The 230,686-nt window shown below is 40.5% G+C and carries 218 protein-coding genes, 11 tRNA genes and 3 pseudogenes (1 of these 232 cut by a window edge); 80 read left to right on the plus strand and 152 right to left on the minus strand.

Annotation, left to right across the window (positions count from 1 at the left end):
- Nucleotides 1-295: 295 nt before the first annotated feature.
- Genes B9T30_RS05930 through B9T30_RS05940 form a run of 3 tightly spaced genes read right to left on the minus strand, consistent with a single transcriptional unit; the run spans nucleotide 296 to nucleotide 3,138 of the window.
- Nucleotides 296-1,369 (minus strand): DUF6670 family protein, encoded by a 1,074-nt coding sequence (locus B9T30_RS05930; RefSeq protein WP_086184197.1) that lies wholly within the window; start codon nucleotides 1,367-1,369, stop codon nucleotides 296-298.
- A gap of 39 nt (nucleotides 1,370-1,408) precedes the next feature.
- On the minus strand, nucleotides 1,409-2,236 hold the full coding sequence (gene pssA, locus B9T30_RS05935; protein WP_086184198.1) for a CDP-diacylglycerol--serine O-phosphatidyltransferase: 828 nt from the start codon (nucleotides 2,234-2,236) through the stop codon (nucleotides 1,409-1,411).
- 44 nt (nucleotides 2,237-2,280) lie between these two features.
- On the minus strand, nucleotides 2,281-3,138 hold the full coding sequence (locus B9T30_RS05940; protein WP_086164596.1) for a 23S rRNA (adenine(2030)-N(6))-methyltransferase RlmJ: 858 nt from the start codon (nucleotides 3,136-3,138) through the stop codon (nucleotides 2,281-2,283).
- 116 nt (nucleotides 3,139-3,254) lie between these two features.
- On the opposite strand from B9T30_RS05940, the gene B9T30_RS05945 reads away from it, so the two are divergent.
- Both B9T30_RS05945 and B9T30_RS05950 read left to right on the plus strand, forming a co-directional pair.
- On the plus strand, nucleotides 3,255-3,857 hold the full coding sequence (locus tag B9T30_RS05945; RefSeq protein ID WP_086184199.1) for a 2OG-Fe(II) oxygenase: 603 nt from the start codon (nucleotides 3,255-3,257) through the stop codon (nucleotides 3,855-3,857).
- A 94-nt stretch (nucleotides 3,858-3,951) separates the two neighbouring features.
- Nucleotides 3,952-4,479, plus strand: coding sequence for a hypothetical protein (locus B9T30_RS05950; protein ID WP_086184200.1), 528 nt, complete (start codon nucleotides 3,952-3,954; stop codon nucleotides 4,477-4,479).
- A gap of 123 nt (nucleotides 4,480-4,602) precedes the next feature.
- Here B9T30_RS05950 and B9T30_RS05955 read toward each other — a convergent pair whose 3' ends face one another.
- The 5 genes from B9T30_RS05955 to B9T30_RS05975 form a co-directional block, all read right to left on the minus strand.
- Nucleotides 4,603-4,860 carry a DUF2789 family protein gene (locus B9T30_RS05955; protein WP_086164599.1) on the minus strand — a complete coding sequence of 86 codons (258 nt, stop codon included), beginning with the start codon at nucleotides 4,858-4,860 and terminating at the stop codon, nucleotides 4,603-4,605.
- A 105-nt stretch (nucleotides 4,861-4,965) separates the two neighbouring features.
- Nucleotides 4,966-5,226 (minus strand): DUF2789 family protein, encoded by a 261-nt coding sequence (locus B9T30_RS05960; RefSeq protein ID WP_086164600.1) that lies wholly within the window; start codon nucleotides 5,224-5,226, stop codon nucleotides 4,966-4,968.
- A gap of 212 nt (nucleotides 5,227-5,438) precedes the next feature.
- On the minus strand, nucleotides 5,439-6,425 hold the full coding sequence (locus tag B9T30_RS05965; RefSeq protein WP_086184201.1) for a malate dehydrogenase: 987 nt from the start codon (nucleotides 6,423-6,425) through the stop codon (nucleotides 5,439-5,441).
- 170 nt (nucleotides 6,426-6,595) lie between these two features.
- Nucleotides 6,596-7,252 (minus strand): ribonuclease I, encoded by a 657-nt coding sequence (locus B9T30_RS05970; RefSeq protein WP_086184202.1) that lies wholly within the window; start codon nucleotides 7,250-7,252, stop codon nucleotides 6,596-6,598.
- A gap of 34 nt (nucleotides 7,253-7,286) precedes the next feature.
- A complete protein-coding gene (locus B9T30_RS05975; protein ID WP_086184203.1) occupies nucleotides 7,287-9,260 on the minus strand; it encodes a lytic transglycosylase domain-containing protein in 1,974 nt (657 codons plus the stop codon).
- A 363-nt stretch (nucleotides 9,261-9,623) separates the two neighbouring features.
- On the opposite strand from B9T30_RS05975, the gene miaB reads away from it, so the two are divergent.
- The 4 genes from miaB to B9T30_RS05995 all read left to right on the plus strand — a co-directional run bounded on the left by miaB (nucleotide 9,624) and on the right by B9T30_RS05995 (nucleotide 13,457).
- Nucleotides 9,624-11,078 carry a tRNA (N6-isopentenyl adenosine(37)-C2)-methylthiotransferase MiaB gene (gene miaB, locus B9T30_RS05980; protein WP_086184204.1) on the plus strand — a complete coding sequence of 485 codons (1,455 nt, stop codon included), beginning with the start codon at nucleotides 9,624-9,626 and terminating at the stop codon, nucleotides 11,076-11,078.
- A 38-nt stretch (nucleotides 11,079-11,116) separates the two neighbouring features.
- Nucleotides 11,117-12,190 (plus strand): PhoH family protein, encoded by a 1,074-nt coding sequence (locus B9T30_RS05985; protein WP_086184205.1) that lies wholly within the window; start codon nucleotides 11,117-11,119, stop codon nucleotides 12,188-12,190.
- A 30-nt stretch (nucleotides 12,191-12,220) separates the two neighbouring features.
- Nucleotides 12,221-12,703 (plus strand): rRNA maturation RNase YbeY, encoded by a 483-nt coding sequence (gene ybeY, locus B9T30_RS05990; protein WP_086184395.1) that lies wholly within the window; start codon nucleotides 12,221-12,223, stop codon nucleotides 12,701-12,703.
- A 349-nt stretch (nucleotides 12,704-13,052) separates the two neighbouring features.
- Nucleotides 13,053-13,457, plus strand: coding sequence for a hypothetical protein (locus B9T30_RS05995; protein WP_086184206.1), 405 nt, complete (start codon nucleotides 13,053-13,055; stop codon nucleotides 13,455-13,457).
- 17 nt (nucleotides 13,458-13,474) lie between these two features.
- Here the strand turns inward: B9T30_RS05995 and B9T30_RS06000 are convergent, their stop codons facing one another.
- A complete protein-coding gene (locus tag B9T30_RS06000) occupies nucleotides 13,475-14,353 on the minus strand; it encodes an energy transducer TonB (protein ID WP_086184207.1) in 879 nt (292 codons plus the stop codon).
- 239 nt (nucleotides 14,354-14,592) lie between these two features.
- Between B9T30_RS06000 and B9T30_RS06005 the strand changes: the two genes are divergently transcribed.
- The 3 genes from B9T30_RS06005 (at nucleotide 14,593) to B9T30_RS06015 (ending at nucleotide 16,819) form a co-directional block, all read left to right on the plus strand.
- Nucleotides 14,593-15,273: a hypothetical protein gene (locus tag B9T30_RS06005; RefSeq protein WP_086184208.1), complete on the plus strand. Its 681-nt coding sequence runs from the start codon at nucleotides 14,593-14,595 to the stop codon at nucleotides 15,271-15,273.
- A 166-nt stretch (nucleotides 15,274-15,439) separates the two neighbouring features.
- Nucleotides 15,440-16,153, plus strand: a complete 714-nt coding sequence (locus B9T30_RS06010) for a DUF3108 domain-containing protein (RefSeq protein WP_086184209.1) — start codon at nucleotides 15,440-15,442, stop codon at nucleotides 16,151-16,153.
- 90 nt (nucleotides 16,154-16,243) lie between these two features.
- On the plus strand, nucleotides 16,244-16,819 hold the full coding sequence (locus B9T30_RS06015; RefSeq protein WP_004650431.1) for a xanthine phosphoribosyltransferase: 576 nt from the start codon (nucleotides 16,244-16,246) through the stop codon (nucleotides 16,817-16,819).
- Between the two features lie 132 nt (nucleotides 16,820-16,951).
- On the opposite strand, the gene B9T30_RS06020 is transcribed toward B9T30_RS06015, so the two are convergent.
- Nucleotides 16,952-17,272: a hypothetical protein gene (locus B9T30_RS06020; protein WP_143223195.1), complete on the minus strand. Its 321-nt coding sequence runs from the start codon at nucleotides 17,270-17,272 to the stop codon at nucleotides 16,952-16,954.
- 64 nt (nucleotides 17,273-17,336) lie between these two features.
- On the opposite strand from B9T30_RS06020, the gene B9T30_RS16475 reads away from it, so the two are divergent.
- Both B9T30_RS16475 and B9T30_RS06025 read left to right on the plus strand, forming a co-directional pair.
- Complete coding sequence (locus B9T30_RS16475; RefSeq protein WP_171264127.1) at nucleotides 17,337-17,507, plus strand: hypothetical protein; 171 nt, start codon at nucleotides 17,337-17,339, stop codon at nucleotides 17,505-17,507.
- A gap of 825 nt (nucleotides 17,508-18,332) precedes the next feature.
- Nucleotides 18,333-18,692, plus strand: coding sequence for a hypothetical protein (locus B9T30_RS06025; RefSeq protein WP_086164609.1), 360 nt, complete (start codon nucleotides 18,333-18,335; stop codon nucleotides 18,690-18,692).
- Between the two features lie 123 nt (nucleotides 18,693-18,815).
- Here the strand turns inward: B9T30_RS06025 and wrbA are convergent, their stop codons facing one another.
- Nucleotides 18,816-19,427 (minus strand): NAD(P)H:quinone oxidoreductase, encoded by a 612-nt coding sequence (wrbA, locus tag B9T30_RS06030; RefSeq protein ID WP_171264128.1) that lies wholly within the window; start codon nucleotides 19,425-19,427, stop codon nucleotides 18,816-18,818.
- A gap of 113 nt (nucleotides 19,428-19,540) precedes the next feature.
- On the opposite strand from wrbA, the gene B9T30_RS06035 reads away from it, so the two are divergent.
- Nucleotides 19,541-20,788 carry a YihY family inner membrane protein gene (locus B9T30_RS06035; protein WP_086184212.1) on the plus strand — a complete coding sequence of 416 codons (1,248 nt, stop codon included), beginning with the start codon at nucleotides 19,541-19,543 and terminating at the stop codon, nucleotides 20,786-20,788.
- Between the two features lie 92 nt (nucleotides 20,789-20,880).
- Here the strand turns inward: B9T30_RS06035 and yddG are convergent, their stop codons facing one another.
- Nucleotides 20,881-21,774 (minus strand): aromatic amino acid DMT transporter YddG, encoded by an 894-nt coding sequence (yddG, locus tag B9T30_RS06040; protein WP_086184213.1) that lies wholly within the window; start codon nucleotides 21,772-21,774, stop codon nucleotides 20,881-20,883.
- Nucleotides 21,767-22,687 carry a DMT family transporter gene (locus B9T30_RS06045; RefSeq protein WP_086184214.1) on the minus strand — a complete coding sequence of 307 codons (921 nt, stop codon included), beginning with the start codon at nucleotides 22,685-22,687 and terminating at the stop codon, nucleotides 21,767-21,769. Before B9T30_RS06045 ends, yddG begins: the two co-directional genes overlap by 8 nt.
- Nucleotides 22,688-22,793: 106 nt before the next feature.
- Between B9T30_RS06045 and B9T30_RS06050 the strand changes: the two genes are divergently transcribed.
- Together B9T30_RS06050 and B9T30_RS06055 are read left to right on the plus strand one after the other, a co-directional pair.
- A complete protein-coding gene (locus B9T30_RS06050) occupies nucleotides 22,794-23,588 on the plus strand; it encodes a helix-turn-helix domain-containing protein (protein ID WP_413772558.1) in 795 nt (264 codons plus the stop codon).
- A gap of 44 nt (nucleotides 23,589-23,632) precedes the next feature.
- On the plus strand, nucleotides 23,633-24,781 hold the full coding sequence (locus tag B9T30_RS06055) for a DUF389 domain-containing protein (RefSeq protein ID WP_086184216.1): 1,149 nt from the start codon (nucleotides 23,633-23,635) through the stop codon (nucleotides 24,779-24,781).
- A 108-nt stretch (nucleotides 24,782-24,889) separates the two neighbouring features.
- Here B9T30_RS06055 and B9T30_RS06060 read toward each other — a convergent pair whose 3' ends face one another.
- The 6 genes from B9T30_RS06060 to B9T30_RS06085 all read right to left on the minus strand — a co-directional run bounded on the left by B9T30_RS06060 (nucleotide 24,890) and on the right by B9T30_RS06085 (nucleotide 26,982).
- Nucleotides 24,890-25,528 carry a fumarylacetoacetate hydrolase family protein gene (locus B9T30_RS06060; protein ID WP_086184217.1) on the minus strand — a complete coding sequence of 213 codons (639 nt, stop codon included), beginning with the start codon at nucleotides 25,526-25,528 and terminating at the stop codon, nucleotides 24,890-24,892.
- Between the two features lie 40 nt (nucleotides 25,529-25,568).
- Complete coding sequence (locus tag B9T30_RS06065; RefSeq protein ID WP_086184218.1) at nucleotides 25,569-26,066, minus strand: YcxB family protein; 498 nt, start codon at nucleotides 26,064-26,066, stop codon at nucleotides 25,569-25,571.
- A gap of 255 nt (nucleotides 26,067-26,321) precedes the next feature.
- Nucleotides 26,322-26,398 (minus strand) — tRNA-Arg (locus B9T30_RS06070).
- 275 nt (nucleotides 26,399-26,673) lie between these two features.
- A tRNA-Arg gene (locus B9T30_RS06075) sits at nucleotides 26,674-26,750 on the minus strand.
- A gap of 48 nt (nucleotides 26,751-26,798) precedes the next feature.
- Nucleotides 26,799-26,875 (minus strand) — tRNA-Arg (locus B9T30_RS06080).
- A gap of 15 nt (nucleotides 26,876-26,890) precedes the next feature.
- Nucleotides 26,891-26,982, minus strand: a tRNA-Ser gene (locus tag B9T30_RS06085).
- Between the two features lie 264 nt (nucleotides 26,983-27,246).
- Between B9T30_RS06085 and rnr the strand changes: the two genes are divergently transcribed.
- The 5 genes from rnr (at nucleotide 27,247) to B9T30_RS06110 (ending at nucleotide 33,169) form a co-directional block, all read left to right on the plus strand.
- The gene (gene rnr, locus B9T30_RS06090) at nucleotides 27,247-29,685 is read left to right on the plus strand and encodes a ribonuclease R (RefSeq protein WP_205666509.1); all 2,439 of its coding nucleotides are present in this window, start codon (nucleotides 27,247-27,249) and stop codon (nucleotides 29,683-29,685) included.
- 73 nt (nucleotides 29,686-29,758) lie between these two features.
- Nucleotides 29,759-30,346, plus strand: a complete 588-nt coding sequence (locus B9T30_RS16325; RefSeq protein WP_143223196.1) for a hypothetical protein — start codon at nucleotides 29,759-29,761, stop codon at nucleotides 30,344-30,346.
- 63 nt (nucleotides 30,347-30,409) lie between these two features.
- Entirely contained in the window at nucleotides 30,410-32,467 is a 2,058-nt protein-coding gene (locus B9T30_RS06100; protein ID WP_171264129.1) for a M3 family metallopeptidase, read from the plus strand.
- Between the two features lie 41 nt (nucleotides 32,468-32,508).
- Nucleotides 32,509-32,721, plus strand: a complete 213-nt coding sequence (locus B9T30_RS06105) for a YheV family putative zinc ribbon protein (RefSeq protein WP_171259197.1) — start codon at nucleotides 32,509-32,511, stop codon at nucleotides 32,719-32,721.
- Between the two features lie 10 nt (nucleotides 32,722-32,731).
- Nucleotides 32,732-33,169: a hypothetical protein gene (locus B9T30_RS06110; RefSeq protein WP_086184222.1), complete on the plus strand. Its 438-nt coding sequence runs from the start codon at nucleotides 32,732-32,734 to the stop codon at nucleotides 33,167-33,169.
- A 394-nt stretch (nucleotides 33,170-33,563) separates the two neighbouring features.
- Here B9T30_RS06110 and B9T30_RS06115 read toward each other — a convergent pair whose 3' ends face one another.
- From B9T30_RS06115 to B9T30_RS06140, 5 genes are all read right to left on the minus strand, one after another.
- Complete coding sequence (locus B9T30_RS06115; protein ID WP_086184223.1) at nucleotides 33,564-35,855, minus strand: TRAP transporter large permease subunit; 2,292 nt, start codon at nucleotides 35,853-35,855, stop codon at nucleotides 33,564-33,566.
- Between the two features lie 171 nt (nucleotides 35,856-36,026).
- The gene (gene rrtA / locus B9T30_RS06120) at nucleotides 36,027-36,608 is read right to left on the minus strand and encodes a rhombosortase (RefSeq protein ID WP_086184224.1); all 582 of its coding nucleotides are present in this window, start codon (nucleotides 36,606-36,608) and stop codon (nucleotides 36,027-36,029) included.
- A gap of 93 nt (nucleotides 36,609-36,701) precedes the next feature.
- Nucleotides 36,702-37,748 carry a hypothetical protein gene (locus B9T30_RS06125; RefSeq protein WP_086184225.1) on the minus strand — a complete coding sequence of 349 codons (1,047 nt, stop codon included), beginning with the start codon at nucleotides 37,746-37,748 and terminating at the stop codon, nucleotides 36,702-36,704.
- 517 nt (nucleotides 37,749-38,265) lie between these two features.
- The gene (locus B9T30_RS06135; RefSeq protein WP_086184227.1) at nucleotides 38,266-38,652 is read right to left on the minus strand and encodes a hypothetical protein; all 387 of its coding nucleotides are present in this window, start codon (nucleotides 38,650-38,652) and stop codon (nucleotides 38,266-38,268) included.
- A complete protein-coding gene (locus B9T30_RS06140; protein ID WP_086184228.1) occupies nucleotides 38,645-38,902 on the minus strand; it encodes a succinate dehydrogenase assembly factor 2 in 258 nt (85 codons plus the stop codon). The genes B9T30_RS06135 and B9T30_RS06140 overlap by 8 nt, the downstream gene beginning before the upstream one ends.
- A 187-nt stretch (nucleotides 38,903-39,089) precedes the next feature.
- Between B9T30_RS06140 and B9T30_RS06145 the strand changes: the two genes are divergently transcribed.
- Nucleotides 39,090-40,262: an acyl-CoA dehydrogenase family protein gene (locus B9T30_RS06145; protein WP_086184229.1), complete on the plus strand. Its 1,173-nt coding sequence runs from the start codon at nucleotides 39,090-39,092 to the stop codon at nucleotides 40,260-40,262.
- A 66-nt stretch (nucleotides 40,263-40,328) separates the two neighbouring features.
- On the opposite strand, the gene B9T30_RS06150 is transcribed toward B9T30_RS06145, so the two are convergent.
- The 31 genes and pseudogenes from B9T30_RS06150 to B9T30_RS06300 all read right to left on the minus strand — a co-directional run bounded on the left by B9T30_RS06150 (nucleotide 40,329) and on the right by B9T30_RS06300 (nucleotide 57,517).
- On the minus strand, nucleotides 40,329-41,117 hold the full coding sequence (locus tag B9T30_RS06150) for an alpha/beta fold hydrolase (protein ID WP_086184230.1): 789 nt from the start codon (nucleotides 41,115-41,117) through the stop codon (nucleotides 40,329-40,331).
- Nucleotides 41,118-41,288: 171 nt separating this feature from the next.
- Entirely contained in the window at nucleotides 41,289-42,779 is a 1,491-nt protein-coding gene (locus B9T30_RS06155) for a flavin-containing monooxygenase (RefSeq protein WP_086184231.1), read from the minus strand.
- A gap of 195 nt (nucleotides 42,780-42,974) precedes the next feature.
- On the minus strand, nucleotides 42,975-43,340 hold the full coding sequence (gene rplQ / locus B9T30_RS06160) for a 50S ribosomal protein L17 (RefSeq protein ID WP_004650463.1): 366 nt from the start codon (nucleotides 43,338-43,340) through the stop codon (nucleotides 42,975-42,977).
- An 18-nt stretch (nucleotides 43,341-43,358) separates the two neighbouring features.
- Complete coding sequence (locus B9T30_RS06165) at nucleotides 43,359-44,366, minus strand: DNA-directed RNA polymerase subunit alpha (RefSeq protein ID WP_004650465.1); 1,008 nt, start codon at nucleotides 44,364-44,366, stop codon at nucleotides 43,359-43,361.
- A gap of 17 nt (nucleotides 44,367-44,383) precedes the next feature.
- A complete protein-coding gene (rpsD, locus tag B9T30_RS06170; RefSeq protein ID WP_086184232.1) occupies nucleotides 44,384-45,007 on the minus strand; it encodes a 30S ribosomal protein S4 in 624 nt (207 codons plus the stop codon).
- A 12-nt stretch (nucleotides 45,008-45,019) separates the two neighbouring features.
- A complete protein-coding gene (gene rpsK, locus B9T30_RS06175) occupies nucleotides 45,020-45,406 on the minus strand; it encodes a 30S ribosomal protein S11 (RefSeq protein ID WP_004281491.1) in 387 nt (128 codons plus the stop codon).
- Nucleotides 45,407-45,425: 19 nt separating this feature from the next.
- Complete coding sequence (gene rpsM / locus B9T30_RS06180) at nucleotides 45,426-45,782, minus strand: 30S ribosomal protein S13 (RefSeq protein WP_004650467.1); 357 nt, start codon at nucleotides 45,780-45,782, stop codon at nucleotides 45,426-45,428.
- Nucleotides 45,783-45,888: 106 nt separating this feature from the next.
- Entirely contained in the window at nucleotides 45,889-46,005 is a 117-nt protein-coding gene (gene rpmJ / locus B9T30_RS06185; protein ID WP_000867907.1) for a 50S ribosomal protein L36, read from the minus strand.
- Nucleotides 46,006-46,024: 19 nt separating this feature from the next.
- Entirely contained in the window at nucleotides 46,025-47,344 is a 1,320-nt protein-coding gene (gene secY / locus B9T30_RS06190; protein WP_171264134.1) for a preprotein translocase subunit SecY, read from the minus strand.
- Nucleotides 47,345-47,389: 45 nt separating this feature from the next.
- Entirely contained in the window at nucleotides 47,390-47,830 is a 441-nt protein-coding gene (gene rplO, locus B9T30_RS06195; RefSeq protein ID WP_004650469.1) for a 50S ribosomal protein L15, read from the minus strand.
- Between the two features lie 3 nt (nucleotides 47,831-47,833).
- Complete coding sequence (rpmD, locus tag B9T30_RS06200) at nucleotides 47,834-48,010, minus strand: 50S ribosomal protein L30 (protein ID WP_034682838.1); 177 nt, start codon at nucleotides 48,008-48,010, stop codon at nucleotides 47,834-47,836.
- A gap of 6 nt (nucleotides 48,011-48,016) precedes the next feature.
- Nucleotides 48,017-48,514 (minus strand): 30S ribosomal protein S5, encoded by a 498-nt coding sequence (gene rpsE / locus B9T30_RS06205; RefSeq protein ID WP_086164633.1) that lies wholly within the window; start codon nucleotides 48,512-48,514, stop codon nucleotides 48,017-48,019.
- 2 nt (nucleotides 48,515-48,516) lie between these two features.
- Nucleotides 48,517-48,867, minus strand: coding sequence for a 50S ribosomal protein L18 (gene rplR, locus B9T30_RS06210; RefSeq protein WP_086184234.1), 351 nt, complete (start codon nucleotides 48,865-48,867; stop codon nucleotides 48,517-48,519).
- A gap of 14 nt (nucleotides 48,868-48,881) precedes the next feature.
- Nucleotides 48,882-49,415 carry a 50S ribosomal protein L6 gene (rplF, locus tag B9T30_RS06215; protein WP_004650474.1) on the minus strand — a complete coding sequence of 178 codons (534 nt, stop codon included), beginning with the start codon at nucleotides 49,413-49,415 and terminating at the stop codon, nucleotides 48,882-48,884.
- Between the two features lie 13 nt (nucleotides 49,416-49,428).
- Entirely contained in the window at nucleotides 49,429-49,824 is a 396-nt protein-coding gene (gene rpsH / locus B9T30_RS06220; protein WP_004650475.1) for a 30S ribosomal protein S8, read from the minus strand.
- Between the two features lie 13 nt (nucleotides 49,825-49,837).
- Entirely contained in the window at nucleotides 49,838-50,143 is a 306-nt protein-coding gene (gene rpsN, locus B9T30_RS06225; RefSeq protein ID WP_086164635.1) for a 30S ribosomal protein S14, read from the minus strand.
- Nucleotides 50,144-50,152: 9 nt separating this feature from the next.
- Nucleotides 50,153-50,689 (minus strand): 50S ribosomal protein L5, encoded by a 537-nt coding sequence (gene rplE / locus B9T30_RS06230; RefSeq protein WP_004650477.1) that lies wholly within the window; start codon nucleotides 50,687-50,689, stop codon nucleotides 50,153-50,155.
- A gap of 16 nt (nucleotides 50,690-50,705) precedes the next feature.
- Nucleotides 50,706-51,023 carry a 50S ribosomal protein L24 gene (gene rplX, locus B9T30_RS06235; RefSeq protein WP_004650478.1) on the minus strand — a complete coding sequence of 106 codons (318 nt, stop codon included), beginning with the start codon at nucleotides 51,021-51,023 and terminating at the stop codon, nucleotides 50,706-50,708.
- Between the two features lie 9 nt (nucleotides 51,024-51,032).
- Nucleotides 51,033-51,401 carry a 50S ribosomal protein L14 gene (gene rplN / locus B9T30_RS06240; RefSeq protein ID WP_004650480.1) on the minus strand — a complete coding sequence of 123 codons (369 nt, stop codon included), beginning with the start codon at nucleotides 51,399-51,401 and terminating at the stop codon, nucleotides 51,033-51,035.
- A gap of 92 nt (nucleotides 51,402-51,493) precedes the next feature.
- A complete protein-coding gene (gene rpsQ, locus B9T30_RS06245) occupies nucleotides 51,494-51,751 on the minus strand; it encodes a 30S ribosomal protein S17 (protein ID WP_004650481.1) in 258 nt (85 codons plus the stop codon).
- Complete coding sequence (gene rpmC / locus B9T30_RS06250; protein ID WP_004650482.1) at nucleotides 51,748-51,945, minus strand: 50S ribosomal protein L29; 198 nt, start codon at nucleotides 51,943-51,945, stop codon at nucleotides 51,748-51,750. The genes rpsQ and rpmC overlap by 4 nt, the downstream gene beginning before the upstream one ends.
- On the minus strand, nucleotides 51,945-52,358 hold the full coding sequence (gene rplP / locus B9T30_RS06255) for a 50S ribosomal protein L16 (RefSeq protein ID WP_004650483.1): 414 nt from the start codon (nucleotides 52,356-52,358) through the stop codon (nucleotides 51,945-51,947). The genes rpmC and rplP overlap by 1 nt, the downstream gene beginning before the upstream one ends.
- Nucleotides 52,298-53,114: pseudogene (rpsC, locus tag B9T30_RS06260) on the minus strand (30S ribosomal protein S3). The gene rplP and the pseudogene rpsC overlap by 61 nt, the downstream one beginning before the upstream one ends.
- A gap of 1 nt (nucleotide 53,115) precedes the next feature.
- Nucleotides 53,116-53,445 carry a 50S ribosomal protein L22 gene (gene rplV / locus B9T30_RS06265; RefSeq protein ID WP_004650485.1) on the minus strand — a complete coding sequence of 110 codons (330 nt, stop codon included), beginning with the start codon at nucleotides 53,443-53,445 and terminating at the stop codon, nucleotides 53,116-53,118.
- A 9-nt stretch (nucleotides 53,446-53,454) separates the two neighbouring features.
- Nucleotides 53,455-53,730: a 30S ribosomal protein S19 gene (gene rpsS / locus B9T30_RS06270; protein ID WP_004281508.1), complete on the minus strand. Its 276-nt coding sequence runs from the start codon at nucleotides 53,728-53,730 to the stop codon at nucleotides 53,455-53,457.
- Nucleotides 53,731-53,743: 13 nt separating this feature from the next.
- The gene (rplB, locus tag B9T30_RS06275) at nucleotides 53,744-54,568 is read right to left on the minus strand and encodes a 50S ribosomal protein L2 (protein WP_086184235.1); all 825 of its coding nucleotides are present in this window, start codon (nucleotides 54,566-54,568) and stop codon (nucleotides 53,744-53,746) included.
- Between the two features lie 11 nt (nucleotides 54,569-54,579).
- Nucleotides 54,580-54,900, minus strand: a complete 321-nt coding sequence (gene rplW, locus B9T30_RS06280; protein ID WP_004650487.1) for a 50S ribosomal protein L23 — start codon at nucleotides 54,898-54,900, stop codon at nucleotides 54,580-54,582.
- Nucleotides 54,897-55,499 (minus strand): 50S ribosomal protein L4, encoded by a 603-nt coding sequence (rplD, locus tag B9T30_RS06285; protein WP_086164637.1) that lies wholly within the window; start codon nucleotides 55,497-55,499, stop codon nucleotides 54,897-54,899. Before rplD ends, rplW begins: the two co-directional genes overlap by 4 nt.
- An 11-nt stretch (nucleotides 55,500-55,510) precedes the next feature.
- Nucleotides 55,511-56,149, minus strand: coding sequence for a 50S ribosomal protein L3 (rplC, locus tag B9T30_RS06290; protein WP_086184236.1), 639 nt, complete (start codon nucleotides 56,147-56,149; stop codon nucleotides 55,511-55,513).
- Nucleotides 56,150-56,209: 60 nt separating this feature from the next.
- A complete protein-coding gene (gene rpsJ / locus B9T30_RS06295; RefSeq protein WP_000070912.1) occupies nucleotides 56,210-56,521 on the minus strand; it encodes a 30S ribosomal protein S10 in 312 nt (103 codons plus the stop codon).
- Nucleotides 56,522-56,779: 258 nt separating this feature from the next.
- Nucleotides 56,780-57,517 carry a type 1 glutamine amidotransferase gene (locus tag B9T30_RS06300; RefSeq protein WP_086184237.1) on the minus strand — a complete coding sequence of 246 codons (738 nt, stop codon included), beginning with the start codon at nucleotides 57,515-57,517 and terminating at the stop codon, nucleotides 56,780-56,782.
- Nucleotides 57,518-57,675: 158 nt separating this feature from the next.
- Here B9T30_RS06300 and B9T30_RS06305 point away from each other — a divergent pair, with 158 nt between their 5' ends.
- From B9T30_RS06305 to B9T30_RS06335, 7 genes are all read left to right on the plus strand, one after another.
- Nucleotides 57,676-58,878 (plus strand): PLP-dependent transferase, encoded by a 1,203-nt coding sequence (locus B9T30_RS06305; protein WP_086184238.1) that lies wholly within the window; start codon nucleotides 57,676-57,678, stop codon nucleotides 58,876-58,878.
- 35 nt (nucleotides 58,879-58,913) lie between these two features.
- Nucleotides 58,914-60,497: a helicase HerA-like domain-containing protein gene (locus tag B9T30_RS06310; protein ID WP_086184239.1), complete on the plus strand. Its 1,584-nt coding sequence runs from the start codon at nucleotides 58,914-58,916 to the stop codon at nucleotides 60,495-60,497.
- Nucleotides 60,498-60,648: 151 nt separating this feature from the next.
- Nucleotides 60,649-61,857 carry an NO-inducible flavohemoprotein gene (gene hmpA, locus B9T30_RS06315; protein WP_086184240.1) on the plus strand — a complete coding sequence of 403 codons (1,209 nt, stop codon included), beginning with the start codon at nucleotides 60,649-60,651 and terminating at the stop codon, nucleotides 61,855-61,857.
- A gap of 87 nt (nucleotides 61,858-61,944) precedes the next feature.
- A complete protein-coding gene (locus B9T30_RS06320; protein ID WP_086184241.1) occupies nucleotides 61,945-62,388 on the plus strand; it encodes an RrF2 family transcriptional regulator in 444 nt (147 codons plus the stop codon).
- A 100-nt stretch (nucleotides 62,389-62,488) separates the two neighbouring features.
- The gene (gene yihA, locus B9T30_RS06325; protein ID WP_086184242.1) at nucleotides 62,489-63,373 is read left to right on the plus strand and encodes a ribosome biogenesis GTP-binding protein YihA/YsxC; all 885 of its coding nucleotides are present in this window, start codon (nucleotides 62,489-62,491) and stop codon (nucleotides 63,371-63,373) included.
- A gap of 146 nt (nucleotides 63,374-63,519) precedes the next feature.
- Nucleotides 63,520-64,464: a metal-dependent hydrolase gene (locus B9T30_RS06330; protein WP_086184243.1), complete on the plus strand. Its 945-nt coding sequence runs from the start codon at nucleotides 63,520-63,522 to the stop codon at nucleotides 64,462-64,464.
- Between the two features lie 92 nt (nucleotides 64,465-64,556).
- Entirely contained in the window at nucleotides 64,557-64,976 is a 420-nt protein-coding gene (locus tag B9T30_RS06335; RefSeq protein WP_086184244.1) for a VOC family protein, read from the plus strand.
- Here B9T30_RS06335 and B9T30_RS06340 read toward each other — a convergent pair.
- Both B9T30_RS06340 and B9T30_RS06345 read right to left on the minus strand, forming a co-directional pair.
- Complete coding sequence (locus B9T30_RS06340) at nucleotides 64,973-66,211, minus strand: dicarboxylate/amino acid:cation symporter (protein ID WP_086184245.1); 1,239 nt, start codon at nucleotides 66,209-66,211, stop codon at nucleotides 64,973-64,975. The genes B9T30_RS06335 and B9T30_RS06340 overlap by 4 nt on opposite strands.
- Before the next feature lie 736 nt (nucleotides 66,212-66,947).
- Entirely contained in the window at nucleotides 66,948-67,820 is an 873-nt protein-coding gene (locus B9T30_RS06345; RefSeq protein WP_086184246.1) for an acyl-CoA thioesterase, read from the minus strand.
- Nucleotides 67,821-68,112: 292 nt separating this feature from the next.
- On the opposite strand from B9T30_RS06345, the gene plsB reads away from it, so the two are divergent.
- Nucleotides 68,113-70,689 (plus strand): glycerol-3-phosphate 1-O-acyltransferase PlsB, encoded by a 2,577-nt coding sequence (plsB, locus tag B9T30_RS06350; protein ID WP_086184247.1) that lies wholly within the window; start codon nucleotides 68,113-68,115, stop codon nucleotides 70,687-70,689.
- Between the two features lie 71 nt (nucleotides 70,690-70,760).
- Here plsB and B9T30_RS06355 read toward each other — a convergent pair whose 3' ends face one another.
- Nucleotides 70,761-71,567: a sugar nucleotide-binding protein gene (locus tag B9T30_RS06355; protein WP_086184248.1), complete on the minus strand. Its 807-nt coding sequence runs from the start codon at nucleotides 71,565-71,567 to the stop codon at nucleotides 70,761-70,763.
- A gap of 34 nt (nucleotides 71,568-71,601) precedes the next feature.
- Here B9T30_RS06355 and recG point away from each other — a divergent pair, with 34 nt between their 5' ends.
- Genes recG through B9T30_RS06370 form a run of 3 tightly spaced genes read left to right on the plus strand, consistent with a single transcriptional unit; the run spans nucleotide 71,602 to nucleotide 74,729 of the window.
- The gene (gene recG, locus B9T30_RS06360; protein ID WP_086184249.1) at nucleotides 71,602-73,647 is read left to right on the plus strand and encodes an ATP-dependent DNA helicase RecG; all 2,046 of its coding nucleotides are present in this window, start codon (nucleotides 71,602-71,604) and stop codon (nucleotides 73,645-73,647) included.
- Between the two features lie 18 nt (nucleotides 73,648-73,665).
- Nucleotides 73,666-74,052 carry a hypothetical protein gene (locus B9T30_RS06365; RefSeq protein WP_086184250.1) on the plus strand — a complete coding sequence of 129 codons (387 nt, stop codon included), beginning with the start codon at nucleotides 73,666-73,668 and terminating at the stop codon, nucleotides 74,050-74,052.
- Nucleotides 74,053-74,096: 44 nt separating this feature from the next.
- Nucleotides 74,097-74,729 carry a ComF family protein gene (locus B9T30_RS06370; protein WP_086184251.1) on the plus strand — a complete coding sequence of 211 codons (633 nt, stop codon included), beginning with the start codon at nucleotides 74,097-74,099 and terminating at the stop codon, nucleotides 74,727-74,729.
- Between the two features lie 43 nt (nucleotides 74,730-74,772).
- On the opposite strand, the gene B9T30_RS06375 is transcribed toward B9T30_RS06370, so the two are convergent.
- Both B9T30_RS06375 and B9T30_RS06380 read right to left on the minus strand, forming a co-directional pair.
- On the minus strand, nucleotides 74,773-75,174 hold the full coding sequence (locus tag B9T30_RS06375) for an NUDIX hydrolase (RefSeq protein WP_086184252.1): 402 nt from the start codon (nucleotides 75,172-75,174) through the stop codon (nucleotides 74,773-74,775).
- Nucleotides 75,175-75,176: 2 nt separating this feature from the next.
- Nucleotides 75,177-75,770, minus strand: coding sequence for a TIGR00730 family Rossman fold protein (locus B9T30_RS06380; RefSeq protein ID WP_086164916.1), 594 nt, complete (start codon nucleotides 75,768-75,770; stop codon nucleotides 75,177-75,179).
- Between the two features lie 152 nt (nucleotides 75,771-75,922).
- Here B9T30_RS06380 and B9T30_RS06385 point away from each other — a divergent pair, with 152 nt between their 5' ends.
- On the plus strand, nucleotides 75,923-76,936 hold the full coding sequence (locus B9T30_RS06385; RefSeq protein WP_086184253.1) for a CorA family divalent cation transporter: 1,014 nt from the start codon (nucleotides 75,923-75,925) through the stop codon (nucleotides 76,934-76,936).
- 108 nt (nucleotides 76,937-77,044) lie between these two features.
- Here the strand turns inward: B9T30_RS06385 and B9T30_RS06390 are convergent, their stop codons facing one another.
- From B9T30_RS06390 to dxs, 8 genes and pseudogenes are all read right to left on the minus strand, one after another.
- Nucleotides 77,045-77,335, minus strand: coding sequence for a lipid asymmetry maintenance protein MlaB (locus B9T30_RS06390; protein WP_086184254.1), 291 nt, complete (start codon nucleotides 77,333-77,335; stop codon nucleotides 77,045-77,047).
- Between the two features lie 15 nt (nucleotides 77,336-77,350).
- The gene (locus B9T30_RS06395) at nucleotides 77,351-77,983 is read right to left on the minus strand and encodes a phospholipid-binding protein MlaC (RefSeq protein ID WP_086184255.1); all 633 of its coding nucleotides are present in this window, start codon (nucleotides 77,981-77,983) and stop codon (nucleotides 77,351-77,353) included.
- A gap of 18 nt (nucleotides 77,984-78,001) precedes the next feature.
- Entirely contained in the window at nucleotides 78,002-78,670 is a 669-nt protein-coding gene (locus tag B9T30_RS06400) for an outer membrane lipid asymmetry maintenance protein MlaD (RefSeq protein ID WP_086184256.1), read from the minus strand.
- Complete coding sequence (gene mlaE, locus B9T30_RS06405; RefSeq protein ID WP_004650515.1) at nucleotides 78,670-79,449, minus strand: lipid asymmetry maintenance ABC transporter permease subunit MlaE; 780 nt, start codon at nucleotides 79,447-79,449, stop codon at nucleotides 78,670-78,672. Before mlaE ends, B9T30_RS06400 begins: the two co-directional genes overlap by 1 nt.
- Nucleotides 79,446-80,264, minus strand: a complete 819-nt coding sequence (locus B9T30_RS06410) for an ABC transporter ATP-binding protein (RefSeq protein ID WP_086184257.1) — start codon at nucleotides 80,262-80,264, stop codon at nucleotides 79,446-79,448. The genes mlaE and B9T30_RS06410 overlap by 4 nt, the downstream gene beginning before the upstream one ends.
- Before the next feature lie 405 nt (nucleotides 80,265-80,669).
- A pseudogene (locus B9T30_RS06415) lies at nucleotides 80,670-82,633 on the minus strand (DEAD/DEAH box helicase).
- A 543-nt stretch (nucleotides 82,634-83,176) separates the two neighbouring features.
- Nucleotides 83,177-84,007 carry an inositol monophosphatase family protein gene (locus tag B9T30_RS06420; RefSeq protein WP_004650520.1) on the minus strand — a complete coding sequence of 277 codons (831 nt, stop codon included), beginning with the start codon at nucleotides 84,005-84,007 and terminating at the stop codon, nucleotides 83,177-83,179.
- A gap of 111 nt (nucleotides 84,008-84,118) precedes the next feature.
- Complete coding sequence (dxs, locus tag B9T30_RS06425) at nucleotides 84,119-86,029, minus strand: 1-deoxy-D-xylulose-5-phosphate synthase (protein ID WP_086184258.1); 1,911 nt, start codon at nucleotides 86,027-86,029, stop codon at nucleotides 84,119-84,121.
- A 308-nt stretch (nucleotides 86,030-86,337) separates the two neighbouring features.
- Here dxs and ribA point away from each other — a divergent pair, with 308 nt between their 5' ends.
- The 4 genes from ribA to aroE all read left to right on the plus strand — a co-directional run bounded on the left by ribA (nucleotide 86,338) and on the right by aroE (nucleotide 89,735).
- On the plus strand, nucleotides 86,338-86,940 hold the full coding sequence (gene ribA, locus B9T30_RS06430) for a GTP cyclohydrolase II (RefSeq protein ID WP_086184259.1): 603 nt from the start codon (nucleotides 86,338-86,340) through the stop codon (nucleotides 86,938-86,940).
- A gap of 416 nt (nucleotides 86,941-87,356) precedes the next feature.
- A complete protein-coding gene (gene hemF, locus B9T30_RS06435; protein ID WP_086184260.1) occupies nucleotides 87,357-88,295 on the plus strand; it encodes an oxygen-dependent coproporphyrinogen oxidase in 939 nt (312 codons plus the stop codon).
- 297 nt (nucleotides 88,296-88,592) lie between these two features.
- Nucleotides 88,593-88,799: a hypothetical protein gene (locus tag B9T30_RS06440; protein WP_086184261.1), complete on the plus strand. Its 207-nt coding sequence runs from the start codon at nucleotides 88,593-88,595 to the stop codon at nucleotides 88,797-88,799.
- A 147-nt stretch (nucleotides 88,800-88,946) separates the two neighbouring features.
- Nucleotides 88,947-89,735 carry a shikimate dehydrogenase gene (gene aroE / locus B9T30_RS06445; RefSeq protein ID WP_086184262.1) on the plus strand — a complete coding sequence of 263 codons (789 nt, stop codon included), beginning with the start codon at nucleotides 88,947-88,949 and terminating at the stop codon, nucleotides 89,733-89,735.
- A gap of 56 nt (nucleotides 89,736-89,791) precedes the next feature.
- Here aroE and B9T30_RS06450 read toward each other — a convergent pair whose 3' ends face one another.
- On the minus strand, nucleotides 89,792-92,215 hold the full coding sequence (locus B9T30_RS06450; RefSeq protein ID WP_086184263.1) for a hypothetical protein: 2,424 nt from the start codon (nucleotides 92,213-92,215) through the stop codon (nucleotides 89,792-89,794).
- Between the two features lie 241 nt (nucleotides 92,216-92,456).
- Between B9T30_RS06450 and B9T30_RS06455 the strand changes: the two genes are divergently transcribed.
- On the plus strand, nucleotides 92,457-94,280 hold the full coding sequence (locus tag B9T30_RS06455) for an acyl-CoA dehydrogenase C-terminal domain-containing protein (protein ID WP_086184264.1): 1,824 nt from the start codon (nucleotides 92,457-92,459) through the stop codon (nucleotides 94,278-94,280).
- Between the two features lie 46 nt (nucleotides 94,281-94,326).
- Here B9T30_RS06455 and B9T30_RS06460 read toward each other — a convergent pair whose 3' ends face one another.
- A complete protein-coding gene (locus tag B9T30_RS06460) occupies nucleotides 94,327-95,262 on the minus strand; it encodes an acyltransferase family protein (protein ID WP_086184265.1) in 936 nt (311 codons plus the stop codon).
- Nucleotides 95,263-95,300: 38 nt separating this feature from the next.
- Complete coding sequence (hemW, locus tag B9T30_RS06465) at nucleotides 95,301-96,455, minus strand: radical SAM family heme chaperone HemW (RefSeq protein WP_086184266.1); 1,155 nt, start codon at nucleotides 96,453-96,455, stop codon at nucleotides 95,301-95,303.
- 124 nt (nucleotides 96,456-96,579) lie between these two features.
- On the opposite strand from hemW, the gene B9T30_RS06470 reads away from it, so the two are divergent.
- From B9T30_RS06470 to B9T30_RS06485, 4 genes are all read left to right on the plus strand, one after another.
- Complete coding sequence (locus B9T30_RS06470) at nucleotides 96,580-97,041, plus strand: DMT family transporter (protein ID WP_086184267.1); 462 nt, start codon at nucleotides 96,580-96,582, stop codon at nucleotides 97,039-97,041.
- Nucleotides 97,042-97,435: 394 nt separating this feature from the next.
- Nucleotides 97,436-98,740 (plus strand): MATE family efflux transporter, encoded by a 1,305-nt coding sequence (locus tag B9T30_RS06475; protein ID WP_167356317.1) that lies wholly within the window; start codon nucleotides 97,436-97,438, stop codon nucleotides 98,738-98,740.
- A 462-nt stretch (nucleotides 98,741-99,202) separates the two neighbouring features.
- The gene (locus B9T30_RS06480; protein ID WP_086184269.1) at nucleotides 99,203-100,501 is read left to right on the plus strand and encodes an ABC1 kinase family protein; all 1,299 of its coding nucleotides are present in this window, start codon (nucleotides 99,203-99,205) and stop codon (nucleotides 100,499-100,501) included.
- Nucleotides 100,502-100,620: 119 nt separating this feature from the next.
- Nucleotides 100,621-100,875 (plus strand): type B 50S ribosomal protein L31, encoded by a 255-nt coding sequence (locus B9T30_RS06485; RefSeq protein ID WP_086184270.1) that lies wholly within the window; start codon nucleotides 100,621-100,623, stop codon nucleotides 100,873-100,875.
- 132 nt (nucleotides 100,876-101,007) lie between these two features.
- On the opposite strand, the gene crcB is transcribed toward B9T30_RS06485, so the two are convergent.
- Nucleotides 101,008-101,388 (minus strand): fluoride efflux transporter CrcB, encoded by a 381-nt coding sequence (crcB, locus tag B9T30_RS06490; protein WP_086184271.1) that lies wholly within the window; start codon nucleotides 101,386-101,388, stop codon nucleotides 101,008-101,010.
- 161 nt (nucleotides 101,389-101,549) lie between these two features.
- Between crcB and B9T30_RS06495 the strand changes: the two genes are divergently transcribed.
- On the plus strand, nucleotides 101,550-101,882 hold the full coding sequence (locus B9T30_RS06495) for a HopJ type III effector protein (protein WP_086184396.1): 333 nt from the start codon (nucleotides 101,550-101,552) through the stop codon (nucleotides 101,880-101,882).
- A gap of 420 nt (nucleotides 101,883-102,302) precedes the next feature.
- Here B9T30_RS06495 and B9T30_RS06505 read toward each other — a convergent pair whose 3' ends face one another.
- A complete protein-coding gene (locus tag B9T30_RS06505; protein ID WP_086184273.1) occupies nucleotides 102,303-102,866 on the minus strand; it encodes a hypothetical protein in 564 nt (187 codons plus the stop codon).
- A 175-nt stretch (nucleotides 102,867-103,041) separates the two neighbouring features.
- Between B9T30_RS06505 and B9T30_RS06510 the strand changes: the two genes are divergently transcribed.
- On the plus strand, nucleotides 103,042-103,671 hold the full coding sequence (locus B9T30_RS06510; RefSeq protein WP_086184274.1) for a class I SAM-dependent methyltransferase: 630 nt from the start codon (nucleotides 103,042-103,044) through the stop codon (nucleotides 103,669-103,671).
- A gap of 167 nt (nucleotides 103,672-103,838) precedes the next feature.
- Here the strand turns inward: B9T30_RS06510 and B9T30_RS16650 are convergent.
- A pseudogene (locus B9T30_RS16650) lies at nucleotides 103,839-104,096 on the minus strand (hypothetical protein); the annotation flags it as partial.
- A gap of 18 nt (nucleotides 104,097-104,114) precedes the next feature.
- Nucleotides 104,115-104,582, minus strand: coding sequence for a Holliday junction resolvase-like protein (locus B9T30_RS06520; protein ID WP_086184275.1), 468 nt, complete (start codon nucleotides 104,580-104,582; stop codon nucleotides 104,115-104,117).
- 119 nt (nucleotides 104,583-104,701) lie between these two features.
- On the opposite strand from B9T30_RS06520, the gene B9T30_RS06525 reads away from it, so the two are divergent.
- The 5 genes from B9T30_RS06525 (at nucleotide 104,702) to B9T30_RS06545 (ending at nucleotide 110,381) form a co-directional block, all read left to right on the plus strand.
- On the plus strand, nucleotides 104,702-105,346 hold the full coding sequence (locus B9T30_RS06525; protein WP_086164678.1) for a ParA family protein: 645 nt from the start codon (nucleotides 104,702-104,704) through the stop codon (nucleotides 105,344-105,346).
- Between the two features lie 140 nt (nucleotides 105,347-105,486).
- Nucleotides 105,487-106,617 (plus strand): AI-2E family transporter, encoded by a 1,131-nt coding sequence (locus B9T30_RS06530; protein WP_167356316.1) that lies wholly within the window; start codon nucleotides 105,487-105,489, stop codon nucleotides 106,615-106,617.
- A gap of 122 nt (nucleotides 106,618-106,739) precedes the next feature.
- A complete protein-coding gene (gene sodC, locus B9T30_RS06535) occupies nucleotides 106,740-107,291 on the plus strand; it encodes a superoxide dismutase family protein (RefSeq protein ID WP_086184277.1) in 552 nt (183 codons plus the stop codon).
- A 521-nt stretch (nucleotides 107,292-107,812) separates the two neighbouring features.
- A complete protein-coding gene (gene yccS / locus B9T30_RS06540) occupies nucleotides 107,813-109,963 on the plus strand; it encodes a YccS family putative transporter (RefSeq protein WP_086184278.1) in 2,151 nt (716 codons plus the stop codon).
- Nucleotides 109,964-110,084: 121 nt separating this feature from the next.
- On the plus strand, nucleotides 110,085-110,381 hold the full coding sequence (locus B9T30_RS06545; protein ID WP_086164919.1) for a DUF3817 domain-containing protein: 297 nt from the start codon (nucleotides 110,085-110,087) through the stop codon (nucleotides 110,379-110,381).
- Nucleotides 110,382-110,456: 75 nt separating this feature from the next.
- Here the strand turns inward: B9T30_RS06545 and B9T30_RS06550 are convergent, their stop codons facing one another.
- The 4 genes from B9T30_RS06550 to B9T30_RS06565 all read right to left on the minus strand — a co-directional run bounded on the left by B9T30_RS06550 (nucleotide 110,457) and on the right by B9T30_RS06565 (nucleotide 114,942).
- A complete protein-coding gene (locus B9T30_RS06550) occupies nucleotides 110,457-111,686 on the minus strand; it encodes an MFS transporter (protein WP_086184279.1) in 1,230 nt (409 codons plus the stop codon).
- A 429-nt stretch (nucleotides 111,687-112,115) separates the two neighbouring features.
- Nucleotides 112,116-112,964 carry a hypothetical protein gene (locus tag B9T30_RS06555; RefSeq protein WP_086184280.1) on the minus strand — a complete coding sequence of 283 codons (849 nt, stop codon included), beginning with the start codon at nucleotides 112,962-112,964 and terminating at the stop codon, nucleotides 112,116-112,118.
- 94 nt (nucleotides 112,965-113,058) lie between these two features.
- Nucleotides 113,059-113,436 carry a hypothetical protein gene (locus B9T30_RS06560; RefSeq protein ID WP_086184397.1) on the minus strand — a complete coding sequence of 126 codons (378 nt, stop codon included), beginning with the start codon at nucleotides 113,434-113,436 and terminating at the stop codon, nucleotides 113,059-113,061.
- Between the two features lie 96 nt (nucleotides 113,437-113,532).
- On the minus strand, nucleotides 113,533-114,942 hold the full coding sequence (locus B9T30_RS06565; RefSeq protein WP_086184281.1) for an FAD-binding oxidoreductase: 1,410 nt from the start codon (nucleotides 114,940-114,942) through the stop codon (nucleotides 113,533-113,535).
- Nucleotides 114,943-115,296: 354 nt separating this feature from the next.
- Between B9T30_RS06565 and serA the strand changes: the two genes are divergently transcribed.
- Both serA and B9T30_RS06575 read left to right on the plus strand, forming a co-directional pair.
- The gene (gene serA, locus B9T30_RS06570) at nucleotides 115,297-116,529 is read left to right on the plus strand and encodes a phosphoglycerate dehydrogenase (RefSeq protein WP_086164685.1); all 1,233 of its coding nucleotides are present in this window, start codon (nucleotides 115,297-115,299) and stop codon (nucleotides 116,527-116,529) included.
- Between the two features lie 252 nt (nucleotides 116,530-116,781).
- Nucleotides 116,782-117,672 (plus strand): EamA family transporter, encoded by an 891-nt coding sequence (locus B9T30_RS06575; RefSeq protein WP_086184282.1) that lies wholly within the window; start codon nucleotides 116,782-116,784, stop codon nucleotides 117,670-117,672.
- Between the two features lie 31 nt (nucleotides 117,673-117,703).
- Here the strand turns inward: B9T30_RS06575 and B9T30_RS06580 are convergent, their stop codons facing one another.
- Entirely contained in the window at nucleotides 117,704-119,374 is a 1,671-nt protein-coding gene (locus B9T30_RS06580; protein ID WP_227518945.1) for an FAM171 family protein, read from the minus strand.
- A 314-nt stretch (nucleotides 119,375-119,688) separates the two neighbouring features.
- Here B9T30_RS06580 and B9T30_RS06585 point away from each other — a divergent pair, with 314 nt between their 5' ends.
- Entirely contained in the window at nucleotides 119,689-120,576 is an 888-nt protein-coding gene (locus B9T30_RS06585; protein ID WP_086184284.1) for an EamA family transporter, read from the plus strand.
- 116 nt (nucleotides 120,577-120,692) lie between these two features.
- Here B9T30_RS06585 and B9T30_RS06590 read toward each other — a convergent pair whose 3' ends face one another.
- Nucleotides 120,693-121,463 carry a sulfite exporter TauE/SafE family protein gene (locus B9T30_RS06590; RefSeq protein WP_086184285.1) on the minus strand — a complete coding sequence of 257 codons (771 nt, stop codon included), beginning with the start codon at nucleotides 121,461-121,463 and terminating at the stop codon, nucleotides 120,693-120,695.
- Nucleotides 121,464-121,502: 39 nt separating this feature from the next.
- Nucleotides 121,503-122,408 (minus strand): tRNA pseudouridine(55) synthase TruB, encoded by a 906-nt coding sequence (gene truB, locus B9T30_RS06595; protein WP_086184286.1) that lies wholly within the window; start codon nucleotides 122,406-122,408, stop codon nucleotides 121,503-121,505.
- 148 nt (nucleotides 122,409-122,556) lie between these two features.
- Between truB and B9T30_RS06600 the strand changes: the two genes are divergently transcribed.
- The 3 genes from B9T30_RS06600 to B9T30_RS06610 all read left to right on the plus strand — a co-directional run bounded on the left by B9T30_RS06600 (nucleotide 122,557) and on the right by B9T30_RS06610 (nucleotide 125,899).
- Complete coding sequence (locus B9T30_RS06600; protein ID WP_086184287.1) at nucleotides 122,557-123,585, plus strand: lipase secretion chaperone; 1,029 nt, start codon at nucleotides 122,557-122,559, stop codon at nucleotides 123,583-123,585.
- 176 nt (nucleotides 123,586-123,761) lie between these two features.
- Nucleotides 123,762-124,748: an esterase/lipase family protein gene (locus tag B9T30_RS06605; protein ID WP_086184288.1), complete on the plus strand. Its 987-nt coding sequence runs from the start codon at nucleotides 123,762-123,764 to the stop codon at nucleotides 124,746-124,748.
- Between the two features lie 179 nt (nucleotides 124,749-124,927).
- On the plus strand, nucleotides 124,928-125,899 hold the full coding sequence (locus B9T30_RS06610) for an esterase/lipase family protein (RefSeq protein ID WP_086184289.1): 972 nt from the start codon (nucleotides 124,928-124,930) through the stop codon (nucleotides 125,897-125,899).
- A gap of 70 nt (nucleotides 125,900-125,969) precedes the next feature.
- Here B9T30_RS06610 and rplS read toward each other — a convergent pair whose 3' ends face one another.
- The 12 genes from rplS to ispH form a co-directional block, all read right to left on the minus strand.
- The gene (rplS, locus tag B9T30_RS06615) at nucleotides 125,970-126,344 is read right to left on the minus strand and encodes a 50S ribosomal protein L19 (RefSeq protein ID WP_086184290.1); all 375 of its coding nucleotides are present in this window, start codon (nucleotides 126,342-126,344) and stop codon (nucleotides 125,970-125,972) included.
- A 144-nt stretch (nucleotides 126,345-126,488) separates the two neighbouring features.
- Nucleotides 126,489-127,229: a tRNA (guanosine(37)-N1)-methyltransferase TrmD gene (gene trmD / locus B9T30_RS06620; protein WP_086184291.1), complete on the minus strand. Its 741-nt coding sequence runs from the start codon at nucleotides 127,227-127,229 to the stop codon at nucleotides 126,489-126,491.
- Nucleotides 127,230-127,271: 42 nt separating this feature from the next.
- Nucleotides 127,272-127,820 (minus strand): ribosome maturation factor RimM, encoded by a 549-nt coding sequence (gene rimM, locus B9T30_RS06625; protein WP_086184292.1) that lies wholly within the window; start codon nucleotides 127,818-127,820, stop codon nucleotides 127,272-127,274.
- Nucleotides 127,821-127,846: 26 nt separating this feature from the next.
- Nucleotides 127,847-128,104, minus strand: a complete 258-nt coding sequence (gene rpsP / locus B9T30_RS06630; protein ID WP_004650567.1) for a 30S ribosomal protein S16 — start codon at nucleotides 128,102-128,104, stop codon at nucleotides 127,847-127,849.
- Between the two features lie 145 nt (nucleotides 128,105-128,249).
- A complete protein-coding gene (locus B9T30_RS06635) occupies nucleotides 128,250-128,699 on the minus strand; it encodes a type IV pilin protein (protein ID WP_086184293.1) in 450 nt (149 codons plus the stop codon).
- A 1-nt stretch (nucleotide 128,700) separates the two neighbouring features.
- The gene (locus B9T30_RS06640; RefSeq protein ID WP_086184294.1) at nucleotides 128,701-129,264 is read right to left on the minus strand and encodes a type IV pilin protein; all 564 of its coding nucleotides are present in this window, start codon (nucleotides 129,262-129,264) and stop codon (nucleotides 128,701-128,703) included.
- The gene (locus B9T30_RS06645) at nucleotides 129,252-133,088 is read right to left on the minus strand and encodes a PilC/PilY family type IV pilus protein (RefSeq protein WP_086184295.1); all 3,837 of its coding nucleotides are present in this window, start codon (nucleotides 133,086-133,088) and stop codon (nucleotides 129,252-129,254) included. The genes B9T30_RS06640 and B9T30_RS06645 overlap by 13 nt, the downstream gene beginning before the upstream one ends.
- Nucleotides 133,089-133,105: 17 nt before the next feature.
- Nucleotides 133,106-133,927, minus strand: coding sequence for a hypothetical protein (locus B9T30_RS06650; RefSeq protein WP_086184296.1), 822 nt, complete (start codon nucleotides 133,925-133,927; stop codon nucleotides 133,106-133,108).
- A complete protein-coding gene (locus tag B9T30_RS06655) occupies nucleotides 133,924-134,916 on the minus strand; it encodes a PilW family protein (protein ID WP_086184297.1) in 993 nt (330 codons plus the stop codon). The genes B9T30_RS06650 and B9T30_RS06655 overlap by 4 nt, the downstream gene beginning before the upstream one ends.
- A 2-nt stretch (nucleotides 134,917-134,918) precedes the next feature.
- The gene (gene pilV, locus B9T30_RS06660) at nucleotides 134,919-135,461 is read right to left on the minus strand and encodes a type IV pilus modification protein PilV (RefSeq protein ID WP_086184298.1); all 543 of its coding nucleotides are present in this window, start codon (nucleotides 135,459-135,461) and stop codon (nucleotides 134,919-134,921) included.
- Nucleotides 135,461-135,991: a GspH/FimT family pseudopilin gene (locus B9T30_RS06665; RefSeq protein WP_086184299.1), complete on the minus strand. Its 531-nt coding sequence runs from the start codon at nucleotides 135,989-135,991 to the stop codon at nucleotides 135,461-135,463. Before B9T30_RS06665 ends, pilV begins: the two co-directional genes overlap by 1 nt.
- Before the next feature lie 160 nt (nucleotides 135,992-136,151).
- Nucleotides 136,152-137,102, minus strand: coding sequence for a 4-hydroxy-3-methylbut-2-enyl diphosphate reductase (gene ispH / locus B9T30_RS06670; protein ID WP_086184300.1), 951 nt, complete (start codon nucleotides 137,100-137,102; stop codon nucleotides 136,152-136,154).
- A 134-nt stretch (nucleotides 137,103-137,236) separates the two neighbouring features.
- Between ispH and gmk the strand changes: the two genes are divergently transcribed.
- The 6 genes from gmk to bfr all read left to right on the plus strand — a co-directional run bounded on the left by gmk (nucleotide 137,237) and on the right by bfr (nucleotide 142,407).
- The gene (gmk, locus tag B9T30_RS06675; protein WP_086164704.1) at nucleotides 137,237-137,860 is read left to right on the plus strand and encodes a guanylate kinase; all 624 of its coding nucleotides are present in this window, start codon (nucleotides 137,237-137,239) and stop codon (nucleotides 137,858-137,860) included.
- Nucleotides 137,861-137,936: 76 nt separating this feature from the next.
- Complete coding sequence (gene rpoZ, locus B9T30_RS06680; RefSeq protein WP_004650579.1) at nucleotides 137,937-138,218, plus strand: DNA-directed RNA polymerase subunit omega; 282 nt, start codon at nucleotides 137,937-137,939, stop codon at nucleotides 138,216-138,218.
- Between the two features lie 221 nt (nucleotides 138,219-138,439).
- Nucleotides 138,440-140,545 carry a RelA/SpoT family protein gene (locus B9T30_RS06685; RefSeq protein WP_086164705.1) on the plus strand — a complete coding sequence of 702 codons (2,106 nt, stop codon included), beginning with the start codon at nucleotides 138,440-138,442 and terminating at the stop codon, nucleotides 140,543-140,545.
- Between the two features lie 67 nt (nucleotides 140,546-140,612).
- The gene (locus B9T30_RS06690; RefSeq protein ID WP_004650581.1) at nucleotides 140,613-140,996 is read left to right on the plus strand and encodes a RidA family protein; all 384 of its coding nucleotides are present in this window, start codon (nucleotides 140,613-140,615) and stop codon (nucleotides 140,994-140,996) included.
- 511 nt (nucleotides 140,997-141,507) lie between these two features.
- Nucleotides 141,508-141,702 (plus strand): bacterioferritin-associated ferredoxin, encoded by a 195-nt coding sequence (locus B9T30_RS06695; RefSeq protein WP_004650582.1) that lies wholly within the window; start codon nucleotides 141,508-141,510, stop codon nucleotides 141,700-141,702.
- Nucleotides 141,703-141,942: 240 nt separating this feature from the next.
- Nucleotides 141,943-142,407, plus strand: coding sequence for a heteropolymeric bacterioferritin subunit Bfr (gene bfr, locus B9T30_RS06700; RefSeq protein ID WP_086184301.1), 465 nt, complete (start codon nucleotides 141,943-141,945; stop codon nucleotides 142,405-142,407).
- A 342-nt stretch (nucleotides 142,408-142,749) separates the two neighbouring features.
- Here bfr and B9T30_RS06705 read toward each other — a convergent pair whose 3' ends face one another.
- The 20 genes from B9T30_RS06705 to B9T30_RS06805 form a co-directional block, all read right to left on the minus strand.
- Nucleotides 142,750-144,387 carry an O-antigen ligase family protein gene (locus tag B9T30_RS06705; protein WP_086184302.1) on the minus strand — a complete coding sequence of 546 codons (1,638 nt, stop codon included), beginning with the start codon at nucleotides 144,385-144,387 and terminating at the stop codon, nucleotides 142,750-142,752.
- Nucleotides 144,388-144,475: 88 nt separating this feature from the next.
- On the minus strand, nucleotides 144,476-145,207 hold the full coding sequence (tfpZ, locus tag B9T30_RS06710) for a TfpX/TfpZ family type IV pilin accessory protein (RefSeq protein WP_086184303.1): 732 nt from the start codon (nucleotides 145,205-145,207) through the stop codon (nucleotides 144,476-144,478).
- A 58-nt stretch (nucleotides 145,208-145,265) separates the two neighbouring features.
- Nucleotides 145,266-145,604 carry a hypothetical protein gene (locus B9T30_RS06715; RefSeq protein ID WP_086184304.1) on the minus strand — a complete coding sequence of 113 codons (339 nt, stop codon included), beginning with the start codon at nucleotides 145,602-145,604 and terminating at the stop codon, nucleotides 145,266-145,268.
- Nucleotides 145,605-145,638: 34 nt separating this feature from the next.
- Nucleotides 145,639-146,148 carry a pilin gene (locus B9T30_RS06720; RefSeq protein ID WP_086184398.1) on the minus strand — a complete coding sequence of 170 codons (510 nt, stop codon included), beginning with the start codon at nucleotides 146,146-146,148 and terminating at the stop codon, nucleotides 145,639-145,641.
- A gap of 164 nt (nucleotides 146,149-146,312) precedes the next feature.
- Nucleotides 146,313-147,686: a sulfatase-like hydrolase/transferase gene (locus B9T30_RS06725; protein WP_227518947.1), complete on the minus strand. Its 1,374-nt coding sequence runs from the start codon at nucleotides 147,684-147,686 to the stop codon at nucleotides 146,313-146,315.
- Between the two features lie 151 nt (nucleotides 147,687-147,837).
- Nucleotides 147,838-148,383 (minus strand): pilin, encoded by a 546-nt coding sequence (locus B9T30_RS06730; RefSeq protein ID WP_086184306.1) that lies wholly within the window; start codon nucleotides 148,381-148,383, stop codon nucleotides 147,838-147,840.
- A gap of 205 nt (nucleotides 148,384-148,588) precedes the next feature.
- Nucleotides 148,589-149,149, minus strand: a complete 561-nt coding sequence (locus B9T30_RS06735) for a TPM domain-containing protein (RefSeq protein WP_086184307.1) — start codon at nucleotides 149,147-149,149, stop codon at nucleotides 148,589-148,591.
- Entirely contained in the window at nucleotides 149,143-150,216 is a 1,074-nt protein-coding gene (locus B9T30_RS06740) for a TPM domain-containing protein (protein WP_413772556.1), read from the minus strand. The genes B9T30_RS06735 and B9T30_RS06740 overlap by 7 nt, the downstream gene beginning before the upstream one ends.
- A gap of 28 nt (nucleotides 150,217-150,244) precedes the next feature.
- Nucleotides 150,245-150,835: a LemA family protein gene (locus tag B9T30_RS06745; protein WP_086184308.1), complete on the minus strand. Its 591-nt coding sequence runs from the start codon at nucleotides 150,833-150,835 to the stop codon at nucleotides 150,245-150,247.
- A 144-nt stretch (nucleotides 150,836-150,979) separates the two neighbouring features.
- Entirely contained in the window at nucleotides 150,980-151,864 is an 885-nt protein-coding gene (locus B9T30_RS06750; protein WP_086184309.1) for a metal-dependent hydrolase, read from the minus strand.
- Between the two features lie 415 nt (nucleotides 151,865-152,279).
- A complete protein-coding gene (locus B9T30_RS06755; RefSeq protein ID WP_086184310.1) occupies nucleotides 152,280-153,701 on the minus strand; it encodes an FAD-dependent oxidoreductase in 1,422 nt (473 codons plus the stop codon).
- 73 nt (nucleotides 153,702-153,774) lie between these two features.
- A complete protein-coding gene (gene gltB, locus B9T30_RS06760) occupies nucleotides 153,775-158,250 on the minus strand; it encodes a glutamate synthase large subunit (protein WP_086184311.1) in 4,476 nt (1,491 codons plus the stop codon).
- Between the two features lie 455 nt (nucleotides 158,251-158,705).
- Complete coding sequence (locus B9T30_RS06770) at nucleotides 158,706-159,551, minus strand: hypothetical protein (protein ID WP_086184313.1); 846 nt, start codon at nucleotides 159,549-159,551, stop codon at nucleotides 158,706-158,708.
- A 3-nt stretch (nucleotides 159,552-159,554) separates the two neighbouring features.
- Entirely contained in the window at nucleotides 159,555-160,640 is a 1,086-nt protein-coding gene (gene aroB / locus B9T30_RS06775; protein ID WP_086184314.1) for a 3-dehydroquinate synthase, read from the minus strand.
- A gap of 17 nt (nucleotides 160,641-160,657) precedes the next feature.
- On the minus strand, nucleotides 160,658-161,206 hold the full coding sequence (gene aroK / locus B9T30_RS06780) for a shikimate kinase AroK (protein ID WP_074944980.1): 549 nt from the start codon (nucleotides 161,204-161,206) through the stop codon (nucleotides 160,658-160,660).
- Between the two features lie 36 nt (nucleotides 161,207-161,242).
- Nucleotides 161,243-163,360: a type IV pilus secretin PilQ family protein gene (gene pilQ / locus B9T30_RS06785; protein ID WP_171264137.1), complete on the minus strand. Its 2,118-nt coding sequence runs from the start codon at nucleotides 163,358-163,360 to the stop codon at nucleotides 161,243-161,245.
- Between the two features lie 61 nt (nucleotides 163,361-163,421).
- Entirely contained in the window at nucleotides 163,422-163,949 is a 528-nt protein-coding gene (locus tag B9T30_RS06790; protein ID WP_086184316.1) for a pilus assembly protein PilP, read from the minus strand.
- Nucleotides 163,949-164,704, minus strand: coding sequence for a type 4a pilus biogenesis protein PilO (locus tag B9T30_RS06795; protein ID WP_086184317.1), 756 nt, complete (start codon nucleotides 164,702-164,704; stop codon nucleotides 163,949-163,951). Before B9T30_RS06795 ends, B9T30_RS06790 begins: the two co-directional genes overlap by 1 nt.
- The gene (locus B9T30_RS06800; protein ID WP_086184318.1) at nucleotides 164,701-165,345 is read right to left on the minus strand and encodes a PilN domain-containing protein; all 645 of its coding nucleotides are present in this window, start codon (nucleotides 165,343-165,345) and stop codon (nucleotides 164,701-164,703) included. Before B9T30_RS06800 ends, B9T30_RS06795 begins: the two co-directional genes overlap by 4 nt.
- Nucleotides 165,345-166,406, minus strand: coding sequence for a pilus assembly protein PilM (locus B9T30_RS06805; RefSeq protein WP_004650603.1), 1,062 nt, complete (start codon nucleotides 166,404-166,406; stop codon nucleotides 165,345-165,347). Before B9T30_RS06805 ends, B9T30_RS06800 begins: the two co-directional genes overlap by 1 nt.
- 165 nt (nucleotides 166,407-166,571) lie before the next feature.
- Between B9T30_RS06805 and ponA the strand changes: the two genes are divergently transcribed.
- Nucleotides 166,572-169,103, plus strand: coding sequence for a penicillin-binding protein PBP1a (gene ponA / locus B9T30_RS06810; RefSeq protein ID WP_086184319.1), 2,532 nt, complete (start codon nucleotides 166,572-166,574; stop codon nucleotides 169,101-169,103).
- A gap of 404 nt (nucleotides 169,104-169,507) precedes the next feature.
- Here the strand turns inward: ponA and B9T30_RS06815 are convergent, their stop codons facing one another.
- From B9T30_RS06815 to B9T30_RS06855, 9 genes are all read right to left on the minus strand, one after another.
- Nucleotides 169,508-170,311, minus strand: a complete 804-nt coding sequence (locus tag B9T30_RS06815; RefSeq protein ID WP_086184320.1) for a putative RNA methyltransferase — start codon at nucleotides 170,309-170,311, stop codon at nucleotides 169,508-169,510.
- Between the two features lie 84 nt (nucleotides 170,312-170,395).
- The gene (gene mraY, locus B9T30_RS06820; protein WP_086184321.1) at nucleotides 170,396-171,514 is read right to left on the minus strand and encodes a phospho-N-acetylmuramoyl-pentapeptide-transferase; all 1,119 of its coding nucleotides are present in this window, start codon (nucleotides 171,512-171,514) and stop codon (nucleotides 170,396-170,398) included.
- On the minus strand, nucleotides 171,514-172,920 hold the full coding sequence (locus B9T30_RS06825) for a UDP-N-acetylmuramoyl-tripeptide--D-alanyl-D-alanine ligase (protein ID WP_086184322.1): 1,407 nt from the start codon (nucleotides 172,918-172,920) through the stop codon (nucleotides 171,514-171,516). The genes mraY and B9T30_RS06825 overlap by 1 nt, the downstream gene beginning before the upstream one ends.
- A gap of 8 nt (nucleotides 172,921-172,928) precedes the next feature.
- A complete protein-coding gene (locus B9T30_RS06830; protein WP_086184323.1) occupies nucleotides 172,929-174,425 on the minus strand; it encodes a UDP-N-acetylmuramoyl-L-alanyl-D-glutamate--2,6-diaminopimelate ligase in 1,497 nt (498 codons plus the stop codon).
- 10 nt (nucleotides 174,426-174,435) lie between these two features.
- On the minus strand, nucleotides 174,436-176,259 hold the full coding sequence (gene ftsI / locus B9T30_RS06835; RefSeq protein ID WP_086184324.1) for a penicillin-binding protein PBP3: 1,824 nt from the start codon (nucleotides 176,257-176,259) through the stop codon (nucleotides 174,436-174,438).
- A gap of 13 nt (nucleotides 176,260-176,272) precedes the next feature.
- Nucleotides 176,273-176,563, minus strand: a complete 291-nt coding sequence (ftsL, locus tag B9T30_RS06840) for a cell division protein FtsL (protein WP_407079022.1) — start codon at nucleotides 176,561-176,563, stop codon at nucleotides 176,273-176,275.
- A 41-nt stretch (nucleotides 176,564-176,604) separates the two neighbouring features.
- Entirely contained in the window at nucleotides 176,605-177,528 is a 924-nt protein-coding gene (rsmH, locus tag B9T30_RS06845; protein ID WP_086184325.1) for a 16S rRNA (cytosine(1402)-N(4))-methyltransferase RsmH, read from the minus strand.
- 180 nt (nucleotides 177,529-177,708) lie between these two features.
- On the minus strand, nucleotides 177,709-178,728 hold the full coding sequence (locus B9T30_RS06850; protein ID WP_086184326.1) for a sulfate ABC transporter substrate-binding protein: 1,020 nt from the start codon (nucleotides 178,726-178,728) through the stop codon (nucleotides 177,709-177,711).
- A 245-nt stretch (nucleotides 178,729-178,973) separates the two neighbouring features.
- Entirely contained in the window at nucleotides 178,974-179,975 is a 1,002-nt protein-coding gene (locus B9T30_RS06855) for a sulfate ABC transporter substrate-binding protein (protein ID WP_086184327.1), read from the minus strand.
- Between the two features lie 370 nt (nucleotides 179,976-180,345).
- Here B9T30_RS06855 and B9T30_RS06860 point away from each other — a divergent pair, with 370 nt between their 5' ends.
- The 5 genes from B9T30_RS06860 (at nucleotide 180,346) to B9T30_RS06880 (ending at nucleotide 183,316) form a co-directional block, all read left to right on the plus strand.
- Entirely contained in the window at nucleotides 180,346-180,642 is a 297-nt protein-coding gene (locus tag B9T30_RS06860; RefSeq protein WP_086184328.1) for a hypothetical protein, read from the plus strand.
- Between the two features lie 129 nt (nucleotides 180,643-180,771).
- On the plus strand, nucleotides 180,772-182,280 hold the full coding sequence (gene gltX, locus B9T30_RS06865; RefSeq protein ID WP_086184329.1) for a glutamate--tRNA ligase: 1,509 nt from the start codon (nucleotides 180,772-180,774) through the stop codon (nucleotides 182,278-182,280).
- 58 nt (nucleotides 182,281-182,338) lie between these two features.
- A tRNA-Ala gene (locus B9T30_RS06870) sits at nucleotides 182,339-182,414 on the plus strand.
- A gap of 31 nt (nucleotides 182,415-182,445) precedes the next feature.
- A tRNA-Glu gene (locus B9T30_RS06875) sits at nucleotides 182,446-182,521 on the plus strand.
- Between the two features lie 453 nt (nucleotides 182,522-182,974).
- A complete protein-coding gene (locus B9T30_RS06880) occupies nucleotides 182,975-183,316 on the plus strand; it encodes a hypothetical protein (RefSeq protein WP_086184330.1) in 342 nt (113 codons plus the stop codon).
- Between the two features lie 31 nt (nucleotides 183,317-183,347).
- On the opposite strand, the gene B9T30_RS06885 is transcribed toward B9T30_RS06880, so the two are convergent.
- Nucleotides 183,348-184,313 carry a cation diffusion facilitator family transporter gene (locus B9T30_RS06885; RefSeq protein WP_086184331.1) on the minus strand — a complete coding sequence of 322 codons (966 nt, stop codon included), beginning with the start codon at nucleotides 184,311-184,313 and terminating at the stop codon, nucleotides 183,348-183,350.
- 172 nt (nucleotides 184,314-184,485) lie between these two features.
- On the opposite strand from B9T30_RS06885, the gene B9T30_RS06890 reads away from it, so the two are divergent.
- Nucleotides 184,486-185,286 carry a DUF4198 domain-containing protein gene (locus B9T30_RS06890; RefSeq protein ID WP_086184332.1) on the plus strand — a complete coding sequence of 267 codons (801 nt, stop codon included), beginning with the start codon at nucleotides 184,486-184,488 and terminating at the stop codon, nucleotides 185,284-185,286.
- A 77-nt stretch (nucleotides 185,287-185,363) separates the two neighbouring features.
- Here the strand turns inward: B9T30_RS06890 and ettA are convergent, their stop codons facing one another.
- Nucleotides 185,364-187,025: an energy-dependent translational throttle protein EttA gene (ettA, locus tag B9T30_RS06895; RefSeq protein ID WP_086184333.1), complete on the minus strand. Its 1,662-nt coding sequence runs from the start codon at nucleotides 187,023-187,025 to the stop codon at nucleotides 185,364-185,366.
- A 310-nt stretch (nucleotides 187,026-187,335) separates the two neighbouring features.
- Here ettA and B9T30_RS06900 point away from each other — a divergent pair, with 310 nt between their 5' ends.
- From B9T30_RS06900 to B9T30_RS06910, 3 genes are all read left to right on the plus strand, one after another.
- The gene (locus tag B9T30_RS06900; RefSeq protein WP_086184334.1) at nucleotides 187,336-188,613 is read left to right on the plus strand and encodes an O-acetylhomoserine aminocarboxypropyltransferase/cysteine synthase family protein; all 1,278 of its coding nucleotides are present in this window, start codon (nucleotides 187,336-187,338) and stop codon (nucleotides 188,611-188,613) included.
- A gap of 329 nt (nucleotides 188,614-188,942) precedes the next feature.
- Complete coding sequence (locus tag B9T30_RS06905) at nucleotides 188,943-189,830, plus strand: SDR family NAD(P)-dependent oxidoreductase (RefSeq protein WP_086184335.1); 888 nt, start codon at nucleotides 188,943-188,945, stop codon at nucleotides 189,828-189,830.
- Nucleotides 189,831-189,909: 79 nt separating this feature from the next.
- Nucleotides 189,910-190,224 (plus strand): hypothetical protein, encoded by a 315-nt coding sequence (locus tag B9T30_RS06910; RefSeq protein ID WP_086184336.1) that lies wholly within the window; start codon nucleotides 189,910-189,912, stop codon nucleotides 190,222-190,224.
- 42 nt (nucleotides 190,225-190,266) lie between these two features.
- Here the strand turns inward: B9T30_RS06910 and B9T30_RS06915 are convergent, their stop codons facing one another.
- Nucleotides 190,267-192,630 (minus strand): Tex family protein, encoded by a 2,364-nt coding sequence (locus B9T30_RS06915; protein WP_086184337.1) that lies wholly within the window; start codon nucleotides 192,628-192,630, stop codon nucleotides 190,267-190,269.
- A gap of 336 nt (nucleotides 192,631-192,966) precedes the next feature.
- On the opposite strand from B9T30_RS06915, the gene ompR reads away from it, so the two are divergent.
- The 3 genes from ompR (at nucleotide 192,967) to B9T30_RS06930 (ending at nucleotide 197,145) form a co-directional block, all read left to right on the plus strand.
- Nucleotides 192,967-193,731: a two-component system response regulator OmpR gene (gene ompR / locus B9T30_RS06920; RefSeq protein WP_004650626.1), complete on the plus strand. Its 765-nt coding sequence runs from the start codon at nucleotides 192,967-192,969 to the stop codon at nucleotides 193,729-193,731.
- A gap of 231 nt (nucleotides 193,732-193,962) precedes the next feature.
- Entirely contained in the window at nucleotides 193,963-195,423 is a 1,461-nt protein-coding gene (locus B9T30_RS06925) for an ATP-binding protein (protein ID WP_086184338.1), read from the plus strand.
- Nucleotides 195,424-195,627: 204 nt separating this feature from the next.
- Nucleotides 195,628-197,145 (plus strand): acetyl-CoA hydrolase/transferase family protein, encoded by a 1,518-nt coding sequence (locus B9T30_RS06930; protein WP_086184339.1) that lies wholly within the window; start codon nucleotides 195,628-195,630, stop codon nucleotides 197,143-197,145.
- A 148-nt stretch (nucleotides 197,146-197,293) separates the two neighbouring features.
- Here B9T30_RS06930 and B9T30_RS06935 read toward each other — a convergent pair whose 3' ends face one another.
- A complete protein-coding gene (locus B9T30_RS06935) occupies nucleotides 197,294-198,043 on the minus strand; it encodes a hypothetical protein (protein ID WP_086184340.1) in 750 nt (249 codons plus the stop codon).
- A gap of 180 nt (nucleotides 198,044-198,223) precedes the next feature.
- Here B9T30_RS06935 and B9T30_RS06940 point away from each other — a divergent pair, with 180 nt between their 5' ends.
- Entirely contained in the window at nucleotides 198,224-198,925 is a 702-nt protein-coding gene (locus tag B9T30_RS06940) for a DsbA family protein (RefSeq protein WP_086184341.1), read from the plus strand.
- 84 nt (nucleotides 198,926-199,009) lie between these two features.
- Here the strand turns inward: B9T30_RS06940 and B9T30_RS06945 are convergent, their stop codons facing one another.
- Nucleotides 199,010-199,210, minus strand: coding sequence for a dodecin family protein (locus B9T30_RS06945; RefSeq protein ID WP_086164744.1), 201 nt, complete (start codon nucleotides 199,208-199,210; stop codon nucleotides 199,010-199,012).
- 240 nt (nucleotides 199,211-199,450) lie between these two features.
- Between B9T30_RS06945 and B9T30_RS06950 the strand changes: the two genes are divergently transcribed.
- The 5 genes from B9T30_RS06950 to B9T30_RS06970 all read left to right on the plus strand — a co-directional run bounded on the left by B9T30_RS06950 (nucleotide 199,451) and on the right by B9T30_RS06970 (nucleotide 203,288).
- A complete protein-coding gene (locus tag B9T30_RS06950) occupies nucleotides 199,451-199,666 on the plus strand; it encodes a hypothetical protein (protein WP_086184342.1) in 216 nt (71 codons plus the stop codon).
- 226 nt (nucleotides 199,667-199,892) lie between these two features.
- On the plus strand, nucleotides 199,893-200,078 hold the full coding sequence (locus B9T30_RS06955) for a hypothetical protein (RefSeq protein ID WP_086184343.1): 186 nt from the start codon (nucleotides 199,893-199,895) through the stop codon (nucleotides 200,076-200,078).
- A gap of 330 nt (nucleotides 200,079-200,408) precedes the next feature.
- Nucleotides 200,409-200,588, plus strand: a complete 180-nt coding sequence (locus tag B9T30_RS06960) for a hypothetical protein (protein WP_086164747.1) — start codon at nucleotides 200,409-200,411, stop codon at nucleotides 200,586-200,588.
- A 10-nt stretch (nucleotides 200,589-200,598) separates the two neighbouring features.
- A complete protein-coding gene (locus B9T30_RS06965) occupies nucleotides 200,599-202,080 on the plus strand; it encodes a hypothetical protein (protein WP_086184344.1) in 1,482 nt (493 codons plus the stop codon).
- An 83-nt stretch (nucleotides 202,081-202,163) separates the two neighbouring features.
- A complete protein-coding gene (locus B9T30_RS06970; RefSeq protein ID WP_413772557.1) occupies nucleotides 202,164-203,288 on the plus strand; it encodes a hypothetical protein in 1,125 nt (374 codons plus the stop codon).
- 79 nt (nucleotides 203,289-203,367) lie between these two features.
- Here B9T30_RS06970 and htpG read toward each other — a convergent pair whose 3' ends face one another.
- From htpG to B9T30_RS07000, 6 genes are all read right to left on the minus strand, one after another.
- Nucleotides 203,368-205,287 carry a molecular chaperone HtpG gene (htpG, locus tag B9T30_RS06975; protein WP_086184345.1) on the minus strand — a complete coding sequence of 640 codons (1,920 nt, stop codon included), beginning with the start codon at nucleotides 205,285-205,287 and terminating at the stop codon, nucleotides 203,368-203,370.
- Between the two features lie 92 nt (nucleotides 205,288-205,379).
- Nucleotides 205,380-205,724, minus strand: a complete 345-nt coding sequence (locus B9T30_RS06980) for a lysozyme inhibitor LprI family protein (protein ID WP_086184346.1) — start codon at nucleotides 205,722-205,724, stop codon at nucleotides 205,380-205,382.
- 169 nt (nucleotides 205,725-205,893) lie between these two features.
- Nucleotides 205,894-206,553, minus strand: coding sequence for an OmpW/AlkL family protein (locus B9T30_RS06985; RefSeq protein WP_086184347.1), 660 nt, complete (start codon nucleotides 206,551-206,553; stop codon nucleotides 205,894-205,896).
- A gap of 308 nt (nucleotides 206,554-206,861) precedes the next feature.
- On the minus strand, nucleotides 206,862-208,235 hold the full coding sequence (locus B9T30_RS06990; RefSeq protein WP_086184401.1) for a Na+/H+ antiporter family protein: 1,374 nt from the start codon (nucleotides 208,233-208,235) through the stop codon (nucleotides 206,862-206,864).
- Nucleotides 208,236-208,346: 111 nt separating this feature from the next.
- The gene (locus B9T30_RS06995; RefSeq protein WP_086184348.1) at nucleotides 208,347-209,225 is read right to left on the minus strand and encodes an alpha/beta fold hydrolase; all 879 of its coding nucleotides are present in this window, start codon (nucleotides 209,223-209,225) and stop codon (nucleotides 208,347-208,349) included.
- A gap of 309 nt (nucleotides 209,226-209,534) precedes the next feature.
- A complete protein-coding gene (locus B9T30_RS07000; RefSeq protein ID WP_086164754.1) occupies nucleotides 209,535-209,894 on the minus strand; it encodes a DNA transfer protein p32 in 360 nt (119 codons plus the stop codon).
- A gap of 259 nt (nucleotides 209,895-210,153) precedes the next feature.
- Here B9T30_RS07000 and B9T30_RS07005 point away from each other — a divergent pair, with 259 nt between their 5' ends.
- Nucleotides 210,154-211,020: an alpha/beta hydrolase gene (locus B9T30_RS07005; RefSeq protein ID WP_086184349.1), complete on the plus strand. Its 867-nt coding sequence runs from the start codon at nucleotides 210,154-210,156 to the stop codon at nucleotides 211,018-211,020.
- 165 nt (nucleotides 211,021-211,185) lie between these two features.
- On the opposite strand, the gene rpoC is transcribed toward B9T30_RS07005, so the two are convergent.
- From rpoC to gspD, 18 genes are all read right to left on the minus strand, one after another.
- Entirely contained in the window at nucleotides 211,186-215,376 is a 4,191-nt protein-coding gene (gene rpoC, locus B9T30_RS07010; RefSeq protein WP_086164756.1) for a DNA-directed RNA polymerase subunit beta', read from the minus strand.
- A gap of 143 nt (nucleotides 215,377-215,519) precedes the next feature.
- Entirely contained in the window at nucleotides 215,520-219,608 is a 4,089-nt protein-coding gene (gene rpoB / locus B9T30_RS07015; RefSeq protein ID WP_086184350.1) for a DNA-directed RNA polymerase subunit beta, read from the minus strand.
- A 305-nt stretch (nucleotides 219,609-219,913) separates the two neighbouring features.
- Entirely contained in the window at nucleotides 219,914-220,279 is a 366-nt protein-coding gene (rplL, locus tag B9T30_RS07020) for a 50S ribosomal protein L7/L12 (RefSeq protein ID WP_086184351.1), read from the minus strand.
- Nucleotides 220,280-220,321: 42 nt separating this feature from the next.
- Nucleotides 220,322-220,837 carry a 50S ribosomal protein L10 gene (rplJ, locus tag B9T30_RS07025; protein ID WP_086184352.1) on the minus strand — a complete coding sequence of 172 codons (516 nt, stop codon included), beginning with the start codon at nucleotides 220,835-220,837 and terminating at the stop codon, nucleotides 220,322-220,324.
- A gap of 326 nt (nucleotides 220,838-221,163) precedes the next feature.
- Entirely contained in the window at nucleotides 221,164-221,859 is a 696-nt protein-coding gene (gene rplA, locus B9T30_RS07030) for a 50S ribosomal protein L1 (RefSeq protein ID WP_086184353.1), read from the minus strand.
- A gap of 3 nt (nucleotides 221,860-221,862) precedes the next feature.
- A complete protein-coding gene (rplK, locus tag B9T30_RS07035) occupies nucleotides 221,863-222,291 on the minus strand; it encodes a 50S ribosomal protein L11 (protein ID WP_086184354.1) in 429 nt (142 codons plus the stop codon).
- A 117-nt stretch (nucleotides 222,292-222,408) separates the two neighbouring features.
- Nucleotides 222,409-222,942: a transcription termination/antitermination protein NusG gene (gene nusG / locus B9T30_RS07040; RefSeq protein WP_004650657.1), complete on the minus strand. Its 534-nt coding sequence runs from the start codon at nucleotides 222,940-222,942 to the stop codon at nucleotides 222,409-222,411.
- Between the two features lie 7 nt (nucleotides 222,943-222,949).
- Nucleotides 222,950-223,390, minus strand: coding sequence for a preprotein translocase subunit SecE (gene secE / locus B9T30_RS07045; protein ID WP_086164762.1), 441 nt, complete (start codon nucleotides 223,388-223,390; stop codon nucleotides 222,950-222,952).
- Nucleotides 223,391-223,464: 74 nt separating this feature from the next.
- Nucleotides 223,465-223,540 (minus strand) — tRNA-Trp (locus B9T30_RS07050).
- 53 nt (nucleotides 223,541-223,593) lie between these two features.
- Nucleotides 223,594-224,784 (minus strand): elongation factor Tu, encoded by a 1,191-nt coding sequence (tuf, locus tag B9T30_RS07055; protein ID WP_086164763.1) that lies wholly within the window; start codon nucleotides 224,782-224,784, stop codon nucleotides 223,594-223,596.
- A 147-nt stretch (nucleotides 224,785-224,931) separates the two neighbouring features.
- Nucleotides 224,932-225,006 (minus strand) — tRNA-Thr (locus B9T30_RS07060).
- A 15-nt stretch (nucleotides 225,007-225,021) separates the two neighbouring features.
- Nucleotides 225,022-225,097: transfer RNA gene (locus B9T30_RS07065), tRNA-Gly, on the minus strand.
- Nucleotides 225,098-225,134: 37 nt separating this feature from the next.
- Nucleotides 225,135-225,218: transfer RNA gene (locus tag B9T30_RS07070), tRNA-Tyr, on the minus strand.
- A gap of 54 nt (nucleotides 225,219-225,272) precedes the next feature.
- A tRNA-Thr gene (locus tag B9T30_RS07075) sits at nucleotides 225,273-225,348 on the minus strand.
- 98 nt (nucleotides 225,349-225,446) lie between these two features.
- A complete protein-coding gene (gene trpE / locus B9T30_RS07080; protein WP_086184355.1) occupies nucleotides 225,447-226,940 on the minus strand; it encodes an anthranilate synthase component I in 1,494 nt (497 codons plus the stop codon).
- 114 nt (nucleotides 226,941-227,054) lie between these two features.
- Nucleotides 227,055-227,726 carry a phosphoglycolate phosphatase gene (locus B9T30_RS07085; protein ID WP_086184356.1) on the minus strand — a complete coding sequence of 224 codons (672 nt, stop codon included), beginning with the start codon at nucleotides 227,724-227,726 and terminating at the stop codon, nucleotides 227,055-227,057.
- A gap of 89 nt (nucleotides 227,727-227,815) precedes the next feature.
- Complete coding sequence (locus B9T30_RS07090; RefSeq protein WP_086184357.1) at nucleotides 227,816-228,547, minus strand: FHA domain-containing protein; 732 nt, start codon at nucleotides 228,545-228,547, stop codon at nucleotides 227,816-227,818.
- Between the two features lie 65 nt (nucleotides 228,548-228,612).
- Nucleotides 228,613-230,686 carry the 3' portion of a type II secretion system secretin GspD gene (gspD, locus tag B9T30_RS07095; protein ID WP_086184358.1) on the minus strand. The gene runs 197 nt beyond the window's last position, so the window shows 2,074 of its 2,271 coding nt (coding positions 198-2,271); the start codon falls outside the window, past its right edge — the gene reads right to left on this strand; its stop codon occupies nucleotides 228,613-228,615.

A 230,686-nucleotide genomic window follows, 5' to 3' on the forward strand; every position in this document is an offset into this window, starting at 1 on the left:
TTAATGATCTTCTTGCTGATTCGTCATCAACAAGCTAGGTCGGCTATACTACTCTCTTTCCAGAGAAAGTCAACAGGTTTTGTTAAATTCTTTTCCGACAAACCCAAGTTTAAATCTAATCTTAAAATCTCATTCGAAATCTTAACAATCCAACCAACTCATTGATTTACCAGAGGTTTTATTTAACATCACCGCCGATGGATACGCATTATAGGGGAAAAAAATTCTCATGCAACCCCTTTCTTTAACTTTCTTTATCGGATGAGTGTTTATCACTCAAAATTAGTCTTTTTTCTTATTTTTTGCATGCAAAAGGTACAGAATTGGCAAATTCATCACGCATTTTTTCTTGTTTATTTTTTTCTTGCCATGTTAATGAGCGACAATCGATATATTCACAGTAGCCACTTTCGCCAATTTCTTCATGATGATTCATTTTAAGCTGATATTTAAAGCTCCCAACATAACCAGCAGCTAAACCAAATTTAAAATCTCCACGACTTTGCGCTTGCACAGAAATACATGTGCCATCTTTACCCTCATAACCCCATTCAAATTCACGGGGCAGATACATAATTTGTCCATTCGGCGTTTTCACCTTTGGATAAACACGATGTACTTTAAAGCGCACATTTTCATCAAACATTTGCGCAATGCCGGTCTTGCCATCGCGTAAATACAAACGAGACTGCAAAATACCGTTAAAAGAATCTCGAACTTGCGCCAATAGCAACTGGCGATTATTTTTCAGATTAATCACTTGATAGGTAAAAAACGCCAAAGGCAAATATGAAAAGTTAATTGAGCGTGCATATTCAAAACAACCCATTTGCCGAATTGCCATTTTTTGTTCTTTATAAATAATCTCGCCTTCACATTGACACAATAAAGACCAATGATCCGCCAGCCCCATACGTAACTTGGTAAAATAAGAAATAATATTGCTGGTGGTAATGGATAAATCAAAACTCAACTCTTTATCTTTGCGCTGAATACGAAAATGAGGAAAATTCCCTGAAATCATTTCCCGATCTGCAAATTGAAAGTATTCTTTTTTAAAATGACATTCTTGTTTAATTGAATAAGAGTTCAATTGCCCAACCATATGCGGGCTGACACTGGCAATAATGGTCGCGGTATCTAAAGCAGTGGAGTGAATCGCACTTTCATTGCGAAGCATTGGAGCATTGGGCTGACCAATAATGCTTAGAAAATTTAAATAATGTAAGGGTGCGGGAAGGTTCGGAATAATCAAGCCTTGATGAATGGTTTTATACCGACCTTTTTGCGCATGGTAAGCCAACTGCGCCTGAAATGGAGCTTGATTGAGTTGTTTAGACTGATCCAATAAATCGTGAAACAACTGCATATCATGCTCCTTTTTATTTTCAGTATCGCTATCTCATTTTTATGTTGTGGTATTTTTTCTGGCCATAAATGTGGTCACAAAGCCAGACAGTGCGTAGATAATAGAAATCACTAAAATACCTACAGGAATATTATAAGTCATTGCAGCAAAGATAAATACCGCAATAGGTAACACCGCAAAAGGCACACGTTTACGATCAAATGTTTTAAATGAATAATATTTAATATTGGAAATCATTAACAAACCAACGGCAACAATCAGTACTGCATTGGTAATTTGTACACTGAGTTCACGTAAATCAAAAATATCTGGGAAGTCGCGCCCCACCCAAACCATGGTAATCATTAAAATGGCAGCCAACGGACTGGCAACGCCAATAAAGTAGCGTTTATCGACCACGCCTATTTGCACATTAAAACGCGCTAAACGAAATGCAGCACAAGCGGTATACACAAAACAACAGGCCAAACCAATACGACCTAAATCATGCAAACTCCAGCTATACATTAAAATAGCAGGTGCCACACCAAAAGCCAGTAAGTCAGACAACGAGTCATATTGTTCGCCAAAAGCACTTTGTGCACCAATTGCACGAGCCACACGACCATCCAAACCGTCGAGTAATGCGGCAAGAAAGATGGCATAAATGGCATGGGTAAAATCACCATTCATACTCGCGATAATGGAGTAAAAGCCCGACAGCAACGCTGCCGTGGTAATGAGATTCGGCCACAGATAGATTCCACGACGTTTCACCTTTTGTCCCTCTTGGGTATGCTCTTCTTCTTCCACTTCAAAAGTGATGCCATCAAATGCATGTTCATCGCGGGCAGAAGATTCACTTTCAGGTTTATTTATACTTGTCATTCTTATCGATCCTAACTGTAACCTATCTCTCTTAAACGTCTATCTTATTCGCCAACCAACCAACGCACAGCAGCATGTCCGCCATTTTCACTCATGCGTAAATGCGGGAATAACCACTGCAATGCTTCATCAGCATCTTGTGAGAATTTCCAAGGTGGATTAATCACCAGTAAAGCACAACCGTTTAAACCGACTGGCGTATCATCTGGCCATACACAAATTTCACACACCAATTGACGACGAATACCTGTTTTCATCATTTTCTTTTCAAAACGATCAATCATGGCGCGATCTTTAATTGGATACCATACAGCAAAAACACCTGTCGGCCATTTTTTGTGTGCAGTCGTCAACAATTCGACCAATTGCGGAAAATCTTTACGTTCTAATTCGTAAGGTGGATCAATCATGACTAAACCGCGTTTTTCTTTTGGCGGAATAACCCCTAACAAGCCTTCATATGCATCACGTTCATGCAAGCCTGCACGGCGGTCACGAATATTGAAATATAATTCTTGAAAAACTTCTTTTTGCATTTCAAAAATAGTGGCTTGATCAATATCACGCATGCCTTCTAGCGCAAACCATGGTGAACCAGGATAAGCCCCCTTACCTGAACCAGCACGCATATCTTCAACAATTTTAAGATATTGCTTAACGGCTTCAGGTGCATTACGGGTAATTGAATCATCCAGCTTTACTAAGCGATGAATACCCGTTAAAAACTCACCTGATTTTTGTGCTGCAGAGGTCGATAAATCATATTTACCCGCACCACCATGCGTATCGATATAGCGATAAGGTTTATCTTTGGCATTTAAACGTGTTAAAAGTTGCAGTAATAACACATGCTTCATGACATCGGCAAAGTTGCCTGCATGGAAATGGTGACGGTAATTCATGTTTCTTTAATTCCTATAATCAACAGACATTTTAGCATGAAAAAATGTTTCGTTCCGCAGGATATCTTGCTCTAGAATACGCCAGCCTTTTCTATATCATTTTTGAGTATATGTGTATGGATGCAATTCAACTCCCAAAGTCTTGGAATGTTGATCAAATTATTGGAGATTTAGATCAACATGGTTTTACCGTCATTGACAATGCTTACCCTTTAAACTATGTACATGCTTTAGTTAAAGAATGCACAGCGAACCTCAAGCTTTTCCGTGATGCCGCGATTCAAAGTGGGGTGGTCAGTCAAATTCGTAGTGACCATATTCTCTGGATTAACGATGAATTAAAAATAGCACAACAACATATCGAAACCCTGACAGCGCTCTCTCAAGATTTAAATCGAAATTTTTATTTGGGTATAAAAGAAGTCGAAGCACATTTTGCCTGCTATAACGCAGGAGAATATTATGCTTTGCACCGTGACAACCCACAAAAGAAAAATGATCGAGTCATTTCTACGGTTTATTATTTGCATGAAGATTGGCAAGAGGACTGGGGTGGCGAGTTACATCTACAAGATAAAAATGAGCAATGGCATATCATTCAACCTAAACCAAACCGTATTGCGCTGTTTCAAAGTGATTTATTACATGAAGTGATTCAAGCCAAACATCAACGTTTATCCATTACCGCTTGGTTACGTAGCGGTCAAAACTTATTCTAAGTATTGATCATAAGCAAAACAGGATGCGAGATTTGCCTTTAAATTCGTGCGATTGCCCCGATATACTGAGCATTCATCAAAGAGGTATAGGCTAATGTTTGAAAATACAAAACAAGTTATCGAGCGTATCGGTGAGACAGACCAATTGTATTTGGAAAACAATACACCTGCCCTCGCTTTAGAACGTGCAGATTTACGCTTACAACTGGTGATTTTTAGTAATTTGCGTCAAGAACAGATTCATTTTTTGCAAGAAGCCGTGGTGCTGCTAGAACAAGCACGGATTGAACATGAAGAAATGCCGATGTCTTTGTATTTAAATCTGTCCTTGCATCTCGCAAAAGCCTATATGTTGTATTTCGAAATTACCAAGGAACAGCATTTCGCTTTAATTACCCAGCAAATTTTAAAACCGCTGAGCCAACATGAGCATAGTGATATTTACTTTTTCCTTGCCTATGCATCGATTTCTAGAAATGAAACTGCACTGACACGTCACTGGCTCGGTAAATACCGTCAAACAGCTGAGTTTGATTTAGAGTTACTACAGAAGCATCCTTCGTTTAAAGTCCTACACGAAGAATTTTGGTTTACGAAACTGATTCAAAGTAAATTGCATTAAGCTTAAAAATTAAAAAACTCCTGAAATCAGGAGCTTTTTTATGTCTTTTTTTAATATCACGAACGCTTACAAAACACTTATACAGCCAGACACAAGCAAAATAGGTTTTACATTTATAGTGGTCTAGACCACCTGTAATTTATAGGCATCCAAGTGTAATTGCTGATTTAATTCATCAATCCACATCGCCCAGTCATCATCTTGCACCAAATGACTAATCAAAAAATCTCGCTGAGATTTATTCCAAAAAGAGGCATCGTGTAAATTTTGATGTGCGGGTAATTGATGGGTGCGCACATATAATTCAATCGCTGCTGGGCTATTCGCCAACCCCAATTGTGAAAACAATAATGCTAAGGATGGTGTATTTTGATTGAGCATCTCGCCCTCCTTATCAACTAATCTGTCATTTATTATTCAATTAACTTATAAGATATTGATAAAAAAACCTAGTCATAAAACTAGGTTTGTTGTTTCAATTTGTATTCACAGCTCGCATGACCCTAAAAGCTGATTTTCGACATGTAATTGCTCATTTAAAATATCAACCACCATTGCCCAATCATCATCTTTTTTCCAATGACTGATAATAAAATCATGCTGTGACGGTGTCCAAAATGGAGCTTTATGCAGCGGTATATCCATGGTCAATTGATGTGTTTCGATAAACCGATCGATGGCTTCTGCACTCGCGTCGAGTCCCAATTGTTCAAAAAAAAGTTCTAATGTCGGCTGCTGATCAAACATAGGGTTCTCCTCAAATCTTGCTTACTTTCTTCTAAGTTAGACCGAAGCCTCTGCAAGTTCAGTTGTCACTACATCACAGCATGTTATTTTTTGTTCAACACAAGGTGACAATTTATCTCTATTGACAACTATGCATATTTTTAAAGCATAAAAAAGCACCCCTAAGTGGAGTGCTTTTTCTCTAATTCAAAATCAGCTTAAGCTGAAATCAATTAGTTAAACAAATGAGCAATCGCAGCACGTTCGCCTTCTAACTCTTCAAGCGTTACGTCCATACGTTCACGGCTGAAAGCATCAATTTCTAAGCCTTCAACACGCGTGTATTGACCATTTTCACAAGTCACTGGAACACCGTACATAACGCCTTCTGGAATACCATAAGAACCGTCAGAAGGAATACCCATTGTTACCCATTCGCCATTTGTGCCAAGAGCCCAATCGCGCATATGGTCGATTGCAGCATTCGCAGCAGAAGCAGCAGATGAAAGACCACGTGCTTCAATGATTGCAGCGCCACGCTTACCAACGGTAGGAAGGAATACGTTTGCATTCCATTCTTGGTCGTTGATCATGTCTTTAACGCTTTCACCGTTGATTGTTGCAAAACGGTAGTCAGCATACATCGTTGGAGAATGGTTACCCCAAACAGTAAGATTTTTGATGTCTTTAACTGCTTTACCCGTTTTAGCCGCAACTTGGCTAAGCGCACGGTTATGGTCAAGACGAAGCATAGCAGTGAATTGACCTGGGTTTAAATCAGGAGCAGATTTCATAGCAATATAAGCATTCGTGTTCGCAGGGTTACCTACAACAAGAACTTTAACGTCACGGCTTGCGTGGTCGTTAATTGATTTACCTTGAACAGTAAAGATTTTAGCATTTTCTTGTAAAAGCTCAGCACGTTCCATACCAGGACCACGTGGACGAGAACCTACAAGTAAGCAGTAGTCAGCATCTTTGAATGCAACATCTGGATTATCAGTACCGATCATACCTTCTAAAAGAGGGAATGCGCAGTCTTCAAGTTCCATCATTACGCCTTTAAGCGCAGCTTGAGGTTTCTCAAAAGGAACTTCGAGCAATTGCAAAATAACTGGTTGATCTTTACCTAACATTTCGCCGCTTGCGATACGGAATAATAGGCTGTAACCAATTTGACCTGCAGCGCCAGTAACGGCAACACGAACTGCTTGCTTCATCTAATTATCTCCAATAGAGGATATTCAATGCGATTAAATAGTTAGTCCATTTAATCTAATCATCATAAACGCGAAAGATTGTACTCCAATCTTTTGGCAGTTGCATGTAAAAGAGAATGGATTTCAACAAAAGTATAATGGGAAATATGAATAAAATTGCAAAAAAACGCTTAGTAAGAACCTTTTATTATGAATGACACAGGACAATTCGTTTCAACTGTCGCTGGACATTGTTTGTACTGACCATTATTTTTGTAGCACAGTTTCACCTCGGTCAAAATAGGCGTTCCATGTGAAACTGAACAATTAAATTTAATCGCATTGACTGGCAAAGTCGGATTCAAACGTAAAAACCGTAAGCGAAGATTCGCTATATGCATAGGACGTGTTTCAGGGCTGGTCAATTCAGCAGGGACTTTGAGCCGTTCAGCATAATTAATTATGGTACGAAAATATTGACTGGCATTCATCGGGATACAACCGCCAATCGCAGACCAAAGCTGAACTCGTGCATTTTCATCGGGCATGACACGTGCCACAACTTTCGCTTGCAATGGTGATAAAGCCGCAGAAGATGCCGTTTTGCATTCTGACTCTGATGTTTCAGGGAATAAACCCGCAATATTCAGAGAATAACCTTCTAAACATTTTCGTTTTTTTGACTTTTGAGTATCCAATAGACACACAGCAGGTGTCATTTGTACCAGCATCACATAGCCCTGCACCGGCGCTGCAAAAACATGAGATGTAAACATACCCAACCCGACACTGCTCGATATCAACAGTGCGAACCGGGTTAAAACTGCTGTGTACTCAAAAAATATCATTAACAAGTCAGACCCATCAACAAAATTAAAATGATTAAGGATTATTCTTTAATGGAATAATATTCATACGTTTTTCAATGGATTGTGCACCTTGTCCAAGCAACACCCCATAATGCGTTGCGTTGGTCATCACATGTTTTACATAATCGCGAGTTTCAATGAGTGGAATCGTTTCAGTGTATTGATCTGCTGCAATAGGTTGTACATCGGGTTGCCAACGACGTGCTCGGTTTGGCCCTGCGTTATAACCAGCAGTGGCTAAAACAGGACTATTACTGAGCTGGCTCTGAATCATAGACAAATAAAAGGTGCCATAGCGAATATTGGTGTTCATATCGGTTAATGCCGCAGGGTTATAAGTTTCACCCATCTGGCGCGCCACGAGTTTTGCGGTATCTGGCATAATTTGCATGAGACCGCCCGCTCCAACATGTGAGCGCGCATTTGAAACAAAACGACTTTCTTGACGCATCAAGCCATACGCCCATGCAGGATCGATACCTGCATTACGACTGTGGCTAACCACATAACTTTGGTGCGGCATGGCATAGCGATAAGCATAATTATGTTTATTTTCAGTACGGTCTGCCGCATATATCGCACGGTCATACCAACCCATATCTGTGGCACGTTTCGCTGCCGCAAGCAGCAAGCCATCATCATGTTTTAAATATGCCTGACGGACTGCCCAATTCCATTCACGATTAATATAATTGTCAGGTGCATTGACACGGCGTAAAGCAAAAGCACGGCTGAAATGAATATCTTGGTTTAAGCGCTGTATATCACTGTTTGACGGTTGCACATTATTTGGAATGTTATTGTAACTTTGCCCCAAGTGATCTTTGGCCAATAAATTATGATAATCATCACCATGTGCCAATCTTTTAAAGATTTCTTGTGCAGTGCGTTTAGAACTGGCATCTCCGCGCTGTTCAGAAGCACGTGCTAACCAATATTGCCAACGGTCTTCTTGTTTTTGCGACACACTCATGGCATCAATGGCACGAATTAAACTTTCCCAACTGCTGAAACGAATGGCTTGACGGGCGTAAATTTCGGCTTCTTCGACACTAAATGGTAATCCATAACTGGCATCTAAATAATCCAACACTTCACGATTGAAATTATTTTTCATCACCGTGGTGCCGCCAATATATCCGACAACACGATATAAGGCTTTTTGCACTTGCACAGGTGTTCCTTGTGCCGCGCGTTGTACAGATGATATTGCCGAATTTAAATCACTGTCGGCTAAACGTCCCAGCGCAAAGACTAAATAGGCATGATCAGTAGCGGATGCTTTGGGTGCAGACCATAAATAATTTAACGGGTTGGCTTGAATTTGATTAAGTTGAGATAACGATAAGCTCATCCCCAAGGTTTGTGCAGTCGCCAAAGCCTGACCCGACTGCCCTGCTCGAAGCTGCCCCCATAAGCGCTGTTGACGGTCTTGCTCTGTCATTAAAGGACTAGAGAGCATCATGCGCCCCAAACCCATACAAGGTTCAGGTTGTGAATTGGTGTTTAGCCAAACATCCTTATATTCAGCAAAAACCAGAGAATCACCCAACTTTGCGCGTACCTGAGCCACAGCACAGCTTTCTGCTTGATCCGCATTGGTTACATACTGCAAAACAGGTTGTGCTGTTGCGAAATCGGCTTGTTTGACTTTTTCTTCAACGTAATCCGCTGCTAATTTTTCAGCCATGGCGGATTGCGGATAGCGCTGGGCAAAATTAACAATATTGCTCGCGGGTTGGATCGCTAAATTCGCATTCAGTGACCAATACTCAGGATAATAACCCAAAACATCATTTTGCATAGACGTTTGGAATTGTTGCAGCAATCCGATATTTCCAGTGTTAGCTGCTTGTAAAGCATCATTAAATTGCTCATCTGCTGCATGCGTCACCGACACATATCCTGCTGATGCCAAACCTAAAGCAAGCACTTTATAATATTTTTTATTGATTAACTGATTGAACATATGCTTGCCTTCCGTCATTTAGTGTTGCCTTGATCGCACCTAATCATTTTTAAATAGTGTAATTACTATTAAACTACGCTACTGTTCTGTTGTGTAACCTTATGATTAGACAATATTAATTTTCCAGCATTTTTACCTCATAAATCAATCTTCTGGTCTGCTTATTTATGACTATAAGTTTATCTTCAATTCCTGCTAAAATGTGCGCCTTTCTTCTATTCAAATCGTAATTTTTAATCATTCTGGCTGGCCCCCTTTTTCCAAATTCATTTTCAAGCATACGTTGAAATAGCGCGGAAAAGGCAGCTCACTAGAGCCCTTTGCCTCAAGGTAATGGGTATATTTAATTGCGATTTCTTCGATTTATTTTTAGGAGCCTACATGACGGTTCAAACCTTCATTCCCAATAGTGCCCAAGCTGCTTCAGAAAACACTGTTACCCAGCCACAGCACACCCCAGCCGACGGATCAGTGAAAAAACTGTATATCGAAACGCAAGGGTGTCAGATGAATGAGTATGACAGTCACCGTATGGCAGACCTTCTCGGCGACTCGCACGGTTATGTGCTGACCAAAGATCCGAAAGAAGCCGATATTCTGCTCATGAATACCTGTTCAATTCGTGAAAAAGCCCAAGAAAAAGTGTTCTCTGAACTGGGTCGCTGGCGCAAACTGAAAGAAAAGAATCCTGATTTGGTGATTGGCGTCGGTGGTTGTGTAGCCTCGCAAGAAGGTGACAACATTCAGAAACGTGCACCTTATGTCGATATGGTTTTTGGCCCACAAACCTTACACCGTTTGCCACAAATGCTCGATCAGCATTCTGAACAGATTGAAAAACCAAAGAAAGATAAAATTAAGTTGGTGGATATTTCTTTTCCTGACATCGAAAAATTCGACTTTTTACCTGAACCACGGGTTGAAGGTTACAAGGCCTTTGTTTCGATTATGGAAGGCTGTTCAAAATACTGTTCTTTCTGCGTAGTTCCCTATACTCGCGGTGAAGAAGTTTCCCGTCCACTAGATGACGTACTGGCTGAAATTGCTGGTTTGGCTGAAAAAGGCGTGCGTGAAATTTCGCTTTTAGGTCAAAACGTGAATGGTTATCGCGGTGAAACCTTCGAAGGTAACATTTGTACCTTTGCAGATTTACTGCGTTTAGTGGCTGAAATTCCGGGCATTGGTCGTTTGCGCTATACCACGTCACATCCACTTGAATTTAACGATGATTTAATTGAATGCTACCGTGACCTTCCACAAATGGTTTCACATCTGCATTTGCCCGTACAAAGTGGCTCCAATGATGTTCTGCAAGCCATGAAGCGCAACCATACCATTGATGTTTACATCGATAAAATTGCGAAACTACGCCAAGTGCGTCCAGATATGCATTTATCGAGTGACTTCATTATTGGCTTCCCGGGTGAAACCGATGCACACTTTGAAGAAACCTATCAATTCATTCAAGATTTAGATTTCGACCATTCTTATAGTTTTATCTATTCCAAACGTCCGGGTACACCCGCTTCTGAATTACCAGATAGTACGCCTGAAGATGTGAAAAAAGAACGTCTTGGCAAAGTTCAAAAATGGATTAAACGTTCGAGTATTGATAAAACAGATGCCATGCTGGGCACGATTCAACGCGTCTTGATTGAAAATGTCTCGGATAAAGATCCAAACCTGTTGGTGGGTACTGCCGATAACACACGTTATGTCAGCTTTATTGGTGATGCAGCATGGGTTGGTCGCTTTGCAGAAATCGAAATTACCGAAATTAAAACTTTGAATTTTGTTTACGGTGAGCTATTGAATCTTGAGCCTGACGTGGCGTAATGTAAGCAGATAGATTTAACTTCCCAAAAGGATATCTCTTGACTGCAGCGATTCGACGTACAGTGGCTTTTCCGGGTATTTCAGTAGATCGTTTAAAAAGCATGCTTGGTGCTTATAACGGTCATCTGAAACAAATCGAACAACGTTTAGATGTAAAAATTTCTCACCGTGGTGATAGTTTTTTTATCGATGGTGATATTGATACGGTTGAGAGAGCTGAGGTTTTATTGCAGCGCTTACATGAAGAAGCCGAAATCTCTCAACAAATCAGTGCCGACACACTACATTTGATGATTCAAGGCAGTCAGACCGATCGTGAGTTACAAATCGATCCTGATCAAGAACATACGGGCCTAGACGAGGTTTGGTTACAAACGCGTAAAGGTCGAATTAACCCACGTGGTGCAAACCAAAAGCGTTATGTACAACGTATTTTGCAAAGTGATATTTCTTTTGGTATAGGTCCGGCAGGCACAGGTAAAACCTACCTTGCCGTTGCCGCTGCTGTCGATATGCTGGAACGCAATGAAATCCAGCGTATTCTACTGGTTCGTCCCGCCGTTGAAGCCGGTGAAAAACTTGGTTTTTTACCGGGCGATTTAAGCCAGAAAATTGATCCCTATTTGCGTCCACTTTACGATGCTTTATATGAAATGCTGGGTTTTGAAAAAGTCGCTAAACTGATTGAACGTCAAGTGATTGAAGTCGCACCGCTGGCTTATATGCGTGGTCGTACCCTCAATCATGCTTTCGTGATTTTAGATGAAGCGCAAAACACCACACCTGAACAGATGAAAATGTTTTTGACCCGTTTAGGTTTTGGTTCACGTGCCGTGATTACGGGTGATATTACTCAAGTCGATTTACCACGTGGTCAACAGTCGGGGCTATCTCATGCCCTGCGTGTCATCGAAAACGTGAAAGAAATTCATATTACTCGTTTCCATTCTCGTGACGTGGTACGTCATCAGCTGGTACAAAAAATTGTCGAAGCCTATGAAGGATGGGACAGTGAACAACACCGTCTAAGTGCAGAAGCGCGTGCAGAACGCAAAGCCCTTCAAGAAGCGCTGATTGCTGAAAATAATGCTGCTGCCGATGCTCAAGACTGACTCAAATATTCAATGAATTAAGGATTCATGTTGAAACTTAGCCTCTCTTTACAGCAAAATTTTCAAGCGCCTGAATTGGTGCTGAAACGTGCTTACCTCAAAAAGGTGGTAGAAACCTCGTTACGTCACATTGCAACACAAAGTAACTGCGAAATTGGTATTGCCTGTGTCGACAATGCTGAAAGCCAGCAACTGAATTTGGAATATCGTGGTAAAGACAAACCGACCAATGTATTGTCCTTTCCAAGCGACCTTCCCGATGAAATGGCGGCAATTTTAGATTCATTCCCAATTGGCGATTTGGTGATTTGTATTCCTGTGGTTTTACAAGAAGCGCTAGATCAGCAAAAAACACCGATTGAGCATTTCACCCATATGTTGGTTCATGGCACATTACATTTAATGGGTTATGACCATGAAACCTCTGAGGCAGATGCCGAGGAAATGGAAGCTTTAGAAATTGAAATTCTAAAAAAACTCGGTTTTGATAACCCTTATACCGAGCAAGACTAGAATCTGACAATTTAAAAGCGAGCGTAATGCTCGCTTTTTTATACTCCATATTGGGGCTTCACCTCACCCTAACCCTCTCCTTAAAGGAGAGGGAACTTTCAATCTTAATTTAACATCGGTAGTCCCTCCTCCTTGTGGGAGGAGGTTAGGTGGAGGGTAAATCTAATAAAATTTTTATCATTCTCATCCAAATTTTTTCTAAAAGCATAAAAAACTCTCTTTTTATTCATACCTTTTAAACCAGATTCACTATTCTTTGCTTGAAAAGAAACATTACTTCTCTTATAAAAGATCAATCCAAGAAAATAAAAATACCTTTAAAGACCAATCAAAATATAAGGGCACATTCATGAAAAAAATGCTGACTGCACTCTTCTGCATTTCTTCTTTAGCTTTCAGTTCACAGCTCTACGCCAATAACGAAACGGTTTGTACCGAAGCAAAATTTCAAACGACAGATAGCGCGTGGGCAGGACATTATTATTTACAAGGTGTGATGGAGGTCGGTTCTGAACTTTTACTTGAACCCAATGGCAAATTTAAATGGTATCTTGCAGTCGGTGCATTAGATCAATATGCTGAAGGAACATGGTGGAAAAATGGCAATTGTATTGGTTTAAAAGCAGCATCCAAATATGCCAAAAAATTAGAAATATTCCCAACCCGTTTAGAAATTCATGACAAAAATTTAGCCGTAACTTGGCTTGGCGGACAGCAAGATGGTGTTTATCGCCTTGCTGAATCATTGCCATGAATCCATTTAAATTCGGCTTATTTCACTTCAAATTCAGCTTCGGCTGGATCAAAGCGCCAAGTTCGCACTATACGTAGCTCTGAAATTTCTTTCATACCTTGATCAAAAGCACCAAAAGGTGCGGCTTTACGCACTGAAGCTTTGGCTGCCTCATCAAGCAAACCATGTCCTGAACTATCAATTAAACGAATGGCACGAATTCCGCCGCTCTTATTTAGAATAACCATTAAACGCACTTCCCCTGCCAATTGTTGCGCCTTGGCCGCATCGGGATAATAACGGTTGCCGTAAAATTCAACTTTTTGGCGAAATTTTTCTAAATAAGCCGCTGAAATATCTTGTTTTGCCTGAATCCCATCGACCGTTTTAATCTTTTGCTGACGACTAAAGTTTTGCTGTCGTTGTAAATATTGTGCTTCTAAACTTGCCACCATCGCTGCTTTGGCTTGAAACTGACTATTCAGCTCTTGCATCGCTTTTTTACGTTGATTTTGTTCTGCTTCCTTTTTCCAACTTAAGGTGGTCATTAAAACTTTTTCATCAAAGCTTAATTCACGCTTTTGTTGTATTTTCTCTAAACTTTCTTGCTGTTGCTCACCAGCACTTTGCTCAAGCATGGGTGCTGGCATATCGCTCGACATTCGGTGTGCTTCACGAAATGTGCCTGAACCCTGCTGATCGGCCTGAGCCAAAAAATCAGCATTTTCAACTTTGTCCTTCGTGGGACGCAAAGTCACCGCAATCTCTTTTACTGCGGCATCACTTTCTTGCGGCATTGCAAATTGCAAAGTTAAAATAATTAAATGCAGAACGGCAGCTAAAATCACTGCGCCGCTAAAAATAGGATCTTTCCACCACGCATACATTAAAGGTGTAAAACTGATTTTCTTAAGCATCACATTAAACCGACAAAATGTCTGGTTCCCCAAACTGTATAAAAACAGCATAAAATAAATACAGCTTCCACTTTTGAATAAAAAACGAGAATTCAATCAATAAGCGAACTGCATAGAATTAAAATCATGAAAATGGTGCAATTAATTTTGCTAAACTGCAAGATGGAATACTTGTATTTTTAATACTTTCGACAAAACCTATCGAAGTCCAAAAAGATTCACTTGCTAGGATGCTTTATATGCAAACGCTAATATCCAATATCTCTAAACGTATACGTCAAGTGTACCAAAAAGCAGAGGGATTTATTGAAGATGAGCGTGATTTCCCATTATCCCAAGTTTTTCTCAATGCCACTTTTCAGCGTTTTGTCACCGACAATGTCTCTATGCTCAAAGATCTGCATGCAGACTTACATGATGACTGGTTGCGTTTATATGCAACACTCGATGTCAAAGGTTTATACATTACGCTTTCTGTCGATTTAAAACTAATTCAAATGGAAATGAATAAAGATATCCAGCTGATTGTTTTTGAACAAATCGGTGATACGACCGTTATTGAAGCGAAATTTAAAAATATAGTGCAAAAAATTGCGGTCAACTTTGCTTTATTTTTCTACCAAAAAGTCCTAAATAAAGATCCTTTAGGTATGATTCTTGAAAAGTTAAAAGTCATTAAAGTTAAAGATGATTTACTGCATTTGGACTTAAATCGCTGGTTAGGCAAAAACCGTTCAATTATCGACACCTTAGCCAAAGTTCATGTCAACCATGCCGTATTACGCGAAGCTGAATTGGTGATCATTGGCAATGTCAATCTGACTGCTTTATTTAGAAAAATGTCGGAAGAACCAGTAGACAACTGGAGCGTAGAAGATGATCTAGCGGATACAAAAGCCAGTTCAATTAAGCAAAAATAAACTGAACTGTTTTCAAAATTGGAATCTGTATTTTTATCCCCATAAAAAACTACATAAAAATACAGATTGGACAAAATTTCGAATTTTATCTTCATAATCAAAGTGCATAATAGAAACCAAGCAAGAAATTTGCACTTTATTCAAACTTCATAGGAAGACTGTACTTATGGCTCACAATGTATTGAAAACAATTGCGATGACCTCTGGTGTAACCGCTACACTGTTGTTTGCTGGTTTCTCAAACCAAGCATTTGCCATAAGTCCATTCCAAGCAAGTTATCAATTTAGCTATAACGGCAAAAATATGGGCTCGGCAACACGTAATTTAAGCAAGTCGGGCAATAACTGGACTTATGTTTTTACGGCAAAAGCGGGTGCTATCGCATCTGCCACGGAAACCAGTCGTTTTAGCTTCAATGGCAACCAGATTGTTTCAGATAGCTTTAGTCGCAGCAGTAAAATTTTAGTGCATAACAACACCATGAGCATAAAATTCAACCCAAGCACTAAAACTATTTCCACCAAGAAAGATGATAAAGCACGTTCTTTTGCATGGAAAGCAGGTGTTCTGGATGAACTAAACGCAGAATTACAACTGCGTGAAGACTTAAAAGCCTCCGGTTTAAAATCGAGTTATGCCATAGCAGATGCGAAAGAAGTTGAAGCACGTAAATTTGTCAAACAAGGTTCAGAGAAAGTAAAAACCTCTTATGGAACTTTCGATACCATTAAAGTCATCATGAAACATGATAAGCCAAACCGCGATACCATTTTTTGGTTAGCACCTAAACTTGATTATGTACCAGTGAAAGTTTCTCACCAAGATGGCAAAACATCGTACGGTTTGCTGCTAACTGGGTATAAAGGCTCCACGAATTAATCGATTTGATCAATTTTGCTTGCATTTTTTCAGCGCCTTTTTAAAATACGCCTTTGCTTGAAAAAGCATCCGCCCTTAGAGGACTCTCCTGTGCACGCACTAGAACAGAAAATCTTAAATGAAGGTATCGTTCTATCTGATCAAGTTCTGAAAGTTGATGCTTTCTTGAATCATCAAATTGACCCTGTATTGATGCAGCAAATTGGTAAAGAATTTGCTGCTCGCTTTAAAGATGCAGGCATCACCAAGATTATTACCATTGAAGCTTCAGGTATTGCTCCTGCAGTAATGGCAGGTTTAGAACTAGGCGTGCCTGTCATTTTCGCGCGTAAATATCAATCTTTAACCCTAAAAGATGACTTATATCGCTCTAAAGTATTCTCTTTCACCAAACAAACTGAAAGCACCATTGCGATTTCCAACAAGCATATTAACGCGAGTGATAAAGCATTGGTGATTGATGATTTCTTGGCAAATGGTCAAGCTGCTTTAGGTTTAATTGACCTGATTCACCAAGCCAATGCAGAAGTTATTGGTGTCGGTATTGTGATTGAAAAATCTTTCCAAACAGGTCGTGATCTACTTATTGAGAAAGGCTACCGAGTTGAGTCTTTGGCTCGTGTTAAATCTTTAAGTAACGGTACAGTTGAATTTGTTCGTGACTGAGTTTCGGTCTGAATTTTAAAAGAGCGCTTAGGCGCTCTTTTTTTATTTTGGAGAAACCGGACATTTTTATTTGGGGCTTATAAACTAGATTCGTATAACGACCATTGTGTTAAATGGGATGGAAATTTAAACTTACCATTCACCACGCTTACATAACTTATAAGTTCGTTCGGCAAATGTCTTAATTTGAACCTTTATACCTTCTTGTAGTTCTGGAATATGTCCATAATATTGTCTAGTGTATGCCTCATCTATTAAATTTAATCTACGAGATAATTCTCTACCCTTAAATTGTTTTTTAATAGCATTTCTATATTCCATCTGATCCATACCACTTTGACGTACTGTCATAACTTCTCTAGCAATTTCATAGAAATCCTCACAATCATCTATTTTTTCAGCAAATACTTGTGTTGACGAAAGTAAAATTAGCAATAAAAATATTTTTTTCATTATTAAGCTTTTCCCCGATTTATAAAATATGAATCTTTGATTCTCTATAAGCTTGCTAAGTCTCATGTCTCACCCAATATATTATGACTCTATTACAAATGAAGCACGTCTCTTAGAACAATTAGCTGTTACTAGTAAAGAATCTATATCTGCTCTTCAAAATATATATCCAGAAATAGAAGAGCCTCTTATGGTGACCCGTTTTTCTTCAGAAATAATGGAATATAAAGTTTGATTAATTAAAACTGCAAGTAGTAGTTTAATTTCATGTGCAACTAGAACTAGATTTTTACAGGATAGCTATGATTTTTCTATAGAACATAATCCTACGTATAGTACTGACAAAGAAGCCTTTGATCATATTCCTAATATAGTTGAAGTAAAGAGTGGGTATTTCAAACATTCAATTAGAGCGTGCTGTAATAAAATAATTCATGCAACTTCTTATGATTTAGAGGCTGAACTAGATTCCTACGATACAGAGTATTGGACAGGTTCGTGTATTCTAAGTGGAAAATATAACAATAAAGACTGGTCTATTAAATTGAATGCTATTTCTTTGAGTGTAGCTCTAAGGAATTATATTTCGATTATAAAATACTTATAGTCCAATCATTAATTACATTTTTCTAAAATCAACACAATAAATCCTGTACAAAATTTAATAAAATTATCATATAAAATCAGTATGATAACGCATTTTAAAAATACCAAACCCCACCCGATTGGGCTTTTTTACATAAAACATAGCGTTCTACAGTTATTGATCAAAGTTTCACAATTTTATTAGAAGAAATTATCAAGCATATCCATGCGTTTACGCTTAATGTAAAAAATAAAGCATAAATATCTTTTCTCTCTATTCCTCCACCCTGTATAAGCTTGTCTATTTACAACTCAGATCAACTTCGATGCTGTGATTCAGCTAGAATTAACAGGATATGAAATATTCCAGCATGCCTGATAATATACATGCTGTTATGCTTGGTTGTAACGATTGATTATCTGTGTGGCGTATTTTAAACACGCCCTCACAAGATCAAGAACAGATAAATAGTTGATGGAAAAATCTATGCTATGTCCTAAATGCGGCTCTGCTGAAGTTGAAAAACGAGACCACGAACAAAAGTTAAGAACCATTAGTGGCATTCTAATGACTTCTGCTGGTGCGACAGCAGGAACGGTTGGTGGTGCGGCAACGGGCGCATCAACTGGAGCGGCCATCGGAGCTGTCGCGGGTCCATTGGGTGTGATTTTTGGTGGAACGGTTGGGACTTTTGTTGGCGCAATTGCAGTCGGTATTACTGGTGGTGTTTTAGGTAATATCTTTGGCAAAAAAGCGGGTGTTATTATCGATAAAAATGTGTTCTTAGATTACAAATGTTTAAAATGCAATCATCGCTTTAAAGAAAAAGTTTAAACCGTCATGGTTTAGCTTGATCTTCAAGAGTCCAAAGCAATTCATTTTTCAATGTGCCTTGGACTTTTTGAGACCGTTCAAAAAATTATAAATTTTACAAAGTTGGCTGATTAAACTCACTTTCTACACGATCAATGATGCACTTAGCTGTAACTTCTGCACCACATTCCCCAAACACTTCCCCTGTTCGACACAGAGGATTTTTTCATCTGGACTTAAACCTAAATCATGACGTGGCCCACTGACATGACTTGCGCCATATGGCGTACCACCCGATTTGGTATTGGATAAAGCAGGATTGGCATTTGGTAAGCCCATAATCATCATGCCATGATGAAACAACGGCGGCAGCATGGTCAGCAAGGTACTTTCCTGTCCACCATGCATAGAACCTGATGAGGTAAAAACACAAGCCGGTTTATGATGCAATGCACCGTTTAACCAAAGACTGGTGGTCTGATCCCAAAAGTACTTCATTTCACTGGCCATATTGCCAAAACGCGTCGGTGAACCCAAAGCCAAGCCTGAACACAGTGCTAAGTCATCTAAAGTACAATAAATATCGCCATCCGCAGGAATGCTTGCTTCTGCCTGTTGCACAACAGTTGATAAATTGGGCACCGTCCGAATTTTTACCGCCATACCTGTCGCTTCAATACCATTGGCAATTAAATGCGCCATATCTTTAGTTGAACCATATTTGCTGTAATATAAAACAAGGATGTAAGGCTGCATAATTTTTATAAACGAAGCTGAAAAAGAAAACTATACGGTATTTTTCCCATTTTTTGGTTAAGCTTAGTCATGAAAATTCATAAAGATGATTAAAAAATTGAGACTTTATATTTATGTTAGAAAAGTATTTAAAAAAACTCCACTTTTATGACAAGACATGGTTTCAGTTTGTTTTATTTGTCATACGCCGTTTTGAAGCAGATCGTTGCCGTGAACAAGCAGGATCTTTAACCTACACCACCCTCTTTGCTGTTGTGCCCATGCTGACGGTTTTTTTGGTCATCATTTCTTCGATTAAAGCGCTGGAGCCAGCCAGACAACAATTACAACAACTAATTTATAGCAATTTTCTACCTAAAACCACCATTGCCTTTGACAAGGCTTTTAATGCCTTTACCGATAAATCTAGCAACTTGACGGTCATTGGTATTTTATTTCTGTTTATCACCACGGTCATGATGCTGACCAATATCGAAACGGTCTTTAATCGTATTTGGCGTGTTCGAGAAACGCGTGGTGGCATTATTGGCTTTATGCGTTATTGGACCATTATTTCACTTGGCCCCATTTTACTCGGCAGCGCATTTGTAATTTCATCTGCTGTGGCATCACTCAATGTACTGAGCAATAATTTTGCTGGTTATGAGGTCGATGGTGCATTGATCTTTTGGTGTATTTCCTTCGCACTGACCATACTGGGTTTTTTTATTTTAAATTGGACTATTCCAAATCGTAGCGTTCCGATTAAAGCTGCATTCATTGCCGGTACTTTTAGTGCGGTGGTATTTGAATTATTAAAGCATTTATTTGGCTTTATTATGTCCAATTTCACCAGTTATGAAATTATTTATGGTGCTTTTGCCGCAGTGCCTATTTTCTTGTTATGGATTTTTTTGTCATGGAATATCGTGTTATTGGGCGTTGAAATTAGTTACGCGCTAACTGCTTTTCATTCGGATAAAGAACAAAAACGCCATCCAGTCATTATGCTCTTGGACTTGCTAGAACTGTTTTATAAAAAGCAACACGTTGGCGAAAGTGTGTCCGATGAAGAAGCACTGGACGTCTTAGGACGTGGAGAAATTGGACGCTGGCCTTCTTATGTCTTAATGCTAGAACAACAAAATTTGGTCAGACGTACCGACAATAATGAATTTGTTTTAGTGCGTAATTTAACCCAAGTCGATTTCTGGCATTTCTATACGCAGTTACCTTATCCACTGCCACGACGTCAAGATGTAGGTAATATCCACCCTGACGATGAGTGGATGCAAAAACTGGGACCTGCTCTCATTGAAGCCGATGATTACCTTTCTGCAAAATTGGCGATTCCCCTGTCTAAAATTTTGGAAGAAAAATAAAGTAGGCTCTTGTCATTGATTAATTAAACAGAAATACCTCATGTCAATCAGAATGACTATTTCTCTCACCTTTTTCACAGGGCAAAAGATCGTTATTCTGATGGCGTTTCTGAGGTACTTTTCCAACAAATGATTGCACCCAAAGTCACCAAAAGCGTTCCGATCCAAAAACTCATTTGTGGTCGTGCATCCAAAATCAGCATCGACATCAAAGAAGATAAAATTGGAATAAAGTAAGTCGCAAGAATAAGCAGTTTGATATTGCCAAACTGTAAACTTTGATTCCAATTACTATAAGCAATTCCCACCAAACCACCAGTAACGGCAATGACTAACCACATCTTAAATTGAGGAACAATAAAAGGCTCATTCAGCACAAAATGAATTCCCCACAAAGCCAGCGCAGTCACCATGAAAAATAGCGGGACGGCATTTTGCCCTTGGGCATATTTTTTAGTCAATACGCTATAACAGGGCCACAGCAATGCACCTAAAAATGCAAAAAAATAGGCAATTGGATTCTGCTGTAAAATATGCATCATTTGAGATAAATTTAAAATCTCTGGATTGACCACCAACAATAAACCTAAAACAGAAAGAATAAATCCCCAAATGACCGCGCCATGATAATGCAGCTGCTTTGCCAGTATTGAAAATACAATGGTTAATGGAGGCCACAAATAATTAATCATAGCAATAATAAGCACTTGATCGTGATTGTGTGACAAGGCAATCGAAAGCAAAAATAAAATTTCATAACTGACAAATAAAGCACCACAGCCCCAGACATAAGCTTTAGACATCTGTTGAAAACGAGGTAGTCCATTGAGTACTAAAATACACAGCGCACTAAAACTATAAATCAGCGCAATAGCCGAAATAGGCGTTAAAGATTCGCTAATCAGTTTGACCACAGCAACCAAGCTTGCCCAAATTAAAATAGAGGACAAACCGATTAATGTGGCTGAATTGCTAGACTTAAACATAGTGTAATTTTCTTTTAATCCAATCCTGCATACTCACCACCAATACTCCGACCATCACCAATATTGTCCCGAAAATAAAATTGGGCTCAATGCTTTCATTTAACAATAAAACCCCAAAAAGCAGACCAAAAATGGGCGTCAAAAAAGAAAAGACTCCTAAATGGCTGGCTAAGTAGTTACGTAACAACCAAAACCACAACATTAAACTCATAAAGGACATGATCAGGGTATGAAAAACCAAACTACCAATTGCAATATAAGTCCAATGAATTTCCGCTTGCCCCAATATAAAAGCCGCAGGAAATAAAAATACAAAACCACCCAGTAATTGGTAAAACAAGGTTTGGGTGGGATGGGCTTCATTTAATTTGCTTAGACGTAATGAAATTGTCGTTAATGCCCACATGATACCCGCCAACAATGCCAACAAATCCCCCAATAGGACTTGACTAAACCCTTGCTCAAGCAAATTTTCTCGGCCAATAAATGTCGTCACAATTCCCATAAAAGCAATCAAAATCCCAGACCATTGAACCTTAGATAAACGCTCAGATGGCAATTTCCAATGCAAACCTAAAGCCACAAAAATAGGGGCTGTATAAAGTAAAACCACGGTATGTGAAGCCGAAGTTAACGTCAGGGCTTGTGCAACCAATAAAAACTCAGCAGAAAATAAAAAAGCCAACCAAATCCCCGGCCATAAATACGCTTTCGAATAAAGATGAGAGCCTTGTTGCAATTGAATCAGTGGAAAAACCAGCAAAGCAGAAAGCCCCGAACGAATGGCAATTTGCATGATAGGGGAAATATCAGCCGCAGCAATTTTGAGTACCACTTGCTGTAGCCCCCAAACAATACACAATACAATCATTAAACCAGATGCACGTGCATCGAGTCTTTTCCTCTCGCCCACAATACTGACTCATTTTAAAAGATCAGCACACTATAGACCTGTCATATTTTAAATATATAATTCAAAGTAGACAAAAGATCTTCTTATTCAGGCATTCGAATTCATGATGAAAAAAAGACGCCCAAATGAACAGTCCTTAGAAAAACTCATCACCAATAATCAAATTTCTGCCCCGTTATGGATTCAGTTTCGCCATGCACCAGCACAATCTATTTATCCTGCACATGGACACGCTTGGGGCGAGTTTATCTATGCCTTTCATGGGGTAATGGAAATTAATATTGATCAAATTGATTATATTCCCCCTCCGCCTTATGGCATCTGGTTACCGCCACATTTAGAACATAGTGGTTTAAATCGCACCGCAGTTTCACACGGCACACTCTACATTCATGAAAACCTATGTACAAAAATGCCGAAACAAGCAGGAATCTTACTGACCTCACCTTTAGTCTCGGCGCTATTACAACATCTTAAGCAACATCCACAAGATAAAGATGATCCTGAACATTTACGTCTATTACATGTTTTACTGGATCAGTTGCATCATGCCACCCTAGTGGGAAGCTATTTACCCCATTCCGACCACCCTGTTTTAAAACAAATTCTTGATTATTTACATCAACATCCGTCGGATAACAGCACCTTAGAACAACTTGCCCAAGACGTGAATATGACGGAACGAACTTTGGCACGTTACAGTCAAAAAGAATTGGGAATATCTTTAAATGAATGGCGACAACGCTTAAAAGTCACCAAAGCGATGTCGATGTTAGATCAGGGAAAAACTGTAGAAAGTATTGCTTTAGATTTAGGTTATGCCAATGCCTCAGCCTTTATTAATATGTTTAAGCGTTGGATGCAATGTACGCCCGATCAATTTCGGAAACTGTATAAGTAAAATTTGCTATCATGTATATACAGATTCATTTTATTGAGAAAATGATGAAAAAAAAAGAACAAGATCTTCCCACCATTATTATTGATGAGCATAACCCTGATCAAAATAAATATGAGCTGTTAAAAGAAAAACTGAGATATAAACAGGCTTTACGCGAAAATTCAAAAAAAATTGACCATAAACAAGTGCGCTTAAATATTCAAGCGGATGCACTTCCGAGTAAAACATTTTTTATTATGAATGCCTTAGCAGCAATTATTGCTGGATATGGTCTATTGGCCGATTCCACGGCTGTGGTTATCGGTGCAATGCTTGTTGCCATGATGTTAGGGCCTATTTCAGGAATCGCCTTGGCTTTTATTGATGCGCGCTGGATTTTATTACGAACCGCATTAAGTACCCTATCTTTAGGGGTCATGATGATTTATAGCATTGGGATCATCATGGGGTTGATTCATTTTGATCTTCCCATTACCCATGAAATTCTCGCACGCACGAAACCGACGACCATTGACCTCATGATTGCATTGGCGGGTGGTGCAGCGGGTGCTTTTGCGGCTGTTTCACCGCGCTTATCTGTTGCAGTGGTGGGTGTTGCAGTGGCAACAGCATTAGTCCCACCTTTAGTTGCGAGTGGTATTTTATTGGCACATGGTCAACTGCAAAACTCAGCCAATGCTTTTTTACTGGCCTTTACCAATATGATTGCGATTCAAGTGAGTTCATCTTTAGTTTTATGGATTACAGGTTTTAGACGTGGTTCAGATGAAGAAGTCAACAGTATTTGGGGGTTCATTAAACGAAATAGTATTAGTTTGATTATCCTGATGATTCTGGCCATTTATTTGACCTTCAACCTCATTCAATCGATCCATAAACAACTCTATGAGACTCAAATCAAGCAACAAATTAGTCAAAGTTTAAATGTAAATAACAATGTGATTGATATTGTTCAATTTGATCCGCGTGAAAATTTTACTGTCGTTCGTGCCAGTATTCGGGGTGATCTGCCTCCAACTTACGCTGAAATTGAAAAAATAAATACTCAACTTGCAGCAGATCGAAATGGTCATCCCTCTTATTTACAAATTCGATTTATTCCTATACAAATTATACAATCACGCGCACTACATAGCGTTCATCTCAATGATCAAGAAGCACAAGAACTCGCCATTGGTACAGGAAATAAATAAAAAAGAATGCTTGCTTGACCCTACTTAGTACTTAAAATCTAGATAAAAAATAGGCCCAATTCTACAATCGAGCCTATTTTTCATTTTTTGTTCGATTTAATTTAAAAACTATTTTACAAACGTTTTCCAAACAAAATCTTGGGTTTGTCCTTGTAAAGTCATACTCAACTGATCACCCGATTTCAATGCAGCCACACCTGCCGGTGTCCCTGTCATCACCACATCACCTGGCTCTAGGGTAAAGACCCGACTAATATCAGCAAGCAAAGTGGCGATATCAAAAATCAGCAATGCCGTATCGCCTATCTGACGCAGCTCATCATTGACATGCAAAGTATAATGTACATTCTTCCAGTCTTTAACTTCAGTAACATCCACCCAATCCGCCAATACACAGGAACCATCAAAAGCTTTGGCACGTTCCCAAGGCTGACCTTTCTTTTTCAAGTCATCTTGTAAATCACGTAAAGTTAAGTCCAACCCCAAAGTAACCGCACCCACCGCTGCTAAAGCTTTGGCTGGATCCGTTTCTGCCGTTAAGGTTTTATCAATCCGTAACGTCAATTCACACTCATGATGGCAATTGCCCCATGCAGGATTCCAACTAATCCCTTTCTCTAAACTTAATAGGCTACTCGGTGGCTTCATAAACAGCACTGGATAATCAGGAATAGCATTGCCTAGTTCTTCGGCATGGTCTGCATAGCTACGACCGACACAGACAATTTTAGATGGACGTGTACTCATAAGCTTCCCTTTTTATTTATCTATGACATTGTTTTAAACTTTACTTTTTAAAGGTATTTTCAAATACGCTCTGATCCGCAGACTGCTCAAAAGCACGCTTAGGCACAATCACCACCGTACGATTTTTCAGTTCAATCATATAGGTCAACTTGCCTATGGCAAAGTTTTGCACTTCATTGTAGTTGAAAACCTGCTTGCGGCCATTGGCATAAATTTCCGCATGATCCTGAAATAATTCGATGCCCTGTTCACTTTTACCAAACTGATATTTCACAAATTGACGTTTAAACATCATGGGTAAAAACCAGTAACGCATCACCAGTTGCATCACCAGAAAGAAGATCCCAAGCGCAACATAGTAACGTCCAACCCCAGTAAAACCGAGCATAAAGCCCCAAACAATGACCCCAATACTTACCAATGGGGTAATAAAACGTGTAATTTGCTTTTTACCAAAGGTGGCAAGGGCAAAACCATCTTGTGATTCTTCTAGGTTTAAAAAATAACGTACCGATACAGCAGGCTGGGTTTCAGACATAATTCATCATCAAATTGTTACAACAATTGCGCTAGATATTACACCAGATTTGTCACTTTCTTCATACTGGATGCAAAGTTTTCAAGGCAGCGTTGTAGACACACTTTGGAATGAATCATCAGATATTGGAGAACATAGCGAGATGATGATTCTAATTAAAAAGCATAACTCTTGAGATAGCTTAAATTGAATCTTGAGCCATAGAGCAGACACAAAAAAACCGCAACATGTGCGGTTTTTTAGTCTTGATCAAGTTGGTGCGCTCAGAGAGATTCGAACTCCCGACCCCTTAGTTCGTAGCCAAGTGCTCTATCCAGCTGAGCTATGAGCGCGACGTCTTGATGTGCTGCATTATACGCATTTTCATTGATCTGTTAAGTGCTTTTTAACAAATAGCGAACCAAGTGAACAGTTATTGGGCGAAATTCAATTTTTTCAGCTATTTTTTAAACAAAAACCTTATTCAGTATTTGTTAAACCCAACATCCGCTGATTAATGTCAGCTACTCAGTTTAAACTTTGTAGAAAGAAGTACTAAATTTCAGATACAAAAAAACCGCAACAGGTGCGGTTTCTTCCAATTTTACATCTCTCGATGTGTTCAAGTTGGTGCGCTCAGAGAGATTCGAACTCCCGACCCCTTAGTTCGTAGCCAAGTGCTCTATCCAGCTGAGCTATGAGCGCGTACTTGAGTTGCTTTTCAGCATTCGTTACATTTACGTTTAACTTGATTGGTGCGCTCAGAGAGATTCGAACTCCCGACCCCTTAGTTCGTAGCCAAGTGCTCTATCCAGCTGAGCTATGAGCGCATTTCAAGTTATTCGTGGCGGTGAGGGAGGGATTCGAACCCTCGGTGGGCTTTAAGACCCACGCTCCCTTAGCAGGGGAGTACCTTCAGCCACTCGGCCACCTCACCGTAACGAGCCGCCATAATACAAACTAAACTCTACTTCTTCAAGTCACATTTCAAAAAATTCTTGTTTTTTTAATCAATCATCTATTTTTTGAACAATTTAGCCCTTTTTACTGCCCTTTTACCCAGTTTTTTAGCTGTGGTACGTGTGAAATATTTAGTATCACGGTAAAATCTGACCTAAAAACACAATATTGCAATCATTTACGTGCAGTATCACGCGGCATGACTTATGCTAATCCTATCTTCTGACATGAAGCCAAAGACATTATGAAAAATTGGGTCGATCCTGAAGCTAAAGCTGAAGCTGAGCGTTATGACAATCCTATTCCAAGCCGTATTCTAATTTCAGAAACGATTGAAAAATTACAAGCACCACAGTCTCATTCAGATTTGGTGGAACACTTCAATATTGCAGACGAACGAAGCATCGAAGCACTCAGTCACCGTTTAAGTGCAATGGTACGCGATGGTCAGTTGATGAAAGATGGATTTAAATTCCAACTTGCAACCAATCAACCGACGCATGAAGGCACGGTCTATATCAACTCAAAAGGTTTAGGCTCAGTCAACATTGCCGATCATGATGATATTGTATTGCCTGAACGTGAACTGCGTTTGGTCTTTAATGGTGACCGCGTAAAAGTGCGTCAAACCTCTGTGGACCGCAAAGGTAAACCTTGGGGGTTTATTACTGAAGTCGTACAACATCGTGTCAAACAGATTATTGGTAAAGTCGCTGTATACGATGGCGAATACTTTATTCAGCCTGCAAATCCAAATGCTCACCAACCCATTACCTTAGAAAAAGAACTGATTGAACATGCTCAGGTTAAAGTCGGTGATTCTGTTCGAGTCGCGATTGATGACTACCCAACGCGTGAAGAATTGCCGACAGGGCATATCGTGCAATCTATGGCAGACAAAGCTGACACTGAAATTATTATTCCGCAAACCATTTTAGAATTTGGTTTGCCATATGAATTTCCAGAAGAAGTTATTCGTGATGCAGAACAGTTTAAAGAACCCAATGCGCAAGACCGTGAAGGTCGCATCGATTTACGTGATTTAGCACTGGTCACCATTGATGGTGAAGATGCACGTGACTTTGACGACGCTGTTTATGCAGAAAAACGTCCAGGCGGTGGTTATCGTGTCGTGGTTGCTATTGCTGACGTGAGTCATTATGTGCGTCCTGACAAACCGCTTGATAATGAAGCAAGAGAACGTGGAACCTCGGTCTATTTCCCACACTTTGTTTTACCCATGTTGCCTGAAGCGCTGTCTAACGGATTATGTTCACTCAATCCGCATGTCGATCGCCTCTGTATGGTGTGTGATCTAAATTTATCTCGTGCAGGTAAAGTGACTGGATTTAAATTCTATCCTTCTGTCATGCATTCCAAAGCACGTTTAACTTATACGCAAGTTGCACAATATTTTGATGGTGACAGTGCCGCGATTCCTGAAGATCGTGATGTGCGTAAATCCATTAATACCTTGTTCCAGCTTTATCAAGTGCTCAAAGGTTTACGTGCGCAGCGTCATGCGATGGAATTTGAAACTGTCGAAACCTATATGACCTTTGATGAGCTTGGCGGCATTAAAGAAATTTTGCCACGTTCACGCAATGAAGCGCATAAGCTGATTGAAGAATGTATGTTGTTGGCCAATGTTGCAGCAGCAGAATATGCCTTAGAAAATGACATTCCAATGTTATATCGTGTGCATGAGCCACCTGAATTTTCACGTATTCAAAAAGTTCGTGAGTATGTGAAGTTACTGGGTCTGCCCTTCCCTGAACAACCAACACAAAAAGATTATCAAGCTGTCATTGAAGCGACCAAAGAGCGAATTGATGCGCCAAGTATTCATGCCGTATTATTACGTTCGATGATGCAAGCCTACTACGGCGCAAACAACGCTGGGCATTTTGGTTTGGCCTATGATGCTTATACCCACTTCACTTCACCAATTCGTCGTTACCCAGACTTGTTATTGCACCGTGCCATCAAAGCGCATTTAAAACAAAAGCCATCTCCACTGTCAGGAGCTGCTTTAGATGATGCTGGCGAGCATTTCTCGCAGACTGAACGTCGTGCCGATGAAGCTTCTCGCTCTGTAACAACATGGTTAAAATGTCACTATATGCAGCAGCATTTAGGTGAAGAGTTCATTGGTATCATTAGTGCCGTGGCTGAATTTGGTTTGTTCGTGACACTTAAAGACCTCTATGTCGATGGCATGATTCACGTCAGCCAATTAGGCGATGACTTCTTTGTTTATGATCAAGCCAGTCAAAGCCTCGTTGGGCGTGGCCGTGGTCAAAGCTTTAGTTTAGGCGATGAAGTCAAAATTAAAGTCGCAGCAGTCAACCTCGATGATCGTAAAATTGACTTTGAATTGTTGCAACAAATGACCCATGCCGGTCGTGCGATTCGCAGCCGTGCTCCTCGTGTTGCGGCAAAACCAGCACGTGAATCTAAAGAAGAAGTTTTTACTCCACGTGCTAAAGCCGTAGTGAGTGAAGATGGCGAACAGCCGATTCGTAAGAAAAAGCCAAAAACTAAATCAGCATCTGTTGCGAAAAAGTCAGATAAAAAGCCTTCGGCAAAATCTGATGTAAAAGCCAAAGATAAGGACAAAGTGAAGAAAAAATCCAAGCCAAAAAAGAAAAAATCCAATGCTAAAATAAAGCAGGATTAATTCTGAAATAAAAAAGAGAGCTTCGGCTCTCTTTTATTTTATAATCGATAAAATCTAAAAAATATAATAATGTATGCCAACGATTCAAATCACGAAATATCACTATCATAATTATCTAATACTGATCATGCTTATTTTAATGATAAGTGGAACGACTACTCTATTATTCAGTAATTTTTCGCCAACGAAAATCATCGAAATTTGTACCTTATCAATCTCAGTATTACTTTATATAGTCATATTGGTCTATTTCATCTATTTAAATAAAAAACAACAATGGTTTATTCCGCATCATTGGAAAAATTTCCGTAAAAGACCAAAACTCTACTGCTTACTGATTCTTCCAGCAAATTTTATCCTTATCTTTTGGCTGAATCTTTCTCGCATTATCCCGATGACCTATACCGCCATGTTCGGTGAAAATCAGATCGTCGTTCAGCAGGCTCAAGTGACAAAAAGTTCTTTTAAAGGTGATACCCGTTATTTTTTCCGGACATCATATAGATACTTACCCATTTTCAACATCGACCAAAAAGAAGTTCAACAATATCAAAATCAGCAGATCATGTTACATCTCACAGTTATACAAAGCTCAATGGGGACGATTGTTAAATCAATCGATCATGTTCAATTAAACTCAAAAACCACAAACAAAACATAATAAATCCGAATCTTAACTTGATTTCCCTGCTCACAAGCCCTACATCTACTACTAAGTTTATCAATGAAATGGCGTATAGAAATGACTTTAGAAAAGGCGACTTTGCCGGTTCCACAATTTGATCAAATTCAACTTGCCGATTTAAAACAACAGATTGAACAAGCCATTCAGCAAGGACAAAACTTTTTAACAGATTTGACCAAAGTCCCTGAAAGCACTCAAGCACAACTTGTAGTACTCAAACAAGTGGATACGCTCGAAAATAATATGAGTGAAGCTTGGGGGGTACTTTCACACCTCAATGCAGTGATGAATAATGCTGAAACCCGCGAACTCTATCAATCACTGTTACCCAGTCTAAGCGAATACTATACAACGCTTGGTCAACACACGGCGTTGTATCAAAGCTACCAACAGGTGCATGATGCTGCACTGTTTAATAGCCTGCCTGCTGCACAGCAAAGTGCAATTAAATTGGCACTCCGTGATTTCAAACTGTCAGGGGTTGCTTTAGAGGGTGAAGCGAAAAAACGTTTTGCAGAAATTTCTGCACGTTTGTCACAGCTTTCTTCTGACTTTTCCAACCATGTACTTGATGCCACGCAAGCCTACTTCAAACCGCTGAATGAAGAACAACTCAAAGGTTTGCCACCAAGCAGCATCGACCTACTTAAACAATATGGTCAGCAACGTGAACTTGAACAAGCCATAGCCACTTTAGACATTCCCTCTTATCTTGCCATTATGACCTATGCAGCTGACCGTGCCTTGCGTGAAGAACTGTATAAAGCCTACACCACACGTGCATCAGATCAATCTGAACAGACTGAATTTGACAACACCGAAATCATGGAAGAAATCCTAAGCCTACGTCAGGAAATGGCACAGCTACTCGGTTTCAACAATTATGCCGAGCTATCACTGACCAGCAAAATGGCACCCGATGTCGCAACCGTCGAGCAATTTTTAGTTGAACTCGCAGAACATGCCCGTGCGCCTGCGGAAAGAGAAATTGCTGAACTTAAAGCCATTGCACAACAAGATGCGATTCTGGATTTACAACCGTGGGATACAGGTTATTATTCCGAAAAGCTTAAGGTTCAACAATTTAATTTATCCCAAGAATCATTAAAACCCTACTTCCCTGCACCAAAAATTCTGCAAGGTTTATTCAGTATTGTAAATCGTTTATACGGGATCACTATCGTGCAGCGTGAAGCCCCAGTTTGGCATCCCGATACAGATTACTTTGAACTAGAAGATCAAGGCACGGTGGTCGGTGGTTTTTATTTTGACCTGTATGCACGTAGTGGCAAACGTGGTGGCGCATGGATGAGTGGCTTCCGTTCACGTATGCAAACTGAACATGGCATACAAAAACCCATTTGCTATATGGTCTGCAACTTTACGCCTGCTGTAGGTGATCAACCTGCACTGCTCACTCACGATGAAGTAAACACCTTATTCCATGAATTTGGTCATGGCTTGCATCATATGTTGACCGAAGTAGATCACATTGCGGTGGCGGGTACTCACGGTGTCGACTGGGATGCCGTGGAGCTACCAAGTCAATTTATGGAATTTTGGACATGGGATCATGAAAGTCTAGATTTACTTAGTGAACATATCGAAACCAAACAACACTTACCGCAAACTTTACTGAAAGCTTTGCTAGATGCACGTTTCTTCCAATCCGGTATGCAAACACTCCGTCAAATTGAATTTGCCTTATTTGATTTATCTATTCACAAGCACAATCCAGCTTTAAATGCCGCACAAGTCCAAGCCATATTAGATGATATTCGTCAAAAATATGCCGTTGCACCTACAGCAAGCTATAACCGTTTTCAGCATAGTTTTAGCCATATTTTTGCCGGTGGTTATGCCGCAGGTTATTACTCGTATAAATGGGCGGAGGTTTTAGCCAGTGATGCCTTTGATCGTTTTGAAAAAGAAGGCATTTTTAATACACAGACTGGAAAAGAGTTCCGTCAATTTATTCTAGCAGTTGGCGGAAAAGATACAGCACTTGATGCGTTTATCAATTTCCGTGGACGTGAGCCAAAAATAGATGCTTTATTACGCCATCAAGGTTGGACGAATGCCTCTAAAAACACTTAAACTAAGCGCCTTAAATTGATCAAAAGGTAAGTCAGATGACTATTAAACGTCGTTTCATCGCAGGTGCTAAATGTCCCAAATGTGAAGCGTTAGATCGAATAGTCATGCTTAGCTCTGGTGACGATGAATGGATTGAATGTATCGAGTGTGATTATAGTGAAAATCGACCTACCCATGTCGATGAACCACAAATGCCAGAAGTTGCAGATGAAATCGGTGTCATTCAATTCAAACCTCGTCAACCAAAATCATAAAGGTTCATAAATGGCGTTAGATCAAAGAAATAGCCCAACACTTTTATTGGGCATTATTGGGGGCTTAGTTGCAATCATTGTGCTTTTTCTGGCCTATCAATGGTTTTTTTCAACCTCGAACGAAGCAATTCCTGAACATGAGGCAATCAGCTTACAAACACCAGCAAAACCAGCTGCTTCTGCTGAAGTAAAACCGACTGAAGCAGAGCCCGTAATCGATGAAAAAACCATTCAATTGGTCGATGAAAAAATTCTAAAAGCACCTGTTCCAGAAAATGAATCCTTGCTCAAAGAAGAAGTGGCTAAACTTGACGATATTCAAACTCAATTGAATGATCAAGAAGTCATGCTAAAAACACAACATACCGATGCTGATGACTTAATTACACTCAAAGAAGAACAAATTAAATTACTTGAAGCTCAGCTGAAAAAATCAAATTCAAATTGAAGCATGGCTTGATCTTTTCTCCCCCCAGATTGATCAGCTGATCTAGATATACCGATCAGCTGATGTATGAATGAAGCATCAAAAATAGCATAGGACTTTGTTAACATCATAATATGTATGCTGTAATAAAGTTGATCCTTATGCATGTGTTTATAAACTTGCACCCGCAAAATAAATTAGCCTTACAAATTCTATAACCCTTCTTTTTTCTAATATTTAAGCTGTATGTTCTGAGCACAATATTCAATCACGACCATTTGATCGGATTTAGATGCTTTCTCATCGCCACTATGCGGTGGTGTCTTTTATTAATACAAGAATATTGAGTATAGCTATTCATACGCCATGAAATCAAAAAAGCACCCGAAGGTGCTTTTTCTTTTACTGTTAAAATTTAGTGATACCAGCCAAATAATTTAAAAATGTAAGGAACATAAGCAATAATCAACATTGCAGGGAACATTACAATTACTGGCAAAATCCAACGTTCAAAACGGTAGAAGAATGGCTGATCTCTCACCTCAGCATCTGCTTCGGCTACTTCTGCATCACCAACAGACTGTCTTGCCAAGAGATGATTCAGTGCAACTGGTGGCGTTACATAGCCCAACTCGAAACCAATTAAAGTAATCATCCAAAAATGTATAGGATCAATGCCATATTGGTAGGCTACAGGTGCGACAGTTGCCGAAATTAAAATTACGGCACCAAATGGATCCATAATCATGCCGACAAAAATCATCAAGGCAACAATGAGTGTAATCACGATAAAGATACTGCTAATGTCCGTTGGGAAGAACTCCATAATTTCAATGCGTTCAAGGAAGCCCCCCACACTCACAGACAATGCCATTAAAATGATTAATGCACCAATATGCCCGACTGTTTCACTGGTCGAGATATGCAAGGCTTTAAAGAAACCGACTTGACGTGGCTCATCCTGATCAGGTGTGGATGGCTTAGTGATTACGGACTCTTTAACCATGACAGATGTTGTGGTCATGGTTGGCGCTGCATCCATTGCAGATACTGCTGTCATTGCTGATGCTTGAGAGTATGCATACTGCTGCTCCACGGGTGTATTGTTCAGCGTTTCATCCCAATGTCCAACTGGAGCAATCGGCGCAGGCTCATGACGTAATTTATCAAATAACACCATAACCAACAAAATCACGGGCATCATCACCGGTGCAGTAAACTCATTCATATCTGTTGAAAGTAAATATTTATAAAACAACCAGATCAGTATAAAAATACTGATATAAGGCAAAACCGGTAAAATTGCTCGTAATGATTTCGGTGCAGCAAATGCAGGTGATGCAATTCTGAATTTTTGCTCAGCAAAGTACAAAGAAATAATCAAAAATAACGTCGATGTCAATAAGAATACATAGACGCCATAATGATAGAGTACATCGGTTGTAACCTCTTTATTTAATGAAGCAACCACTACAATTAATAAACATGGACGTAATACGACCCCCATTGAACCCGACATTGCTGTTGCTGCCAAGGCAAACTGACGACGCCCCCCGGCATTCCAAACTTCCTTATAAATAATTGCACCTGCTGCAATTACGAAAATACCTGATGCACCGGTATAAGCTGTCGGTAAAGCCGCAGCAATCAAAATCAACCACGTTAATGTTTCAGGTGCAAGATTCCACGGACGCAAAATATTCAAAAATAAATCGACAATTCGTGTTTGCTTAAGCAACATACCTGCCCAGACAAACAAGGCCAAATTTAGAAAAATACTAGAAAATTCAACCAACTGCCCCAAGTAAATCCCTTGCCCCATTGGATAGTCCATGAAGAAAGTAAATGCAATACCAGTAATGATGGCCATATAGGCATACAACGGAATACTTAGGAAAGCCAAACCAACACTGCCTCCTTCATCACTAGAAGGTCTTGGTGGTTTAATCAGTTGAAATAAACTAATACAGGTCAAAACAGTAAACAGAACAATCCACATCCAATAAATAGCATGCATTTCTCCTGTAACAGGTACACCTGAATCTTTGATCGAATTATATTGACTCCAACTTGATGCCATCAAGAAACCATTGGCAACAAACATAGCTATTGAATAAACACGAAAATCAATACGGGTTGCTGGACTGCGTAAACCAATATGGTGGGTTTTTAGCGTTGCACTGATTGCAGCAAAGACCACCATCAAGACCAATAAAATTGCCCGATTTTCACTTCCGAATTTAAAAATACCAAAGAATGAGGTTTCAATCGTGCGATACATTCTCAGACTTGGGTGAGCCTGCATATGCTTAATGGCTTTATCATAAAATAGATACTTTTCTTCACACTGCTGCTGTGCTGCCAACACGGAAGCACGAACATCTGCAGCCGATGTAGTACCAAAAATATCGGCAAACTCATCATTGGCATTGGCTTTCATTTGCTGTTGTACTTGCGCATCTATATTTGGATTGCGGTCACAATCTGGCGCTGTTGGTTCTGCTCGTAGAAATGAATATTGCATACTGGTTGCTGGGTCGCCATATAAACGCTCCCCCATACGTAACAACTGGCCATGAATCATCTCACCCGTACCAATAATCAACGTCAGCAGCAATAAAGCCAGAATAACAAAGGTTGAGATCCACTCAACCCAGATATAACGTAATAGACCCAATCCGGATCTATTGTTTTCATCATTTTGCATGTGTATTCCTATTTTTTATTTTGGTCATCACAATTGGTTCAGCAATGCCAATGTCCTTTTTGAATAGAAAATATCCTTTCTCTACCCAATCTATTTATTGTTGTGTATAAATCTGCATCAATTTGGTCGGAATAAAAATGACAATATACATTTTCTTTTATGTTTTAAATGTCAATCTGTTTGCCATCTATAAAAATAACACCATAAAATATAAACGATTGCGATCATTACTCCCCAAATAACACCCAGTAAATGTGCTTCAACCAATACGGGACTGCCTATCAGTTCCGCTGTCCCAACACTGCCAATGGTATTTTCCCAAATCAATTTAGCCAAAATAAGAAACCAGACCAATACCGCGAAATTACGTTCTTTCTTATCGAATAAATGCACACTTGCAACTGCGACATATGCACCGTGCAAAACCCCAGATAAACCTGCATAAGCCTCAATATCGGGGAAAACATAATAAAAACTAAGACTAATCAAAAGGGGCAGCAACAAAAGTAAAACTACAAAATGCCACACTTTCACCCGTGGAAAAATAAAGGGCAAACAGGCAAAAGCCAGCATGTTCAACAAATAATGAACCCATCCGACATGAACCCAATGTGCTGTCCATAAACGCCAAAACTGTTGCAGCAAGTCTGCTTTCCAGTAAATAAATGCATCTGAAAAAACTTGAAGGCATGCCGAAAATGACACCGCAATTGCAATAAAAACAATTTTTCGCATCAGAAATGGGTCTTTCATTGGCATACCCCTTACTTAAAACGCTTCTATCCGAAATTTAAACGATTCATTCTAGTCCCTTAAAACCCTATTTTTATTGAATCAAACTTAGGATTAAGCACCTTCCTTTTCGCTAAATAATTCATCTAATTCTGCGGTATTGTCTTTCTCATCCCAGAAACGTTGCATACCATCATCACCAGTACGAATGCCCGTATGTTCTGTCCAATAACGGTCAGAAATAGCCTGTACCATATTCTTCGCCATGCTATCTACGAGTTTAAATTGTGGATTGACTGGTTTTTCTTCTGAACGCGAAGCAGCAAAGCTTTTTAGTGCATCACGAATTTTGGCATCATCACCACTGGCTTGAGCAGCCACGGCATATAAAGCATGCGATAAACGCACCCCTTTTTGCTCGCCCAGTTGAACCGACTCTTTTAAGGTCTGGTAAGGATCCGGTTTACCATCACCAGCACCTGGCAGCAAAGTCCAAATCACCGCACGCGTAGCATTGGGTGCACCCCAGAATTTTGCATTGTCTAAGCAGGTCATACCACGTTCAACCACTGCTGCAATATCTTTGGGAACATTCACTGCACCACCTGAATTAATATCATTGGTCATGGCTTGTAAACCACTAATCATCCCCATTAAGTAAACGGTTTGATCTAAATCACTTTTCATTTTTGGGCATTCCTCACCCAGTTTTTTGTTATATTTCGCTTCCCAATGATTTTCAAACAGTTGATAACCTGCATATTGACGTTGTGCAGCAATCGCCGCCCATCGTTTTTGTTCTATACGGGCATCTTGTGCTTCTGATACTTGACCTGCTTTAGAGGCACGTAAATAGCGCAGTTCTGATTCAAGCGCCTGATTTTCTGCACAAATTCCAGATGAAGCATATAAAAGTACCGCAACACGTGTTGGGTCTGCGCCCATATCTTTGGTTGCCATAATGGCTGGGGTTAAAGCATTGCCTGAATTACACGCCATATCGGCATCATCCATGGCTAAAATAGGCGGTACAATATGCTTTTCACTAAAGCCAAGTGCGACATTCGCCCCTGTTTTAACCACTTGAGAACAACCTGATAATAAAGAACTTGCAACTGTAATAATTGCCATACCTTGGCATATTTTTTGGACTTTCGACATTTTCCTGTCCTCTATAATTGTGTTTATGTCCATATAACTAAACATATCAGATGCGAAATCTGAATAAAAGAGCATTTACTCTAATTTAATCTGATACTTTGCCATGAAATGAAGTACAAAAAATTGACTATATTCAATGAAATTAAAAAATTTAGGCAAAAAAAAGTAGCATTGCGACGGTTCGGCACATGCTACTTATCAAGGGGTAAAAGCCTATTGGCTTTCATGTTTTATCAACTGATCCTTCAGCACTGTTCCGAGTCGTCCAATAACAATTGCCAAAACAATTGCGATCACCAGAAACATCCAAGTTGGAATCACCATGATGATTTCCTCATTTGCTGTTGGTCTATTTAATGTACAGTTAGCGTCAGAAATTAAGGGAAGAAATTGTCTAACAATTGAAATAATGGCTATTTTTATATCAAAGCTGTCTTACATAGCTGGTGATTTAATACGTATATATCTGATTATTAATATTTTAATGTATTTTTATAGAGGTGGAATTGTCTAACAATTAAATCAATTTCGCCAATTTTTTTAAGGCTTTCCACTGTTGTCGCGGCAGTTGATCTATCCAAATCAGTAATGGTTTTTCGCGGAAATGCTGAAAATAAACCACAATATACAACTGATGATCAATCATATGACTCACTGAAACGCGTTTAACCTGCTTAGACTGAGTACTTGAAAGTGACCATTCTCGTGCAGCTAAATGCTCAAAATAAATCGGTTGTGGCACTTTTAAAGCATAGGCATATGCAATGACTGCCAATAAAATGCAAAGTACCCATAACCATAACGACAAGAGTTGCTGTAAAAGTACAATTAAAAGGGTAAAAATAATCAGCTGAAATACAAAGGCTAAGCGGCTGCGTCTCAGCTGAAAAGACCGATTAGCCATGCACGTAATGTTTCAATTTCACAATCAGTGCTTTCATTTCAGGGCGTGGCGGTTCCGAAACTTCCATAAACCAATCGAGTAAATCAGGATCTTCTTGTGCAACCAGTTCAGCAAAAGTTTCTTTTTCTGCTGTATCTGCCTGCAAATAATATTGTTTTACATATGGGTCAAAATAAACATCAATTTCTTTTAAACCACGACGAGCACGATAAATAACTTTGCGCTCTTCCAAGCTCATTTCTTCACTCATAATTTCCCCCAATGGTGTGCAAATTTTTGCTAGTTTACCCTATCATTAGCTCATGTTTCGAACCATTTACTGCAATTGACCAAATTCATCATCTTATCCAAATATTTGAGCATTCGTCACATTGCCACCTCAGCCGCTATCTTCTACTTTCTATAGAACAATAACCTCGTAGATGGATACAATAAAAATGCAGTCAGGTGCGATTCGACCAATAGCCAATATGTTGCCACGTCATTTATTCACAGCAGAACATGAAGCATTCCGTGAAAGCGTGCGCAAATTTTATGCAAAAGAAGTAGTTCCAAACACTGAAAAATATGAACAACAACAACATGTTGATCGTGACTTATGGAATAAAGCCGGTGCCATGGGATTACTCTGTGCAACGATGCCTGAAACCTATGGTGGATCAGGCGTTGACCGACTTTACAGCATGATTTTGATTGAAGAACAAGCTTATGCGATGGATTCATCCACTGGTTTTTCCTTACATTCAGACATTGTCGCCAACTATTTAAATAACTTTGGCAATGAAGCACAAAAAAACTATTGGCTACCAAAAATGGCAAGTGGTGAAACTGTAACAGCGATTGCCATGACCGAGCCAGGTACAGGTTCAGACTTACAAGCGGTTCGAACCACGGCTGTGTTAGAAGGTGATGACTATGTCATTAATGGCTCTAAAATTTTCATTACCAATGGCTATTTATGCGATATGGTCATTGTGGTGTGTAAAACGGGCAGTAGTGACAAAGGTTCAGCCAATTTATCGCTGCTTATTGTTGAAGCAGATCGAGTAGGTTTTAGCAAAGGAAAACCCCTCAATAAAATTGGCATGAAAGGACAAGATACCTGTGAATTGTTCTTTGACAATGTCCGTGTACCGAAAGAAAATTTACTCGGGATGGAAGGCATGGGCTTTATGATGCTGATGAAAGAATTGGCATGGGAACGCATGTTGGTTGCCATCATCTGTCAAGCAGGCGCTGAAGCTGCTTTCGCTCATACGGTGCAATATACCAAGGAGCGTAAAGCTTTTGGCAAACCCATTAGCGCTTTTCAAAATACCCGTTTTAAATTGGCTGAATTACGCACAGAAATTGATTTTAGCCGTGCCTATTTAGATCGCTGTATGGAATTACAGTTAGAAGATAAACTTGGCATTGATGCTGCCGCTGCTGCGAAATATAAAATTTCTGAGATGTTCTCTAAAGTGGTCGATGAGTGCCTGCAATTACATGGCGGCTATGGCTATATGATGGAATATCCAATTGCCCGTGCTTATATTGATAACCGTGCAAATCGTATCTATGCAGGAACCAATGAAATTATGAAAGAACTGATTTCTCGCACTCTCTAAAATGACTCAGTAGATCCTAAAATGGGATCATTGTCCCATTTTTATTTTTTTGTTGTATTTCATTTTTTATTCTATATTTTTTAAAAACTTTTCAATACTGGCTAAAACTTCACTTGGTTTTTGCTGATGTGGAAAATGACCACAGTCTTCAATCATACAAAGTTCATTTATACCCTGAGTTAATTCGACAAACCGTTTTGGCTGAGCAATACTTGCATATTCATCTAATTCCCCATGTATTGCTAAAAGTGGGCATTGCACCTTACTTAAAAAATAATCTAAGTTCCATGTTACAAATTGAGGTGACAACCATGTTTCAGTCCAAGCATCTAGCACCCATTGCGTTTTATCTGCATGGTATTTAGCCAAGCGATTAAATAATTTTTCATCATTAAAAGAAATTTTAGCTTTCTGTATACCCTCTAAAGTAATCTTCTCAACCACCGATTGTGCAGATTCAGTAATAACCGCTTTGCAATGTTCTGGATATAAAGCAGCACAAATTGTTGCCATTCCCCCGCCAACACTATGCCCCATCACCACAAAATCATTGAGTGCTAAATGACTTAATATCTGAGGAAGTATCTTTTTCCCTTCTTCGGTGACGAAATCAAGCTCAAGTGGTTTTAATTGAATTGAAGATTGACCAAAGCCTAAACGATCATAAGCAATCACATCACGGCCAGTTCGCAAAGCCAACTTTTCTGGAAAATCTCTCCATAAGGCAACACAGCCTAAAGACTCGTGAAATAGAATAATGGGGGATTTCTGACAAGCATCTATACGGTCAAATTTCCATTGTTTAATAAATATTTGACCTTGTTCAAGCTCTAAATATTGTTCTTTAATTTCCATACCATTGAATACTATTGTTCATAAACTATACTTTATTTTTACCATATTAAAATGAGGCCTAAAGCATTTTATTTTGACCTTATCATCCACTTTTCAAAAATTTTATATTATTTAAATGCAGAAGCTAAAAACAAAAAAAAGAGCCGCAGCCCTTTTTAGAATAAATAATTTTTACGATACTAATTTCGGTTTATGCGAATCTTGTCGTGTACGTTTCTCAAATTTAAGCACACCATCATCAAACCTCGCATTTTTTAAAACTTTACGATCGGCTAGATAATTATTGGTTACATTCCACGGTGCATGCTTACCTTGTTTTGGCATGACATCCACTGCGCGTGCAATATACCCCGAAGACAAACTCCCCATCACGGTATCTTCCATCAATTCAGTTTGATCACCTTGAGCAATGACTTCATCATAGCCATTTTTATCCATATAATTGATCATACGACAAATATATTCAGCAGCGATATCCACTTTCAGCGTCCAAGAGGCATTAATATAACCAATAATCATCGCCATATTCGGTACATCACTTACCATAATTCCTTGATATAACATATGCTTAGATGTATTCATCGGTTTACCATCAATCGTCGCTTTAATCCCTCCTAGAATTTGAATCTCTAAACCTGTCGCAGAGACAATAATGTCTGCATCCAGATGTTGACCAGATTTCAACTGAATACCCTTTTCAGTAAACTGCTCAATTTGATCTGTTTCAATACTGGCTTTACCTGAGCGTAAAATTTTAAATAAATCACCATCTGGCACCACACAAAGGCGTTGATCCCATGGATTATATGCAGGAGTAAAGTGTTTCATATCGACTTTACCCTTCAGTTGCATTTCAATCGATTTCAGCAGCAATTTACGTAATAACTTAGGTTGTTTCTGTGCAAGTGCATAAATGCCACGTTGCATACCAATATTACGAGCGCGAGTGAGTTTATAAGCGAGATCTTCGGGCAATACTTTGCGCATCTTGTCATAAATAAAATCAATAGATGGCACTGAAGCAATATAGGTCGGTGAACGTTGCAGCATAGTGACATGTTCTGCACCGCCCTTCGCCAAAGCTGGAACCAAAGTAATCGCAGTTGCGCCACTACCAATAATCACCACTTTTTTACCTGCATACTCTAAATGATCAGGCCAAAATTGCGGATGAATCAATTGCCCTTTAAATGTTTGTTGATTTGGAAAATTCGGTTGAAAACCCTGATCATAGTTATAATATCCAGTACAACCTAGAACAAAATTTGCAATCCAAGTGTGTTTTTTCTGATTCGAATCTTCAATTTCAACACGCCATTTTTTTTGCGTTGAATCATAATTTGCCGCCAGTACACGATGTTGAAAATGGATTTTCTCTTTTAGTTTATATTCATCCAATACTTCTGAAAGATAGCATTTAATTGAAGCCCCATCGGCAAGAACATTGGCTTTTTGCCAAGGTTTAAAATTAAAGCCAAAAGTTGACATATCAGAATCAGAACGAATACCTGGATATTTAAAGAAATCCCAAGTCCCACCAAAACTTTCACGACGTTCGATAATATCAAATTGACGTTGTGGGCAATGCTTCGAAAGATGTACAGCCAGCCCAATACCTGAAATACCTGCGCCGACAATCAAAATATCAATATGCTTTTCCATGTTGTTTTTATAGCCTGATTTAAACTTTATTTTATTAAACCACAAATCTGACAATACTCAATGTCAAGTTTAAACAATTCGGACAAAAAACATATCACTTCAGGACAAAATGATAAATTGTCGAACAAGCAGACATAAAAAAAGACCAGTGAAACACTGGTCTTTTTTCGAACAACTGAAGTTCTTCTGGCGAAATTATTTAACTTCGCGATCTACTAGCTCAACGTAAGCCATCGGCGCAGCATCACCTGCACGGAAGCCCGCTTTAAGAACACGTAGATAACCGCCATTACGTTCTTTGTAACGAGGGCCAAGAACGGTAAATAATTTACCAACAGTTACTGCTGAACGAGTACGAGCAAACGCTAAACGACGGTTTGCAACAGTATCGTTTTTAGCTAAAGTGATTAAAGGCTCAGCTACACGACGTAACTCTTTCGCTTTAGGCACAGTTGTTTTAATCAACTCGTGCTCAAACAAAGAGTTAGCCATGTTTTGGAACATCGCTTTACGATGACTGCTTGTACGGCCTAATTTCACACCACTATTACGATGACGCATGGTGATAGTCCTACTTAATTAACGGCTACGATAGGCAAAACGATCGTCCATACGTAAACTAGCTGGTGGCCAGTTTTCTAAACGCATGCCGAGTTGTAAGCCTTTTGAAGCCAGAACATCTTTGATTTCAGTTAACGATTTCTTACCTAAGTTAGGAGTTTTTAACAACTCAACTTCAGTACGTTGAACCAAGTCACCGATGTAGTAAATATTTTCTGCTTTCAAACAGTTAGCAGAACGAACAGTAAGCTCTAGATCATCTACTGGACGAAGCAAGATTGGATCCACTTCTTCGCGAGGTTCTTGAGCAACAGGAGCTTGATCTTTCTGAAGATCAACAAAAATTGCAATTTGTTGTTGCAAGATTGTTGCCGCTTTGCGGATTGCTTCTTCTGGATCAACTGTACCGTTGGTTTCAAGATCAATGATCAATTTATCAAGGTCAGTACGTTGTTCAACACGCGCATTTTCAACGGTGTAAGAAACACGTTTGATCGGGCTATAAGAAGCATCTAACTGTAAACGACCCACTGGGCGAGTTTCGCCTTCTGGGAAACGTGAGTCAGAAGTCTCATAACCACGGCCTTGAGAAACTTTCAGGCGCATTTTTAATGAGCCTGAAGCACTTAAAGTGCCAATCAAATGCTCAGGGTTTACCACTTCAACATTATGAGGTAAACGAAGATCAGCAGCAGTTACATCGCCAGGACCTTGTTTTTCTAATGTTAAATATGCTTCGTTTTGATCGAACAGCTTAATCGACAATCCTTTTAGGTTCAGCAAGAGCTCGACGATGTCCTGCTGCAAGCCTTCTAAGGTACTGTACTCATGCTCGACCCCTTCAATTTCAACTTCAACCACAGCAGCGCCAGGTAAAGAAGAAAGAAGGATACGACGTAAAGCATTACCCAGAGTATGACCAAAGCCACGCTCTAATGGTTCTAGAATCACTTTTGCCGAGGTCCCGCTAGCCGCTTCGACCTTAATCGCTTGCGGAGTTAGAAACTCATTTGCAGTACGCGTCATTATTGCTACCTCAAGGATTATTTAGAATACAATTCTACAATCAAGCTTTCGTTGATTTCAGCAGGTAAATCAGAACGATCCGGTGCAGCTTTAAACGTACCTTCCAATTTAGAATGGTCAATTTCCATCCAAGAAGGGATGCCACGTTGAGCAGCCAATTCAATTGCGCCTTTAATACGTAATTGTTGTTTAGCACCTTCGTGAACTGCGATTACATCACCCGCTTTAACTTGGATAGACGCGATGTTAACACGACGACCATTCAAAGTAATGCTGCGGTGAGATACAAGCTGACGAGCTTCTGCACGTGTAGAACCAAAACCCATGCGATAAACTACGTTATCAAGACGGCTTTCAAGCAATTTCAACAAGTTTTCACCTGTTGCGCCTTTAACACGAGCAGCTTCTTTATAGTAATTACTAAATTGACGTTCTAACACACCGTACATACGACGTACTTTTTGTTTTTCACGTAATTGTAGTGAGTACTCAGATTGTTTTGCACGGCTCTGACCATGTTGGCCAGGAGCTTTAGCATGTTTTTTAGTCTTAACGTCAAACGGTTTAACGCCTGATTTAAGTTGCAGGTCTGTCCCTTCGCGGCGAGAGAGTTTGCATTTTGGACCAATATAACGAGCCATGAATGTTTCTCCTTAGACGCGACGTTTTTTAGGTGGACGGCAACCGTTGTGCGGGATTGGCGTCACATCGGTAATGCTGTTAATTTTATAACCCACTGCACCTAAAGCACGAACCGCAGATTCACGACCAGGACCAGGACCTTTTACAAGGACGTCCAAGTTTTTCAAACCGTAGTCTAAAGCAGCTTTACCAGCAACTTCAGCAGCTACTTGAGCAGCAAACGGAGTTGATTTACGTGATCCACGGAAGCCTTGTCCACCAGAGGTAGCCCAAGCCAGTGCATTACCTTGACGATCGGTAATAGTCACAATGGTGTTATTAAAAGAAGCGTGAATGTGTGCAACACCTTCAGAGACGGTACGGGTGACCTTCTTGCGTGCGCGAGTATCTTTAGCCATCTTTTAGCTTCCAGAAATCTTATTTCTTAATAGGTTTGCGCGGACCTTTACGGGTACGTGCGTTAGTTTTGGTGCGTTGTCCACGGACAGGCAAGCTGCGACGATGACGAAGACCACGATAGCAGCCTAAATCCATTAAACGTTTAATGTTCATGGAAATTTCGCGACGTAAATCACCTTCGGTCGGAACCTTAGTAATTTCTGCACGAATCGCATCAAGTTGAGCATCATCCAATTCACGGATCTTAGTAGTCGTAGCGATACCAACAGCAGCTAAGATGTTCTTAGCAGTATGGCGACCGATACCAAAGATATACGTGAGGGAGATAACAGCATGCTTGTTATCCGGAATGTTTACACCGGCAATACGAGCCATTCACTTTCTCCAAAAAGGCAGTAGAGATAATCAACCGCCCGACAAAAACCTTGAGGGGCGGATATTAACCCAATTCACCTACTGAAATCAACAGGTCTTGATTAGATTAACCTTGACGCTGCTTATGACGAGGTTCAGCGCTACAAATCACGCGGATAACCCCATTACGACGGATAACTTTACAGCTACCACAAATTTTTTTTACAGAAGCTTGTACTTTCATGATGAAACCTCAAGTGCGCTTATCCCTTAGGATGAGCAGTCGTTTTTCTCATTAACGTTTGATTATCATACTGGTGCGAGGTGAGATGTGCTTGAAGCTGAGCCATAAAGTCCATCACGACCACCACAACGATGAGCAAAGAGGTACCACCCAAAGAGAATGGAATACCAAATGAGCTCTGTAATACCATCGGCATTAAACAAATCACTGTGATATAAATCGCGCCAATAAAGGTCAAACGATTGAGAATATGATCTAAGTAACGAGCAGTTTGCTCACCTGGACGAATACCAGGCACATAAGCTCCGCTGCGTTTCAAGTTCTCTGAAACTTCTTTCGGGCTAAACACTAGCGCCGTATAGAAGTAACAGAAAAAGATAATTAACGCACCAAAGAGCACCAAATACAACGGCTGTCCAGGCGACAATACGAGTGCCAAATCTTGTAGGCTACGTTTGATAATATTTGCACTAGGATCAGCACTACCCACCCATTGCCCTAAGCTCGCAGGGAACAAAAGCAATGAACTTGCAAAAATTGCTGGGATAACACCTGCCATATTAATTTTTAATGGCAAATGTGTCTGCTGTGCAGTAAATACACGACGACCTTGTTGTTTTTGAGCGTAATTGACTGGTATACGACGTTGTGCTTTTTCAATAAACACAATAGCTGCTAAAACACCGATAGACAACAGACCAAAAACAACCAAGCCAATCAGGCTTGTTTGACCATTATCTACTGATGAGAAAGATTGCATAATTAAATTTGGCAATCCTGCAACAATACCTGCAAAGATGATCATGGATATACCATTCCCTACTCCGCGTTCAGTAATTTGCTCACCTAACCACATTAAGAACATTGTACCTGCAACCAGCGAAGTCACAGCAGGGATATAAAAAGCCAAACCTTCTGTCAAGGTAATACCCTGACTAATAAGCCCAGCACACATCCCTACAGACTGCACAAGCGCAAGAAACAGTGTTCCCTGTCGCGTATATTGATTAATCTTACGCTTACCTTGTTCGCCTTCTTTTTTTAAAGCTTCCAGCGAAGGAACAACCGTAGACATTAACTGCACAATAATTGAGGCAGAAATGTATGGCATGATCCCTAAAGCAAGAATTGACATCCGCTCTAATGCACCACCTGAAAACATGTTAAACAAACCAAGGATCGTACCTTGGTTTGCATTAAAAAGATTTTCAAGTGCAGCACTATTAATGCCTGGTACTGGAATATGTGCTCCTAGTCGAAAGACCATCAATGCACCGACAAGAAACATCATTCGGCGAATAATTTCACGATATTTCACATGAAACGGTTGACCTTTCATCATGTTCACATGACCTGAAGAACTAGGAGACATAGACACTAGCGATTACTCCTCGACTTTGCCGCCAGCAGCTTCAACAGCAGCTTTAGCGCCTTTAGTCAATGCAACACCTTGAATAGTGAATGCACGAGTAATATCACCAGAAAGTACGATACGAGCACGAGTCATATCTCTACGTACAACATTCGCTGCTTTTAAAGTTTCAAGTGAAATAATATCACCTTCAACTTTAGCAAGCTCAGATAAACGTACTTCAGCAGTTTTTAAAGCGAGTTGGCTAGTAAAACCGAATTTAGGCAAACGACGATATAACGCAGTTTGACCACCTTCAAATCCTGGACGTGTACCACCGCTCTTACGTGAATTCTGACCTTTGACACCACGGCCACCGGTCTTACCAACGCCAGAACCGATACCACGGCCTAGACGAAGGTTGTCACGCTTAGCACCTTCTGCAGGTGCAATAGTATTTAAACGCAGAGTCATGGCTTATTCCTCTACACTAACCATATAGTAGACTTGGTTGATCATGCCGCGGTTAGAAGGCGTATCTTGCACTTCTACAGTATGACCAATACGACGCAGACCTAAACCTTGAAGGCTAAGCTTGTGATTTTTCAAGCGATGCGATGAAGATTTAGTCTGGGTAACTTTAATCGTTTTCATGATTGATTACCCTTGAATTTGTTCAACAGTAAGACCACGTTTCGCAGCGACTTTCTCAGGAGAAGTCATATCACGCAAACCTTTGAAAGTTGCGTTAACTACGTTAGCAGCATTTGTAGAACCATAGCATTTTGTCAATACGTTATGTACGCCAACAGCTTCTAGAACTGCACGCATAGCACCACCAGCAATTACACCAGTACCTTCAGAAGCAGGTTGCATGTAAACGCGGCTTGCACCGTGACGAGCATTAATAGGATGTTGTACAGTACCGTTAACAAGATCAACAGTAATCATGTTGCGACGTGCAGCTTCAAGTGCTTTAGAAATAGCAGCTGGAACTTCACGTGCTTTACCACGACCAAAACCTACGCGACCATTACCATCACCCACAACAGTTAATGCTGTGAAAGAGAAGATACGACCACCCTTAACAACTTTGGCTACACGATCAACGGCAACCAGCTTTTCAACAAGACCTTCGTTTTGTTCAACTTTAGCCATGATTAGAACTCCAAGCCGTTTTCACGAGCAGCATCAGCCAAGGCTTTGATACGACCATGATATTTAAAACCAGAACGGTCAAATGCAACTTTTGATACACCAGCTGCTTTAGCACGTTCTGCGATTAAAGCACCTACTTTTTGAGCTGCTTCAACGTTACCAGTTGTGCCAGCACGTAAAGTAGCATCTAAAGTTGAAGCTTGCGCTAAAACTTTGCCACCATCTGCTGAAATAACTTGCGCATAGATGTGACGCGGAGTGCGGTTTACACACAAGCGAGTCGCACCCAATGCACGAATGTGCAAGCGTGTGCTTTTCGCACGACGCAAACGGGATTGTTTCTTTTCGTTCATAAGAACCTCGCGCCTTATTTCTTCTTAGCTTCTTTACGAAGAACAACTTCATCCGAATAACGAACACCTTTACCTTTATAAGGTTCAGGTTCACGATATGAACGGATATCTGCAGCTACTTGACCCAACATATGTTTGCTTGCTGATTTCAAAATGATTTCAGTAGCAGTTGGAGTTTCAGCAGTTACACCTTCAGGAAGTTTATAATCGATAGGGTGTGAATAACCAAGGTTAAGGTGAACAACATCACCTTTAACCGCAGCTTTATAACCAACACCGATTAATTGTAACTTACGTTCGAAGCCTTCACTAACACCCTTTACAAGGTTGTTAAGAACAGCGCGAGCAGTACCAGCTTGCATCCAAGCGTCTTTCGACTCTTTAACTGGAGCAACTTGAAGATTACCTTCTTCCTGTTTAAGCTCGACCAGCGCATGCAGGTTGAAAGACAAAGTACCTTTTGTGCCTTTCACTTCGACCTGCCGGCCGTTCTGAGTAACTGTCACACCGTTAGGTACAGTTACTGGGGCTTTAGCCACACGAGACATGAGGAATCACCTATTAAGAAACAAAAGCAATAACTTCACCACCGATGCCCGCAGCACGTGCAGCGCGATCAGTCATGATGCCTTTGCTTGTAGAAACAATTGCAATACCTAAACCTTGCTTAACGCTAGGAAGTGCATCTTTACCGCGATACTGACGTAGACCTGGACGGCTTACGCGTTTCACAGTTTCGATAACTGGTTTGCCTTCAAAATATTTCAACGTAATAGTTAAAGTTGGTTTGCCTTCAGCATCTGCAACTTCTACGTTTGAAATGTAACCTTCAGATTGAAGAACGTTAGCAATAGCAACCTTCAACTTAGAGTTAGGCATAGAAACAGTTTGTTTCTTTGCCATTTGTGCGTTACGAACACGGGTTAACATGTCGGCAACGGTATCTTGCATACTCATTTATAGTCGCTCCTTACCAGCTTGCCTTAACAACGCCCGGTACATCACCTTGCATTACTGTTTCACGTAATTTGTTACGGCTTAAGCCAAACTTACGGAAGTAACCATGAGGACGACCAGTTAAACCGCAACGGTTACGAAGACGTACTGGAGACGCATTACGTGGTAATGCTTGAAATTTCATCATCGCTTCGAAACGTTCTTCTTCGCTTGCATTTACATTTGCAATGATTGCTTTTAATTCAGCACGCTTTGCAGCAAATTTAGCAACAGTAGCTTCGCGTTTCAATTCGCGATTAATCATACCTTTCTTAGCCATATCGACCTCTTATTTGAACGGGAAGCCGAATGCACGCATAAGCGCACGGCCTTCGTCATCGGTGCGAGCAGTCGTAGTAACGGTAATATCCATACCACGAATACGATCAATCTTATCGAAATCGATTTCAGGGAACATGATTTGTTCCTTGAGACCCATCGAATAGTTACCACGACCATCAAATGATTTCGCAGAAAAACCGCGGAAGTCACGAATACGAGGGATCGCAATAGAGATCAAACGGTCTAAGAATTCGTACATACGTTCGCCGCGTAAAGTAACTTTACAACCAATTGGCCAACCATCACGGATTTTAAAACCCGCGATTGATTTACGTGCTAATGTAAGAACGGGTTTTTGACCAGCAATCGCTTGCATGTCTGATAATGCACCGTCTAACAATTTCTTGTCAGCTGAAGCTGCACCAACACCCATATTAATGGTGATTTTAGTAATGCGAGGAATTTCCATCACATTCTTAACGCCCAATTGTTCTAATAATTGAGCTTTAAGTTCTTCGTTGTAACGTGTTTTAAGTCTGGCCATGGCCTATATCAACCTATTACTTCGCTACCGCCACTGATTCACCAGTTGATTTGAATACGCGAGTTTTCACGCCTTCAGTCACTTGGTAACCAACACGGTCAGCCTTTTGGGTTGTAGCATTAAAAATTGCCACGTTTGAGATATGAAGCGTAGCTTCTTGAGTTACGATGCTGCCTTCAGCGCCAGTAGCTCGGTTCGGCTTTTGATGCTTCTTCACCAAGTTAAGGCCTTCAACCTTAACGCGGTCATTTGAAACAGACAAAACAGTTCCCTGTTTGCCTTTTTCTTTACCTGCGATCACAATAATTTGATCGCCTTTTTTAATCTTAGCCATGAGTGCCTCTTATAGAACTTCAGGAGCCAATGAAATGATTTTCATGAACTGTTCAGTACGAAGTTCACGAGTCACTGGTCCGAAAATACGAGTTGCAATCGGCGCTTTGTTGTTGTTCAAAATTACAGCAGCATTGTCATCAAAACGAATGATAGAACCATCCGGACGACGCACACCAAATTTTGTACGTACAACTACAGCATTCATCACGTCGCCTTTTTTAACACGGCCACGAGGAATAGCTTCTTTTACAGTAACTTTAATAATGTCGCCAACAGAAGCATAACGACGGTGTGAACCACCTAGTACTTTAATACATTGTACACGGCGAGCACCACTGTTGTCTGCTACGTCGAGCATACTTTCGGTTTGAATCATTGCCCTACTCCAAAACCGAGCATCACCGGTCACAATTTCGAAAGGCTCAAAGAGTACTCGAAATTAACCGATGATGCAACAAGAACGTCTAATTACTCAGCAGCAGCTTCAATAACTTCCACTAAAGCCCAAGCTTTAGTTTTAGAAATTGGGCGGCTTTCTTTAATGGTCACTACGTCGCCAGTTTTAGCAACATTGTTCTCATCATGAGCGTGTAATTTAGTTGAACGGCGGATTGATTTGCCATACAACGGGTGTTGAACTCGGCGTTCAATAAGCACAACAATAGACTTGTCCATTTTGTCGCTTACGACTTTGCCGGTTAACGTGCGAACTGTTTGTTCACTCATTGTCCGTTCCCCTGTTTTTCGGTAAGGAGTGTCTTAATACGAGCAATAGTCTTACGAGTAAGCGCAACTTCATGCGATTTACCCAACTGACCAGTTGCTTTAGCCATACGAAGACGGAATTGGTTAAGCTGTTGCTCATCAAGCAAAGCTGTCAACTCTTCTACCGATTTTTCACGTAGATCTTTAGTTTTCATTACATTACCGTCCGAGTCACGATAGTGGTTTTAAACGGAAGCTTCGCAGCAGCAAGCGTAAATGCTTCACGCGCTAATTCTTCGCTTACACCATCCATTTCGTACAAGATCTTACCTGGTTTGATTTGACAAACCCAGTATTCCACAGAACCTTTACCTTTACCCATACGAACTTCTAATGGTTTTTCAGTAATTGGTTTGTCTGGGAAAACACGGATAAAGATCTTACCACCACGTTTTACACGACGGCTAATTGTACGACGCGCAGCTTCAATTTGACGAGCAGTCATTTGACCACGCTCGATAGATTTAAGTGCAATAGTACCAAAAGATACAGTGCTACCGCGATGCGCTAGACCAGTGTTACGGCCTTTCTGCACTTTACGGAATTTAGTACGTTTAGGTTGCAACATGGATTATTCTCCTTTTTCAGCAGAACGATCATTGCGACGACCACGACGCTCTTGACCTTCACCACGACCGCGACCACGTTTAGCTGGACGTTCTTCAGCAGGAGCAGGGTTCATGACTTGTTTCATGCCACCTAAGATCTCGCCACGGAAAACCCAAACTTTAACGCCAATCGTACCGTAAGTCGTTTCAGCACGCATAGTAGAGTAGTCGATATCTGCACGAAGTGTATGCAAAGGTACACGACCTTCACGATACCACTCAGTACGAGCAATCTCTGCACCACCAAGACGACCAGAAACTTCAACTTTGATACCTTTAGCACCAGCACGCATCGAGTTCTGTACCGCACGCTTCATAGCACGACGGAACATTACACGTTTCTCTAATTGAGAAGCGATAGCTTCAGCAACTAGACGAGCGTCTAAATCTGGGCGATCGATTTCGTTGATACTTACTTGCGCAGGAACACCCATAATAGATGTTAATTCGCGTTGTAATTTCTCAATGTCTTCGCCTTTTTTACCGATAACGATACCTGGACGAGCAGTGCTAATAGTAATTTTAGCAGCGCCTGTAGGACGTTCGATAAGAATTTTGCTGATCATCGCATTTTTAAGTTTTTTAGTTAAAAACTCACGAACTTGAAGATCTTTAAGCAAATATTCAGCGTATTGTTTCGGACTCGCATACCAGTTAGCGTTATGACGTTTCACAACACCTAGGCGGATACCGATTGGATGAACCTTCTGACCCATATCAAACCCCTACCTTAACGGTGATGTGACAAGTACGCTTAGTAATACGATCTGCACGGCCTTTAGCACGTGGCATAATACGTTTAAGGCTAGTGCCTTCATCAACGTAAATCGTAGAAACTTTAAGGTCGTCTACATCTAAACTGTTATTATGTTCAGCGTTTGCAATTGCAGATTCCAAAGCTTTTTTCACTAACACAGCAGCTTTTTTGTTGCTGAAGGTTAAAATGTTCAAAGCGTGGGCAATAGATTTGCCACGAATCAGGTCTGCAACCAAACGAGCTTTTTGTGCCGAGATAGCGGCACCGCGTAATTTAGCAGTAACTTCCATCATAGCACCTTAACGTTTAGATTTCTTGTCAACACCGTGACCACGATAGGTACGAGTTGGCGCGAATTCACCGAGTTTATGACCAACCATATGCTCTGATACAATTACCGGAACATGGTTACGACCATTATGAACAGAAATTGTTAAACCAACAAAATCTGGGAGAATCATCGAACGACGCGACCAAGTTTTGATCGGCTTACGGTTATTAGCCGCGATAGCCGCTTCAACCTTAGCGAACAAGTGCGCATCGACGAATGGACCTTTTTTCAGAGAACGAGGCATTAGTCAGATTCCTTTACTTGACGCGACGGTCGCGAATAATCATCTTAGTCGTACGCTTATTGGTACGTGTTTTGTACCCTTTAGCTTTTTGACCCCATGGGCTTACAGGTTGAATACCCTTATTACGCCCTTCACCACCACCATGTGGGTGATCTACTGGGTTCATCGCCATACCACGAACGGTAGGACGAATACCACGCCAGCGCGAAGCACCAGCTTTACCCAATGAACGAAGGTTGCTTTCTGCGTTAGATACTTCACCCAACACAGCACGGCATTCAACATGAATTTTACGCATCTCGCCTGAACGTAGACGAACGATAGCGTAAGAGCCATCACGACCCAACAACTGAACAGAAGTACCAGCTGAACGAGCTAATTGCGCGCCTTTACCGATTTTAAGTTCAAGGTTGTGTAATGTAGAACCGATTGGCATGTTACGAAGTGGTAAGCAGTTACCTGGACGAATTGGAGCATCGTTACCAGATTGTACTTTATCACCAGCACGTAAGCCCTTAGGAGCAATAATATAGCGACGTTCACCATCAGCATACAAAACTAAAGCAATGTGTGCAGTACGGTTAGGATCATATTCAATACGCTCTACAGTAGCTGGAATGCTATCTTTATTACGTTTGAAGTCAACAAGACGGTAGTTTTGTTTATGACCACCACCAACGTGACGAGTTGTAATGTGACCGTTATTATTACGACCACCAGTACGTTTTTTAGCTTCAACCAACGGTGAGTACGGTGCGCCTTTATGAAGATGGTCGTGAACGACTTTCTCTACAAAGCGACGTCCTGGAGACGTTGGCTTACATTTTTGAATAGGCATAAATTTCGTCCTTATTCCGCTGCGCTTTCAGCGGTATCGCCCAAGTCAGCCATTTCAACATCTTGGCCAGCTTTCAGGGTGACGTATGCTTTTTTAACATCAGAACGACGTCCTAATGTTTTACCAAAGCGTTTAGTCTTACCTTTAGTGATAGTCGTGTTAACTTTAACAACTTCCACACCAAAGAGTTGTTCAACTGCTTTTTTGATTTCAAGCTTGTTTGCACCAAGTGCAACTTTAAAAACTTGAACACCAGCAGCCTCACCTAAAGCTTGAGCTTTTTCTGAGAATACAGGTCCTTGTAGGACTTGATAGATACGTTCGTTGTTCATCCGAGTTCTACCTCAATTTTCTTAGCAGCAGCTACAGACATAACAACTTTGTCGAACGCAATCAAGCTAACAGGATCAATTGCAGCAGCATCAACCACATCTACATGCGGAAGGTTACGTGCAGCAAGATATAGATTTTCATCTACAGAATCCGTAACGATTAATGCACGAACTGCATTTAAGTCGTTAAGTTTAGCAAGCAATTCTTTAGTTTTAGGAGCAGCAACTGCAAACTCTTCAACCAATATTAGGCGATCTTGACGAACAAGTTCAGCTAAGATGCATTGCATAGCACCGCGGTACATTTTACGGTTAACTTTTTGAGACCAATCTTGTGGACGAGCAGCAAAAGTCTTACCACCACCAACCCAGATTGGGCTACGAATAGAACCAGCACGCGCACGGCCAGTACCTTTTTGACGGAAAGGTTTTTTACCACCGCCAGATACGTCGCCACGTGATTTTTGAGCTTTAGAACCTTGACGACCACCAGCTAAATAAGCTGTAACAACTTGGTGTACAAGAGCTTCATTAAACTCACGTCCGAAAGCAACTTCAGACAATTCAACAGCAGAGCCGGAAACAGTATTTAAATTCACAATATTTCCCCTCAGGCCTTGATCGTAGGACGAACGATAACGTCGCCGCCAGTAGCACCAGGAATCGCACCTTTAACGACAAGAACTGAACGTTCAAAATCGATAGATACAACTTCAAGACCTTGTACTGTTACGCGTTCATCACCTAAGTGACCAGCCATTTTCTTGCCTTTGAACACGCGTCCAGGAGTCTGGTTTTGACCAGTAGAACCTAAAGAACGGTGAGAAAGTGAGTTACCGTGTGTAGCATCTTGGGTACGGAAGTTCCAACGCTTAACACCACCTTGGAAACCTTTACCTTTAGACTGACCAGTTACGTCAACTACTTGACCAACTGCAAACAAGTCCACACCAACAATACCACCAACTTCACGACCTTCAAGATCAGCTTCTGTAACGCGGAATTCTTTAACCAAACGACCAGCAGCAACACCCGCTTTAGCGAAGTGACCTTTCTGAGCGTTAGTCACACGAGATTCGCGACGTTCACCAGTAGTGATTTGAATTGCTTGATAACCATCAGTTTCAAGCGTTTTGATTTGAGTGATGCGGTTAGGATCAACCTCAATCACCGTAACAGGTACAGAAACACCAGCATCTGTAAAGATACGTGTCATACCGCACTTGCGACCGACTAAACCAATAGTCATGTGCATAAACCTCTAAAAAAGCGGCTTAATTAACCTAAAATGTCAATTAACCCGAAAGCCTTAACCCAATGCGATCTGAACATCAACACCAGCTGCAAGATCTAATTTCATCAATGCATCAACAGTTTTGTCTGTTGGTTGAACGATATCGATCAAACGCTTGTAAGTGCGGATTTCATACTGATCACGCGCGTCTTTATTAACGTGCGGAGAAGTTAGAACGTTAAAACGTTCGATGCGTGTAGGCATCGGAATTGGACCACAAACTTGTGCGCCAGTACGTTTTGCTGTTTCTACGATCTCTTGAGCAGATTGATCAATCAGACGATGATCAAAAGACTTCAAACGGATACGGATTCTCTGGTTAGACATACCAGTAAACTCCAAGCCAAATATATAAAGAATCACCTCTGACGCATCTCACCTAGTGGTAAGTGTCAAAGGCAGTGAAAATCACTAAGGTCATGATCGATGCCACGACTGTCACGATATTAACTACTTTATTCGTAGTTAACCCCTTTTATTAAAGGGTCGCCCATTATAGCGATTGTTTAACGCTTAAGCAAATCTCTTTTCAACTTTATCCTATCTTTTTCAAATCACAAATTTGCAACATTGTTTAAAAATAGATCAGCATGCCGTTTTTTGCAAAACGTACTCTATTGCTTGGTTTAATATTTGATTTCCATCAATAAAATTATTTTTTGATGTCTTTTTGAGTTGTTGTTGCGTTTGTACATGCTGACCAGAAAAGTGATCTAACTCCTCCTCATTTTCTAAAAACAAGTTTAATGTCTCTGGCGTAATTTCAGGGTGAAACTGAAAACCCAAGACATTTTTACCAATTTGGTACATTTGGTTTCGACACACATCATTTTCCGCCAAATGAATCGCACCTTTTGGAATTTCAAAAGTTTCACTATGCCATTGCATTACATTAAATTCTGCTGGCAATTCAAAACATTCCGCAGGCACATAATTTACTTTACGCACCCCCGTCCAGCCCAATTCCTGTTTTTCGCTTCGACTCACAGCAGCACCTAGGGCGTTGGCGATCAACTGCCCGCCTAAACATAAACCTATCGCGGGTTTCCCCATAGACAAGTATCGTCGTAACCAGCGTTTTTCTATTTTTAACCAAGGGAAATTGACTTCATCATTTACACTCATTTCCCCTCCCATAATGATGAGTAAATCAACATCTTCTACCTGAGGTAAGGCTTCTATTTCCAAGGAACGATCGACAGGTAACGCAAAAAATTCCGTTGCACTAATTTTAGCATGGTGCTGTTTTAAAAATTGATGACAACTACCGAACCCTTCACCAGCAATATGCTGAAAATAATGTACTTTCAAATGCGACTTCATCCGCCCAAACCTATTGTTGTTGCTCTAATAGAGGTTTAGCAAAAATGAAGCCAACTTTTAAAAATGTAGCCCTTTTTATACATTGGGGCATTTATATAGCCTAATGGGTCTGTTTCTCTTAAGCTAAAGCTCATTTTGATACGACTTAGAGCAGAACTTTGAAAAATAATCCACAAACCGCATTGATTCATGCACCACGACAAGCCCCTCAATACATTTCGACCATCCAACCTCCCCTGTTTCGTGCATCGACCATTATTTTTCCAAACACAGATGCACTGTTTAATCGCCACTGGAGTGATGCTTATGACTATAGTTATGGTACGCATGGCACACCCACAACCTTTACCTTAGGCGACAACATCGCGCAGATTGAAGGTGGAAATTTTTGTTTACTGGCACCCAGCGGTTTGTCTGCCATCAACCTCGTGAATGCCTGCTTTTTAGCACAGGGAGATGAGGTCTGGGTTGCAGATAACATCTATGGTCCAAATATGGAACATTTGCGCAATCTAGAAACACGTTATGGCATCCACGTGAAAATTTACAATCCGATAGACGTTGATAGTTTCCAACCCTCAGCGCAAGCCAAATTGATTTGGTTAGAGGCAGCAGGTTCAGTGACTTTAGAATTCCCAGACTTGGTCGCTTTGGTCAACAAAGCCAAACAAGCCAATGTTTTGACTGCGCTAGATAATACTTGGGGCGCGGGTCTTGCCTTTAATGCCTTTGATTTTGGTGATGAACATTTAAGTGTCGATATTACTGTCCATGCGCTGACCAAATACCCTAGCGGTGGTGGTGATATTTTAATGGGTTCCGTGGTGACACGTGATCAAAAGCTGCATCACCAACTATTCCGTATGCATGCTATTCAAGGCATTGCCATTTCAGGGGATGATGCTGCACAAGTTCAGCGCAGCTTAGCGTCTATGCGACTTCGTTATGAACATCAATCACAAAGCACTTTAAAACTCCTTGATTGGCTAAAACAACAACACGAATTTGCACAAGTCCTGCATCCTGCCGATGTATCTTCTGCTGGACATCGCTACTGGAAGGAGGTGTGTCAAGAGGGACATAGCGCAGGTTTGGTCAGCGTGATTTTTAAAGCTGAATATGATTTAACTGCCATGCGAAAATTTTGTGACAGCTTGAATCTCTTTAAACTCGGTTTTAGTTGGGGTGGCCCTGTTAGTTTAGTCATGCTGTACAACTTAAAAGAGATGCGAGAACTGCAACATACACATTTACAACAAGGATTATTGGTTCGTTTTTGTATAGGGCTAGAACATCCTGAAGATTTAATTCAAGATATAGAAAATGCGCTAAAACAACTGAATACGCAACAACTCGAATAACCTAAACACAAGAAAATAAAATAGGAATAAACCGTATGGGCACAGCAATCGTTATTGCAAAAAAAACCTCAGACACAGAACAAGAGATTGTTTTACATTCACAGTTTGCCAACCGTCACGGTTTAATCGCTGGAGCAACAGGCACGGGTAAAACAGTCACGCTCAAAGTCCTTGCAGAAAATTTTTCCCGAATGGGTGTACCCATATTTTTAGCCGATGCCAAAGGTGATGTGTCTAGCCTTGCTCAGGCGGGAGCAAGTAGCCCTAAATTTGATGCACGTCTGAAAGTTTTAAATATTGATACGATTCCTTTTGCCGCTTCACCTGTCGTGTTTTGGGATTTATTTGCCGAACAAGGTCATCCGATTCGCACCACGGTTTCGGAAATTGGCCCACTCTTATTAGCACGTATGCTCAATCTGAATGACACGCAAGAGGGTGTACTTTCCGCAGTGTTTCGTATTGCCGATGATCAAGGCTTATTGCTGATTGATTTTAAGGATTTAAAATCAATCATTAGCTATGTTTCCGAACATGCAACCGAGTTTCAAGCTGAATATGGCAATCTCTCTCCTGCCAGTCTGGGTGCCATACAACGTAATTTATTGGCGCTTGCAGACCAAGGCGGTGATCAATTTTTTGGTGAACCCAGTTTAAATATTTTAGATTTCATTCAAACTGATAGCCAAGGCCGTGGTTATATCAATGTATTAGCCGCAGATAAGCTCATGAACACGCCCAAATTGTATGCCACATTCCTACTTTGGATGCTTTCAGAATTATTTGAACAGTTACCCGAAGTCGGTGATTTGGACAAACCCAAATTGGTGTTCTTTTTCGATGAAGCCCATTTATTGTTCGATAATGCCAGCACCGCGCTGCAAGAAAAAATTGAACAAGTGGTGCGCCTGATTCGCTCTAAAGGGGTCGGGATTTACTTCGTGACGCAAAATCCGCTCGACTTACCTGAAAGCGTTTTAGGGCAACTCGGCAACCGTATTCAACATGCCTTACGTGCATTTACCCCCAAAGATCAAAAAGCTGTCAAAACTGCCGCAGATACCTTTCGATCCAATCCTGAATTTAAAGTCGATCAGGCCATTACAGAACTGGGGGTTGGCGAGGCTTTAATTAGTTGCTTGGATGAACAAGGGATTCCACAAGTTGTCGAGCGTGGCTGGGTGATGCCGCCCTATTCATCATTTACCCCAATTAGTCTAGATGAACGTCAGCTCCTCATGAAGCAAAGCATTGTTGCAGGCATTTATGAGCAACAGGTCGACCGTGAAAGTGCTTTTGAGATGTTGCAACAGAAAATCACACAACGTCAACAACAGGCGATTGCAGAAGAAACAGCAAAACAACAAGCCAAAGAACAAGAAGCTATAACTAAGCAGCAAGCCAAAGAACAAGAGGCTTTTGCAAAACAGCAAACTCGGGAGCAGGAGCGCATTGCACGTGAGCAAGAAAAAGAAACTGATCGTGCATCAAAACAACGTGAAAAACTCACCCAAGACATTGTCGGCACCTTTGCAAAAAGTGCTGCACGCAGCTTAGGTGGCAGTACAGGACAAAAAATTGTCCGCGGTCTACTCGGCTCTCTTTTTGGCAGAAAATAGCGATCATTTCCCCTATCAAGATTTTTAAAATTATGGGATATTTAGATATTCCATAATTTTTTTATGGTTTTTTAAAAAGATGTATTTACAAGACACTTTATAAGATGTATTTTAAATACATCTTATAAATAACAGCCATGAGAGATCTGCCATGACTCCGCAGCAAATTGACCTTGTAAAAGCAACTGTTCCTGTACTTCGTGAAAACGGTGTAGCTCTAACTGGTTATTTTTATAACCGTATGTTGGGCAATAATCCTGAGCTCAAAGAAACCTTTAATATGGGGCATCAACGCAGTGGCGCACAAGCACAAGCCTTGGCAGGTGCAGTTTTGGCGTATGCTGAAAACATTGAAGACCCTTCAGTCCTTTTACCTGTGGTTGAATTGATTGCTCATAAGCACGTGAGTCTGAATATTCAATCCCCAGACTATAATATTGTCGGTGAAAATTTATTACATTCGATTAGTGAAGTACTCAGCATTCCAATGGAAGATCCATTAATTGGTGCTTGGGCGGCTGCTTATGGTCAATTGGCGGATCTTTTCATTAGCACTGAAAAAGCGATTTATGAACAACATCAACAAACCAAAGGCAGCTGGTTAGGCTGGCGCAATTTTAAAATTGCCAAAAAAGTGGTGGAAAGTGACGAAATTACCTCGTTCTACCTCGCACCTGTAGATGGTGGCGAATTACCAAAATATGAAGCAGGACAATACATCTCGGTTCGTGTCTTTGTTGAGGAACTCGGTCTAAAGCAACCACGCCAATACACTTTATCAACCAGTCCACAAGCAGACTATTTACGTATTTCAGTAAAACGTGAAGATGAAAAAGGTGATTTAGCAAGCGGTTGGGTTTCAAATACGCTACATGGCTTGGCTGAAGGTTCAGAAATTGAAGTCTCTGCACCAACAGGTAACTTCTATCTCATCGACCCAACGAAACGCAATATCTTTATCAGTGGTGGTGTTGGCTTAACTCCAATGATTGCTATGCTAAATCAATTGGTCACTTTGGATATGCCACAACCTGTGAGTTTTATCCACGCCTGTCGTAGCAGCCACGTGCATGCCATGAAAAAACATATCCATGAGTTACAAGCAAAATATCCTCGCCTAAGCACATTTACTGCGTATGAATCACCCCATCAAGCCGATGTCTTAGGTGAAGACTATGATGTTGCTGGACGTTTGGACTTAGCGACAATGGATGCGGCTTTACTTCCTGTAAAGGCAGATTACTACTTGTGTGGTCCAATGCCATTTATGGCAGAGCAACAAAAAGCTTTGGTCGCTCGCGGTATTCCTGCTGAAAACATTCACAGTGAAGCGTTTGGCACAGGTGGTGTTCATCACTAATCCGCTCCGCTAACATTAAATAAAGAGAGGGTTAGTCTTGTTATGCTAGACTAACCCTGATTTTTTGCCTTAAACACCCGTATTATCATGCAGCTAAATAAATTTACTGATTATGCTCTGCGTATTTTAATGTATATCTCACAACCCCAAGACGCCCCTTATACCATTGCAGAAATTGCGCGGGATTTACGCGTCTCGCAAAATCATTTGGTTAAAATTGTCCATTTCATGGGAAAACAAGATTGGATCATCACCACACGTGGTAAAGGTGGCGGTATTCGTTTAAATACAGAAACTTTAAATTTAAATTTGGGATACATTGTTCGGATCTTACAAGGCAATAACCAGATTGTAGAATGCAATACTCCGCCTTGCGTACTCCGTCATAACTGTGGCCTTAAAGGTATTTTAGATCAAGCACTTGAACAGTTTTATCAATCTTTGGATCAATACCGTTTAGTCGATGTTCTTGATCAAAGTAACGCCAGCAAAGTTGCAACTTCATCGCCTATTTCACTGATTAATCTTTAAATCGCCACGCAAAGTTTTCCGCTTTCAAAATGCAAAGGTCGCTTGCCTAGACGACTTCCTTTATAATGCTTCTTTGTAGATCATTTATTGAAGTTGAGTTATGCACCACAGCAGAGGAAAATCCAAAAACAGTAAAATTTCGGCTGCGCCTAAGCAAAAGATTAGCTATGAGAAAAAAGTTGATCCAGCCATTACTGAGTACTCTGTTCGCTCGCTGAACTGGTTACACAAAGCCGAATTTTTAATGAGTGCGCCTAAGCTCAACCTTTGCGTAGAAGATGCTGGCTATGAAATTGCCTTTGCAGGTCGCTCCAATGCAGGTAAATCTAGTGCAATTAATGCATTAACCAACCAAAAGCAATTGGCGCGGGCATCGAAAAGGCCAGGTCGTACCCAAATGATTAACTTCTTTAGTTTGGGGAATCCAGATCAACGCTTGGTCGATTTACCCGGCTATGGTTATGCAGCCGTACCCGAAGCGATGAAACTGGTTTGGCAAAAAGAACTGGAAAATTATTTAATTCATCGCCAAAGCCTACAAGGTTTGGTGTTGTTAATGGATATTCGTCATCCATTACAACACTTTGACGTCATGATGCTGGAATGGGCATATTCACGTAAATTATTTGTGCATGTGTTATTAACCAAGTCAGACAAATTAAACCGTGGCCCTGCATCAAAAGTACTGCAAGAAGTACAACAACAATTGAAAAAAATGAAGCTTCAGTTCTCCATTCAATTGTTCTCATCAATGAATAAACAAGGCTTAGAAGAACTTGCCAGTGTGATGGGCGGTCGTCTGAACTTTACCCTCGAACAAGCCAGCGCATTTGATTTAGACAGTATTCCTGATGCATCAGCAGATGAAATTGAGTTTGTTGAAGGTGATGAGGAACTGTTTGATGAAAATGAATTTGAAGATGCTACATTTGAAAATAAAAGTAGCGACCATAGCTCAGCAGATCTCCCTAAAAACGGGCAATAATCTAGATCAGTCAAATTGTCTGACCAAATTCATCATCTATTGATATCGGAATGTCCTCTATTGCTAACCACAATTGAGGGCATTTTTTTATACTGATTCTAAGCAATGTGAATACACTCACAGTGAAAAAACAATAGGACAGGATGATGAAGCTTTTATCTTTGCTCAAGAAGTCTAAAATTGGATCTTCAATTCAATACCAAATTAAACCGCGAAAAGTCAAATTTGAATGGCAAGAAACACCCGTCGACTGGATTCCCAACCATCCTTTTACCAGTTACTTCATCAACGAAATTAATATGATTTTACCTGCGGGTGAATTTTGGTTTTGTCGCCTTTATAACAAAGTCCTCGCGCAAATTAGCGATGAAAAACTCAAAGAAGATGTCAAAGCTTTTATTCGCCAAGAAGCCATGCATGCTCAGGCTCATGCTTCAGCCAACAAAGAATATCTGACTGTGCGTAACATTGATGTACAACGTAATCTTAAGATTATGGATTTTCTCTTTGGTCAATTGTTGGCAGACCAACCTTTGGGTTTAAAAGTCCCTAAAGTGCTAGAACATCAATGGGATTTATTTCGTCTCGGGATTATTGCCACAGTTGAACATATGACCTGCGTGCTTGGAAAATATGTTTTATATAACCAACATTGGGAACAACTGGGCGCTGATCCTGCCATGTTAGACCTGGTTAAATGGCATGGTGCTGAAGAAATTGAACACCGTACCGTGGCATTTGATTTGTACCGTCATCTGGGTGGTGGTTATATTGCACGCTACTATTTAAGTGTGGTGGTGATTGTTGGCGTACTGGGTTTATGGGTGGACGGCGCAGCGCATATTATGAAGCAAGATGAACGCTTTAAATCAATTCGTCCCAGCGTGTTTAAACCGTGGATTTGGCGTGAATGGTATGCTATTTCACAAAAAGATAACCGTATTATGCCGAATCCATTTTGGTTGGTTTCACAACAATTGGGTTATTTAATGCCGTGGTATGATCCAGTGCATGAAGCCAAAACCGAAGATGCCATTGCCTATTTAGACCACTCCCCTGCGGCAAAACGCGCAGCACTCAAAGTCGCTTAAGGCAGTCACACAAATACCAAACAGTAGGGCTTTATGCCCTACTTTTATTTGCACTACAATACATCCAGATCAAAAAAAGATCAGGATAAAAGATGAAACCCTACATTTCTGTCATCACGCTTGCCGTTAATGACTTAGAGCAGTCACTGAAGTTTTATTGTGAAGGTTTAGGTCTACATAGCGAAGGTATTCTGGGTCAAGAATATGAATATGGTGCGGTTGCTTTTATTGAACTCCAGTCGGATGTAAAACTCGCTTTATGGTCCCAGCAAAGTATTCAACATGATACGGGTCTGGCAATTTGTGCAATGTGTCCAACCCAAATGACCCTTGGACATAACGTCTTTAGTCCACTAGAGGTCGATCAAGTCATGGCACAAGCAGCACGTGCAGGCGCACAAATTATCAAACCTGCACAAGCCACATTTTACGGTGGCTATGCCGGTTATTTTCAAGACCCCAATGGACATTTATGGGAAGTGGTATGGAATCCGTGTTGGGAAAATGATTAAGTGGTAATTTCATCATCGCGGGTATGACGATCCACCACCACACTAATCATCATATCGCCCTGCACATTGACCACTGTACGCACCGTATCCAGCAAACGATCTATCGGCAATAAAATGGCAATCGCTTCGGCAGGCAAACCCACCGATTGCAACACCATAATCATGGTCACCATACCTGCACTAGGAATACCCGGTGCACCAAGTGATGCAATCATTGCGGTTAAACAAACAATCAGCTGCTGCCCGATGCTTAAATCCAACCCCATCAGATTGGCAATAAATAAAGCCGCAGCAGCTTCATACAGTGCTGTACCATCCATATTCAATTGTGTACCCAATGGGATAACAAAACCGGCTGTTGCAGGACGTACACCTAAATTTTCTTGCGCACATTTCATCGAAAGTGGCATGGTGGCGGAACTTGAACTGGTGGCAAAAGCGGTAATCAGTGCCGTACGCGCCCCTTTAAAAAAGGTCAACGGATTCATCTTGCCGAAAATCCACAATAATAGCGGTAAAACCACAACCCCATGAAAAATAGTGGTTCCCGTCACCACAGCAGCGAACTCAACCAAACGGTTCAGCACCGAAATATCTTCCGTAGCAATCAATTTTGCCAGTAAAGCAAAAATACCAATCGGAGCCAGTCGCATCACCCAAATAATCATGAACATCATCATGTCAAAGAACTGTTGGCTCAGTTGCCGTACTGTTTTAAAACGCTCACCGCCATGTACCAAAGCCACACCAAAGAACAACGCAAACACCACCACAGCAAGAACATTGCCTTCAGAAAATGCTTTAAAGGGATTAATTAAAGTGTTTTGAATAAAATTAGTCAAAAATGAGGTGGGGGTTAACGTATCGGGTGTTTGATGCTGATTCATGGCATCCTGAAACATCGCAATGTCGACACCCTTCCCAACATCAAACAAATGTGCACAACCAATGCCGAGTATCAAAGCCAAAGTCGTGGTCGTGACACAGCAGGCCAAGGTGATTTTCCAAACCTTACCCAATTGCCCACCCGATTGTAAATTGGATACACCGACTACAATTGAACTAAAAATAAGAGGCACTAAAAGCATCTTCAATAAGCCAATAAAAATACTACTGGCAATCCCCAAGCCATACAAACTGGCATCAAAAAATGGCGTATTCGGATAAAAATTGAGAAGAAAGCCAAAAGCTACGCCCAGAATCGCAGCAATTAAAATTTGTGTGTTTAAGCCCATTTCTGCATGCTTTTATTGTTCAGTCTTGTAGGCACTATGCCATGCCCTATTTTTAGAATCGAGGAATTTTTTGTCACAAGTTCAGCATAAATATGCCAAAGCATGATTCACCCTTTATCTGAATCAACAACGGCTTAATAAAGATATGGCATAAAATATGCTTTTGAATGACTACCGATCCACCCATAATTAAAAGAGCAAAACTATGAAAAAAATAATCCTCATCACCGTACTGCTTTTAAGCATTGGGCAAACCTTTGCTCATTCAGGTCATGGCTGCCATAAAGATGTCTCCGAAGACATCCCTCGCTGCTACTAATACCCCATCATCAAAAACTGGGCTATATGCCCTAATGCCAGTCAGTTAAGGAGTTTTACAATTAACTCCTTAACTTTTTAGTTATTCACGACGGAGTCTTATCTCTTTAAATCAAATCCTTGGAGCTCGTTTGTTCCTTGCGAAACAATGTTTCTCATTAGCCAAAATGAGAAGCAGCGCTTCGTAAGAAAAACATTTTTCATCCGCAAAACTCGTCGAATACCTGTTATTGATCAATTAATCGCAGAAACTTTACTTTTTTAATCTTGCGGTGTATACACCTCATGCCTCGAACAGTTGCGGATGACGTTTCCGCGTATCAAATAACATCATGAATTTAAAATAAAAAAACCAGTCAATTTCTTAACTGACTGGGATTAGCTATATGCCCAGTTTTTTTAAGTCAAACATGACACTTTATTGGGTTTCAATTTCACGAATACGAATTAAACCTTCTTGTGTGGTACTACACACCAGCTCACCATTTTGCCACATACGACCGAAGTTTAAACCACGCGAACTTGCACTCACGGTTGCATCCATGTCGTACAGCATCCATTCATCCACACGGAATGGTTTATGGAAATACATGGCATGATCGATACTGGCACATTGCAAACTAGGCGATAAATAACTTAAACCATGCGGACGAAGTGCCGTGGTCATTAAAGTAAAGTCTGAATAGAATGCGGCAATGGCTTGATGTAAAGAAATCTCATCCATCTCTGCCGCGATTTTATCGTGCGTACGTAAATAGTGCGCATAAGAAGGCGCTTCAGGCTGCGGTTGAAATGGATTGCTTGGATCAATTGGACGGATATCAATATGACGATCGCGCATAAAACTGGCACGGACGTTTTCGGGGACAAATTCGACCAGCAATTTTTTTAATTCAGCTTCAGACTTCAATGTTTCAACGGCTGGATATTCAGGTTCAGCAATCTGATAATTTAAACCCTCTTCTGGATGCGCAAAAGAAATCATCGCGGTAAAAATCGTTCGACCATGTTGAATGGCTCTGACTTGACGACTGACAAAGCTCTTGCCATCACGTAAACGATCAACTTGATACAAAATAGGGGCATTGACATCACCGCCATACAAAAAATAAGCATGCAATGAATGTGCAGGACGATCTGTGGTATACGATGCTGCGCGTAATGCCTGTCCTAATACTTGCCCACCGAAAACACGCTTTCCAACCAAGTTTCGACTTATTCCTCGGTAGATATTTTCTTCAATTTTTTCAAGGCTCAATAATTCAACCAATTCTTGGGTTAACGCGTTCATAAGCGACCTTTTTGATGTGGAATATCGGAGATGGAGGCGGAAAATTTAAATCAATTAAATAGACTATTTTATCTATTTTGCCACAAATTCAGACTAAATCCCTAGCGTTAGTCTGACTAGTCTGTCACATTATTTTCGGATTATAGTGGCTAAAAATACGATTTTTAACGATAAAATTTTACAATCAATATGCATTTTGTCAGAAAATGACATACAGTTTTAAATTACAATAATGCAAAACCATCCCCCCCTCAGAAAATCTGGGGTTGCGGTCATTTAAGTAGGAGTGTGTATGTCCAAGAGTGGCTTTGGTCAAATGTATCGTCAGTTTTCCAGTAAACTGCTTGACCTTGTGGTAACTCCACATGTTCTTGGTGAGGTTCCTACTGAACCGACAGCTACAGACGTAAATACAATCACAGACCAACCTATTCAACAAAAAATAGTCTGTTATGTTTTACAAAATTACTCGCGCAGCAATGCCTTGATCGTGGATGGTGAAACACGTCGTCTCAAACTATCACCCGCGTTAAATCCATTGGTCATTGGTGATCATAAAGAAAAAGCATCGGTATTATTTTTACAACATCACGATGAAAATAATTTACTCAATCCGCCACCCCATGCTTTTCCACCGCGCTTATTACGTCTGATCGATGTTTTAGAACAACATCCTGAAATTGATATTGAACTGATTCCTGTTACTGTGCTTTGGGGACGTTCGCCCGATAAAGAAGATTCTTGGTTCAAACTGCTGTTTACCGATACTTGGGCAACACCAGGTACAGTCAAACAATTGGTCAATATTGGCCTGCATGGTCGTCAGTCCTATTTAGAATTCCATAAAGGACAATCTTTACGTGCACTGGTCAATTTTGCCAAAAAGACCCATCCAAACTTGTCTCCTGCGACCTATATTCTAAATACCCTGAATAATTATTTAGATGGTCAACGTGAAGTTGTGCTTGGCCCTGACCTATCAGACCGTCGTAATGTGGTGCATTCACTGATTAAATCTCACGATGTACAAGATGCTATTCGTCGTGAAAGTATTCGCAGTAAAGTCAGCATGATTGAAGCTGAACGTCGTGCCATTGGTTATTTGAACGAAATTGTTTCTGACTATTCACATTCAGCGGTTCGCTTTGCCGATATGGCACTTACGCGTTTATGGACTCAGCTTTATGATGGTGTGGAAGTTCACAACTTCAGTACAGTACGTGAACTGGCGAAAGACTACCAAATTATCTACACTCCATGTCACCGTAGCCACATCGACTATTTATTACTGTCTTATGTGATTTACAAACGTGGCATGATGGTGCCGTATATTGCTGCGGGCGATAATCTCAATATGCCGTTCGTGGGGCAATTACTGCGTGGTGGTGGTGCATTCTTTATCCGCCGTACCTTCCGTGGTAATGGCTTGTACACTACGGTATTTAAAGAATACCTGTACAGTATTTTGTCACGCAATACGCCATTGGAATACTTCATTGAAGGTGGTCGTTCACGGACGGGGCGCTTACTCCCCGCAAAAACGGGCATGTTGGCCATGACCGTGCATAGTCATTTACGTGGTCGAGCGAAACCCATTGTGTTCTTACCGACCTACATTGGTTATGAACGTTTGATGGAAGGTTCAACTTATGTGGGCGAAATGCAAGGCAAGCCGAAAGAGTCTGAATCGATTGTCGGTATTTTAAAAAGCTTACGTAAAATCGAACGTATTTTCGGTAAAGTGCATGTCAACTTTGGTGAACCTGTGTTTTTAGATGATTTACTTAAAAAACATGGTGCCGATCAAATCAAAATTGAAAAGAATGACGAACCTATTCCGCAGCAAGTATCGGATGCCGTGAATGGTTCAGCGCATGCCATCTTAGAAAATATCAATCGTGCTGTGGTGATCAATCCTGTATCCCTATTGTCATTAATCTTATTGGCTACCCCAAAACATACCTTAGATGAAGAAATTTGCATTAAACAGCTTGATGCCTATCGTAATTTAGTCACTGCTTTACCTTACGATGCTCGCGCACAAGTGACACCGCTTTCGGGCAAAGAAATTATTGCCTACGGTTTAAAACTTAAACTGATTAAACGCGTTAAGCATGTATTGGGCGATATTATTGCGATTGAAGACAATCAAGCCGTTTTGCTGACTTACTTCCGCAATAACATTTTACATGCCTTTGTCTTACCCTCTTTAATTGCGGCTTTGGTTAAACATAACGGTTCCATCCGCCGTGGTGATTTAATCAGTGTGATTCGTACACTTTACCCATTCTTAAAAGCTGAATTGTTCTTAAAATGGCAAGATGATGAACTCAAAGATCAAATTTGCGCTTATGTCGATGCATTAATTAACGCGAAACTCATCGCGGCCGATGCTGAAGATCATCTGATTTCCCCTGCTCCCAATTCAGAAGATCACAACCAATTGGTGGTGCTTGCTGCACCTGTGATGCAAAGTCTTGAGCGTTATTACATGACGTTGGCTTTAATTACCCAACGCGGTTCAGGCAATATTTCGATTCGTCAGGTAGAAGAACTCAGTCATTTGGTCGGTCAACGTCTATCTGTGCTTTATGAGTTCAACTCACCTGAATTCTTTGATAAAGCCTTATTCCAAAGCTTTATGAAAGTCTTGACGCAACAAGGTTACATTCGCAACAACGAAGACAATGCCATTGTGTTTGATGAAAACTTCCAGAATGTTGCCCAGTATGCCAATCTGGTTTTAGATGATGTCACGCTACAAATGTTGCAACACATCACCACTTTTAGTGATGATGAACTCAAAGAAGCTTTGGATGCTGTTGCCGCACAACAAGCAAAACGTCGTTTAAAGCGTAAAAAGAAATAAGCGCCTTAAACCCCTTCTCCCTCTGGGAGAAGACCCCCTAACCCCTCCTTTAAAAAAGGAGGAGGATTTACTTATAACGTTCCTAACATCTCTAAATAATCCTCAAAACAATCCTTATGCTGCAACTGAAAACCCATTTCAGCCATTCGCGTAGCATAAATTCTTTTTCCAGAATATTCATTACTCTGCAAAACCAACTCAGGCACATTCAATTGTCGTTGGAACCATTGAATCGTTTCATGCAAAAGACTGGGCTGATTATTGCTGACAATATACGATTTTTCAGCATGTTCCACGTGAAGCAAATATGCCAAGAAACTTGCCAGATCATCAATATGAATTCGATTTGACCAGTGACGGTTCGGGTAAGTTTTAGTTTTTTCAGCCAGCTTCAGCATTCGAGCCACCGATGTGCCATAAATTCCGGTCGGACGAATGATGATACTTGCAGATGGATAAGCCTGCTGCCAAAGTTGCTCCATCTTTAACAAGAGTCGTCCCTGTTCATCATTGGGCTTCATTTCTGACTTATCATCTATGCGTTCACCATGATTTTCACCATAGACTCGCGTGGACGACACAACCACGACTTTTTTCACAGGATGTTGTTTTAAAGCCTTGCTGATGGATTGTACCGAATCGACATACACCCGTTGATAAGCCTCGGGCGTACTTTCATTTGGACTCAGCAACACATAGACCCAATCAATCGGTGAAATCTGATCTAAATTAAGCTGATGCACATCCTGAATCAAATGAGTTGCGTATCCATCCATTTTAGGACTTTGACTGATTGTGGTAATTTGGTGCCCTTGCTCAAATAGTTGTTTAGCAACACGCCAAGATGTTTTACCATAACCGATAAATAAAATATGCATAAGCACCTGATTACATAACCTAAGTTGAGGGGAAATGGCTGCCGTCCATCAATTACAAGGGGTAGGAACTGCCTCTGCTGCTTTACTGGAAAAACTAAATATTTTCACCACAGATGATTTACTGTTTCATCTGCCACGTGATTATGAAGATCGTAGCACGATCATCGCCATGAACCAATTGATCGTGGGGCGCAGTTATTTGCTTGAAGGTCTGGTCAAAGGTGTCGATTTTCCACCCGGTAAACGCAAGTCTATGGCGGTGTTATTACAAGATGATTTTGGCAAAGTCACTTTGCGTTTTTATCATGTGTATAAAGCCCTGACGGATCGTGCCAAAATTGGCAATCATCTGCGCATATTTGGTGAAGTACGTGTCGGTGCACGCGGTTTAGAACTTTATCATCCAGAAATACAACTGATTACTGAACATACTCCTCTGCCTAAAACAGAACTCACCGCCATTTATCCTGCGACAGAAGGTTTAACACAGCCCAAGCTACGTGAATATGTCAAGCAAGCACTTCAACAGCACAGCGATGACCTCCCTGAACTGTTACCAGCGAAATTCACCAATGGTTATGCGCTCAAGCAGGCACTCGAATATATTCATGAACCGCCAACCAATGCCAACATGTTGCAATTGGCACAAGGCTCACACCCTGCTCAACAACGCTTAATTTTTGAAGAATTGGTTGCCCATCAACTGAGCCTGCTTTCACGTCGGGCTTATATTCAGCAAATTGCAGCACCGTCTTTTTCAGTCAGTCAAAACTTTACCAAGCAACTGTTGGCAGGCTTACCGTTTAGCATGACCGCTGCACAAAAACGGGTATCCAAAGAAATTGCACAAGACCTAAAACAAAACAAACCGATGCTGCGTCTGGTTCAAGGTGATGTCGGTGCAGGAAAAACACTGGTGGCGGGTATTGCAGCGTGTCATGCTTTAGAAGAAGGTTGGCAAGTGGCACTCATGGCACCGACGGAAATTTTAGCGGAACAACATTACTTAAATTTTAAAAAATGGTTTGAACCGCTGGGTTTAACCGTGTCATGGCTTTCAGGAAAACAAAAAGGCAAAGCGCGTGCAGCAGCCGAGCAAAGCATTAAAGATGGCTCAGCGCATTTAGTCATCGGCACACATGCCTTATTTCAAGACAATGTTGCCTTTGCCAAACTCGGTTTAGTGATTATTGATGAACAGCATCGCTTTGGGGTCGATCAGCGTCTAGCACTACGCAAAAAGGGTGCGCAGAATATGACCCCACATCAACTGGTGATGACTGCCACCCCTATCCCCCGTACCTTGGCGATGTCAGCGTATGGTGATTTAGATACTTCTGTGATTGACGAATTACCCCCGGGACGAACCCCGATCCAAACCGTGACCATTCCGTTGGATCGGCGTGAAGAAGTTTTAAATCGTATCGCCAGTAACTGTGCGGAAGGCAAACAAGCCTATTGGGTCTGTACCTTGGTGGAACAATCCGAAACTTTAGATGCACAAGCTGCTGAAGCCACTTTTGCTGAAATTAAAGACCGTTTTCCTCATCTGAACACAGGCTTAGTACATGGCAAAATGAAAGCCGATGAAAAGCAATTGGTGATGCAACAATTTAAAGACAATCAATTGCAGTTACTGATTGCCACCACCGTCATTGAAGTGGGCGTAGATGTACCGAATGCATCGATCATGGTGATTGAAAATGCAGAACGCCTTGGGCTTTCTCAGCTCCATCAGCTGCGTGGCCGTGTTGGACGAGGTGCCACCGCCAGTTTTTGCGCCCTGCTCTACAAACATCCTTTATCGCAAAATGGACAAGAACGCCTCCGCATTATGCGCGAAACCAATGATGGTTTTATCATTGCAGAAAAAGACTTGGAAATTCGTGGACCGGGTGAATTACTCGGCACCAAACAAACGGGGGATATGGGTTTTCGGGTGGCGAAATTAGAACGCGATGATCATTTACTCAATCAAGCGCATTATGTGGCGCAGCAAATTTTAAAAGATTATCCTGAAAATGCGCAGGCTTTGTTAAAACGCTGGCTACCTGAAGCACCACGCTATGCCTATGTCTAGAAGAACAGGACAGTTAAAATGACTCAAAATATACCTGTTCCATATGATTCAGAATTTCAATCTCCAATTCCAAGCATTTGGCGGGACTGCATTATTCAAATTGTTGAGGCTTTTAAAGATAAGGATTTTGGCCGTTTAAACACGCTTCCATCTGTTCAATGTATTGATTTAGCATATGCTTCAGAGATTGCAGAAAATATTGATGCTTATGGCGCTCATCTCATAAGCTTAGCTGAAGAATCATGGCATACATCCGTATGCATATATATGGAAAATGAATCTTGGAAGGCAATTATCGATTTATTTACCGTTGAAGAAGGCAGAAGTGATTTAATCATTGATCTTTTTATCTTCAAGAAAGAAAATCAATTTATATTCCAAATTAATAATATTTATGTCCCATAATCAATTGATGATCAATAAATTAAAAATATAATCTTGAGAATAAGATGCTTCAATTCATTAACCCATTACTTCACAAAGCTCTACAAAGCATCTCCCCTTGTCAACTCTGCAATGCTGAGCAACAACAGATCCACTCTGTCTGTGCAGATTGCTGGCAACAATTACCGTGGTTGAAAAGTACGGTGCAACGACAAGAAATGGATATTCAAAGTGCTTGTCATTATGACTATCCGATTGATCGTATTATTCAAAAATTTAAATACGAACAACAGCTGCATTTTCAGCAGCTACTGGCGGGCGCATTCATGCAACTTCGGCTACCCAAAGTTCAAGCCATTGTGCCGATGCCCATTTCCAATCAACGTCTAGCAGAGCGTGGTTATAATCAATCCTTGGTGCTTGGCAAGATTTTAGCCAAGCAATTAGACCTGCCGATTTGGCAACCCATCACGCGCTTACAACAACATTCACAAAAAGGCTTAACTCGCCTAGAACGCATTGAAAATATTCAGCAGCAATTCCAAATCAATACAACGTCTAAATTGCGTTATCGCCGTGTGCTTATTTTGGATGATGTGGTGACAACAGGAAGTTCAATCTTTGCGTTAAAACAAAAACTTGAGCAATTGGGCTGTCAGAAAGTCTATGCGGCATGTATCGCGAGTGCAGCGATTTAAGCCATCGCTGCACCATTTTTCTCACGCAGTGTAATAGCTTAAATCAAGCTTCTGCCTTTAAATAGTTTTTTACCCATGGCATCACAATTTCTGTGGTTAAGGGCGCAAGTAAGGTACTTTGATCATCCAAATCCACCCATTTCATCTCGGCAATTTCGGCATCAATTTGGGGTGCATGATCCAATGTCACGACATAAACATAACTGACCAATTGATGATCGGGTTCATTTGCCGTTGCCGTTTCATAACGCCCAACAAATTGTTCAATCTGTGCCTGACAACCAATTTCTTCCTGAATTTCACGCAGCATGGTGTGTTCGGGTGGCTCATTCGATTCTAACTTACCACCAACTTGCATAAAACACGTCGTATTATGCTTGCGCACCACCAAAAGCTGCTGTTGAGCATTTAAAATAATCGCTGCTGCAACGGTAATCACTTTCATGTTTATTTCACCAAATCCTGCTGATCGACCATACCCCATTTCGGTTGCGGCGCTTGAAAAGCATCAAATTGTTGCAAAATTTGTTCAATCGAATCTGAGGCAATAATGCTTTCAGAAAAGCGAGCATGGGTAAAACCTTTGACTGTGGTCAACTGAATGAATTTCAATAAATCATCATAAAAACCTGCCACATTTAAAAATGCACACGGCTTTAAATGAATCCCCAGTTGCGCCCAAGTCCATTGCTCAAAAATTTCTTCCAAAGTACCTGCACCACCGGGCAAGGCAATAAATGCATCCGATAATTCCGACATCTTGGTTTTACGTTCATGCATATTTTTTACCACATGTAATTCCGTTAAATGTGGATGTGCAAGTTCACGGTCAACCAAGGCATTCGGAATAACACCAATCACTTTTCCGCCTGCCTGCAAAGCACTATCCGCAACAACCCCCATCAAACCTGAACGACCACCGCCATACACCAGTGTTTTGCCTTGCTCAGCAATGGTTTGACCCATTTTTTGTGCGGTGTCTAGAAAAATGGAATCCGTCCCGATAGCTGAACCACAAAAAATTGCGATAGAATTCGTCATTTTTTCACCCTGTTTTGAAAATGTCATACTATTAAAGTAAATTTTAAGGAGATTTTTTCATAAAAAAGCAATTCGAGCAGTGTTTTTATTCAATTCCTTGTCTAAAATACACCCATTGATTCAACCAGACTGCGCAGGGGAGCAAAGACAGCATGCTTGAAGCCTTTTACGCCACAGAGCGCGGTAGTTTGGAAGATGCCACTATTAATGGGGGCTTTGATCTTCATCCAGATTTAGTGTGGATTGACTTAATTGCACCCTCACAAGAAGAACAACAATGGGTCCTTGACGCTTATGAGCAAAACCTACCCACACTAAAATCCTTAGAAGACATCTCTTCATCGGCACGATTCTACCGTGATGATGATGGTATTTTACATATCAGCACCTATTTTTTAACGAAAAATAAAAACTTTCAAGTGGATGGTGAACCAGATGACAATTCCAGTATTTTAGCCACAGTACAAACCGTTGCTTTCATTCTGCATAAACAACACTTATTTACCTTACGTGGTGAAAAACTGGTCGCCTTTCGTGCCTTTCGCGCACGTGCACGCCGTAATGACTATGAAATTGACTATAAAGATCCCACGTGGGTATTACTCGGCTTACTTGAAGCCAAACTCGATGAACTTGCGGATATCTTGGAAGATATTCACAAAGACCTAGAAAAATACTCTACAGAAGTGCTCAACAATCGTCATCGCGAACAAATACTTGATTTAGATGACATGATTACTCGCCTAGCACAACTCGAAGATATGCTGGGAAAAGCACAATTGTGTTTAATCGATTTACGCCGAGTTTTAACCTTTCTCTCGCGTCCACGCGCTTTAGGCAGTCATATTTACGATGCCGATATTCGAGAACTCAGTGAAGATGTTCGCTCACTGGTTGAACATGATGCATTCTTATTCCAAAAGGTTCGATTCTTACTCGACACCACCTCTGGATTCATTAACACCGAACAGAATGATACGATTCGTCGCTTCTCCATCTTGCCCAGTATGCTCGCGCCACCCATGCTGGTTGCCAGTATCTATGGTATGAATACAGATGTACTACCTTTTGCTCGAGGGACAACCAGTTTTGTCATGGTGGGTATTATTCTGCTAGCCTTCTTCATTGGCCCACTGATTTATTTCCGCTGGAAAAAATGGATTTGAGCCAGTTTTAAAAACACGACTTTTAAAGCGAAACACAAAAAACATTCAAATTTTGAATATGTTGTCTGGCAATAAAAAAGCACCTTACGGTGCTTTTTTATGTCGTGTTCAAGCAATTAACTGCAAGTCATTTTGCAAATGACAGGCCTGAATAATTTTCATCATTCTTTCAGGAACAGCCTTAAACTGTATGCCTTGGGCTTGAGGCGTTTGACGCAACCAACGCACCAATACTGCTAAAGCCAGCGTACTGCCCTGCTCTAACCGTGCCAAGTTCACCACCAACGGAAACTGATTCTGCGCTTGAATCAATTTCAAACCCTGTTGGTAATAGCTTTCAGCATTTGCATAATCTATTTTTCCAGAAACATGTAATTCCTGATGAATGATTTCAATCACCGAACACGTACTCCATTATTTTTTATTAACAGTAACTTCTGCATCTGGTTCAAAGTTGGCAATCGCTTTATCCAAACTCCCCCCATTACGTTTTACTGTTGCCGCAAACTGATTACGGAACTGTAAACCTAAATCAATGCCTGAGACATTGATATTGCGGATTTTCCATTGGCTGCCTTTATCGACCAATTGGAACGATACAGGAATTTTTTCGCCTTTATTATTAAAGTCTAGTGTCACTACAGGATTTTTACTGTCCGTAGCTTTATATGGACGAATGTTATAGGTTTGATTCGAGAACTTCGCAAATGCAGTACCATAGTTTTCAATTAAAGTTTCGCGAAAGTTACGTTCAAATTGCGCACGTTGCGCTGCGGTACTGTATTGATTGGTTGCATATGTCCCCATCACAATACGAGTAAATGCCTGTGAATCAATATATGGGTCAAGATTTTGACGTACGATTGCTTTCACAGCGGCTGGATTATTTTGTAATTTCGCATTATCAGCTTTTAAACGAGCAATCAAACCGTCAGCAACTTTTTTAACAAAAACTGGGGGTGCTTCCGCGGGTACTGCAAATGCAGTACTTGCAATCATTGTAGACAAAATACTCGCTGTAAGCGTTTGTTTCATTAAAGTATTCACTAAAACCTTCTCTCCAAATTATTCAACGAATGATGCTTCTGCACCTGTTGATTCACCCGATGTCTTTTCATCTGGCGCTTTTTCTGATGACTTACCAGCACCACCAGTAATAAACTTACTAATCAAATCTTCAAGATCCATCGTACCTTGTGTATTGGCAATACGCTCACCACGTTTGACGTAGTTCAAACCACCACCCGGCACAACTTTCAAATATTTTTCGCCCAATAAACCATTGGTTGCAACCATAATATAAGCATCTTCATCAATACTGGTGATGGAGTGCATGTTATCGGTGAGTTGTTTTTCCATTTCTTTTTGTTGTGCAGGCGTCGCTTCTGTATATTCAGCACTATAGCGCAGCTCTTCTAGCGCATTTGCCGTCACTGTTTTCAGTTGCTCTTTATTAAATGAAGTTAATTTACCATCTAAATCAAAATACACTGTCGCTAAACGTGATACAGGATCGAGGGTAATATCAGTCACACGACCAATACTGACACCACTCATAGTCACTTTAGCTCGTGGTTTTAAACCATTCACATTGTCAAATTGCGCAGTCATCTCATAGGCATCACGTAAATTGGTGCCCGATAATCCGCTCACTCTCATCGCTAAGAAAAATAATGCCACACCAAAGATAATGACAAAAATACCGACGGTCAGCTCACTTGTACGTGATTTCATTAAACCCCTCCAAACATGACCGCAGTCAACACAAAATCAGAACCTAAAACACACAATGAGGAATACACTACTGTTCGCGTAGTTGATGTTGCAATCCCTTCAGAAGTCGGCACACAGGCATAACCCTGATACACCGCAATCCAAGTACAAAGTAATGCAAAAACTAGACTTTTAATAATGGTGCCGTTGAAAATATCTTTATAGAATTGCACGCTATTTTGCATCCCACTCCAGAAAGAACCTTCATCCACCCCTAAAAAATCGACCCCCACCATTTTACCGCCCATGATGCCAATGGCACCAAAAATGATCGATAACATCGGCAGACTCACAATACCTGCCCATAAACGCGGTGAAACAATCCGTTTCAGTGGATCAACACCTATCATTTCCATACTCGACAGCTGTTCGGTGGCTTTCATTAAACCAATTTCAGCAGTCAAAGCTGAACCGGCACGCCCTGCAAATAACAAAGCCGCGACCACAGGTGCAAGTTCACGTAATAAAGTCAGTGAGACCATCGTCCCTAGCATGGATTCAGAACCAATATTGACCAAAATAGAATAGCCTTGCAGGCCAAGCACCAAGCCAATAAATAAACCAGAAACCGCAATGATCAATAAAGACATGACCCCAATACGGTGCATTTGGTAAATAAACAGTTTGACCCCGAGCCAGGTCGGCATGGAAAATAGGATTTGCAGCAACATCACCGTTGCTACACCGATGCCACGTACACTTTCAATGACGCGTCTACCTAATGAGGCAATAGCATTCATGAACGCACCTCATCACTTAAATAAGCCTTATGACTAAACTGATAATCGACAGGACCTTCGGCAGCACCAGTTAGGAACTGACGGACAAATGCCGATTCATGCTGTTTTAATTCAGCGGGCGTCCCCTCACCTTGAATAACACCTTCAGCAATAATATAAATATAATCGGCAATCGATAAGGTTTCACCCACATCATGCGAGACAATAATCGTGGTTAAATCCAGTGCTTCACGCAAGGTCCGAATTAAACGCGTCAGTACCCCTTTCACAATTGGATCTTGTCCAGCAAAGGGTTCATCATACATAATCAGTTCTGGATCAAGCGCAATTGCACGAGCCAACGCAACACGACGGTTCATCCCTCCAGATAGTTCTGCAGGCATAAACCTTTCAGTACCGCGTAAGCCAACCGCTTCCAGTTTAAGTGCCACCAGTTCTGCAATGAGATGTTCAGGGAGTTGCGTATGCGCACGTAACGGAAAAGCCACGTTTTCATAGACGCTCATATCGGTAAACAGAGCACCACTTTGAAACAGCATCCCCATACGTGCACGCGCCGCAAATAATTCCTGACGCGACATATGTGCAATATTTTTGCCATCTAACAAAATTTCACCATGCTCTGGTGTCAATTGACCACCAATCAAACGCAGCAATGTTGTTTTGCCCGTCCCTGAAGGTCCCATAATCGCTGTAATCTGACCACGCCGAATCTTTAAACTGACATGATCGAAAATGACACGTCTCCCTCGTTTAAAGCTCAAATCATTGACTTCAATCCAAGATTGAGCTTGTTGAGGTATTTGATTATTCATAGCTGAGGGGTTTCCTACATTTTTTCAGCATGCATACTATATAAGGATTCAAGTTCAAAATGTTGTATTTGATCAAAACGCAATAAATTTAGCGTAATTTTCTAATTAATTTAATTGTAGTTCGATTATGAATAAAAAATAGGTATAAAAATAGAACAGTGCGTTACAGAAAAGAATTATAGATATAGTACACAATATTGCATAGCAATAAGAACAAACCAATATAAGGCATAATCACCTCTTGATTGAAATTCCAAATATAATGAGCAGATTTATTGTTCATATTTAACGAATTTAAAACAAAACATGATTGAGTATACAATTTTATTAAATAAGAACAAAGATTAATCTCATAAAAAAACCGGTGTTTCCACCGGTTTTTTCTATCTAAATCGAACGACTAAATTAGTCGTTAAATTTACGACGTGGACGATCTTCACCGCCAAAAGCTGGACGCTCACCACGTGGTTTGTCATCAAAGCTACGACGTGGACGATCTTCGCCACCAAAAGTACGCTTAGGACGATCATCACTGAAGCTACGTTGTGGACGATCACCGAAACCGCCTTCACGACGTGGCGCTGGACGATCACCAAAATCACGACGTGGAGCTGGACGATCACCACTTGGTTTATAGTCTACACGGTTGCCACGGTTATCATCCGCAGAACGTGGTTTATCACCAAAGCTACGTTGTGGACGATCACCGAAACCACCTTCACGACGTGGCGCTGGACGATCACCGAAATCACGTTTAGGACGGTCATCAAACGAACGTTGTGGACGATCACCGAAGCCACCTTCACGACGTGGCGCTGGACGATCACCAAAATCACGTTTAGGACGGTCATCAAACGAACGTTGTGGACGATCACCGAAACCGCCTTCACGACGTGGCGCTGGACGATCACCGAAATCACGCTTAGGACGATCATCACCGCCAGCATAAGCTGGACGCTCACCACGAGGCTTGTCATCATAGCTACGACGTGGACGATCATCACCACCAGCATAAGCTGGACGATCACCACGAGGTTTATCATCATAGCTACGACGTGCGCCACCGCCATCACGACCGCCGCCAAAACCGCCACGACCGCCATCACGACCGCCGCNCCAAAACCGCCACGACCGCCATCACGACCACGACCACGACCACCGCCATCACGACCGCCGCCATCACGACTACCGCGTGCAGGAGGTGGAGATGGCTCAAGACCTTCAATTTCAGATACGCTTAAACGTGCATCTAGGAAGTCTTCAAGCGCGCGAATTTTGCCGCGTTCACGGTAAGTTGCAAGTGTAATTGCATTACCTGTACGACCAGCACGACCTGTACGACCAATACGGTGTACATAGTCTTCGTTCTTCATTGGAAGACCGAAGTTAATTACGTGTGAAATTGTCGGTACGTCAAGACCACGAGCAGCAACGTCAGTTGCAACTAAAATCTTAGCGCGACCTTCACGGATGCTACGTAAACGACGGTTACGAACAGTTTGTGGCATAGCACCGTGAAGCGCTACAACTGATAGACCTGCTTCAGCAAGTTCTTCAGCCAACATATCTGTATCTTCTTGAGTACTTGCAAACACAACAGCTTGATCTACAGACTCATCAGACAACCAATGTGTAAGTAATTTTTTCTTGTGTTCGAAGCCATCAGTCCAATGCAATGTTTGTGTGATGTCTGTATTGGTAGAGTGACCAGTTTCGATTGCAATACGCATCGGATCATTCATCATACGTTCAGCAAGCGTGATAATACGCGGTGCAAACGTTGCAGAGAACATCAATGTTTGTTTACGATTTGCCGCTAAATCACCAATTGCTTCTAAGTCTTCAGAAAAACCTAGATCAAGCATACGGTCAGCTTCATCGACAATTAATGCATCAACGTTATCAAGTTTAATTTGACGACGGTTAACAAGATCAAGTAAACGACCTGGAGTCGCAACGACAACTTGTGCACCTTTTAACTGTTGGATTTGTTTACCAAAAGGCATACCACCCATAATCGCAGCAACACGCACACCTTTCATATGACGTACCAATGCAATTGCATCTTGACATACTTGTTGTGCAAGTTCGCGAGTTGGTGAAATCACCAAAATATTCGGTTGTGTAATCGCTTTCATGCGATCTTTAAATGGCACTAGCGTATCTTGATTCGCTAAACCGTTTAAAGTAGGTAATAAGAATGCAGCAGTTTTACCAGAACCTGTTTGGCTTGATACAAGAAGGTCTTTACCTTCGAGTGCAGCTGGAATCGCTTGTTCTTGTACAGGAGTTGGTGTAGTAAAGCCTAAACCTTCGATCGCTAGTGTTAAAGACTCATCGAGGGAAAAATCAGCAAAAGTTTTGCTCATAGAGAGTGTTCACCCTAAAGTGGGTGCTCCATTTAATAAATTACAATATGGACATCGGCAAAAAGCGGCACAGCAAATAGAGCTGAAAAATAAGGATTCAGCAGCGATCCGAATAACGACGATGTGGATATAACGCACGTATATGATTACGGCCGCAAACCTGAAGGAATCGCTTAAGCGATTGGGGCGCGAAGGATATGTCCTCTCTATGGACAGCACGCGCATACAATGATTAGAAGATAATGTTCAGGTAAAGAACGGAAATTTAAGTGCGTGACGGCATGATAACAGAATCATTTTAAAAAGTAATCATTTTTTTCGATTAAATTATGAATATGTACTGTTTTTTTCAGTAACAGTCTATTTTACAACTTGTTTTTTGTTTAATTTTTAAACAAATATTTTATATAAATAGCTGATCAGTGAATCCAGTGGCTAAGTAGACCCTTAAAACAATCTGTTCAAAGCCCATAAACTTTTGCCTAAAATATAAAAAGCCCTCACATGGAGAGCTTTTGACTATATCACTGATTCAAATCAATGTTACTTTGCTGCGTCACCCCAAGCTGGAACAACAGCTTGCATTAAAGGTTTGAGCATTTTCATAGAGCAAGCAATCACTTGACCATTTTCCATAGAGTCAGAACCACCACGGGCATCGACTACAGTACCACCCGCTTCTTTGACGATTAACTCGCCCGCAGCGATATCCCAAGGTTTCAAACCAAGTTCGAAGTAACCATCAAGACGACCCGCAGCAACATAAGCCAAGTCTAATGCAGCAGAACCTGAACGACGGAATTGTGCACCCGCTTCAGTCACATTTAATAATGAATCAAAATGGTTTTTCGCATAAGAAACCACTTCACCATTACGTTTATTACGGTAAGCATGACCTACAGCCAAGAACGTATTGTCCAAGCTATCTTTCACATTTACACGAATACGACGTTGATTCATCATGGCACCGCGACCACGACTTGCAGAGAAAAGCTCATCTTTCACAGGGTCATAAATAACGCCGTGCTGAGTGATGCCTTTATGCTTAACGGCAATGGAAATACAGAAATGTGGGAAACCGTGAATAAAGTTTAAAGTGCCATCAAGAGGATCAATCACCCAACACCAATCAGCGTCGTGACCTTTACCTTCTTGTAGACCAAACTCTTCACCAAGGAAGCTGTGGTTTTTATAACTTTTACGTAGCGTGTCGATCGCCAATTGTTCTAAATAACGGTCTACGCGCGTTACTGGGCCATCAATCCCTTTTTCTTCGACTTGTAGATCGAGTTTATGACGATTTTGATGCGCTTTTAAAAGCTCTTGACCAACTAATTGAGCCGCACGCGCAGCCATAACCACCATAGGTTCCATTGAACACCCACTACAAATTGAAGATACTGATAAAGAATAATGCATAAAAGCCCGCACATTTTAGCAAATATGCAGGCTTTTAGGGGAAAAATGTTTCTAAAATTTAATAAATCAGGATGAAACGGTTTGCATCAGTTTCAGCCACACCAATTCAATCGATTTTTCAATGCCTTTGCTATCGAGTCCTGCTTGTTGCAACATTTGTGCATGTGAAGCTTGATGCATAAAAGTATCAGGCAAACCTAAATTTAAACTCGGTTTTACAATTTGTGCTTGAACCAAGTATTCATTGACTGCACTGCCCGCACCCGCCATAACAGCATGCTCTTCAACCGTCACAAATAAATTGGTGCTTGGTGCAAGTGCTGCGATCATCTGTTCATCAAGTGGTTTAACAAAGCGCATATTCACGACCCGTACCCCGACATCATGGGTTTGTGCCAACGCTTGTGCTGCTTCTATTGCAATCGTTACACGACTGCCAAAAGCCAGAATACTGATTTGTTCATCATATTGCTCATTAAAGCTGGCCACAATTTCTGCTTTACCAATCTCTAAAACGCTTAATTGTTGTTGAATTTCCACCCCGACACCATTGCCACGCGGATAACGTACAGCAGCAGGGCCTGAATATAAGTAAGCCGTATGCAACATTTGACGACATTCATTTTCGTCTTTCGGCGCCATGATCACCATATTGGGTACAGTACGCATGAAAGCATAATCATAAGCTCCTGCATGCGTTGGACCGTCTTCACCCACCAAACCAGCGCGATCGATCGCAAAAGTTACATCTAAATTCTGTAAAGCAACATCATGAACCAGCTGATCATAACCCCGTTGTAAAAAGGTCGAATAAATCGCAACCACTGGTTTCAACCCTTCACAGGCCATCCCTGCCGCCAAAGTTACTGCATGTTGTTCCGCAATCGCGACATCAAAGAAACGTGCTGGAAATTGTTTGGCAAACTGCACCATACCTGAACCTTCACACATGGCTGGGGTAATCGCAAGTAAACGGTCATCTTGCGCAGCTTCATCACATAGCCATTGCCCAAAGACATCCGAATATTTCGGTGCGCTATTTGCTGAAGATACTGCGCTTACTTTACTAATGGCATGATATTTAATTTGATCGGATTCAGCAGGAATAAAGCCTTTACCCTTTTTGGTATAGACATGAATTAAGCGTGGTCCTTGACGTTTTTTCAATGCATTAAAGACTTGAACCAACTGATTCACATCATGACCATCGAAAGGCCCAAAGTAGTCAAAACCAATGGCTTTAAATAGGTTATCTGCCGCATCTGTGGCTGAACTGTGTAAGCGTGAATTATAATTCCACTCTGGATGAGGTTCTAGATAAGCTTCGCCTGTTTCTGAAATATTGACCGATTGACCACTTTCCCAAATCGCAGCGAGGTGTTTAGCAAAGCCACCCGTGCTACATGAAATGGACATATCATTGTCATTCAGCACGACCATCAAGTCAGCATTATGCGCTACGGCGTCATTCATGGCTTCAAAAGCCATTCCAGCCGTCATAGCACCATCGCCAATAATGGCAACCACTTCACATGGATTTTTTTGGTAACGACGTGCCAGTGCCATGCCTAAACCCGCAGAAATGGCAGTTGAAGAATGTCCAACGCCAAAGGTATCAAATACCGATTCTTCACGTGTAGGAAATGCAGCCAAACCATCTTTCGTACGAATGGTGGTGAGTTGTTCACGACGACCCGTTAACGCTTTATGCGGATAAGCTTGATGTCCCACATCCCAAATTAAACGGTCATGCGGGGTATTAAAACAATAATGTAAAGCAACCGTCAGTTCGATCACCCCAAGGTTGGCACCAAAATGGCCTCCACTTTGTCCTGCTGCATACAAAATGTATTGACGTAACTCATCTGCCACTTGTTCTAATTGGCTACGCTCGAGCAAACGTAATTGTTGTGGGTGATCAATCGCATCCAGCAACGGTGTTATAGGGCGGTGAGTCGGTATTTCTGTATACAACATAAATGGCAAAGCCTTCTAAAGCCTGGCAAATCCTAAGCTAGGTAAATGGGTTACTCGATCATATTGTCGAATTGTATCACCTTTAAATCAGCCACATTTCTAGCGATGCAGTTTTGAGGAGTTCTCTCAACTGGGTGTTTACTCATAAAACCAGATTATCCTGAATAATCTTACTATTTATCAACCATTATCGTTCGCTTTATACAAAAAAGAAAATCTTATGCATAATTTCAACATAGCAATTCTACCAATGTCCAAGCATTACGCTATACTTTAATCAATTAATAATCTATCTGACGGGTTAAGCAGTGCCTATAGAATTTGTTGCAACTTCAAGATTACCAACCGCTTTTGGTGAATTTAAAATCACTGTATTTCAAGATCCAGAAACTGGTGAAGAGCATGTAGCACTTTCTAAAGGCCTCGACACGGCACCTACGGCTCCAGTATTGGTTCGCATTCACTCTGAATGTTTAACTGGTGATGCCTTTGCCTCACTCAAATGTGATTGTGGGCCTCAGTTACAAGCCACACAAAAATTAATCAATGAAGTGGGTCAAGGCGTGATTTTATACTTGCGCCAAGAAGGGCGTGGTATTGGGCTAACCAATAAAATTCGCGCTTATGCTTTGCAAGATCAAGGTCATGATACGGTTGATGCCAACTTAATGTTGAATTTACCCGCGGATGCTCGACGTTACGACATGTGTAATATCATGCTGGAACATTTGAAAATTAAACAAGTCAAATTAATCACCAATAATCCTACAAAAATTAAAGCCTTAAAAGAACTTGGTATTGATGTGGTCGATCGTGTTCCCCTCACCGTCGGTTTGAATCCATTTAATGCTGACTATTTAAAAACCAAACATGAACGTATGTCACACATGTATGATAAAGATGACTTCTAATTCATTTTAAAAAATATTATAAATCATTAGGGTCTGTTGACATTTCACAGATGCTTGCGACAGAGGACATTTTTTAGATGCTACAAGGCATGTTTTACGAAATTTAGTCATTCTAAATGATGAGCAGTGACTAAAGCTGCGCAAGATAACGCAGTAGCGGAAAAAATGTCCCTGTCCCATAGGGTTATTACTAAAACTTCCCCAAACTTCGTTATGAAACTTGACAAGGGGATCACCATTGTCTGCATTTCATGCCTTGCTTGAGTTGTTTTAGTGAATAACGCAATGCATGGCTGAAATGTCCACAGACCCTAGATTTAGGGATTTTTTACAAGATGTTAAAAAATCCCTTACTTTTTTTATGACTTTATGCTTTGATGTATTCAGTCCTTAAAATCATGCTATAGAGGTCATCTATGCAGAACCCAACGTCAGCTGATATTCAACGCGTTCGCGAATTTCTCCTCGATTTACAAGCCCGTATTTGTGCAGGTCTAGAACAACGAGAATTACAGAGTGGTGGCACTGCTCAATTTGAAATTGATGATTGGGAACGTCCAGAAGGTGGTGGCGGTCGTTCACGTGTTTTACAAAATGGCACGGTGATTGAAAAAGGTGGCGTGATGTTTTCACACATCAATATTTCAAAACTTCCAGCTTCTGCAACTGAGCGTCATCCACAAATTGCTGGAGCAAAAGCACAAGCTTTAGGGGTTTCTTTAGTCATTCACCCCAAGAATCCAAATGTTCCGACCTCACATGCCAATGTGCGTTTATTTGTCGCAGAGCCTGAAGGGCAAGATCCAATTTGGTGGTTTGGTGGTGGTTTTGACCTCACTCCATTTTATCCAGATGATGCAGATATAGTGGCTTGGCATCAAAAAGCCCATGACCTGTGTGCCCCTTTTGGTGACAGCGTCTATGCCGAACATAAAAAATGGTGTGATGACTACTTCTATTTAAAACATCGTGATGAACAACGCGGTGTCGGTGGATTATTCTTTGATGATTTAAATCAATGGGATTTTGAAACCTGCTTTCAATATATTCAAGCCGTGGGGAATGGTTACTTAGACGCGATTTTGCCGATTTTCCAACGTCATCAAAATCAACCTTATAGCCAAGCACAACGTGAGTTTCAACTCTACCGTCGTGGTCGTTATGTGGAATATAATTTGGTTTATGACCGTGGGACTTTGTTTGGTTTACAAACAGGCGGGCGGATTGAGTCAATTTTGGTCAGTATGCCACCGCTTGCCGCTTGGTCATATCGTCCAGAATGGGATGAGGATTCAACTGAAAAACGCTTAACCGATTACTATTTAAAACCACATGATTGGTTAACTGAACTGTAATCGTTGAACATTTAAAAAAATTAATCTCCTTTCCCATATTCGAGAAAGGAGGTTTTTTAACTTTAATCAGGCTCTGAGTTAATCTTGATTAAAGCATAAAACTGTTTGAATTAAAGTCATTCGCCTATAAATATAGCGGACTATTCCATCAATAATAATGTTGCCGACATATTTCCTTACAGCACGAGATGCAATGGCATTTCTAAAATCGTTTAGACTGGGTCATTCAATTTAAGCACTTTACGCCTATTTTAAAGCCAGCATAAATGACAACAAACCATGCTTAAGGAGAAAAAAATGTTCAACAAAACACTCAATCGCAAAGTATTTTTATTTTGGTCAATTTTCATCATGATCCTTTGCTCCATAAGCATTACCTTCTCATCAGACAATACCTTTTCCGATAGCTTATCGATTAGCTTTAGCGTACTTGCTGGTTTTGGCTTATTTTTTACTGCGGCAATGTTACTTGAAGAAGTGGTGCACGACATCTGTAATCCTTAGCTTTAACTTTAATCGCTTGCGTTTTGCTACACATTATTGAAGTGTATTTTTCCAATTCCTAATTATTTTATTTTCTCTCCTTCTGACTTTAGCCTTGTTTAAAAATCACGTATATTGAATGCCATTTCCGCACATGGATCTTGTGAAATGAGCAAACAATTCGCGGTGATTGGTCACCCTATCGAACAATCGCGCTCACCAGAACTTCATCATGCTTTTGCACAAAAAACAGGTATTGACCTCCATTACAGCAAACGTCTTGCTCCACTGGATGGTTTTGAAGCCAACATTAAAGCGTTTTTTGCCCAAGGTGGCAGCGGCATGAATGTCACTGTGCCTTTTAAAGAGCAAGCATTTGCGCAATGCCATGTTCTGACTGAACGTGCCAAAATTGCCAAAGCCGTGAATACGCTGTGGATGCAAGATGGAAAACTACATGGTGACAATACCGATGGTCAGGGGCTAGTCGATGCCATTCAAGCTTTAAATTGGAATTTAGACAATACCGCTATTTTAATCATTGGTGCAGGTGGCGCAACGCGTGGCGTGGTCTACCCGCTGGTGCAAGCGGGTGTGAAAAAAATTGTCATTGCCAACCGTACCTTAGCCCGTGCAGAACAATTGGTCGCAGATTTAAAAGATGCTGTTCCGCAAGCCACCCTTGCTGCCGTTTCATTAGAGCATTTAAGCGGTGAATTTGATCTGGTGATTAATGCGACCTCAGCAAGCTTAAGTGGCGATGCTTTAGTCTTACCTGAAACATTGCAGTTTAAACATGCTTATGAAATGGCCTATGGCAAACCCTCTAGCTTTTTAGATCAAGCCAAAGCGCGTGGTATTCCCACATCTGAAGGGTATGGCATGTTGGTGGGTCAAGCGATTGAATCTTTTTCCATCTGGAATGGAATAAAACCAGCACTGAAAGATTTTCTTTAAGCCGATCTCTAACATATATCCAAAAAAAGAACCTCATCCGAGGTTCTTTTTAACACTTATTTTTTAGGGTTCAAGTTTTCCTTTAATGCCGTATAAGTTTTTTGATACAGCTCTAAATCAATATACCCATCTTGTTCTAAAGTCAGTTTTTCAATCGACTTTAAAGACAAACGGTTTTGCGTTGAATCTACATAGGCTTGTGCCAAGATATCTGCAACAGCTTTCAATTGTTGCGGCTGATCTACGTCGTAGTCTTGTTTAAAGTTCTGCATATACTGCTGAGCAAAAATGGCTTTTGGTTGTTTATATTGTTTAACCAGTTGCTGCCATGCCTGACGCTCAGCATCCTTTGCAACAACGGCATTCACGATTTGATACACCGCTTCGCCTAACTCGTGATTAAACTGCTGATCGAGTTCTAAATCATGTTTTTTCTGCAACGCTTGAATCTGTTTCAGCGCCTGACCTGTAGGGTTATAAATCGCTTCGTCTGCAAACCAATAGGCATAGACCTGTGCAATTTCGTGCAGGCTTTGTGCATTGTAGTTTTTAAGCAAATCACGATTTTGGGCTGCCATTTGCATTCCCCACAGCGCCTGATAAGTTTGCGCATAAGAATGGGTTTGCTGATAGGTTTTTTCTGCCAATTGCTTCAGTTGTTCATTCAAACTCAGCCTATTTTTCACGGTTGTCGCTGCATCTGTTTCGGTTTCTTCTCCCCCTGTTGCAGTAGAAAAACCACGAACCATATTTTCAATCACCGACCCTTTAGATATTTCTGCTAAAGACTTGGCTTGACGTAATTGAGCACCATCAATTGTACTGGCCTGACCATAATTCTGAATATTAAAATCGGCCTGAATATTGACTGTGCCATATTTTTGACTGGTGATTTGTACATCATAATCTACCAGTATGGCACGACCTTGGGCATCCAGTCCGACATCCATGACCAGAGGGATTTGCTGTGCATTGGCTTTCAGTGCTTGCTGAATTTCAGCTTGATGCTTCGCCCATAAGCCTGAAAATGTTTTGACATCCATCAACTGATCTGACACATATTGTTCAAAAATAGGACTCAAACTACTTAGCGCATCAATCAGTTTTGTCTGATCAACATCCTTTTCTTTGCTGGCAAAAGCATTTAAATCATATTCATGCTGGCAGAAGGTTAAAGCGCCCATCGTGGCACGCTGGGGTTGGCTGATCAATTCTTGACACTGCTGCTGATTTAAATATTCATCCGAGCCTTTATCTGCGGTTTGCACTGCATCCGCTGCGACTATATCTTCGGGTTGCTCTGTTACAACAACCGTATCCGCTGCCACTGCTGTAGCAGCACAGGATTTATCCTGTTTTAAACAACCAGACTCCGTTGCTGGCTCTGCTGTATCACCTTGCCCTAAAGCACTAAAATGCGTATCGATTAATAGGCTTAACTGCAAACTTGATTCAGCTGCTTCATCTTTAGTCAGGCTTGGTACATCATCTACCTCCCCTGCTGGAGCGACAGCTTTATGCTTCTGGGTCGAATCCTGTGTTGCTACAGTTGTCGCGGCTTGCTCCGCAATTGCATCTGTCGGCTTGATTCCAACCACCGAATTGAGAAAATAAGGTCGGTTGACTTGTTCATATAACGCCATTTGCAACTGGAGTTGTTCTAAGGTGGTGCTTAAACGAATTTTCTCTACTACAGCCAAATTCTTATCTTTGGCATTCAACGGCAAAGCTTGAATCCCTTTCGGTTCAGCCAAGGCATAAGACAAAGCATTGACTTGCTTTAAATAATCTGCCAGTTTTTTAAAATCAACGCGATTGATTTCATTTTTATACTTCGAAAAATCAATATAGGCAAAGCTTGCCTGACTGTCTTTATTGACTAAATAAGGCATCAGTGAAAAATAATTGATATAAAACTTATACTCATTAAAATCAACCACCATCGGGACTTTGGCATGCACCAAAAGCGTTGGTTTTTCATATTTTGCCTCTAAATTTAAAGAGGCGAGTTTTTGCCGATAATGCACTGAACCATTGTAACTAAACTGAATATTACTTAATAAGTTCAAAGCAAACTGATCAAAGTTACTCCCATATCCCTCTTTCGCAGCAAACCGATCGGCATTCGGAAGCTGTTCTTTTGCCAATGCCGTATATAAATGCTGCTTTTCCTGATGACCTAAACGAAGCTTTTGAACTTTAAGATATTGTTCAATTTGACGCTGCAACACAGGATCTAATGAGGGAGCACTCTCTTGTTGAGTCAGTTTCGAGTTTTTTGTCGTATTTGCGGTTGAATTTGCATGAAAATTCAATTTTCCTTGATAATCATAGCCCGACGTTTCAAACATGGCGTTTAAACCTGTAACAGCTTTTTGCTCTAAACTCTGTCCAGTATTGGCATTGGATTTAATGACATGTTGTGAACAAGCACTTAGGCTTAAGGCTATTAAGCTTAAAGTTAAATATCTTATTTGCATGATTTCTTTTTAAATACCTTATGTTATTTATACTTAAACACTGATCAATTTAACTTTTTGATCAAAATCAAAGTTTATACTTTAACAAAAAAATATTTTCTAAGCCGTTTAATTTTCATTGTTATTCGCCTTTCTGACATTTTTCCAAGGCTACACTATCAATGTATTTTGATGAGCAATGTGAATAATCAAACTATCGATTCGGATAATCCAAAACTATTTCTAAATTAGGATTAACACTATGCCTGCTTATAAAGCTCCTTTACACGACATTCGCTTTTTAATGAATGAAGTTTTTGACTTCTCTGCCCACTATAAAACTTTATCCAATGGCGAAGCTGCCGATGCTGACACTGTAGACATGATTCTAGAAGGTGCAGCAGATTTTTGTGAAAATATACTGTCACCTTTAAACCAATCGGGTGATGAAGAAGGCTGTCATTTCGAAAATGGCGAAGTCAAAACACCGAAAGGCTTTAAAGAAGCTTATGACCAATTTGTGCAAGGGGGATGGCAAGGTCTGTCTTTTCCAGAAGAATTTGGCGGTCAAAATTTGCCTCAATCTTTAAATCTGATCAAATCAGAAATGATGGGCACAGCAAACTGGTCATTCCAAATGTACCCAGGTTTAAGCGTTGGCTGCATGAATACCATTCTTCAGTTTGGTACTGACGAACAAAAAAATATCTACATGCCTAACCTTGTGGCAGGTACGTGGTCAGGCACCATGTGCTTAACTGAACCACAATGTGGTACAGACCTAGGTCAAGTAAAAGCCAAAGCAGAGCCAAATGCAGATGGTACTTATCATATTACTGGGACAAAAATTTTCATCTCTGCGGGTGAACACGATTTAACAGAAAATATCATCCACATTGTCCTTGCACGTCTTCCAGATGCGCCCGCAGGTACAAAAGGGATTTCTTTATTTATTGTGCCTAAATTCTTGGTCAATACCGATGGTACTGTAGGTGAGCGTAACCCTGTAACCTGTGGTTCAATTGAACACAAAATGGGGATCCGTGCTTCTGCAACAGCGGTTTTAAACTTTGACAATGCTGTGGGCTACTTAATTGGCGAGCCAAATAAAGGCTTACATGCCATGTTCACATTTATGAACACGGCGCGTATTGGGACTGCAATTCAAGGCATCGCGCATGCTGAACTGTCGTTCCAAGGTGCTTTACCGTATGCCAAAGATCGTATGTCTATGCGTGCTCTATCTGGCAAGAAAGACCCTGAAAAAGTTGCTGATGCCATTATTCACCATGCTGATGTTCGTCGCATGTTGTTGACGCAAAAAGCGATTGCTGAAGGCGGTCGTTCCATGATTTATTATGCAGCGCAACTGGCTGACAAAATGGCCGATGCCCTAGAGCGCGGTGATACTGCGGCATTTGAAGCAGCAGATGATCATTTAGGTTTCTACACTCCGATCCTAAAAGGTTTCTTAACTGAGCTAGGTTTAGAAGCAGCAAACCACGGTATGCAAATTTACGGTGGTCACGGTTATATCAAAGAATGGGGTATGGAGCAGATTGCACGTGATGCACGTATCGCTACGCTTTATGAAGGTACAACGGGCGTGCAAGCACTCGACTTGATTGGTCGTAAAGTGTTACTGACCTCTAAAGGTAAAGTTATTCGTGACTACACCACTGAAATTTTGAAATTCTGTGCGCAAAATGCCACCAACAAATACATGCGTCGTTTTGCATGGGACTTAACCAAAGTATGTGCACAGTGGAATGCCTTAACGGTGCGCATTATGCTTGCGGCACGTAAAGACCGTGACGTGGTATCTTCAGCTTCTGTCGATTTCTTGATGTTCTCTGGTTATGTGATGATGGCGTACTTCTGGGCGCAACAAGCTGCCGTTGCTTCAGAAAAACTGGCTTCTGGTGATGGCAAAGAATCTGCTGAATTCTATAAAGCGAAAATTAAAGTCGCTGACTTCTATTTCGAACGCTTATTGCCACGTACCCAAGGTCATGCTGAAGCCATGGTCAATCCTTCAAAAACTATGACTTCATTAGCACCTGAACACTTTAGCTTCGACTACTAAGGTGTAAGTTTTTAGAGTAAAGAAGAGAGCGCTTAGGCGCTCTTTTTTATAACAAGTATTTTAGTTTTTTATTCATTTGCAGCAATATTAATCCGGCAAAGATTGAACACGCCAATACAACCAAGCTAAATAAGGTCTGTTGATTTAAAAAATAGCCTTTTAAATGGTAAATAAAAAAAGGATGAATTAAAAAAATTGCAGTCGATAAATTTGCCAATTCTTTATTTTTCCCCAGTATATTCTGATTAAAAACGTATATAAAAATAATTGGCGCAGTAATAAATAAGGAAAACATCTGATCCAGACTTTCCTTCCGACTGATCAAAAAATAATTCGCAAGTGATTCCACGACCACTAAAACAACCACAACAATCACATGCCAAAGCTTTATATTTATTTTATTACTAATTGCAGCCTGACATTTATTCAGCAGAAAACCTAAGGTCAGAAAAGGAAAACTCATCAATAAAAAATTACGATGCACGGTATAGGTGTTCAATTCAGCATCCATTTGACCCTGAAATAAATGTAAATTACCGACTTGCTGAAGCGTAACGCCAAGCAAAAATAAAAAAATGCTTCCAATAAAGAGCTTATTCGCATTTATATTTCTACAGAAATATAAAACAGAGCCACCCAACAACACGCCCTGAATATACCAAAGCACATAATAACCATTGTATAAGACAGAAAAATTATAGGAGGCACTTTTTGTCCACCATATGGGTAAATAAAAGACCATCCAAACGGCATACAAAATAAAAATACGTTTCAGCCATGTTTTATATCTTTGAATATTATTGATATAAAAAAAATAATAGCCTGTAATGACTAAAAAAACAGGGACTGCTAACCTAAATATTCCCTGCACGAAAACATGGCTTAACAGTGTCGATAGATCATAAAAAACACGGGTATGTAAAAAAACCACAGCAATGGCTAAAATGACTTTCAAAATATCAATCGATAAATTTCTTTCCATTTTCTACTCATACACGTACATAAAGTTAAATTTTAAAATCAAAGAAACTCTTCCAACACTGAATTTAAAAACACATGCCCTTGCTCGGTACATGAAATTCGCGTTTGATCGTCAACCATCAACTTTCGTGAACGCAATGAATCTAAAAGTGCATCCACGCCAGCTAAACTCAAACCTGTACGTTCTGCATACAGTTTCGCGTCAACGCCTTGGTTTAAACGTAGTACATTCATCATAAATTCAAACGGCATATCATCCGCTTCAATGCGTTTAAACTGCACATGTTCTGCGGGGACTTTGGCTAAATAGTCTTTTGGTAAACGGGTTTTTTGAAAACGATACACGCCATCAGGTTGTGTCACTTTGCCATGTGCCCCTGCCCCAATTGCTAAATAATCCCCAAACTGCCAGTAATTTAAATTATGTACAGAAGGCTTTTCCTTACGCCATGCCGACACTTCATAATTGACAAAACCCTGCGCTGTTAAATACGCTTCACCCTGTGCTTGAATCTCTTCCAACACGTCATCAACCGGCAAAATAGGTTGAGTTCTAAAAAACACCGTATTCGGTTCAATGGTCAATTGATACCACGATACATGGGTTGCCCCATTTTCTACCGCCAGTTTTAAATCGTATAAAGCTTGCTCTAAAGTTTGTTCAGGCAAACCATGCATCAAGTCTACATTGACCCGTGCAAAACCCGCTTCCTTGGCCAAATGAATAGCATTCACGGCATCAGCATTGCTATGAATTCGTCCTAGTTTTTTAAGATGATCGGTATTAAAACTTTGCACACCAATAGAAAGGCGATTAATCCCTGCATCCAAATAACCAGCAAAAGGATCGTGCTCTACCGTACCCGGATTGGCTTCTAAAGTAATTTCACAACCTTCTTCAAAAGGAATGAGGCTTTTCAGCTGGCTAAATAACCATTGATAACCTTTGGCCGAAATTAACGACGGCGTTCCACCGCCAATAAAGACGCTATGAATATGGCGACCTTGAGCAAAATCGACCTGTATTTTCAAGTCTTCAACCAACGCTTGTAGATATTCTTGTTCTAAATCTAAAGACAATTTTCCATCAGGCACGGCATGTGAGTTAAAGTCACAATACGGACATTTACGCACGCACCATGGCATGTGAATATATAAAGACAGTGGAATACTTGCAGGATTTAAATCAGCCAAGGAATAAGCTCAAAACAACAAAATAAGGAGATATATATTTTAACATGACTGTATCAAGACACTTCTGAATTCTTCTCCTATCTACGATAAACTACTTAAAACCAAGAATAATTAGATCGTGAATATGATGAAAATATCGACTCAGTTATTATTATTGTTGCCCCTCACCATGGGGATTGGTGTAGCGATGACTTTTCAAACGGCAATTAATAGTCAATTAAGAGAATATCTACATTCGCCTCTGCAAGCCGCGCTTTTATCCTTTTTGGTTGGTACAATAGTACTTGCCGTGTTGGTGTTTTTTCAAAATGTAGATAAACCAACTTTTACCATTTTGCTTCAACTTCCTTGGTTTCTATGGCTTGGCGGTTTTCTCGGTGTCTATGCCATTAGCATCAGTATTTATACCGCACCCAAACTTGGTTTTTTGACCTTTGCAGGATTAATTATTTTTGGTCAAATCATCACCTCGATGTTCTTCGATCATTTTGGTTTACTGGGTACGGAACAAACACCGATTAACTGGCAACGTCTTTTAGGTAGCGTGGTGATTTTTATTGGTGTGCTTCTCACTTTACAACGCTAACGCCTTCTAAGCACATAGGGTCTGTGGACATTTCACAGATGCTTGCGACATGAGCCGGATACGGCGCAAGATGTTTAGACGTTACAAGGCATGTTTTGCGAAATTTAGTCATTCTAAATGATGAGCAGTGACTAAAGCTGCGCAAGATAACACAGTAGCGGAAAAAATGTCCCTGTCCCGTAGGGTTATCACTAAAACTTCCCCAAACTTCGTTATGAAACTTGACAAGGGGATCAACCATTGTCTGCATTTCATGCCTTGTTTGAGTTGTTTTAGTGAATAACGCAATGCATGGCTGAAATGTCCACAGACCCTAATAAAATGAGTAATTTTTTTGTTAAATGCTACATCTGTTACAACTACCCGCTTTGAGTTAAAACAACTCTTCCACCTGATGATCCCAATTTTGATCACGCAATTTGCCCAAGCAGGTTTTGGCCTGATTGATACCATTATGGCGGGGCATTTATCTGCACAAGACCTTGCTGCCATTGCCGTTGGTGTGGGTTTATGGATTCCAATCATGTTGCTGTTTAGTGGCATCATGATTGCAACCACCCCCTTAGTGGCCGCAGCCAATGGTGCACGTACGCCTGAAAAAATTGCCACCATTGCCCGTCAATCTTTATGGGTGGCTTTTATTTTAGGAGTCATTGCTGGACTGATTTTACAGTTCATGCCTTTGTTGCTGCCCATTTTAGGTGTCCCTGAAAATTTATTGCCTAAAGCCAGTTTGTTTTTACATGCGATTGGTTTTGGTATGCCTGCTGTGACCATGTATGCAGCATTAAGAGGCTATTCGGAAGCCTTGGGTTATCCACGCCCCGTCACCGCCATTAGCTTAATTGCTCTGGTGCTGTTAATTCCTTTAAACTTTATTTTTATGTATGGCATTGGTCCTATTCCACATTTAGGCAGTGCAGGCTCTGGCTTTGCCACTGCTATTTTACAATGGTTGATGTTCATCACCCTCGCCACCTATATTCTAAAAGCACGGCGCTATCAAAAAACCCAACCGTTTGCGCTGTGGGAAAAATTAGATCCTTATTGGGTCAAACGCATTTTGACTCTCGGTTTACCGATTGGCTTGGCCATTTTCTTTGAGGTCAGTATTTTTAGTACCGCTGCAATTGTGTTAAGTCCTTTGGGTGAAACCATTATCGCGGCACATCAAATTGCGATTTCAGTCACTTCGCAATTGTTTATGATTCCGATGTCACTGGCCATTGCGCTCACCATTCGGGTCGGAACCTATTATGGTGAACATAATTGGCTAGCCATGCGTAAAGTACAATATCTGGGTCTGGCGACAGGAACCATTTTTGCTTTTATCACCATGCTATTTATGTGGTTGTTCCGCGCTGAAATTGTGGCCATTTACACTTCAGATTATGACGTGGCTAAAGTTGCCATGTATTTAATTTTATTTGCAATTGCATATCAACTCATGGATGCATGGCAAGTCAGTGCCGCAGGCTGTTTACGCGGTATGCAGGACACCAAAGGTCCGATGTGGATTACCATGCTCGCCTATTGGGTTATTGCCTTCCCTGTCGGAATTTATCTGGCGCGCTTTACCGAGATGGGTGCAGCAGGGGTTTGGGTGGGATTGATTGTCGGTTTAAGTATTGCTTGTGTGTTATTACTGACACGTTTGTATATGAATAATCAACGCCTAAGTCATCACGCCTCAACTTAAAAAACCTGTCACCTCTATTCTTCTCTCCGAGATTAACGATCACTAGGCGGCAAGGATGCCGCTGTTGGGCTAAGGTACATGTATGTTGCTTCAGCACAATAATGGTTTCCTTGCGAAGCTTCGCTTCTCATTTTTCCCAAACAAAAGTGACCTTAATTCCTACACAAAGTAATCTGAATGATGCAATTAAAATAAGGCAAAGTTCATTGATGATGGACTTTACCGCATATCAAATTTTAAAATATTGATTCACTTAAATTCGAACATTTCTTCATACCTGAATTAAGCTGAATAACTTGCATTGGCATAGCAAAACTGCATATTTTCCCACAGAAAAATCCACCCCCATAAAGCTCAACATATTCAGACTCCAACAAATGCTTAACAATTTAAAATAGGTATTTTCAACTTTGTCGCCTATGATCATTCAAACATACCAATGATGACCCTGAGGAATATCGCATGGCAAAAACGGCTAGCACACCCGGTCGTCGCTTTATGAAACTTGCCAGTATGACGGCGAGCATCGCAACCAAAACAGTTTCAAACTCGATCAAAAATTTTAATGCCGATGAAGAACAAAAAAATGCTTCACGCAGTAAACTTTTTCAAGACATTGGTCTACAAATTGCTGACACCCTTGGGGAAATGAAAGGCGCAGTAATGAAAGTCGGGCAAATTGCCTCACAATATAAAGATGTCTTCCCACCTGAAGTTGCGCGTGCCATTGCCAAATTACAGCGCCAAGCCCCTGCTATGCCTTTTGCTGAAATTAAAGCACAAGTTGAAAAAGAACTTGGCAAACCACTAAATCAAATTTTTAAAAGCTTTGATGAGCAACCTTTTGCCGCAGCATCCATTGGTCAAGTACATAAAGCCTTGCTACCCAATGGTCAGCAGGTGGTGGTTAAAGTGCAATATCCAGGTGTCGATGAAGCCTGCGAAAGTGATCTTAAACAAGTGCGATTGGCACTGCGTCTGATGGGCGTGCTAAAAGTTGATCGTAAACTACAAGATCAACTGTTTAAAGAAATTCAAGAAAGCTTAGACAATGAATTAAATTATGAAATTGAAGCACAAAATTTAGAAGTTGCGCGTACTTTCCACCAAAGCTTAGACAGCAAAATTATTATTCCGCAAGTGTATAAAGACTATTCCTCACGCCATGTTTTAACCTTAAGCTTAGAACAAGGTGAAAGTATTGAAACGGCCAGTACATGGTCACAAGCCACCCGAAATGAACTCGGTCGTCGTTTATTCCGCGCCATTGGACAAGAAATTTTCTATCTAAAACGCTTTCATTGCGATCCACACCCCGGCAACTTTGCCTTTCGTGAAGATGGTTATGTGATTATTTATGACTACGGTGGTGTTAAAACATTATCCAGTGCAACGGTGCAGCACTTTAAACAGTTAATACAAGCTGCTCGTGAAGGTAATATTGCCGAAATAGAACAACAATTGGATGCGTTACATGCCATTTCAGCACAAGGAAAATTTCCAACTGAATTATATAATCAATGGTTAGAAGTGCTTCTACGCCCACTCACCACCCTATATGATTTTGCAGAAAACTCAGCACATCATAATGGAATGGAGTTGCTTAAACCCTCATTAAAATATTGGGATGTCTTTAAACCTTCACCAGAAACACTGATGGTGAATCGCACGGTATCGGGTCATTATTGGAATATGATTCATTTAAAAATGCATGACAATCTTAATGACTTATTTGACGAGTTAGCTCCACCCCGCGCATAAAATACGGACAAAACCCAAATGAAAGTTTGATTTGGGTTCTATTTGGCAAACTATTTTATTTGTAAAAATTAACGTTATGTTATAACATATCTAAATTAACAATAATTTTGGAGCCAACCATGCGTTCTCATATTCACCCAGAGTATCGTGAAGTCTTATTCCATGACACCAATGCGGATGTCTATTTCATTATTGGCAGCACCTTACAATCACAACAGACAAAAAATTACCAAGGTCAGGACTATCCCTATGTCAGTTTAGATATTTCAAGTGCATCGCATCCGTTTTATACTGGTGAACAACGTCAAACCAATAATGAAGGTCGTGTCGCGAGTTTCAACAAGCGTTTCTCTCGTTTCAAACGCTCACATTAAGTTAATATTCAATTAAGCTCAGCTTGTTATTTTTTACTTATTCAGAAGCCTAAGCCTCCTCCTCCACTTAGGCTTCTTTTTTTATCTGCTGTATTGATAGCAAAAACGTTTCGATTTTATTTACTGGCTGTGTTATTTACTCGCTAATAATGCTTGAAAAAGATAAAAACCCAACGCCAAAACCATCACACCAACCATCACACTTGACATGACATAGAGCACAGCAAGTATCGGTTGACCATGTTTTAACAGCTGAAATGTTTCTAAACCAAAACTGGAAAATGTGGTAAAGCCACCTAAAATACCCACCATCAAAAACAGACGCGCTTCATTTTGCAAAATGGGAAATTTTTGACTATAAGCAAAAAAGATCCCTGCCAACAAACAACCCACAATATTGATCCACCATGTACTCCATGGAAACAAATTGGTCGGTTTAACTAAAAACACCCCTGCGCCATAACGCAAACTCGCGCCAATAGCACCACCCAAAGCCACCCATAGCCAACTCATTTTTCACCCAATATCGGCTGTCTATAGCACAACCCTATCCTAATTAAGCCATTACTTTTGCACGAATCCACACGTTTTACAAAGAAATAATGCTGAATAAAATGCCTAAAAATTGCTATAGTCTCGCCATTAAATTCACTCTTTCTCTGGATTAAAAAATGATGGTTCAAGATTTATTAACACAACTTCAAACAGGTGAAGCTAAATTTACCGATGTCATTGCGTATATTGAAGCGCGTTACCAACATAGCCCAACTGCATTTAAAAATGGGCAACAGGCCAATGCGGCAACTGAAAACCAAGGCAGTGCAAAAGTATTTTCTTTTGCTCAACTCAATGATTTAGATCAAGCACAAACCTTAAGTTTGTTTGCTGAACATTACGCCGCAGTTTTAGCCACACCAGAAGCAACTGACCATCAAAATATTCGTCAGTTTATGTTAAATGGTTGGGATGGTATCCAATTTGAAGGTGAAGCTTTAGCCGCTAAATAAGTTTCTAATCTAAAAAGATCTCTTTAATAGAGTAATGCAGTCAGTCAAGGGTTTTAGCAATAAAGTCCTTAGCTTTCTATTTATTCACGACGGAGTCTTATATTTTTTAAATCAAATACTTGGAGCTCATCTATTACTTTGGATAAGCCCAAATGAGAAACTCAAAATATATTTTGAGTTCGCAAGAAAGGCATCTTGCGGCGCAGTGCGCCTCACCGCAAAACTCGCCAAATACCTTTTATTGATTGATTAATCGCAGAAACCTTACCTTTTTAAAATGGTTTTGCCTCGAACAGTTGCGGATGACGTTTCCACGTATTGAATAACATCATGAATTTAAAAAATAAAAAAGCCAGTCCGTTTCTTAACTGACTGGCATTACTTTTTAATAAAGAGGGCTTTTTGCAATATTTTCAACCATTAGCCTTTTACTTTTTCAATCCATTCAATTGAACTGACGCGAAAGAGTTCACATGCACCATCCCCAGTATCTGTGGCTGTTAAAGATGACGTCCAGACCAAATCTTTGTCTTTAATTTCAACCAAATCGCCCTTTAAACGGACTAAATCACCACGTTTTACATTTTTAATTTGCTTGGCAATCGTTGGATTTGCAGGAATGATATGCATATTCGACACCATCTGCATTGCTTGCTCTTTAGGCACAGGCAGACGATCAATTTTCCAATTCAGATAACGGTCATATTGATTGACAGAAATATGGCGTGCAATTTCAGGTTCAGCAAATAACCCCCAACTGACCGCATAATCAATCGGTGAAAATTTTGCTTGTTCATCTTGGGTATAAATTTTCGATCCTAAAATACGAAAGTCCCCTTTAAAGGGTTGCAGCATTTTAATCGATTGTTCTTTTGATATTGGCATCAGACCTTTAGAAATATTATGATCGACAGATGATGCGCTGGCACTCACGTGTAGCATGCTGGTTGCAAGTAAAGCACTGAATAATAATTGCCGAGTCATCTCTATACCTCAAAACGAATTTCTATCTTCCTGTTTTCATCTTAAGTGATGAAACTGAAATAACCATATCGACTTGGTAACAATAGAGATATATTCAGTCACTTTTTTGTCTTATTATTCGATCAGAATAGTCATTAAGCTCGACATAGACACATAAAGAACAATCAGCTCAACCATGATTTATAAATTTTACCAGCAACACATTTTTCCGCATTTACTCAATCAAGTTATGCAAACGCCCAGTCTCATGGATCAGCGTCGACAACTGCTGTTGCCTATAGCGGGTGATGTGTTGGAAATTGGCTTTGGTACAGGCCTGAATCTGCCTTTTTATCAAAATGTCGAAACACTGTATGCGCTAGAACCGAATGCCGATCTTTATCAACTGGCAGCCAAACGCATCCATGAAAGTGCAATTCATGTCCAACACATTCAAGCTTATGCAGAAAAATTACCTTTTGCCGATGCCAGCCTTGACCATATTGTCAGTACATGGACTTTATGTAGCATTGAAAATTTAGCGCAAGCTTTAATTGAAATGTATCGCGTGCTAAAACCGAATGGGACGTTGCATCTGGTCGAACATGTTCAGTATCAGGACAATACAAAACTTCAGCATTTACAAAATTTACTCACGCCCATTCAAAAACGGCTTGCCGATGGTTGTCACCTCAACCGTAATATTGAACAGGCATTACGCGATGCTCATTTCGACTTTACAGAACAGCATTATTTTGCTGCGCAAGGTATTCCTAAACTTGCACAGCGCATGTTCTTTGCCCGTGCGCAAAAACGAGCTGAGTAAAACTATTTTAAAAGACTGAGCGAATGCACGCGTAAAATCGCACAGTTTTGACGCTGAGGTGGAAACATCGAACCTACGTGTGCAGGAATTGAATTAACCTCAACCCAATCCCCGATAACGTGAACTCGTTGTCCTGTACGAAGCTGGCGTAATTGTCCAGCTCCCTATAACAAATCAATATGACTGACATAAGCCAGATCATTAAAACTTCCCACTACAGATGATGCAGGATGCAAAGATCGTCTTGCTAGGCTGTAATAGCATTTTTTAAGCAGTACATATTCACCTGAAAAATCATCCAGATGTTTAAGCTGCAAATTTTTCAATACACCGACTTGCTGTAAATGTGGAATGGCACGAAAATAAGATGACCACACCCAAATCATCAGGGCAAATAGAACGAAAGTGATGATGAGCTTATTCATTCAGCCATCAATCTCAGTTTAATCATCAAAGTCGATACGAATCGTTTCAAAACGTACTCGACCTTGGGCAATGGCTTGAGCAATTGCCTGCTGTCCTTTGGTCAATCGTGCTCCGCCACTTTTAATATCAATCAGTACCACCTCGATGTCCTCTGCCCGACCTTCACCATCACGAAAGTCGCTATAACCATCAAACACCACGTAATCAATAGGATCACCTAAGAATTTGGCATCGCTGGGTAAGTATTGAAACTCAGGCATAATGGGCGCCAGTTGCTCCGCCATTTTTCCTTTTAATACCGCACGACTGGTATTTACACTGCGTTTTTTCGCACTGATTAAAGTCTGTTGATGCTCCAACTCCAATTCAGCAATGTACTGCTCATACTCTGCTTTGATCCGTCCGTTGCGAGTATTGCTTAAAATCAGAGTGGTTAAAACCACCCCTATGCATGCACCAATCAGCATTGCCATCCAAATGGACATTATTTTTTCCTAATCAAAAAAGTACTATCACATGAATTTTTAAGACTTTTGTCATGTGTCATATTCATGGCATCAAACAATGATATGCTAGGGTCGAACAGAATAAAATCATCAGGGTCATGAAAACAATCTTAATTGCCAATCAAAAGGGTGGATGTGGGAAAACCATTACCGCGATTAATCTCGCTGCCGCTTTAGCACAAAAGGGTTATCGGGTTGCACTTGCCGATGCAGATAACCAAAAATCAACTTTACAATGGCTTAAACAACGCCCTAAAGAAGCCCCGCCCATTCAAGACCTCGACTGGCGTCAAGGAAAATCTATTGGTGATACACCAACCAATATAGAGTATCTCATTATTGATGCACCTGGTGCGCTTTCAGGCGATCATGCCGAACAGCTGATCAGTGAAGCTCACACTATTATTACGCCCTTACAACCGTCCTTTTTTGATATCGACAGTACGCGTCGTTTCTTAAAACATTTACAAGAGATTAAACGGATTCGTAAAGGTAAAGTACAAATTTTACTTTTAGCCAATCGTGTTAAAGCCAACAGTGCCAGTGCTAAAGATATTCAAGATTTTTTCAGCAAAATTGAACAACAACCTGTAGCTTGGATTTCGGAACGCACGGCTTATGGGCAGCTGGCAATGCACGGCTTAACGGTGTTTGATAAGACGCAAAAAAATTATTTAAGCATGCAAAATCAGTGGCAACCCGTCTTAAATGCCATTATTGATGATCCAACCAAGTGGTTTTAGTCGATTAAAAGGTTCTAAGGTCAGCCCCAGAAAACCAATGAGTTTATTCATTATTCACTAGAACTTACTCAGCTTTCATTTTCGATCTCTTTTTTTTCAGTTAAGATGGCATGGACCTTAGAAACAAATCAGTGAATGCAGTGCAACAGTACGCGCCAACATTACAAAAAGTATTATTATTTGGATTATTTTTTATCCTCCTGTTTTTGAGTTTTAATGTTCTCAAATATTTTATTGTGCCTGTACTTTGGGCGGCCATTATTGCCTATATGACTTGGCCGTTGTATCACTCCATTCATCGCTGGTGCGGCTCACGTGCCACACTCAGTGCGACGATTATGATCAGCCTGATCATTTTACTGATTGGTATTCCACTGACCTTCGGCATTTTTATGCTGCAACATGAAGGTCGAAACTTATACTATGAATTGCAAAAACAAGTTTTTTCAGGTCATCTCAATGTGCCGCAATTTATTCGGGATTTGCCCTTTATTGGTAAGGAAATTAGCCGAACACTGCATGACATTAATACTGACCCCAATAGTATTGTGCAAACGGTTTCAACATGGATTCAAGGTCATCTCAATTACGGTCGTTTCGTTTTAAATGAAATTGGTAAAAACATCGTTAAGCTGTGTTTTGCCGTATTGTCGCTCTTCTTTTTCTATCGCGATGGTCAAACCATTCTCAACCAAGTCAGTAAAGCCTTGGAAATGATTATTGGCCCACGCGTGCATCATTATTTAGACACCATTTCTGAAACCACCCGTGCCGTTGTTTATGGTGTAGGGCTAACAGCAGTTGCACAAGCTGGTTTAGCTGGTTTAAGTTATTTCGTCGCAGGTGTGCCTAACCCGATGGTACTTACCATTGTGACATTCATCTTGGCACTGATTCCATTTGGAACACCCCTTGCTTATGGGGCTGTCTCTTTATGGTTGTTCTCGCAAGGTCAAACGATTGAAGCAATTGGCGTGATGACATGGGGAGTCTGTATTGTCAGTACCTCGGATAATGTGATTCGCCCCTTGGTCATTTCAGGTGCCACACAAATTCCATTTTTACTGATTATGTTCGGTGTCTTGGGGGGAATTGCCAGTTTTGGTCTGGTCGGTTTATTTATTGGCCCTGTTATTCTTGCTGTATTACTGGCGATTTGGCGTGAATGGCTACATGAGACCAATGATTTTAATGCCCTCATGATGCCAAAATCGACACTGGCGTATGATATTGATGACGAAGAAGACCCGCCAAGTAACGATAAAAACTAAGCTAAAAGATTAAGCTTAAAGGTTAAGAAATTCATACATTCAAATACTTAATCAACATTGAATTGTATCCTCTGCCTTGATTGAATGATCAAGGTCATTATAAAAGAAAAGGATGCAACTCAATGTCATCGTCACTGTTTAACTTCACATTGCTCTGCGCCATAACGGGTCTTGCAATGGTTGGCTGTGCCAACACCCCCATGTCATCATCCAGCAACAAACATCGGGTAATCGTTCATGCTGTGTCTGCTCAAGGGGTCGGCCGTGCTATTGGCAGTATTCAATTTAAAGACAGTCCAGCAGGTTTAGTGATTAACACCGACTTATCTGAATTACCATCTGGCCCTCATGGCTTTCATATTCATGAAAAAGGTTCATGTGATCCTGCTGAAAAAGATGGGAAAATGGGTGCAGCCATTGCTGCGGGTGGTCACTTTAACCCTACGCAAGCCCCTCATCACGGCACCCCTCTGCAAGGTCATCTCGGTGATTTACCTGTATTAAATGTCGATGCTCAAGGTCAGGCGAAAACCAGCTTAATTGCGCCACGCTTAAAATTGGCAGACATTCATGGTTTAGCGGTGATGGTCCATGCGGGTGGCGATAATTATGCCGATCAGCCCAAACCCTTAGGCGGTGGTGGAGAGCGCATTGCTTGTGGTCTGATTCAATAATCATCTGTAACACGATTTAAAAAAGCAGGCTCCAGACTAATGCCAATCAGTTAAGGGTTTTAGAAATAAAGTCCTTAGTTTTCTTAGTTATTCACGACGGAGTCTTATATTTTTAAATCAAACACTTGGAGCTCATCTATTACTTTGGATAAGCCCAAATGAGAATCCTCAAAATATATTTTGAGTTCGCAAGAAAGGCATCTTGCGGCGCAGTGCGCCTCACCGCAAAACTCGCCAAATACCTTTTATTGATTAATTAATCACAGGAACTTTACTTTTTTAAAATAGTTTTGCCTCGAACAGTTGCGGATGACGTTTCCGAATATCGAATAACATCATGAATTTAAAAATAAAATACCAATCAATTTTTAACTGACTGGCATTAAGGCTCCAGACCTGCTTTTTTGTTCAATTCGCTTACTTATGGCAACATTCCATCCAGCAATGAGCAGGATCATAAATTGACAGCACAGTTAAAAAAGCTCACGCTATATGCATAATAATGACACTTTAGAAAAATCGTGAATAGCCTAAAAGATCTGCTGCAACGCTTTAAATCTAATTCCATTTTGATCTATTGCTTGCAAATTTTTATTGTTCTTACGGGAACGACGCTCGGTCTGCTTTTTTTAGATCATGAACCCTTAATTGTGCCGATCACTTTAGGGGCAATTGCAACAGCGCTGACCGATTTTGATGATCGCTTGAGTATTCGCTTACGCAATTTGCTCTATGTCTGCATCCTGTTTTTTGCTGTCAGTAGTATTCTTGAATTTCTCTACCCTTATAAACTGCTGTTTATTCTGTATTTATCCCTGTCCAGTGCTGCTTTTATTTTAATGGGTGCATTTGGGCAGCGTTATGCAACCATTTCTTTTGGTACGATTTTATTGTCTATTTACACCATGTTTGGACTAGGTGAATACAGCGAATGGTATCAACAGCCCAGCTATTTTGTGCTGGGCACACTGTGGTATGGCTTAACCTCAATCATCTTTTATTTACTCAAACCCACTCAAGCACTACAAGACAATTTAGCTGCCAATTTTAATGCCATTGCAGACTTACTGCTGAGCAAAGCCCATCTCTTTGACCCAGACAATACCGATAATATTGAACCCTTGTTGTATCAACTTTCACTTAAAAATAGCCTTGTGGTCCAAAGTTTAAATATGACTAAAGGCTCTTTACTCACCCGTTTAAAAGCCGCTCGTGCCAATAAAAATACCATTTACTGGCTCAATCTGTATTTTTTAGCACAAGATATTCATGAACAAGCCACATCCAATTATTTGCATTACGAAAAAATTCATCAAAATTTTAGCCGCACTGACCTGATTTTTCGCATTCAAAAAAATGTAAAACTGCATGCTTTATCTTGTCAAAAACTGGCACAAAATATTCTCAACCATCAGACCTATCAATCTGACCCACAAACAGATATTGCGATTGCTAACTTAGAACAGTCCATCCAATTATGGATTGCAGAAAATCCACATAATTTAGAAGTCAAAAACCTGCTGCTGATTTTGCGCAATTTAAAGAAAATTCAGGAACAATTTATCAACCTTAGTCGTGAACAGAATAATTATCGTCAAAACTATTTTCAGCATCAGGACAACTTAAATTTGTTGGATGACGATATTCATGATCTGCCCGATTTATGGCTCAAGCTTAAACAACACTTAACGCCCCAGTCTGCGCTATTTCGCCATGCGGTTCGCATCGCCTTTGTTTTTGCCGTCGGTTATGCCATTTCATTACTGTCCTTTGCCAAACATGGTTATTGGATTTTACTGACCAGTTTATTTGTCTGTCAGATGAGTTATTTTGCCACCAAAAGCCGGCTAAAACTGCGCACTTTAGGCACGGTTTTAGGCGTTATTTTAGGGGTTCCCGTTTTATATTTTGTGCCCAGTATTGAAGGACAATTGGTACTGACCATTATTTTTGGCGTATCTTTTTTCTATTTACGCTCGAAAAAATATGCCATGGCGACCCTAATGGCAACGCTGATGGTGTTACTGATTTTTAACTTAAAAGGTGCAGGCTATGCCATTATTTTACCGCGCATTATCGACACCCTTTTAGGTTGTTTCATTGCATGGTTTGCGGTCAGTTTTATTTGGCCCGATTGGAATTTTCGTGATATTTCAAACACCATCAAAAAAAGTAATCAAGCCACTTTGGACTATTTCGATGCAGTGGTACAACAGTACCAATCGGGTAAAAACAACAGTATTGATTATCGTAAAGCACGCCGTTCCGCGCATAATGCACAAATTGAACTGTCGAGCATGATTTCCAGTTTAAGTACCGAACCGAACCCGAACCAAGCACTGATTCATTCTGCATTTCGCTATTTGGTCTATAGCCATAGTCAGTTGAGTTATGTCTCGGCTTTAGGCAGTCACCGTGAGCAAGTGCAAGACACACAAGTACTGGATTTAATGCGCTGGTGCAAAGACACTTTATTCGCAGTCCTGTTGCAACAACAACCTTTAGCCGAAGATCAAGTTCAGGCTAAGCTAAAAGAAATTCAACAGATAAGCACACAAGATAATTTATCTGAGGACGTATTATTGGTACTCAAACAGATCAGTTTATTATTGGAAACCTTGCCTGAATTGTTAAAGTTAAGAACTGCATTGTTTCTACAGGAAATAAAATAACCCGAGTCAAATCATTGGTTATAAATATTTGATACTACTCATAAATATATTTATTTTTCATTCACCTCTACTGCAATATTGAGTACACTCAGGGTTCATTCTGATTGATTTAAGCATGACCATGAATATCCAAACTTTACGTGTTGTCGGTTTTTTGGAAGGTCTTTCCTTTCTTCTGCTTTTATTCATCGCTATGCCGATGAAATATATGTTTGATAATCCAATTTTAGTGAAATATGTTGGCATGGGGCACGGCGTACTTTTCATCCTGTTTTTAATTGTTTTATTTACCGTTTGTGAAAAACAAAAATGGTCAATTACGATTTTTTTAATGGGTCTAGCTGCCTCTATTTTACCGTTTGGGCCTTTTGTTTTTGATCGAAAATTAAAGCGCTTTGAACAGCCGATCAGTGAATAAAAAAACTCCTTATCGTTAAGTTCACTCGTCCTCTCCTCCATTTTTGCAGGAGAGGAACTGATCAAGTCAATACGTTTAAAATACGCCGCTCTGTTTACGTTCTAGTAGCACTTGTTTCAGTATGGCCCGAGGGAAAGTAAACCACAGTGCAATCAAGATAAAACATGACATGCTATAACCGATTAAATGAAATTGTTCATACAACACACGCACAAATTCAATAATAAAAAAGAAACTAAACATCAACAGCATTGACACTGCTGCTGCCACAGTACCTTTTGATACTTCCGAAGACATGAGAGCAAAACGGTAAAGTACCGAAAAACTAATGCCTTCACCAAAGCTCAGTAACGTCATTCCTGCAATTAGGCACCAGATCAGATAATCCTGCCAAATCACCCCTGCAACTAAAACCAAGCTTCCCAATAACATAATGGGTAAACCAATCAGTACGGACTGACCCAAAGCTAATTTGTCGATAATTTTAATTAACACAATATTGCCCAGAATTAAGCCACCTAGCACTGGAAATTGTGCCAAGCCATATTGCATGCTACTAAAACCCAATTCTTCCACCAACATCACAGGCGACAGTGCAATCCATAACATTAACGGCATACTGACCATAGGCAGTGCCAAAGTCATGCCTAAAAAACGCTTGTTTTTATAGATTTTTTTAAAGTCATAAAAAATATGGCTAAGCGGCTGTTTTCGGATACTCACTTGGCTCTCTGGCATTTTGGCTTTTAAACCAAACCAACTTAAAAAAGCCAACAATGCAATACCAATAAAGCCCCAATGCCATGACACATGATCAATTAGAAATGCACCCACCACAGGCCCCAGTAATGGCGCAAGTAGGGAAATATTCGCCATAAGTGCCATGACTTTAATGGCATCACGTTCTTCAAAGGTTTCTTGAATGGCAGCATAACCGACAGCGGAAATCACGGTTAAGCCAATACCTTGTAAAAAGCGCAATGCTAAAAAGCTTTCAATATTCTGTGTCAGCAAAATAAGTAAGCAACACAGGACAAAAAATAATACGCCTGCCAGTAAAACTTTTTTTCGTCCTATGCGGTCAGACAATGGGCCGAGTAGCCATGCAACACATGCGCCACCGAGTAAATAAAATGACATAGACGAGGGTGCCCAACTGCTACTCACACCAAACTCTTTGGTAATGGCAAGCATAGCGGGTTGGACTAAGTCGTTGCCGATATAGACGGAAAATTCAAATAAGACCAATGCCAATGGAAACATAAGCGTGGCACGGCTTAACGTTGTGGTTTTAACCTTTTGCATTGTTTTCTACATATCGTTATAGGCTTGTGGAGCTAAACACTATTTTTAGGGAGATAAGCGTCAGCCCAATGACAAGCACTGAGTTTTTAGAAATTGAGTTGGAAAAATACGCTTGAAAATAAGCGATTTAAAACACCGTTTTCACAAGGTGTCTGAGTAGATAAAAATAAGTAATTGTGAGGTTATTATGTTTCAACCAAGTACACCGACTTGGTTGAGTAGGTATAGTTTAACAGAAACTATCATCTAAATCTGTGAGCCTCTTAAAATCATTTAGTTAGATTAATTACTATGAATTTCACCAAGCATAAATCAGTAATAATAATAGAATAGTATTACCCAACTCGTAATCAGAAAAATGCTGAGAGCACTAGCGTAAGTCACCAATGGCAGTTTGTATGATATTAGTATTGATAAAAGCGAGGGTTTTCATATCTGTGCTTTATAACTCGTCATATTGTTATTAACTATCAACTCAAAATGAAAATCTTCAAATTTACTAAAATCAAAATCAACTATTTTCACATTAACTTCATCAGTATTAGATAAATTTTGCTCAGAACAAACTATCTTGATTTGTCTTTCAATAATCTGTTCAATTTTCAATTTTAGCTGAATAAAATATGCTAAACCTTTCACTAAATTTTTCCCGGCCCAAATCTGCTCAGGCATATAACAGACTGTACCAATCTTTATAAAATAAGCATACCCCTTACTTCTTAAAGCTAATATTTCTTCATCTTTAAAACTATTCCCCTTAATGCCTCTTATTATTCTGTGCTTAATTAAATCAGGACGTTCTCTATGAATAATTTCTAAACTGTTTTTTAAGTGCCATTCTCCATGTCCTGCCACTTTAATAAAAAAAATCTCATCATCATTCACATATACAAATACAACATCTGCTGTACCTTGCACCATCCGCTTATGATTAGAATCTTCCTTAACACCTAAATGCAAATGATGAATACCAAAATCACATAACATCAAATCTATAGTATTACCTTTAAATAACTTCCTACTTTGATGCTGATATATTCCACCAGTACCAGATTTACATTTATTAAGTAGAATTTTAAATCCATCTTCATACTCCAGTGGTAATCTAAAATCCTTAGCAAAACTTATTTTTCTTGACTTATCAGCTATAAACCAATGCTTTAAATTCATGAGCTGTAGAAAACTATTGTTATTTTTATTAACTTTGTAATCTAACGAATCAAGAAAAAAAGTTGATAGCTTATTTAAATCTCTATCTATAATTTCATTTAAACTCATTGTTATTATTTCCCCAAAACTAAAAAACGTACCAAATCTGATACGCTTTTTATGAGGTACAACAGCCTAACTTTCAAGCAAAATCAAATATTTATTATGGACAAACGGCTGTTTGAAAACTTCTTTTATTTTTCCCACGGGCACATTGATAACTCGTCTTTCTTTCCTGCAATTTCCAATCATCTTCCACCCGCTTAAAAATATAATCGGTACGAATCGCAGAAACAGAATCATCCATTAAATTGGACTCAATCACTGCAATTTGTGCAGCTGTTGGGGATTCTACTCGGTCAAATACTTGACGAATCGAAAGACTATTTTGATTTTTGACCAAATCAGGTTGTGCTTTTAATACCTGCTGCATCGGTGTATCTGGGCCAGAAAAACTGACTTTACTGGCTAATTTCTCAGTGGTTGCACAACCAGAAAGTACAGCTAAACACAAAGCAGAAATTGAAAATAAACGGATCATCATTATATTCCCCAAAACAAAAAAGGCATCGCACCCATGATGCCATGCCTTTATTTTTCACACGATTAACTTTATGTAGTTATCCGCGCAACAACCTTATAAATCAAACAACTTACCCGGATTCATAATGCCTTTCGGGTCGAATACTTGTTTCAATGCTTTCATGTATTCAATTTCTTGCGCAGTACGTGAATATTCCAAATACGGTTTTTTGGTCATACCCACACCATGTTCCGCAGAAATTGAACCATCATATTTTTTCACGGTTTCAAACACATATTTATTCACTACCTGACATTTGGCAAAGAAATCATCTTTACTTAAATCCGCAGGTTTTAAGATATTTAAGTGCAAGTTACCATCACCAATATGACCGAACCAACAAATCTCAAAATCAGGATAATTCGCTTCCACAATTGCATCAATTTCTTTAATAAATGCAGGTACATGGGTAATTAACACGGAAATGTCATTTTTGTATGGGGTAAATGGCGCGATTGATTCCGAAATATCTTCACGCAAACGCCATAAGCTATGCACTTGGTCTAGGCTTTGGCTCATCACACCATCCAGCACCCAGCCTTGTTCCATGCAATGCTCAAAGATTTCCATTGCCGCATCCATAATCGGTTCATACGGCGCTTCAAACTCAAGTAAGACATAAAAAGGACAAGCGGTTTCAAATGGACGTTGTACGTGACCATGATCCAACACTTTCTGCATTGCCAATTCACCGAAGAATTCAAATGCGGTTAAATCAATTTTGCTTTGGAATGCGTGTAACACAGGCATGATCGCATCAAAGTCTGGCACACCCAATACCATCACTTGTAAGTCATGGGGTTGACGTTCAAGTTTAATTTCCGCTTCAGTCACTAAACCTAAAGTGCCTTCACCACCAATGAATAAATGTTGTAGTGCATAACCTGTGGCATTTTTAATCATGCCTTTGTTCAAGCGCAGTACATCACCGTTACCGGTCACAACGGTTAAACCCAACACCCAGTTACGCGTCATGCCGTATTTAATCACTTTAATACCGCCGGCATTGGTGCCAATGTTACCGCCAATTTGAGAAGAACCTGAAGATGCAAAATCAACAGGATAATACATACCTTGTTGTTCAGCATAATTTTGCAATTGTTCCGTCACCACCCCTGCTTGTACACGTACCATACGGTCTGCGGGGAAGAACTCAAGAATCTGGTTCATTTTGTCGAAGCTCACGACAATTTCACCATTGGCTGCAACAGCACCCGCAGATAAACCGGTACGACCACCCGATGGGGTAATGGCAATATTCTGTTCATTAGCAAATTTAACAATTGCTTGCACTTGTTCTGTGCTGGATGGAAAAACGATGACAGATGGATTTGGATCAAAATGCTTGGTGTAGTCTCTGCCCCAGGCATCTAGACTAGCAGCATCAGTTCTAATGCGGTTTTCACCGACAATAGCTGTCAATTGGGTTAATAACTCAGGTGTTAAAGCGACTGGAGCATTCATCGTTTGCAGACCTAGCAAGAAATATACAAGTGGTGGATGGTCTATACAGCATTCATTTAAAAAAGATGAAGAAAAAAACACTGTTTAAGACTGGGCGTGAAGATAAAATCAACAGCATCACGGCGATGCTTTCACTGCACAGCATTATAAGACATTTTCTTTCGAAACCCTGCGAAAATAAGCTTTTTGATCATCACAGCTTAGAAATTACAGCTTTAGTTAGACCAAAATCTGCATTTCATAGTGTATCTATGGCAAAAATACCTATCCGCTGCGTCATAAAGGAAATGTATATAGACCCTTCTCGTATGTTATCATATCGCGACTAAATTTGGCCTTTGTAGCGGAGCCGTAATGAGCCAACATCTTTCTCTACCTAAAGATAAAATTCGTTTCTTGTTGTTAGAAGGCGTTCACCAAAACGCAATCGATACATTAAATGCTGCTGGATACACCAACATCGATTCCCGTAAAACTGCGCTTGAGGGTGAAGCGTTGAAAGAAGCGGTTAAAGATGCTCACTTCATCGGTATTCGTTCACGTACTCAGCTGACTGAAGAAGTATTTGAAGCAGCCAACAAGCTTATCGCTGTTGGCTGTTTTTGTATCGGGACTAACCAAGTTAATCTGAATGCTGCGATGATTCGTGGTATTCCAGTCTTTAACGCACCATATTCAAATACACGTTCAGTGGCTGAACTGGTACTTGCTGAAGCAATTCTGTTACTTCGTGGTGTTCCTGCTAAATCTGCTTCAACGCACCGTGGTGGTTGGAACAAATCGGCAGTTGGTTCATTCGAAACACGTGGCAAAACTTTAGGTATCGTGGGTTACGGCTCAATCGGTTCTCAACTTTCAGTGCTTGCTGAAAGCATGGGTATGCACGTCATTTATTATGATGCAGTGACTAAATTGCCTATGGGTAATGCACGTCAAGTCGGTTCTATGGCTGAACTTCTTGCCAATGCTGACGTGGTATCTTTACACGTGCCAGACGTACCATCTACACGTAACTTCTTTGGCAAAAACCAATTTGCACAAATGAAAGAAGGTTCGATCTTCATTAATGCTGCACGTGGTACATGTGTGCTTATTGAAGATTTGGCGGATGCGATTAAATCGGGTCACATTGCGGGTGCAGCAGTTGACGTATTCCCGAAAGAGCCTAAAGCAAACGGTGAAGAATTTGTTTCTCCACTTCGTGGCTTGGACAACGTGATTTTAACCCCTCACGTGGGTGGTTCAACCATGGAAGCGCAAGCAAACATTGGTCTAGAAGTGGCAGAGAAATTTGTTGCTTACTCAGATAAAGGGATGACTTTATCTGCGGTGAACTTCCCAGAAATTGCTTTGCCATTGACTGAAGGTAAACACCGTTTACTGCACATTCACAAAAATATTCCTGGCGTTCTTTCTAAAATCAACAACTTGTTTGCTGAACACGGCATCAACATCTCTGGTCAATCGTTAATGACCAAAGGTGACGTTGGTTACTTAGTGATGGACGTTGACGCAACTGCTTCTAAAGAAGCTTTGGATACCTTAAACGAAGTTGAAGGTACAATCCGCGTTCGCGTATTGTTCTAATTTAATTTAGAACGCAAAACCACAGCATTCGTGCTGTGGTTTTTTATTTTGAACATTTAAAAGCAGCATTTAAGAAAAGATACGTTCCGTAATGACACGATGTGCAGTTCTGCTATAGAAAATCGACAGACAATCATCCAAATACAAAGATGTGTTCTAAATGCTTATATATATAAATTTTCAGTCATTTTACTGCTGATTGCTCATCTCCCGCTATTCGAATAATCGAAACAAATTTAGTTATAGAAATGAATGCCGAATTTTAAAAATACGCCACAAGCTCAAGCTTTAATTTTATTGTTTATCGCCATGATCAGTATGCAAAGTAGTGGCTCGCTGGCCAAAATTCTGTTCGGTCAGTTTCCTATACTGACTGTTTCAGTCATGCGCCTGTTATTAGGTTCACTCATTCTGGCCATGATTTTTAAAATTTGGCACATCAATTTTAGACATGTGAACTGGCGTGCCATTAGCAGCTATGGCATTGCTTTGGCAGGTATGAATGCCATGTTCTATTTGTCTATTGAGCGTCTCCCCCTCGGCATTGCGGTCTCTTTTGAGTTTATTGGCCCACTCGGCGTGGCGCTTTATTATGCGCGGCAAAGATACGATTTCATTTGGGTTGGACTGGCCATTTTAGGCTTAATTTTACTCTTTCCATTCGATCAAACGGCTCAAGCGTTAGATCCTATTGGCATTGCCTTTGCCTTAGCTGCTGGTGCATGTTGGGCGATGTATATTATCTTTGGGCAGAAACCTTCAGGCATTTCAGGTAATCATACTGTGTGCTTAGGCATGTTCATTGGCATGCTGTGCTTAATGCCCGTTGCACTCTATTCAGGGATTCCAAGCAGCGTTTTTGAACCTTCAAATTTCATCTATTTTATTGCCTTGGCCATACTGGCGAGCGCATTGCCATTTTCTTTGGAGATGATAGCGCTGCGACGTTTAAGCCCTTTTATTTTTGGTACATTGACCAGTTTAGAGCCTGCCATTGCAGCACTTTCAGGTTTTATCGTTTTACATGAACAATTACTCTGGACACAGTGGCTAGCACTGATGGTCATCATTGCCGCCTCCGTGGGTTGTACCTATACCACGCATCAAGCCAAGCAAAAAATAGAAGCCAAGTTAAAGCAATAAAAAACCACACCGAAGTGTGGTTTTATCAGCCTTACTGAGGCATCTCATACCAACAGTATTTATTCATATTTTGCTCTGAAGGTTCAGGATAATCAGTATCTCCTTTCCAAGGTTCACACCAGTCAGTCGCATTAAAGTCAAACTGAATCAGGGTTGAATTCATGCCAACCTCAACTCTTTTACGATTTTCAAGTCCATTGCGATAGATATATGCTTCTGCATTAATCCACACACTATCAACGGATTCTGCGGGTGGTATTGGCAAGTACACTTTGACCTTTTTATCCAATGGAATGGTAAAACTCTTTAAGAAACTACCACTCAGGTTTTTAACCTCAGAATAAAAAGATCCGTCCAATCGAACCTGACAGAAAAACACAGGGTCTGGTGATTTACACAGAAGCTCATAAACGGTTTTATCAAATAACTTTTCAGAGGTTGAAAGAATGATTTTAACGTCACCTGTTAGCCCTGAAACTTGATTACCTTTATATTGATACACAGAGGATACCGTTTCATAAGGTGCAGACGTTGCTTCCCAATTCAGCTGAGTTACATTTTGAAGCCCTGTCAGAACATTGCCGCCTTCTTTAGGAAGCGAAAAATCAATACCTCCGTTCAGCTTGCCTGAACAAGCTACAGCAGTACCATTTGCCAACTCACATTTGACAAAATTCTTGGTGGTCGGAGCACCTAAGTCAATAATGACATTGCCTGATGTTGCAGAGGTCTTTTCACCAATTAAAGTCCCTGTTATATCTTTTGCAGTCCACTCAATGGAACCTTCAGATGGCATATTAATAATGCTGATGCCTTCTGCTGAAATAGAATTGACCTTGGTCAGACCAGAGCCATCTTTCAATTTCACTTTTGCAGTAATATGACAAGGAACCGCAACTGAAGCTGACTTACACTGGACAAAGACCGAACCTGCATTTACAAATTTAAAATCCCAATTCCATGTAGAAAAATGTGAAACCGTCGCATGTACAGCCAGACCTGTTGCAGATGTCACCGCTTTTACCACCTGCCCTACACCCTCTTCTGCCCAAAGTCCTTTGGCTTCATCAAAATGCCACATTGGAATACTTGATCCAACCAGCAACGTCTGATTATTAATACTCTCTAGCGGTAAATCCATTTGGATATCCGCTGTTTTACCCGCAGCCAATTGTAATTTTTGACCTGTTGCATTGGTAAATGTGGCAGTGATCATTCCAGCACTGATTAAATTGACAATATTGCCCTGTGCACCTTGTGCGACACCATTGGCTGGCATCGCATTTAAATCCGATCCTGCAATATTCCAAGGTGTAAATGTAACCGTGACCGCACCTGTAGCGGGCTGACCATTTGGCAATACAAAGGCATTTTCAGGAATCGTAATCTGTGCATTTTGATATACCGACTGAATGACCTGCGCTTCTTCAATCTTGGCAATCGAAATAGTCTGTTTAACATGCAGTAAATTGGCTGAAAGCTGTCCAAGTTGTCCAACGTCAATCCGTAAAGACTGACTGATAAAACCCTCTTTTTTAAAAACCACCACAACATGCGTTGCTGATTTTGGAATTTGTACCGTAAAAGCAGCTTTACCCAAATCATCTGCCTTAAACGTTTGACCTGCAATCACAATTTCAGCAGCGGCAAGCGCATTACCAGTGGATGAAAGAACTAAAGCCGATACATTTTTTTGCAGCATCGCCTCTTCATTTGCAGGTTTTGTTTCCGAGTCACTATCAGAACCACACCCTACTAATGACATTCCCAAAAGACAGGCGAAGGCAATGTTTTTTAATTTTATGGATGATGTAATCATTATTATTCCAAAGTTAAGTACAACAAAAAATACTCGCTATTATTATATTTTTGATTTTGAATAACAAATTCAGAGTAACATTCATTTAATAGTGATCATTTTCATCAGAAGATGTGACCCCAGCTTTTTTCTATCATTGCTATAATATGAACACTTTCTCAAACTGATCTACCTTGACTGGTTGTCGCGCGGAGCATATGTCCAATACCCAACTTACTGCTGTGTTATACATGGTCTTATCCATGGTGGCGTATCAGATCAGTGCCTCATTTGCCAAACAACTGATTGAAGTCCTCGACCCACTCACCGTGGTGACCCTTCGCCTTTGTTTTGCTTCTATTTTGATTGTAGTGATGTTCCGTTCTTGGAAAATCATCAAACGCTTACCCTATCTAAAATGGAAGGACTTGTTATTTTATAGTGGTTCAGTCTGTTTGATGAACGTGCTGTTCTATGCTTCTTTGGGCAAATTACCGCAAGGCATTGCTGTCGGTCTGGAATTCTTAGGCCCGCTGACTTTGGCCTTACTCTCCATTAAGCGAAAAAGTGATTATATCTGGGTTGGCTTAGCCATTTTAGGTGTGGCACTAATGGTTCCTTGGCAAGATGCCAATCAACATAATTTCTCTTATTTAGGGGCTGCTTTTGCATTAGGTGCAGGTGTCTGTTGGGCCATCTATATTTATTTTGGCCAACGTGTGGTACGACAGAATATTGGTATGCATGCACTCAGCATCGCCATTGTTTTATCCGCGATGCTGATGCTCCCAATAAGTCTCGTACATAACCCAACAGCATTGGTGCAATTTCAATATTGGCCACAGGCTTTAATGATTGCCCTCTTGGCCACAGCGATTCCTTATGCACTGGATCTGATGGCACTAAAACGCTTAACTAAACTAAGCTATGGTACTCTTTCCAGTTTATCGCCTGCATTGGGTGCTTTGGCAGGTTGGTTGTTATTAAAAGAACAAATTACCCTGCTACAAAGTGTTGCTTTGCTATGTATTATGATCGCATCGGTAGGTGTAACCTTTCGATCAGGTCAAAAAACTGATTTGCCTAACCATGAAAAAGCCAAATAAAGCTGGTTCACAGCCATCTTTATTGCATCGACCCCGCATATCAAAATGAGCCCTATATAGGACTCATTTTTAAGCAGCAAGATTCAATGACACTGTTGTTTCTGTGCATTTTATGATTAACTTGTGAAAAGCATTTGATAGCTTAAACGCAGAATCAACACTGAAACCAAAATTAAAAATAAAATACGAATAAAGCCACTACCGTATTTTAATGCCATTTTCACCCCAATCACTGAACCTGCAACATTGGCTACAGCCATGATCAGACCTAAACTAAACAGCACATGACCCGTTGGAATAAAGAAACTTAGAGCGGCAAAATTGGTCATAAAATTGCCGATTTTAGACAATGCCGAGGCATGTAAAAAATCGACTTTTAAATAACGAATAAAATAAAAAATAAAGAAGCTACCCGTACCTGGGCCAAAAATACCGTCATAGAAACCAATGACTAAACCGCCCACAGCCGCCAAAACTAATGTTTTAGTGGTGACACTTTGCTGAAAATGGACTTGACCAAATTGCTTCTTCATAAAAGTATAAATGGCAATCACGATCAGCATAAACAACACAAAAGGTTTTAAAACCGCCTGTGGAATCATCGAAACACAGGCTGCTCCGCCAAAGGAACTGATAAATGCGGTGACAGCAATTACAGCCAATAACTTCCATTGCAGCTTAACTTGACGTAAATAGGAAAATGCCGCTGAAGCTGTGCCACAAATAGAAGCCAGTTTATTGGTGCCAAAAACCGTTGCCGTTGCATAGTTTGGCAATGCCCCCATAAGTGCAGGAATTTGAATTAAACCGCCACCACCTACCGCCGCATCTATTGCACCTGCACAGAATGCGAAAAAAATCAGGCTGATGATAATCTCGATGTCCATATGATTTTATCGCTTTGCTAAAAAATGATTAAAAAATAATTAGAGATTTAAAACACGTTTCGGGACTAAACGCTTTTTATCGGTAATTTCCGCCAGACCTAAACATTTCTCGCCATCAAAAACCAAAACCTCATTTTCTGCTGCATGCTCAATATTACTTTCCATACCGCGACTAAAATATTCGGCACGACCTTCAGGAACTTGTACTTGGATAAAATGATCGACTGGCGCAAAAACAGGCAACAACAAAGCATCACGTTCAAATTCAGTTAAGCTTTCTAAATATTCAATGGTATAGCTTGGGATTAAATCAAATTGCCCTGTTTTAATTCGGTGCAAATAAGTTAAATGCCCAAAAGTGTTTAAGGCTTTGGCAATATCTTCACCCAATACACGAATATACGTCCCCTTCGAACAAGTCACATCTAAGGTCAGACTATTTTCAGTAAAAGACAATAACTCAAGTGCCTCAATGGTAATAGGACGTGCTTCACGTTCAATTTCAATCCCCTTACGCGCCAGTTCATACAACGGACGGCCTTCTTTTTTTAAGGCAGAATACATCGGTGGAACTTGCTGAATATCTCCCACAAAAGTGGCCAAAACCTGTTCAACTTTTGCTTGAGTCAACTCAGGAACGGCTTGCTCGAACAAGACACTCCCCTCAACATCACCCGTGGTGGTGCTATGACCTAAATGAATGGTGGTTTGGTAGCGCTTGGTTGAATCCAATAAATAATGTGAAAATTTAGTCGCCTCACCCAGACAAATCGGTAACAAACCTGAAGCTAAAGGATCTAAAGCACCAGTATGCCCACCCTTTTCAGCGCGATATAACCAACGAACTCGCTGCAATGCAGCATTAGAACTAATACCCAAAGGCTTATTAAGTAAAAAAACACCGCTCAGATGTCGGCGTTGAATTTTAGGCGAAGTCTTTTTCATAGCGAAAATCAAGCAAGTTCAAACGAATGACATGTTAACAACCGCTTATCAGGATTTACAACTTTTCTACCATGTATTTGCACATTTAATGGCAAATTGAGTTCTATTTTAGACTTAATAAAAACAGCAATAAAAGGTTGCATAGGACATGCAGAAATATAAGCTCTGGGTCATTTTGGCTCTTATTGTATTGTGTATCGGTGCAGTATTATTTTGGTTAGCACCATCTCAATCCAGTGCAGACCCAACAAGTTCAGCACAAAGCATTGCTATACAAGATAATTTTTTAACAGCAAACAATTCCATGAAATCAGTTCAGGCTAAGGCTTTTATGGGTAAAAGCCAGCAAGACACTGAAATTAACTGTCAGTTACGCTTAGATCAAACCAATCGTTTAATTGTGAATGAACAAACGCGTAACTGTTTTGAATACTTTATTACTCAATATGGTGAAAAAGACCTCAAGCAAATTAAAACGGACTTTAAGACTTATATTGAGCAAAGCTATCAAGAGCCTGCCCGAGCGCAAATTTTAGATTTATGGAATCGCTATATGGATTACCGTGAAAAACTCGGTCATCTACAAACGCCCAATATTGATAAAGATGATGCCAAATATTATCAAAGCATATTTGCCGATATGAAAAATTTACGCAAACAGCTGTTTTCTAACTACGAAATTGAAGGTTTATTTGGTACGGAAGATACTTACCATGAATACACTTTAAATCGCATGACCGTTCTGGATGACAAAAATTTAACTGAAGCACAAAAGGCAGAAAAATTAAAAAACCTATTCAATCAACTACCTGAAGACTGGAAAGAAAACTTACAACAACTTAATAAACTGGAAGATTTAAGAAAGCTCACTACAGATATTAAAGCACGTGGCGGTTCTGCTGAAGAAATTCATCAAATGCGAACCAATTTGGTCGGACCTGAAGTCACACAGCGTTTAGAAACTTTAGATACCGAACGCAGTGACTGGAAAAATAAAGTCAATGGTTATCTGAATGAGCGCGATAACGTAATGAAAAGCGGCATGAGTGATGATGCTAAACAAAAAGCAGTACAACAATTACGTCAACAGCATTTTAACAAATCAGAAGAACAACTTCGGGTGAGTACCTTTGAGTCCATCCATGATCAAGGTGGAAAACTACCTTTTTCTGAATAAGAACGAATGTATTAAAGCGATATTTTCAGGATGAAAATAAAATGATGAATAACAAAAAATAAGAGAATGAGACAAAGACTTTAAAAAGCTCAAAAACACAATGGATCAATACAGGAGGCTTATTTTTTCTTTCGCTATACAAAAAAATATTAAAAAAATTTAACAAAGGATCGGTTATGAAAATTTTAACGACAAAAACCAAAGCAGTGACCTTTGCCGTGATGGCAACCCTTTCTATGGGACTGACTGCTGAAACTCAAGCTGCAGAAGGTATTTTACAAGTTAAAGAAACAGTAAAATCTGACTATGCCAAGACCAAATACCCCATTGTGATGACTCATGGTTGGTTAGGTTGGTCACGTATTGGAAATGATAGTTTTAATATTGACTATTGGTATCAAATTCTGCCAGATATGGCACGTAATGGTGCGAACGTCTTTGCTGCACAACTTTCCCCTGCCCACACAACAGAGTTCCGTGGTGAACAACTAATTGCACAGGTTGAAGAAATACGCGCACTAACTGGCAAAGATAAAGTCAATCTCATTGGTCACTCACACGGTGGTCCTACAGTCCGTTATGTTGCCGCAGTAAAACCTCAATATGTAGCATCTGTAACGGGTGTAGGCGGTACTTTCCGTGGTTCAAAAGTTGCAGATGACATCCAAGGCAATCAAGGCAGTCGCACATTCTTTAATATTCTAGGTGACTATATTGTTGCACCGTTAATCTCTTGGGCGGAAGGAAACCCAGAGATGCCTTACAACTTTGATGCATCAATGGCCTCATTGTCTGAGGCAGGTTCTGCAGACTTCAATAAACGCTTTCCAACAACAGCTTTAGCTACTGACTGTAACAAAAGTGGAGATAAAGTTATGAATGGTATTTATTACTACTCGTGGGGTGGCACAGCACAAACAACCAACCTACTCGATATTGATACCATCCTAATGCAGTTAGGTCCGCTGTCTTATGGCAACAAAGACAATGATGGTATGGTGGCACGCTGTAGTACTCATATAGGTCAGGTCATTCGTGACAACTACAATTTAAACCATACTGATCTTGCAAATATGCTATTTGGTCTAAAAGGCCTTTTTGCACCTGATCCAGTTGCACTGTATCGTCAACATGCCAATCGTTTAAAATTACAAGGCTTATAAGACCAATTCCCATAAGTGTGATTTACACATATGGGAACCTACTCTCGAATTAATTAGTAACATTTATAAAACCCTTCTATCGCCTTCTGCTTATTTTTAATGTCTTAGACTTTATACTTAGCATTGACAATACATATTGTCATAAAAATCAGTTATAAAATAAAAATAGAGAACCTACTATGAAATATGGACCATTGTTTGCCTGTGCCATGATGGCTGCAACATTTTCTACCACACATGCTTCCACTCAAGCTCAGCAAGTTGAAGCCAAATCACCAATCTCAAATTATGCCAAAACCAAATATCCGATTGTCTTTAATCATGGTATGGGGGGCTTTATTACTGTGGGTACAGATCAGTTTGGACTTGATTATTGGTATCAAATTTTGCCAGATTTAGCACGTAATGGCGGGAATGTTTGGGCAACACGTGTTTCACCTTTTAACTCATCTGAAGTTCGTGGTGAACAATTGGTTCAACAGGTTGAAGAAATTTTGGCCATTAGCGGTGCAGCTAAAGTCAATTTGGTCGGACACTCCCATGGTGGTCCAACCATCCGTTATGTTGCAGGGGTCATTCCCAATAAAGTAGCCTCATTAACAGCTATCGGTTCACCCAATACTGGTTCTCCTGTGGCTGATCTAATCTTAAAAGCAGAAGGTACTGTAGTTGAAGCACCCTTAGTCGGGGCGGTGAATTTGGTCTCTAAGGCCATTACTTGGGCACAAGGTTTAGACCCAAATAGCTTCCCACATGATGCTTTGGCTGGCGGTAACAGTTTGACTCTTGCGGGCTCTGCCAAATTTAATACTCAATTTCCATTAGGCATGCCAACGACTGCATGTAGCGAAGGTGCTGCTCAGAAAAATGGAATGTACTTTTACTCATTTGCTGGAGTCGGCACCGTCACCAATTTACTTGATCCAGATTCGGCATTAAAGGTGACCAGTTTACTGATTGATCAGGGTAAAGATAATGATGGTCTGGTTTCACGTTGTAGTGCCAAATTTGGTAAAACTATTCGCGATAACTATAACTGGAACCACTTAGACGAGGTTAATCAAGTGTTAGGATTACGTGCTCTATTCGCACCCGATCCAGTAGACGTCTACCGACAACATGCCAACCGTTTAAAACTGCAAGGTTTATAAAATTCATCTATATTTAAGACATAAAAAATGCGCCATAAGGCGCATTTTTTGACTCGTATAAAACTTAAAATTAAGCTTTAACTTTACGAGCTGGTAATTTTTCGCGGATACGTGCAGCTTTACCAGACAATTCGCGTAGGTAATAAAGTTTAGCACGGCGAACGTCACCACGACGTTTCACTTCAACTTTAGCTACGATTGGAGAATGAGTCTGGAATACACGCTCAACACCAATACCGCTAGAAATTTTGCGAACTGTGAACGCAGAGTTCAAGCCACGGTTTTTCTTAGCAATCACAACACCTTCAAAAGCCTGAAGACGCTCACGATCACCCTCTTTTACTTTTACAGAAACGATTACAGTGTCACCAGGTGCAAAAGCTGGTAAATCTGTTCTTAACTGTGCATTTTCAATAACTTGAACTAAAGGATGCTTACCGCTCATGGGGTATCTCCGATATGTGCGAGTCAGAAGAGGTCTGATCATCGCGGGGTATAGAGGCTAAAGCGCATAGACCCAATTATCTTTCTCTTTATTGCTGACCATCTCAACCAATAAAGAGCCTATTAAAGAATACTTAAATCAAATTTAAGTATTTAAATCTTTAAGCCATTTTTTTTGCTGCTTTGTCAGTTCCACTTTTTCCACCAACTCTGGGCGGCGTTCAAGTGTACGCTGATAACGCTGCAAAAACCGCCATTTTTCAATATTGGCATGATGTCCTGATTTTAATACTTCAGGCACATCCAATCCTTCAAAATGATCTGGCTTGGTGTATTGTGGGCAATCTAAAAGACCATCCACAAATGAGTCTTGTATCGCGGACTGTTCATCAGACATTGCACCCGGAAGTCTCCGAATAATACTGTCCAATAAAACCATCGCAGGCAGTTCACCACCCGATAAAACATAATCACCAATTGACCATTCCTGATCAACATATTGCTGGATCAAACGCTCATCGACACCCTCATAACGTCCACACAATACAATTAATCCGTCATATTCAACAAATTGCTGTACCGCTGCTTCATTTAAGGTTTTTCCTTGTGGAGACATATAGACCACAGGAACCTGAACACATCCTGCTTGCAAAGCAAGCTCTTTAGCATGATGAATCGCTTTTGACAGAGGTTCTGCCATCATCACCATACCCGGACCACCACCAAATGGACGTTCATCCACTCTTTTATAGTTGCCCGTCGCAAATTCACGTGGATTAATACAAGTGACTTGTACTATTTCACGTTTTGCTGCACGCCCGCTAATACCAAAATCTGTAATCGCTTCAAACATTTCAGGAAAAAGCGTAATGACTGCAAAAAACATCGCAGACTCCTCTATTTTCCTGCTGCGTTCATCCTTAAAGGATTAATAATCTACGCCCCAATTTACGTAGATACGACCAGCTTCTAGATCAACTCGCTGTACCACATCTTTATGCCATGGAATCATACGCTCTTCAGCATCAATGCTGTCTGGTGTTGCGTGAACCACCATCACATCATTGGCACCGGTCTCGAACATTTCATAGATTTTACCGAGGTTCACTTCTTGTTCAGTATCATCCAAACCTAACACTGTTAAGCCTTTCAAATCTGTCCAGTAAAACTCATCCATTCCTGCTTTCGGAAGTTGCGATTTTGAAATCCAAACATTTACGCCAACCAAGCCATCCGCTGCAGTGCGATCGCTCACATCTTTTAGCGAAACAACCAAGCCTTTGCCATGCGGCTTCCAACGTTTTACATCTACTGTTTGCCAACCCGCTTTGGTTTCAATGTACCAAGGAAGATAGTCAAAGATGTTGCTCATAGGTTCTGTATTGGAATAGACCCAGAGCCACCCATTTAATCCATATGCTGAACGTAACTGTCCAATCTGAATACGATCTTCGGGAACATTCTGTGTTGGTGTCATGGGCTTTCCTACTACTTAATTTAGAATTATGCAGCAGCTGCAGCTTTCTTAGCTTGAGCAGCTAAAGAAGCAACACGTTCAGACGGTTGAGCGCCTTGAGAAACCCAATGAGCAAAACGATCAGCATCTAAACGAAGTTTTTCTGCTTGACCTTGAGCTGTAGGGTTAAAGAAACCGATACGTTCGATGAAACGACCGTCACGTGCATTACGGCTATCCGTTACAATAATTTGATAGAACGGACGTTTTTTAGCACCACCGCGTGCTAGACGAATTACAACCATGATAAAAACCTTATAATTTTTACGGATTATCCCTGCACCGACCACCGGAACATTTCAAACCCCTTTCATAGAGGGCAATATTTTACGTTATATTTTCCATGAAAGGAAGATCAAAATTTATTTATCCACAGTTTGAATTTATAATTTAACGTCCGTCCCAGTTGGAAGTATTATTTAAATCATTCGAGGTACAATTTTGACCTTCAGCCCAAAACTTTTGACCTTGATCGTTTAGACAAATCGAACCATTACCTACTTGCATTGTTCCTGTTTTTGGAGTTGCCACGAGCAGCCATACATTTGTATTCGCTGAACTATTTGTCAATGCAATATTATTGCTATCGGTAATAGTTAAATTATACATTCCATCTGGAGTCTGTGTGGCTCCATAGACGTTTGACAATGTCCTGCCTGCATAATTATTGTTAGCTAATTTAAAATTCGCCAGACCACGTGCGATTTGTAACATTTCAGCTTGTGCGTCAGCACGCTGTACTCGCACCTTGTACCCCACATATGAAGGATAAGCAATCGCAGCAATAATTCCAATGATTGCGACCACAATCATTAATTCTATTAGTGTAAAACCTTTCATATTACCAACTTTCACTCCCTGTCGCCGTTGCACCACAGTCGCTATATGTAACATTGGCTCTTGTTTTATTTTTACAGCGTAAGCCTGAACTGGTTATTAAATAATTATAATTTTTAACATCACTTGTTTCAGCAATGATTGTCCAACGACGTGCTCTAATTGCTGGAGAAGCTGTCGTATCCGTTAATAACTTAGTAGGATCATCACCATCTCGAATAGTGATCGTATATTTGATGCCAGAACCCGTTGCACCTCGTGGTAATGTCACAGAATTCATCGCACCTGTAACCCCATAAATAAAATTGGGATCAAATCCTCGATACGAAAAGTTACGCGACTTATGACGCTCTAATTGCTCTGCTATTTTTTGCATTTCCTGTTGTGCCAAAGCTGCATCTGCTCGACGTGTGTAATTCAAATAACTCGGTATCGCAATCGTGGCAAAGATTGCCACGATCACAATAACAATCATCAACTCAATCAAGGTAAAACCTTGTTGCTCTACTCTTGATCTACTTTCAATGGATTGTAAACCAGAAAAATTATTTTGATTTATTGCGTCCATTTTTCATACCACCGTGTTGGATTGACAATTCGACGGCATTCCCATTTACCCACACTCCCCTGACTGGTACTAATGGTTGATTCACAATCTGATCCACCTGTGCCCGACCCTGTTGGTACTAAAGCGATACCACGAATACCCGAACCAATCGGATTATCATTACACTCAGCTACACCCGCCGGACAACCTGTCGTTTTTGTTACAAAACCTGTGCGATCATCTTCTTTACTACGATCGACAGCCCCACTCGTAGTCAAACATGCACCAAATGGTAAACAGTATTTTTGACGATCAGTTTCACCTACCACACGCGGTAAACATGGGTTTTGTGGTGCAATACCCGTACCTTGCGGGTCATATACTGGAACAAGTAAATTTCCTGTAATCGCCATTGGTTCTTCAAAGGCTTTCATCCCACCCAATACCCGGAAACTTCCACCTGCACGCTCTATCCCAGCACCATTACTTGAAAGTGAACGATACCACCCATCTTTACTTGCTGTTGTACCTATAAAGGTAGATGCAACAATACCCGATAATAACTGTGGATTTTTTTGCAAATTCGCGAGGGTCTTATTCTGCGACTCTAGGGTTGGAGAACCCGTAATTAAATTACGTTTAATAAAATCACGATCAATAATACCATACACATTATTGACCAAACGATCTGTTAATGCTGTGGTTGGCAACATGCCATCACGCCCTATACTTGGGTATACATCAAGTGGCGTACTTCTGTTTCCTGATGCCAACCCAAGTAAGATAAAAGTCGTTGAACCTTGATCATGAATCGTAACTGTTGGTGCTTCATAGAAACGAGGATTTTTTCCTGATGTTAATGCCGTACCACTTGTATCTGTTGCCATATTTGCAAGACGGGCTACACGTATACCAAAATCACTATAAGCAGACCCTGATTTTATTTGATTATTATTCAAGTCTGCACGGAAAACTTGTCCACCTAAATCGCCAAAATAGAGATGATCAATAAGACCATCAGCATCACGATCAAGTGCACTAATCCGACTCACAACACTATGTTTCATATCTGTATTTGCTGTACCAACACCCGATACACTGCTACTTGCCCACCAAATACGTTCACCTGTAGTTGCATCAATTATATAAACTGCATTTCCTTGAGCCGCAGATTTACTATTACATGTTGTATCTGGATAGTCGGTCATTGCAACTGTCGAGTTTAAACGGAAACTTGGGTTTTCATAGCATTGGTCATAACCACCACCAACGATCATTACGCGACGAATAGTGCCATTGTAACGTATATTAGCCAACACAGGTTTCGACCAAGACTGCCCCATACGATTATAATCAGATAAATCAGGTCCTACTCTAAATAATAATTTAGGACTTGTTGGCGTTAAAACATCCAAACCATAATAACTACTCCCCCCCATACGTAACCCACCATAGATATTCATCAGACGGGCTTTCACCATACTTGTTTCTGAAGATGACGCTGCTTTTTGCGCTGTATATGCAGAGTCTGCAACCCATGCACCATCTACGCCATGTACAGGCGCATTATTATCATCTTGTCCTTTCACTAAAGCTTTGGAAGAAAGCGTATTACGCAACAATTCCGCTGGAACAAATACCATTTGCTCCACACCTGTTTCACCATCTACCAAATGTAGACCACCATCCATTGTTCCATACAGAACCGATTGACTACGGGTACTTGTTAATTCACCAGCAGTATCTAATGTACCTGAGTAAGTCAATTGAACAGGGAAAGAGTGAACACTCCCCCCCATTGCCAAATGCGGAGAATTAGGTGTTGTTAATGTAGTAGGTAATACTGTTGCCGTTTCATCTAATGGAACACTGTATCCCAAATAGTTCAATAGTTTTTGTTTAACTAATAGCGGGAAGTCTTTTAGTGTAGTTTGAGTATTAAACTGAGATAAAATATATGTCGTAATATTCGAAGCTGGTAAAGTACCACTCGGAATGTTCAATAAACTTGCACCATTTGCTGCATTCGTTAAAGCAGCGCCGCCCGTTGCAGATACATCTGTAAATAAGCGACGTAACCTATTGGCATTTGCTGTATGGGCATATTGCTTAGGTTTTATTGTTAAATTTTCAGATTGCCCTAAAATAGGCATTGGTATTTTTGAATAAGCTCCACCTAAGGTTACTATACCGCCGTCGTTATAATTTTGATTCTGATAAACACTCGCACTATGCCAAAGATCTTTAGTATTTGTTTGGAAGCCACCATCGTTATCATAAACCAAAGTTGTGCCATTAGCTGCAGCAAATGCACCTGCATTTGTACCCGTTAGTACTACTTTATACTTTTTAAGGTTCCCAGCCCAAATGACCTTATTACTTTGTGGGTTTGGCTCTAGGGCACGTAAATACCCATAAGGTTGTAAACCATTTGGATTTAAACTATCCACTGGAACTGAAATTGCACCTGTTGTTAATGGCTCTAGTGGTGCAGCACCTAAGTTATTAATAAAAGCAATAACACTATCTGTAACCCCAGTAGAGCTTTGTGTGGTAAAGAATCCACCATTACCATAACCTGGAGAAGAAACAGAATTAGTTCCTTGATTTGGCGAACAAGCATCATCACCAGCTCTATCCGCTTGTGTCCGAGAACTCATCTTACATGCATTCTGCACATAAGTTTGAGTCAAGCTATTCATTTCATTACCAAAACCAACAAAGGCTGTTTGAATAGATACACCTGTAGGGTTTTTAGTTGCATCAAAGAGTTTCTTCGCAAACTCCCCCATACAATCCCAAGCTGAATCACTTCCACCACCTGTCAACCCTCCAGAGCAACTGAAACTTGTCCCATAGGTGCCACCTAAAGCAGTGGACATAATTTTAGTAGATTCACTGGTTGAAGTATTGTTGGCAGCACCATCTGATAAAACATAAACCCCCTGCCCATCACAAGAGACACGATCAGACGTTGCTGGTAACGGTGAAGTATAATTAGTTCCATTCTTGGAAGTTGACACTGAATAATTAAAACCACTATTTGGATCAACTACTTTATAAATATAATTGGTATGGTAGTAATAATAGTCATAGCCGTTATAATTTTCTGAATCATACAATATTCCGGATGAAAAACCGCTTGGCACACTAGCAGACATAGAAGTCCAAGAACCATTATTACTCCAATAATTTCCTCGCCTACACTCCTGATATAAATTTGTTAAACTAATATCTTGATCTCTAAACTCATTACAATAACTATAGTCTGTAGCTCCAGTTGATCGTCGAACACGCTTCACAAAACTATTTCTACGAATAGTATAATTCTCTTCAGAATATGTTGTAGTCCCCATTAAATAGGCAGCAGCTTCAGCATATGCATGAGCAGTAGGAGTATAACCACTAGCAGTAAGATTCTGTACAGCTTGCTTAAGTTTATAACGTTGAGAACCTACTGTGTTTAAGGTACTAACATCCCCCAAAGGTGCTGCTGGAACTAAAATATTCCCCGTTTGCCCATCACCTCCAGTTGAATAATTACCTAAACCCACTCGTACATCAGTCAGTACAGGATTATTACTGGCTAAAAAGGTATTCATTCCAGTTTTTAAACGAGTTAAACGAGATCCTGTTTGGCCAGTGTCTGAATCCCCCATCGAACCAGAAGTATCCAACATCATTACAATAGTTTTTTTGCCCGCACTTGGCTTAGCATAAATCTGTAAATCTGCCGCTTGTACAACAGATGATGTAATGAGTAGCGTACCAGTAAAAAATACAGAAAATACAAAACCAGTATGAATTTGGGTGCGACTTCTTCGCTCAAACTTATTTAATTTCATTATCGTTCTCCCATTAATCATGGTGCTGTGACTTGAATATCACGTTTACGTAAATCGATTTCCTGTACTTGTGTATTCACAGGTATACCGTAACGTCTTAAACAGTCTGCAACTGTTCCATTCCCTGTAACAGCATCATCAATATTATCATTGATATAACCCACTGTACTTGCTGAACCAATACAGTCATTCTGTACAGTGGTTAAGCTTTCTGTTGAATATGCAGGCATAATTGCAGTTAAGGTAATACGAACACGAGCTTCCACTTTCCCTTTTGACGTATTTGACTGCAAACTCACATCAGTATCCCGAGCAAGTGTTGAACCTGGAGCTGCATCAGAGATTGCATCAGTAGGAATACGAACTGCTACTTGAGTCACAACAGCTTGTCGTGCACTTCCAAAATCACTTTCTAAGTTACAAAAACCACTACGATTTGACTGGGTAGAATCAATAGTTGCTTTAGCATTCGCACCCTTGCTCGGTGCAACCAAGACAGTAGTATCAAATGCAACACCTATTTTTTGACTTGATGTTGGTTTATAACAGAAAATAACTTCTTTCCCTGGAGCGACTTTATGTTCTTCAATCGCTTTCCCTATCGCCCCACTTAAAACAATGAGGTCGTTATAGTTCGATACGTTCAAAAACTGATTGGTTGGAGTATCGCCTGTTTGTAATAACAGCTGCCCTACCTGACTATTAGTTGCAATATTCAAAGACGTCATCGCAACACGAATCCCAACAATACCCATAATTGTGATAAGTAGAAGCATGAACAATACAACGATTAAAGTTGCTCCACGCTGTGATTGATAACTTAAATTACTGTTTCTCATAATGCTTCCCCCAAACCATTACGCAGGGTGATATTCGTCGTGTATACACGACGAGCAAACTTTGTTGTTGTATTATTTAAAGTAACATTTTGATTTAAAACTGGAATTTGCTTAGTTAAATCAATTGCAGCATTGTTTGTATTATCCATAGACCGCACCAACACCCCTAATTTCACTGCAATAATACGTGGTGGGGTTGTAGATGCTGCACGAGCCGTTGCGGCAATGGCTCGATATTGATTAATCGTATAATACGCCAAACTACCCGCATCATTTCTTACACTCAATTGCACAATAAAATGATCTACACGTGGAATAATAATCTCCCCAGCATCTCCAAATCCACTAATTGCTGTTGGTGGAAGAACTGGTGTTGTGCCCGATGCAGTAGGTCGATTAGCATCACAAGCTAAACCAAAGTCTGTTCCTGAAGTCGCATTTGCGGGATCACGTCGTACGAAATAACGTTGAATGACATAATCTCCTGCTTGAACATTGGCACCTTCACAATTTATCATTGTATTTGGCGCAATGAACTGAATGGTTAACTGATCACTTGTTGCATTCACATTTGAAAGTCCGCGCCATTCATTTGTCACAGTGCTTAAAGCATCTCCTGTGCCCTGACTATGACTTAACAATCCATTTGAAATAAAAGGTGCTGAAGCTGGAATTGGAATATTTGCTGTTGTAATTGATGCTGTTTTTGCTGTTAAAACGATACCACCCCATGATGTTTGTTCATTCAGTACAGGATTCGTAGTATTAGCATAATTGGCTAATCGAACATCTTTAGTAATATAGTCCAAACCAAAAATACCACTATTCTGTAGTTCCGCACTTGCTTCCTGCATACGAGAAGAAAGTAATCCTCCCGTAAATAACTGAATCGCGGCTGCACTGACCAACAAACCTAAAACTAAAGCGACCATCAATTCAATCAACGTGAAACCTTGTTGATTTGAGATAGAAACATTATTCTGATTCATTTTTAATATGCCTCCATCATTAAACAACGTGCGGTATTCACATAGATTCCTGTAGAAGACATACACTGACTAACATTCGCAGTTGTTGCGGTTGCACTTAGAGTTGTATTATTCCATGCTGCATATAAGCATTGTCTTCTCACTGGAGCACTCGATACACCTGGGCATTCCGCCATCGTAATTCGCATCCCAATTTCAAAAGCAGACTTTGCAGCACTATATGCATCGTAATTAGCCATTTGTGCAGCAGTACAAAGTGTGGATGGGTTATAACAAGATGGTGTTGGTGCAGTTGGGGTGGCGGCAATTGATGTGTATCCACGGACTGCCGCTGCATAATTAGCTTGTCCTGCACCATTAGCCCGCATATTTTCAGATAGCCCTCTTAAAATTAAGATACCTTGTGATTTAGTCAAAGCCTCTGCTGAGGCATCCATTGCTCTTAGCTGCAAAGCAGCATAACCTAACACACCTATTGCTAAGAGTAATAAGGCAACGAGAACTTCCATGAGTCCTACCCCAGCTTGGTAATTATTTTTATTCATTAGCATGTTCCCGAACTTTGGCTAATACTTCCTAATCTCAGCACACTGATAGTACGCAAATTTCCCGCAGCACAAATATTAAATGTTGCCTGTGTACTGACACTTCCAGTCGCATTAAAAAGCGCTCCTGTAGTGCTAGTCGATTGCACAGTCACTTTAGGGTCTATTTCAACTGAATAAACCCTATCAGCAAGTATATTTTGCTTTAGTATTTGTATTTCACTAGGAGTCAGAGATGGATTTGGAGCTGTATATTCAACAATGAAAGCAGTTGCACACTCATCTTTTGTAAAATCATCGTCTGAATTTGTTCTACTAGGGCAAACAGCCACTGTTGTACGCAATAGCGCTGCTTGTGATTTAGCTTGGTTTAATGCAATTATCAAACCACGCGCATTACTATTTAATTTTTGTCTCGTTACCATATCCCCAAAAGAAGGTGCAGCCATCATTGCAATAATCGCCATTATTGCAACGGTCACCATCAACTCAATTAAGGTGAACCCTTGATTTTTTTTTGTTTGCTGCATACTCCCCCCAGATAACAAAATTTTACCCTATTAAAAATAATACCTAACTTAATTACAAACTAAACACATAAAGGATAAAAGGCATAAAAAAACAGATAATTGCCAAAATACAATTACCTGTCAAATTAAGAATTTAAAGAGAATGTTACTTCTTTAACAGTTATGCCTGAATTACAGAGATACGTAACTCTTTCGGCAAACTAAAGGTAATATTTTCTTCACGCCCTGCTAGTTCTTCTGGTGCTTTAGCACCCCAATCTTGTAAACGTTGTATGACTTGTTTGATTAAAATTTCTGGGGCAGATGCACCAGCAGTAACCCCAATTTTAGTCTTTTCATTAAACCATGTTTGATCCAGTTGATCCGCATTATCAACCAAATAAGCCTGCTTGCCCATACGTTCAGCCAATTCACGTAAGCGATTTGAATTTGATGAGTTTGGCGACCCTACCACTAAAACCACATCACATTGATTGGCTAAATCACGCACAGCATCTTGGCGGTTTTGTGTGGCATAGCAAATATCATCTTTACGTGGCCCTTGAATATGTGGAAATTTAGTCCGTAAAGCATCAATCACTTTGGCTGTATCATCAATCGACAATGTGGTTTGGGTTACAAAAGCCACTTTCTCTGGATCTTTAACGGTTAATGCAGCGACATCCGCTTCATCTTCGACCAAATAAATTTCCCCACCGTTTTTTTTGTCATATTGCCCCATGGTGCCTTCAACTTCTGGGTGACCTTCATGACCAATTAGAATCGCTTCTGTCCCTTCACGGGCATATTTCGTCACTTCAATATGTACTTTGGTCACTAAGGGACAAGTTGCATCAAATACTTTTAAACCGCGACGTTCAGCCTCAATTTGCACAGCTTTAGACACACCATGCGCACTAAAAATCACAATATTGTCATCTGGAACTTCATCCAGCTCATCAACAAAAATCGCCCCACGCTGACGTAAATCATCCACCACAAATTTATTGTGTACGACTTCATGGCGCACATAAATGGGCGGATTAAAACACTCAAGTGCACGATTAACGATCGCAATTGCACGGTCGACACCTGCACAAAAACCACGTGGATTGGCCAATACAATTTCCATAAGACCCTCAATGCTCACTCGAATTTAAACTGAATAATTTGAAATAAATGCAAACAAACTACGATCAGCTCTTTAGTTTGACGATAGTCTGCTCTAAAATAGAGAAGATATTTTATCATATCAGGAAAAATATCATGTCGGGTCTCTTGTTTGTCGTTTCTGCTGCATCTGGAACAGGCAAAACATCTCTGGTTAAAGCCCTACTTGAGCGTGTGAACAATTTACACGTTTCTGTCTCACACACAACTCGCGGTCAACGCCCGGGTGAACTCGACGGTGTGCATTATCATTTTTCTCAAAAAGAAGATTTTCTTGCTTTAGTTCAGCAAGGTGGTTTTATTGAATATGCTGAAGTATTTGGTAACTATTACGGCACAGCTCAAGCCACGGTAAAACAACAATTGGCTAAAGGTCATGATGTGTTACTTGAAATTGATTGGCAAGGTGCAGAACAAGTTCGTAAACTTTTCCCTGAATCTCAACAAATTTTCATTTTACCACCAAGCCAATTTGATTTGCGTCAACGCTTGTCCAATCGGGGCACCGACTCTGTCGAAGTCATTGAACACCGCTTAAGCTGCGCAGTTGAAGATATGCAACAATATCTTAACTTTGACTATCTGATTATTAATGATGACTTTAATAAGGCATTACACGACTTAGAATCGGTGATTATTGCCAATCGTTTGCGTTTGTCACAACAAGCCAATCGTCATCAAGAATTGATTCAAAAATTAATAACGCCGATTGAATCGTGATTAAAACTTGAGTCTACAGTCAAAGCCTTTTATACTGCTCAGTCTGTTCAAATTTAATATTCAAACGAGAATTCTTATGGCACGCGTAACCGTTGAAGATTGTTTAGACCATGTAGACAACCGCTTTGAGCTTGTACTAGTGGCAAGCAAGCGCGCGCGTCAATTGGCACGTCAAGGTATCGAACCAACTGTAGAGTGGGATAACGACAAACCGACTGTAGTTGCTTTACGTGAAATTGCTGCTGGTCATGTGTCGAAAGATATTTTGAAACAACGTGATCAAGACTATCAAACTTCGAGTCTTGACCTTGCACTTTCTGCAAACAATCTGAATTTAGATGGCTTTTCTTTCCAATAAGAAAAAAAATCTTGAAAAAGCCTAGTTTTTAACTAGGCTTTTTTTATTGGATAACTTTTATATTTGCTCAATAACCGTTATAACATAAGTATAAAGATACGTTATTTCAAAGGTATCTTTTTGCTTTTTTTTGAATGAAAAATTTGACAAGTCATGCAATATGTTTTTCATTAAAGGTCTAGCGATTTAAATTGTAGAAACTTAAGTAGTAAAGGTGTTATATGCCAGGCCCACAGGTCAGCCAAGCCAGACAACAGCTCAAAATCATTATCGACGCTTACCTAGATGCAAGCGATGTCGAGCGCGTGCTTGCGGCCTGCGATTATGCAGATCTTGCACATGATGGCGTGACGCGTAAGAGTGGTGAACCTTATATTTTACACCCGATTGCAGTCAGTAGTATTCTTTCGCATATGCGCTTAGATGCCGAAACCCTCATGGCTGCACTGTTACATGATGTGATCGAAGATACTGAATTCAACAAAGATGATATTGCTGAAAAATTTGGTCGCACCGTAGCCGAATTGGTCGATGGTGTAACTAAACTCAGCCATTCCAGCGATAAAGAATACAATAAGGCAGCCTCGTTCCGTAAAATCCTGCAAGCAACGCTACAAGACCCTCGTGTCATTATTATTAAGCTTGCAGACCGTTATCACAACATGACCACTTTGGGCTCATTACGTCCAGATAAACGCATGCGTATCGCACAAGAAACCTCTGATATTTTTGTTCCGATGGCACGTATCGTCGGCATGAATGAAATGGCGGATAACTTAGAACATCTGTGCTATCAAAATCTTGATTTAGATATGTTCAATAATGTGCAAGAAGCATTATTACAAACCAAACCTAAACGCTGTGAATATCAAAGTCTTTGGGAAAAAAATCTGACTGAATTGCTACAACAACATCAAATCTCTGGTCGTATTAAAAAGAAAAATAACAATATTGAATTACTGCGTCACTTTGTCAAAAATGATATTGATCTACAAGAACTTACGCATAGTCATGCGTTTGAAATCATTTTACAGAGCATTGCTGACTGTGACCGTTTAGCAGAAATTTTGCGGGAAAATTTCCAAATCTTACATTATGAAGATCATATTCGTCGCCCACTGCCTGGTGGCAATCAATCGTTACTAATGCGTTTAAAAGGTGAAAAAACCACTTTATCACTGACCATTCAAACTGAACTGATGCGTAAAGCAGCCCGTTTCGGTGTGATTTTAGGTGAAAATGCACCCCAAGCGTGTCGTTCAGCCATTCAAGCCTCGATGCAAAACCTCAATGTCCTGATTGATGGTGCTTGTGCAAAAACCACCTTTAGCGATCTTTTAGATTATTTACATCAAGAAAAAATTTGGGTCTATACCCCACACGGTCATTTACACGAACTTCCACAAGGTGCCACAGTTGTTGATTTTGCTTATTCAGCCAGTCTATTTTTAGGCAACCATGCTGTGGGCGCAAAAATAAATGGCGAAATCAAGCCACTTTCCACACCTTTGGTTAGTGGACAAGTAATTGAAATTATTACTGATGTTTTGGCAACACCCAATCCAGATTGGCTCAGCTTTATTAACACTCAAAAAGCACGGCGTGCAATTCAAAATATTTTGCGTGATCAAGATATTGAAGAGCAACAATTGGTTGGTCAACAGGCATTAAACCGTGCCCTAAAGCTCTTTAATCGCTCAATCACAGATTTAACCGATGCTGATTGGTTGGATATCCTGCAATGGCGGCATATTGAATCTCAAGAGCAACTCTTTGAACAAATTGCCGTGGGTGACTTACTGCCTCAATTGGTTGCAAATCATCTCTTTGCACAAGGTCAAAACATCGATTCTCAAGCGTCCACTCGTCTAATTCAAGGCACGGAAGGCGTTGATGTTAAATATGCACATTGCTGTAATCCTGTACTCGGCGACCCGATTCAAGGGCATTTATCCCGTCGTGGCTTAATTGTACATCGTGCACGTTGTCATAATCTTTTGCACGAACAACATTTGCATCCAGAAAACATCATGCCTTTACATTGGACGTCAGATGATGCCAATGATATTAGTTTTACAGCCTACTTAAGTATTGATATGGTCATGAATGATGAACAAATCTCTGACCTCATCTATCAATGCCGTAAAGAAAAAACTGGTGTAGAAATGGTACACAGCCACGAAGACAAAACTTACGTCAACATTGTGGTACACAATCGTAAGCAAATTGCACAAATCATTCGTGATTTACGCATGCATTTTGGCTTTCCACGTATTACTCGCTTAGCCCAACCGATTAATATTTCAGAAGCATCAAAAGCAAGTTAATTCAATCATATCCCCCTAATTCATGGATATGCGCTATGATGTTTTCAGACAATATAAGGAGAAATCAATGTCCCGCCAAGTCATTCATACTGAAAATGCACCTGCAGCAATTGGTACTTATTCTCAAGCAATTTTAGTGGGAAATACGCTGTACCTTTCAGGTCAAATTGGTTTAGACCCTTACAGTATGGAATTGGTTGAAGGAATTGAGGCACAAATTCGTCGCGTATTTGATAATTTAAAAGCAGTCTGTGAAGCAGCAGGCGGTTCGCTAGCAGATATCGCCAAACTCAACATTTTCATGACTGATCTTTCACACTTCCAGCTAGTGAATCAGATTATGGGTGAATACTTTGCACAACCTTACCCTGCACGTGCAGCATTAGGCGTTGCAAGCTTACCCAAAGGTGCTTTAGTCGAAATGGATGGCATTGTTATTATTAATAACTAAAAATCAAATAGTTAAATATTTTTATCAAACACCACCAATAAATTAATGCCAGTCAGTTAAGGATTTTAGAAATAAAGTCCTTAGTTTTTAGTTGTTCGTGACGGAGTCTTATATTTTTTAAATCAAATACTTGGAGCTCATCTATTACTTTGGATAAGCCCAAATGAGAAGCAGAGCTTCGCAAGAAAGGCATCTTGCGGCGCAGTGCGCCTCACCGCAAAACTCGCCAAACCCCTTTTATTGATTAATAAATCGCAGAAACCTTACTTTTTTAAAATAGTTTTACCTCGAACAGTTGCGGATGACGTTTCCGCGTATCGAATAACATTATGAATTTAAAAAATAAAATTCCAGTCAATTTCTTAACCGACTGGCATTAACCAATAAAGTGGTGTTTTTTCATTCAAAAATCCAATTAAAATGAATGTCATTTCAAATGAAATACATTGACAAACGATAACAATTATCAATAATATTACTTATCCCATTTCACTCTTATGGCCAGTCTCAAATGTACGTTTGTTTATGTCGTGGTATTACAGATCAAGATATTAAAGATGCCGTAGCAAATGGTGCTGAAAGCTATCGTGAAATTCGTGATTTACTTGATCTAGGAACATGCTGTGGTCGCTGCGCGCCAGAAGCTCGCGCAATCATTAGTGATGAACTCTCAGATCTGGCTGCCCGCCTGTCTTATGCGGCTTAAATCTCTATTGTTATAATTATACTGTTTTGATGATCGAAAGATCACTCCTCCCCCGCTTATGACTCTAAGCGGGTTTTTTCTCATCAAAACTTAAGCATCAATTGCTCTTGATTGCGATTTTCATTTGCCGTTCTATAAATTACTCGCCATTGTTTCTGTTCTTGTTTAAAATAATTGCAATAATAATTTTTGATTGCCTGACAAATGGTTAAGGCAGAAATTGTTGATGGAGTATTTCCCATGAAAGGCAATCGCGATGTAATTAATCAGTTAAATCAGGTGCTGTTCCACCATTTAACCGCTATTAACCAATATTTTCTCCATTCACGTATGTTTAATGACTGGGGAATTGAACAACTGGGTTCTGCGGAATACAAAGAATCGATTCAGCAAATGAAACATGCGGATAAAATTATTGAACGTATTTTATTTTTAGAAGGCTTACCGAATTTACAACATTTAGGTAAGTTGTATATTGGCCAACACACCATTGAAGTGCTCAATTGTGATGTGCGTAAGGTCAAAGAAAATATTGAAGCGCTACAAAAAGCTGTCAGCTTAGCTGAGCAGGAAATGGATTATGTGACCCGTGACCTTGTGCAAGAAATTTTAGAAAAAGAAGAAGCTTACTGGGACTGGACTACAACTCAGCTCGATTTAGCTGAAAAAGTGGGCATCGAAAATTATATTCAAAGTCAAATTTAATCTACAAAATAGCCAGTCAATTGACTAATGCCAGTCAGTTAAGGATTCTAGAAATAGAGCCCTTGGCTTTCTGGTTATTCATGACGGAGTCTTACCTTTTTGGATCAGGTATTTGGAGCTCGTTCGTTCTTTTGTTACGCCAAAAGAACCAAAAACATTTGTCATCCGCAAAACTCGTCAAATCCCTTTTATTGATCAATTCATCGCAGAAACTGTACTTTTCCAAAGTAATCTTGCCTCGAACAATTGCGGATGACGTTTCCGCGTATCGAATAACATCATGAATTTAAAATAAACAACCAGTCAATTTATTAATTGACTGGTTGTTTTACATTTGCTGTTCTACTTTTTAGCAATGGGCTGTGCTAGTGAAGCATAATCTAGATCCATTTTTCCTAATTTTTTCAGTAACCAAAGCTGATGTTTAGCTTCTTTTTCATGACCATTAAAAGCCAGTACTTTGGCATATTTAATCAGATCGTATTTGGTCGGATAGTTTAAAACCATTTCTCGAATTTCTTGCAACTCTTGCTCATTGCGTTTGGTATATGGACTCATACGAATCCATTCAATCCGTCGATCAAACTCTTCAAGTAAATAAATTGGTTTTTGATTGGTTATTTTTTCTGGTGTTTTTTCATAACGTATCGATTGATTCAGCTTTGCAGCAGCAACCGAATAATCTCGAATAATCAATCCCAATAACAGCAGCGAGACAACATAAAGCACTCGCATATAATTCGGTGAAAGCGTAATGGTCTTGATATTGGATTGTTGTGATTGCACTAGCCCCAGAATAAAACCCACAGGAAGCAAGAAATAAGCATAATATTGCGGGAATTCGAGCATGGCATGAACCAGCACCGCCCCAATCATTAAAATACCAATTACGGACTCTACTGAATTGACATGCTTATTTAGCAAATAACCCCAGTAGCCGAAGTAGGCCAAAAATGGAATACCAATCAGCAAACCATTCCACAGCACAAAATCAAGAATAAAGTTATGTGCGCTACGAATCCAGACGGGTCCCTGAAAATGATCACTCACCAAAGTATAAGCAACACTGGTTTGATTCCAACCATAGCCCCACCAAGGACGATCTAAAATGGCATGCAGCATTTGCTGCCAAATGGCTAAGCGAGACATATCTCCTGTTGCACGCTCAGCAGCCGTTTTGGTTTGAGCGATATCCAAATCTGTGACTTGTCCAATCCATTGCGTAGCAATCGGTAATAGCGTGATTACCCCTATAAAGAGTGCAAGCCATGCCAGTGTGTAATACCACTTAAGTGTGATCAGCCCCTTATACTGCTGATAAGCGCCATAAACAAGAATACATAAGCAGGCGACCCAAGAAGTCCGCGACTGACTCAGCGCCACCGCAAAAATCAAAATAAAGGTACAAAGACTAAGAACCCAGGTTTTTATTTTCTGTTTTTCATATAAATATACGCAACCGAGTAATGACATGATCAAAAATGTCGCCATATTATTCGGTTGAGCAAAGTTTGCGTATGGGCGCACAGCATTCTGCATATTCACCATGCCCGGAATATAGGCATCAAGCGTTAACCATTGGCAAATGGCGATAATGCCCGTCAGGGTTCCAGACAAGAGTAAAACCGTGCTAAAGCCAATAAAAATATTTTCTCTGTCTAATTTGTTTTGGGTCAGGTTATATCCCAACACACTGCACAGCCAGAATCCGAAAACAAAGAGAGAACAGAGTAAGGCTTTGTCAAAGAAGAAGAGTTCACCGCAGAAATATTGCAACAGAGGCACGCCAGCCAAAAACAATAAAGGCAGACTGATTACAGGTAACTTAATTTTGTCTTTTAAATAAATGGCGGCAAGGGCAAACAGCGATAAAAAAGCAAACAGCTCACCCGTATACGTCACCCACGGGCGGTAATGGATAGGCAAAAGCCAGCCAAGGGCAATGAATACACTGGCTAAAAGCAATAAGAAAAATTTCATGATTGAATCAGTGAAAATAGAATGGGCCTATGATAATAAAAAAGCAGATGAATTGATAATCTGCTTTTCTTACATCATTCTTAATGATTTAGTGCCATGGACGTAAATCTACAATTTTAACCACATTGGCTTTTTGATCTATCAAAACAGTCATATCTACAACACTGGCTTTCATCGGTAAAAATGCAGTTGCCTGTGGATATTTGGCTAAGACTTTTTCTACATCTGTTTTGTTATTGTACTGCTGTAATAATTCAAGTTTTTGTTCGCGTTGTTGCATTTGTTTTTTTGCTTTGTTTAGCTCGACATAACGCTCTGGACGTTGTGCGAGAGAAATACCATCCAAAACTTCTGCAAACATATCATCACTCCGCTGCTGAGTATTTTTGGCAAATTCTGTAGCAACAAATTGTGGTTTTAACCAAGAAAGTTGCTGAAATTGTGGTTGGGCTTGGTTCAGATTATCTTGAATAATGTCATTTTTTCGCACCAACTCAAAACGATCTACATTATAAGCAAGCCAAGCAGGGCGACCTTGCTCGATACTATAAATACCGTAGCATAGCGCTGCAATTTGAATAGCAATAATGACCGTTAAATCAAATTTAAGGGTTTTTTTACCTTCTTTATAAACCAATAGACCTAATAATGGTCCAATCACAACATCTACAACCAAGAGCATTAAAAAAATGTGAGTAACACCAACTGCCTGAGCCAAAGGTGATGGATACCAGACAAAGAACACAAGCCCAATAACCAACAAAACAATCAGTAATGAAATAGATAAATGAGTGAGGAAAAATTTAAGGTGTTTAGACATTAGATACTGCATCACAAATGATTAATTTAGATTCTATGGCGAATTTCAAATATTTATCTTAGATTTCAGGAAGATTATTATCTTTACGATATTGAACACAAACCTGACTTAGAGTTTCCCTCGCTTTATCTTTTTTAAGAATCACATCAACTTCTTTTGTTGTTATACTAAAACTTTCACTTTCAACAATAGTTTGAAACCATTCTTTATAAATATTTTGAAAATTCTCTAACTTTTCTGCCACTTCTGGTGATTTTTCAACAACTCTATCCTTTAATAAATCAAATTGATCTAGAGGTAAATATTGATCACTGATAATATCCAAATATCTTGCGACCATTATCACGCACTCGATACGTAAAAAATCATCTCGTTGTTCTTTAGTCATTTTTGGCATACTTATTTTCTCAAATTGAAAAATTTACTTTTAATCAACGACACTCTGACGGTGCATATTGTGCTGCTAAAGTTCCCAAATCAGCAACTAAACTTTTAGCTGCTGCATTATTCGCACTTGCAGAAGCACAAGCCCAATCAATACTTCCTATTGTGGTTGTCAATTTTGCGCCACCTATATTAGGTGTCAAGACCAATGTTTTCCCTAAAACATCACTGGGTAAACCCACACTACCATTTGTCGTAAGCGTAACAGTAATTACCCCATCATTACCTATTTGCATATCAGAAACATATTGAGTTTTTTTCTCTGTGGCTGCTCTAGCGTTGTATTCTGTAGCTGCTGCCACTACACTAGAAATACCATTTGTCATAAAAGCCTCACTGACTAATATTTTAGCAGGACTTGCTTGTGTCAATACTTCACTAATTTTTGCACGAGCTGAATGATATTGATATGCAGGAATTGCGATAGCAGCTAAAACTCCAATAATGGCAACCACAATCATCAATTCAATAAGGGTAAAACCTTGATTTTTTTTCATCATGCTTATCTCTAAATACTATTTAGTGTTTTATACCTCAAAAAGCATGCCAAAAAAAAAATATTACTAATCAATAATTTAAAAAAATCATACATTATTTTATGTTATTTTAGTCACAATATGACAATATTTATTAGGTTGATTTATTTTTAAACAGGAGATGATTACTTTACTTTAAAATGCAAATAACTCACAGTCAATGGATGTACATATTCGATGTCATAACCAAAAATTGGTGGCTGATGATCCCCAACAATAATTACCTCTACCCCTTTCATTTGCGGTTTTTGAATTAACTCAGCGATATTATCTAAGAATTGCGTCTCCAAAAGAGTATTTCGGCAGATTTCCCCCTTCGACTGCATATTAAAAGCCTCACATTTAAAACGCCTATTGTAAATATCCTTTTCAGAATACGGCTGGTGTGATGATAACGTCATCCAATAGAAAAATAGATTTTGTTGAGAATAACTTGAAAACTTATCTACTATTACATCTATAAGTGCATTATCGCAAATACCATTAAAGGCACGACAACGAGGAAGCCCAATAAAGTGTTCACCAAACAATGTTTCCTGAAAACCAGCTTTAACATACCAATCTGTCCGATCATAAAGTAGACCACTAGTACCATGTAAAGCAATTGTTTTATAACCGTTTTGTGCAAATTTTTTCGGCAAACAACTAGAAAATTTTTCTTTTTCTAATCGACTAAATGCAAACCCATTATTTAGTAATTCCAAATTACATAATTCACGTAATTCACCAGCTACAGTTGAACCTATAGTATAAAATGATCCATAATTAATAAATTCTAAATTTTCCTTTTGCTTAATGATATTCTGCATCACTAAATTTTGTGCAGCATTATTTCTTAAAGCACCCCATGATTCTGCAACTATATATAATATTTTAGAAGATGATGGCTGCTGTAGATAATTTGCTGCACGCCGTTGCTTCGTTTGTAAAGGTGCTAGTTTAGGGATAATATTTGATTCATCCCAAAATTGACTTTTTGTAATTTCTTGATATAAAAGCATTTGACTATGAGCGATGAAATAATTATCCCTACCCAAAATCGCCTGAAATTCAGCATAAGTGATACGTAATTGCATAAATACCGAAGTAATAACCAGCAAAACAACTATCATAAAAATTGCATATATTCTTGCTGTTATTTTTGATAAATACATTGTCCCCCATAAAACAATACCCATACATATTAAAAATCCAATCAATATGGCTAAATAATTTTTCGGTGCAATTGAAACAAATGAGGACAAATAACGTATTGCAGCAAAATCCATGAAAGGAAATATTTGAATAATAAACATCACCGTATCAAATAACATCGCTAAAATAAATAATACTACCCCACTCAGACGCATCAGTTTCGAAGGGGAAAATAGGAATAATAAAGCGATTAAGTAATCAATATTAATCAATGGTCTTGATGTTACTGTAAAAAATGAAACCGATAAAAAAATAAAATTTGGTATAAAAATAATAAGTATAATTTTTGAAAAATCAAAAAACATCAAAGTAGTAATCTTTTTTTTTAATAATAAAAGGGATATCATTGAATACAATTAACTCTAAGCTAAAAATGATTTTTTGTTTCATTAAATATAAGAAAACCAGATAAATCTGGCCTTCTTATATTCATACCTTAAAGTTCAAATTTTAATATTAACGGCACTCAGATGGTGCATATTTCGCAGGTAAAGTACCTTTTGTAGAAAGAGCTGCAAGACGTTTTTCAGCTTGTACCGAAGTTGTTGTTGCACATGCCCATTCCACTGAACCTGAAGCACCAGCAGCTAATACTGCATTTGCACCAGGTGCCGTTCCTACACCAGCAGCACGTGCATAAGGAGACATAAGAATTGTTTTCTGTCTAGCATCTGTCGGTAAGCTATCATCAGCAGTTGTCGTTAAAGTAATCACACCTGTAGTTGTAGCTGCGGCAATAGATTCTAGATACTTACTTACAGGTTGAGTTGCTGAACCTTTAGTTACTGATTGAGCAGCAGAGTTAACACCATCCATACCATTGGTTTGGAAACCTTCAGAAATTGCAGATTTAGCAGATGCACCAGCCACGATTACTTCAGAAATTTTCGCACGAACTGTATAGTCTTGATACGCAGGAATAGCCACTGCAGCCAAAATACCGATAATCGCGACAACGATCATTAATTCAATAAGAGTAAAACCCTTTTGTACTGATTTCATAACATTCTCCACAAATGTTTGTTAATTTTTATAAGCTTTATAAACTTATTTAGCTTATTTTATGTATAGCACTAAATATGCCAAGAGTGATTATAATAAAATTAACAGAAAAAACAGCACTTTAAAAAAATAAAATTGTTACAGTGTGGTTTTAATGTTTTTTTAGGTAAAAAAATGACATTTTTTGTCACTTAAACACTGTTTTCTAGCCCAATATTATAGGTTCGTTACTCAATTCATTCTGCTGATCGGCTATGGCATGTGTATAAAACTCAATTAATACCTCTCCAATACTTTCCACACCCTTTATAACAGCTACTTTATAGTGCTGTGCTGCCAGTTGTTGAATTATATTTTGACAAATCCGATCCCAAACCACTTGTTCGGTTGCTTTTTGAATGCCGCGATCAATCACAATTTCAACTTTTTGCTCACATAAGTTTAGATAGAGCAGTACACCGCTATTTAACTCGGTATCCCAAACACCCAGTTCAGCAAAAAGCTGTCTTGCCCGCATATGAACAGTTTGCTGATACGCTTGATTTGATGGAATACAGCCCTCTATCACCACCTGTATTTCTCCAACATGACCCTGCTCCGCATGTTGCACAGCTTGTGCAATTTCATATTGATCCTGTTTGGAAAAATAACGCTTAGTTGCTGGCATAAAAAAGAAATGCTTGAGCCAACGCTTAAAGCTTGGCTGCGCGATTTCTTCAATTTTCGGCTGTGTGACAATTTCTGTCGTATCTGTTGTTGTTACCATGAGCCTGATGCTCCTCCCCCGCCAAAACCACCGCCACCACCGCTATATCCACCGCCACCAAAACCACCACCGCCTCTGCCACCACGTCCACCACCAGAGGAAGCTAGAAACAGCTGAAAAATGGTTTGTGCCAAAGCTGTAATCAGTAAAAAGAAAATCCCGCCACCAATCAAAAGGCTAGTCACTAAGCCTGCACCATTGACCAAGCCTGCAACTGTACCTGCAACCGCAGCAGTTGAAGCACTTAAGCGTTTCCCCACAACGAAAGAACCAACAATTCCTGCAATGAGGATAAATAATGCCGTACTCAAAGTTTTCTGTTTGGCTTGTTGCTCGTGTAAAGCTTGTGCTTGACGTTCTTTTAATTCCTCTGCGGCTTGCGCTGCCACTTCAGGATCCAGATTTAAAATACGTTCAATTTCTGCTAAACCAGCATCAATCCCTTGCGCATATTGGGCTTGTTTAAAATAAGGTGTGATTTGATTACGAATAATACGACTGGCTACAATATCGGGTAACACCCCTTCCAAACCATAACCAGTTAGAATTTGAATTCGGCGATCATTTACCGCAATGGCCATGAGCAAACCATTGTCTTGTTTGGCTGAACCCAATTGCCATTTTTCTGCAATGCGCATGGCAAAATCAAAAATATCTTCTTGCCCTGTCGTCGGAACAATCACCACACCTATTTGCGCTTTGCCTTGTTGATGTAACTTGAGAATCCGCTGGCTTAAAGCTTGTTTTTCAGCGGCAGAAAGTAAATTTGCCTGATCAACGACTGGCTCATTGAGTGTAGGCAATCCACGAATAGATTCACCCTCTGCCAGATCATTGGCAATTTTCGGTTGTTGGAGTGTTATTTCAGTATTTTTTTGAATTGATGTTTGATTCTGCGCTGTCTGTTGATCTTTGACAATTTTACCGAGCACCACCGCTTCAGCACTCTCATCCGTCGCTGTCGTCGCCTCACTCCACGTGACTGAGCACATCAATACACTGCAACACAATAACAAGGCTTGCAGTATGCTTATGGGTGAAATGTGTTGTTGATTAAAATCAGACATCGGCATTCCTTATTCAATCATGCAGGACTTAATCGAAGGATACTTTCGGGGCATTTTGTGCGCCTTGTTCAGCACTAAAATTCGGTTTAGTTTCCATACCAATCACTTTGGCTGTCATGACTTGCGGGAACTGACGTGAATAGGAATTGAAGTCCTGAACAGCAGTAATATAACGATTACGTGCCACAGCAATACGATTTTCAGTGCCTTCTAGTTGAACTTGTAAATCACGGAATTGTTCATTGGCTTTTAAGTCTGGATAGTTTTCAGACACTGCAATTAAACGTGATAATGCACTGGTCATCTGTGCCTGCGCTTGTTGATATTTTTCAAATAAAGCGGGATCTTCTAGCACTTCTTTATCCACTTTTAAGCCTGCAACATTGGCACGTGCTTGCGTTACTTCAGTCAAGACTTGTTCTTCATGTTTGGCATAGCCTTTAACCACATTGACCAAATTAGGAACTAAATCGGCGCGGCGTTGATATTGGTTTTGTACTTCAGACCACGATGCCGTGACCGCTTCGTCTTTCACCTGTAAGGTATTATAGCCACAACCCGATAATGTTAAGGTACTGACCAGTGCGATAGCGACTAAACTTTTCTTCATGAAATTCATCAATTTACATCCTCTATATTTCTTTGTATTTGTTTGGATATTTTTTATTGTAAACACATTTAGACAGAGTTCTGTTTAATTTCAGTATTCCACATGGTCAATAAAAAAGGTGAATATCATGATTCACCTTTTTTATTTTATTCATTAATTCAGCAAAATTGGCTTTAATTCATGCTGAAAACTTTCCACTTGATAGTCTTCTGCTAAACGCTGTTTCCAGTCACTAATCAGTTTTGTATAGTCAATTTCAGAAGGATGAAAATCACGTTTAAAATAAGCTAAATATTCTGGAGCAAGTTGCAGAAACATTTTTCCCAGCAAGTACAATCCAAAAATATTTCCGCCCACTTTCGGCAAACTTTTTTTCTTATCTTGGAGAAATAACCGTGTGGCAGAATAGAGCGTTAAGCTGGCAAAGCCCGTTGTTACACTACGCATAATCATGCGCCGGATTTTATCATCACCATATACTGCTTGGTAAACATCAAAAGCCACCGCCCGATGTTCAATTTCTTCAATGGCATGCCAAACCCAAAGTTTTGCGGCATCCTTATCTAAGGTCGCCAAAACCTCTGGATGCCTAAGAATATAACCGCCCAGTAATGCAGTAAAATGCTCAAAAGCACAGGTAATCGCGAGTTGAATTTTAGGATGTAAATTTTTGACATAGCCATCTTTACGCGCCAACCACGCCTGAAAACGATCTAAATTATAATCCTCACTACGCCAAGCCGCATTGAATTCAGCGTGTGCTTTGGAATGCATGGCTTCTTGTCCAATAAATGCTGCTATTTGCGCTTGCAGGGTTTCATCTTTCACTTTATCGCGTACATTTCTTACGCTATGCACAAAAAATTGTTCACCAATCGGGAAAGTCGAAGAAAGTGCCGTAAGTAAATGTGACATGACAGGAGAATTGGCAAAATAATGTCGACGAATGGCCTGAGGATTAAATTGTAAACGTCGTACTATAATGCCAATGGCTTTGGGACGATTTTGATATGATTTTTCTGCCGCCACGGTGCTCATAGAGTAATCCAGTCAAAATAGACAATGGATTTTAGTATGCGAAGTAAATCACAACTGTTATATGGCAAAAGCGCTTGTTCAATTAGCCAAAAGAGACAACATGATCAGCGGTTTTTGTCTAAAACCTTTGCAAAATAAAAAATAGCCACTTTAAAAAGTAGACTCTACTTTCAATCATTTTCTTTCCCCTAAATGAGCTATTGCCTCTAAAAAAATATCATCGTTTTTTTATTCAACGTCTCCCCCCAACTCCCCAACCCTGCTTTATAAAAGCAGAGCATCTTCTCCCAAAAAGAGGAAAAGCATACCGTAACAAAAAATCCCCCTTTTTAAAAAGGGGGATTTAAGCGATTCACTTTTAAAATATTTTCAGCTTAGCTTAAAAAGCTAATCCAATATCCGATCAGATGTCCAATCAGATATCTAAGTAATCCAAAATACCTTCAGCAGCTTCACGACCTTCCCAAATGGCAGTCACCACCAAGTCAGAGCCACGAACCATATCACCACCAGCAAAGATTTTCGGATTTGATGTTTGGAATTTGTATTGTTGCTTCTCAGCTGCAACCACACGACCAGAACCATCTAAACCAATGTTTACACCCGCAAACCAATCTGCTGGACTGGCACGGAAACCGAAAGCTAAAAGTACCGCATCCGCAGGCAAAATTTCTTCTGAACCCGGAACTGGCTCTGGACTACGACGACCACGGCTATCCGCTTCACCCAATTGCGTTGTGACCACTTTAACGCCTATAACTTTGCCATTTTCGCCGACAATTTCAATGGGTTGACGATTAAATTGGAAGTCCACACCTTCTTCACGTGCATTTTTTACTTCACGACGTGAACCCGGCATATTTTCTTCATCACGGCGATATGCACAGACGACTGATTCAGCACCTTGACGAATTGAAGTACGGTTACAGTCCATCGCAGTGTCACCACCACCAAGCACAATCACTTTCTTGCCTTCAACACTGATGTACTCGCTTGGGTCTTTTTCCCAACCTTGCGTACGGTTGACATTGGCAATCAGGAAATCCAGTGCATCATACACACCATCCTGCTCTTCACCTGCAAAACCGCCCTTCATATAAGTGTATGTTCCCATACCCATAAAGACAGCATCATAATCTGCAAGCAATTGCTCAATCGTGACATCTGTACCAATTTCAGTATTTAAACGAAATTCAACGCCCATGCCTGTGAAAATTTCACGGCGACGTTTCATTACGTCTTTTTCCATTTTAAATTCTGGAATACCAAATGTGAGCAAACCGCCAATTTCAGGACGTTTATCGAATACAACAGGTTTAACCCCGTTACGTACTAAAATATCCGCACAGCCTAAACCTGCAGGACCTGCACCAATAATCGCAACTTTTTTATCTGTCCACTTTACAGAAGACATATCTGGACGCCAACCCAAAGCAAAAGCAGTGTCATTAATATATTTTTCTGCATTACCAATGGTCACTGCACCAAAACCATCATTTAAGGTACAAGCACCTTCACATAAACGGTCTTGTGGACATACACGACCACAGACTTCTGGCAAAGTATTGGTTTGATGGCAAAGTTCTGCTGCTTGGAAAATACGACCTTCAGCAATCAGTTTTAACCAGTTTGGAATGTAGTTATGTACTGGACATTTCCATTCACAATACGGGTTACCACAACCGAGGCAGCGATGCGTTTGATTGGCCGCAATTTCCGCTGTAAACGGTTTATAAATTTCCACAAACTCTGCTTTGCGGACAGTGAGATCTTTTTTCTCTGGATCTTGGCGTGCTACATCCAGAAATTGAAAGTCATTGTTTAGGCGCTCTGCCATGTCTCTCTCCGTGGGTAGGTGCAGTCGGTTTATTTATCCGCTACACCTGCCTATCAATCTGTTCGTCGTGGAATTATTGTGGATCGGCTTTAGTGGTTTTCAAAAGCGTTTGCAAATTAGCAGCTTTTGGTTTTACAAGCCAGAATTTACGGCTGTAAAAATCAAACTCATTACGGATCTTATACGCCCACGCACTACCTGTCTCTTGAATGTGTTCATCTAAAATACGGCTTAAGAATTCTTGATGTTCTTCCATCGCTTCTGTAGAGATACGATTTAATTCAATCAACTCATGGTTATAGTGGTCAACGAAATCATTATCAAGGTCAAGCACATAAGCGAAACCACCTGTCATACCCGCACCGAAGTTGTGACCGACTTTACCCAGTACAGTCACAATACCACCGGTCATATATTCACAACAGTGGTCGCCAGCGCCTTCAATCACCGCAAATGCACCTGAGTTACGCACTGCGAAACGCTCGCCCGCAGTACCAGCAGCGAAGATTTTACCGCCCGTTGCACCATACAAGCAGGTGTTACCAATAATGGCTGTATTTTGAGTTTGGAACGGTGAACCTTTTGGTGGGAAAATCGAAATACGACCACCCGCCATACCTTTACCCACGTAATCGTTGGCATCACCTTCCAGTTTAATATGCAATCCACCTGCATTCCAAACACCCAGTGATTGACCTGCCGTCCCTTTCAAATTCATGACAACAGGATGTGCTTCCATACCTAAATTGCCATAACGACGCGCAATTTCACCTGAAATACGCGCACCAATTGAACGGTCACAGTTGACAACGTTGTAGTTAAACTCACCAATCTTGCCTGCTTCAATAGTCGGAAGCATCTCGACCACCATTTTCTCTGCAAGTAAGCCTTTGTCAAAAGGTGCATTGCCTTGAACTTGGCAGTATTGTGCCTTACCTTCCGCAGAAGGATGTGAGGTTAACAAGGCACTTAAATCTAAGTGTGCATGCTTATCGGTATCACCCGGTAATACTTCGAGTAAATCAGTACGACCAATCAAATCTTTCAGGCTTGAAACACCTAATGCTGCCAACCATTCACGCGTTTCTTCTGCAATAAAATGGAAGAAATTAATCAGCATTTCCGGCTCGCCAATATAATGCTCTTGACGTAAATGATCTTGTTGCGTTGCAACACCCGTCGCACAGTTGTTGAGGTGGCAAATACGTAGGTATTTACAACCCAATGCGATCATTGGCGTTGAACCAAAACCGAAGCTTTCAGCACCAAGAATAGCCGCTTTAACCACGTCTAAGCCTGTTTTCAAACCACCATCGGTTTGGACGCGTACTTTGCCACGCAGGTCATTTACGCGAAGCGCTTGATGTGCCTCGCTTAGACCTAATTCCCAAGGCGAACCGGCATGGTGAATTGAAGACAGTGGAGAAGCAGCTGTACCACCGTCATAACCAGAAATGGTAATGAAGTCGGCATAGGCTTTCGCAACACCAGCGGCAATCGTACCTACACCCGGTTCAGAAACCAGTTTTACCGATACCATCGCTTGAGGATTGACTTGTTTTAAGTCAAAGATCAATTGCGATAAATCTTCAATTGAATAAATATCATGGTGCGGTGGAGGTGAAATCAGGGTTACACCTGGAACTGAGTAACGTAAACGGGCAATTAAGCCATTCACTTTACCACCCGGTAACTGACCACCTTCACCTGGTTTCGCCCCTTGCGCCACTTTAATCTGCAACACTTCAGCAGAAGTTAGGTACGCTGGAGTAACACCGAAACGACCCGAAGCAATCTGCTTGATTTTCGAGTTACGAATGGTGCCATAACGTGCAGGATCTTCACCGCCCTCACCCGAGTTTGAACGACCACCAATGGTGTTCATGGCAATGGCAATAGCTTCATGCGCTTCAGGAGACAATGCACCCAAAGACATTCCTGCCGAGTCAAAACGCGGTAAAATTTCTCCGACTGATTCCACTTGCTCAAGGGCAATTGAATTATCCGTTTTGAGTTTAAAGAGGTCACGAATGGTGGCAATCGGACGATTATTCACTAATTCTGCATATTCTTTAAAATCGGCATAATTGCCTGAACGTACCGATTTATGCAAAGCATTGATCACGTCTGGGTTAAATGCGTGGTATTCCTTATCGAATACAAATTTCAGCAAACCACCTTGATCGATTGGCTTACGTGTTTTCCACGCATTTTCGGCCAATTTTTTAAGATCATTTTCAAGGTCAGCAAATGTTGCCCCTTGAATACGGCTTGGTACGCCAGTAAAGCATTTATCCACTACTTCATTGGATAAACCCACAGCTTCGAATAACTGACCGCCACGGTAAGAGGCAACCGTTGAAATACCCATTTTCGAAAGTACTTTCAGCAAGCCTTTCTCAATCCCTTTACGGAAGTTGGCTTGGGCGTGAATTGGATCACCCAGTAACTCACCTTTAGCAACCAAATCATTGATCACATCATAAGCCAAGTATGGATAAATCGCAGTTGCACCAAAACCTAAGATCACGGCAAATTGATGCGGATCACGTGCCAGACCAGTTTCGACAATAATATTGGCATCGGTACGTAAACCCACTTGAATCAAGTGATGGTGAATCGCACCTGTTGCCATTAATGCATTGGCTGGTAAATAACCTTCACGAATTTTTTTATCGGAAAGCACCAATAAGGTTTTACCATCACGAACTGCTTGAGCAGCTTCAATACAAATACGTGCAATTGCAGCTTCTAAACCTTCAGTTGCCACATAGTTCAAGTCGATGTCGGCAATTTCGTAGCCTGTACGACCTAAAGTGCGCATTTGGTGCATTTTAGAATTTGAAAGTACAGGACTTGAAATAATCAAACGATCTGCATGTTCAGGACTTTGTTCAAACACATTTTGCTCACGCCCCAAACATGTCTCTAAAGACATCACAATCGATTCACGTAATGGATCGATCGGTGGATTAGTCACCTGTGCAAACTGTTGACGGAAGAAATCTGATACATGGCGTACTTGGCGAGACAAGACCGCCATTGGCGTATCATCACCCATCGAACCAACGGCTTCCTGACCGCTTTCTGCAATTGGACGCAGCAATTGATCACGTTCTTCAAAGGTCACCATAAACATTTTTTGTGCTGCTTTTAGGTCATCACCTTTTAAGCCTTGATCACATAAATATTCTTCAAGCTCTGGACTACCTTGGACGCGAACTGAATTTTCACGTAACCATTGACGGTAAGGACGCATATTTTTCAAATGCTTGTTAACATCTTGCGTATCAAGCACTTTACCTGTGAAGGTATCAACCACTAAAATTTGACCTGGACCAACACGACCTTTAGAAATCACATCTTCAGGCTGATAACCCCAAACCCCAATTTCAGATGCCAAAGTGATGTAACCATTTTTGGTAATCACCCAACGTGCAGGACGTAAGCCATTACGATCGAGCATACAAATGGCATGACGACCATCTTGAATCACTAGACCTGCAGGACCATCCCATGCTTCCATGTGCTTAGAGTTAAACTCATAGAATGCACGTAAATCTGCATCTAGAGTTTCAACATTTTGCCATGCTGGTGGAACCAGCATACGCAGTGCACGGAATAAATCCATACCACCACCGACCAGAATTTCAAGCATATTATCCAAGCTTGAAGAATCCGAACCAGTACGGTTTACAATTGGATTTAATTCAGTCAAACCCGGCAATAATGGATTTTCCAATTTAGGCACACGTGCCATTGCCCAATTACGGTTGGCAGTAATGGTATTAATTTCACCATTGTGTGCCAAGTAACGGAAAGGCTGCGCGAGTGGCCAACGCGGTAAAGTATTGGTCGAAAAACGCTGATGGAATACCACAATATGGGATTCTAAACGTGGATCCGCAAGGTCTGTATAAAAGTCTGCAATCGCAGCAGGCATCATCAAACCTTTATAGGTAATCACAGTTGAACACAATGTTGTGACATAGAATGACGAATCATTCACTAACAACTGTTCAGCACGGCGACGTGCCAAGAATAACTTACGGTTGAATTCAACCTCAGTCACGCCCATAGGGCAATTGACAATAATTTGTTCAAAGGCTGGCATCGATTGCAATGCAATCTCACCTAAAGCCTCAACATTGGTTGGAATCAAACGCCAAGCTAAAACTTTTAAACCTTCAGATTCAATTTCTTTGGTGAGAATTTGTTTTGAATGTGCAGCAATAGCGGGATCAAGATTTAAGAAAATAGTACCGACCGCAAAAATTTCACTTAGGGTAATATCACTGAGTTTTTTGGCTTCTTCACGGAAGAACGCTTTTGGCATAGCCAGCAATAAACCACAACCATCCCCTGTTTTGCCATCTGCGGCAATACCACCACGGTGGGTCATACAACTTAAACTATGAATCGCGGTCTTGACCAAATCATGGCTCGCATCACCCTGCATATGGGCAATTAAACCGAAACCACAGTTATCTTTAAACTCATCCGGTTGGTATAAACCTTGAGCGGGAGCTACAGTATTAGGCGATGGCATGTGCATAGCGTACCCTTCTTTCAACATGGCCCATATAGCGGGCGTCTAACAATCAAATATCTTCTTTGCGATTTAGTCCAATTTACTCACACGCAGATCAAGATTGAGCCAAATCATTTTCTTCACATACTTAAGATAATCGCATTTCATCTTGCATACATGAATCAATTACAAAAATGTTTTGTTGATCTTACGCACTCTTTTAAAGCAGGTAAATTCAACAACTTCGCACAATCATTGAATCTTTTCGCGCCAAAATAGGGACAATAACTCAATTCATGCACCAATAAAGCAAAAATTATGCCAATTCAGAAAATGCAATGCTAAATGTTTTAAATATAGAAATATTAAAGTTTCTACAACACAAGCTCATTTTCTAAAAAACACTTTTCGCACTATATTTGTGCATATAAATATTTTTATAACTTAATTTGCTCTATTTTAGAACTCTATTTTTAATTAAATGGATCACTAATTTCTTTTTCTGCTGCTTTACTGCCACTTTGTTTAGCAACAGGGTCAACCGTAGAATGAGATTCTTGTACATCAACCACATTACCTTGCTCATCACGACGTGTCACCTTGGTCGTTGTGGTCGCTGTTTTCGGGTCAACAGGTGCAACTGCTGGTTTAAGTTTAGGTAAAGCCAATAAAGTTTGATCGACTTTAGGCAAAGGTGCAGATTTTAAGTTGATGGCATATAATTTATTATTCGTCGCCATTTCTTCCGCTCCCATATCGTTCACCAATGTTACATAATTTTCGATATCTTGTACTTTAGGTTGAATCGACTTTGGAAATTTCAGTGGCAATTGTTCTAGCGCTTGTTTTGCTTCAGCATTATTTTTATATAAACCGTAAAGCAGCACATATTGTTCAATTTGATTTTCGCCATTCAAACGAATATAAAAAAAGTTACTACGATCTGCCTGTTTTTTAAGAAAACTTCGAAGAACATCATCTTCAGTCACTCGAAACAGCTCGATCGTGATTGCATTTTTATTGTCATTAATAAATTTACTGCCACGAAATTCTGGTTCATAGCTTGCCGTTGTCACTACACGGGTCGTCATGGTTAAAGGACGCACTTCGTCTTGCAGCGCACCTAAAAGGTTGCTTGCAGCCACTTTTTCAGGCTGAATTTGCAACTCAGACTCAGTTTCAGCAGATTTTTCAACCTCTACCAATGCATCACTATCTGTAATCGCCCAAAAAACCAGTGCCGCAAACAAACACACCATCCCACACACGAGCCAGATATAGTTTCGAATACGTTGCCATTGTGTACGGATGGTTGCCATGCCTTATGCCTTCTCTTGATTCGTTAAAATCGCTTGCTTCATCAATTCCAGATCAAATTCTTTGCTAATGACCGCCTGTCCTAAAGATTTCATCAGTACAAGACGTAATTGCCCATTCAGCACTTTTTTATCATGTGCCATAAAACCAAGGAATTCATCCAGTGGAATTGCTGGGCATTTTACGGGTAAATGGGCACGTTGAATGATTATTTTTGTACGTTCGACATCATCAAGCGAAATCCAACCCATGCGCTGCGATAAATCCGCAGCCATCACCATGCCAGTTGCAATGGCTTCACCATGTAACCAAACCCCATAACCTAAATAGGATTCAATAGCATGACCAAAGGTATGACCTAAATTCAGTAGAGCACGTTCACCTTGCTCTTTTTCATCATTGGCGACAATTCGTGCCTTATGCGCACATGAACGATAAACTGCTTCAGCCAGTAATGTAGAATCACGCCCAACCAAGCCATCCATATTCGCTTCAAGCCAAGTTAGAAAATCAAGATCACCCAATAAGGCATACTTAATCACTTCTGCCAAACCCGCGGACAGTTCACGATCTGGCAACGTGTTTAATTGCGCCATATCGGCCAACACCACTTGGGGCTGTTGGAATGCACCAATCATATTTTTACCTAAAGGATGATTAATGCCTGTTTTCCCGCCGACACTGGAATCCACTTGAGATAAAAGCGTGGTTGGCACTTGGATAAAATAAACACCGCGCTGGAAACATGCTGATGCAAAACCAGCCATATCTCCAATCACCCCTCCACCGAGGGCTAAAACTGTCGCATCACGATTAAAGCCCGCTGCTAACAAAGCATCAAAAATTAAATTTAAATGTTCAATATTTTTATATTTTTCACCATCAGGCAAAACACATGTTGCAACTGTTTTGCCTAAACGCTCAATTGCACTCACATAATGATCTAAATACAAAGGCTTAACTGTTGTATTGGTTACAATCATGACTTGTTTTCCGTGAATATACGGCTCAAGTAAAGATTGTGGGTTTAAATCACTGCCAATAAAAATAGGATATCGACGATCGCCGAGTTCAACATGTAAAGTTTGCATGAAATTTAAACCATTAATTAGACTAAATCTGCTTCTTGAGAAACAATCATATGTAAGATTTTTTGCGCTAAATCACGGGCAGCACCCTGATTGGTTTCAATAATATAATGTGCAATTTCTCGATATAAAGGATCACGAATTGCCAATAAATCACGTAACTTTTGTTCAGGGTTTTCAACTTGCAGTAAAGGACGGTTTTTATCCCGATAAGTACGCTGCAATTGAATTTCGACAGGAGTATAGAGATAAACAACGATTCCACGTTGTTTTAAAAATTCACGATTCGCAGCTTGAGTGACGACCCCACCACCCGTTGCAAGAACCAGTTGTGATCGGGCAGTAAGTTCATTAATGACCATGGTTTCACGGTTACGGAATCCATTTTCCCCTTCTTTTTCAAAAATCCAAGGAATGGTTGCACCTGTCTTACGTTCAATTTCATGATCACTGTCAAGAAACTCTCGTCCTAGCAGTTCTGCTAAATGTCGACCAACCGTTGTCTTCCCAGCCCCCATTGGCCCTACCAAATAAATATTTGGCAGGGTTTCAAACTCATTGCTTGGCAAGGAGTCACCTATTTATTTTGCTAAATTCAAAATATATTAATGATTTCTTGAAACACTGTCATTAACAATTCGTGGTGTAACAAAAATCAATAGCTCACTCTTTTTATCCGTTTTTGCATCTTTACGGAATAAACGCCCCACATAAGGCAAATCTCCCAAGAAAGGCACCTTAGTTTGACTCGTGGAAGTTAACTGTTCGAAGATACCGCCAAGTACAACGGTCTCACCATTATCCACCAATACATTAGTATTGATCTCGTTCTTGTTAATTGTATATTGACCTGTCGGTGTAGCCGTACCCACTGAGTCATTTTTAATTTTCAACATCATTTGGATTTTACCGTCAGGTGTAATACTTGGGGTCACATCCAAACTTAAGGTTGCATCGACAAACTCTGTTTTAGACACTGCATTTACACCGCCCCCCTCTGAAGACTGATAGGGAATTTGTGTACCTGATGCAACTTTAGCTGGTTGCTTATCTGCTGTAAGGACTTTTGGTGTTGAAATAACCTCACCATAACCATCTGCTTGTAATGCAGAAAGCTCTAAATCCAACATAAAATCAGACAAGCTAATTAGACCAAAGGCAATACTACTCGCCCCAGAAGTTGTTACACCCAAATCGACATTGAGATTATCTGGGCGCTGAATGGTATATTTACCCTCATCATCAGGATCTCTTAAATCCCATAAAGTCGTATCACTACCACCAACAAGTAAACTGTTATTATTACTAATACCTTGGGATAAAATACCCCATTTCACGCCCATTTCTTTTGTAAAATCGGTTGAAGCACGAACAATACGCGCCTCAACCATGACTTGTTTAACAGCAATATCCAGCAAGTCAATCATTTTACGAACTTTATCAATATTCAGTGCAGTATCATTGATAATTAACGTATTGGTCCGCACATCAGCAACAACACTACCACGTGAACTCAATAAGCTTTCCAGTGCAAGCGAGTCTGAACCAGTAGTACGATTTGATGCACCACCTTTACTATCACGAGATTCTTCTAATAACTTTAAAATATCTGCGGCTTTGGTATAACTTAATTTAATATATTCTGTTTGAATTGGTGCCAACTTAACTCTTTGTGCAATTGCTTTAGCTTCATCATCTTCTGATTTGATTAACTCAGCAACAGGAGCAATCCAAATCACACTGCCATTACGGCGTTTATCTAAATTTTTTGTTTTTAGAATAATATCCAGTGCTTGATCCCATGGCACATCTTTTAAACGCAAAGTGATATTACCTTGCACGGTATCGGCTGCAACCATATTAATTTCAGTAAAATCTGCCAATAACTGTAGAACTCGACGTACTTCTATATCCTGAAAATCAAGTGAAATCTTTTTACCTGTATAGCTATTTGCAGCTTTTGGTTTCAGTGGACTTTTATCCTCTGGACGCTTCAAACTGATGGTAAGTTTATTATCCGCTTGGTATGCCATGTATTCATAGCTGCCAGCGGTCTGAATGGTCACCACACCATTTCCACCATCATTATGTGCATCAATGGTAGACACTGGTGTTGCAAAATCATTGACATTTAAGCGACGAGCCAAATGTGTAGGTACTTTATTGCCTAAAGTCCTGACCACAACCTTACTGCCTTGTTGTTGTACATCGACTGGGGTATTCGTCCCCAATAAATCAATCACAATTTGCCCTTCACCTTGACCGCCACGCTGGAAACCAATATTGGAAATTCCTTGTGCAGATTTTTGGGCAGTGACATTTTCAGTGGCAACAGCATTACCAGCCGCATTAATTTTTAAAATAAAGGTATTACCCTCAACACGTGTGGTAAAGGCACCCGCATCCGCTAAATTTACCGTTAAACGCGAACGCTGAGCATCAGAACTAACATCTATAGAGCTGGCTTCTTGAGTGGCAACTGCAATACTATTTTGTTTTAAATTCTGCTGGGCTTTATCAAAATCAAGAACCAAACGTGATGGCTGTTCTAATTGATAGGCTTGGGGTTGCGGTGGTAGGCCATTAAACATGACCCGAATTTCTGTACCTTGACCTGCAATTTGCATTGGTACAATATTGGTAATACTGACTTGTGCATTCGCAACTTGCATGACCGCAATCGCCACAGCACCCATAGAAAATTGACGGAACAAATGGTTCATTGTATTGCCATCCCCAAATATAAAATCTTTAAAACTGTTATTCATTTTTATTCCTTTAAACTTACGGCGCAGGTCCAATTAAGATAAGACTTCTTGGACGCTCCACATACCCTTCTCGCCCATCTGGAATAATTTCCACGAGATCAATTTGTGTTGGCGTAATTTTCACCACACGACCGTGATTAACACCCATATAACTGCCAAGTTGTATACGTTCAATTTCACCATCTGGAGTTTGAATCAATGCCAAAATTTGTCCAGTTTGGCTACGCATACTGCCCTTCATATTTAAGGACTCAATCGCATAACTTTCTAAAGGTTGCAGTTGACGTGACAAATTCGGATAGACCCGTTTTCCAGCCATAATTTGCAATTCAGCAGCCAAAGAGCCAGGTAAAAAAGGGCTTTTGAGCTGGTGGGCTGAATAATCAAAGGTTGGCACAGGTGCGAACACAGGTGCTGCATCAATCGATAAAGGGGGTTGATTGCGAATACTCGCCATTTGCTCATTCACAGCATCAATACGAGAATCACAGCCAACCAATAACAATCCCAACATTAGGCTTAAAGTAATTTTTTCTATTTTCATCACTGTGTCCCTCCTGCTGCAGTAGGTGAGCTAGCAGTTGCACTATCCTTCGCATTAGCTGTTCCAGCGGTTGATGCGCTATTGTCCGTATTTCCGATGTAACGGTACGTTTTGGCTTTCACGCTATAAGTAATTTGAGGAATATCGGTTTTTTTCTCTTTATTTTCCGTTGCTGTAATATCAAAATCATGCAAAGTTACAATACGCGGAAGTGCAGCAATACCACTGACAAAAGAACCAAAGGCATGATAATCGCCCGTCGCTTCAATCGAAATCGGTTGTTCAATAAAGAACTCTTGTTTTACTTCATTTTCTAAACGAATATTTTTAAATTTCAGACCTGAATTCACACCACTGACGTTAATATCTTCAACCAATCCAGGAATTTCAGTTTCTTTTGGCAATTGCTCGAGTTGCTGATTAAAATTTGCTTCCATTTCCAGCAATTGTGCTTGTAACTGTTGCAAATTACGTAGCTTGGAATCCTTTTCACGAAATTCATTAAGTAAATTTTGCTCTTGTGCACTGGCATTGGAAATATCATCCAACTTACCCTTAATCGATGCGAAATAACCCAGCAGAGCAATCATCATTATAATCAAAATCCAACACGTGATTTTGACTGATAATGGCCAACCCCCATAGTTATTCATATCTAAGGTATTAAACTGCTGAAGAAACTTATCCAACGTCATCTTCTTTTTAGTTGCAACAGCTTCTTTTTGATTTAATTCATCAAATTCATCGAGACTCATTGTGCTGCCCCCGCTGTTGAATTAGTAGCTGTATTGGGTTGTGCTTCTGGTTCTGTTGGCGCTGCAATTTCATCTAAATCAGCAGTCACAACAAATGAACCATAACTCTCTTCAACACGTGGTACGACAGAGCTTGGTGCCTGATCTTTTTTCTCTTCTACAGCTAAGAAGGAATTCATAAAGGCATTACGATACCAAGGAGATGCTTCTAAATTCCGTAAAAATTCCGCAACCGTATTTGGACTTTCCGCTTTCCCCTCAATGGTAAATTTATCACCTGTACGGGAAAATTTAGTAATATACAAATTACTTGGCGTCACACGTGCCATTTCATCAATTAGACGAACAGCAATCGGTCTTTGTCCTTGTAAACCTTGAATGAGCTTCATACGTTCAATAATCGCATCACGCTGCTTTTCCAAGCCTTCTAAAGACTTCAATTGCACATCAAGATTTTGATTGGTACTGGTAATCAGTTGGTTGGCCTGTTCTTGGTCTTCAAGTTTATGGTTATAGTAAAACCATGCCAGTGCAACGGCTAAAACCCCGATTAATGCTGCCCCAATACAAATTGCAATAAATTCTTTTTTTCGTTTCTCTCTTAGCTCATCACGCCAAGGGAGTAAGTTAATTCTTGCCATTAATCAAAACTCCTCAATGCCAAACCACATGCCACCATGAGAGAGGAAGCATCGTTCTCTATCTTTTTAATATCAATTTGTGGAGAAAATCCCATTTGTAAAAATGGGTTGGCAATAGTCACACGATAACCAAGTTTTTGTTGTAATAGCTTCGCGAGCCCCGGAATATTGGCATTACCCCCCGCCAATAAAATATGATCAATTTCATTAAACTGTGAAGACGAGAAAAAGAACTGCAACGATCTTGCAGCCTGTTGTACCACTGCATCTAGGTATGGCTCTAAAACCTCAACATCATAATCATCAGGTAATGAACGACTTTTTTTCGCACGACCTGCTTCTTCAAACGACAAGCCATAACGATTTTGAATTTCTTGAGTCAGTTGTTTACCGCCAAACACCTGTTCTCGGGTATAGATCACTTTATTTTTTTGCATAACAGATAAGGTCGTCATGGTATGACCAATATCTAAAATTCCCACGGTATTTACACCCATAGGTAAAGTATCTGAAAACACTTGATAAGCATTTTCTATCGCAAAACTTTCAACATCAGCAATTTTCGCTGTCAAGTTTGCAAGCTCTAGTACTTCAGAACGTGCTTCTATATTTTCAAGACGAGTAGCCACCAATAGCACATTTACTCGATTTGGGTTGGCCAAACGCTCTGGCAAGACTTCAAAATCAAGGCTCGCTTCGTCAAGAGGAAAAGGAATATATTGCTCAGCATCCATACGAATTTGAACTTCTCGTTCATCATCCGTCATATCTGCATCCATCTCAATTGTTTTGGTAATCACCATTGAGGTTGGAATTGCAAAAGCAGCAGCTGTAGATTGAGTGTTTGCTAGATTGATTGCTCGCTCCAATGCATCACCCACGGCCTCAGGATTCAATATATTTTTTTCAACCACACTACCTTCTGGCAATGGAACCAATGCGTAGCTTTCAACCCAATATCTATTACCGCTTTTAACAGAAAGTTCCAATAATTTAACAGAAGTAGAACTAATATCTACTCCAATTAACCCCTTATTTGGCTTACGATATAACCTGAGCACAATACAATTCCTATTATTTTTTTATCCCCAATAAAAGTAACCCACTAATCAGTGTTGGTCTATAATTTTATACAGATACAATAACTCATCTAACAATCTGTATTTGTAAAGGCTATACTGACCGCCAATTAGTTTGCCATTAGCTCTTATTAAAACTTACTTGTTATGAAAAAGCTATCTCGTTCAGGCCGTGTTCATCCATTTTTTTTGATCATAATTATAGTTTTGGTCTCAATTCCGATGGGATTCTATGGCATGTATCTCTATATTGCCCCGTCTTTACCCAAAATGACCACCTTAAAAAAGGCGCCGTTGTTAAAACCGTTACAGGTGTATAGTGCTGATAATGAGCTTATTGCGGAATATGGTGGAAAATTATCGGTCCCTGTAGAATATAAACAAATTCCAAAACCCTTTATTTCTGCCTTCCTTGCGGCAGAAGATTCTTCATTTTTTGAACACAGCGGCGTTAGCTTTAAAGGTTTAGGCCGAGCTGTGAGTGAAACCATTATTGGATCGAATGTACAAACGGGTGGTTCAACCATCACCATGCAGGTGGCAAAAAATTATTATTTAACCCCTGAACGCACACTAAAACGTAAACTAACCGAAATTTTTCTTGCACGCAAAATTGAACAAAACCTCAGCAAAGAAGAAATTTTAACGTTATATGTCAATAAAATTTTCTTAGGAAAAAATGCTTACGGCATCGCTGCAGCAGCAAAAATTTATTACAATAAAAGCTTAGATCAGCTCAGTATTGCCCAAATGGCGATGATTTCGGGTTTACCCAAAGCACCCTCTAAATATAATCCTGTTGTCAACCCAACGCGTGCCTTAGAACGCCGAAACTGGATTCTAGGACGGATGTTGCAATTAGGCTCAATCAATCAATCCCAATATCAAAAAGCGATTGCTGAACCAATTAATTTAGATATGCCTGACCGCGGTATCAATAATAAATTCCCTTATGTGGGGGAAATGGTGCGCTCTGAACTGGTTGAAAAGTTTGGTGAACATGCCATCGATTCTGGCTATAAAGTTTACACAACGGTCAATAGTCAACGCCAAGCCTATGCAGAACAAGCCGTACAAGAAGGTTTAGAAGCCTATGATCGTCGCCATGGTTGGCGAGGTGCCGAAGCGCATGATAAACCGCTGACCGAATTTAATGCTTATGCAAATACTTACCCCGCCAAGGTCATTCAAGTCAATGGCAATTCTTTTGAAGCCTTGATGCAAGATGGCTCTACCGTGACCGTACCTTGGTCAGGTATGTCATGGGCTGCCCCATACCGAAATGCCAACAGCGTTGGTCCTGCACCAAGCAAAGCCGCTCAAATTGTAAAAGTAAAAGATATTATTCGCTTACGCCCAAATGACAACAAAACCTCATGGGCGCTGATTCAAGTCCCTAAAGCGCAGGGGCAACTGATTGCCATCAACCCCAATAATGGTGCAATCGAAGCCATTGTCGGTGGCTATAATTTTTATCAATCTAAATTCAATCGCGCATTACAAGGATGGCGCCAACCTGGTTCGACCATCAAACCATTTGTGTATGCCTTGGCGCTTGAACGTGGTATGACGCCTTATAGCATGGTCAATGATAGCCCAATTACCATTGGCAAATGGTCGCCTAAAAACTCAGATGGACGTTATTTAGGCATGATTCCGCTGCGTCGTGCCTTATATCTTTCTCGAAATACAGTTTCTGTTCGTCTGTTGCAAACAGTCGGGATTGAACGTACTCGACAATTATTTATGGATTTTGGTTTGCACGAAAATCAAATTCCACGTAATTACACCATTGCACTGGGAACACCACAAGTTCTGCCTATTCAAATGGCAACGGGCTATGCAACCTTTGCCAATGGCGGTTATCGCATTCAACCGCATTTTATTGATCGCATTGAAGATGCTTATGGCAAAGTGATTTATCAAAGCAATCCTGAATATGCCTGTATTGCTTGTATCAATCAAACAGATGCAGAAGAAATTGAATCGGCAGAAGCTGTGACTCCAGATGATGAAGTCATTGAAGTGACCAACCAAACGCTGCCAGAAGAAAAAGAACTGCCCCAACTTCAATTGGATGAATCCAAAAGTCAGTATCGTCAAGCTCAGCGTATTTTAAAATCAAGCTCTGCTTATGACATGGCCAATATTTTGCGTGATGTGATTCAGCATGGTACAGGTCGAGCTGCACTTAAAATTGGTCGTGATGATATTGGTGGTAAAACAGGCACCACCAATGATGCCAAAGATGCTTGGTTTGCTGGCTTTAATGGCAAACTGGTTACTGTGGCATGGGTTGGATTTGACCAGCCAACCACACTGGGTCGTCGTGAATATGGTGGTGTTGCCGCTTTACCGATCTGGACCAATTTTATGGGGAATGCTTTAAAAGGTACACCAGCAGCATGGGTTCATTTCGATAAAAATGCCAAAGCACCGAGCAATCGCAATCAACCTGTTACTGTAGATGCACAGGCCGAAGGTGACCGCTCTTCACCTCCTTTAGCACTACCATTGTACCGCCCTGCACTGGTTACGCCTAAACGAGCGCCTGAACGTGATTTTGAGGATCTGCCTGATGAGGAAACACTTGTGCCTAATCATGCAGCACCTCCAACCATGCAAAAAACACCAACTAAACCCGATGCGCTTGAACACCTGATTGATCAAGTTCAGTAAGAGTATAAAAAGCCCTCATTTGATAAGTAAAGCCAGTCAGTTAAGAAATTGACTGGCTTTTTTATTTTAAATTCATGATGTTCTTCGATACATGGAAACGTCATCCGCAACTGTTCGAGGCATGAGGTGTATACACCGCAAGATTAAAAAAGTAAGGTTTCTGCGATTTATTAATCAATAAAAGGAATTTGGCGAGTTTTGCGGTGAGGCGCACTGCGCCGCAAGATGCCTTTCTTGCGAAGCTCTGCTTCTCATTTGGGCTTATCCAAAGTAATAGATGAGCTCCAAGCATTGGATTTAAAAATATAAGACTCCGTTGTGAAGCACTAAAAAGTTAAGGAGTTTATTACAAAACTCCTTAACTGACAGGCATTACTCATTTGATGAGGGCTTTTTTATTGAGATCACTTCTTTTTAAAGAGGTAAATTTGGAACTGCCCTGTTAACTTAAATTGCTCACTCTGCTCCAAAACCTGACGGCGTTCTGGTTTAGCTTTATAGGCATAGGGTGTCATCGCAATCAGGTTTTTCAAGTCTGTTTGTTGCACAGTAAATGCTGATTCAACAACACTCTCTTCAACCAATTCAAAAGCATCTTCCAATTGCTCAACAAACTTATGTGACTCATGTGGATTCACTTCTTCAAAAAGTGCCTCACGCATGGCATATAAATGTTCAGTTGCAGGTGTGACCACCATTAAATAGGCATTGGGTTTGAGTACTCGCAATATTTCTTGCTTTGGAATTGGACTAAATAAACTCGTACATAAGTCAATTGAGGCATCCAACACCGGTAAAGTCGCACCTGTACCCACCACCCATGTCACCTTTTTATTCAGCTTCGCGGCCACCTGTACGGCATTTTTCGCAATATCAACCCCAATACATTGCGACACTTCAGCTTGCATTGCATCAGTGTAATAGCCTTCACCGCAACCAATATCCAGTAGGTTGTTAATTTTTAATTCACGAATTTTTGTCACCACAGCATGCTGTAGTGGGGCATAAAAACCTGCACTTAAAAATGCACGACGCGCTTGCACAGATTCAGGCGTATCACCTGGATTTTTACTGTGCTTATGTTGTACGACATGTAAATTCACATATCCCTGCTTTGCCACATCGTAACTATGCTTATTGACACAGCCCCATGTTTTCTCAGTTAAGTGTAATGCCTCACGACATACAGGACACATGAGCAGATTCATTATTTTCTCCAAAAGCGTAAATGTGCAATAAAAAAGAGCCGGCAAATGTGGGAGCAAATGCCGGCTCTTTTTTCAAGGATTTGCTTAACGTAATTTTAAGGTCATTAAACCCAAAACAACCAGCATAATTGTAATAATCCAGAAACGAATCACCACTTGGGTTTCACGCCAGCCTTTTTTCTCATAATGATGATGCAAAGGTGCCATCAAGAAGACGCGTTTATTCCGCATCCGCAATGAGCCGATTTGTAAAAATACCGAAATTGCTTCCACCACAAATACACCACCCATAATCGCAAAGACGATTTCCTGACGTACCATCACCGCAATTGTCCCCAGCATTGCACCCAATGAAAGTGCACCGACATCGCCCATAAACACTTGCGCTGGATGTGCGTTATACCAAAGAAATGCTAAGCCAGCGCCAATCATCGCGGCACAAATCACCACCAGTTCAGATGAATATTTCACATAAGGCAGATGTAAGTAATTCGCAAAACGGACATCACCGGCAAGATAAGCAAACACACCTAAACCTGCTGCAACCAAGACGATTGGCATAATCGCCAAACCATCGAGACCATCGGTAAGATTCACGGCATTGGATGCACCATTAATCACCAAATAGGTAAAGAGAATAAAACCAATACCCAAAGGAATTGCCGACAACGGAATACTGATATTTTTAAAGAATGGAATCAACAAATCCAACATATTCGCAGTATGTACTGGATTGGTTTGCTCTGTCGCAATCACATACAGCGCAATACCTGCCCCTAAGGATGCCACCGAGGTCCAAAAGAATTTTTTCTTGGCAGGCAAGCCGGCATTGTCTTTATAGCGAACTTTAATCCAGTCATCTGCCCAACCTACAGCACCAAAAATCACCATCACAGCCAGTACAATCCAAACATAAGGGTTGGATAAATCGGCCCAGAGCAAAGTTGAAGTACCAATCGAGAGCAGAATGAGAATCCCACCCATGGTCGGTGTGCCCATTTTTTTAGCATGATTTTCAGGTGCGAATGAACTCACTGCTTGACCGTATTTGAGTGTCTGAAGCTTGCGGATCATCACGGGACCCAAAACCAGCCCAATCGTCAGCGCAGTTAAAACACTCAGCAAAGCACGTAATGTTAAATAGCGAACCACCTGAAATGAGCTGTTATAGCCCGCCAGTTGTTCAAATAGCCATAACAGCATTAAAGTTTCTCCATCAAATCAGCCATCAATGTTTCCATGTGGGTATAACGAGAACCTTTGAACAGAAAACTCATGGATTGCGGTTGATGTGTTGCAATTAAATCAATTAAAAAAGGTAGTGCCTGTTGCTGTGTCAAAAAGGCCTGCATTTTTTTACCATATTGAGTACTACGTGCACCTTCTTGTGCGGCAGGTGCAAATTCACCCACAGCCACCACAAAGTGAATGCCTTGTGCGACCAGATCACGGCCAAGCATATAATGCTGTTGTGCCGCTGATGCGCCTAATTCACCAATATCTCCCATCACCAACACTTTCACCCCGCCTTGCTGAGCAAGCACTTCAGCGGCTGCTCGCATGGACGTTGGATTGGCATTATAAGTATCATCAATGAATAGGTTTTTATCTTGCTGAATAAAGTTCAAACGGCCTTTTGCACCTTTCGCTTGCTCCAGACCTTGTACAATATCATCCAAAGTAATGCCAATCGCTAAAGCAAATGCAGCGGCAGCGGTGGCATTTTGCACATTATGCTCACCAGCAAAAGGTAAATCCACACTACGCACACCCTGTGGTGTATTTAAGCTAAAAGTAGAGGATTGCGGCTGCAATGCAATCTGTGTAGCAAAAATATCCCCCCCCTCACCAAAACTTAAACATTGTTCAGTTTTGACCGACTGACGAATACAGTCAGCAAAATCATCAGCCGCAGGAATGATGGATGTGCCTGACGGAGCAATATGTGCATAAATTTCAGATTTAGCACGGCAAATGCCATCGCGCCCGCCAAACTCACCCAAATGTGCTGTGCCAATATTAATAATGCCTGCTACATGCGGTTGAACCAAATTCGAGGTGTAATCAATTTCACCCTGATGACTGGCACCCAGTTCCATGACGGCATATTGATGCTCGGCACGTAGCTCCAGTAACATCATCGGCACACCTAAATCATTATTTAAGTTGCCGCGGGTAATCAAGGTCGGTGCAAGGCGGGCTAAAATACTGCCTAACATTTCTTTGGTGGTGGTTTTACCGCTACTCCCTGTTAACGCAATTACTTTTAATTGCGTATTTTGCGCACGGCGATAAGCGCCCAAATGACCCAATGCCAAGCGCGTATCGGCAACCACCAACTGACAAATATCAGCATCAACAGGATGACTAACAATGGCGATTTGACAACCCTTTGCCGCAACTTGCGCCACGAAGTCATGGGCATCGAAATGCTCACCTTTCAGGGCTAAAAAGGCATCACCCTTTTCTGCATGACGTGAGTCAGTCAAAATACGCTTAATATCCCCCACAGGGGCTTGATCATTAAACCAATAGCCTTGTGTCGCTTGAACCAATAAATCTGCTGTCCAAGGCTCTAAAGGCACGGTACTTGTCGTTGAGGTATGCATCATTCTTCCTATTGAGCCGGATATGCTGAATCTGTACTGTGATGCTGTGCGTCAATCGCTGCCTGCACTTCAACCACATCATCAAACCAATGGCGTACGCCATCAACTTCCTGATAATTTTCATGCCCTTTGCCCGCAATCACCACAATGTCACCGACCTGAGCATGATTGACAGCAAATTTGATCGCTTCACGGCGATCATGAATTTCATGAACCAGATGCGTTGAAAATGCGATGCCATTTTTCATATCGGCAAAAATTTGTTCTGGATTTTCACTGCGTGGATTATCTGAGGTCAGTAAAGCAACATCTGCTCCATCTAAGGCGGCCTGAGTCATGAGTGGACGTTTACCCCGATCACGATCCCCACCACAACCAAATACAGCCCATAAATTTTGCGCAACATGACGTTTTAAGGTTTTCAACACTTGCGTTAAAGCATCGGGGGTATGTGCATAATCAACCACAAATAAACGCTCAGCATCACGAATCACCTGCATGCGACCCGGTGCACCTTTTAACTGCGCAACCACGGCAATTAATGCCGCCAAATCAAAACCTGCCTGTTCAGCACTGATCAAGCTTGCCAGCAAATTTTCCACATTAAAATGACCTAACAAAGGGCTTTGCACTGCAAATTCGCCCTGTGCGGTGATCAATTTAAAATTTGCACCATTCAAACTATATTGAATATCTTTAACCTGATAATCCGCAGCTTGTGTGGTTGAATAGGTCAAAATTTTCGGCTGTGCAGGATTGGCTTTTGCCGCATTCAACATAATCTCTGCATAGGCATCATCTAGGTTAATGATCGCCACTTTTAAAGCGGCAAATTTAAATAAGCTTGATTTTGCCTCCGCATAGGCTTCAAGCGTGCCGTGATAATCCAGATGATCACGACTTAAATTGCTGTAGGCTGCAATTTCAATATCACAGCCATTTAAACGACCTTGCTCCAAACCATGTGAGCTGGCTTCAATTGCAGCAAATGCAGCACCTTGTTGTGCATACTCATGCAAAGCACTTTGCAGATGTAAGGCATCCAATGTGGTGTGCGAAGACGCTTCTAGATTCGGTAGAATACCATTCCCTGTCGTGCCCATCACTGCACATTTTTCACCTTGCAGCATCAACAGTTCAGCCACCAAACGAGAGATCGTGGTTTTTCCATTGGTCCCTGTAACTGCAAGTATCCGTACAGCCTGTACAGGTGCTGTTGCCTGTAAATATTGTTTTTGCCACTGTCCCATCAAATGACGAACATTTGGCACAATCACACTGTGCTCTAGACCTAAATCAACTTCACTGACCACCGCTAAAGCACCATTTGCCAAAGCTGAGACGGCAAATTGCCGCGTTTTTTCAGGTTGAGAAAAACTATTCAGGGCAATAAAAATTTGTCCTGCTTCAACTTTACGACTATCTAAACTCAAACCACTCAATGGCTTGCTCATCCACTCAGTGATTTTTTCAGCAGTGTAGAGATCTTGAAATGTAATGGACATTCATCACCTATTACTGGATTTGGGGAGTATCTAAAGGTTTATCTAAAGGCACATTCATTAGACGTAATGACTCTTGCATCACGCGCGAAAATACAGGTGCAGAGACCGTACCACCGTAGTAACTGCCTGCCGGATTTTCCACCACAACAATCATGGCTAAACGTGGATCACTGACGGGAGCAACACCGGCAAATAAGGCACGATATTCACTGGTTGAATAGCCTTTGCGGTCAGCACGCAGTTTATGTGCGGTTCCTGTTTTACCCGCAACGCGATAGCCTGGAATCGTGGCACGGGTTGCTGTACCGCCGGGTAACGTCGCTGTTTCCATCATCAAGAGCACTTGATCGGCAATTTTTGCATCAATAATTTGCTCACCTTTCGGTGGCTGTTCTAATTTATATAAACTTAAAGGAACCTTGACCCCTTTATTGGCCAGCATCGCATAAGCATCGGCAATTTGTAATACAGTCGCATTTAGACCATAGCCATACGCCATGGTTCCGACTTCAGAAACATTCCATTTGCTTGGTGGCAAGATTAAGCCGCCACTTTCACCAGGAAATTTGACTGCTGAACGCTGCCCAAAACCGACTCGCTTATAAAATGTCGGCAGGGTGGCATAAGGCAAAGACAAGGCAAGTTTAGCAACACCAACATTAGACGATTTTTGGATAATGCCACCCAAAGTCAGTGCACCATAGTTATGTGTATCACGAATGGTATGGTTACCAATGCGCATACTCCCCGGTGAAGTATTCACCACTGAGTTTGGCGTGTATTTACCACTTTCCAAGGCCATTGAAACTGTTAGCGGCTTCATGGTTGAACCAGGTTCAAATGAATCGACAGCACCACGGTTACGCATGGCATCCTTATTGCCTAAACTATTTTTATCATTCGGGTTATAAGACGGCCAACTGGTCATCGCCAGAATTTCACCCGTTTTGATATCCACTGCAATTGCTGTTGCTGAGCGCGCGTTATTGGCAACACCAGCAGCCGTCAATTCACGATACATAATATATTGCAGACGCGAGTCAATACTTAAGGTGATGTTTTCCCCTGCTTCTACTTCTTTAATGACTTCAGCATCTTTGAAACGATTGCCTTTTTTATCACGAACAACTTGCTGTGCGCCATCATGACCTGATAAAGCAGTATTCAGCTGCATTTCCAGACCTTCAATCCCGATCCCTTCACTATTGGTTAAGCCAATAATTTGTGCATTCGGCTGTGGCTGCGGATAGTAACGCTTATAGTTTTTCTCGGTATAAACCGCTTGGAAGTCACGTTTTGCAATCAATTCAGCTTGCTGAGGTGGAATTTCTTTTTGCAAAACCAAATAGCGTGAACGAGGACGCTCGTTCATTTTCTTTTTCAGTTCGGCACGATCCATACCCACAGCATCAGCCAGTTCATCCAGATTTAAGTTTTTATCGGGTAATTGACGTTTTAACTTACGGTTTTTGGGATCTTTCACCAGTTCAGCGGTAATGTCATCAAACTGTTTTTTAGTTTCAAAATAGTCACGTGGATCAATCACCACTTTCATGACAGGCGTACTAATGGCTAAGGGCACCCCGTGACGATCATAAATGACGCCACGCATGGCCTTTACTTTTTCAGTTCTTAAAATATTGGCATTGGCTTTATTTTGTAAAAAGTCTTTATTAATGATCTGCACATAAAATGCACGTCCCACTAAAGCTAAAAAGCAGAGTAAAACCACACTCCACATCAGATAAAAACGCCACATATCGACACTTAGTGTGGTTTTTTCCGTAATAGACTGCTGCTTTTTACGTACTTGCTTATTTCTCTTGTCCACCATATTACCGCTAGCCTTATTTTTTATCTTCTGAAGTCATTGGTAAAGAAATCACAACGGTCTGTGCCACGGGTGGCGAGTACATACGTAATTGGGTCACTGCGCGTGTGCCAATTTGTGCAGTCGCACCAAAGGTTTGTTGCTCAATCAGCAAACGCCCCCACTCGGCATTCAGATCATCTTTTTCTCGGTTAAAAGCACTCAGTTCACGATAATCATGACGATATTCAAAAACTTGAAATACCACCATAATTGCGCTCACAAAAACCAAGACCAATAAAATGATATAACTGATGATTTTTTTCATCGCCAATTTTTCTGCTTTTTTTTCAACAACTTCAGTTTTCATTATTCGCCTTTTAAAGCTAAGCGTTCTGCAACTCTAAGCCATGCACTACGTGAACGAAAATTGGCTTTGATTTCTGCTTCACTGGCACGGACTCGGGAAATTTTCTTTAACCGACGGGTATCTTCCCGTTCTTGTGGCATACCCCAACTGGTATCTTCTGCTAAAGTTGATTCCTTTTGAATAAATTGTTTAATTAAACGATCTTCTAGCGAGTGGAAACTAATGACCGCTAAACGTCCCTCTGTTTTAAGTACATCAACCGCTTGCGGTAAGAACGCTTCAATATCTTCTAATTCTTTATTAATGGCAATACGAATCCCCTGAAAAGTTCGTGTTGCTGCATGTTTATTTTTTTCCCATTTCGGATGCGCGACTTTCACAATTTCTGCTAATTGTGCAGTGGTGTCAATATAGCCCGCAGCTTTAATGGCTTTGGCAATACGGCGGCTATAACGCTCTTCACCATATTGGAAAATCACATTGGCCAAAGCTTCTTCTTCGATATTGACCAACCACTCAGCCGCAGTTGGGCCTTGTGAATTGTCCATGCGCATATCCAGTGGACCATCTTTCATAAAACTAAAACCACGTTCTGCCTGATCCAGCTGTGGCGAAGACACGCCTAAATCGGCCATCACACCATCCACCAAACCAATTCCACGTTCTTCAAGTTCTTGTTTTAAATCGGCAAAACTAGCATGGATGATTTTAAAACGTGGATCTTCTTGTTCTAAGATTGCCGCAGTTTCCAAAGCCTGTGGGTCTTTGTCAAAACCATAGACACGGGCATTTTCATCTAATTTAGACAACAATAAACGCGTATGCCCCCCTCGGCCAAACGTACCATCGACATAAATTCCTGTATTGCGATCTGCCAATAAGGCATCAACAGTTTCGTGAAGTAATACAGAAATATGCGACATAAGGGTTCAATCAATACTATGAAAAGTGTAACTGCACATTATTACCTTGTTTTCATAAAGCTCCAAACGTCTTTTTGTAGATAAATATTACTTTCTATAGAGAAAACCGTTTTAACTTTTTCCAATATTCAATAAAAAAAGCCTCCAACAAGGAGGCTTCTAAAATCACACGTCTATCAATTACTTACGCGTATTATAAATCTGATCAAAAGTTGCACCATTCACAAAGTGCGTTTTTTGTGCTTGCGCCCAACCACCAAACACTTCATCAATCGTGAATGTTTTTAATGGCGGAAATTGTGCTTTGTATTTTGCCAACACTTCAGCATTACGCGGACGATAGAAATGCTTGGCTGCCATCTCTTGACCCAAGGGTGAATACAAATAATTGATATAACCTTTGGCTAACCATTTATTGCCATTTTTTTCCACCGTCTTATCAATAATGGCAACTGAAGGTTCGGTTAAAATTGAAATAGATGGATAGATGATATCGAACTTATTTTTCCCCAAAGTCTTTTGCGTTACTAAAGCTTCATTTTCCCACGTCAACAACACATCCCCAATACCACGCTCAGCAAATGTGGTCATCGATGCACGTGCAGCCGAGTCCATGACTTTGACGTTACGGTACATTTTTCCGACAAAATCTTTGGCGGTTGCATCCGTACCAGCGGGTTGTTTTAACGCATAACCCCAAGCCGATAAATACACCCAACGCGGTAAACCGCCTGTTTTAGGATTTGGCGTAATAATTTGTACGCCCGGTTTGGTTAAATCAGACCAGTCTTTAATCTTTTTCGGATTGCCTTTACGCACCATAAAAACGATGGTTGAGGTATAAGGTGCAGAATTATACGGAAACTCTTTTTGCCAACCCGGCTGAATTTGACCTGATTTTACAATTTCTTCAATATCGTTGGCTAAAGCTAAAGTCACGACATCGCCTTGCAAACCATCGACCACAGAGCGGGCTTGCTTACCCGAGCCACCGTGTGACTGTTTGAAATTTACCGTATAACCGGTACGCTGTTTCCAATACGTACCAAAGGAGTGATTAAATTCATCATAAAATTCGCGCGTTGCATCATAAGATACATTTAAAAAATCACGATCTGCTGCTTGAGCAGACGTGGCAGTAAAAGCTATACCGGTTGCCAGCAATGCTGCACTGAATAAAGCTTTAAATTGAATTTTCATTACGATACAAACAACTCATCTTGATTGATGCTAAATATATGAAATAAATTCATAAATCGCAATCCATTCAACTTACTGAAAAATCTATTAAATTAGATATTTTATTTTAATTTATTGTTTTAGTTTAGAAAATTTAAATACAGTTTACTTATTCTATATTTATAGCATTTTATGCACTATATATAATAAAAATGGATAACAGTCGCTATCCACTTCCTAACACGCAATAACATCAGGTCATTTATTTATTGTTTACTGCTATAAATCTGATCAAAAATCGCCCCATTTACAAAATGCGTTTTCTGCGCTTTTGCCCACCCGCCAAACACATCACCAATGGTGAAAAGCTTAATTTTTGGAAATTGTGCTGCATATTTTGCCGCAATTTGTGGATTACGTGGACGGAAAAAATGCTGTGCCGCCAAATCCTGCCCTTTGGGTGAATATAAATAATTGAGATAACCTTTGGCTAAATTACGGTTACCATTTTTATCGACCGTTTTATCAACAATAGCAACCGAAGGCTCTGCCAAAATTGAAATTGAAGGATAAACAATTTGGAATTTGTCTTTACCCAAACCTTGGGTCGCCAGTAAGGCCTCATTTTCCCAAGACAACAATACATCGCCAATACCACGTTCAGCAAAGGTGGTTAAAGAACCGCGTGCACCTGAATCAAGCACTTTCACATTGCCGTAGAGTTTTGTCACCAACGCTTTTGCTTTGGCATCATTGCCACCCGGCTGTTTTAAAGCATAGCCCCAAGCAGAAAGGTAGATCCAACGTGGTGCACCCCCCGTTTTAGGATTTGGCGTAATAATTTCTACACCTGATTTAGTTAAATCATTCCAATCTTTAATATTTTTAGGATTACCCTTACGCACTAAAAATACTACCGTTGAAGTATACGGTGCAGAATTATTGGGAAACTGTTTTTGCCAGTTTTTATGAATTAGCCCAGCATTGACAATTTCCTCAATATCATTGGCTAAAGCAAGAGTCACCACATCGGCTTGTAAACCATCAATGACCGAACGTGCTTGTTTCCCCGATCCGCCATGCGATTGTTTAAAGTCTACGTCTTGCCCTGTCCGTTGTTTCCAAAATGTGCCAAAAGCTTGATTATATTCTTGGTAGAATTCACGGGTCGGGTCATAGGAAACATTCAAGAAATCTTTTCCAGCAAAGCTATGTGAAGTCATTCCGCCCAATAAAGCAACAAGAGTCGACACTATTATTTTTTTCATGTTTATAAATCGCTTATTGAAGATTTTAAGCACTATATAAATCTAAAATAATTTTAGCAATCATATGGTTATATCATTTTATTTATTCAAAAGCAGTTTTATAGATATCGATTTAAATGCTGATGTTTACACTTTTATGACTAAAAATATAACAAATGTCGATCAATCTGCATAACCTGCACAAATCTTCATGTTCTATCCATATTTTTTTGATACAAAGCAACCTATTCAATTGGTTTTCATCATTTTGTAAAAGAGTTTGATGCAGTTCTACTGTTATATTTTTTTATGTGTTTAAATGATAGTGCTAGAATAAAACAACAATTAGTAAATTCCAGTAGCAAACGGCAGTATTAAGGGGAAAGTTGAAATGAAATATACACAGTTGATCAAGATATGTAGTTTAAGTCTAAGCTTAGGTCTGATGGCTCAAGTCGGGCATACGGCTGCCATTAAAACCATGAACGCAAAGATTGCGCCTGAACGCTCGTCATTGATTGAAAAAGCACTCCTGCAACAAAAGCAAGGAACCAATATTTTACGTAGCGATAACGATTTAAAAGTTCTTACTGAAATTAAAGTCGCACCGACGCAAAGCTTTTTTGCATCTCAAAATCAAAAATTTACCCGTTTCGTACAAGCCTTATTTCCTCAAAATAATTCTTAATCGCATCATAAACGTCTTCCCCCTTAAGACGTTGTAATCAAGCCTAATCATTTCGATGTTGAATTTAACATTAAGTGATTAGGCTTTTTCGTTATAATAGTATCTATTCACATTCTGAAAATATTGATTATGACTGTTCGTACTCGTATTGCCCCTTCTCCTACAGGCTTTCCACATGTAGGCACTGCATATATTGCTTTATTCAATTTATGTTTTGCCAAGCAACATGGTGGGGAATTTATTCTTCGTATTGAAGATACTGACCAACTTCGCTCAACTCCTGAATCTGAAAAAATGATTTTAGATTCATTGCGTTGGTTAGGTCTAAACTGGTCTGAAGGCCCAGATATTGGCGGGTCACATGCACCTTACCGCCAGTCTGAACGTATGGGAATTTATAAGCAATACGCGCTGGAATTGGTTGAAAAAGGTCATGCCTTTTACTGCTTCGCAACCAGCGATGAACTGGATCAAATGCGTATCGAGCAACAAGCACGTGGTGAAACGCCAAAGTACGATGGTCGTGGTTTAAAGTTATCTACTGAAGAAGTCCAAAGTCGCCTTGCTGCAGGTGAGCCACACGTGATTCGCATGAAAGTGCCTGAAGAAGGAATTTGTACTGTACAAGATTATCTTCGTGGCGAAGTGCAAATTCCATGGGTACAAGTAGATATGCAAGTGTTGCTTAAAACGGATGGTTTACCTACTTATCACCTTGCCAATGTGGTCGACGACCATTTAATGCAAATTACTCACGTATTCCGTGGCGAAGAATGGTTGCCATCTGCACCGAAGCATCAATTGCTTTATCAATATTTTGGCTGGGAAATGCCTGTGCTTGGTCACATGCCATTACTGCGTAACCCAGACAAATCTAAATTGTCTAAACGTAAAAACCCAACCTCAATCAATTACTACAAAGACATTGGCGTACTTCCAGAAGCGTTATTGAACTATTTGGCGCGCATGGGTTGGTCAATGCCAGATGAACGTGAAAAATTCACTTTGGCAGAGATGATTGAAAACTTCGACATCAAACGTGTTTCACTGGGGGGGCCAATTTTTGATGTGGAAAAACTCAATTGGTTAAATGGTCAATGGATTAAAGCACTTTCTCCTGCTGAATTGCTTAACACACTTTTAGCGTGGAAAGCAGACCGTAAAATGTTGGAAGACATTGCCGCAGCCATTCAACCGCGTATCAACTTACTGTCTGAAGCAGTCAATTGGGCTGGTTTCTACTTCAACCAATTTCCACAACTGTCTAAAGAGCAGTTTGAAAGCAAAAAACTGTCGGAAGAACAAGTTCGCCAAAGCTTACAATTCGCAATTTGGCGCTTGGAAAGCTTATTTACTTGGAATAATGACACCGTTAGCCAAACCCTGATGGATTTAGCTAGCCAAATGGAAATCAAGCTTCGTGACTTTATGCCGACTTTCTTTATTGCAATTGCGGGTTCGACCAGTTCAACCCCTGTGATGCAGTCAATGGTCACCATTGGGCCAGATTTAACCTTTGCCCGTTTACGCCATGCACTGGAAATTGTTGGTGGTCCGAGCAAAAAAGAAACGAAAGTGTGGGAAAAACTCAATGAAAGCTTAAAATTGCCGAAAAATGATGCAGTTGATGCGGTATAATTGATTTTATAGTTGACGTATGAGCGCAATGCCCCTAATATTGCGCTCACACAGACTGGGGGTTATAGCTCAGTTGGTAGAGCGCTACAATGGCATTGTAGAGGTCAGGAGTTCGATCCTCCTTGACTCCACCATATCATGTTTTTACCTGTGTTGCCTCGATAAGTCCCTATCGTCTAGAGGCCTAGGACATCGCCCTTTCACGGCGGTAACCGGGGTTCGAATCCCCGTAGGGACGCCAAATTCAAAAAAGCCACTGACCTATTCAGTGGCTTTTTTATTATCTGTACATTATGCAATCTGTACACTATGTAATATGTAAATTGATCTAACAGCAAAAAAACGGCTTCTCCAACCTCATCCGATTCTTATTGGATTATTCTGTGCCATTACTTACCAGACAGCGCCAAACTACAGATATACAGCGTGATCGTGATCAATAAGCCAAAAATGCCACCGATATAGGTTCCTAGTCAAATAAAAGCACTCCACCACATCGCAATAATCTAATTTTTTAATTTAAAGTACCTACTTCTAGTACCTATTTTAAACCTGCAAAATAGATCAGCAAGACCTCTCAAATGAAGTACGCTGTGATGTCCATTGCATTCATACTGTGCTGCTGCCAAGTATATTTTTGCTTTCTGCTGCATTAGCATTAAAATAACGCATAGATTTAAATTGTGGAGTTGTAATGCAATACCGTTGCCCAAAATGCCAAAGCCCTAAAATCATCCCTGTTGCACAAGCGGGCGGACCAACGACTCGACCTGTCGTTCCTAAAAGCTTAGTGTTTTTAATCTCTGCTATTTTCATTTTATTGCTATTGGTGTTAATCAGTATTGCCATGTGGATTTTTGGCGATGGCGCAGGAACCACTTTACAAGTGGCCACAGTGGTTATTTTTGTCTTGTGCTTAATTTTAGGCTTCCTGTTCTATCGTGATTTGCCCGATTTTAAAATTTCCATGCAAGGTTTTATGCAGTCACAAAAAAAATGGAAATGTCGTGAATGTGATCACGAGTGGGAAATTTAAAAGAAAATCTATTTTCACATCAGCCCGATGTTCAGCCGAGGTGCTGATGTGAATGCCCATCATGATCATGTAAATGTTCCTTGTGATCCGAATTGGGCTGACAATGTGACTGGGCAAGACATTCATCATTTTCAATCTGTAGTGTCATTTCAGTGATGCCATGCTCATGGCTTAATATTTCCAATGCTTCACGATACAAAGCATTATGATCCGCCTGTGGTGCATACAAATGTACGGTCAAATGCACATTCTTTGACGTAATTGCCCAGACTTTGAGTTGGTGAATACTTTCCACATCTTTTAAATTTAGAAGATCATTGCGCAATTTTTCAATGTCAATTTCTTCAGGCACGCCTTCAAGCAAAATATTGATACTTTGTTTGAGCAAAATCCACGTTCTTGGCAACACCCAAAAACCAATCAGCACCGCAATTAAAGTATCCACCCACATCCAGTGGGTCACATAAATTACCACAGCACCGATAATCACACCAACCGAACCCAATGCATCACTAAGAACCTCCAGATAAGCCCCTTTAATATTAAGACTATCTTTGGAACTGGAAAATAAAATACGCATTGAAATCAGGTTAATCACTAAACCAATCGCGGCCACAATCATCATGCCTAAGCTTTGGATTTCAGGCGGATGTGAAAAGCGCTGATAAGCCTCATATAAAATATACATCGCCACAACAAACAACATAGAGGCATTAAACAGCGCGGCAAGAATCTCGAAACGCTGATAACCAAAGGTTCTTTTATCGTCCGCGGGAAGTTTGCCAATTTTAATCGCCACCAAAGCAATCGCCAAAGCTGCTGCATCCGTAAACATATGTGCAGCATCAGACAGCAATGCCAAGCTTTGCGTGATAAAGCCCGCAATCACTTCAATCACTAAAAATGATGTGGTTAATATTAATGCAAAAGTGAGTTTTTTTGCATTGTCTTCAGTCACAACGGCATGACTATGATCATGCCCATGATGGCTACTCATTGCATCCCCTTCTTCTTGTTTGATGGATTTTTTTTAAATTTCAATTTTCCGACTCTTAAATTAATATTGATAATCATTACTATTATCAATTAAACCCATTCCTCGATATACTTACTTGCCTTTAATTCAATTATCCCATGAAAACACACCAGAAATATTCAGGAAGCTACTGATGAAAAAATATTTAGTTTTGGCTTTACTCGCCTGCTCATATAGCCAAGCGCATGAACCTTATATTGCACCTTTAAGTTACCTGACTGCAAATACACAAATTTCTATGCTCAGTGGCTACGCAGAAGAAGCATTAAATGCAGAATATGCCTTGAAAGATGTTCAGTTTAGCGTGATTCAGCCCAACCAGACCCAAATCAGTATTCAACCGCAAAGTCAGCTAGAGTCGGTGAGTGCATTCGATCTCAAATTACCTGAACAAGGCACTTACACGGTTTATGGCAAAACCTCTTATCCAATTCAGTATGTACAACATAATAAACAATGGAAAGTTTTTGCAGATGTTACCGCAGATAAAGTCCCAGCACTGAGTGAACGTGACTATGTAATTCCAAGTGACTTTAAAGGAAAAACACCGAAGAAGATCGATACAATTCGCGAGTGGAGTATTCAAAGTTATATCAGTAAACAAACCACGTCGCCAATCGCAGCCACTCCAGCACCCATTCAAGTGACCTTTCAAACCCACCCGAATGAAATTGTGGCTGGGCAACCTGTTCAGCTTCAACTAAGCAAAGCAGGCAAAGCACTTGCCCATGCCGAAGTACTGATTCGTGCCCAAGGGACAACCGATAAACAAGCGCAAACGGTGGCTGTAAATCCCAATGGAACAGCGACACTTACTTTCCCGAATGCAGGGAGCTATTTACTGGAAGTGAGTGAAAAAATCGAAAGTAAAGCCACACCTCAAAATCAGTATTACACCATTATCAGCTTAGGGGTTAAAACACCTGCTGCTTAATCTATAAAACAAAGCATAAACAGCGCAGAAAAAACCAGCCCGTAGGCTGGTTTTTTTAATCACATCAAAATAAGCAATTAAACGCCAATTTTTTTGTATTTAGCACGCTTTTGTACACCAGCATCACTTAAACGTGACTGACGGTATGCTTCATATTCAGCATAGTTACCCGCGTAGAATTCAGGTTGATCATCTTCAAACGATAAGATATGCGTTGCAATACGGTCTAAGAACCAACGGTCATGCGATACCACCATTACTGTACCTGGGAAGACCAGAATGGCATCCTCAAGCGCACGTAAAGTTTCGATATCCAAGTCGTTCGATGGCTCATCCAGTAAGATCACGTTTGCGCCCATTTGTAGGATTTTCGCCAGTTGTAAACGGTTACGTTCACCACCAGACAATTCGCCTACGCGTTTTTGCTGATCTTGACCTTTAAAGTTAAAACGACCGATATAGGCACGCGATGCGATTTCGTAATCACCAATACGTAAGATATCTAAACCGCCAGAAATTTCTTCCCAAACCGTTTTCTTATCATCTAAGGTGTCACGCAACTGACCCACATAAGCGACTTTAACCGATTCGCCCAGTGTTACCGTACCGGTATCTGGCTGCTGTTCGCCTGTCATCATACGGAATAGTGTCGTTTTACCCGCACCATTTGGCCCGACAATACCCACAATTGCTGTTGGTGGAACAGAGAAAGTTAAGTTCTCATACAATAAACGACCATCAAACGATTTACTGATGCCTTCAACATCAACCACCTTGTTACCCAAACGTGGGCCAGGTGGAATATAGATTTCTGAAGTTTCATTACGTTGTTGGAATTCTTTAGAGTTCAGCTCTTCAAAACGCTCCATACGCGCTTTATTTTTCTTTTGCTGACCTTTGGCATTAGAACGAACCCATTCAAGTTCTTTCTTCAATGCTTTAGCAAAAGATTCTTCTTGCTTGTTTTCTTGCTCTAAACGGGCATTTTTCTGTTCCAACCAATTGGTATAGTTACCTTGGTAAGGAATACCCATGCCACGGTCAAGCTCAAGAATCCACTCAGCCACGTTATCCAAGAAATAACGGTCATGCGTAATTGCTACGATAGTACCAGCGAAGTCTTTCAAGAAACGCTCTAACCAAGTGACAGATTCTGCATCCAAATGGTTGGTCGGTTCATCAAGAAGCAACATGTCTGGCTTAGACAAAAGCAAACGGCACAGTGCAACACGGCGGCGTTCACCACCTGAAAGCAAGTTTACATCTGCATCCCAAGCAGGAAGGTTCAACGCTGCAGCAGCTTGATCCATTTGGTTGCTTAAGTTATGTGCATCCCAAGCATGAATGATCGACTCTAATTTTTCTTGCTCTTTCGCAAGTGCATCAAAGTCAGCATCTTCTGCTGCATATTCGGCAAACACTTCATCCAAACGCGCCAAAGCGTCCAGTGGTTCACGCAGACCATCTTCAACGTTACCACGAACATCTTTATTTGGATCTAATGGTGGTTCTTGCTCAAGATAGCCGATTTTAATACCCGGTTGAGCACGTGCTTCACCTGAGAAATCTTTATCTACGCCAGCCATAATACGAAGCAAGGTAGATTTACCTGCACCGTTTAAACCAAGTACACCAATTTTGGCACCTGGGAAAAATGATAAAGAGATGTCTTTTAAGATTTCGCGCTTAGGCGGAACCATCTTCGACACACGGTTCATCGTGTAAATATATTGGGCCACGTAGGACTCCTCTATAGAAAAAGCAACATTCACACAATGTAAATAACATGATGTGAACAAATATTTGGGGCATTATACGATGAAAGCAGCGAAAAAATAAGGCATAGCTCTCATCTTCAATAGAATGTTACAACTCAGCGCATGTCGATTTTTTAAACATCCTGATAGCCCGTTATTTTTTTTCAGCTTGGATTGAAAAAACATCATTAATATAAGGATTTAAGATAACAATTTCATTTAAATAGCACTTTGATTCATATATAGAAATGCTAAACTCAATCAATATTTAACTCACGAAGATGATGTAAACATGACCTACAAAGACGAAACCCTTGCCATACATGCAGGCTATAGCCCAGAAGCCACCACCAAAGCCGTGGCAGTGCCTATTTATCAAACCACATCTTATGCCTTTGACAATACACAACATGGGGCCGATTTATTTGATTTAAAGGTGCAGGGCAATATTTACACTCGCATTATGAACCCAACCACGGCTGTTTTAGAGCAACGCTTGGCTGCACTTGAAGGGGGTATTGGGGCTTTGGCTTTGGCGTCAGGCATGGCAGCAATTACTTATTCGATTCAGACCATTGCTGAAGCAGGTGACAATATTGCCTCGGTTTCAACCTTATATGGCGGTACATATAACTTATTCGCGCATACCTTACCTAAGCAAGGCATTGAAGTGCGTTTCTTTGACTATCAAGATCCTGAAGCGCTACGTGGCTTAATTGATGATAAAACCAAACTGGTCTTTGTCGAGTCGATTGGTAATCCATTGGGTAATATTATTGATTTAGAAGCCATTGCAAAAATTGCCCATGAATATGGCGTACCAGTGATTGTCGACAATACTGTTGCAACACCTGCCCTACTGAAACCTTTTGAACATGGGGCTGACATTGTGGTGCATTCACTGACCAAATATATTGGCGGTCATGGCAACTCGATTGGCGGTGCCATTGTGGATAGTGGCAAGTTCCCGTGGGGCAAATATCCTGAGCGTTTTAAAGTTTTAAATACACCCGATCCAAGTTACCACGGTGTGAACTACGTTGAAGCCTTAGGTGAAGCCGCTTACATCGCACGTGCCCGCGTGGTGCCTTTACGTAATACGGGGGCTGCAATTAGCCCACTGAGTGTATTTTTAATCCTGCAAGGTTTAGAAACTTTAAATTTACGCATGGAACGCCACACTGAAAATGCGCAAAAAGTGGCTGAATATTTACAGCAACACCCTAAAGTACAATGGGTCAACTATGCGGGTCTAAAAGACCACCCACAGCATGCTTTGGCACAAAAATATGTCCAAGGCAAACCCTCTGCCATTTTATCCTTTGGGGTACAAGACGGTTTAGAAGGCGGCACGCGCTTTATTGATGCACTACAACTCTTTACCCGTCTGGTCAATATTGGCGATGCCAAAAGTTTAGCTTGCCACCCAGCCACCACCACCCATCGTCAATTGAATGAAGCTGAATTGAAATCTGCGGGTGTCAGTATTGATATGGTTCGCCTATCTGTGGGAATTGAACACATTGATGATTTGATTGCCGATTTAGCACAAGCACTGGCACACGTTTAACAGTTCTTATTGCAGCATATTTTGAACCTTCTTTCTAACAGGAAGAAGGTTTCTTAGCCTTTCACTTTCTGATTATTTATTTTTAATTTAATTTATATTCTTCACCAATCAGAATGTCTATGTAATAATCCAATTACAGAGCGGACAACAATAGAGCAATTACTCTAATTATATTTATAAATTCAACAACTTATTTATGGATTTTTTTTAAACATTGGTTATTATATGCCACATGAGAACAGCTCAATTCCCCCAGTATTTGAGCCCAATAATCGACTATAAAAAACATAATCTAGAAGTTTATTCTATACAAATAAGGAAACTACAGCGTGAATTCAAAACTAGAGAAACTTTTTCAAAATAAAGTGAAGGGTAAAGTTGTTTTAATCACCGGTGCATCCAGTGGTATCGGCTTAACCGCGGCACATAAACTTGCCGATGCCGGTGCGCATGTTTTATTGGTCTCACGTACCAAAGAGACATTAGATGAAGTCAAAGCAGAAATTGAGGCTAAAGGTGGAAAGGCTTCCGTTTTTCCATGTGATTTAAATGATATGAAATCGATTGATGATGTATCTCAACAAATTTTAGCCTCTGTCGATCATATTGATATTTTAATTAATAATGCAGGGCGTTCAATTCGTCGTGCCGTGCATGAATCATCAGATCGTTTCCATGATTTTGAACGTACCATGCAGCTCAATTACTTCGGTGCAATCCGTTTAGTAATGAACATCTTGCCACAAATGATGGATCGTCGTGATGGTCATATCATCAACATCAGCTCGATTGGTGTATTGGCGAATGCAACGCGTTTTTCAGCCTATGTTGCCTCTAAAGCTGCACTAGATGCTTTCAGCCGTTGTCTGTCGGCAGAAGTTCATTCACATAAAATTGCCATTACTTCGGTTTATATGCCATTGGTACGCACACCAATGATTGCACCGACTAAAATTTATAAGTACGTACCAACATTATCGCCAGAACAAGCGGCTGACTTAATTGCTTATGCGATTATCAAACGTCCGAAGAAAGTAGCGACTAACTTAGGTCGTTTAGCCTCTATCACCTATTCTATTGCACCAGATGTCAATAATAAATTGATGTCGATTGGTTATAACCTATTCCCAAGCTCTTCAGCTTCAGTGGGCGAACCACAAAAACTCAATTGGGTACAAAAAGCATATGCACGTCTATTCCCAGGCGAACATTGGTAAAATTGTGATAAATGAAAGCCAGTCATAAGACTGGCTTTTTTATGTTATAAACAGCTACTCTTTTTTCTTTTAGATTTTTATGCGCATTGCGGCTGTTATGTTCCAATTGGGTTGTTTTGCTTTTGCCCTATTTCTTGGCTACCAAATTGCCAGTTCTATTTATCAACAAAATTATGAATTAATGGAAATCGTCAGTAATGTCGGCACAATTCTCATTTGTATCGACCTAGGCATATTCTTACATTTCAACAAGTCGATTGCAGCACTCAAAAGTAAAGCCACATCGCAACACGCTCCAGTCCAAGTTTCAACATTAGAAAAAATCACCCGCAAGTTGGGTCATTTGGGCATTATGCTGATTATTTGTAGTTGGATCGTGCCAAAACTCGCATAAAAAAACCTCCCAAATTGGGAGGTTTTTTTTAGCGTTTAAAGATTACTTTGAACCTTTAATCCCTGCTTGTAATAACAATGCACCTAAACCACCAATTTTTTGCTCTTGTGGTTTAGCCGATTGCGGTTTCTTCGCTTGTGCGTGATCACCTTGAGGGCGTGCAGTTTGCGGACGTTTAGCCTGCGGCTTACGCTCACCACGTGGTTCATTTTGACCATTTTGCTCACGACGTGGTTGACGCTGTGCCTTTACTGGTGCTTCCGAACCTTCAGGACGCATCGACAAGTTCACACGGTTACGTTCAGCATCAACTTGCAAGACACGTACTTGCACAATTTGACCCGGTTTCACGACTTTATGTGGGTCTGCAACAAATTCATTTGCCAATTCAGAAATATGCACCAAACCGTCTTGGTGTACACCAACATCGACAAAAGCACCAAAGTTAGTCACATTGGTAATCACACCTTCAAGCTGCAAGCCTTCAGTCAATTGTGATACGTCAGTAATGTCTTCACGGAATTTTGCCGTACGGAATTCTGGACGTGGATCACGACCCGGTTTATCCAGCTCGTTTAATACGTCTTGAATGGTTGGAAGACCAAATTTTTCATCGGCGAACTCTTCTGCATTCACTTGACGAATGATTTCAGAATTACCAATTATATCTTTTACTGTGGTCGCTTTAGCAGCAACAATTTTGCTCACCAAAGCATAACTTTCAGGGTGAACGGCTGAAGCATCAAGCGGTTCCGAACCTTCTTGAATGCGTAGGAAACCTGCCGCTTGCTCAAAAGTACGTTCGCCTAAACGCGGCACATTCTTCAATGCTTGACGGTTATCAAAACGACCATTGTCTTTACGGTATTCTACAATTTGCTGTGCAATGGATTTATTTAAGCCTGCGATATAACCCAAAATTGCAGCGGAGGCTGTATTCACATCCACACCGACAGAGTTCACACAGTCTTCAACCACCGCTTCAAGCGTTTTTGCAAGTCCTGCTTGGTTCACGTCATGTTGATATTGACCTACACCGATTGATTTCGGATCAATTTTCACCAGCTCAGCAAGCGGATCTTGTAAACGACGTGCAATAGAAACTGCACCACGAATAGAAACGTCTAATTCTGGCAGTTCAGCAGATGCCAATTCAGATGCTGAATAAACCGATGCCCCTGCTTCACTCACTGAAACACGCGTCAATTTCAAATCAGGATTTTGTGTCATCATCTCTGCAACCACCGCTTCTGTTTCACGGCTTGCAGTGCCATTACCAATGGCAATTAAATCGACATCAAACTCACGGCACAAACGCGCAAGTTCAGCAATTGAACCGGCTTTGTCTTCTTTCGGTGCAAATGGGTAAACCGTGCTATGCGCAACCACATCACCCGATGCATTGACAACAGCCAATTTCACGCCCGTACGGATCCCTGGATCTACACCTAAGGTACAACGAGAACCAGCAGGTGCTGAAAGCAATAAATGACGTAAATTTTCAGCAAATACATCCATCGCTTCAGCTTCAGCGATCAGACGTTTTTCAGTTAACAATGAATGTTCGATTTGTGGACGAATTTTACCTAGCCAAAACAGTTTTGCAGTTTGTTTTAAATAGTCTGCACGTGCTTGGGGTTGAACTGAATCAAGATGATATTCAGTTTCAATCCGATTCAGTGGTGCATCATTTTCACCATCCACTTTTAAGTTCAATACATTTTCTTGACGGCCACGTAACATTGCCAATAAACGATGTGATGGCACTTTATTAAAGTTTTCAGAAAAATCGAAGTAATCACGGAATTTTTTACCGACTTCTTTTTTCTCATCACTGGCCACTAAACTTTTAAGCACTGCTGTTTTGGCAAATGTTGCTTTAAGCTCTGTGGTTAAAGCAATGTTCTGCGCCCAGTCATCAATTAAAATATGCTGAATCGCATCAAGCTGACTTTCAACATCAGGATAATCTTCATGACTAAAACCAGCCAAAGCTTCAGTTGGATCGACTTGCTCTGCAAAGATTTTTGCCGCAATCGGTGCTAAGCCAGCTTCTTTGGCTTTAAATGATTTACTGGTACGTTTTGGACGATACGGTGCATACAGTTCTTCTAAAACATTCTTTGTTTCAGCAGCATTTACACGCGTTAATAAATCATCTGACAATTTATTTTGTTCTTTCAGAGATTCAATAACTTTTTCTCGGCGTTCAAATAAATCGCGCAAATACGATAAACGCGTGTCAAGTTGGCGTAACTGCGTATCGTCTAAGCCCTGAGTTACCTCTTTACGGTAACGTGCAATAAAAGGAACGCTTGCACCTTCATCAATCAGCTTGATGGCAGCTTCTACTTGATTTGGACGTACGGCAATTTCTTTTGCTAACTGCTGAACTAAGTCAGTCATCGTGTTTGATCCCACAAGGATAAGTACTAAATGGCATGATTATAAAGACCAAGACCATAAAATCCACAATTGTTTTTATTAAATTCATAAGTGGTCAATATTGCCAATCCATGTTTTTTTCATACTTCGCTACAAAATTAAGGGATAAGTTCATTTTTAGTCTGCATGTTTAGCAAGATTAATGACCAATTAGATGTATACATTTGGTATCTATGTCTTGATTTTATCTGCAATATTTGTTGCTTTAGAGCATAGTAAACAGATACAAATGAATCGTATACTCAAGGCTATCCGAACTTTTGTTTACGATGACAATAAAGAATAAAGGAGCACATCATGAGTTTAGTTGTACCTGCTGAAAAAACAGATCCAGTACACACCGAAACTGATCGCGTCGAACGCATTCTCGTTGTGGATGATGATGTGCGATTGCGTACGTTATTGCAGCGCTTTCTGGAAGATAAAGGCTTCGTAGTGAAAACGGCACACGATGCAACACAAATGGATCGTTTGTTACAGCGTGAACTTTTCTCCCTCATCGTGCTTGATTTCATGCTTCCGGTTGAAGATGGTCTGAGTATTTGTCGTCGTTTACGTCAATCGAACATCGACACCCCGATTATTATGCTGACTGCACGTGGCAGTGATTCTGATCGTATTGCAGGACTTGAAGCCGGTGCAGATGACTACCTACCAAAACCCTTTAATCCAAATGAACTGTTAGCACGTATTCGTGCCGTACTACGCCGTCAAGTCCGCGAAGTTCCAGGTGCGCCAAGCCAACATATGGAAGTGGTCAGTTTTGGTCCATGGTCACTGGATTTATCCACACGTACCCTGACTCGTGAAGGTCAGGTAGTGACCTTAACCACGGGTGAATTCGCTGTACTGAAAGCCTTAGTACAACATCCACGTGAACCACTTACCCGTGACAAATTGATGAATTTGGCCCGTGGTCGTGAATGGGGTGCGATGGAACGCTCAATTGACGTACAAGTATCACGTTTACGTCGTCTGGTTGAAGAAAATCCAGCCCGTGCGCGTTATATCCAAACTGTTTGGGGTGTCGGCTATGTCTTTGTTCCAGATGGCGCGGAATAAGAAAAAAATCTGACAATATGAACCATATATTTGTCCCTTAACGCCATTCGCTGCTGTTTGAGCTAACCCTCAATTAAAGGCTCGCATTGAAGTGCGCGAGTTCAGCGAATGGCAAAGTTTTTGGTTTTTTTTTAAAAGAACAATACGAGCTCCTACCATTAGAATTAATTCGGTAAGACTCCTTCAAAATTCAACAAATAAAATACTTCAGATTCACCATAGGAATCAGGCGTGAAACTCGAACCCATCGACCCACAGAAATTTACCGATTACGAAGCGTATTCAGAAAAAAAACGGACGCGTTCGGAACGTTTTTTGGACAAAATAAAGCCTCGTTCTGCTGCCATGCGTACCACCGTGCTGGTGTTATTCATTGTATTTTTCAGTTTATTTATGTCGTTGTGGTTCTTTTGGCGTACCCTCTACCTTCCAGAAATTCAGCAACATGCCCGATATTTGGGTGTTGAACTCGAAATCATTAACAATCCCGATTTACGTATTTTCCATAATGATGCCGAAGTCGATGTCGACACTTGGTTAAAAAATCGTGTCGGTATTGAATACATCACCGACCCCAAAGAATATCCTAGCGTTCGCGACAAAGTCATTGCTGAATTTTTTACCAATCAAATTGAAAAAAAGCTCGCCAAAGAACTCAAAGTTGAAAATGTGACGGTCTATTTCCAATTTAAACCCAGCCCACGCATTTGGATTCAGACCCCTGAAATGAATGGGCACTGGGTGCGTGAACCTTTGAAAACCTATGCCAACTATAGCCCTGAACTGGTCTTTGGCTGGTTGCTGGGTGTGCCCCTGATTGCTGCTGCCATCATTTTAACACTGGTGCGCCAGCTCAACCGCCCTTTACGTCGTTTGCAAAATGCTGCCAATAATTATAGTAAAACCGGTTCTGCACCTTATCTTGAAACCAATCATGGGCCACAAGAAATCCGTGAGGTGAACCAAGCCTTTAATCATATGATCTATACCTTGGATCAAGCTGAACGCGACCGCCGTATTATGCTGGCTGGCATTTCCCATGACTTACGCACGCCTTTAACCCGTATTCGCTTAAGTGCAGAAATGATGCCTGATGATGACTTTCTCAAAGAAGGTTTAATTTATGATGTAGAAGATATGGATGCCATTCTGAATCAGTTTATCTCCTATATGCGTGACGGTTCAGATGAGGAAATACAAGACACCGACATTAATATATTGTTACAAGAATTAGTGGTGCAGTTCAAACCTTTAGATATTCGTTTCAAAGCTGAAGACATTCCCGTGATTCAAGCGCGAAGTCTCTCGCTTAAACGCCTGATTGGTAATTTAATTAATAACTCAAAACGCTATGGCGCTGAACCCATTGAATTGTCAGCAAAAGTTGAAAACGATCATATTTTTATTAGTGTTGCAGATCATGGTGAGGGTATTCCTGAGGATCAAATTGAAGACTTAATGCAGCCCTTTGTTCGAGGCAATGAAGCCCGTACCGTACAAGGCAGTGGTTTGGGATTAGCCATTGTTAAACGTATTGTTGACATCCACCAAGGTCAACTCACGCTGCATAATCGACCTGAAGGCGGTTTAGAAGCACTTATTTCTTTACCTATTGTTCAAGATAAAATTGAGGAGAATATACATAGCTCCACATTAGGAAAAATTAAACAAACATTCAGTGAACGCTTTTAATACTGATCAAATAAACAACAAACAGTTTTATTTCACCATGCAGCTGTTGATTTTTAGATCATTAAAATCAATCAATTAAAAACCATAAAAAATCGTTATACCCACATTTTCTCAAAAAATTAGACCTTAGCCTAACAGGCATGCACAATTTGTTTTTAGGACGGTACAATCTGTCTAGTTTCGAACAAGAATTGAGCTTAAACCATGTCTTTAGATCGTATTCGTTTAGCGTCACTTCATGACAAAGTCATGAGCGCAGAACAAGCTGCTACTTTTATCCAAGATGGTATGACTGTAGGAATGAGTGGTTTTACTCGTGCAGGTGAAGCAAAAGCTGTACCTTTAGCACTTGTAAAACAAGCAAAGGAAAATCCTTTAAAAATCACGTTAATTACCGGTGCAAGTTTGGGTAATGACCTAGACAAACAATTGACTGAAGCTGGTGTGCTTGCTCGTCGTTTACCATTCCAAGTCGACAATACTTTACGTAAAGCCATCAACAACGGCGAAGTAATGTTCATCGATCAGCATTTGTCTGAAACGGTTGAACAAATGCGTAACCTTCAGCTTAAAAAGCCTGATGTTGCCATCATTGAAGCCATTGCGATTACTGAAGATGGCGGGATTATTCCAACCACTTCAGTGGGTAACTCTGCAAGCTTTGCCATTTTTGCTGAAAAAGTGATTGTCGAAATCAACACCAACTTAAGCCCTGCTTTTGAAGGTCTACACGATATTTATATCCCAAGCTATCGTCCAACACGTCAAGCAATTCCTTTAACTCAGGTCGATGAACGTATTGGTACACATGCCATCAATATCGACCCTGCTAAAATTGTCGGTATCGTGATTAACAATGAATATCATGACTCTCCATCAACTGTGACTGAACCAGATGATGAAACTCAAGGTATTGCAAACCACTTGATCAATTTCTTCGAACAAGAAGTTGCCGCAGGTCGTTTACCGAAAAATTTAGGTCCATTACAAGCCGGTATCGGTTCTATTGCCAATGCCGTATTGACGGGTCTTAAAGACTCAAACTTTGAAGATTTAGTCATGTATTCAGAAGTACTACAAGACTGTACTTTCGAATTGATTGATGCGGGCAAAATGAAATTTGCTTCAGGTAGCTCAATTACACTTTCTGCTAAATATGGCGAAAAAGTGTTTAACAACCTTGACGCATATAAAGACAAATTGGTGCTTCGCCCACAAGAAATTTCGAACCATCCTGAATTGGTGCGTCGTTTAGGTATTATCGGCATTAACACTGCACTCGAATTTGATATTTACGGCAACGTAAACTCAACTCACGTTTGTGGTACTAAAATGATGAACGGTATTGGTGGTTCAGGTGACTTCGCGCGTAATGCTCATTTGGCTATTTTTGTGACCAAGTCGATTGCAAAAGGTGGTGACATCTCTTCAATCGTACCAATGGCATCGCATATCGATCACTCTGAACATGATGTTGATATTTTAGTGACTGAGCAAGGTCTTGCGGATTTACGCGGTTTAGCACCACGTGAACGTGCGCGTGCCATTATCGACAACTGTGCACACCCAATGTACCGTGATGCATTGAATGACTACTTTGATCGTTCTTGTGCAAAAGGCGGACATACCCCTCACCTTCTTCGTGAAGCATTGTCTTGGCATGTCAACTTTGAAGAGCAAGGTCAAATGCTTGTTGCTCAAGCAGAAGCTAAAATTGCTTAAGCAGCATCAGTAATTCATATAAAAAGCGTACTTCGGTACGCTTTTTTATGGCTGAAATTCGCATTTAAAATACATAATTTCCTATATCTCGATCCTCGACGATTCAATTCAACCAAGCTCTATTTCAAAATCATAGCGAATTCAAATGCTATAAACGCTGTTCAATCGCTTTACGATTTTGCTTTTTAATTTTTTCTATTTCTGCATTCAACTGCAATATCTCTCCATATAAAGCATTAAATTGCTTTAAGGGTTGATCTTCATAAAACATAAACGTCTGCTGGTTTTTCTGCCATTTATTGTTTTTTAAAATCTCAAATAAAGCATCGGCCTTGCTTAATATCTGCAACTCTAATGCAAATAAAGCATGGGTTTGATCACTGTCCCGACTTTCACGTAAGCTATCTGCCAACTGATGTCTCAAGTTGGCTTTAATCGATAAATGCTTCGCTCGATCTAAAGTATCTTCTTCACGTTGCTGAGTTTGTTGTTGATACTGGGCGGTCAAAAGATGGACTTGTTTTAACATTTGCTCAGTTTCGATAAAATTCTGTTTCCGATCTTTCTCTAAACGATCAATATTTAAAAACTGATCCCAATGCAGCGCTTTGAGTTCACGTAAATACTGATTTCTTGCTTCAGCATTTTGAATCATATCGCTCAGGACAAAGTCTGCCATCACTTTATAATCGCCCTGCAAATGATTATCTGACACATTGATATCAATCGGTTTCGACCAATCTTGGGCTTGTTGATAAATGAGTTCTGCTTTTTCATACAATACTGTTTGATAGTCTTTAATTTGACTTAACTCGTCTTGTTGTACCGAATACTGATAAAACATCCAACCAAATACAGTACATGTCGCTAACGCTAAGATTAAAAAAATCTTTGGCATACGAGACTCCCTTCGACTGACTTTTCAATATGATAACGCGATTCAGAATACAACTGGTTATTTATTCAGCGAAAAGACTGCCAATTTTTGCTGCCAAATGAGCTTTTAATTCAACTTTCATGCTTTAAATTTTGCCAGCCACCCCCATCAATGTAGGCAAGAAAAGAGAAGAGATTGCTCATGCGCGTAGATATTTGGTCAGATGTGGTTTGCCCATTTTGTTATATTGGTAAAAAACGTTTGGAAGCGGCAGCGAAACAAGCGGGTGTAGAACTTGAAGTGCATTGGCACAGCTATGAACTTGATCCAGAAGCACCCACTCGTCAGGAAGTTTCAAATTCTGAACGCCTCGCGCAAAAATATGGACGCACCGTTGCCGATGTTGAAGATATGCAACGTAATATTGCCGCTATGGCTGCTGAGGAAGGGATCCAATTTAATTGGGAAAATGCCAACTCAGGGAACACCTTCAATGCACATCGTATTATTCATTTAGCCCAAAGCAAAGGCTTAGGCTCAGAAGCCAAAGAAGCCTTTTTCTATAGCTATATGACGCAAGGTTTATCAATTGGTGAACGTGAAACCATTGAAGATGTCGCTGCACGTATTGGACTCAATCCTGTTGAAGTTGAGGACGTGTTAGATTCAGAAGAATATGCTGACTTTGTTAAATTTGATGAAGAAGTCGCTCAAGATCAATTAAAAGTCACAGGCGTGCCTTTCTTTATCTTTGATCAACGTATTGCTTTAGCAGGCGCACAACCCCGCGAAGTCTTTTTACAAGTCTTTGAGAAGGCTTTAGCAGCACCTGAACAAGCCTCTATTGCTGCGGAAGATGCCGCTGTTTGTAAAGATGATACATGTGATCTTCCAGAAAAATAATGCTATTTTTTTTGATATAGATTGAGATAACTAATCATAAAAAATCCCCGAGTTCGGGGATTTTTTATGATCTGATTGATCCATCTAGTCGACCAAGAAACTAATTTTCAAATTAACTCGATATTCGGTAATTTTATTCTCTTTAATAATCACTTTTTGCTCATTAATCCAAGCACCTTGTACATTTTTTACCGTTTCCGTCACCTTGGTAATTCCTGTTTGAATGGCATCTTCAAAACTTTTTTGGCTACTCGAATTAACTTCAACGACTTTAGCGATGGCCATTTTAGAACCTCAAATTTTATTTTTTTGAAGCCTGATGCTAGGCTATTTTTTAAACAAAACATTCAACTTTAACATTACAGCGCAAAAACTTACAGAGAGAAACAATACGAGGTTTTATTCTTCGGGTCTTACAAAATACAACGTATCTATACAAGGCTTGGACACACAGACATGAACAATTCGCTAGGCTAATACGTGGAACATTTAAGTTCTGAACCATCTAACTTAAAAGAGGTCAATATGGACACTGAAACTCAAAATTCTGCTGTTGATTCTCCACCTGAACATCATTCATGCTCAAAATTACGTTTTTCACCTACGGTAAAAGGCGTATTCATTGGTGCGGTTGCTGGTGCTATATTATCCCTATTTGGCACTTTGAGTGGCGCTATTATTGGCGGTATTTCTGGTAAAATTTACGAGAAAAGATGTCATAACAAATGCCCTAAAAACTGATATTTTTAAACCAGTTAAGACAGCTTGTCAAAACACAACCTGTCTTAGAGTAAAAACTATAAACATATGATTTATATAACAATTTAAACTCACCATTCATCTTTTATCTTTCTATTTTTTAGCCAAATTGATTATTTTTTGTTACTATTCACATGAAGTCTATTTTTGTACTCTCTCCCTTTCGTCCATCTTATTTGGGCATTTTTCTCCTTTAAAGGACATCATGATGAATATCATTAAATCTCTTGTGGCTGTCGCTGTTTTGGCTATTTCTGTAAACGCATCTGCGCAAATTGTTTTTATTCCCGATTTTCCTGTAAAAAAAGCGATTGAAAGCGTGAATGCAGAGCAAAACGTGCCTGCTGCTAAAACTGTGACTCAAGGAGCTGCTGAAGCTAAAAAAGCCGCTTAAAGTACCTCTGCTTTTCAAAAAACAGACTTGAGGTAATGGGTCTGTTTTTTTATTTCTGCATTAAGCCTCTGCTGTTTAGAAAACACATCAATAAAAACCTCCAATTCAACTTCAGTTAAATCGATTCATCGAATAATTCAACTCGTAGTCAGCATTTTATCTCTTCAGCCATACTAAAAAACCGGATATTTATTGTTCAAAATTTACAATTTTTGTTTTTTATGTCTAAAGAATCTCAAAATATGACAATTTTTTGCATGATTTTTATTTTTAAATCCATATAATCAAAAGCATGACCTTCATCATTTCATCAAATGAAAATGTTTTCTTATGCAAGAACTTCAAGCACTGATTCAAGGTAAGATTCCTCCTCAAGCCATCAATATTGACCAGTTGATTGAGCTTGCTGAACGCTACCCTAAACCGATGTCTGCTGAATATAAATTACTTGAACTTGCCATCAATATTGTCTTGGCCAGTTATCTCGAAAAAGCACAAACACATCTTTAGAGGTCAGTTGATGAATGCCTTAGAAAAAGCGCTGCTGATCAAAGAATTAAATATTTTAATTGATGGGTTAGAACATCGATCGTTATCTTTCTTTGAAATCGCAAAATCGAAATCACGTTTAACCGAAATTTTTGGCTTATGTGATGAGCCCATTTTTCAAAAACAAATTTTGAAGTTTAAATCCCATACTCAACCTGAAAAAGCAGCCTATGATTTCGCTGCGAATACCCTGTATAAGCTTTCTTTTCGTGGGGTATTTCTACAGGACTCTCTTTTAGAAAAAGTACTCTATCAAAATGCGGATGCGGGTTGGGCTATTTTGTATGATGCTCAAAAAGGTTGGCAAATTTGGTTAATTCCAACGCCAAACCGCACGGCTTTAGTGAGTGAATGGGGTTATTTAGAAAATATCTATCACTGGATGCTGGCACAACAACAGATCTATATCTGTTTACAAACTGACCATGAATTAAAACAACATGCCCTTTTAGAACATCAACGGGTTAAAGCATTGACCGAGACTGATTTGAATCTATTGATAGATCTCCTACCAGAGCAAAATCAGACGGATATACCCGATAGTCTGAATCAAGCGATTGAAACACTTGATCCTGATCAGAAAATCATCACTATAGATTCAAAAGTACAGCACGATGAACTACGTGCTGCTCTGCATCCAGAACGACCACCCATATGCAATAATCAGTCACAGGAACCCCTTGTATCGGCAACTTTAACCCCTCAAGAAAACAAGTTAGCTGAAAAGTTACCTAAAAATTCTGTTCCACAGACCTTGGCACTCAAGCAATATATTGCACATATTCACCCTCTTGACGATACCAATAAACCTGAGCAAGCATTATATCGCTTAGAAATACGCGATGCGCCTGAAATCTCACAACATGTAGATTTATTATTGTATGGCCCAAATGTACAGCATTGGCAACAATTGCCGATTTATCTTGCCGAGCAAATCAATTCCCAAGGTCACTTTATTAAATATTTAGTGTTATTGGGTACAGAAAATCAAATGCAAGCCATTCGCTTAATCCATTTATTTACTGATCCATATCAGCATCAGCCATCCGCGATTAAAGAAATTTTTTGGAATCACTTAGAGGACAGTTTTACTCATCTTGAAACTCTATTTGATAGCTATAGCCAAAAAGCCACGTTAATTTGGAATATTGACCGCTATACTCCTTTTATTCCCGTACAACTGATCCAAACACAAAAATTTATCCAGTTTGAGGAAAGTCCAGCACACAGCAAGACCCCACTACTGTTATTAAAAGAGCGGCATAAAATTCGTCTGATTCATGGGCAAAAGCGCTTAAATCTGTCACGAACTGAATCTGCTTATCCTTATTTATTATTAGACCGTCATCAAGGCGTAAGTTGGCAGCTGATCCAAACCATTCTGACCCAGTTAGAGTCCCCCATTGACTGCCATCAATTATATGAAGCCATTGAAAAACATCTTTCAGATTAAGTTCTATTTTTGTAGCAAACGCTTGCTTTTTAGTCTCATTTTTTACAAGACTATTCAATTATCAAAACTAGAAGAGCAAGGATATGCCTCACATTAAAATAAATTTATCAAAACCACTTTTATTCATCTTCTTATCGGGGCTGGCGTATAGCTCAACGTGGGCAACGGTCACAGAATCTGTAACGGAGCAAAAAAACTGGCCTTTGCCAGCAACGGATGAAAACTTCAATTTGCTGTATCAACTGCCGAGTTGGATTGATGCAGCACCGACCTTTTTACCCCAGCAATCAGATGAACTTATGGTTCGCCCTATCCTCGAAACGGCAGATCGGACGTGGGTCGATCGTAAACAATTTCAAATTCGCAGCTGGGCAGATGATACTTCGCATAAAATTGACAATTGGTTTGGCGAAACAGATCCAGAAAAACCAGCCTCTGCAACATTACGCGTGATTGTGGATAACAGTTGGAATAAATACGATGGTTATGAAATTAAACCGCGTATTCGAGGCAGAATTAAACTGCCTACTTTAGAGCGTCAACTTAGTTTAGTCTTCGGGGATGATTCCTTAGACAATGAACTCGACAATAATGTCGCTATTACCAATGAAAACCCGGGCAACAATAATGACAAAACCCTAGACCGACAACGTACTCGAGAAAATAACAGCTCTTTTGCCTTACGTTGGTCAGATTTTTCTAAGCACCTGCCCTTCGAAACAGATTTAGATTTAGGTCTACGTTCCGGTGATGATATTTATCTGCGCCTCAAAGCCTCTAAAGATTGGAAATTAGAAAATGATTTTAGTTTTCATGCGGAACAAATTTATCGTTATGGCATTGATAGTAAAAATTATTTAAGAACCAATATCGAGCTGACCCATGCGCGTCCAAATCAAGCATTCCTGTCGAATCAACTGAATCTTACTTATTCTGATGATCAAGATGATGATTTAACTTGGGATAATAGTCTGTTTAGACAACATCAATTTTTCCATGAAAATAGCTTTAGTTATGGTATTTACACGGGCGGTTTTTTAAACAATAAAGATTTGCGTTTAAATAGTTGGGGTCCCTTCATTTCTTGGCGCCAACCTTTATGGCGGGAATGGTTTTATGTGCAAGGAAATTTAAACTATATGAATGATCATCGTGATGATCGTAGTCATTTCATTAGCACCTCTATCCGTTTGGAAGCCTTATTTTAATCGAGTGAGTGAACAACAATGTTGATGAATAAAAAAACCTCCCGCAGGAGGTTTTTCATTTTGCGTGTGAAAATCTCAGTTATTTCAACAATAAACTGTTAATACGTTTGACATATGCAGCAGGATCCTCAGGTAAGCCACCTTCTGCAATCACCGCTTGATCAAAAATCACATGGGCTAAATCATCAAATTGGTTTGAGCTTTCCAGTTTTTTCACCAATGGATGTTCTGGGTTAATTTCTAGAGTCGGTTTACTTTCAGGAATTGCTTGACCGGCTTGTTTCAACATACGAACCAACTGTGGAGAAAGCTCACCTTCACTGGTGACTAAACATGCAGGAGAATCGACCAAACGTGTCGTAACACGAACTTCTTTGGTTTTGGTTTTTAAAGCATCAGACAGTTTATCGACCACAGGCTTGAATTGTTCAGCCGCAGCTTCAAGTGCTTTCTTCTCTTCAGCATCCTGCAAATCACCTAGGTCAACTGCACCCTTAGATACGTTCTGCATTGGTGTGCCATCGAATTCATTGACGAATTCCATCGCCCATTCATCGACACGATCCGCCATCAACAACACTTCAATGTCTTTTTTCTTGAACAATTCAAGTTGTGGTGAGTTTTTCGCTGCATTTAAACTGTCTGCGGTCACGTAATAAATGGCTTTTTGCCCTTCTTTCATCCGTGCTTTGTAGTCTGCCAATGACGTTGAAATATCATCATTATTCGAGGTCGAGAAACGAAGGAGTTTTAAAATACGCTCACGATTCCCAAAGTCTTCCCCCAAACCTTCTTTCATCACTGAACCAAATTCAGCATAAAACTGTTTGAATTTCTCTTGATCTTGTTCATCTTCCGACTTGGCCAAACCATCCAACATGGTCAAAATACGGCGCGTATTGCCTTCGCGAATGGTTTTAACATCACGACTTTCTTGTAACAGTTCACGACTGACGTTTAATGGCAGGTCAGCACTATCCACCACACCCTGTACAAAACGTAAATAATTCGGAATCAAATTATCAGCTTCATCCATAATGAAGACGCGTTTGACATACAGTTTAATGCCCGCTTTCGCTTCACGGGTGAACAGATTATGTGCTGCTTTGCTTGGCACATATAGCAATTGCGTATATTCAGTGCTCCCTTCAACGCGATTATGCGCCCATGCCAGTGGTGCATCAAAGTCATGACTTAAGTTCTTATAGAACTCAATGTACTGCTCATCAGTGATCTCATTTTTATTACGCGTCCAAAGGGCACTGGCTGAGTTAATCGCTTCCCACTCGTCAGTCTTGACCATCTGACCACCTTGAGGAGTTTCACCTTCAGCAACCGCGTCTTCTTGCCAAACTTCTTTTTGCATTTCAATCGGCAAGCTAATGTGATCAGAATATTTATTGATGATCTGTTTCACTTTAGACGATTCTAAATAATCCACTGCATCATCACGTAAATGCAAAATGATATCTGTTCCACGTGAAGCCTTATTAATCTGCTCAACTTCGAAATCACCTGTACCCGTACTGATCCAACGTACAGCTTCGGCGGCATCTACACCCGCATGACGAGATTCAACGGTAATTTTTTCAGCAACAATAAAACCTGAATAAAAACCGACCCCAAACTGACCAATCAATTGCGCATCGGCTTTTTGATCACCCGACAATTTAGACATAAAGTCTTTGGTGCCCGATTTAGCAATCGTACCCAAATTATCAATCGCTTCTTGCGCCGTTAAACCAATGCCATTGTCTGAAATGGTGATGGTTTTATTATCTTTATCTAAACTGACACGCACATGCAGATCAGGATCATTTTCATAATATTCAGGATGGTTGATACCTTCAAAACGTAACTTATCACATGCATCTGAAGCATTTGAGATCAGTTCACGTAAGAAAATTTCAGGATTTGAATACAGTGAATGGGTCACTAAATGTAGAAGCTGGGCAACTTCTGCTTGGAAACTATGTTTTTTTGCACTTTGTTCAGTCATCATCATTCCTTAAATTCATTAAACACTTTTATCGAATGCTTAATGAATTGGAGTGATTAGTGCAATTTTCAATAGCACCCGATAAATTTTTCTTAAAAAGGACCATGTTTATAAACACGATCCATATACATATCTAGCTTTTGCTGGCGCATCTTATACACTTCACTTAAACAACTGCTCGAACTGCCACATTGATCTCGCAACTGTAACCACTTGACTTGTTCATTCTGAATCACGCCTCGTGTTCCCATAGGGACTAAACGCTTAATAATATTATAGGTTGTGGCCATTTTTACATCAGCATCATTGACCACTCGATACTCACAAATTACATGTTCCGTCTGGGTTCGTGCTTTGTCACAATTAAAACTTGCTGCGTAAGTAGCAACATTAAAAGCACTACATAAAAATAAAGCAGCACATTTCCATATTTTCATTTTTTTCTGCCTTTTTATTTGATTATCTTTCTGCGGTTATTTTAGCAACAAGCCTGTCATTAAATAAGATATTTTTGCTCAATTACAGTAGTTTACTCCAATACTTTAAGTGCAATTAAAAAACCCATCAAAAGATGGGTTTTTAAAAGGCTAATTCAAATTCTAAACATTAGAATTTATAGCTATAACCAAGGGTATAAACCCACGGATTTACTTCAAGATCACCTAGCGTTACTTTAGTACCGTTAGCTGTTTTTGCTGTTAATTCAGTTTTCACATTTGCATAACGGGCATCTACAAACACACCCCAATTTTTCGCATCAGCGGGTTGAAAATTAAAGCCGATCTGACCAGCAACACCATAGGCTACCTCAGCATCTAAACTTTCTGCACCAGTTGCAGTTTTAGTTGTTTGAGATAATTCTTCGTCCCAAGGTATAACGACAGTCGCACCTACACCAATGTATGGTGTAAAACGAGTTGAGTTTTTAAAATTATATTTCGCTGTAATGGTCGGCGGCAAGTGTTTAAAAGATGCTGCATCTTCGATTGGACCAATGTTTACATCATGATCAAAAGGTAATGCGAGCAATAACTCTACTGAAATTGGTGAGTTATTAAAAAAATATTCAACAGATGGAGTGAAATTAACTTGATTGCTGACTTCTGCTTTTAATGGCGTGACTACACCACCGACAGGAACATTTAATGTACCGTTGTCATCATTTTGTGGTGCCAAAGCAGAAGCACCTAATTTAACTTGCCAATCACCAGCCATCGCTGAAGCAGACAACCCCAATAACACAATAAAAGTAGCTTGTTTTAACATTTTAAATAACTCAAGGAAGAATAATAACAATAAATTCAAACATTAATTAATAATAAACATGAGTGTAATTAATATGCAATAGTTATGAATTAATAATAATTTTATTTATTTACAAGATATTGATAATAATTGATATTTATTTTAATCAGACCAACTTGGTTGGTTTTAACACCAACCAAATTAATCATATTTTTTATTATATTCCGAGTATAAAGCTTGGTTTTATTATAATGAGTTATTTAAATATTTATTTAAAATACATCTATTAACATTATATGTAAATTAAAAAATTAAAATATTGATTCCAGTTAAAGTACCATTGCGGCAATCCATCCAAATACCAATAACGGAATATTAAAATGAATAAATGTAGGGATTACACTATCTTTCATATGGTCATGTTGTCCATCCATATTTAAACCAGAAGTAGGGCCTAAAGTTGAATCTGAAGCGGGAGAACCGGCATCACCTAGTGCTGCTGCTGTACCAATAATAGCGATCGTTGCCATAGGGCTAAAACCAAATTGAATACAAAGCGGGACATAAATAATCGCTAAGATTGGCACCGTTGAAAAAGAAGACCCGATGCCTAAAGTAATCAGTAAACCAATCAGCAACATTAAGAAAGCAGCCAAAGCCTTACTATCGCCAATCCATTGAACTGAAGCCTCAACCAAAGCAGGCACTTGATTCGTGGCTTCTATCACAGCAGCAAAACCTTGTGCAGCAATCATAATGAAGCCGACCAATGCCATCATCCGCATGCCCGTAATAATAACGTCGTCCGCCTCTTTCCATTTAAAGATGCCGGCACAACTCAAAATTGCAACACCAACTAGCCCTGCTAAAATCATAGAGTCAGAATACAACTGAACCGTTAATGTTGCCAAAACAGCAAAGGCAGCCATAAACAAAGTAAATTTAGCGATTTTAGGTACTGCATCATCGGCTTCATCAGTGGTCATCTCACCCGTAATGCTATGCACTCTTTGTTCTACTTTAACATCTTGATAATATCGTGGTTTACGATAACTAATAAATAATGCAATCAACAAACCAACAAACATACCAGATACGGGAATCATCATGGCATGTGGAATTTGTTCATTAGCAATCACAAATCCATAAGGTTTACCAAAAGTATTAATATTCTGCGCTAAAATATCGTTAAGGAAAATAGCACCAAAACCTACAGGAATAAGCATATACGTTGCACATAAACCAAAGGTCAATAGGCAGGCAACTGCACGTCGATCTAAGTTTAAATGGTTAAATACCCCCAATAGAGGCGGAATCAATACCGGAATAAATGCAATATGCACAGGAATTAAATTTTGAGAAGATACTGCGGCTAAAGCAATGGTCACAAAAATAATATACTTCACTTTATTTTGAGATTTGATGTCGCTATCTGCTTTTAAAGTTCGAATTAGCTTATAAGCCAGTAAATCGGGTAAACCTGAACGGGCCAAAGCTAAAGCAAAGGCGCCCAGCACACCATAGGCTAAAGCAATTTTAGCGCCACCACCCAAACCATTATTAAAAGCATCTAAAGTTCCCTGTAGACCCAAACCAGCCAATAATCCACCAGTCACGGCACCAATAATTAGTGCAAATACAACAGGCACACGGGCTAAAGAAAGCCCGAACATGACCACGATAGCAGCGATAATTGCAATCATAAGAAAAGATTTTTGAAAAAGAGGCATTTTATCAGAATTTAATCAAAATATTGCTCCTCAATCCCCTTGCTCACCAAGCTAAAGTATATTTTTCCACTAAGTTCACATTACTCAATGCGCAGCAGTATGCTGCTGTGCGAACGTTTTAATATAGTCTGCAATTTTTTCTGGCTGACTTAAAACTGCCCAATGATTGGCATCAATTTCAACACGCTGGAATTGTTCTGCCCATTTTGGCATTTCATCAATCAATTCAGGGCTAACAAAATGATCTCGCTGTAGCACGATTGCCTGTACGGGACATACGGCAAAACGCTGCCGAGGTTGCGTTAAACGCGGAATAAAATTAGCACGATATAAGCCGATTCCATATTTCCCATCTAAGGTGATATTCGTATTTAAAGGCAAGTCTTTTTGACCTTCTAACTGCTCCAGTACTTTAGCCCACTTGTGAGGCGTAAAAAAATTCCAAACTGTCGGTGCAAGTAAAGGCAACTGAAAAACGGCAATATACCAAGATTTACTTAATTGCTTAAAAAATTTGCCTTTGTGCTGTTTAAATTGATTTCGCATTGCAAAAGCCGCGTGATCTAAACAAGGACCTGAAATCGTACTATAAGATAAAATTCGGGTCTTAAATTTTGCTTCGGTGACTGACTCCCAAGACTGAATCGAACCCCAATCATGTGCAGCTAAATGAAAAGGACGATCTTTTAATACTGCATTGACCACACTTTCTAAATCTAAAGACAATTGTTCTAAACGATAATCACGAATACGTGTTGGAATAGAGGATTGCCCTGCTCCACGTACATCATAAGTAAGAATATAAAAATCTTGTTTTAGTTGCTGAATGATCAGCTCCCATACCTCTTGATTATCAGGATAACCATGTACCAAGACTAAGGCTGGTTTGTCATCACTACCCCATGTTTTCACATAAAGACGGTGTTGGTCTTGGGTATTTACCCATTGAGTCTGCGCTTCCATGTTCTTCCTTTCTTGTTATTGGCGATTTATTGCAGCATTTTGACAACGAAACCAATACTGCCGTACAAATTTTATTCTAGTATGGTCTGAAGCGAGAAAAAAACAATTGACCTAAATATGCCTTTTAACAAAACCACGGACAATTTCAGCCCGTTCTAAATCTTTTATTCGCTCCCAATGCCTCATATCATAGGGCAAATATTGCAGTTGATGAGATTCATCTGCGCGTACGAGTGCTTTTAATAAGCAAAGATCATAAAAAAAAGTGCTTGATCAACAAGCACTTTTTACTTCATTTCAAATGTGTAATTAGCGTTTTTTCTGTTCAATGGCGGCTCCCGCACCGCCACCAATCGCACCGCCAATCGCCGCACCAGCATTTCCGCCAATGACACTTTTACCTACAGCAGAGCCAATTGCACCACCAACACCACTATAGGTTGCATTACGGTTAGAACCGCCTTGGGTTTTACTGCCCACAGCAGCCCCAGCACCACCACCAATCGCTGCACCAGCACCACCACCGATGCTATTACCGACACCACCACCAATTGCACCACCTAAAGCAGCAGTACCAATACGCTGTTCATTGGCTGACATACTTTCACAGCCTGTAAACATAATCGTAGACAGCAGTACAGCAGAAATTAAACCGATTGTTTTTTTCATATCCACGACTCCTCTACTTTATAATTAAAGCCTAATCTTATTTTCTGTAGCAAATGATCAGATTATGTAATTACCATACGTGCATTCTTTTCATTTTGTAAGCTAATTTTAACTCAAATACTCAAAGATCAATTCAATCAATACAACTTTAACTATTCCACTTAAGTATCCGAAAATCAGTTAAAGTATTCCAATTGATCCATGATCTGATAACAAAAAATTTAAAGCGCTGTTTGCTTAAACAAGAAGGATAGTCAGGATGAAAAAACTTCTTTTGTCGATACTTATATTACTGTGCTGCAATCCAACAGCCTATCCCAATGATTTTGATACGAATATAACCACCAAAACTCAATCTTTAAAAAATATTGCTTATGGACATCATCCTCAACAAGCGATGGATGTCTATTTCCCTGTCAAAGCCTTAACAGATAAAACTCCAGCACCGTTAATCGTTATGGTACATGGTGGTGCTTGGAGCAGAGGTGATAAAAATAATGCAGCGGTGGTCAAAAACAAAGTGGATTATTGGACAAAACAAAATTGGATTTTTATTTCTATCAACTATAGATTAGTTCCTGATGTGACAGTACAGCAGCAAACCCAAGATATTGCAGAAGCACTCATTTATATCCAGAAACAAGCACCCAATTGGCATGCTGACTCAAAACGCTTGGTTCTCATGGGGCATTCATCAGGCGCACATTTAGTCAGCCTACTCACAACTCGTCCCCTTTGGCTGACATCACAACCCCAGCCTTGGCGCGCTACGGTTGCTTTAGACAGTGCCGCTTATCATGTCGAAAAAATTATGCAAACTCGACATGCACGTCTTTATGACCAAGCCTTTGGTGATCAGCCCTCAAACTGGCGGGCGCTGTCTCCGACATTCCAACTACAACAAGCACTACCTGCATTTCTCGCGGTTTGTTCGACCACTCGTCCAGACCAACCTTGTGCGCAGGCACAGCAATTTATTCAACAAGCACAAAAACTAGGGACTAAAGTCCAGTTATTGCCTCTCCCACTTTCACATATTGAGATCAATAAATCACTTGGAAAAAATAATCCATATACTCAAGCCGTAAATCAATTTATACAAAGCAATTCATTTACGATTGAATAAGCTGAATGTGATTTTATTAAACATACAGATTCTTTGCGCAGCAATTCAGAGCCTATTTTTAAAAGACTCATTCAATATCCCCTCAAATTCTAGAATAGGCTCTCCAATTTCCGCGCATAAAAAAAGACGCCCGAAGGCGCCTTTTTCACTCACTTAACTTAAGAATTAAAATTCTTGGTTAAATGCTTGGCTTAATGCTTGGTCTACATCAGAAAAGTCATTTACAAGTTCGTGTTCAGCAGCTTCTGCTTCTTGACGACGACGTTCTAAATGATACGCAAGACCTGTACCCGCTGGAATCAAACGACCCACAACCACGTTCTCTTTCAGACCGCGTAATTCATCTTCTTTACCTGTCACAGCCGCTTCAGTTAACACACGTGTGGTTTCCTGGAACGATGCAGCAGAAATGAACGAGTCAGTCGAAAGCGATGCTTTAGTAATACCCATCAATTGACGTTCATACTTCGCAGGGAACTTGTTCTGAGCAAGTACAGCTTGGTTTTCAGCAACCATGCGGATGTAATCCACTTGTTCGCCTTTAATGAAGCTGGTATCACCACCATCGGTGATTTCAACTTTACGCAACATTTGACGTACGATGACTTCAATGTGCTTATCGTTGATTTTTACACCTTGCAGACGGTAAACGTCCTGAACTTCATTTACGATGTAGTTCGTTAACGCTACTTCGCCTTTCAGACGCAAGATGTCATGTGGGTTTTGTGGGCCGTCAGAAACGGTTTCACCACGGTTCACATGCTCACCTTCATACACGTTCATGGTACGCCATTTCGGAATCAACTCTTCATAAATTTCAGAGCCGTCATCTGGTGTAATCACTAAACGGTTTTTACCTTTGGTCTCTTTACCGAAGCTTACAACACCTGAAATTTCAGCCAAGATTGCATGTTCTTTCGGTTTACGTGCTTCGAACAAGTCAGCTACACGCGGTAGACCACCAGTAATGTCACGTGTACGTGAAGTTTCTTGTGGTACACGACCAATAACGTCACCCACACCAATTGTTTCGCCATCACGGACAGAAAGAATCGTGTTTTGTGGCAAGAAGTAGAATTGTTCGCCACCATCAGTGGTATCCAATACAACCGCAGGACGCATATCTTTACCTGACGCAGGACGTGAAGTCACTGGTAAGATTTCAATAGTCGTCATGCCTGTTGCATCATCAGTTTTCGATGTCACGGTTACGCCATCAGCAATTTGGCTGAAACGTACTTTACCAGCAACTTCAGTTACCAATGGATGTGTATGCGGATCCCAAGTTGCAACGATGCCGCCAGCTGCGACTGCTTCGCCATCTTTCAAGATGATCGACGCACCGTATGGGATTTTGTAGCGTTCGCGTTCACGACCTAAGTCATCCGCAATACCAATTTCACCTGAACGAGACGTTGATACCAAGTGACCTTTGGCATGTTGTACCGTTTTCACATTATGGAAACGTATAGTACCTTTGTTACGTACTTGAACACTGTTAGCAGCAGAAGTTCGGCTTGCAGCACCACCCACGTGGAATGTACGCATGGTTAACTGGGTACCCGGCTCACCAATTGATTGTGCAGCCATAACACCTACAGACTCACCAGGATTTACCTGATGACCACGTGCAAGGTCACGACCATAACATTTCGCACATACACCGAAAGTCGATTCACAAGAAACCACTGAACGTACTTTAACTTCATCGACACCCGCTTCTTCAATGAAGGCAGCAAGTTTTTCGTCAATAAGTGTATTACGTGGAAGAATAACGTCGTCAGAACCAGCACGCTTCACATCTTCAGCAACCACACGACCCAGAACTCGTGCACCCAAGTTCTCGATGACATCGCCACCTTGAATGAATGGAGTCATCACTAGACCGCTTAAAGTACCGCAATCAGGTTCATTGATCACCAAATCCTGCGCAACGTCTACAAGACGACGCGTCAAGTAACCCGAGTTCGCAGTTTTAAGTGCTGTATCGGCCAAACCTTTACGTGCACCATGTGTTGAAATGAAGTACTGAAGTACGGTCAAACCTTCACGGAAGTTTGCTTTAATTGGGGTTTCAATGATCGAACCATCTGGTTTCGCCATCAAACCACGCATACCTGCAAGCTGACGAATCTGAGCTGCCGAACCACGGGCACCAGAGTCAGACATCATATAGATACTGTTGAATGATTTTTGCTTCTCATCTTCACCCTGTTTGTTTTTAACAGTTGTGAAAGACAAGTTGTCCATCATCGCTTTAGCAACTTGGTCATTGGTACGTGCCCAAATATCGACCACTTTGTTATAACGTTCACCAGCAGTTACGAAACCTTGTTCAAACTGTTGTTCAATTTCACGAACTTCAGTTTCTGCTTTTTCGATAATCGTATATTTCGTTGGTGGAATAAGCATATCTTCCATACCAACAGATACACCTGAACGCGTCGCTTGACGGAAGCCCAAGTACATCAATTGATCCGCAAAGATCACAGTATCTTTAAGACCCAACTTACGGTAGCACGAGTTAATTAACTTCGAGATGTTCTTTTTATTCATCTCAAGGTTAATTTGCTGGAAGTCCATGCCTTTAGGAACAACTTCCCAAAGCAAACAACGACCAGGTGTCGTATCTACAATAATCGTTTGATCTTCACGATTACCATCTTCATCAATTACAGTTTGATGTACACGTGCTTTTACGCGAGCGTGTAAGTTCACCTGACCTGTAGCAAGCGCACGGTTTACTTCATCAGTATCCGCAAACACCATGCCTTCGCCTTTGGCATTGATTGCATCACGCGTGATGTAATACAAGCCCAACACCACGTCCTGAGACGGTACGATGATTGGCTCACCGTTCGCTGGAGACAAGATGTTGTTGGTTGACATCATTAACGCACGAGCTTCTAACTGAGCTTCAAGTGTTAATGGTACGTGTACCGCCATTTGGTCACCGTCGAAGTCGGCGTTGAACGCAGCACATACGAGTGGGTGAAGACGGATCGCTTTACCTTCAATCAAGGTCGGTTCAAATGCTTGAAGACCCAAACGGTGAAGTGTTGGCGCACGGTTCAACATCACTGGATGTTGGCGAATCACATGAGCAAGAACGTCCCAAACTTCTGGCGTTTCGCGCTCAACCATTTTCTTCGCAGCTTTAATGGTGGTCGCTTGACCTGAAGCTTGTAGTTTCGCAAAAATAAACGGCTTGAATAACTCAAGTGCCATTTTCTTCGGAAGACCACACTGGTGCAAACGTAAAGTCGGGCCTACGGTAATAACCGAACGACCAGAATAGTCAACACGTTTACCCAATAAGTTTTGACGGAAACGACCTTGTTTACCTTTGATCATATCAGCCAAAGATTTCAATGGACGTTTGTTCGAACCGGTAATTGCGCGACCACGACGACCGTTATCAAGCAATGCATCGACAGACTCTTGCAACATACGTTTTTCGTTACGTACGATGATGTCTGGCGCTGAAAGGTCAAGAAGACGTTTTAAACGGTTGTTACGGTTAATCACACGACGGTAAAGGTCGTTCAAGTCAGACGTCGCGAAACGACCACCTTCAAGCGGAACCAACGGACGAAGATCTGGTGGAAGAACTGGTAATACAGTCAACACCATCCATTCTGGTTTGTTGTTCGACTCTTTGAATGCTTCCATCAACTTCAAACGTTTAGACGCTTTTTTAAGCTTCGTTTCTGAAGTTGTTTGTGGAATTTCTTCACGAAGACGTGAGATTTCGTTTTCAAGATCGATGTCTTTCAACAAATCTTGAATCGCTTCTGCACCCATTTTCGCGCTGAATTCATCACCGTGTTCTTCTAACGCTGTGAAGTATTCTTCATCGTTAAGAAGTTGGTATTTCTCCATCGGAGTCATACCCGGATCAGTGACAACGTATGATTCGAAATACAATACACGTTCGATATCACGTAAAGTCATGTCTAATAATAGACCAATACGAGATGGTAATGATTTTAAGAACCAAATGTGCGCCACTGGAGAAGCAAGATCAATATGACCCATGCGCTCACGACGAACTTTTGCAGTGGTTACTTCAACGCCACATTTTTCACAAATGACGCCTTTGTATTTCATACGCTTGTATTTACCACACAAGCATTCGTAATCTTTCACTGGACCAAAAATTTTGGCACAGAATAAACCATCACGTTCTGGTTTGAACGTACGATAGTTGATGGTTTCTGGCTTTTTAACTTCACCGTGAGACCATGACTTAATCATTTCTGGTGACGCAAGACCAATACGGATGCGATCAAACTCTACTGGAGCATGACCGTCTGAATCCGTCTTTTTGCGCATGATATCGAGCAAATCTTTCAATTTTTTTCTCCGTGTGCCGAAAAGATTTTCACTTCCCGGCTGGGTCACAAATATTGTTTTTTAACTGAGAAATCTCCCCCTCTTCCCTTTTGAGGAAGCCCCCTCTTTTTAAAGAGGGGTTTGGGGAGATTTAATGGAGAGTCTTAGTCACCATTTTTCAGTTCAATGTTGATACCTAAAGAACGGATCTCTTTGGTCAATACGTTGAACGATTCAGGCATGCCCGGATCCATATAATGGTTGCCATCTACGATGTTCTTATAGATGCGAGTACGACCTTCAACATCATCCGACTTCACAGTAAGCATTTCTTGCAGGGTATAAGCTGCACCATATGCTTCAAGCGCCCAGACTTCCATCTCACCGAAACGCTGACCACCAAACTGAGCTTTACCGCCCAATGGCTGTTGCGTCACAAGTGAATAAGAACCCGTAGAACGCGCATGCATCTTGTCATCAACCAAGTGATTCAGTTTCAACATGTACATGTAACCTACAGTTACTGGACGGTCAAAACGTTCACCTGTACGTCCATCATACAAGACGGTTTGACCTGTACGTGGAATGTCTGCAAGTTCTAATAATTCTTTAATTTGACCTTCATCTGCACCATCAAATACTGGTGTAGCTAAAGGAATACCTTTACGCAAGTTGCCTGAAAGAATCATTACTTCATCATCAGTTAAGCTATCAAGATCTTCTTGCTCGCCACCAACTTTGTTATAAATTTTGTCTAGGAATTCACGAAGTTCAATCACTGTACGTTGCTGCTGAAGCATCTTGTCAATTTTATCGCCAAGACCTTTTGCCGCCATACCCAAGTGAGTTTCAAGAATCTGACCCACGTTCATACGTGATGGTACACCCAGTGGGTTCAACACGATATCAACAGGAACACCGTAAGCATCATGTGGCATGTCTTCAACTGGTAAGATGTTCGATACAACACCCTTGTTACCATGACGACCCGCCATTTTGTCACCCGGTTGGATGCGACGTTTTACAGCCAAGTAAACTTTAACAACTTTCAATACGCCAGTCGTTAGTTCATCACCTGTAGAAAGTTTGCGTTTCTTCTCAGCAAATTTTTCATCAATTTCGATGCTCTTCTCTTTCAAGAACACTTGAATTTGAGTTAAGCGTTCCGCAATTGCTTCATCATTTGGCTGGATTTCAAGCAGATCAACAAGCTCTAAACCAGATAACATATCTTCAGAAAGCTTGTCACCACGTTTAGTGCCACCGCCACCATTCGATTCTTGACCTTTCAACAAGCGCACAATACGTTCACGTGCTGCTTCTTCGAAGATTTTGTATTCTTCTTTCAAGTCTTTACGGTAAGCATCTAATTGTGCTTTTTCAATTGCTTGAGCACGTTCGTCTTTTTCAAGACCGTCACGTGTAAACACTTGAACGTCAATCACAGTACCTTTAGTACCCGATGGAACACGTAAAGATGAATCTTTCACGTCAGCTGCTTTTTCACCGAAGATTGCACGAAGCAATTTTTCTTCAGGTGTTAATTGCGTTTCACCTTTAGGTGTTACTTTACCGACTAGGATATCGCCCGCAGTCACTTCTGCACCGATGTAAACAATACCTGATTCATCGAGTTTAGACAGCGCTGCTTCACCCACGTTCGGGATATCGGCAGTGATTTCTTCAGCACCCAATTTCGTATCACGTGCGACACATGATAATTCTTGGATATGAATCGAAGTCAAACGGTCTTCTTGAAGCACACGCTCAGATAACAAGATCGAGTCTTCATAGTTATAACCATTCCACGTCATGAACGCGACGCGCATGTTTTGACCGAGTGCAAGCTCACCACCATCTGTTGATGGACCGTCAGCCAATACATCGCCACAAGCAACTTTGTCGCCAAGTTTCACAACAACTGTTTGGTTAATACAGGTATTTTGGTTCGAACGCGTATATTTGATCAGGTTGTAGATATCTACACCCGCTTCGCCTGCGATCATCTCTTCTTCGTTGACACGAATAACCACACGAGAGGCATCAACAAACTCAATACGCCCGCCACGTTTTGCAATAACACATACACCTGAGTCACGCGCTACGTTTGCTTCCATACCTGTACCAACTAGCGGTTTATCCGCAATCAGTGTAGGTACAGCCTGACGTTGCATGTTTGAACCCATCAATGCACGGTTGGCGTCATCGTGTTCAAGGAACGGAATCAGTGATGCTGCAACAGATACAACCTGTTGAGCAGAAACATCCATATGCGTCACTTTTTCAGGCGGCATACGAACGAAATCACCTTGATGACGTACTGAAACAAATTCTTCAGTCAACGTACCATCTTTATCTACACCAGAATCGGCCTGTGCAATCACAGTACCTACTTCTTCAATGGCAGATAAATACTCAATATCATCCGTTACACGACCATCTACAACGCGGCGATATGGTGTTTCCAAGAAACCGAAGTTGTTAGCTTTTGCATAAACTGAAAGTGAGTTGATCAAACCAATGTTTGGTCCCTCAGGCGTTTCAATTGGACATACACGACCGTAATGCGTTTGATGTACGTCACGTACTTCAAAGCCTGCACGTTCACGTGTCAAACCACCCGGCCCAAGCGCTGATACACGACGTTTATGTGTAATTTCAGACAATGGATTATTTTGATCCATAAACTGCGACAATTGGCTTGAACCAAAGAATTCTTTGATCGCAGCAGCAACTGGTTTTGCATTGATCAAATCTTGTGGAGACAAGTTATCTGTTTCAGCTTGGCTTAAACGTTCTTTAACAGCACGCTCTACACGAACTAAACCAACACGGAATTGGTTTTCTGTCATTTCACCGACTGAACGTACGCGACGGTTACCCAAGTGATCGATATCATCGACTTCACCTTTACCGTTACGAATTTCAACCAATGTTTTTAATACGTCAGTAATATCACTGTTTGAAAGAATACCTTCAATTGCACGTGACTTCTGATCCGTACCCACATCGTATGGACGACCCAAACGACGGTTAAACTTCATACGACCCACTGGAGACAGGTCATAACGTTCAGACGAGAAGAATAAATTGTTGAATAAGTTTTCAGCAGCTTCTTTGGTTGGTGGCTCACCTGGGCGCATTACTTTGTAGATTTCTACTAGTGCTTCTTCACGACCTGAAGTCGTATCTGCACGTAAAGAATCTGCAACGAAAGAACCACGGTCGATGTCATTGGTGAATAAGATGTTAAATTGTTTAACACCACCTTCTGCCAATTTCACCATCACTTCATGACTAAGCACAGTATTTGCAGCAATTACATCGCCATCACGTAAAGCAACATCCTCAGCAGTGATGCGCTCATACAAGTATTCATCAGGAACAGATAGCTTCGTTAAGCCAGATGCTTCCATTTGACGTACATGACGTGCATTAATACGTTTACCTTGTTCAACAATCACTTTGCCGTCAGCATCAGTGATATCGAATTGAGCCATTTCACCACGCAGGCGTTCAGGCACAAGGTCAATTTGATAACTACCCATGTCAAGATACACAGGGACTTTTTCATAGAACATGTCTAGGACTTGTTCGTTGCTATAGCCTAATGCACGAAGGACGACAGTCGCGAGTAATTTACGACGACGGTCAATACGCACATAAACCAAATCTTTCGCATCAAATTCAAAGTCTAACCATGAGCCACGGTAAGGAATAATACGTGCTGAATAAAGAACTTTACCACTAGAGTGAGTTTTGCCTTTATCGTGGTCAAAGAACACACCTGGTGAACGATGTAACTGAGAAACAATTACACGCTCAGTACCATTGATGACAAAGGTACCATTTTCGGTCATGAGTGGCATTTCACCCATGTACACTTCTTGCTCACGTACATCTTTAATTGATTTGGTTTCGCGATCTTTAATGATCAAACGAATTTTTACGCGCATTGGTGCCGCATAAGTCGAACCACGTAAAATACATTCACGCACATCAAACTCAGGCTTACCAAGACTATACTCAACAAATTCTAAAGCAGCATTGCCAGAATAACTTTCAATAGGAAAAACTGAACGAAATGCGGCTTGGAGACCGATATCTTCGCGGTTTTTTGGAGTTTTGCCATCTTGTAGGAATGTTCTGTACGAGTCGACTTGAATCGAAAGCAAGTACGGAGCATCCATGACGCTAGGCAATTTACCAAAATTCTTACGGATCCGTTTCTTTTCGGTATATGAGTATGCCATCTGGAGTCCTCGGAAAGTAAACTAAGCCCGCCTGCAGAACGGGCCTAGAAGGAATTACACAGGCCGATATGGCCACCACTTTTTACAAATGCTGCAATTTTTAGTGGTATTAAAACGCTTAGCAATATTTTCAAATATGAAAAAATATTGGTAAATGTTTGATATTATTGATTTATTATACTAATTGATGCTTTTTACACCAATCAAACAAAAATCGAGCCGATAATTGTAACGCAAAAAGGCTGATGACCCAAGAGCCATCAGCCAAATTTCGGGGTCAATTTAAAATTAGACCCCTAGCTAAATTACTTAACAGTAACTGTAGCACCAGTAGTTTCAAGCTTAGCTTTAAGTGCATCAGCATCTTCTTTAGAAATGCCTTCTTTAAGAATTTGTGGAGCACCTTCAACTAAATCTTTAGCTTCTTTCAAGCCAAGACCAGTAACTTCACGAACTGCTTTAATTACAGCTACTTTGTTCGCACCGAAAGAAGTCAACTCAACGTTGAATTCAGACTGTTCTTCAACAGCAGCAGCAGCAGGACCAGCAGCTACAGCTACAGCAGCAGCAGATACGTTGAATTTTTCTTCAAAAGCAGAAATAAGTTCAACAAGTTCAAGAACAGTTTTTTCAGCAACTGCGTTTAGGATTTCTTCGTTTGTTAAAGCCATGAGAGTAACTCCAAATGGGTATTGAATGGTGTGAAGGTAGATTTAAGCTTCTGTAACTTCTGGAGCTTCGTTTTTCTCTTGAAGCGCTGTAAGTAAGCGACCCAATTTCGAAATAGGAGCTTGAAGAACAGATGCGAGCATAGTAAGCGCTTTTTCTTGGTTCGGAAGATTCGCGATAACACTAATTTCTTCACCTTGATAAAGTTTGCCGTCAAATGCAGCAGCCTTTAATTCAAATGCTTTGTTAGTTTTAGCGAATTCTTCGAACAAGCGTGCAGCTGCACCCATATCGTCTTCAGAAGTTGAGAATGCTAAGATTGTTGGACCAACAAGGTTGTCATTCAAGATAGAGAATTGCGTATCTTGAAGAGCACGTTTAGCCAAAGTATTACGTACAACGCGTGTAGCAACACCTAGTTTACGAGCTTCAACACGAAGAGCAGTTAATTGCCCAACAGTTAAACCTTGGTAGTCAGCAACAACGGCAGCGAACGCTGTAGAAGCAATTTCAGCCACTTCAACAACGATCTGTTTTTTGCTTTCTATAAGAAGAGCCATTGTAAATCCTCCTAACGGTGATTTATGTACTCAAACGAGTACACTCCCAATTCGTAAGTCAACAAAAATTTGACTTACACGCGGAGGAGGAATAAATCACACCACCGCGTCTACTCGGACTGGACTTTTAAGAAGTGAGTCCCGAAAGACTCTCCTCGCCCGAGGTCTTTGACGCTGATAAACTTACATCTATCAATTCAAAGTTTGCCTAATGTGTAAAACACCGCAAAACAACCAAAATATGATTTTTTTTGCGTAAAATTTTAAGCAGTGCTTAAAATTTTAGTCAGGGCTTTAAAATTTTGTTCTATCTAATAAGTAAAAACTTAGTTAGAAACGTTTGATACATCAATAGTAAGACCAGGACCCATAGTAGAGCTCAAAGTGATCTTTTTAATGTAAACGCCTTTAGAAGTCGCTGGTTTTAATTTTTTCAAATCAACAACCAAAGTTTCAATGTTTTGACGGATCGCAGCAGCTTCAAAGCCAACTTGACCAATCGCAGCATGAATAATACCGCCTTTGTCTACACGGTAACGTGCTTGACCAGCTTTAGCGTTGCGAACAGCGCCAGCTACGTCAGGAGTTACTGTACCGACTTTCGGGTTTGGCATTAAGCCACGTGGACCAAGAATCGTACCCAACTTACCTACAACGCGCATTGCATCTGGAGCAGCAATAACAACATCAAAGTCAAGATTACCTGCTTGAATGCTTTCAGCAAGATCATCAAAACCAACAATGTCCGCGCCTTCAGCTTTAGCAGCTTCAGCAGCAGCACCTTGAGCAAACACAGCTACACGTACAGTTTTACCCGTACCTGCAGGAAGTGTAGTCGCGCCACGAACAACCTGATCAGATTTACGTGGGTCAACGCCTAGGTTCACTGAAACATCCAAAGATTCTTTGAATTTAACAGCAGGAAGGTCATTTAGAACTTGTACCGCTTCTTCCAAAGTATAAACTTTGTTTGCTTCAACAGCAGCAGCGATGGCTTTTTGACGTTTCGTTAATTTAGCCATGTCTTATAACTCCACTTCCAAGCCCATAGAACGCGCAGAACCAGCAATGGTACGTACACGTGCGTCTAAATCAGCACCAGTTAAATCTGGTTCTTTAGTAGTCGCAATTTCTTCTAATTGAGCGCGAGTCAACTTACCAACTTTAGTTTTGTTAGGTACAGCTGAACCCTTAGAAATACCAGCAGCCTTCTTAAGAAGAATCGCAGCAGGAGGAGTTTTCATGATGAATGTGAACGACTTGTCGTTGTACACAGTAATCACTACAGGAATTGGAAGACCCGCTTCAACTTTTTGTGTCGCAGCATTGAATTCTTTACAGAATGCCATGATGTTAACACCACGTTGACCCAATGCAGGACCAATCGGTGGAGATGGATTCGCTTTACCAGCTGGAACTTGCAGCTTGATATAGCCGTCAATCTTCTTAGCCATTTCAAATTACCTCTGGGTACAAACGCCGCTAGGCTCCCCAACGCTATTCATGTAACAAAACCGTTACAACAACAATGCCCGATCCATAACAAATCGGGCGTTTTCAACCAACCTAAATTAGTTCGCTTTTTCGACTTGACGAAATTCGAGTTCAACTTGAGTTGGTCGATTAAATACATTAATGGTCAACGTTAAACGTGACTTCTCGTATTGAACTTCTTCCACCACGCCTTTAAAATCGGTGAATGGACCGTCAACAACAAGTAATTCTTCGCCTGGTTCAAACATCGTCTTAGGACGAGGTGCTTCACCAGTATTACGTACACGCGCAAGAATCGCATCCGCTTCTTTTTGCGTAATCGGTGCAGGCTTTTCTGCAGTACCACCGATAAAACCAAGCACTTTTGGACATTCTTTTACGATATGCCAAGTATCATCATTCATTTCCATTTCGACCAATACATAGCCTGGAAAGAATTTACGCTCTGATTTACGCTTCTTACCATCCTTCATTTCCACTACTTCTTCAGTAGGGACAAGGACTTCACCAAAGCTATCGGCTACAGCGCTACGCTGGATTCGATCATTAAGTGAACGCATCACTTGTTTTTCATAACCTGAATAGGCATGAATAATGTACCAACGTTTCATAGCTCTCTTACCCGATAATAAACTTCATTAACCAGCCTAAAATGTAATCAAAGCTCCACAAAACCAGAGAAGCGATTACAACAACTGCAAGAACATGCCAAGATGTGGTCACTGTTTCTTGCTTAGTTGGCCAAGTCACACGACGTAACTCTATTCGAGCATCTTTCAATAAACGAACAAAGCCTTTGCCTTGATGGGTGGCGTATAATAAACCCAAAGCCGCTACGATACAAGCCAAAATCACACCAACGCGCACCCAAACATTATTCGCAGGTGCCCAATACGCTGGCAAATACTGACCCACCATGGTCGCACCAACCAATAAAATCAATGCGATAACCCATAAAACTATATCTACAGGGGAACCAGAATGAACAACTTCAGCAGGATTATTTCTTTGTGGAATTGGCGCTTCGCTTAATGCGTCACGCGATTTATCATTCGACATTTTTGTACTCGTCGTAGGCTTCGCGACTTATTATATGACAATTTAACCAGCATCAAGCTTTTTTTTAAAAATAATGGCAGGCCAGGAGGGACTCGAACCCCCAACATTCGGTTTTGGAGACCGACGCTCTACCAATTGAACTACTGACCTAGAGTACAAATCGGGAACCCAAGCTCCCGACCTGTAAATATTCACTTATCGTATTATGCAGTTACTTTCGCAACAACACCAGCACCAACTGTACGACCACCTTCACGAATCGCAAAACGTAGACCTGGGTCCATTGCGATTGGGTGAATTAGTTCTACTGACATTTCTACGTTGTCACCAGGCATAACCATTTCCACGCCTTCTTGTAATTGGATTGCGCCAGTTACGTCAGTTGTACGGAAATAGAATTGTGGACGGTAACCGTTAAGGAATGGTGTATGACGACCACCCTCTTCTTTAGAAAGTACGTATACTTCTGCATCGAATTTAGTGTGCGGTTTGATTGTACCTGGTTTAGCAAGTACTTGACCACGTTGAACGTCTTCACGTTTAGTACCACGTAGAAGAACACCACAGTTCTCGCCAGCACGACCTTCGTCAAGCAATTTACGGAACATTTCTACGCCAGTTACAGTCGTTACAACTGTATCTTTAATACCAACGATTTCAACTGACTCGCCAACTTTAACGATACCAGATTCAACACGACCAGTAACTACAGTACCACGACCAGAGATAGAGAATACATCTTCGATTGGCATAAGGAATGCTTTATCGATTGCACGTTCTGGTTCAGGAATGTAAGAATCAAGCGCAGCAACCAATTCGATTACAGCAGATTCGCCATAAGGACCTTCGTTACCGTTTAATGCTTGAAGCGCTGAACCACGGATGATTGGAGTGTCATCACCTGGGAAGTCATAAGTAGAAAGAAGTTCACGAACTTCCATTTCTACTAATTCAAGTAATTCTTCGTCATCAACAAGGTCACACTTGTTAAGGAATACAAGAATGTACGGTACACCAACCTGACGAGACAAAAGGATGTGTTCACGAGTCTGTGGCATAGGACCATCAGTCGCAGCACATACAAGGATCGCACCGTCCATTTGAGCAGCACCAGTGATCATGTTTTTAACATAATCGGCGTGACCTGGACAGTCTACGTGAGCGTAGTGACGAACTGGAGAATCGTATTCTACGTGTGAAGTATTAATGGTAATACCACGTGCTTTTTCTTCTGGTGCAGAGTCAATTGCTGCGTAGTCTTTAGCTTCACCGCCGTAGTTTTTTGCACAAATTGTTGCAATCGCAGCAGTTAAAGTTGTTTTACCATGGTCAACGTGACCAATTGTGCCCACGTTTACGTGTGGCTTATTACGTTCAAACTTAGCTTTAGCCATGATGATCTTCCTCGTTTACGTCGAACACGGTTTTAAACAACTCAGCATCGACCTATCGTCTAAAAAATTAGACACCTAATACTTAAAAAGCAGACTAAAAAGCCTGCTTTGGGAAAACTGTGTGAACAAGTCACTAAACTGTATATCTGGAGCTCTTATCCAGATTTGAACTGGAGACCTCTCCCTTACCAAGGGAGTGCTCTACCACTGAGCTATAAGAGCAAATTTTCGCTTCAATGGAGCGGGAGACGAGGGTCGAACTCGCGACATGCAGCTTGGAAGGCTGCCGCTCTACCAACTGAGCTACTCCCGCACGATGTTGGTACATCCACTTTTTGAAGTCTTAAAATTGGTGGTGAGGGAAGGATTCGAACCTTCGAAACTTTCGTAGCGGAGTTACAGTCCGCCCCCTTTGACCGCTCGGGAACCTCACCATTTTACACTTACTATCAGTGTTATTCTTTTTACTTACATTCTCAACATTAAGATGGTGCCGGCACACGGATTCGAACTGTGGACCTACTGATTACAAGTCAGTTGCTCTACCAACTGAGCTATGCCGGCGTTTCTTAGTGTTTCGTACGTTTCGTATCGGAACGGTGTGCAGTTTAGCAAAACTCTGAATCCTTGCAAGTGTTTTTTTCAAAAAAAACCTCAAAAACTCATAAAATCAAACCATTTGATGATAATTCAACCGCTTTGATCACTGCACGCGCTTTTATTTGCGTTTCATTCCATTCAGATTCAGGATTTGAATCGACAACTAACCCCGCTCCTGCCTGAACATAGACCTTATTTTCACGAATTACACAGGTACGAATGGCAATCGACATATCCATTTCACCATGCCAACCTAAATACCCCACTGCACCACCAAAAACTCCGCGTTTTACTGGTTCAACTTCATCAATAATTTCCATCGCACGAATTTTGGGTGCACCAGACAATGTGCCCGCAGGAAATGTCGCCTTAAAAACATCAAGCGCATCGACATCATCACGAACTTCACCTTGTACATTCGACACAATATGCATCACATGTGAATAACGCTCGATCACCATTTGATCTGTGACTTGCACTTTGCCAATTTTTGATACCCGACCAACATCATTTCGGCCCAAATCAATCAGCATTAAATGCTCTGCAATTTCTTTTTCATCGGAAAGCAAATCTTTTTCCAATGCCAAATCTTCTTCTTTGGTCTTGCCGCGTGGACGCGTTCCAGCCAATGGACGTACCGTTGCAATGCCATTCTCCAAACGCGATAAAATCTCTGGAGAAGATCCAACAATATGAAAGGTTTTTTTGTTGTCTAAGGTTTGTCCTTGCACCAAAAATAAATAAGGTGATGGATTTAAATGACGCAGCGCACGATAAACCTGTAAAGCCTCACCATCAAAGTCTGAAACCATACGATGCCCCGGAACCACTTGCATCACGTCACCAGCACGGATGTATTCTTTGACGGTTTCAATCGATTCCAAATACTTGGCTTTACCTGTCAATGACTCGAAATGGGGTGCAGTATGCTTTTTGGCTTGCAGGCTAATCGGTGTTGCCAACAATGCTTCCAACTGATCAAGTTGCTGTTGTGCTTTAGCATAAGCCTCTGGATCATTGACATCCGCATGCACAATTAAAAATAAAGTGTCTTTTAAGTTGTCAAACACAATCACAGTTTTAGACAGCATCATCCAAATATCTGGCAATCCAACAGGGTCAGCTGCTGGAACATTGGTTAAACGCGGCTCAATATAACGTACCGCATCATAGCCAAAGTAACCCACAAGCCCACCAGTAAAACTTGGTAAGGCAGGTAAATCTTGTTGCGTAGGCACATGAAATTGGGCTTGGAAAGCACGAATATATTGGAATGGGTCAGTGCATGCTTGCGTTTCAAGCGAACCATCCGCCTGTTGAATGGTGAGCACACCTTCATTACAAGAAAAAACTGTCGATTCACCTAAGCCAATAATAGAATAGCGTGCCCAATTCTCCCCACCCTCAACCGATTCAAACAAATAAGCTTGCTGATGATCTTTAAAACGTGCAAAAACTGAAAGTGGGGTTTCAGTATCCGCTAAGCGCTGACGGTAAACAGGAATAAGGTTATAGCCAGCAGATGCTAACTGGTCGAATTGAGTTTGCGTTGTCATGAGTATTCTCTATGTTTTCGATATGGGCGTATTTAAGTTCGTTTTCATGTTATCTGACTTAGTCTCGCCATCGAAAAACCATACAATTTCTCATTCCAATATCCTTATTTTAAATTATTTCGCGAGCAATTCTGTTAAATCATCGACCACTTGCTGTGGTTGGCAATCATGAATATCTTCACCATGATTATAGCCATAGCTCACCACAATACAATCAACCCCTGCACGTCTTGCTGCTTCTACATCATTGCTTGAATCACCAATCATTAATGTTTCTGCCGCAGTGACCCCATATTGATCCACACAAAAGAGCAGCTGACGTGGGTGTGGTTTACGCTCCTCAAAACGATCACCACCAATCACATCAACAAAATACTGCGTTAAGCCCAAGCTTTCAACAATCATCCGTGCAGGTTGTTCTGGTTTATTGGTGACACAGACCATTTGCTTATTGTGACTTAAACCCCATTCTAAAAAATCAATCACCCCATTAAAAGGCTGGGTATCAACACAGGGTTCGGCATTATAAATGTTTAAAAAAGTCTCTAATAATTGCTGATGCTGAGTAGGATCAACCTGACCAGTTAAATGTTGCAGCGTGCTCTGACAAAACAGTACGGTTCCCTTACCAATCCACGTTCGCACTTGTGCTTCAGTCACGCTAGGCAGTTGCAAAGTATTTAGGCTCATATTCATGGCCCGATATAAATCGAATGCGGAATCAACCAAAGTGCCATCTAAGTCAAATAAAATAAGCTCACGACTTGCCAATTGTGCTACCGACATCTTATCCCTCTCCATTTATTTCATACAGAAACATCAACCCAAATAATGAAGGCATGCGAGTGCATGCCTTCATTATTGTTTGGCACGGCTTATTTAAAGAATAACCATGCAATGATTGCAAGAATAATCAATGCAATAATAGATATTAAGCCAATCGATGCATTTTTTTGCTCTTCTTTGACTTGTTCAACCCGCGATATAGGCTCTTCTATTGCAATCGGTTGCGGTTCAGGCTGCGCCTGAACATCGACACCTTGTGGAATCGGTGCCGGCTTGGGTATAGCAACCTGTTGTGGCATACCATCTCGACTGACTTGAACTTCGCGATCCCGCTCGGTTAAGCTCGGCATCCCTTGCTCATTCATTTGCTGCGCCACTGTTTTAGATGCCTCTTCAACGTGGGCTGTTTCAGTTTCAGACACAGCAACTGCTTCTGAAGGTTGCTCAGTCGCAGGAATCACTTCGGGTTGCGTAACTTTAGGGTCAGCCACAACCTCAGTTGACTCCATTGTTACAGCGGCACTCTTTTGTGCAGGTGCGAGTACTGAAAATTTCAAACTGGCAAATTGTACAATATCACCTTCTTTCAACAAGGTTTCATGTTCAATACGTAAATCATTCACGAATGAACCATTCGATGAGTTTAAATCTTGCACCCATAAAGCTTGGTCTTTCAACAAGAACGCTGCATGCTTGCGTGAAATCTCTGCAGCTTGCAATACAATATCTGCGCTCTGATGACGGCCGACCAACATATCACGGTCGATGCCAATTTCTTGTCCTGTCAATTCACTGGTAATTGCTTGTATTTTCCAAGTCATGAAATGCACTTCTCTTTGCGATTTTTTTCATCATATCACGGCAAATCTTCGATTCTTTACAAACGCTATGAAGAACCTGATCGAACCGTGGTTGTATTCACTGTATTTTTGCTTTTTTTAACCGTTGCACTGGGTGCCTGAATAGCTTGTCTTTGCACCATCGGTTCAATAGCAACAGGTGTCGTTACAATAGCATTCGAAGACTGCTGCTGAGCAGCCGAAGGTACGGTTTGATAATCTGGTACTTTCGGTGCTGAAGGCGTCACAGGAAGCCGTTGTTGGTAAATATCATCAATATTTTCTGGTAACTTGGCAAAAGTACCATCCTGATCCATCGCTAACTGTAAGCTATATAATTGGCTATAGCGCTGTTGTGACAAACGATTCACATCTTGACTATCGCCCACAATCGTCGGATGGATAAACACCAACAGATTACGTTTTTCATTGGATTTTGCATCGGCACGGAATAAACGACCAATGCCAGGAATTGCACCCAACCCTGGCACCGACTGGCGACTATAAATCGAGTTATCCGAAATCAGACCGCCCAATACAATGGTTTGACCATGTTCAGCTAAAATTGAAGTTTTAATGGCACGTTTACTGGTAATTAAATCCTGAGCTTCGCCTTTTGGCTGCACAGCTGAAACTTCTTGTTCCACTTCTAAACGCACCGTACCATCGGCACCAATATGCGGCACGACTTTAAGCGTCACCCCGACATCTTTACGTTCAATTGATGTATAAGGATTGGCTGTACCACCCGTCGTACTGACTGATCCAGTGACAAAAGGCACATTTTGCCCCACAACAATATAAGCTTCCTCATTGTCCATCGTTACAATAGAAGGTGTAGAGAGTAAATTAGACTTGGTTTTACTCTTTAATGCCTGAATGAGTGCACCGTATAATTTACGTGAGCCGTCAGCACCTTCTTTATAATCACCTAGAATCAGCGACGTTCCTGTACCTAACTTGGATGCAGCACCAGCTGCCCCACCAGTAACATAACCCGCTGCAAGCTGAGCTATACTCGCGCCCACATTGCTAAAATTGATTAAGCCAATACCACTATTTAAGTCACCCAATGCCCACTGCACACCCAGTTGATCGGCATCACTGCCTTCGACCTCAATAATCGCAGCTTCAATCAGGACTTGTTGACGACGTATATCCAGTTGCTGAATCGCCGATTCAATTTCTCGCATGAGTTGTGGATCTGCTTTCACCACCAAAGCATTTTGACTATCATCCGCAATAATACTGACCCCATTGGCATTAAAACTGGTGATTGAATTTTGATTATTGCTGTTCGATCCACCCCCCAAATTAATGCTTGGCGTGGCAATACTGGATGAACCGCCGCTTGAACTATTCGAACTACTACTGCCTGAATAGCTCGTCGCATTATTATTGTTCGAAGACGATGAAGTATTGGAATTTGATGAACTGGCAACCGCCTGACCAGTCACTAAGCCTTGTAAAATTTCAGCCAGATTTTTTGCACTGGCATATTTTAAACGGAAAACTTTTAAGCCACCCAAACGATCTGCCGTAGGCACATCCAACATTTCAATCATTTGACGAATGCGCTTGCGCGTTGCCGTATCACCTTTTAACACAATACGATTGGTGCGTGTATCGGCAACAATTCGGACACGTGAACCTTTTAAGTCTTTTGCCGCACCTGTGGAACTCATTGACTCAAGTAAACCGATCATTTCTTCAGCCTGACTCGATTGCAACGTGACGGCCTCAATATCGTTTTGCCCAGTTCCATCCAAATTACGAATAATCGTTTCAATCTGATAAATATTACTGGCACGGTCGGAAACAATCAGTGCATTGGTGCCGGCCACCGCAGACATATGTGCAAACTGCGGCATTAAAGGACGCAATGCTGGAATTAAATCGTTGGGATTGGTATTTTCAAGCCAAATGACTCGAGTGACAATTTGATCACCCGTTGCACGTTGTTTGGCATCGTACGGAATACCTGAGCCTTTCACATTGCTATCGGGAACAAGTTTGATGGTATTGCCTGAAGGAACAGCCACAACACCATTGACATTCAAAACCCCTAAAAATAAGTCATATACTTCAGCTTTATTTAAAGGCTTATTGGAAATGACCGTC

Source organism: Acinetobacter sp. ANC 4973 (assembly GCF_002135275.1).
GTDB classification, from domain to species: Bacteria; Pseudomonadota; Gammaproteobacteria; order Pseudomonadales; family Moraxellaceae; genus Acinetobacter; species Acinetobacter kyonggiensis.

Excerpts from the sequence above, each read along its gene's own strand:
- rplK (WP_086184354.1), bottom strand. The coding sequence starts at position 222,291 with ATGGCTAAGAAGATTGACGGCTATATCAAGCTGCAAGTTCCAGCTGGT.
- B9T30_RS06690 (WP_004650581.1), top strand. The coding sequence starts at position 140,613 with ATGTCCCGCCAAGTCATTCATACTGAAAATGCACCTGCAGCAATTGGT.
- rplN (WP_004650480.1), bottom strand. The coding sequence starts at position 51,401 with ATGATTCAAACCGAAAGTATGCTCGACGTAGCAGACAACAGTGGTGCT.
- B9T30_RS06375 (WP_086184252.1), bottom strand. The coding sequence starts at position 75,174 with ATGAAAGTGATTACCGTTGCAGCAGCGATTATTTTAAATGCTCAACAG.
- secE (WP_086164762.1), bottom strand. The coding sequence starts at position 223,390 with ATGTCGAATGATAAATCGCGTGACGCATTAAGCGAAGCGCCAATTCCA.
- B9T30_RS06885 (WP_086184331.1), bottom strand. The coding sequence starts at position 184,313 with ATGAGTAGCCATCATGGGCATGATCATAGTCATGCCGTTGTGACTGAA.
- B9T30_RS06385 (WP_086184253.1), top strand. The coding sequence starts at position 75,923 with ATGCTTGAAGCCTTTTACGCCACAGAGCGCGGTAGTTTGGAAGATGCC.
- B9T30_RS06795 (WP_086184317.1), bottom strand. The coding sequence starts at position 164,704 with ATGAGTCTCGATGAATTTGATGAATTAAATCAAAAAGAAGCTGTTGCA.
- rplE (WP_004650477.1), bottom strand. The coding sequence starts at position 50,689 with ATGGCCAGACTTAAAACACGTTACAACGAAGAACTTAAAGCTCAATTA.
- B9T30_RS06495 (WP_086184396.1), top strand. The coding sequence starts at position 101,550 with ATGGTTCAAGATTTATTAACACAACTTCAAACAGGTGAAGCTAAATTT.
- B9T30_RS06475 (WP_167356317.1), top strand. The coding sequence starts at position 97,436 with ATGATCCCAATTTTGATCACGCAATTTGCCCAAGCAGGTTTTGGCCTG.
- aroB (WP_086184314.1), bottom strand. The coding sequence starts at position 160,640 with ATGCAAACTTTACATGTTGAACTCGGCGATCGTCGATATCCTATTTTT.
- rpsK (WP_004281491.1), bottom strand. The coding sequence starts at position 45,406 with ATGGCTAAAGATACTCGCGCACGCAAGAAGGTCACCCGTACCGTCTCT.
- yddG (WP_086184213.1), bottom strand. The coding sequence starts at position 21,774 with ATGTTTAAGTCTAGCAATTCAGCCACATTAATCGGTTTGTCCTCTATT.
- B9T30_RS06935 (WP_086184340.1), bottom strand. The coding sequence starts at position 198,043 with ATGCCAAAGATTTTTTTAATCTTAGCGTTAGCGACATGTACTGTATTT.
- B9T30_RS16325 (WP_143223196.1), top strand. The coding sequence starts at position 29,759 with ATGCCAACGATTCAAATCACGAAATATCACTATCATAATTATCTAATA.
- serA (WP_086164685.1), top strand. The coding sequence starts at position 115,297 with ATGAGCCAACATCTTTCTCTACCTAAAGATAAAATTCGTTTCTTGTTG.
- rplC (WP_086184236.1), bottom strand. The coding sequence starts at position 56,149 with ATGACTATTGGTTTAGTCGGTCGCAAGTGCGGTATGACACGTATCTTT.
- B9T30_RS06740 (WP_413772556.1), bottom strand. The coding sequence starts at position 150,216 with ATGTCTGATTTTAATCAACAACACATTTCACCCATAAGCATACTGCAA.
- tuf (WP_086164763.1), bottom strand. The coding sequence starts at position 224,784 with ATGGCTAAAGCTAAGTTTGAACGTAATAAGCCACACGTAAACGTGGGC.
- B9T30_RS06125 (WP_086184225.1), bottom strand. The coding sequence starts at position 37,748 with ATGTCGAAAGTCCAAAAAATATGCCAAGGTATGGCAATTATTACAGTT.
- trmD (WP_086184291.1), bottom strand. The coding sequence starts at position 127,229 with ATGTTTTTTGCAGTCATTACGCTTTTTCCTGAAATGTTTGAAGCGATT.
- rpoB (WP_086184350.1), bottom strand. The coding sequence starts at position 219,608 with ATGGCATACTCATATACCGAAAAGAAACGGATCCGTAAGAATTTTGGT.
- hmpA (WP_086184240.1), top strand. The coding sequence starts at position 60,649 with ATGACTCCGCAGCAAATTGACCTTGTAAAAGCAACTGTTCCTGTACTT.
- B9T30_RS06730 (WP_086184306.1), bottom strand. The coding sequence starts at position 148,383 with ATGAAATCAGTACAAAAGGGTTTTACTCTTATTGAATTAATGATCGTT.
- B9T30_RS05930 (WP_086184197.1), bottom strand. The coding sequence starts at position 1,369 with ATGCAGTTGTTTCACGATTTATTGGATCAGTCTAAACAACTCAATCAA.
- B9T30_RS05955 (WP_086164599.1), bottom strand. The coding sequence starts at position 4,860 with ATGCTCAATCAAAATACACCATCCTTAGCATTATTGTTTTCACAATTG.
- rplF (WP_004650474.1), bottom strand. The coding sequence starts at position 49,415 with ATGTCTCGTGTGGCTAAAGCCCCAGTAACTGTACCTAACGGTGTGACA.
- B9T30_RS06685 (WP_086164705.1), top strand. The coding sequence starts at position 138,440 with ATGCCAGGCCCACAGGTCAGCCAAGCCAGACAACAGCTCAAAATCATT.
- mraY (WP_086184321.1), bottom strand. The coding sequence starts at position 171,514 with ATGCTGTTATGGCTATTTGAACAACTGGCGGGCTATAACAGCTCATTT.
- rpsE (WP_086164633.1), bottom strand. The coding sequence starts at position 48,514 with ATGGCTAAAGTTGAACAAAACGAAGGTCTTGTTGAAAAGCTGGTTGCC.
- B9T30_RS07005 (WP_086184349.1), top strand. The coding sequence starts at position 210,154 with ATGAAAAAACTTCTTTTGTCGATACTTATATTACTGTGCTGCAATCCA.
- B9T30_RS06300 (WP_086184237.1), bottom strand. The coding sequence starts at position 57,517 with ATGAAGTCGCATTTGAAAGTACATTATTTTCAGCATATTGCTGGTGAA.
- B9T30_RS06830 (WP_086184323.1), bottom strand. The coding sequence starts at position 174,425 with ATGTCCATTACATTTCAAGATCTCTACACTGCTGAAAAAATCACTGAG.
- rpsS (WP_004281508.1), bottom strand. The coding sequence starts at position 53,730 with ATGCCTCGTTCTCTGAAAAAAGGTCCATTCGTCGATGCGCACTTGTTC.
- B9T30_RS06665 (WP_086184299.1), bottom strand. The coding sequence starts at position 135,991 with ATGCAGCAAACAAAAAAAAATCAAGGGTTCACCTTAATTGAGTTGATG.
- B9T30_RS06735 (WP_086184307.1), bottom strand. The coding sequence starts at position 149,149 with ATGGTAACAACAACAGATACGACAGAAATTGTCACACAGCCGAAAATT.
- rplO (WP_004650469.1), bottom strand. The coding sequence starts at position 47,830 with ATGACTCTGCGTTTAAATACTATTGCACCTGCAGAAGGTGCTAAGCGT.
- B9T30_RS07085 (WP_086184356.1), bottom strand. The coding sequence starts at position 227,726 with ATGTCGGTAGCACAATTGGCAAGTCGTGAGCTTATTTTATTTGACTTA.
- rpsD (WP_086184232.1), bottom strand. The coding sequence starts at position 45,007 with ATGGCTCGTTATATTGGTCCAAAATGCAAACTCTCTCGCCGCGAAGGG.
- B9T30_RS06790 (WP_086184316.1), bottom strand. The coding sequence starts at position 163,949 with ATGAAAATAGAAAAAATTACTTTAAGCCTAATGTTGGGATTGTTATTG.
- B9T30_RS06485 (WP_086184270.1), top strand. The coding sequence starts at position 100,621 with ATGCGTTCTCATATTCACCCAGAGTATCGTGAAGTCTTATTCCATGAC.
- B9T30_RS06705 (WP_086184302.1), bottom strand. The coding sequence starts at position 144,387 with ATGAAATTTTTCTTATTGCTTTTAGCCAGTGTATTCATTGCCCTTGGC.
- B9T30_RS06580 (WP_227518945.1), bottom strand. The coding sequence starts at position 119,374 with ATGCTGCAAAAAAATGTATCGGCTTTAGTTCTTTCATCCACTGGTAAT.
- B9T30_RS06880 (WP_086184330.1), top strand. The coding sequence starts at position 182,975 with ATGCAATACCGTTGCCCAAAATGCCAAAGCCCTAAAATCATCCCTGTT.
- miaB (WP_086184204.1), top strand. The coding sequence starts at position 9,624 with ATGACGGTTCAAACCTTCATTCCCAATAGTGCCCAAGCTGCTTCAGAA.
- wrbA (WP_171264128.1), bottom strand. The coding sequence starts at position 19,427 with ATGCAGCCTTACATCCTTGTTTTATATTACAGCAAATATGGTTCAACT.
- B9T30_RS06720 (WP_086184398.1), bottom strand. The coding sequence starts at position 146,148 with ATGAAAAAAAATCAAGGTTTTACCCTTATTGAATTGATGATTGTGGTT.
- gmk (WP_086164704.1), top strand. The coding sequence starts at position 137,237 with ATGTCGGGTCTCTTGTTTGTCGTTTCTGCTGCATCTGGAACAGGCAAA.
- rplB (WP_086184235.1), bottom strand. The coding sequence starts at position 54,568 with ATGCCTATTCAAAAATGTAAGCCAACGTCTCCAGGACGTCGCTTTGTA.
- B9T30_RS06600 (WP_086184287.1), top strand. The coding sequence starts at position 122,557 with ATGCAGAAATATAAGCTCTGGGTCATTTTGGCTCTTATTGTATTGTGT.
- B9T30_RS06755 (WP_086184310.1), bottom strand. The coding sequence starts at position 153,701 with ATGGCAGAGCGCCTAAACAATGACTTTCAATTTCTGGATGTAGCACGC.
- B9T30_RS05960 (WP_086164600.1), bottom strand. The coding sequence starts at position 5,226 with ATGTTTGATCAGCAGCCGACATTAGAACTTTTTTTTGAACAATTGGGA.
- ispH (WP_086184300.1), bottom strand. The coding sequence starts at position 137,102 with ATGGAAATTGTATTGGCCAATCCACGTGGTTTTTGTGCAGGTGTCGAC.
- B9T30_RS06340 (WP_086184245.1), bottom strand. The coding sequence starts at position 66,211 with ATGGGCTTAAACACACAAATTTTAATTGCTGCGATTCTGGGCGTAGCT.
- ponA (WP_086184319.1), top strand. The coding sequence starts at position 166,572 with ATGAAAAAGCTATCTCGTTCAGGCCGTGTTCATCCATTTTTTTTGATC.
- pssA (WP_086184198.1), bottom strand. The coding sequence starts at position 2,236 with ATGACAAGTATAAATAAACCTGAAAGTGAATCTTCTGCCCGCGATGAA.
- B9T30_RS06590 (WP_086184285.1), bottom strand. The coding sequence starts at position 121,463 with ATGGACATCGAGATTATCATCAGCCTGATTTTTTTCGCATTCTGTGCA.
- B9T30_RS06525 (WP_086164678.1), top strand. The coding sequence starts at position 104,702 with ATGAAAACAATCTTAATTGCCAATCAAAAGGGTGGATGTGGGAAAACC.
- B9T30_RS06055 (WP_086184216.1), top strand. The coding sequence starts at position 23,633 with ATGAAAAAAAAAGAACAAGATCTTCCCACCATTATTATTGATGAGCAT.
- B9T30_RS06950 (WP_086184342.1), top strand. The coding sequence starts at position 199,451 with ATGGACACTGAAACTCAAAATTCTGCTGTTGATTCTCCACCTGAACAT.
- B9T30_RS06850 (WP_086184326.1), bottom strand. The coding sequence starts at position 178,728 with ATGAAAATTCAATTTAAAGCTTTATTCAGTGCAGCATTGCTGGCAACC.
- B9T30_RS06960 (WP_086164747.1), top strand. The coding sequence starts at position 200,409 with ATGCAAGAACTTCAAGCACTGATTCAAGGTAAGATTCCTCCTCAAGCC.
- B9T30_RS06335 (WP_086184244.1), top strand. The coding sequence starts at position 64,557 with ATGAAACCCTACATTTCTGTCATCACGCTTGCCGTTAATGACTTAGAG.
- secY (WP_171264134.1), bottom strand. The coding sequence starts at position 47,344 with ATGAAAGGTCAACCGTTTCATGTGAAATATCGTGAAATTATTCGCCGA.
- rplV (WP_004650485.1), bottom strand. The coding sequence starts at position 53,445 with ATGGAAGTTACTGCTAAATTACGCGGTGCCGCTATCTCGGCACAAAAA.
- B9T30_RS06135 (WP_086184227.1), bottom strand. The coding sequence starts at position 38,652 with ATGGCTAATCGGTCTTTTCAGCTGAGACGCAGCCGCTTAGCCTTTGTA.
- yihA (WP_086184242.1), top strand. The coding sequence starts at position 62,489 with ATGCACCACAGCAGAGGAAAATCCAAAAACAGTAAAATTTCGGCTGCG.
- B9T30_RS06650 (WP_086184296.1), bottom strand. The coding sequence starts at position 133,927 with ATGAGAAACAGTAATTTAAGTTATCAATCACAGCGTGGAGCAACTTTA.
- B9T30_RS06980 (WP_086184346.1), bottom strand. The coding sequence starts at position 205,724 with ATGAAAATATGGAAATGTGCTGCTTTATTTTTATGTAGTGCTTTTAAT.
- rplR (WP_086184234.1), bottom strand. The coding sequence starts at position 48,867 with ATGAACGAAAAGAAACAATCCCGTTTGCGTCGTGCGAAAAGCACACGC.
- B9T30_RS06575 (WP_086184282.1), top strand. The coding sequence starts at position 116,782 with ATGCCGAATTTTAAAAATACGCCACAAGCTCAAGCTTTAATTTTATTG.
- B9T30_RS06955 (WP_086184343.1), top strand. The coding sequence starts at position 199,893 with ATGAATATCATTAAATCTCTTGTGGCTGTCGCTGTTTTGGCTATTTCT.
- rplW (WP_004650487.1), bottom strand. The coding sequence starts at position 54,900 with ATGAACAACGAACGTATCTATCAAGTCCTACAAGGACCTGTATTCTCA.
- rpoZ (WP_004650579.1), top strand. The coding sequence starts at position 137,937 with ATGGCACGCGTAACCGTTGAAGATTGTTTAGACCATGTAGACAACCGC.
- B9T30_RS06505 (WP_086184273.1), bottom strand. The coding sequence starts at position 102,866 with ATGACTCGGCAATTATTATTCAGTGCTTTACTTGCAACCAGCATGCTA.
- B9T30_RS06640 (WP_086184294.1), bottom strand. The coding sequence starts at position 129,264 with ATGGACGCAATAAATCAAAATAATTTTTCTGGTTTACAATCCATTGAA.
- B9T30_RS06155 (WP_086184231.1), bottom strand. The coding sequence starts at position 42,779 with ATGGAAAAGCATATTGATATTTTGATTGTCGGCGCAGGTATTTCAGGT.
- B9T30_RS06355 (WP_086184248.1), bottom strand. The coding sequence starts at position 71,567 with ATGCATATTTTATTTATCGGTTATGGTAAAACATCTTGGCGTGTTGCT.
- gltB (WP_086184311.1), bottom strand. The coding sequence starts at position 158,250 with ATGCCATCGCCTAATACTGTAGCTCCCGCTCAAGGTTTATACCAACCG.
- rpmC (WP_004650482.1), bottom strand. The coding sequence starts at position 51,945 with ATGAAAACTAAAGATCTACGTGAAAAATCGGTAGAAGAGTTGACAGCT.
- hemF (WP_086184260.1), top strand. The coding sequence starts at position 87,357 with ATGCAGAACCCAACGTCAGCTGATATTCAACGCGTTCGCGAATTTCTC.
- B9T30_RS06970 (WP_413772557.1), top strand. The coding sequence starts at position 202,164 with ATGCCTCACATTAAAATAAATTTATCAAAACCACTTTTATTCATCTTC.
- B9T30_RS06610 (WP_086184289.1), top strand. The coding sequence starts at position 124,928 with ATGAAATATGGACCATTGTTTGCCTGTGCCATGATGGCTGCAACATTT.
- B9T30_RS06990 (WP_086184401.1), bottom strand. The coding sequence starts at position 208,235 with ATGATTGCAATTATCGCTGCTATCGTGGTCATGTTCGGGCTTTCTTTA.
- B9T30_RS06890 (WP_086184332.1), top strand. The coding sequence starts at position 184,486 with ATGAAAAAATATTTAGTTTTGGCTTTACTCGCCTGCTCATATAGCCAA.
- B9T30_RS05945 (WP_086184199.1), top strand. The coding sequence starts at position 3,255 with ATGGATGCAATTCAACTCCCAAAGTCTTGGAATGTTGATCAAATTATT.
- B9T30_RS06930 (WP_086184339.1), top strand. The coding sequence starts at position 195,628 with ATGTCTTTAGATCGTATTCGTTTAGCGTCACTTCATGACAAAGTCATG.
- B9T30_RS05975 (WP_086184203.1), bottom strand. The coding sequence starts at position 9,260 with ATGACGGAAGGCAAGCATATGTTCAATCAGTTAATCAATAAAAAATAT.
- B9T30_RS06050 (WP_413772558.1), top strand. The coding sequence starts at position 22,794 with ATGAAAAAAAGACGCCCAAATGAACAGTCCTTAGAAAAACTCATCACC.
- B9T30_RS06995 (WP_086184348.1), bottom strand. The coding sequence starts at position 209,225 with ATGGAAGCGCAGACTCAATGGGTAAATACCCAAGACCAACACCGTCTT.
- B9T30_RS06860 (WP_086184328.1), top strand. The coding sequence starts at position 180,346 with ATGAAATATACACAGTTGATCAAGATATGTAGTTTAAGTCTAAGCTTA.
- B9T30_RS05965 (WP_086184201.1), bottom strand. The coding sequence starts at position 6,425 with ATGAAGCAAGCAGTTCGTGTTGCCGTTACTGGCGCTGCAGGTCAAATT.
- B9T30_RS06025 (WP_086164609.1), top strand. The coding sequence starts at position 18,333 with ATGGAAAAATCTATGCTATGTCCTAAATGCGGCTCTGCTGAAGTTGAA.
- pilV (WP_086184298.1), bottom strand. The coding sequence starts at position 135,461 with ATGAATAAAAATAATTACCAAGCTGGGGTAGGACTCATGGAAGTTCTC.
- sodC (WP_086184277.1), top strand. The coding sequence starts at position 106,740 with ATGTCATCGTCACTGTTTAACTTCACATTGCTCTGCGCCATAACGGGT.
- B9T30_RS06380 (WP_086164916.1), bottom strand. The coding sequence starts at position 75,770 with ATGACGAATTCTATCGCAATTTTTTGTGGTTCAGCTATCGGGACGGAT.
- crcB (WP_086184271.1), bottom strand. The coding sequence starts at position 101,388 with ATGAGTTGGCTATGGGTGGCTTTGGGTGGTGCTATTGGCGCGAGTTTG.
- B9T30_RS06400 (WP_086184256.1), bottom strand. The coding sequence starts at position 78,670 with ATGAAATCACGTACAAGTGAGCTGACCGTCGGTATTTTTGTCATTATC.
- B9T30_RS06815 (WP_086184320.1), bottom strand. The coding sequence starts at position 170,311 with ATGAATCTGCTCATGTGTCCTGTATGTCGTGAGGCATTACACTTAACT.
- B9T30_RS06965 (WP_086184344.1), top strand. The coding sequence starts at position 200,599 with ATGAATGCCTTAGAAAAAGCGCTGCTGATCAAAGAATTAAATATTTTA.
- truB (WP_086184286.1), bottom strand. The coding sequence starts at position 122,408 with ATGAAAAAGACTTCGCCTAAAATTCAACGCCGACATCTGAGCGGTGTT.
- dxs (WP_086184258.1), bottom strand. The coding sequence starts at position 86,029 with ATGTTGTATACAGAAATACCGACTCACCGCCCTATAACACCGTTGCTG.
- rpsN (WP_086164635.1), bottom strand. The coding sequence starts at position 50,143 with ATGGCTAAGAAAGGTATGATTAATCGCGAATTGAAACGCGAAGCTACT.
- B9T30_RS06345 (WP_086184246.1), bottom strand. The coding sequence starts at position 67,820 with ATGAACGCGTTAACCCAAGAATTGGTTGAATTATTGAGCCTTGAAAAA.
- B9T30_RS16475 (WP_171264127.1), top strand. The coding sequence starts at position 17,337 with ATGTCTCACCCAATATATTATGACTCTATTACAAATGAAGCACGTCTC.
- B9T30_RS06035 (WP_086184212.1), top strand. The coding sequence starts at position 19,541 with ATGTTAGAAAAGTATTTAAAAAAACTCCACTTTTATGACAAGACATGG.
- B9T30_RS06565 (WP_086184281.1), bottom strand. The coding sequence starts at position 114,942 with ATGAATGCTCCAGTCGCTTTAACACCTGAGTTATTAACCCAATTGACA.
- B9T30_RS05995 (WP_086184206.1), top strand. The coding sequence starts at position 13,053 with ATGAAAAAAATGCTGACTGCACTCTTCTGCATTTCTTCTTTAGCTTTC.
- rpsQ (WP_004650481.1), bottom strand. The coding sequence starts at position 51,751 with ATGAGTGAACAAACAGTTCGCACGTTAACCGGCAAAGTCGTAAGCGAC.
- tfpZ (WP_086184303.1), bottom strand. The coding sequence starts at position 145,207 with ATGTCTAAACACCTTAAATTTTTCCTCACTCATTTATCTATTTCATTA.
- B9T30_RS06855 (WP_086184327.1), bottom strand. The coding sequence starts at position 179,975 with ATGAAAAAAATAATAGTGTCGACTCTTGTTGCTTTATTGGGCGGAATG.
- B9T30_RS06420 (WP_004650520.1), bottom strand. The coding sequence starts at position 84,007 with ATGGAACCTATGGTGGTTATGGCTGCGCGTGCGGCTCAATTAGTTGGT.
- B9T30_RS06065 (WP_086184218.1), bottom strand. The coding sequence starts at position 26,066 with ATGTCTGAAACCCAGCCTGCTGTATCGGTACGTTATTTTTTAAACCTA.
- ompR (WP_004650626.1), top strand. The coding sequence starts at position 192,967 with ATGAGTTTAGTTGTACCTGCTGAAAAAACAGATCCAGTACACACCGAA.
- gltX (WP_086184329.1), top strand. The coding sequence starts at position 180,772 with ATGACTGTTCGTACTCGTATTGCCCCTTCTCCTACAGGCTTTCCACAT.
- B9T30_RS06545 (WP_086164919.1), top strand. The coding sequence starts at position 110,085 with ATGAATATCCAAACTTTACGTGTTGTCGGTTTTTTGGAAGGTCTTTCC.
- B9T30_RS06940 (WP_086184341.1), top strand. The coding sequence starts at position 198,224 with ATGCGCGTAGATATTTGGTCAGATGTGGTTTGCCCATTTTGTTATATT.
- B9T30_RS06140 (WP_086184228.1), bottom strand. The coding sequence starts at position 38,902 with ATGAGTGAAGAAATGAGCTTGGAAGAGCGCAAAGTTATTTATCGTGCT.
- B9T30_RS06145 (WP_086184229.1), top strand. The coding sequence starts at position 39,090 with ATGCAGTCAGGTGCGATTCGACCAATAGCCAATATGTTGCCACGTCAT.
- rplQ (WP_004650463.1), bottom strand. The coding sequence starts at position 43,340 with ATGCGTCATCGTAATAGTGGTGTGAAATTAGGCCGTACAAGCAGTCAT.
- B9T30_RS06460 (WP_086184265.1), bottom strand. The coding sequence starts at position 95,262 with ATGGAAAGAAATTTATCGATTGATATTTTGAAAGTCATTTTAGCCATT.
- B9T30_RS06695 (WP_004650582.1), top strand. The coding sequence starts at position 141,508 with ATGTACGTTTGTTTATGTCGTGGTATTACAGATCAAGATATTAAAGAT.
- B9T30_RS06645 (WP_086184295.1), bottom strand. The coding sequence starts at position 133,088 with ATGAAATTAAATAAGTTTGAGCGAAGAAGTCGCACCCAAATTCATACT.
- rplJ (WP_086184352.1), bottom strand. The coding sequence starts at position 220,837 with ATGGCTCTTCTTATAGAAAGCAAAAAACAGATCGTTGTTGAAGTGGCT.
- rsmH (WP_086184325.1), bottom strand. The coding sequence starts at position 177,528 with ATGTCGCATATTTCTGTATTACTTCACGAAACTGTTGATGCCTTATTG.
- B9T30_RS06310 (WP_086184239.1), top strand. The coding sequence starts at position 58,914 with ATGGGCACAGCAATCGTTATTGCAAAAAAAACCTCAGACACAGAACAA.
- trpE (WP_086184355.1), bottom strand. The coding sequence starts at position 226,940 with ATGACAACGCAAACTCAATTCGACCAGTTAGCATCTGCTGGCTATAAC.
- B9T30_RS06635 (WP_086184293.1), bottom strand. The coding sequence starts at position 128,699 with ATGAAAGGTTTTACACTAATAGAATTAATGATTGTGGTCGCAATCATT.
- rpsP (WP_004650567.1), bottom strand. The coding sequence starts at position 128,104 with ATGGTTGTAATTCGTCTAGCACGCGGTGGTGCTAAAAAACGTCCGTTC.
- B9T30_RS06910 (WP_086184336.1), top strand. The coding sequence starts at position 189,910 with ATGCGCATTGCGGCTGTTATGTTCCAATTGGGTTGTTTTGCTTTTGCC.
- B9T30_RS07090 (WP_086184357.1), bottom strand. The coding sequence starts at position 228,547 with ATGACTTGGAAAATACAAGCAATTACCAGTGAATTGACAGGACAAGAA.
- bfr (WP_086184301.1), top strand. The coding sequence starts at position 141,943 with ATGAAAGGCAATCGCGATGTAATTAATCAGTTAAATCAGGTGCTGTTC.
- rplA (WP_086184353.1), bottom strand. The coding sequence starts at position 221,859 with ATGGCTAAATTAACGAAACGTCAAAAAGCCATCGCTGCTGCTGTTGAA.
- B9T30_RS06440 (WP_086184261.1), top strand. The coding sequence starts at position 88,593 with ATGTTCAACAAAACACTCAATCGCAAAGTATTTTTATTTTGGTCAATT.
- B9T30_RS07000 (WP_086164754.1), bottom strand. The coding sequence starts at position 209,894 with ATGAAAAAAACAATCGGTTTAATTTCTGCTGTACTGCTGTCTACGATT.
- B9T30_RS06005 (WP_086184208.1), top strand. The coding sequence starts at position 14,593 with ATGCAAACGCTAATATCCAATATCTCTAAACGTATACGTCAAGTGTAC.
- rpmJ (WP_000867907.1), bottom strand. The coding sequence starts at position 46,005 with ATGAAAGTACAAGCTTCTGTAAAAAAAATTTGTGGTAGCTGTAAAGTT.
- B9T30_RS06365 (WP_086184250.1), top strand. The coding sequence starts at position 73,666 with ATGACTCAAAATATACCTGTTCCATATGATTCAGAATTTCAATCTCCA.
- rpsH (WP_004650475.1), bottom strand. The coding sequence starts at position 49,824 with ATGAGTATGCAAGATACCGTTGCCGACATGTTAACCCGTGTTCGTAAC.
- B9T30_RS06060 (WP_086184217.1), bottom strand. The coding sequence starts at position 25,528 with ATGAGTACACGTCCATCTAAAATTGTCTGTGTCGGTCGTAGCTATGCA.
- B9T30_RS06605 (WP_086184288.1), top strand. The coding sequence starts at position 123,762 with ATGAAAATTTTAACGACAAAAACCAAAGCAGTGACCTTTGCCGTGATG.
- B9T30_RS06480 (WP_086184269.1), top strand. The coding sequence starts at position 99,203 with ATGGCAAAAACGGCTAGCACACCCGGTCGTCGCTTTATGAAACTTGCC.
- aroE (WP_086184262.1), top strand. The coding sequence starts at position 88,947 with ATGAGCAAACAATTCGCGGTGATTGGTCACCCTATCGAACAATCGCGC.
- B9T30_RS06110 (WP_086184222.1), top strand. The coding sequence starts at position 32,732 with ATGGCGTTAGATCAAAGAAATAGCCCAACACTTTTATTGGGCATTATT.
- B9T30_RS06585 (WP_086184284.1), top strand. The coding sequence starts at position 119,689 with ATGTCCAATACCCAACTTACTGCTGTGTTATACATGGTCTTATCCATG.
- B9T30_RS06165 (WP_004650465.1), bottom strand. The coding sequence starts at position 44,366 with ATGACGCGTACTGCAAATGAGTTTCTAACTCCGCAAGCGATTAAGGTC.
- B9T30_RS06550 (WP_086184279.1), bottom strand. The coding sequence starts at position 111,686 with ATGCAAAAGGTTAAAACCACAACGTTAAGCCGTGCCACGCTTATGTTT.
- B9T30_RS06510 (WP_086184274.1), top strand. The coding sequence starts at position 103,042 with ATGATTTATAAATTTTACCAGCAACACATTTTTCCGCATTTACTCAAT.
- pilQ (WP_171264137.1), bottom strand. The coding sequence starts at position 163,360 with ATGAACCATTTGTTCCGTCAATTTTCTATGGGTGCTGTGGCGATTGCG.
- B9T30_RS06115 (WP_086184223.1), bottom strand. The coding sequence starts at position 35,855 with ATGCAAAATGATGAAAACAATAGATCCGGATTGGGTCTATTACGTTAT.
- rimM (WP_086184292.1), bottom strand. The coding sequence starts at position 127,820 with ATGACACCAACACAGAATGTTCCCGAAGATCGTATTCAGATTGGACAG.
- B9T30_RS06915 (WP_086184337.1), bottom strand. The coding sequence starts at position 192,630 with ATGACTGACTTAGTTCAGCAGTTAGCAAAAGAAATTGCCGTACGTCCA.
- B9T30_RS06150 (WP_086184230.1), bottom strand. The coding sequence starts at position 41,117 with ATGGAAATTAAAGAACAATATTTAGAGCTTGAACAAGGTCAAATATTT.
- B9T30_RS06750 (WP_086184309.1), bottom strand. The coding sequence starts at position 151,864 with ATGAGCACCGTGGCGGCAGAAAAATCATATCAAAATCGTCCCAAAGCC.
- B9T30_RS06370 (WP_086184251.1), top strand. The coding sequence starts at position 74,097 with ATGCTTCAATTCATTAACCCATTACTTCACAAAGCTCTACAAAGCATC.
- mlaE (WP_004650515.1), bottom strand. The coding sequence starts at position 79,449 with ATGAATGCTATTGCCTCATTAGGTAGACGCGTCATTGAAAGTGTACGT.
- B9T30_RS05950 (WP_086184200.1), top strand. The coding sequence starts at position 3,952 with ATGTTTGAAAATACAAAACAAGTTATCGAGCGTATCGGTGAGACAGAC.
- B9T30_RS05970 (WP_086184202.1), bottom strand. The coding sequence starts at position 7,252 with ATGATATTTTTTGAGTACACAGCAGTTTTAACCCGGTTCGCACTGTTG.
- rplS (WP_086184290.1), bottom strand. The coding sequence starts at position 126,344 with ATGAGCGGTAAGCATCCTTTAGTTCAAGTTATTGAAAATGCACAGTTA.
- B9T30_RS06450 (WP_086184263.1), bottom strand. The coding sequence starts at position 92,215 with ATGCAAATAAGATATTTAACTTTAAGCTTAATAGCCTTAAGCCTAAGT.
- B9T30_RS06800 (WP_086184318.1), bottom strand. The coding sequence starts at position 165,345 with ATGGCAAGAATTAACTTACTCCCTTGGCGTGATGAGCTAAGAGAGAAA.
- plsB (WP_086184247.1), top strand. The coding sequence starts at position 68,113 with ATGTCCAAGAGTGGCTTTGGTCAAATGTATCGTCAGTTTTCCAGTAAA.
- recG (WP_086184249.1), top strand. The coding sequence starts at position 71,602 with ATGGCTGCCGTCCATCAATTACAAGGGGTAGGAACTGCCTCTGCTGCT.
- B9T30_RS06715 (WP_086184304.1), bottom strand. The coding sequence starts at position 145,604 with ATGCCAAAAATGACTAAAGAACAACGAGATGATTTTTTACGTATCGAG.
- B9T30_RS06770 (WP_086184313.1), bottom strand. The coding sequence starts at position 159,551 with ATGGCAACCATCCGTACACAATGGCAACGTATTCGAAACTATATCTGG.
- rpsJ (WP_000070912.1), bottom strand. The coding sequence starts at position 56,521 with ATGTCTAACCAGAGAATCCGTATCCGTTTGAAGTCTTTTGATCATCGT.
- B9T30_RS06745 (WP_086184308.1), bottom strand. The coding sequence starts at position 150,835 with ATGAATTTCATGAAGAAAAGTTTAGTCGCTATCGCACTGGTCAGTACC.
- B9T30_RS06470 (WP_086184267.1), top strand. The coding sequence starts at position 96,580 with ATGATGAAAATATCGACTCAGTTATTATTATTGTTGCCCCTCACCATG.
- B9T30_RS06900 (WP_086184334.1), top strand. The coding sequence starts at position 187,336 with ATGACCTACAAAGACGAAACCCTTGCCATACATGCAGGCTATAGCCCA.
- B9T30_RS06000 (WP_086184207.1), bottom strand. The coding sequence starts at position 14,353 with ATGCTTAAGAAAATCAGTTTTACACCTTTAATGTATGCGTGGTGGAAA.
- rpmD (WP_034682838.1), bottom strand. The coding sequence starts at position 48,010 with ATGAAAACGATTAAAGTTACCCAGACTAAATCTTCATCGCATCGCTTG.
- B9T30_RS06945 (WP_086164744.1), bottom strand. The coding sequence starts at position 199,210 with ATGGCCATCGCTAAAGTCGTTGAAGTTAATTCGAGTAGCCAAAAAAGT.
- nusG (WP_004650657.1), bottom strand. The coding sequence starts at position 222,942 with ATGAAACGTTGGTACATTATTCATGCCTATTCAGGTTATGAAAAACAA.
- B9T30_RS06725 (WP_227518947.1), bottom strand. The coding sequence starts at position 147,686 with ATGTTTTTTGATTTTTCAAAAATTATACTTATTATTTTTATACCAAAT.
- B9T30_RS06825 (WP_086184322.1), bottom strand. The coding sequence starts at position 172,920 with ATGCATACCTCAACGACAAGTACCGTGCCTTTAGAGCCTTGGACAGCA.
- rrtA (WP_086184224.1), bottom strand. The coding sequence starts at position 36,608 with ATGAAAGACCCATTTCTGATGCGAAAAATTGTTTTTATTGCAATTGCG.
- B9T30_RS06020 (WP_143223195.1), bottom strand. The coding sequence starts at position 17,272 with ATGAAAAAAATATTTTTATTGCTAATTTTACTTTCGTCAACACAAGTA.
- B9T30_RS06330 (WP_086184243.1), top strand. The coding sequence starts at position 63,520 with ATGAAGCTTTTATCTTTGCTCAAGAAGTCTAAAATTGGATCTTCAATT.
- B9T30_RS06455 (WP_086184264.1), top strand. The coding sequence starts at position 92,457 with ATGCCTGCTTATAAAGCTCCTTTACACGACATTCGCTTTTTAATGAAT.
- B9T30_RS06520 (WP_086184275.1), bottom strand. The coding sequence starts at position 104,582 with ATGTCCATTTGGATGGCAATGCTGATTGGTGCATGCATAGGGGTGGTT.
- rplP (WP_004650483.1), bottom strand. The coding sequence starts at position 52,358 with ATGTTGCAACCTAAACGTACTAAATTCCGTAAAGTGCAGAAAGGCCGT.
- B9T30_RS06010 (WP_086184209.1), top strand. The coding sequence starts at position 15,440 with ATGGCTCACAATGTATTGAAAACAATTGCGATGACCTCTGGTGTAACC.
- rplL (WP_086184351.1), bottom strand. The coding sequence starts at position 220,279 with ATGGCTTTAACAAACGAAGAAATCCTAAACGCAGTTGCTGAAAAAACT.
- B9T30_RS06320 (WP_086184241.1), top strand. The coding sequence starts at position 61,945 with ATGCAGCTAAATAAATTTACTGATTATGCTCTGCGTATTTTAATGTAT.
- B9T30_RS06560 (WP_086184397.1), bottom strand. The coding sequence starts at position 113,436 with ATGATCCGTTTATTTTCAATTTCTGCTTTGTGTTTAGCTGTACTTTCT.
- B9T30_RS06555 (WP_086184280.1), bottom strand. The coding sequence starts at position 112,964 with ATGAGTTTAAATGAAATTATAGATAGAGATTTAAATAAGCTATCAACT.
- B9T30_RS06100 (WP_171264129.1), top strand. The coding sequence starts at position 30,410 with ATGAAATGGCGTATAGAAATGACTTTAGAAAAGGCGACTTTGCCGGTT.
- B9T30_RS05940 (WP_086164596.1), bottom strand. The coding sequence starts at position 3,138 with ATGAATTACCGTCACCATTTCCATGCAGGCAACTTTGCCGATGTCATG.
- htpG (WP_086184345.1), bottom strand. The coding sequence starts at position 205,287 with ATGACTGAACAAAGTGCAAAAAAACATAGTTTCCAAGCAGAAGTTGCC.
- ftsI (WP_086184324.1), bottom strand. The coding sequence starts at position 176,259 with ATGGTGGACAAGAGAAATAAGCAAGTACGTAAAAAGCAGCAGTCTATT.
- B9T30_RS06410 (WP_086184257.1), bottom strand. The coding sequence starts at position 80,264 with ATGAATAATCAAATACCTCAACAAGCTCAATCTTGGATTGAAGTCAAT.
- rpsM (WP_004650467.1), bottom strand. The coding sequence starts at position 45,782 with ATGGCTCGTATTGCCGGTGTAAACATTCCGGATAACAAGCATGCTGTT.
- ftsL (WP_407079022.1), bottom strand. The coding sequence starts at position 176,563 with ATGAAAAAAATCATCAGTTATATCATTTTATTGGTCTTGGTTTTTGTG.
- rplX (WP_004650478.1), bottom strand. The coding sequence starts at position 51,023 with ATGGCTAAGATTAAAAAAGGCGATCAAATTATTGTGATCGCAGGTAAA.
- B9T30_RS06985 (WP_086184347.1), bottom strand. The coding sequence starts at position 206,553 with ATGTTAAAACAAGCTACTTTTATTGTGTTATTGGGGTTGTCTGCTTCA.
- B9T30_RS06655 (WP_086184297.1), bottom strand. The coding sequence starts at position 134,916 with ATGAATCAGAATAATGTTTCTATCTCAAATCAACAAGGTTTCACGTTG.